Origin of the sequence: Rhizohabitans arisaemae, assembly GCF_025996515.1 — a bacterium.
Classification (GTDB): domain Bacteria; phylum Actinomycetota; class Actinomycetes; order Streptosporangiales; family Streptosporangiaceae; genus Rhizohabitans; species Rhizohabitans arisaemae.
Genome location: NZ_BLRH01000034.1, coordinates 55,640 through 281,575 on the forward strand (window position 1 = coordinate 55,640; position 225,936 = coordinate 281,575).

Here is a 225,936-nt window from a genome sequence, read left to right on the forward strand (position 1 = left end):
CGAACGCTGGCGCGACCTCCCGCCGTGATCAGACCACAGGGGTTGCGCCCCGGACTTCCGCGGTAGTCGCCGCTACGACGGCAGAGCGACGGTGGTCTTCCACCCCCGTTCGGACAAACAGCGCTTTCCATGGCGCACTGACACGTTTCTTGTCGGCACCCCTACCAGGCGCGTGTTCTGGCGTGGTGTCGCCGGGGTACGGCCTGCGCCTGCCCGGTTCCAGCGCGTGGTCCGGCGCCTGAGCCGCTTGGGGCCGTACCGGGCATCCATCCGGAAATCGGATGGGCCCGGTTGTGTGGCTTCAGGCGGATCGGCCGGTGGTGCCGAGGCGGGGGAACGGGGCGGTGGAGAAGATCACCTCGACCGGCACCTCGAAGTGCTCGGCTATGCGCAGCGCCAGGTGCAGGCTGGGGCTGTACTCACCGCGTTCGAGGTAGCCGATCGTCTGGTAGTGGACTCCCAGGGCCTCGGCGAGTTCGCGCCGGGAGATCCCCCGTTCCGCCCGGAGCATGGCGATACGGTTGTGGATCACCTCACCGGACAACCAGCATCGCCTTCTCGCGTCGTGCGGCCACACTGGAACCGGACTCGCGCCGCGCCATCCGGCGGAGGAGAATCGGGGCGAGGACCAGGCCGAGCACGGCCCAGGCCCCGAGGACGCCGACGGTCTCCAGCGTGCGCCAGGACTCACCGATCTCCACCACGACCGCGGCCTCCGGCAGCAGCGCCGCGCGCATGCCGATTCCCAGCCAGTAGATCGGAAACACCTGTGCCACCCACTGCAGCCAGTCCGGCATCGACGTGATGGGGTAGAAGATACCGGAGATCGCGACCATGCCCATGACGGGCAGCATGAGCCAGCCGAGACTGCGGGGGCTGGAGGCGAGCGACCCGAAGGCCGCGCCGAGGGGCAGCGTGGCGAACAGGCCCAGCACCAGCACCCAGGCCAGGGTGAGCCAGGCGCCCACGCTGCCCGGGGCCAGACCGTCGACGAGGAAGCTTCCGGGGATCAGCAGGACGGCCACCGAGACGAGCAGCCCGCCGGCCACCGTGACGACTTTGCCGACCAGGTAGCCCTGCATCCCGCCCGGGGTGGCCTTGGCACGCAGCAGCGTTCCGTCCTCGCGTTCGACGGCGAGAAGCTGGCCCATGCCGACGAGGCCGTTGAACGCGATGCTCATCCCCAGGGCGCTCGGCAGCACCATGGCGCCGAGCTGGAGACCGCCGACGTCCAGGGTCGTGTCCCGCATGAAGTACAGGGTCACCAGGATCCCGATCGGCCAGAAGAGGTGGCCCCAGAGGTCCTGGGCGTTGGTCAGCGACTGGCGCAGCTCGATCATCCCCCGGGCCCAACCCAGCCGGAACACCGTGCCGTTCAGGCCGTTCATCGGGTCACCTCTTCCAGGGTGCGTGCGGTCACCTTGGTCCGGCCGGACTCGGCCTGCCGTACCAGCGTCATGTACGTGTCCTCCAGGGAGGCCCGGCGGACCTCAAGCTCGTCGATCGCCTCGCCGTACTGCTGGAAGAGTTCGTAGACGAACTTGGTGGACTCCGTCGTGGTGTGGACGAAACGCTGCCCGTCGCGGGTCCAGCGCACCTCGGCCTCACCCGCGATCCGCCGGGACAGCTCGTCGGCGGAGCCGTCGGCGATGATCCGGCCGCCGGCGAGGATCAGGATCCGGTCGGAGAGCTTCTCCGCCTCGTCCAGGTCGTGGGTGGTGAGCAGGATCGTGGTCTCGAAGCTGTCGGTGAGCCGGTGGATGAGGTCGTGGAACTCGCGCCGCGCCTCGGGGTCCATCCCCGCGGTCGGCTCGTCCAGGAACAGCAGCTCGGGGCAGCCGACGATGCCGATCGCGACGTCCAGCCGGCGCCGCTGGCCGCCGGAGAGCATCCGGATCCTCTTGTCGGCGTGCTCGGTCAGCCCGACCGTGTCCAGGAGCTCGTCGGCGTCCCAGGGGCGCCGGATCCGCTCGGTGGAGTACGGGGTGAAGTAGGCGCCGAGGTGGACCAGGAGCTCGCGCACCCGCCATTTGCTGTGGTCACGCCAGGATTGCAGGACCACCCCGAGCCTGGCCCGCCACTGCTCGTCGCCGTGGGCGGGATCGGCGCCGAGCACGTCGACCCGGCCCGCCGACCGCATGCGGAACCCCTCCAGGATCTCGATCGTGGTGGTTTTGCCGGCTCCGTTCGGCCCGAGCAGGGTGAGTACCTCACCTTGGCGGGCGTGGAAGGTCACATCGTGCAGGACGTCGTTCACGCCGTAGCGCATCCGCAGGCCTTCGACGTCGAGCACGGTCTGCCCACGCGTCGTCATGTTCTCCCCTCATCATGTGGATGCCACGGAATATAGCACTCCTACTATCAATCGGAGTATCCGTTTATCAGCCTCTAACGCGAAGGATGGCTTCTCCCCGCCACCCCTCGCAGGTTGGGAGACGGGCTATGGGGGCATGTCTTGAACGAATGTTCTGAACGAACGTTCAGAATCTCGGTAGGGTGAGGCGTCATGGGCCACCGGAACACATCACAGCGCTTCACCCACCTGCACGTCCACACCCAGTACTCGCTGCTGGACGGCGCGGCGCGGCTGAAGGACCTCTTCGCCGCGTGCCGGGAGCACGGCATGACCCACCTCGCCGTGACCGACCACGGCAACCTGCACGGTGCGTACGACTTCCACCGCCAGGCCACGGCGGCCGGGATCGTCCCGATCATCGGTATCGAGGCGTACGTCGCCCCGGCGTCACGCCGCGACCGGAAACGGGTCTTCTGGGGTCAGCCCCACCAGAAACGCGACGACGTCTCCGGCTCCGGCGGCTACACCCACAAGACGATCTGGGCGCGGGACAGGACCGGGCTGCACAACCTGTTCAAACTGTCGTCGGACGCCTACCGGAACGGCTGGTTCGTCAAGTGGCCACGGACCGACAAGGAGGCCCTCGCCGAGCTGGCCGGCGGCCTGATGGCCTCCACCGGATGTCCGTCCGGGGAGGTGCAGACCCGGCTGCGGCTGGGCCACGTGGACGAGGCGCTCAAGGCCGCCGCCGAGTACCAGGAGATCTTCGGCCGGGAGAACTACTTCCTGGAGTTGATGGACCACGGATTGGAGATCGAGACCAGGGTCCGCGACGGTCTGGTGGAGATCGGCAGGAAACTCGGCATCCCTCCGCTGGTCACCAACGACTCGCACTACACCTACCCGCACGAGGCCGACGCCCACGACGCCCTGCTGTGCATTCAGACCGGCAAGACCCTCGCCGATCCCGGCCGTTTCCGGTTCGACGGCACCGGCTACCACCTCAAGCCGGCCGCGGAGATGTACGCGATGGACTCCTCCGACGTCTGGCGGGAGGGCTGCCGCAACACCATGCTGCTGGCCGAGCGCGTCGACACCACCGGGTGGTTCGCCAAGCGGGACCTGATGCCGCGCTTTGCGGTGCCAGGCGGCCACACCGAGGAGTCCTGGTTCAGGGAGGAGGTGGCCCGGGGGTTGCGCCGCCGCTTTCCCGGCGGAGTCGGGGAACGGTACCTGCGCCAGGCCGAGTACGAGACCGAGGTCATCCTCCAGATGGGGTTCCCCGGGTACTTCCTGGTCGTCGCCGACTTCATCATGTGGGCGAAACGGCAGGGCATCGCGGTCGGCCCGGGTCGCGGCTCCGCCGCGGGCTCCCTGGTCTCCTACGCGATGGGCATCACCGACCTGGATCCGCTGGAGCACGGCCTGATCTTCGAGCGGTTCCTCAACCCGGAGCGGGTGTCCCTGCCCGACGTCGACATCGATTTCGACGAACGCAGACGCGGCGAAGTCATCCGGTATGTGACCGAGAAGTACGGAGCCGACCGGGTTTGCATGATCGGCACATACGGCACCATAAAGGCCAAGAACGCCATCAAGGACTCGGCCCGCATCCTGGGGTACCCGTACGCCGTGGGCGACCGGATCACCAAGGCCATGCCCGCCGACGTGGGAGGCAGAGGGATCCCCCTGTCCGGCATCACCGACCCCGGCCATCCCCGGTACGCGGAGGCCGGTGAGGTCCGCGGCATGTACGAGACCGAGCCGGACGTCCGGAAGGTGATCGACACCGCGGTGGGTGTGGAGGGGCTGGTCCGGCAGATGGGGGTGCACGCCGCCGGGGTGATCATGTCCAGCGAACCGGTCACCGAGCACATCCCGGTCTGGGTCCGGCACACCGACCAGGTGACGATCACCCAGTGGGACTACCCCACGTGTGAGTCGCTCGGCCTGCTGAAGATGGACTTCCTCGGCCTGCGCAATCTGACGATCATGGACGACGCGGTCACGCTCATCGAGCGGACCTCGGGGGCCAGGCTCGACCTGCTCGCGCTGCCGCTGGACGACGCCCGGACCTTCGACCTCTTCGCCCGAGGGGACACCCTCGGGGTCTTCCAGTTCGACGGGAACGCGATGCGCTCACTCTTCCGGCTGATGAAGCCCGACCGGTTCGAGGACATCACCGCGGTGACCGCGCTCTACCGCCCCGGGCCCATGGCGATGAACAGCCACGTGAACTACGCGCTGCGCAAGACCGGGCAGCAGGAGATCACGCCGATCCACCCGGAGGTGGCGGAGCCGCTGAAGGACGTCCTGGACATCACGTACGGCCTGGTCGTCTACCAGGAGCAGGTGCAGAAGGCGGCCCAGGTCCTCGCCGGATACTCCCTCGGCCAGGCGGACCTGCTGCGCCGGGCGATGGGCAAGAAGAAGCCCGAGGTGCTGGCGGAGGAGTTCGTCCACTTCCAGGCGGGCGCCAGGGAGCGGGGGTACTCGGAGGCGGCCGTCCGGGCTGTGTGGGACGTCCTGGTGCCGTTCGCGGGATACGCGTTCAACAAGGCGCACGCGGCGGCCTACGCCCTTGTCTCCTACTGGACCGCCTACCTGAAGGCGAACCACCCGGCCGAGTACATGGCGGGGGTCCTCACCTCGGTCAAGGACGACAAGGACAAGATGGCGCTCTACCTGGGCGAGTGCCGCCGGATGGGCATCCGGGTCCTGCCGCCGGACGTGAACGAGTCCGACGCCGACTTCACCCCGCGCGGGACCGATCGGATCCGGTTCGGCCTGACGGCCGTCCGCAACGTGGGCCGGGGCGTGGTGGACTCGGTCATCGGCACCCGCGAGTCGAAGGGGAGGTACACGTCCTTCCCCGACTACCTGCGCAAGGCCGAGACGGCGGCCTGCAACAAGCGCGCCGTGGAGTCGCTCATCAAGGCCGGCGCCTTCGACGGGCTCGGCCACACCCGCAGAGGGCTCGGCGAGCACTTCGAATCGCTGATCGACAATGTGGTCGCGGTCAAGCGCAAGGAGGCCGAGGGGCAGTACGGCCTGTTCGGCGGCGACGACGGGGAGCGGGACGTCCCGATGCCCGGCCTGGACGTCGTCTTCTCCACGACGGAGTGGGAGAAGTCCCACCTGCTCGCCCAGGAGCGGGAGATGCTCGGCCTGTACGTCTCCGACCATCCGCTCGCCGGCGTCGAGCACATCCTGAGCGCCGGGACGGACACCTCCGTCGCGGCACTCGCCGGAGACCTTCCCGACGGGGCGGTCGTCACCGTCGGCGGCGTCGTCTCGGCCCTGCAGCGCAAGACGACCAAGCGGGGCGACCTCTGGGCGATCGCCACCGTCGAAGACCTGGGCGGCTCGGTCGACTGCATGTTCTTCCCCGCGGCGTACCAGCCGGTCTCCACCCTGCTCGCCGAGGACACCGTGGTGTTCGTCACCGGGCGGGTGGACAAACGTGAGGATGCTCCCCGCCTGATCGCCCTGGATCTCTCCGTGCCGGACCTGAGCGGCGCCGGATCGGAGGTACCGGTCCTGCTGGAGATGGCGGAATCCCAGATCACCCCGGGCTCGGTGCGGCACCTCAAGGAGAGTGTCCTCGCCCATCCGGGTACGCGGGAGATCCACCTCTACATCCGGGGGAGGCGGAAGACCACGATCATGCAGCTCGGCCACCGGATCGAGGACCGGCCGGAGTTCTGGGCCGACCTCAAGGCGGTGGTGGCCGTGAAGCGGCTCTCCCGTCCGCCGTCGTGATCGAATGCTCGGTGCGCGCGGATCCGGCCTGGATAGGGTGGCGGCCATGGGACATCGTGAAGAGCTGATGCGCGGGGCCCGGCGTTGCCTGGAGGAGCGGGGCTACGCCCGGACGACCTCACGTGATCTCGCCGCGGCCGCGAACGCCCCGCTCGGCACGATCAACTACCACTACGGCTCCAAGGAGGCCCTGCTCAACGCCGCGCTGATGGAAGCGCTCAACGAGTGGGGGGAGCGGATCGTATCCGGCCGACCGGCGCAGTCCCGGCCGGACGCCGGGAGCGTGGCGCGGTCGGCGGCGATGTGGGCGCAGGTCATCGACACGGTGGTGCGGGAGCGGCCGATGATCGTGGCGGCCGTCGAAGCCCACGCGCAGGCGGAGCGTTCCCCCGAGATCAGACGGCAGATCGCCGAGGCGTTCGAGAGCACGCGGCCACGGCTCGCCGCCGAGCTGCACGGCGACGACCTCGGGTGGGACGAGGAGACCACGCGCGCGGTCTCCTCGGTGCACATGGCGTTGATCGCGGGGCTGACGCAGCAGTGGCTGGTCGATCCGGAGCGGGCGCCGGGCGCCCGCGAGGTCGCCCTTGGGCTGCGGGCGATCGCGCGTGCGCTTGAATCCGGCGGCTGACCCGGCCGGCATCGCGATCAGGCCGGGTGTCGCGGTGGTGCCCGCCGTGATCACGGCGGGGGGCGTAGGCCGGACAGGGTGACCGCGACCAGGCGGCGGACCGCGTCCTCGGACGGCAGGGTACCCGCCGCGGTGAGGGCGTGCAGGCAGTAGCCCGCCAGCTCGCCGGGGTCCACGTCGCCCCGGATCTCGCCGCTGCCGGCTCCCTCGGCCACCAGGTCCCGGACGAAGTCCCGCAGATGCCGCTGGGCTCGGGCGATGTGCTCGCCGCGATGCAGGAGCGCGGCGAGTTCGGTGCCGTCGTGCCGGTGTGAGATGAGCGCGAAGGCGGTGAGCACGGCTTCGAGCCGCTCCCCGGGTTCCCCGGCCTGGTCCCGTACGTCGGCCAGGTGGGCCAGATGCCCGGTGACCTGGCGTTCGTGCCAGGCGATCAGGATCGACTCCACATCCGGGAAGTACTTGTAGAGCGTCGCGCGCCCGATCCCGGTCCGCTCGGCGATCTGCGACATCGTGACCGAGGTCAGCCCGTGCTCGGCGATGAGCGCCGCCGCGGTGTCCAGGGTCGCGTCGCGTACCGCCTGGCGGTGCGCCTCGATCGTCTCGTTCCACAGCTTCGGCACCCATTCATCATACGCAGCGACAAGATTGCGACACTATGCTTAAGTAGCGACAATGTGTCTCGCAAAAAGGAGCTCGCTATGACTCACTCGCCTCCCGGCACACCCCGCTGGGTGAAGTGGCTGGGCCTCGCGGTCGTCGCCCTGGTCCTGGGATTCCTCGCCCTGCACCTGGGCGGCGGCGGGATGGGGGGCCACGGCTGATGGCCGTCATGTCACCCCGCCTGCGCAAGTTCGCGCTCACCCTGCACGTCACGACCTCGGTCGGCTGGCTCGGCTCGGTCGCCGCGTTTCTGGCCCTGGCCGTCGCCGGACTGACCGCCCAGGACGCCACAACCATCGGGGGAGCCCAGGTCGCGATGCAGGTCACCGGCTGGTACGCCATCGTCCCGCTCAGCCTGGCCGCACTGGCGACCGGGCTGATCCAGTCGCTCGGCACCGTCTGGGGGCTGTTCCGGCACTACTGGGTCCTGGTGAAACTCGTGATCACGGTGCTGGCCACCGCCGTCCTGCTCATCCACATGCAGGTGGTGGACCGGGTCGCCATGGCCCCGGCGACGGCCGGAGGGGATTTCGCGCGCATGCGGGCCCAGCTGGTGGTCGACGCGGGTGCCGCCCTGCTGGTGCTGATCGTCGCCGTGGTGTTCTCGGTCTACAAACCCAAGGGCTTGACCCGGTACGGCCGCGGCGCCGTACGGCCCGGCGGTTCAGCCCGGAGCGCGAGCGCGGCCGCCGCAGGCTAACGCCGTCATCCGCCGCCGGGGTGGGTGAAAGGCGTGGTGACGGCAAGCTCGGCGAAGCCGAGCCGGCGCAGGATCGGCCGGCTCTCGGGGGACGCGTCGACCTGGAGGTAACGGAAGCCCCGGTCCGCGGCGAGCCCGGCCCGGCGGGCGACCAAGGCGCGGAACACGCCGCGGCTCCGCCATTCGGGAAGCGTGCCGCCGCCCCACAGGCTCGCGAAGTCGGTGCCCGCGTGAAACTCCACCCGTCCGGCCGCGATCGGGGTCCGGCCCGCAAGAGCCACGACGGCTTCCAGGGGCCGGGGGTGCGCCGTAAGGCCGGCGGCCACGATCCGGCCGAGGGCGGAGTGATCTCCGCCGAACACCTGGTTGTGCACGGACACCAGCGCGGCCACGTCCCCCTCGTCCTCGACGGCCTGGAACTCCACCCCGGGCGGTGGGGTCGCGTCACATGCGATTTCGGCGGTCTCGGCGACGAGCAGGGTCTCGGGTGGGTGGGTGACGAACCCCGCGGCGAGGAGCCTGCCGGGAAGGTCGGCGGGCCGGTCGTGGGAGTGGTGCTTCCACTCCCACGGGCCGGGCCACCCCGAGAACCGCCGGAGCTGCGCGGCGATCACCCTGTCGGCGTCCTCCGATTCGATCCCACACCAGGTCACCCCGCTCCACCCGCCGGGGGTCAGGACCCGGACGACGCCGTCCTCCCGTTCCACGTACCCGGCCGGGGTCTCGGGCGACGGATTCCGTCGAATCTGCTCGTCATAGGCTGCCAGCACCGTTCGTGGATTCATGGCGACACCCGATCGGATCGACCTCTCCGGGGGCAACCGGATTTCCCCGGTCCGGTACGGCGGGCGCCGGGCCGGCCGTGCCGGATCACAGGCCGACTGTCGAACCGGATCCGTCGCAAAGCCGGTTCGTCGAATTTCGGGATCGCGGCAACCTAATGGATATCCCGTGCGTAGTTGGGGGCATGAGCCAAGGTTGGGTTCCGTGACGGCGGCGGAGCGGTTCGCGGAGTTCGTCGCGGCGCGGGGGACGCGGCTGCTGCGCACCGCGCACCTGACCTGCGGGTCGGCGGCCGAGGCGGAGGACGTGCTGCAGACCGCGCTGGAACGGGCCTATCGCAACTGGCACCGCCTGGAGTGGGGTGTGGATCCCGAGCCCTACGTCCGGCGGATCATCGTCAACCTGGTGATCAGCCGGGCCCGGCGCCGGGCTGTGCTCCGGCTGATCCCGACCGGCTCACCGCCGGAGTTCCCCGTCACCGGCACGGATCTCGATCTGCGCCAGACCCTCATGCAAGGGCTGCGGGCCCTGCCGCCCAGGCAGCGAGCCGTCATCGTCCTGCGGTACTGGGAGGACATGACCGAGCTGCAGGCCGCGGAGACGCTGGGCTGCTCGGTGGGGACGATCAAGAGTCAGACGTCCAAGGCGTTGGCCCGGTTGCGCGCGCTGCTGGGAGAGGAGGTGCTGAGTAATGTCGGAGCTTGAGCGGGAGTTGCGCAAGGCAATGGAGGAAGAGACCCGGTCGCTGACCGTACCTCCCGGCTTGGTCGATCGGATCCTCGGCAAAGCTTCGCGCAAGCGGTACCACAAGACCTCGGTGCTCTTGGTCGCCGCCGCAGTCCTCATCACGGCGAGCCTGCTGCCCTCCGTCGCGTTCGTAGGACGCGATCAGGCCCCGGCGCACCGGACGTTCGCGGAGGTCGACGGGGTTGCCGTGCAGTACATCCCGGACGGACTGGGGACGCCTGAACGCATCCCGGCGGGGGTGCGCGATCGGGAGGGAAAGGTCAGGCTGCGCGGTCAGGAGTTGCGCTGGCGGGTCGACGATCGATCGGTGTCGGTTTCGGTCTACCGGACCGAGCAGGACCGTCCGGTGCGGGAGGCCATGGACATTCTCGCGTTGAACCATCTGGATCGGCCGATCGAACCGAGAGGCGCCTACGATCCGGTGATGTCGGGGGACCGGACCGACATGATGTGGGTCGAGGCTTACGGACGGGTGCTGCGGGTGACGACGTCGGAGTCGCTGAAGGGGGACCGCGACCGCATCGCCCAGGGACTGCGGACCCATGCGGAACCCGTCGTCGCGGGCGTGCGCGTCACCCGCGTGCCGGGGGGCCTCGGACCCGTGGGGGCCCTCCGGCGCACCTCGGCCGGTCTGGAGCGGACGTGGTCGGACGGGCGCCGGCGTGTCCAGGCGACGTTCGTGCACGGACTGGCCGCCGCCGATTCCGAAACGCTGCTGCGGACGGCCCGGCTCGATCGCCCGGGGAGGACCGACGTGCGGGCTGCGCCGGCCTACGGGATCGACAACGTTGCGCGGGATGCCGGTGCCGCGCCGGGTGGCGTGCTGCTCTGGGTGATCAGACCTGGGTTGGGAGTCGTGCTCAGGCAACAGGGCTTGTCCCAGGCGGATCTGATGTGGATGGCGGAAGGAGTCGAACCGCTGCCGCATGACCGCACCGAGACCGTGGACGGAGTCGGGGTTCGCGCCGCGATCGACGGATCGTACGGGAGCACGGGGAATCCGAAGCTCGGCCGTGGCTGGTATGCCGTGACCCGGCACTGGGGTCTCGCGTCGAGCAGCGGGCGGTACCGCGGGGTCACCGTCTACCGGGGCGCCTCGGTCGGGAGCGCGGCCTGGCTGGAGGAGCTGACGGGGGGCAGGTCGCAGAAGGCGACGGTGGGGGGAGTGAAGGGCTTCCTGCTTGACACCGTCCGCCTCGCCGACCTTCCGGCAAACGACCTGCCAAGGCCCCTGTACGTCCGGCGGTTCGCCTGGGTACCGGAGACGGGGCTCGCGATCGTGGTGAACGCCAACGTCGACCCGGCCGGTTCGACCGACTACCCGACGGAGAGCCTTGAGGAAGTCGTCCGGGGCGTCAAACCGCGTTAGCCGGGGGTCGTCACCTACGTGGGCGGTGACGACCCCCGGGACCGCAGCCATGGGGTGGGAGGCCGAGCTCGTCCGGATCAGCCGAGGGCGTCGCCGCCGACGTGGGCGGAGACGAGCCCGCGGAACCGGGGGCAGGTGAGGAAGTCGTCGTGGTCGCAGCCGAGGGCGCATTCCACCAGGTCCAGACAGGTCTGGGCCTCCGCGATGCGTCGGCGGAGCGCGTCGCGGTGCCGTTCCAGGCAGGCGCGTCGCACGCCGGGGTCGTCGGCGTACAACAGGTCGCGGATGTCGTCCAGTGCCAGGCCCGCCTGTTTGGCCTGGAGGATGACGGCGACCCGGAACAGGTGCCCGTGGTCGTAGCGGCGCCGGCCGCCGCGATCCCGGGCGGGGTCGAGCAGTCCCACGGTCTCCCAGTGCCGGAGCACGTGGGTGGCCAGGCCGAATCGCTCGGCCACCTCGCCGACGCCCATCTTCGCGACGCTTGACTTCATGTCGACATTAACTCGCAGCATTGCGGACATGTCCAACCAATCAACGGACCGGGATACCGGTCCGCTTCTCGCCCTGCTCGACGCCTTCGACGGGATTCCGATTGCGGCCGAACTCCGAACCCACTCCTTTGACCTGCTGAACGTGTCGGCGGGGACGCGACTGCTGGACGTGGGCTGCGGAAGCGGGCGCGCGGTCGGGGAGGCGGCCCGGCTGGGTGCCCGGGCCTTCGGCGTCGACCCCGACCGGAGCATGATCGCGGTGGCCGAAAGCCGATGGCCGGAGGGTGGGTTCACCGTGGCCGACGCCTACGCTCTGCCGTACCCCGACTCCTCGATCGACGCCTACCGGGCCGACAAGGTGTACCACGTGCTGGAGAACCCCGCACTCGCTCTCGCCGAGGCGTACCGCGTGCTGGTGCCCGGCGGGCGTATCGTCCTGATCGGCCAGGATTGGGATGCTTTCGTGATCGACGCCGACGACCCGGCGCTGACCCGGACCATCGTGCACGCCCGCGCGGATCTGGTGACCGGCCCGCGGACGGCGCGGCGCTACCGCGCCCTACTGATCGAGGCGGGGTACACCGACGTCCGGGTCGAGGTCCGCACCGGGGTCTTCACCGACGCGACCCGGCTGCCCCTGCTGCCGATGCTGACCGAGTTCGCCACGGCCGCACACGGAGCGGGTGCGATCACCGCGGCGCAGGCGGAGGAGTGGCTCGACGGGCAGCGCCGGCGGGCGGCCGAGGACCGGGTCTTCATGGCGATGCCGCTCTTCGTCGCGGACGCCACCCGCCCGTAGCGGCCTTCGGTCCCGGCGTCCGGAACGGCCGGTGCGACGCGAGCCGTGCCGGCCACTTCCGTCTGTCGCGCTCCAGTGGTTTCGCCCTGCTCAGACGCCCCATAGCGGTCCTGTCTGCGGCGTTGCCGTCCCTGTGGATCCAAGATACCGTGACAATCCGGAAGAGGAGATCGTTTGTTTCCCGCCATCCGAAACCCGAGAGGACGCATGACCAGATCGGCACCGAGGTGCGTCGCGTTCCCCGCGCCGGGCACGTTCGCGGGCGCAGGCCACCGGCGCCCCGGTCGGGAGCACGATGTGGAGAACACTCCCAAACCAGGACGATAACGGTCTGACCACGGACCCCGCGGAAGCCTGTACCGTCAAGAGACCACACGGTCTCGGACAGGCGCTCATCCGAGCGGGTTCGGGTCGTGCGGGACGAACGGCCCGACTCCTGGACCTCCGGGTCCCGGCTCACCCAACCGTTGAGGAGACGTTTCCGAGTGGCACGCATCGGCGACAGCGGCGACCTGCTGAAGTGCACGTTCTGCGGGAAGAGCCAGAAGCAGGTCAAGAAGCTCATCGCAGGACCAAGCCGTGTCTGTATCTGTGACGAGTGCGTCGGACTCTGCAACGAGCTCATCGAGGAGGAGCTGGAGGACCTCCTCCCCGGCGGGCCGCATGAGCTGCCCAAGCCGAAGGAGATCTGCGAGTTCCTCGACCAGTACGTCATCGGGCAGGAGCGCGCCAAGAAGGCCCTCTCGGTCGCCGTCTACAACCACTACAAGCGGATCCGGGCCGGGGCGACGGCCGGCCGGCGGCAGAACCAGGGTCAGGAGCAGGTCGAACTCGCCAAATCCAACATCCTCCTGATCGGCCCGACCGGCTGCGGGAAGACCTATCTCGCCCAGACACTCGCCCGGATGCTCGACGTCCCGTTCGCCATCGCCGACGCCACCGCGCTCACCGAGGCCGGCTACGTGGGGGAGGACGTCGAGAACATCCTGCTCAAGCTCATCCAGGCCGCCGACTACGACGTCCGGAAGGCCGAGACCGGCATCATCTACATCGACGAGATCGACAAGATCGCCCGCAAGAGCGAGAACCCGTCGATCACCCGTGACGTCTCCGGCGAGGGTGTGCAGCAGGCGCTGCTGAAGATCCTTGAGGGCACGACCGCCTCCGTGCCGCCGCAGGGCGGCCGCAAGCACCCGCACCAGGAGTTCATCCAGATCGACACGAGCAACGTGCTCTTCATCGTGGGCGGGGCCTTCGCCGGGCTGGAGCAGATCATCGAGCAGCGGGCCGGCGGGAAGAGCGCCGGTTTCGGGGCGACGATCCGCAGCAAGGAAGAGCGGGTGGCCGATTCGTTTGCCGGGGTGATGCCGGAGGACCTGCTGAAGTTCGGGCTGATCCCGGAGCTGATCGGGCGGCTTCCCGTGCTGTCGACCATCGAGCCGCTGGACCGGGCGGCCCTGATGCGGATCATCACCGAGCCGCGCAACGCGCTGATCAAGCAGTACCGGCGGCTCTTCGAGATCGACGGGGTCGAGCTGGAGTTCACCCCCGACGCGGTCGCCGCCATCGCCGAGCAGGCGCTGCTCCGCCGGACCGGCGCCCGGGCGACCCGGGCGATCCTGGAGGAGGTCCTGCTCAACGTGATGTACGAGGTGCCGAGCCGGGACGATGTGGCCCGGGTGGTGGTCGACCGGGACACCGTGCTCAACAACGTCAACCCGACCCTGGTCCCCCGCGAGAAGCCGGACCTGGACTCCGAGCCCCGCGAACGCTCCGCCTGACTGTTCCGCAACCGCCGGTCGTACCCGCCGGTCGAGCCTCGCGCCTTCGCGGGATCAGGACTCGGTACGGGGCTGTGCCGGGCCCGTACCCGGGTCCGGCGCCTGCTTGTGGCCGTACCCGATCCGGGTAAGCCACCGGAGGCGCCCACGGGTATGCGAGGTCCCGCCGGGGAGAGGAGCGGGACGCAGCCTTTCTGATCTACTTTGTAAAGACGCTCGGTCTTTTCGTCCTCACCTCAAACCGATTCTTGGCCTGGATCCTCGGCGGCTTGAATACCTGCGCGGGCTTGAGCCGGACAGCGATGTGGGTCACACCAGGAAAATCCCGATGTGACCCACCTGCCGCCGTGAATCCGCACAGTCCCCGCTGTGCGGTGGCTCGTGGCCCGGTTCCTGAGCGTTTGAGTCACCCGCGCGTCCGGGTCCCCGCGAGACGGTGACCGGAAGCCCGGTGGGTATGACTCGCCCCCGCCCCTCGGTGGCCCGCGGATTCCCCGCCGCAGGCCGTACCGGACCCGCGAGGTTCAGGACTTGGGGTTGCGCACGGGTATGTCCCGGATGATCAGCCAGGTCAGGGCCAAGCCGACCAGGAAGGTCCCCAGTCCGACCCCCAGGGTCGTCCCGAGTGACTGTGGTACGTCCACTCCGATCGCGTGCGGGAGAATCGGCAACCGGAGTTCCGTGCCGATCGCGCCCTCCGCGAGCACGACCAGGCCGACCGCGACCGGGATGGTGAGCAGGCCGCCCAGCCCCCACCGGTAGAAGCCGGACCCGATGAACGCCCCGGCGGTCAGCCAGGCGAGGAACTCGATCAGGTACTCGAGGAAGACGAGCGGGACCTGGGTCGCCTCGTCGAACACATGGGGCCGGGTCAGGACCTGAGACCAGCCGATCAGGCGGTAGATCCCCGACTCGATCAGGTAGCCGGCCGTGACGAGCGCGGCGAGGAGCGGGCCGAAGACGCCGATGGCGACGGCGGCCTGGGCGCCGAACCGGCGCCGGGTCTGCCCGTGGGCGAGGTAGACGGGCAGGTAGCTTTGGGCGAGGGAGATCCCCACCATCAGGGAGTACCAGTTGACCGCCTGGGCGGCCTTCTCCCAGGCGCTGTCCGGGGTGTTGCCGAAGGCTGTGATGACCGCGACGGCGCCGGCGCAGATCGTCAGCAGAGCGGCCGCCCCTATGAGGGCGAACACCGCGTTGCCGCCGAGGATTCGGCTGGGAAATCTCATCGGCGTTCTCCGGTCAGGTGCACGAACAGGTCTTGCATGGGGATCGGTCCGAGTTCAAGCCCCGCCGCGGCGGCTTGGGCGAGCCGGGCTTCGTCCAGGTCACCGTAGATCGTCGCGGCGGTCGTGGGGCCGAGCCGCCGGGAGTTGAGCACGGTCAGCCCGGTGGTGAACGCCTCGACCTGGGCGGCCGGCCCGGTGACGGCGGTCCCTCGGGAGAGCAACCGGGTGCTCTCCTCATGGACCACCAGGCGCCCCTTGTCGATGATGACGACCTCTTCGAACAGGGAGGCGACCTCCTCGATGTGGTGCGTGGACAGGATGATCGTGCGGGGATTGGCCAGGTAGTCGCTGAGCAGCGCGTCGTAGAAGGCGTAGCGGGAGGGCGCGTCCATGCCCAGGTACGCCTCGTCGAACATGGTCAGCGGGGCCCGGCTCGCCAGGCCCATGACCACGCCCAGCGCGGCACGCTGCCCCTTGGACATGCCGGAGACCGATTTCTTGGGGTCGAGTCCGAACAGGGCCATCAGGGAACGGGCGTAGCGGCCGTCGAAGCCGGGGCGGAGCCATTCGGCGAATCCGACCGCCTCCTGGGCGGAACCGAGTTCGACGGTCGCGCCGCCGTCGCGGATCAGGCTGATCCGCTCGGTGAGGCGGGCGTTCTCAAACACCGGCTGCCCGTCGATGCGGACCCGCCCCCCGGTCGGGCGGCGGAAGGCGGCGAGGACGGAAAGGAGGGTGGTCTTGCCTGAGCCGTTCCGGCCGAGCAAGCCGTAGATCTTGCCGCCCTCCAGGTTCAGCGACAGCCGGTCCAGCGCCGTCGTCGCGCCGTAGCGCATCACCAGGTCGTCGACCTCGATCTTCATTATCCCTCCAGCTCCCGGATGCGCTCGATCACCTGGCTGAGGGGGACGCCGATCGTCTTGGCCTCGGCGACCATCGGGTCCACCACTTCGGCGAAGAAGGACTTTCTGCGCTCGGATCTGAGAGCCTCGCGCGCATCCGGGCTGACGAACATGCCGACACCTCGTCTCTTGTACAGAACCCCTTCGTCGACCAGCTGCTGGAACGCCTTGGCCGCGGTCGCCGGGTTGATCCGGTAGAACGCGGCGTACTGATTGGTGGACATGACCTGCTCGTCGCCTTTCAACGCCTCGCTCAGCACATCCGCTTTGATCCGGTCGGCGATCTGCCGGTAGATCGGTGTGCGGTCGTCGAACATGGCACCTGCTTCGTTGGTTCATTACTCTACTAATGAACCATAGAAGCAGGTGTCATGTCCGTCAATTCCCGACATCCCCTGGAGGTGGGACCTCACTTCCTACTCAGGTCCGGGATCACCATCACGATGAACCCGATGGCAGCGATGATCAGGTTCGCGAAGAGCTCGTAACCGGTGAGGAAGTCCAGCCGGGGGATGACGATCCGGTTGAAGAAGTTGAGGAAGAAACCGAGGATCGGCTGCACGGCGAGATGGTCGATCGCCCCGCTGATGCCCATGAGCATCAGGATGAATCCCGCGGTCTGAAAGATTTTGCGCATGGCCCCCACGCTAGGGAGGCGCCACAGGGCGGGGGAGCCGTCATCGGTCGGTGCCCCGCGTGCTTCCGGCCGAACGGGACCGACCAAAGTAGCGGCGGTCGCGACTTCGGTATCGCCGCATTCCGGAGCGGGAGCGAGCGTGCCTCGAACCGGTAGGTTCGGGGGGATGGACGGCTCCGTGACCCCCTCCGCGCGCCGGCGCACCCTGCGCGACTGGATCGTCGACGCATGCCTGTTCCTGTTCGCGGTCGCGCTCACTCTGATGATCTTCGCCGAGTCCGTGCTCACGGGGCCGCGATGGCTGATCAACCTGGACCAGTTCTTCGGCGCACTCGGCTGCCTGACGATCTGGGTGCGCCGGCGCCGGCCGACGGAGCTCGCCCTGGCGCTGGTGGCGCTGTCCGCCGTGTTCGAGTTCGTCGGCGGGGCATTGGTCGTCGCCCTCTTCACCGTCGCGGTGCACCGCCCGCCGAAACAGACGGCCGTCGTCTTCGGGACGGGCGTGGCCGCCGCGGTCGCTTTCCTGTACGTGCGTCCCGATCCGGAGACGCCCGGGTTCATCCTGCTGGCCCTCGGCATGAGCATCTACACCGCGGCGGCCGGTTGGGGACTGTCGATCCGGAACCGCCGCGAACTGGTGCTCTCCCTGCGGGACCGGGCACACCGTGCCGAGACCGAGGCGGAACTACGGACCGAGCAGGCCGAACTCCGCGCGGAACAAGCGCAGCTGCAGACCCGCCAGCAGATCGCCAGGGAGATGCACGACGTGCTCGGGCACCGGCTCTCGCTGCTGAGCGTGCACGCCGGCGCGCTGGAGTACCGCAGGGACAGCCCGCCCGAGGTCGTCCAGGCGGCCAAGGTGATCAGGGAGAGCGCCCACCAGGCCTTGCAGGATCTGCGGGAGGTCATCGGCGTGCTCCGCGCCACCTCCTCGGAGTTGCCCCAGCCCACCTTCGCCGACCTGCGGGAGCTGGTCGCCGAGTCCGGCCGGGCCGGCATGGCGGTCGAGCTGACGCAGGAGGTCGTCTCGTCCGTCCCCGACGGGGTGGGCCGGACCGCCTACCGGATCGTTCAGGAGGCGCTGACCAACGTCCGCAAGCACGCCCCCGGCGCCGGGGTACGGGTGTCCGTGGCGGAATCCAAGGGGCGGGAGCTGGTGGTCGAGGTGACCAACGGGCACTCCGGCGCCCCGTCCGTGTCGGCTTCGCGTCCCGGCGCGGGGCTGACGGGACTGGCGGAACGCGTCGCGCTGGCCGGAGGGCGGATCGAGTACGGTCCGACCGTCCGGGGTGGCTGGCGGGTGTCGGCCCGGCTGCCGCTGGACCCCGGGGGAGCGGCGGAACCCCGGGAGGTGCGGGTGCTGGTCGTCGACGACGACCCGCTGGTGCGCGCCGGGCTCACGATGATGCTCGGCGACGCACCGGGCGTCCGGGTGGTCGCCGAGGCGGAGGACGGCGACGGGATCCTTACCCTCGTGGACCGGCATGACCCGGACGTGGTCCTGATGGACGTCCGGATGCCGGGCGTGGACGGGCTCGCCGCCACCGAGGCCCTGCGCGCCGGACCCCGCGCGCCGGAGGTGATCATCTTGACCACCTTCGACTCCGACGACCACGTGCTCCGCGCCATGCGGGCCGGCGCGGCCGGGTTCATGCTCAAGGACACCCCGCCTGAGGAGATCGTCGCGGCGATCCGCCGGGTGACCGAGGGGCATCCGATCCTCTCCCCGGAGGCCACCCGGCGGTTGATCGGCCGGGCCACCGGAGGCCACGACGACCGGCGGAGCCGGGCCAGGGATCGTCTGGCGGTGCTGAACGGGCGCGAACGCGAGGTCGCCGTGATTCTGGGCCGCGGCGCCTCCAACGCCGAGATCGGCGCGGTCCTCGACCTCGGCGTGCCGACGGTCAAGGGCCATGTCTCGACCATCCTCGCCAAGCTGGGTCTCAACAACCGGGTCCAGGTCGCGCTGCTCGTGCACGACGCCGGGCTCCTGGACGAGCAGGCGGACCCCTACCCCGGGACCTGAACAGCCCGTTCCTCCAAGATCAAGTTCGGCCGTTCGTCTAGGCTCCTGAACGTGCGGCGGGGACCTGCTCGCCCATGACCAGGAGGACTTTCCTCGATGAGCGAATCGATCACGGTCGTGATCCGGCTCGGCGCACGCGTCGCCCGTACCGCGCCGACACCGGCCCGCGGACGCCGTACCCTCATCCCGACGGCCGTGCGATGAGCGGCCGCACCTGGTCATCGGGACGGCTGGAGCGGCTGCTCGGCGTGGACCACCCGATCGTGCAGGGCCCCTTCGGCGGCGGGCTTTCGTCGACGGAGCTGGTCGCCGCGGTGTCCGAAGCCGGGGGGCTGGGTTCGTACGGCGCCCACATCCTCGACCCCGATCGGATCACCGGGCTGGTCGCGGAGTTGAAGGCGGCCACCCGACGGCCCTTCGCCGTCAACCTGTGGGTACCCCAGCCGGGGGAGAGCGAGGCGCGGGCAGTCCCCGCCGACGTCGAGCGGCTCAGGCCGTACCTGGACGAACTCGGCATCGAGGCTCCCGGCCTCGCCGGCCCCTACGCGCAGGACTTCACCGAGCAGGCCCGCGCACTCCTCGCCGCCGAACCGCCGGTCGTCAGCTTCGTCATGGGCGTCCCTCCGGAGTGGGTGCTCGCCGAGGCCCGGCGGCGGGGCCTCGTGACGATCGGCACCGCCACCACGGTCGACGAGGCCGCCGCCCTCGCGGACGCGGGCCTGGACGCCGTGGTCGCCTCCGGCAGCGACGCCGGGGGACACCGGGGGTCGTTCCTGCGGCCGGTCGGCGAGTCGCTGGTCGGCACGATGGCGCTCGTCCCGCAGGTCGCCGACGCGGTCTCGGTCCCCGTCATCGCGGCGGGCGGGATCGCCGACGGCCGGGGTGTCGCGGCGGCGCTCGTCCTCGGCGCCGACGGGGTGCAGATCGGCACCGGTTTCCTGGCCGTCGAGGAGTCGGGGGCGAGCGCTCTGCACAAGGCGGCGCTGCTCGGCCCCGCGGCGCGGGTCACCGTGCTCACCCGGTTGTTCTCCGGGCGTCCGGCCCGGGCGATCCCGAACCGGTTCATCGAGGAGATGGCGGCGTACGAAGCGGAGGTACCGTCCTATCCGGTGCAGAACGCGCTGATGCTGCCGATCCGCCGGGCCGCCGCCGAGCGGGGCCTCGCCGACTACGTCAACCTGTGGGCCGGGCAGTCCGCGTCGCTCACCCGGCCGGTCGGCGCCGCGGAGTACCTGGGCGACCTGGTCGCCGACGCCGGTCGCATCCTGGGCGGAGGCCGTTAGGAGAGGCGCCGCACCACGTCGCCGAGGATCGCCACGCCCTCGGCGAGGACCGCGGGGGAGCTTGCCGCGTAGCCCAGGACGAGTCCTTGCCTGCCCGGATTCCGGCTGTGCCAGGAGAGCGGCTGGACCTTGACCCCGTCGGCGAGCGCCGCCGACGCCACCTCCACGTCGGAGATCCGGTCGCCGAGGGTGACCATGAGGTGGAGCCCGGCCGCGGCGCCGTGCACGACCGCCCCGGGGAGCGCGGTCCCGATGGCGCCGATCATCGCGTCGCGGCGTCGGCGGTGACGTTTGCGCAGGTGGCGAAGGTGACGTTCCAGCTCGCCGGACTCCATCAGCCGGGCGAGCACCAGTTGCGGCAGTACGGCGTTGCCGAGGTCGGCGTGGCGCTTGGCGTCCACCAGGGCGTCTTGGTGGCGGGCCGGGGCGAGGACCCAGCCGACCCGCAGGGCGGGGGCGAGAAGCTTGGACACGCTCCCGGCGTAGCAGACCCGCTCGGTGAGCATCGACCGCAGGGCCGGGACGGGCGGCCGGTCGTAGCGGTGCTCGGCGTCGTAGTCGTCCTCGACGATCAGGCCGCCCTCGTCGGCCCATGCCAGCAGATCCCGGCGGCGCTCCCCGCCGAGCACGACCCCGGTGGGGAACTGGTGCGCCGGGGTCGTAAGGACGGCCGGCGCCCCGGAGGCGTGGAGCTCGTCGACCCGTATCCCCTCGTCGTCGACCGTGATCGGCGGGGTGTCCAGCCCCCAGTGGTTCAGGTGATGACGGGCGCCGAGGGAGCCGGGATCCTCCACCGCCACCCGGGAGATCCCCTCCTCGCCGAGGACCCGCGCGAGCAGGCCGAGGGCCTGGGCGACACCTGCGACGATCAGCACCTCACCCGGGTCGGCCCTGATCCCGCGATTGCGGGCCAGCCAGTTCGCGACGGCCAGCCTGAGCGCCGGCGTGCCCCGGGGGTCGCCGTAGCCGAGCGCGGCGGCCGGGAGGTCCTTCAGGACCGACCGTTCGGCGCGCAGCCACGCCGCCCGGGGGAACGCGGCCAGGTCGGGCACCCCGGGGGTGAGGTCGATCCGGGCCGGTGCCGCGCGCAGGGCGTCGAAGACGTCCGCTCCGGGCTCCCCGGCGAACAGCACGCCGCCGGGCGGCGCCGGCGCGGGTGCGGGCTCGGGTGGTCGCGCCGGGGCGGCGACGACGACCGTTCCGCCCCGCCCGCGCCCGGCGATGTGCCCGTCCTCGTTGAGGCGCTGATACGCCTCGGTGATCACCCCGCGGGAGACGCGCAGCTCACCGGCGAGGACGCGGGTGGCGGGCAGCCTGCTGCCCACCGGCAGGCGGCCGTCCGAGATGGCTTGCCGGAGCTGCGCGGCCAGCCAGTCGGCGCGGCCACCGGCGGGTGCCTCGCCGATGTCGAGTTGCAGGAAGTCGGAGCCGGAGGCATTGGACCGATAGTCTGGGCTCGCTTTGGCCCTGTTCATCGGACCATTCTGCCAGGAAGGGTGGACCGGTGCGAACCGGTCCGCCTTCCGCCGCGAGAGAGGGGAACCACCGCCCCATGTATTTTCAGCACTCCCGGAACGTCTGGGAGGAACATCCGGATCTTGTGGCCGGTGCGGTCGCCGCCACGGGGATCACCCCCGAGGCCTCGATCGGCGCCGCGCTCACCCGGTTCGGCGAGCTGGCCCGGGCCAGGCTCGCCGCGGGTCCGGAGGCCGGGTTCCCGGAGATCCAGGCGTGGCGCCGCGCCTTCGCCCGGATGGGGCTCAGGCCGACGCAGTACCGATGCGCCTCGGAGTCGCTCCTGCGGCGGTTCCGGAAGGAGGGGGAGCTGCCGCGCATCCATCCGCTGGTGGACCTCTGCAATGCGATCTCGCTGGCCTTCGCGATCCCGGTGGCCGCGCTGGACACCGAGAAGATCTCCGAAGGCCTTGAGGTGCGCCACGCCGACGGCGACGAGCGCTACGTGACCTTCGGGGGTGAGACGGAGAACCCGGACCGGGGCGAGGTGACCTTCGTCGACGCGGCCGGGCGGGCGCACGCCCGGCGGTGGACCAACCGGCAGAGCGGCCACTCGGCCGTGCAGGACGCCACGACCTCGGTACTGATCGTCGTCGAGGCGATGCACGAGTCGGCCGGCGCGGACGTGCCGGGGCTCCTCGCCACGGTCGCCGACGAGCTCGCCGTCCACTGGCCGGTGACACCGCGGACCGCGACGGTGACCGCCTCCTCGCCGCGCCTGGACTTCACCGGGTGACCCGGACGGGTGCGGTACGGCCTGCGGCGGCCGCCACGGGGGCGCCGCCGGGGGTTCCGTGCCTCGACGAGGAGGCCGAGGCCGTCGAGTCGGTACGGCCGGCGGCGGGCCGGTCCGCAGGCAGGACCAGGGAGAGCCACCGTTCTCCGTCCCGCAGCACCAGCCCCAGGCGATCCAGCCCCGCGAGCGACTCGGCGGTCTCCGCGGGGGTGTGTCGGAGCCCGTGCCTGGCCAGGCCGGTGACGGTACGGGGCACGGTGAGGGCCCGCAGCAGCTCGCCCTGCGCCTCGTCCAGCTCCAGCACGACACCGGCCGGATCGTCCCGGGTGTCGGTCACCACGGTCCGCCCCGATTCCAGGCGCCACTCCAAGGTGACGGCGCGGCACCGGCCGGCGGCCCGCCATCGCTCGACCAATGCGTCGATCCGGCGGTAGATCCCGTTCAGCCGTACCGAGTTCTCAAACGGACGCATGAAGTAGTAGCAGTACTTGCCGAGGTCGAATCCGGTTCTGGCCAAGTAGTCGGCGGAGAACACCAGGTCGTAGCCGGGCTCGTAGACCGCATGGGGGATCTTGAACCTGGCCGGATCGCTCTGGAGCGGGGCGAACCTGGTCACCTGAACCGGGAGACAGGTCGCCGGAGGATCCAGGTGGATCAGGCGTTCCAGGGTGCCCAGCATCCGCTCGTAGTCGTCGGGGTCGTCGCCGGGAAACCCGTACAGCAGATTCCAGTGCACCTGAACGCCCGTGGTCTTGCCGAGGAGCAGCGTCTGTGCGTTTCTGATCGCGGAGGTGCCCTTGTCCATGGCGTCGAGCGCCGCCGTCGAGAACGACTCGATCCCGGGCTGCACCTCGCGGAATCCGGCCGCGGCGAGCAGCGTGAAGTCGGCCGGGCTCACATTCGCCTTCATTTCGGCGCTGAGCCGGTACGGCGCGCCGCGGGACGCGAGCCGGGGGAGCAGCGTGTCGAAGTAGGACCGCGGCAGGATGTAGTCGGAGAAGCGAAACGCGCCGACACCGTAGCGCGCCGCGAGGTCGTCCATCGTACGCAGGGCGACCTCGGCGGGCTTGATCCGGTAACGGAGGTCGTCGTCGTGGATGCCGCAGAAGACGCAGTGCCGGATCTGGCCCCACCAGCATCCCCGGGAGTTCTCCACCGGCAGCCGGGTCGGGGTGATGTCCACCAGGTCGCCGGCGGACAGGTCCGCGACGTCGAGGTAGTAGTCGTCGAAGTCCGGCGTCGGCGACGCCGCCAGGTCGGTCGTCGGCGGCGGGGCCGTCATCGGGATCCGGCCCCCGTCCCGATGGGCGATTCCCGGCACCCGCGCCAGATCGAGGTCACCGGCCGCGGCCCGGGCGAGCTCCACGATCGTGGCCTCGCCCTCGCCGACGCACACCGCGTCGATCCAGGGGAAGGCGTCGAGCACGGTTTCGCCGGTCGGCGGGCGGACCGCGTATCCACCGAGCGCGATCAGCTTCTCCGGGGCGCGTTCCTTGACCAGCCGGGCCAGGGCGACCGAGGCGATGGTCTGGTCGAACATACAGGTGAATCCGATGAGCGGCGCGGGGGACGCGGCGAGTCGGCCGGCCTGCTCGTCCAGCCACCTCGGCAACCCGGCCGACCGGAGCTCAAGCAGCCGCTCCACCACGTCGTCCACGGGCGGGCGTTCCCCGGAGTCGTCGTCGAGGCGCCCGCTGAGCACCATGGCGGCGGTCTTGGCGCGGAGCCAGCCCCACTGGCGGGTGGTCACGACGGGATCCATTCCTCCGGTGAACAGGAAATCGTTCAACGCGAAGGAGTCGGCCAGCGCCGCGTAGGTCCCCGGCCGTAGATAACGCAGCAGGGACAGGTTCAGGTGGCGGACCCGGCAGGCGAACGCCGACCGCTCCAAGATCGCGCTGAGGATGCCGAGGCCAAGCGACGGTTCGGTGAGCGCGGTCCAGGGCATGCTGACCAGCTCGACGTCGGCGGGTCTGGCCGCGCGCCGCGCGCGGGCCCGTGTCTCGTCGAACATCGGGTCAGAGCTTCGGGATGCCTGAACGGTCGACGACCTCGGCTTCGCGCTCCAGCACCACCACACCCACGATGACGATGATGCCGACGACGATCCAGATGATCCGGTTGGACGCGTTCTCCCGCTGGAACGCGGCTCCGACCGTGATGATCCGCTCGGTGGCCTCGGGGCTCAGGCTCACCCCGAGCGAGCCGGACACCGCGGCCGGCCGGATCGCCCAGGTGTCCACATACCGTCCGTCGGCCAGGACATGCTGAAAGAAGGTGGCGACTTCACGGGAGACGGGATCGTCCAGAGCCTCCACCTGCGAGGGCGCGATCGACTTCAGGTCCCGGGCACTCCGCTCGGAGAGTTCGATGCCGAGCTCGGCGGCGATCCGGTCCGGGTACTCCAGGATCTCCTCGACGTCCTTCCCCTGGGCGGTCGCCTTCTGGACGAACGTCAGCAGGGATCTGTCGATCACGCCGCGTTCGAGCATGTCGGTGAGGGCGGGGAGCTCCCTGGGCGGACGCGGCAGCGGAACGGGCGGCTTCCCGGTGGTGCCGCAGACGAACCCGTCGGTGTCGTGACCGGTGACGATCAGGCTCGCCTCCGGGTCGAGCGGCCCGACGATCGCCTCCACCTGCTGGATCGCGATGTTGGCGAGCCGTGTGGCCAGGCCGCTGAGCTCACTGTGCTCAGGCCCCTGTTCCACGGCGGTGGCGACCAGATGGCCGACGGCTTTGATCTGCGAGCGGACCCGCGGGGCGAACGGAGGGATGGGCTCCACTCCGTTGTCGGTGAGCACCAGACCGCCCCCGTCGCCTCCGTCAAACAGAATGATCTTTGCCATCGCTCCACCACCCGTAGGGATCTCTGGGCCGATCATGTGGCGCGGCGGTGGGCCAGGCAAGGAGACTCACCCCGTACGAGTCCCCTGACCAGGTAATTTATCGATCACGTGCCTCGATTAGGACCCCAAGACCGTCGAGCACGCGTTCGAGGCCGAAGCGGTAGGCGTGGTCGGGGTCGAAAGCCGTGCCCCGCACCTCACCCGCGGCCGAGCCGACCCGGGCGGCGGTGGGGTAGCGGGTCGCGTCGAAGATTCGGGCGAGCAGCGGCTCGTTCGCCGCCCACCACTCCTCGTCGGTGATCGCGCTCTCGCGCCGCAGCGCCCGGGCGGCGGAGGAGGCCCGCGCGGACGCCTGCACGAAGCCGAGCAGGTAGGCGAGGGCGTCGTCCATCTCCACGTCGTCCAGGCCGAGCCCGTCGAAGGCGAGCAGCTCACGTTCGTACTTGGCCATGAGCCCCGGCCCGAGCGGGGGACGTGCCGCGGAGACCAGGGCGACCCAGGGGTGCCGGTCGCACAGGGCCCGGTTGTCCCGTGCGACCGCCGCCAGCCGCTCCCGCCAGGGCAGGCCGGCCGTCTCGGTGTACGGCATGCGCCCGTAGACGGCGTCGAGCATGAGGTCGAGGAGCTCGGCCTTGCCGGGGACGTAGGTGTACAGCGACATGGGGGCGACCCCGAGCGCCTGCGCGACCCGCCGCATGGTCAGCGCCTCCAGGCCCGCCGAGTCGGCCAGTTCGATCGCCGCGGCCACCACGGCGTCGACGCTGAGGCCCTGGCGCGGCCCGCGGGTGGACGTCCTGGCCCCCGGTTCCCGCCAGAGGAGTGCCAGCACCCGCGCCGCACCGCTGCCCGGATCGGTTGACGAAGTCACCGGGCCACCCTCTCACATCTCGCCGTACGCCGTACGGCAGGCGGTGCGGGAGAGATTGGGGACGTTTATACGGCAAATATACGGACCGTTGAAAACCTCTGATCGAGCGGAAACACCGACCTCGGGGGAAATGCCATGAACACGTCACTCAAGCCCGTCGACCCCTCCCATCCCGGCTCGTGCCCCGCCTCCGGGCGCTGTGATCGGCCGTGCGCCGCCTGAACCCCGTCGACCCAGGGGCCGTCAAACAGATCGGCAGGAAGCGAACCCTGGGGAGGGACCTCATGACCACGACGACGACCGGCGGGAAGCCGGGTTCGGCGGCGACCGACTCCGGCCGTGTCCACACCGCGCAGGCGGTCGCACTGGAGCTGTGGCGCAATCCCATCGGGCAGGACACCCTCAGCGTCGGGACCGCCCTCGGGCGGCGGTCCGCGATCTCCGCGAGGTATCGGTTCGTCCGTTCGGAGGGGCAGGTGTTCGACCGCCGGGTCGAAGGGACCGTCCCGTTGACGTTGTACTGGCACGGGGGCCGGGGCGACCATCTCACCACGGCGACGGCGTTCGGCGTCAAGTCCGCCGTCGCGGCCGGATACCGGTTCATCCGCGACGAGGGATACGTCTATCCGATCCGGCGTACGGGCACCGTGCCGCTTCGGCTGTTCTGGCACGCGGGATGGGGCGACAACCTCACCCTGGCACACCCGAGCAGCGTCGCCGAGGCGCTCCGCGCCGGATACCTCTACGTCCGGACGGAGGGATACATCCTGCCGTAGGGCCGCCGACTCGGTTCGCCGGCCATACGTTGCGCCGATCACGGGGATCGGCGCACCCGATACCCCCCGCCGCCGGTTCGCCCGTATGGCCGTTGGCGGGGTCCGTGCCCGTACCCGTGGACCCCGGGTACGGGCACGTGAAAACAGCCCCGGCCGTCGGCACGACGGCCGGGGGCAGGGAGAGTCAGCCGTCGCTCGCTCGGGGGTGAGCCGAGAGGCGGTGCGTGCCCGTACCCGTTGGAGCCCGGGTACGGGCACAGCCATGTCGCAGCCGGGCTGACCGGGGGGATCAACGGTTTCTATACGGCGGCTATACGGCTCGTTTGGAGGGTTTGCCCCGTAGACGTTCATCCATCGGGGGGACCGCATGCGAAAGCTGATCGGAGCACTCGCCGTCGCGGCGACCGTGCTCGTGCCCGCGCTTCAGGCGCACGCGTCAGCCGAGTCCGGACAGGGCTCGGCTGCGATTCCGGGGCGGGTGTCCGGCGTTCCGGCCGACGCGACCGTCCCGCTCAAGCTGTACCGGAGCATGGCCAACGACGAGAACCTGACGACATCGGCCCAGTACCTGGTCAACCACCGGTACATCCGGACGGAGGGGCAGGTTCGCTCCGCGCAGGTCCTCGGCACGGTAGCCCTGAAGACGTACCGGCACCCGGGGCGAGGCGACACCGTCACCACCACCGGCGCCGCACCGGTCGGCTACACCTACTCCCGGACCGAAGGCTACGTGTACTCCGCCGCGCGGGGCGGCACCCTGTCGCTGCGGCTGTTCCGGAGCCGGCTCGGGACCGAGCACTTCACCGCGGCGAACCAGCAGAGCGTGGACGAGGCGCTGCAGGCGGGCTACATCCAGGTCAGGGTCGAAGGATACGTCTACCGTTAGGCCGCGCACGGCCTTGCCGCCGCTCGCCGGGTGGACGGAGACGGCGGCCTGTGCCGGTACCCGACATTAGCGGGTACCGGCACGACCCGTCAGGCCGCGCACGGCCTTGCCGCCGCTGACTCGGGGTAGCCGGCGGCGTGTGCCCGTACCCGATATTGGCGGGTACGGGCACGACCCGTTTCCGGGGTTCTACTGGCCGATGTAGGAGGCCGCGCCCAGGAGCGACTTGATGTCGGCGGCGAAGGCGGCCTGCGGGTCCACCTCGTACCTGCCGACCTCCATGAGGGTGACCTTCTTGGGGTTGAGGCGCTGGATCCGCAGGTGGACCGGGGAGTCGCCCGGATGGGTCTCCAGGATCCGCCGGAGACTTCCGATGAGTTCCCGGGTGAGCCTGTCCTCGCGGAGGGCGATGACGACGGGCTGCCGCCCGTCCGCCTGGACGCTGGAGACGTCCAGCATCTTCACGTCCTTGGCCGCGAACGAGATGCCGTCGCCGTCGCTCTGCGGGCGGGTCTGCCCGGTGATCGAGACCACGGCGTCGGGGACGAGCATCTCCCCGTACAGCTGGTAGGCGGCGGGGAAGACCGGAACCTCGATGGCGGCGTCGTGGTCCTCCACCCGGACGATCGCCCAGACCTTGCCCTGCTTGGTGACCTTGCGGTCGACACCGGCGATGATGCCGGCGATCCGCATCTCCCCGCCGCCCCGGCCGTCCAGCAGGTCGGCGATGCCGGTGTCCCGGTTGCGCTCCAGAATCCGCTCCGCCCCGTCGAGGGGGTGGGAGGAGACGTACAGGCCCAGCATCTCCCGCTCGAAGGCGAGCAGGCTGTCCCGCGGCCACTCCTCCTCGGGGATGGCGACGGCGAACGCGCTCTGGCCGTCGGTGTCGTCGTCCATCCCGCCGAACAGCGAGTCCTGTCCGTGGGCTTCCTTCCGCTTGACCTCGATGACCGAGTCGATGGCCTGTTCGTGCACGAGGACCAGCGCCTTGCGCGGATGCCCGAGTCCGTCGAAGGCCCCCGACTTGATCAGTGATTCCACGGTGCGCTTGTTGCAGACGACCTGCGGGACCTTGGCGAGGAAGTCGTTGAAGTCGGTGTAGGCGCCGCGCTCCTTGCGGGTGGCCGCGATCGCCTCGACCACGTTCTCCCCGACGTTGCGCACCGACCCCAGTCCGTACCGGATCTTGTCTCCGACGGCGGCGAACCGGAGCCGGGACTCGTTGACGTCGGGGGGGAGCACCTTCACGCCCATCCGGCGGGACTCGGCGAGATAGACCGCCATCTTGTCCTTGTTGGTGCCGACCGAGGTGAGCAGCGCGGCCATGTACTCGGCGGGGTAGTTCGCCTTGAGGTAGGCGGTCCAGTAGGAGACGAGTCCGTACCCGGCGGTGTGGGACTTGTTGAACCCGTAGGCGCTGAACGGCAGGAGGACGTCCCAGACGGCCTGGGTGGCCTCCTTGGAGAATCCGCCGCCCTCCATTCCGGAGCTGAACAAGGCCCACTGCTTGTCCATCTCCTCCTTCTTCTTCTTGCCCATCGCCCGGCGCAGGATGTCGGCGCCGCCGAGGGTGTACCCGGCCAGCTTCTGCGCGATGGCCATGACCTGCTCCTGGTAGACGACCAGGTGGTAGGTCTCGCCGAGGATCGGCTCCAGCACGTCCTTCAGCTCGGGGTGGACCGGGGTGATGTCCTGCTTGCCGGCCTTGCGCTGCGCGTAGTTGACGTGGGAGTTGGCTTCCATCGGGCCGGGCCGGCCGAGGGCCAGGACGGCGGAGACGTCCTCGAAGCGTTCCGGCGCCATCATCTTGGTGAGGTCGCGCATCATGGGGGAGTCCAGCTGGAACACCCCGAGGGTCTCGCCGCGGGCAAGCAGCTCGTAGGCGGCCTTGTCGTCCATCGGGACCGTGAGCAGGTCCAGGTCGACACCGCGGTTGGCCTTGATGTTCTCCACCGCGTCGCCGAGGACGGTGAGGTTGCGCAGCCCCAGGAAGTCCATCTTGAGCGCGCCCATGTTCTCCGAGCTGGGCCCGTCGAACCCGGTGATCCGGGCGCCGTCGTCGGGCCGCATGAAGATGGGCATGACGTCGATGAGCGGTTCGGAGGAGAGGATGACGCCGGCCGCGTGCACGCCGGTGCCGCGGGTCAGCCCCTCGATGCCCTTGGCGGTGTCGATGACCTTGCGGACGTCGGGGTCCCCGTCGTAGAGGGCGCGCAGCTCGGCGGCCTCGGCGTGGCGGGGGTGGGAGTCGTCGTGGATCGCCGAGAGCGGGATCTCCTTGCCCATGACGGCGGGCGGGAACGCCTTGGTGATCTTCTCGCCGACCGCGAAAGGGTATCCGAGGACCCGGGAGGCGTCCTTCACCGCCGCCTTCGACTTGATCGTCATATAGGTGATGATCAGGCTGACGTTGTCTTCGCCGTACTTTTCCGTGACATATCGAATCATGTCACCGCGCCTACGCTCGTCGAAGTCCAAGTCGACGTCGGGCATCGAGATACGCTCGGGGTTCAGGAACCGTTCGAACAGCAGCGAGTGGTGAATCGGGTCGAGCTCGGTGATCCCGGTCACGTAGGCGACCATCGACCCGGTGGCCGACCCTCGGCCCGGCCCGACCCAGATCCCGTTGTCCCGCGCGTACTTGGTGATGTCGGCGACGACGAGGAAGTAGCCGGGGAAGCCCATCTCCTCGACGACGCCCAGCTCGTACTCGATCCGCTCCAGCACCTCGGACGGGACCGGGTCGCCGTAGCGGCGGACCGCCCCGGCCATGGCCTCCTTGCGGAGCCAGCTCATCTCGGTCTCGCCGTCCGGCACCGGGAACTTGGCGGACAGGTCCCGGTGCTTGAAGACCTCGCTGTAGTCCTCGACCCGCTCCGCGATGACCAGGGTGTTCTTGCAGCCGTCGGCCCAGACGTCGGAGTTCGGGTCGATGCCGAGCATCTCCTCGGCCGACTTGAGGTAGTAGCCGGAGCCGGAGAACCGGAACCGGTTCGGGTCGTCCATCTGGCTGCTGGTGCCCACGCAGAGCAGGGCGTCGTGCGCGGTGACCTGGTCGGCGGTCACGTAGTGGGAGTCGTTGGTCACCAGCGGCGGGATCCCGAGGTGCTTGCCGAGCCGGAGCAGCTCGTCGCGGACACCGGTCTCGATGGGGATTCCGCCGTGGTCCATGATCTCCAGGAAGTAGTTGTCTTTCCCGAAGATGTCCTGATATTTCGCAGCATGCTCGACGGCTTTGTCCCACTGGCCGAGCCGGAGCCGGGTCTGCACCGCGCCCGACGGGCAGCCGGTGGTCGCGACGATCCCCTCGTGGTACCGCTCGAACAGCTCGTCGTCCATCCGGGGGTACTTCTTCCAGTGTCCCTCCAGCGAGGCCAGCGAGCTGATCTTGAAAAGGTTGCGCAGCCCCTGCGGGGTCATGGCCCACATGGTCTTGTGCAGATAGGTGCCGCTCGCCGACACGTCGCCGCCGAGGCCGGTCTGCTCGTTGGCCTTCTGCTGGTGCGGCTGTCCCCACAGCACGGCCTTCTTGTGGAACCGGGACTCGGGTGAGACGTAGCCCTCGATCCCGATGATCGGCGTGACCCCCGCGCCGCTCACGGTCTTCTGGAATTCGTAGGCTCCGAACATGTTGCCGTGGTCGGACATCGCGATCGCGGGCATGCCCAGCTCGGCCGCCCGCTTGGCCAGCTTCCCGATCTTGGCGGCGCCGTCCAGCATGGAGTACTCGGTGTGAACATGCAGGTGAACGAACGAGTCAGTCACGGGTGTTCTCGGCCTTTCGGGGGTCTGTCATCCGGTCGGTCCACCCTATCGATCGCGCGAACGGATGGCCTCGCGAACGGCGCCGCGTGCCGGAATCCGCGGGGATTCCCTGTCGCGTACCTGACATGACCTGGCAGGTTCACCCGGGAGGCTCATCCCATGGACACCACTGGGAACAAGCCGTTGCGCGGAAAGGTGGCCCTGGTCGCCGGAGCCACCCGGGGCGCGGGGCGCGCCATCGCCACCGAACTGGGCGCGGCCGGAGCGGTCGTGTACGCGACCGGGCGGAGCACGCGGTCACGGCGCTCGGAGATGGGCCGCCCCGAGACGATCGAGGAGACGGCGGAGCTGATCACGGCGGCAGGCGGGACCGGGATCGCAATTCCCGTGGACCACCTGGAGCGCGATCAGGTACAGGCGCTGGCCGAACGGATCGACACCGAGCACGGGCGGCTCGACGTGCTGGTCAACGACGTGTGGGGGAGCGACCTGCTGGTCGGCTGGCACGACCGCGTCTGGGAGCACTCGCTGGACGACGGTCTCCGGATCCTGCGCCTGGCGATCGACACCCACATCATCACCAGCCACTACGCGCTTCCCCTGGTCATCCGGAATCCGGGCGGGCTGGTCGTCGAGGTCACCGACGGCACCGACGACTACAACAGTTCGAACTACCGCAACCCGGTCTTCTACGATCTGGCCAAGACGTCGGTGATCCGGCTGGCGTTCGCCCAGGCTCAGGAGCTGCGGCCGTACGGCGGGACCGCGGTGGCGCTCACCCCCGGCTGGATGCGTTCGGAGATGATGCTCGATCACTACGGGGTCACCGAGGCCACCTGGCGCGACGCGCTGGACCGGGAGCCGCACTTCGTGATCTCCGAGACGCCCGCGTACACCGGCCGGGCCGTCGCCGCGCTCGCCGCCGACCCCGAGGTGGCCCGGTGGAACGGGCGGTCGCTGTCCAGCGGGGGACTCGCCCCGGTCTACGGCTTCACCGACGTCGACGGCAGCCGCCCCGACGCCTGGCGCTACATCCGCGAGGTCCAGGACCCCGGCAAGCCCGCCGACGCCACCGGCTACCGCTGAGAGACCGAGGACGCCGTACCGGCTCCGCCGGGCCGATCAAAGAGGTCGGGTGGTCGTGGATCCGGTACGGGCCGCGCGGCGCGGCCCGTACCGGGACCGTGAAGTGCCCGGGCGGATCACCCTGCCGGAAGGCGGGTTTGCCGGGGTGCCGACGGTGCGGCGGGCGCGACGGTGGGGGCGGAGCCACCGGGCATCCGTCGCAGCCATCGTGGGAGTGCCCAGGCACGTGTCCCCAGCAGGGACATGGCTGCGGGCAGGAGCACTCCGCGCACGATGGTGGCGTCGATGAGGATGGCCACCGACAGCCCCACGCCCAGCATCTTGTATTCGATGGCGGACAGGACGACGAAGACGGAGAAGGCAGCGGTCATGATGACGGCGGCGCTGGTCACCACGCCCGCGCTGCCGCCGACGCCGCCGACGATCGCGTCGCGGGCATCGGCGCCGGCGGCGTGGCGTTCTCTGATCCTGCTCAGGATGAAGATGTGGTAGTCCATACTCAGGCCGAACAAGATCACGAACATGAAGAGCGGCAGCCAGCCCACCACACCGCCGTATGGTGTGAAGCCGAGTGCGGCGCTCAGGTGACCGTCCTGGAAGACCCAGGTCAGCACACCGTAGGCGGACCCGATGGACAGCAGGTTGAGAGCGATCGACACCAGCGGGACGGCCAGCGAGCGAAACGACACGACAAGCAGGACGAACGCCAAGGTGAGGACGAAGCCGAAGACCAGGGGCGTGCGGTCGGCGAGCTGCCGGGTGAAGTCGTACGGAACGGCGGTCTTGCCCATGACCGCGTGGTCGACGCCGCTCAGGGACCCGAAGGCGGCGGGCAGTGTTTTTCCTCGCAAGGTCTCCAGCGACCGGTTGGCGGCCTCGCCCGTCCCGAAGTGTGCCAGCGGAACGCGCAGTACCACGGCGTCGTCCAGCCTGGTGATCGAGGTCGCCCCGATCCTGTTGACCGCCTGATCGACCGCGGGAGCCTGCAGGGCTCCCGGGTGCTTCTCCCAGAGCACCACGGTCGCAGGCGCGGGCGCCCCGGGGAAGGCTTCCTGCATGCGGAGGGCGGCGTCCACCACGGGAACGCTCCGGGGCAGGCTGTCGGTGACCGCCGCGTCCTGCAGGCGCATGCCGAGCATGGGCAGGGCCATCAGAATCAGCACCAGGGTCGCCGCCCCGCCCCACGCGAGCGGACGGCGTACGACCGCGCGGGCCACGGCCGACCAGATGCGGGATTGTCCGGCGGCGGTGCGGCGGCGGCCCAGCCACGGGATCCGGGCCTTCTCGACACGGTCGCCGAGCAGGGCGAGCACCGCGGGCAGCACGGTGACCGATCCGATCATCGCCATGCCGACCACGAGGACCGCTCCGACCGTCAGGCCGCGGAAGTTGTCCAGTCCGGTGAACAGCAGACCGCTCAAGCACAGCATCACGGTGAAACCGGAGACCAGCACCACGTGCCCCGACGTACGCGCGGCGATCCGCACGGCGTCCACCACACTGTGTCCGGCGGCGCGCTCCTCCCGTGCCCGCCGCAGATAGAACAGCGAGTAATCGATTCCGACGGCGGCACCGATCAGCAACACCATCGAGGAGGTGGCGCTGTTGACGGGCACCCAGTGGTCGATGAACCGCAGGAACCCGAACGTGCCCGCCACGGTGGTGAGCGCCAGCAGGAGTGGGATCCCCGCGGCGATGAGCGAGCCGAATACCAGCAGCAGGATCACCACGGTCAGTGGAAGCGAGATGTACTCGGCGCGCTGAAAGTCGCTCTTGATGCCCTCGTCGACGGCGACGGACAGGCTCCTGTCACCTGCCTGCGCCAGCCGTACCCGCGGATGGCGTGCCGCCACCTCCCCGATGGCCGCGACCGCCGCCTCGTAGTGTGCCTTCGACCGCTCGATCGGCCCCGCCACCTGGAAGGTGACCAGGCCGGAGCGGCCGTCCTCCGACAGCAGCCGATCCCCGTCGCGCTCCAGCGGGGAGCGCAGGCCGATCACCGCGCCCGGTGTACGGCGCAGTGTCGTCGTCAGGTCCTGAGCGGCCCGCCGCAATTCCGCGCTTTCGGTGAACCGTGGCCCGGCCGTACGCAGCTGGATCAGCACGTTCTCCAGTACGGGCACGTATGCGCGCTGCCGGTCCAGAACCTGCTCCGCTCGTCCCGACTCACCTGGATCGGTACTGCGCGCACCCTCTCCGCTCAGCAGAGAGCCGGAGAGGACTCCTACGATCACCAGCACGAACCAACCGGTGATCGCCGGGAAGCGGTGCCGTATGGACCAGCCCGCCACCCGTTCCACCAGAGGTCCTGCGGGCGGTCCGTGGGCCGACTTGCGATAACGCAGCATGAGCTGCTGTCCTTTCCCGTGAAGAAGTGTTGCGGTGAGAACTCGCCCCAGGGCGAGGTGGTGCTTCTTCCCCTGGGCCGTCGAGTTGCCGCTCGGCGGCCCAGATCCTGATCGCCCGCTACTCCACCTGCTGCAGGATCCGTTCGATCGACGCCAGGCGGGTCCGCGTCTCGGCGAGGTGTTCGTCGAGCTCGGCCAACCGGCGCTCGATGCTCTGCTGGGTGGCGAGGCCGTCTTCGGCGATCTTGCGGTACTCGTGTTCGCGCACCAGCAGCGTCTTGGCCCGCCGCGTGGAGGCGAGCTGCCAGATGATCACCGTGATCACCGAGGTCAGCAGGGCGAAGATGCCGATCGTTCCGACGACCTGTGTCCAGTCGGTGTCGCTCATCGCGCAGATCCTTTCGTTCTCTCGTCCGGGGCGTCTCCCGGTGTCGTCAGCGTCTCCGCCGCCGCTCGGATGACCTCCGGCGTCAGCTGGAATGCGAACGGGCGTACCTCGTAGAACTTCATGGCCTTCCCGTCGTCGGAGAGTTCCAGCTGCGCCGACACCAGACCGGCCGCTTCCAGCTTCCGGAGGTGGACCTGCAGCAACGCGCGGCCGATACCGAGTTCGCGAGCCAGCTGGCTCACGTAGCTGCGCTTCTGTACCAGCGCTGCGATGACCCGCAGGCGATGCGGGTTGGCCAGCGTGGCCAGCGCACGCACCAACTCGTCCCCGGTCATCGCGGAGTTGCTCATAGCCAAATCCAGCACATGCCAACATAAATTAGCAGGTGCTCATAAGGGTTGGCTATAAGAGCCGCTTGTGTGTTTCGCGGCGCGCCCGGGGCCGTCCGAGCCTGGTACGCGCGGCACGGTGGTCCGGCCGGATCCCGGCCAGTCGGCCTGGCCCTCGGCGTCCGGACCGTCCAGGCCACGTCCGTCCCGCAAGTCCGGTACGGAAGTCGCCGCGTCGGCCGTACCAGGCGCCGACGGACCCGAACAGGCCACTCGGCTCCGTCTCCGGGTACATCCGGTACGGCCGGAGCCGCGTGTGTCCCCGTACCGGACCTGCGAAGTGCTCCGGCCGTCAGGCCGTGGCGGAGTCGACGGTGTTCACGACCGGCTCGTTCAGGCGGCGAGCCAGGCGTCGATCTCCTCGTTCAGGCGTCGCTTGACCGCGGCGGGGGCGAACGAGGCGTCGACGCCCGCTCGGGACAGGTCTGCGAGGGTCTCGTCGTCATAGCCGAAGGCATCACGGACCAGGGCGTACTCCGCGGTGAGGGTCGTGCCCACCAGCGCGGGGACGTCGGTGCTGAGGGTGACCGCGAGCCCGGCCCGGCGCAGCCGGTCCAGCGGGTGCCCGGGGATCGAGGGGACGAAGCCGAGCGCGACGTTGGAGGACGGGCACACCTCCAGCGGTATCCGGCGTTCGGCGACTTCGGCCACCAGGTCCGGGTCGTCGAGGATCCGGATGCCGTGTCCGATCCGCCGGGCTCCGCCGATCCCGATCGCCTCCCGGATGCTGTCGGCGCCCTCGGCCTCCCCCGCGTGGTGCACGATGTGCAGCCCCGCCTCCGCGGCGGCCTGGAACACCTCGGTGAACGGCGCCAGCGGGAACGCCTCGTCCCCGGCCAGGCCGACGCCGACCACACCGGCGGGCCCGTACCGCACGGCGAGGTCGAGGGTGCGCCACGCCCGGCCGACCGATCGGCGCCGGGAGTGGTCGAGGATGACCCGGCATTCGATCCCGAATCTCCGCCGCCCTTCGGCGAGGCCGTCGAGCACGCTCGCCAGCGGCATGTCCAGGTCGCCCACCCGCTCGCCGTGGGCGGCCGCCGTGAACGAGACCTCCGCGTAGCGGGTGCCGGAGGCGGCTTCGTCCTCGCAGAACTCCACCGCGGCCCGGTGGAAGTCCTCGGCGCGGCACAGGGAGTCCCGGACCAGGCCGTTCCGCTGAAAGAAGTCGGCGAATCCGGTGAATCGGTACTCGCCGCGCCGGAGGTCCTCCGGGATGTCCACTCCGTTCGCCGAGCTGAGCTCCGCCAGGGTCGCCGGACGCAGCGTGCTCTCCAGATGGACATGGAGGTGAGCCTTTGGGAGATTGGCGAGGTTTCTCACGTTTGCGCACCTTATCCGGCTTAGTGCCGAGGACGCATCGGGATTTCCCGTGCACGGTACGGGCTGCGCGGACGCGCCAGCCTATCGGCCCGCGCCGCCTCGCCCGTACCGAATCCGGTGCGGCGGCTCAGTCCTCCAGGCCCCAGAACGGGCCGGTGAGGCCGACCTGGGTGAAGTAGGCGGCGGCCTCCGCGGGCTCGCGGCGCCGGTAGCCGGCCTCCAGCCGCCCCTCGTACCAGTGCGCGGCCAGGCGCCAGAGCGTGCCGAGGTCCATCGTGTACCCCGGCGTCTCGCCTCGGCGCTCCAGCCAGTCCGTCACGCACCTCTCCCCGCAGTACAGGCGCTGGTTGCCGCAGGTGCGCATGACGTCGTCCCACATCCGGGGCACGGGGACGAGGAAGTGGGCGACGTGGCCGCCCTCCGGAGGGGCGTCGGTGCCCACGTTCCAGGCGAGCGCCGCGCCGCAGCCGGGGCATCGGGTGGCGACCAGGACCTCCGGCTCGCCGGGCAGCAGGTGGGGGAGCGCGAAGGCGTCCCAGGCACACCCTCCCCACCACAGCGTGTCCCGGCCCATCGCCGAGAAGCCCAGCGGGACGTCGGAGAACGGATGGGCTATGAGGACGCGGGTCCCGGTCACGTTCAGGACCAGATGGCGGCCCCGGTGCAGGGCGCGGAGCCCGGAGAGCACGTCGGCCTCGCCGGCGTTCAGCCGGTCGGAGAGGTCCGGGACGGCGGGGGCCCGGCCGGTCTCGGTGAACCCCGCGTACACCGCGAGGCGCAACTTCTCCACGTCCATCTTCCTGCTCCGATCCACCTGGCGCGCTTGCTGAGGGGGAAACCGTCGCTGCGCTGCCTGAATTGGGAGTGATGTTCCCCTTGATCATATTCGTCTAGCCTGGCGCGATGGAACGGAGCGAGAAGGCGAAGATGCTGGCGGGGGAGCTGTACGACTCCCGGGACCCGGAGCTGCTGGCGGCGGCGCACCGCGCCAGGCGGCTCATGGCGGAGTACCGGAGCGTCCCCTCGACGGAGGCGGCGGAGCGGACGCGGGTGCTGCGCGAGCTGCTCGGCGAGGTGGGGGACGGGGTCTGGGTGGAGCCGCCGCTCTACGTCGACTACGGGGAGAACGTCAGCATCGGCTGGGGGACCTTCGTCAACGTCGGCTGCGTGTTCGTCGACGGGAACGCGATCGGCGTGGGGAGTCAGTGCCTGCTCGGCCCGGGCGTCCAGTTGGTGACGGCGTCGCATCCGCTGCGGGCGGAGGAGCGGGTGTCCCCGCCGGAGGAGGTCGCGGCGGGCGGGAACCCGTACCGGACCAGCACCGCGCCGATCCGGATCGGGGATCGGGTCTGGCTGGGGGCCGGGGCGATCGTGCTCCCCGGGGTGACGATCGGGGACGGCGTCACGGTGGCGGCGGGTGCGGTGGTGACGGCGGACGTACCCCCGAACGTCCTGGTCGGCGGGGTGCCCGCCAAGGTCATCCGGGAGCTGTGACCTCCGCGAAGTATCCGCCATATCACGACGATAGGGGCATTTCGGTAGATCCGTTTCTCCTCGGTTCACCGTTACCGTCACGGTGAACCCCCCACTTGAGGAGAGCAACCATGCTCCGACGAAATGTCGTGACCGCGGGCTTCGCGCTCGCTCTCACCCTCGCGGCCGTCCCCGCCATCGCCCTCGCGGCGTCCGGCGGAACCGCGGACGGTCCGCTCTACACCCAGGCGCGGTCACTCGCCGCCGCCACCCTGACCCCGCCCGCCCCCGGCCTGGTCGACGCCCTCGAACGAGACCTCGGCATCACCGAGGCGCAGGCCGTCGCCAGGCTCGCCAACGAGACCGCGGCGGCCGGCGTCGAGCCCGAGTTCGGCAGGCGGCTCGGCGCGGCCTACGCCGGCGCCTGGGTCGTCGGCGCCACCTCCACCCTGACGGTGGCGACCAGCGACGCCGGACGGCTCGCCCTGATCCGCGACGCCGGTGCCACACCCCAGCTGGTCGCGCACTCCCTGGCCACGCTGGAGGCCGCCAAGGCCGCCCTCGACCGGAACCAGGCCGCCGCGCCGAGGTCCACGCCGGTCTGGTACGTCGACATCCGGGAGAACAGCGTCGTCGTCCTCACCGGCAACCCCGCCGAAGCCAAGAAGTTCGTCCGGGCCAGCGGGGCCGATCCGGCCGTCGTCGCCGTCCGGCAGTCCGCCGAACGCCCGCAGCCGCTCAACGACGTGCGGGGCGGTGACGCCTACTACATGGGCGGGCGCTGCTCGGTCGGGTTCTCGGTGACCAAGGCGGGCAGCCAAGGCGGATTCGTCACCGCCGGCCACTGCGGCAACGTCGGGACCGCCACCCAGGGCCACAACCGGGTGGCGCAGGGCACCTTCCGCGGGTCGTCCTTCCCCGGCAACGACTACGCCTGGGTGGAGGTCAACACCCAGTGGACCCCACGCGGCGTCGTCAACGCCTACGGGGCCGGCATCCTGCCCATCACCGGTTCCCAGCAGCAGGTCGTCGGCGCCTCCATCTGCCGCTCCGGCTCCACCACGCAGTACCGCTGCGGCACGATCAGCCAGCACAACACCAGCGTCACCTACCCGGAGGGAACCATCACCGGCGTGACCCGCACCACGGTCTGCGCCGAGCCCGGCGACTCCGGCGGTCCCTACTTCTCCGGGTCCCAGGCCCAGGGCGTCACCTCGGGCGGCTCCGGCAACTGCACCTCCGGCGGGACCACCTACCACCAGCCGGTGAACGAGATCCTCTCCGCCTACGGGCTCACCCTGGCCGGATCCGGGACCGACCCGACGCCGACCGTCACCCAGTCGCCCGGCGGGACCTGGGCGCCGAACACCAACTACACGGTGGGCGCGCAGGTCACCTACGGCGGCGTCACCTACCGATGCCTGCAGGCGCACCGCTCGCTCACGGGCTGGGAACCGCCCAACGTCCCCGCCCTCTGGCAGCGCGTCTGATCCGCCTCTAGATCCTTGTGGCGCCCGATGGGAAGGGGCGCCACAAGGATCACCGCGTTCGCGGCGACCGCGGACCGGTACGGACGCCGGCGGCCCCGTGATCTGACCGGCCGCGACGCCGGCACCGACCGTCTCGCCCGACACGACGCCACATGGTGATCAAACGGCTACGTATCGTGGTATCGATGGAGGTGTTCATCGATTCCGGGGGTTCCGCATGTCAGTGAAGAAGAAGGTCATTGCCGTGTCCGCGGCGGCCGCCGCCCTGTTCGCGGCCACGCCCGCCGCCGCCGACACCGTCGACACCACCGTCATCACCTTCCTGGTGGTGAGCACGGGAGGAATCAACATCTCGGCGCCGGAATCGGGTTCGCTGTTCACCACCGTCCCCGGCGGGCAGACCCTCGGCCACGTGGGCAACGTCACCGTGGTCGACCAGCGGTCCGCCCCCTCCGCCACCTGGACCGCGACGGTGGCGCTGACCGACCCGTTCCACACCGGCACCGGCGCCTCGCCGTACACGATCCCGGCAGGGAACGTCGTGTACCATCCGGGGGCGGCGATCGGTCCGGTCAACGGGCCGTTCACCCCCGGCAGCACCGGAACCCTGGCCGGGCCGCGCACGGCCTACAGCAAAGCCGGTGGCGTCGGGAACAACTCGGTGGCCTGGAACCCCCGCTTCACCGTCCAGGTGCCGAACGACGCGCCGTTCGGTCTCTACAGCGGGACGGTCACCCACTCGGTGGCCTGACTTCCGCCGAGTACGTCACGTTTGGTCGGCGCGCGGTTCGAGGAAGACGATCGCCACCCGGTGCCGGGCCAGGGCGTCCGCGATCTCCTCCAGGGTCGGCGCGCGGTCGACGTGGACGGTGAGCCCCAATGCGCCGAGCTCCGTCAGGCCCGACCGCTCGATCATCTCCATGCCCATCGCGGCGAGCGTGGCGGTGTCCTCCTCCAGCCGGGCCCACACCCGGGAGCGCACACCGCGCTCGATCGTCTCCGCCTCGGCACCGCCGCGGAAATTGACCCGCCAGAGGCTGTCGGAGAACACGCCTGCCCGCCCGTTGAAGTTCTGCTTCATCACCGGGATCTCGTAGGGTTTGCCGCTCCTGCGGCCGGTGAACCGGAGGAGAATCAGGCCGTCCGTGGAACGTCCGCCGGTTCCCTCGCGGATCTGTTTGCGGATCGACGAGTCGAAGACTCGCATCAGCCATTTCATCAGGCGCGGTGGCCGTCCGACGCTCACCGCGTGCCTCTCGGTCTTCGCCACGACCGTCCTTATCGGTATGTCACCACATTGACGATGAGTGCGGACAAATCCGCTGACATAGGGAATCTGGGTGAGACTACGGGCGTGATCCATAGAAGTCGGCAATCTCCTGGAAGGACGCCTTCGGCACCCACTCCTCGGCTCCCTCACCCGGAACCCGCACGACGCTGAAACTGGCCATGTCCAGATCGCGCCGCGGATCCGTGGAGTACGGCGACAGCGGGGAGGAGAACTCGAAGGCGAACGTGCCGGCGACACCCTCGTCGGCGTAGACGCCCAGCGACTCACGGAGGTAGCGGGCCTGGACGCCTTCGTCCCTGGAGAAGCCGCTCTTCACCGTGCGGGTCTCCCAGTCGATGATGTCGTACCCGTTCGGGCCCTTGTGCTCCGCGCCGGCGTAGGAGCAGCAGCCGAACTCGGTGATGATCACCGGCTTGCCGTGCGCGTGGAGCGCCCTGACCCCCTTGGCGAACCCCGACCGGTTGCCCGAATACCGGTAGTAGTTCACCCCGACGAAGTCGAACGGGCGCCAGTCGACCTTCTCCCACAGCCCCGCGCCATAGGTGACCGGGCCGTTGAAGCGGGACCGGGCGACGGAGACCGTCTTCCCGAGCAGGGTGTTCAGGCGGTGATTGAACACCGGCATCAACCACCACGCGGCGCTCAGCACCGTGAGCCTCTTGGTGAAATCACGCCCGGGGATGACTCCCGGGGCGAACACCGACAGTTCACACCCCACGTTCAGATAGATCTCGCCGTACCGCTCCCGGAGTTCCTCGGCGGTCCCGGCGACCGTCGCCAGCCTGCCGAGCACGGACTCCTGGGTCCGGCGGCCGGGAATCCGGGGCTGCAGCCACACGGCGAGCCCCGCCTCCCGGGCGATGGCCGCGCATTCCGCGAGCCGGTCGAGGTCGTCGCCGTAGACGGCGACCGCGTTGCAGCGGAGGCCGTCCCGGATGATCGTGACGTCCCGTTCGACGTGGTCGGTCCGCCACACCCTCCGGGTGGTCTCGTCGAGGTAGCTCGTTCCGACGTCGTAGTTGATGCCCTTGAACCTCATGTGTCCCTCCTGGTGGCGAGGTCGAACGCGGTGACGAGCTCCGCGGCGTAGGCGGCGAGGTCGATCCGGGGGTCCCTGGCCCACTCGTCGAGCGCCCCGGTGATCGCCTGGAAGACGGTCACGGCGATCGGGCGGGGGGCGAACCCCCGGAACTCGCCGTCCCGCTGACCTTGGCGCAGGATCTTGACGAGCTCGGTGATGGACTCCTCGGGGGAATCGGCGAAGCTGAGCTCGCCCACGGCGTTCCGGTGGTTCTCGACGATGCGCACCATCGCCATGAACTGCGCGCGATGCGCGGCCATGTAGGAGAGTTCCGCCGTGATCCAGACACCGAGGCGCCCCCTGGCGGTGGTCTCCCGCCGCAGGAGCGGCTCCAGGTAGGCCCACGAGTCGTCGAAGACCTGCCGCACCACCTGCTGAAGGAGGTCGTCCTTGTCGGCGAAGTGATAGGAGATCACGCTCTTGCTGATCCCCGCGTGCCGGGCGATCCGGCCGAGCGAGGCCTGCGCGTAACCGACCTCGGCCACCGTCTCGATCGCCGCCGCGATGATCTGCGCACGTCGCGCCGCCTCGATGAACGACGGGGACTTTCGAATTTCAGACCGCATGGCCTGATTTTAGACCGATCGGCCTGGATTTGTGAACCGCGATCATCCGCCCGCTGTGTCAGAACGGCTCCTACCAGCACATTCCACCCGATATCCGAGCGGTACGGCCGCAGGCGGCACCCTCATCCGGCGCAGCCCGTACCGGAGGACCGTCGCCCTGGACATCGCGGAGAACCGGAACCGCCTGGACCGGCTTGATCGTCTCGGTCGCCACGGCGTCGAAACCGGACGGAAGATCTATTCTGGCCTCGTGACACGCCCCGTACTTGAGGTCTCACCGGACCATCCCGGCTGCTTCCCGACGATCTGGGCCGCGCTTGAAGAGGCGCCCCTGCACGCCGAGATCGTCGTCCACCCGGGCCTGTACGGTGAGCAGATCCACGTGACCAGATCGGTCACGATCCGGGCGCGCGACGGCCGCGGCTCGGTCCGCGTCCACGCGCCGGAGGGGTGTGCGCTCGTCAACGACGCCGAGGACGCCACCGTACGGGGACTGGTGCTGTCCGACGGCACCTCCGGCGCGACCGTGTGGGTACGGCGGGGGCGGCTCCGGCTTGAGGAGTGCGAGCTGCCCGGGCCGGCGATCGGCGTCCTGGCCGAGCCGGGGTCCAGGCCGATGCTGCAGCGCTGCCAGATCAGCTCGCCCACGGTGTGCGGCGTCAAGCTCGTGCGCAGCGACGCCGTGATCGAGGACTGCGTCGTGCTCGACGCGCGCACCGGTGAGTTCGGTCCCGCCAACGGCCTGCAGGCCGAGGGGGGCCGGCACTACGTCGCGGGATTCGCGGTGCGCGGCGCCGACGGCCACGGCATCAGGCTCTCCGGCGGCGCGGCCGGCCGGTTCGACGACGTGGAGGTGGTGGGGGCCTCCCGGGCCGGCCATCTGATCCCCGCGGTCTGGATCGGGGAGGGCGCGAACCCGTCCTTCAACCGGCTGGCGGTGCTGGACACCAACGGGCACGGGGTGTGGACCCAGTCGGCCGGCGGGGTCTACGAGGACTGCACCCTGGCCGGGATGGGGGAGAGCGCCTCGGGTTTCGGCGTTTCGGACGGGGCCGACCCCGTCGTGCGGCGGATGCGGGTGTCCGCGGTCAACGGCGAGGGGTTCTACCTGGGGGCCGCCTCGCGCGGCACCTTCGAGGACTGCGAGGTCTTCGCGAGCCGGGTCGTGGGGTTCTACGCCGGGCCGGGGAGCTCGCCGGCCGTGCGCGGGCTGACCGTGCGGGACTCGTCGGGGGCGGGGATCAAGATCGACAACGCGGGGGGCGTCTTCGAGAACTGCACGGTCACCAAGATCAGCGGCGAGGAGGCCTGGGGCGTGCTGCTGGTGACCGGCGCGGCGCCGACGGTGCGCGGGCTGACCGTCCGCGACTCCAGCGCGACCGGCGTGACCGTGATGTCGGGCGCGGGAGGCGAGTTCGAGGACGTCACGGTGGCCGGCGCGCAGCGCTGCGTGATGGTCTGGGAGCGGGCCCGCCCGGTGATGCGGCGGCTGCGGCTGTCGGGGTTCGAGCAGGCCGGGCTCTGGGTGAACGAGGGGGCGGCGGGCCACTACGACGACGTCGTGCTGACCGGCCCCGGGGGCAAGGTGGGCGTGCTGGTCAGCGAGGGCGGCGACCCCGTGCTGGAGAACATCGTGATCACGGACGCCGAGGCGGGCTTCATGGTCCACAACGCGAAGGGCGTCTACACCTCCTGCTCGGTGGAGGGCACCCGCATGTTCGGGTTCATCGCCAGCGGCCGTTCCGAACCACAGGTGAACGGGCTGCACGTGCGACCCGTCCTCAACCGCGGCATCGAGGTGCGCACGGGCGCGAACGGCGTTTTCGAGAACTGCTCCGTCTCCGGCGGCGTCGCGGAGGTCAAGACGAGCGCGGTCAAGGTGTCGGACGGCGGGCAGCCGCGGTTTCGCGGCCTGTCGATCGACGGCTACGACGGCGAAGGCCTGGAAATCTCGAAGGACACCGGCGGGGAGTACACGCAGGTGGTCGTCACCGACCTGACCAAGGCGGCGGTGTCGGTCCGGGACGGGGCCACACCGATCATCAAAGACCTCACCGTGCGCCGCGCGGGCGCGCCCGGCCACTCCGCGGTCACGATCTGGGGTGGTACCCCGCGGCTTGAGGATGTGACGATCAGCGAGACGCCCGGCACCGCCCTGTACGCGGGTGGCGGCACCGTGGAGGTCCGCGGCCTGCAGGTCGACCGGGCCGGCGGGACGGACGAGGCCGTCCGGGTGGTCGAGGGCTGCACGCTCCGCGTCGTCGAGGGTGAGATCAACGGCCCCGCACGGTTCGGCGTGGGCGTGGTCAACGGCCGGTTCATCGCCGAGCGGCTCACGGTCACGGGATGCGAGACCGGCGTCACCGCGTTGCCCGACGGGGTCGTCGAGCTCCAGGTGTGCAGGCTGACGGGGAACGAGATCGGGCTGTCCGCAGGTGGCAGGCGGCCGGTGCGGCTGATCGGCTGCGCCGTCGAGGGGAACACCCAGGACCTGGAGATCGACGCCGACGCCCCCGAGCCCGAGCTGACCGACCACACCGGCCCCGTGCCGGGTCGCCTCGCCGTCGCCGCCGACGACGAACCCGTGGCCGGGGTCGCCGGCGGGCCGGCCGCCACGGCGCCGCCACCCCTGAACGAGGCCCTCTCCGCCCTCGACGGGCTGATCGGGCTCGACCGCGTCAAAGCCGAGATCCGCAAGCTCGTCGACTTCGCCCGGCTGCGCGCCGTGATGCGTGAGCGGGGTATGCGCGAGCTGCCGTTCAACCGGCACCTGATCTTCGTCGGGCCGCCGGGCACCGGCAAGACGGAGGTGGCTCAGCGGTACGCCGACATCGCCGCCGCGCTCGGGCTCGTCGCCGAGCCCAAGGTGGTGAAGGTGGACCGGGGTTCGCTCGTCGCCAAGCACATCGGTCACACCGAGGACAACATGCGCAAGGCCATCGACCGGGCCCGCGGCGGCGTCCTGTTCATCGACGAGGTCTACCAGCTCGTCGAGGGCGGCGAGGCCGACTTCGGCCGCCAGGCGGTCGACGTGCTGCTCGCCCGCATGGAGGAGTTGCGCGACGAGCTCGTCGTGATCGTCGCGGGCTACGCCAAGGAGATGGACCGGTTCCTCAACTTCAACCCGGGGCTGCGCAGCCGCTTCACCACCACGATCACCTTCCCCAACTACACTCCGGCGGAGTTGGTGGAGATCGTCGGACGGTTCGCCGCCGAGGCCGGGTTCCGGCTGCCCGCGGACACCCGGCAGGCGCTGAACAGGCACTTCGCCGCGGTACCCGCCGACACGTCGTTCGGCAACGCCCGCCACGCGCGTACCGTGTTCGACGCGATGGTGATCGAGCTCGCCGGGCGGATCTCCGAAACCGAGGAGATCGACCTGCTGCTGCCCTCGGACGCGGAGGGGGCGCTGCGCCGTACCGGGCTCGGCGTCGGCGCGGGCGTGGAGGACCCGCGGCGGGCGGGGGAGCTGCTGGCCTCGCTGGACGCCATGATCGGGCTGGACGCGGTCAAGGGCGAGATCCGTGAGGTCGTCGCGGAACTGAGGATGGCGCGCAGGCTCCGCCGCATGGGCCGGACGGTCGCCGAGACCAGCCGGCATCTGGCCTTCCTCGGGCCCCCGGGCACCGGCAAGACCGCGGTCGCGCGGCTGTACGGGCAGCTGCTGGCCGCGCTCGGCATGCTGCCGGAGGGCCAGTTCGTCGAGGCGACCGCGCGGGACCTGGTGGCCGGTTACGTCGGGCAGACCGCGGGCCGTACCAGGGAGAGGTTCCGCGAGGCGGTCGGCGGGGTGCTGTTCATCGACGAGGCGTACGCGCTCACGCCGCGCCGGGACGGCGGGCACGACTTCAACTCCGAAGCGGTGGCCGCGCTCCTGACCGAGATGGAGAACCATCGGCACGACACCGTGGTCATCGTGGCGGGCTATCCCGCGGAGATGGACCGGTTCCTCACCGCCAACCCCGGTCTGGACAGCCGGTTCAGCCGGCGCATCGCCTTCCCGCACTACAGCGTCGAGGAACTGGTGGAGATCTTCCTGCTGCAGACGCGGGCCGCCGAGTACGACTGCCCGGACGACACGGTGGAGGCGGTCCGGCGCCGAATCGCGACCGAGCCCCGGGGTGAATCATTTGGCAACGGCCGTTTCGTCCGCAACCTGTTTGAGTCGGCCCGGCGGCGGCTCGCGGTGCGCCTCGTCGACCAGGACGTGCCGGACGCGGAACTGACCACCCTCCACCCGGAGGACTTCACCCCCTGAGTTTCACACCGGCACGAGTGCGCCGAACGGGCCCATCAAGCGGTTCAGCCGCCTGTAGGCTCGGTGCACACCCTCGGGGTACTTCTCGGGGTGGTCGTAGGCGCCGGCACGGTAGCCGTAGAGCGAGACCCAGCGCATGCCCTGACCGGCCTCGTAGACGCCCATCCACAAGGTTGGCAGATCCGCCGACGTGGCCATGTCGACGGGGTCCACCACATGGGCGGGCAGGTCCATGGCGAGCCGCCCGACCAGTTCGACGGTCTGGGCGCGGGAGAGCCGGGTCAGGAGCCTGCCCTTCACCAGGATCCGGCCGTCGCTGTAGACGGCCACCTCGGGCGGGCGCACCGTCCCCGGCGGATCCGGGTCCCAGTAGCCGGGGTCGACACTCAGCTCCGCGACGACCTGCACCCCTTCGATCCCGTCCAGCGGGGCCAGGCGTCTCGCGTCGCTTCCGGCGAGAACCGGCAGGGACAGGCACAGCAGGGCGGTGGCGATCATTGCGCCCCCGCGGCGAAGCGACCAGGTGGACGTCATGGCCGAATGCTAGAAAGCCGCATCTGGAAGCGGCTTGGAACCGACTTGGAACCGGTTGGAACCGGTCGGCTCCAACCGTCACCACGTGCCCGGGGGCGAAGGTGACCGGGATCGCCCGTTCGAGCCGCCGGGGTTCGCCGTTCGACACACCGAGCCTGTCGGGGCCGCCGAGTACGACTGCCCGGACGACACGGTGGAGGCGGTCCGGCGCCGAATCGAGACCGAGCCCCGCGGAGAGTCGTTTGGGAACGGTCGTTTTGTCCGCAACCTGTTTGAGTCGGCCCGGCGGCGCCTCGCCGTACGCCTGGTCGACCAGGACGTCCAGGACTTCGAGCTGACCATTATCCGGCCGGAGGACATCACCCCCTGAGCCACTGAGGCGGGTCAGCGTGAAGAGTCATCGTGGAGGAAGGCCACGATTGTCGGTTGTGAGGCGATTCAGCCGCTGGTAGGCCCGGTGCACACCCTCGGGGTACTTCTCGGGGTAGTTGTAGGCGCCGAACCCGTAACCGTAGAGGGAGACCCCGCGCATGCCCTCGCCGGCCACGTAGACGCTCATCCTCAGGGTTGGCAGATCGGTCGTCCCGTCCACCTCGGTGGGGTTCACCACATGGGCGGGCAGGTCCACGGCGAGCCGCCCGACCAGTTCGACGGTCTGGGCGCGGGAGAGCCGGGTCAGGAGCCTGCCCTTCACCAGGACCCGGCCGTCGCTGTAGACGGCCACCTCGGGCGGGCGCACCGTCCCCGGCGGATCCGGGTCCCAGTAGCCGGGGTCGACACTGAGCTGCGCGACGACCTGCACCCCTTCGATCCCGTCCAGCGGGGCCAGGCGTCTCGCCTCCGGGGCCAGGCGTTTCGCATCGCATCCGGCGAGAACCGACACGGACAGCAAGGCGGTGGCGATCATTGCGCCAAGCCGGAGGGCCCAGGTGGATGGCATGGACGCATGCTAGGAAGAAGGACTTGAGGCCGACTTGGGGCCGGTTGGCTCCAACCGTCACGACGTGCCTACCCGGGATCGCCCCTTCCGAGCCGCCGGGGTCCGCCGTTGCGACACCCGCCGAGCCTGTCGGGGTTTGGATACGGTCGCGTACGGCGTCAACGCGGGCACACCGGTTCCCCGTACCGGCATGTGGAGTAAGCCTGTCCCGGCCGCCGAAACAGTACGCCTGTGCTTGACCGTGGCGCGCTCAGCGCCGTACCCGACGGTCTCAGGGTTCGCGGGCGCGGAGGTAGGCGTCCAGGTCGGCGGCGCCCTTGAGCATGGCGCGGCCCCGGGCGGACAGGCGGGTACGCCAGTCGCGCAGGGTCGACTCCAGCGGGGCGACGCCTCCCGCGGAGCGGACCTGGGCGATCAGCGGGGCGATCTGCTCCAGCAGGTAGCCGCCCCGCCTGAGCTGGTGGGCCAGCCGGACGTCCCGGACGTCGGCCGCGCTGTAGACCCGGTAACCGGTCTGCGGGTCGCGGCGCGGCCGGACCAGCCCGGCGTTCTCCCATTTGCGCAGGGTGGCGGGGCGGAGGCCGAGCCTCTTGGCGAGGGGGCCGATGAACGTGTCGCCGCGCTCCTGCGGTACGGGCGCCAGATCGCGGAGCGCCGCCTCGACGGCGTGGAGGGTGCCGCGGTCGTCGAGGAGCCGGCCGTGGCTCTCGTCGATGAGCCGGAGCGCGTCCTCGACGGCACCCCGGTTGACCGCCTGCATGATCGAGGTCGCCGTCTGGTGGCCGTGCCCGGGCACCAGGGCGAGGAACGCGCGCAGGGCTCGCGCGTGCAGCGGCGTGTACGTGCGGTAGCCGTGGACGGTGCGTGCGGCGGCGGGCAGGATGCCGGCGTCCTCGTAGTTCCGGATCGCCTGGGTGGACAAATCGTGCTCGCGCGCAAGGTCCACCGGCCTCATGGCTGCATCATCGATTGAAGGTCCGTCGCGGTAGATACTGGTGCTTTCTCGGAAAAGTTTACACCGAATGTTCAAAGATACCGTTGAAGGCATGGATATCCAGAACACGGCCCGGCCACTCGACGGCGCGGGCATCTCGACGTTCCTCCGGTCGCTTCCCGCGGAGCCCCTGCTCCTCGGCCTGGGGGAGGCCAGGCACTTTACGGAGGAGCTGGGTGACCTGCGCAACGAGATCTTCCGGCAGCTGGTCGAGCACGAGGGCTACCGGTCGTTCGCCATCGAGAGCGACTGCCTCATGGGCCTCGTGGTGGACGACTACATCGCCACGGGCGCGGGCACACTCGACGACGTCATGGAGCGCGGCTTCAGTCACAACTTCGGCGCGTTCCCGGCCAACCGCGAGCTCGTGCGCTGGATGCGCGCGTACAACGAGGAGCATGACGACAAGCTCCGGTTCTTCGGGTTCGACGGTCCGCTGGAGTATTGGGCGGCGAGCCCGCGCCAGGCGCTCACCGCCCTCTACGCCCTCCTCGACGGTCCGTTCCCCGGCGCCGTGGTGACCGAGGAAACCCTCGACACGCTGCTGGGCCCGGACGACCGGTGGGCGAACGAGGCCGCGGCCATGGATCCGTCACTGTCGATCGGCCGGTCCGCCGACGCCCAGCGGCTGCGGGTGATCGCCGACGACCTGGTGGCGTTGCTCGACACGCAGGTGCCTCGGCTGAGCGCGGAGGACGGGGAGCGGGCGGCACTGTACGGGCGCACCGCCGTCGGCCTGCTCCGCTACCACCACTGGATGGCCGACGCGTCCCCGGAGCGGTGGACCCGGCTGTCGGCCCTGCGGGACGCGATGATGGCCGCCAACCTGCGTGCCGTCGCCGAGCACGGCCCGGCCTTGGTCTTCGCGAGCAACCTCCACCTGCAGCGGAACAAGAGCGTGATGTCCTTCGGCGACCGGCTGCTGGAGTGGTGGAGCGCGGGGGCGATCACCGGGGCTCACCTGGGCGACCGGTATGCCTTCCTGGCCTCGGCCTTCGGCAGGGTCGGCGACGACACCCCGCCCGCGGACACCGTCGAGGGTGTCCTGTCCACGCTTCCGTGGGACCACGCTCTCATCGACGCCCGCCGCCTGGCCGAGGCCGTCACGAAGCCGGCGCCGCGCATCTCCCGGGATTTCGCCTACTTCCCGCTGGACCCGGCCCGGCTCGACCTGATCGACGGGATCGTCTTCCTCAAGGAGGCCGTCAGGCTGGGCGGACCGTCGCCATCGGCCTGAACGCCGAGGTGCCGCCCGCCGCCGGAGGCCGTACGCGTCCTTCAAGCGCGCTCGCCGACCCGGGTCGGCTCGGGAGCCGCGCTTGGAGGAGCTCGCGGACGTACGCACCTCGGTGGTCTACGGGCACCTGCGGAAGTACGCCGTCGAGTCGATGTGAGGCCCGCCAAGGTCGCGATCGGAAAACGTCCGTCATTGGGCTTACTTTGTAAAGGCGTCGGGCTTCTTGTCACCCCACCGACAACCCGGCCACCGACAAGAACGACCGATCTCGGCGACGACCGATGAAAGACTCACCCTGAATCTCCCGTGGTCGCCTCGTCGCCTGTGGGCGCAGGCTGTAGTGCCGTTTCGCCTGTCGAGGGTGGTCGGGTCATGGTTCGCCATCAGGCAGAATCAAGTTTTGTGAACAGGTTTTCGATCACAGAGGCCCTGGGTGACGCGGAGGATCCCGACCTGGCCAAAGCTCGGGACGGGGACGACGCCGCGTTCACGCGTCTGGTCGCACCGCTCCAGCGGGAGCTGCACGCTCACTGCTACCGCATGCTCGGCTCCACCCACGACGCCGACGACGCGTTGCAGGACGCCCTGCTGCGGGCGTGGCGTGGGCTGTCCCGGTTCGAGGGCCGCAGCTCCCTGCGGTCCTGGCTGTACACGGTGACCACCCGGACCTGCCTGGACGTCGTGGAGGCCCGCGGCAGGCGGGCGCTCCCCGTCGATCTCGGTCCCTCCAGTACGCATGCCGTGGTCGGCGACACCCCCTTGACCGAGGTCCCGTGGTTGGGGCCGTACCCCGACGCGGGCCTGGGTGGGGTCTCGGCCGGGCCGGACGCGCGGTACGAACAGCGGGAAGGCGTCGAACTCGCCTTCGTGGCCGCCCTGCAGCATCTGCCGGGCAACCAGCGGGCGGCGCTGCTCCTCTTCGAGGTGCTGGGTTTCTCGGCCGCCGAGATCGCGGCGATGATGGAGACCTCGCCCGCATCGGTGAACTCGGCCCTGGCGCGAGCCCGCCGGGTCGTCGCCGAGCGTGTCCCCGCCCGGACCCAGCAGCAGACCCTGCGGAAGATCGGCGACGTGCGGCTGCGGGAGATCGTCGGCGGGTTCTCCGCCGCGCTGGAGCGCGGTGACACGCAGGCCCTGGTCGCGCTGTTCACCGAGGACGTCACCTGGTCGATGCCGCCGATGCCGCACTGGTACCGGGGGATCGAGGCCGTCACCGACTTCGCCGTGCGGGTTCCGCTCACCGGGTGCGGCTCCTGGCGGCACCTGCCGACCGGTGTCAACGGCCAGCCGGCCGTGGCCTGCTACCTCTGGAACGATGAGGCGGCGGCGCATCTCGCCTGGTCGATCACGGTGCTGACCCTGCGGGAGGAACGGATTTGCGAGGTCACCTCGTTCATCGGCGCCGGGCATTTCGTCCCCCTGGAGTTGCCTGTCGCGTTGCCCTGAGCCGACTTCCGGGATCCGGATTGCCGACACGTGCCAGCGGGTTTTGTGCAGAACCACGTAGCCGGTTACGTAATCGTGTGATCAGAGGTACCGATGGGGGATGGCCTGTCTAGTCTGTGGGGCCATGAGCGAACTGCGATATGCCAACTTCTCTCCTGACCAGCTGGCCCGGTACACCGACAACTGGTACGAGCTGGTCGACTGGTGGGAGGAAGAGGACTGGGGCGACGCCGGGGTCTCCATACCGAGGAAGTCGCTCGACCTGTTCGAGTTCCTGCTCAAGGGCGTGGGGACACCGGTCCGTTTGCAGTTCACCGATGACGTCATCGCGCAACCCGACGACGTCGCGCCCTGGGTGCTGTCCCGGTTCGGCGACATGCCGTTCGAGCCGTACCGCCTGGCTCCCGCCGAGGTGGCGGCGATCGCGGCGGTGCTGGGGCGGCATCCGTTCGACGCACTCGTCGCGGGGACCGATCCGGATGAGATGGCCGCGGCGGGTGTGGCCCTGGTGCCGGACCGGGGGCGCCGCAAGGACTACGACAAGTCGTTCTACGAAGAACTCGCCCGCTTCTTCGCGGACGCGGCGACGAAAGGCGAGGGAATGATCCTTCTGGACAACTGACGACCCCGCTCACGCTGACGTCGCCTGCCGGTGATCCGCGGCGAGCGGCGCGGCCGTCCGGAGGGTCGGCGCCGGGCCGTGACTCTCTTCGGGCGATGGAGGCCCCCGACATGCAAGATCGCGCGCCGGGGGCCGTGGCGACACGCCCCATCGGGGCCCTCCGCCGCGGTGCGGACGATCTGGCGTCAACCCGGCGAAGCCGCAGGGCTCAGGGCCGTGCCGCGCTCAGGTGTACAGCGCGAGAGCCGCTTTCAGCAGGTGCCGTACCTCGGAGCCCTCGAGGACAGCCGTCCTATCCGGTTCGCCGAAGCCGAGCTTCGTCAGCACCCAGATCTCCATGCGGTCGAAATCCCCCTCGGCGTACCCGCTCAACTCGGGGACGGTCCAATCCGGCTCCGTCGCCCGGTAGGCCACGTAGCAGTCGGGAACCACCAGGCCTTTGCCTCCGGGGGCGAATCGCTCGGCGAGCTCCTCGGCGCGAGGACGTCCGGAGAGTTTGGCCACGGAGAGGGCGTAGCCCAGGAAGTCGCCGATGGCCTGGTTCGGATCATCGGTGACATCGATGATCGGGCCGTTAAGCCGGATGGTCCGCATTTCGTGGACCCTACTGCCGAGTATCGGAGGGGTGGTGAGTGGACGGTGGTCGCCACTCCGTCCGACCAGGGGTTGAACGTTTGTATGGTATCCAATACAAGCACGCACAAAGCTGAACACTTGCATGGCTTCCAATACAAGCGTATAAATCGTAGGCGTGCGACCGATATCTGAAGAAGACCTGACGACGCGGGCCCGGATCCGTGACGCCGCGATGGGGCTGTTCACCGAACAGGGGTTCAAGGCGACCACGATCCGGGGCATCGCCACGGCGGCCGGGGTCTCACCCGGTCTGGTCCAGCATCATTTCGGCACCAAGGAGGAGCTGCGGCAGGCGTGCGACGAGTACGTCCTCGGCTATATGCGTGAGCAGGCCGGCCTGGGCGTCACGGGCCGCAACCTGGAGAAGCCGGAGTTCATCGAGAACGTGCACCGTACCGCGCCGCCCCTGATGAAGTACCTCGGCCGCGCGCTCGTGGACGGCTCGCCCGGAGCCGCCGCCATGTTCGCGGAACTCGTGAACGTGACGGAGGAGCATTTGGCCGGGGACGAGAACCCCGAGGCCGACCATCGCGCCCGCGCGGTGGTGCTGACGGCGATGAAGCTGGGCATCACGGTGCTGCACGAGCACGTCTCCCGTGCGCTCGGCTCCGACGTCTACGCCGCACCGGCGGCGCTGCGCGTCGGCAAGGCCCAGCTCGACCTGTTCCGGCCGGAGTTCTTGGGTCGCGAGCTGTTCGAGCAGGCACGGAAAGGCCTGGCGAAGGTGGAGGGGGAACGATGAGCGCCGTGGTGCGGGTGGACGGCCTGGTCAAGAGCTTTGGGCGGTTCAAGGCCCTGGACGGGCTGGACCTCACCGTCAAGGCGGGGGAGGTGCACGGCTTTCTCGGTCCCAACGGGGCAGGGAAATCCACGACCATCCGGGTCCTGCTGGGGCAGATGCGGGCCGACGGGGGTCGGGTCGAGCTCCTCGGAGGCGATCCCTGGCGTGACGCCGTCGAGCTGCATCGAAGGCTCGCCTACGTGCCCGGTGACGTCACGCTGTGGCCGTCGCTGACCGGCGGCGAGGTCATCGACCTGCTGGGGCGGGTGCGCGGTGGCCTCGACCCCAAGCGGCGTGCCGAGCTGCTTGAGCGGTTCGAGCTTGATCCGCGGAAGAAGTGCCGCACCTACTCCAAGGGCAACCGGCAGAAGGTGGCGCTGGTGGCCGCGTTCGCCTCGGATGTGGAGTTGCTGGTCCTGGACGAGCCGACCTCGGGCCTGGACCCGCTGATGGAGGCGGTTTTCAACGAGTGTGTCCTGCGGGAGAAGCGCCGCGGCCGGACGGCGCTGCTGTCCAGCCACATCCTGTCGGAGGTGGAGACGCTGTGCGACCGGGTCACCATCATCCGGGCGGGCCGTACCGCCGAATCCGGCAGCCTTGACGATCTGCGGCATCTCACCCGTACGTCGGTGACGGCTCAGTTGATCGGGTCGGCGCCCGGTCTGGCCGTGCTCCCAGGCGTGCACGATCTCACCGTCGACGGTGACCTGCTGCGCTGTCAGGTGGACGGCGACGCGCTCACGGCGGTGCTCGCCGAGCTGGCCGGAGCGGGTGTGCGTGCGCTGACCACGCAGCCGCCGACGCTGGAGGAGCTGTTCCTGCGCCACTACGAGAGGGCGTCTCGATGACCGGCACGTGGACGCTGATCCGGCTCATCCTGCGCCGGGACCGCGTGCTGTTGCCGGTGTGGATCGCGATCACCGCGCTGCTGCCGGCGAGTGTCGCCTCGGCCACCGTCGGCTTGTACCCGGATCAGGCGGCTCGGGACGCCTTCGCCGCGGCCTCGATGGGGAACCCGGCGCAGCGGGCCATGCGTGGCGTGATCTACGAGGCGAACGTGGGTGAGCTGACCGCGTGGACGCTGGGCTCGTCCGGGGCGTTGATCGGCGGACTGATCAGCATCCTGCTGGTGATCAGGCATACCCGGGTCGAGGAGGAGACGGGCCGGCGTGAGCTGCTGTCCTCGGGTGTCGTCGGCCGTCACGCGCCGCTGGTCGCCGCGCTCACGGTCGTCCTGGTGGCGAATCTGCTGCTGGGCGTGCTGTCGGTGCCCGGTCTGGTCGCCGCCGGTCTTCCCGCGGGTTCCTCGCTGCTGTTCGGGCTGTCGGCCGCCGGGGCCGGTTGGGCGTTCGCCGCGGTGGGGGCGCTGGCCGCGCAGGTGACCGCGTCGTCGGGTACGGCGCGCGGGATCGCGATCGCCGCGGGCGGGCTGCTGTTCGCGGTGCGTTCGGTGGGGGACGCCGGTGAGGCGGCGTGGGCGGCGTGGTTGTCGCCGTTCGGCTGGGTCAGGCTGACCAGGCCCTACGCCGGTGACCGGTGGTGGGTGCTGGGGCTGATCGTGGTGTTCGTCGCCGTGGTGGCGGTGGCCGCGTTCGCGCTGTCCACGCGGCGTGATCTGGCGGGTGGTCTGGTGCCGGCCCGGCGGGGGCCCGCCTCCGGGACGCTGGGGAGCGGGTTGGGCCTGGCGGGGCGGCTGCATCGGGGCACGCTGGCGGGCTTCGCGATCGGGTTCGGCCTGCTGGGCGCGCTGCTCGGCGTCGCGGCGCGCGGGCTGGACTCCCAGCTGGACACGTCGCAGTTTCAGGCGTTGGCCGAGACCGTCGGGGCGCCCGGTGCACGTATCTCGGAGGTGTTCTTCACGTTCGTGATGTACGTGTTGAGCCAGCTGGTCGCCGCGGCGGCGCTGTTGTCGGCGCTGCGTGCCCGCGCCGAGGAGGCGGCGGGCCGGGCCGACCTGCTGCTGGCCACCCCGGTCGGCCGGATGCGCTGGGCGCTGGGCCACCTGGTGTTCGCCGCGGCGGGTCCGGCGTTGCTGCTGGGTGTGCTGGGCGCCACGGCGGGACTTGCCTACGAGGGCGACGCGGTCCGTGTCACCGGGGCGACGCTCGCCTACCTGCCCGCCGTCTGGGTCATGGTCGGGGTCGCGACGCTGCTGTTCGGGGTGCTGCCCCGGTGGGCGGGCGCGGTGAGCTGGAGCGCGCTCGGCCTGATCCTGCTGGTGGACCTGCTGGCGGAGTTCAAGCTGGTCACCGGATTCGTCGTGGAACTGTCGCCGTTCGTCCACGAACCGGCGTTGCTGCTGGGCGACGCCGTGTCACCGGTCGCGTCGCTGCTCGGGCTGGCCGTGATCGCAGGTGCCCTGACCACGGCCGGCCTGGTGTTCCTGAGCCGTCGTGACCTGGCCCCCACCGCCTGACCGCCGCAGGTGGGGCGGCAGCCGGGCGGCCGGCGCCCCGTTCGATCGCCGTCGGTTGGGAGTCCGGTGGGATCGGGTACGGCGTGGACGCCGGCACGCCGTACCCCGCACCGGCATGCCGGCCAGTGCAGAAGCCGAAGGCCGCTACCGCGGCCGGCCACCTGCACTGGCCGGCACCCAGATCGAGGACGTGCGCTCGGCGTTCCTAGACCAGGGCGCATCGATCGCGGCTCTCGCACGTGCCCACGGGGTGAGCCGGGCCGCCGTCCGCACCGCACTGGCCGACCTGCTGCCCGACCAGCCGATCCCTCAACCTCGGTAGCCACATCGGAACGGCGGACGGCGCCAACTCCGCCCGGCCCAGCCGGCTGTCGCCGTTGGCCGGTCGGTTGTTGGTTGGCCCCCCCGAAGGCTGGTGCCGGGGCCGCCCGCCCTGTCCGGCGACAAGCTCGCGGAAGTCCGCGCGGCCTTCCTCGACGAGGGTGCCTCGATCACCGCCCTCGCCCGCAGGCACGGGTGAGCCGTGCGGACCGCGCTGAACGGCCTGCTCTCCGACCGGAGTCTCGGGCCGCTTGTCGCGTACTATCCGATCTTGAGGGCCAGCTTCCCGACATAGTGATCGTTCAGGGCGCGATGCGCATCCTGGACTCGCTCCAACGGGAAGGTCGACGCGATGTGGACCTCGAAGGAGCTCGCCTCGATGATCGCGTTCAGCCGATCGGTGGCGGTGCGGCTTCGATCCCCGTCGTAGTGGGACACCGTCGCGCCCGGCGACGTTGCAGGCATAGGCAGGACACCGTTCGGCCAGGCGATCCGTCCCGAGTTCTTGATCGCGCGAAGAGACCGTTCGGCGGTCTCGCCTCCCGCGGTGACCAGAGCCGCATCGAGCCCGCCTGGTGCGAACTCCAATGCCGCGGCCAGCACATCGTCTTTGCGACCGTCGACGGCGTCGTCGGCGCCCAGCCGCCGGGCCAGGGCGATACCGTCGTCTCCGGAGGCCACGGCCAACACTCGGATACCGCTGTGCCGCGCCAGCTGCACGGCCATGTGCCCGAGACCCCCGCTGGCACCGAAGACCATGAGCGTGTCGTCCGGCCGCAGGCCGAGCAGATCGAGGCCGCTCAGTGCGGTCAGGGCATCCCAAGCCATCGCGCCGGCCTGTTCGGTCGGCATCCGGTCGGGCACGCGCGCCACGAACTCCGCCTCAACGACGCCGTACTCGGCGTAGAAGCCGCCACGCGGCACCGGCATCGTCGCAGCGTAGACACGCTCGCCCACGTCGAACCGGGTGACGTTGCGTCCGACCGCGGCCACCGTGCCCGCGGCGTCCCAGCCGAGGACATAGGGGAAGGTCGACGCGATGCCGAAAGCGCCGTCGTAGTCCCCCTCCCGTTCGACCGCGTCCCAGGACGCGGCCCCTGCGATCTCCACCCGGATGAGGACGTCGTCGTCGCCGACCTCCGGGAGCGGTATCCGGCGCGACGAGAGCTCGTCGACTCCGCCGAACCGGTCAAGGACGACCGCGTTCATCTGCGGCACCGCGATCGCGCCGCCCGTTGTGCGCTCGACTCTGCTGTCCATCGGCCCTCCTTCTTTACTTGAGTGAATCAAGGATCATTGGACCATAGCTACTTGAGTGAATCAAGTAATTCTTCTAGACTGGCAGCCATGGCGCTGCCGAACGGACCCGTAACCACCTCGTCCGAGGCCGAGGCCGTCTTGTTCGACCTGGTCGACGTATACGACCGCGCCTTCGAGGCGGCCGCGGCCGAGCTGTCGCTCAGCCCGGCGCAGGCATGTGTGCTCGGGCGACTCGATGAGCGACGCGGCATGGGCGCCTTGGCCGAGGAGCTCGGCTGCGATGCCTCCAACATCACCCAGATCGTCGTGCGTCTCGAAGCGCTCGGCCTCGTGGCCCGCGAACCGAATCCCCGGGACCGCCGCGCACGACTCGTCGCACGAACCCCCCGGGGAGACGAGGTCAACCACCGGTTCGCGACAGCCTTCACCTTCGCCCGCACGGCGGTCGGACGACTCTCACCCGATGAACAGGACCAGTTGACGGCGCTGCTGCGAAAAGCACTGGGCTGACACGCACCCGCGGCCCACCCGATCAAGGTGGATCCAACGGCTTCATGGGTGCAGGCTGCAGCAGTCTCTGGTTGTTCGCCGTTACGCTGCGGTGCCGCCCTACCCGCACCGCCTGCCCCAGTGCCTTGGCTCGTCAGAGGCTCCTCCAGCAACGTCTCCAGCCCCAGCCGGCCCGGGTCGGACTTCAGCTCCAGCAGGAACCCGTCCTCGCCCCTGGCCGACTCCCACAGCGACCGCGCCGAATCCGCCGACAATCCGTTCAGCACATGCAGGCAGAACTCCCGCTCGAACCGCGCCCGGCCCGCACCCACGATCCGGTCCACCCGCCCCGGCGGCTCGATCTTCAACGTCCGGCAGCACGCCAGCAGCGCCGCCCGCAACCCTTCATCGGTGAACACCCACGTTCGGGAGCGGAGGACCGTCCTCGGCGGCGGCCCGGATCTCCTGGGGGAGTGGTTCACCCAGGGTCAGCCGCTGGTCGGCGGGCTCGCCGGTGAGAGCTGTACCGCCGTAGAACGACGCCGTTCTCACAGACGAGCCAGGCCGAACCGTCACCCCGGGCACCGTAGTAGTAGGCCTGAGCTCGGCCGTAGCGCGCACTGAGCGTCGTACACCATCGGAGGACAGGACCTACCGCAGCCGGTGACCAGCGGGTGGGTGCGGCGGTCCGGTGAAGAAGTGGATCAGCGTCGCCATGAAGATGTGGAACTTACTTTGTAAAGGCGTCCGGTGTTTTCCTACTAAATCCACCCACAACAAAAACCAGCTTCGACAGCCGAAGCCAAATATCGAGCGAAGGCCACAAAAGGAGGGGCTGCTCAAGTACCGAGTGTGTCCGGTTGTGCCCCAAGGGCTGCGCGCAATCTCTCGAACGACAAGGCCGGCGCGTAGCTCTCCTGGTCGGTAGTAACCCTTTTGTGGATTTTGTGTGGGTAGCGTCGCCAGGTGCCGTCGGCGATTATCGACGCGACGTGACCCGCTGCGAAAGGATCGGCTATGACGTGGCATCCGTGGAGACGGACGTTCCTCACGGCAGGGGCGGCCGTGGTCGGCTTCGACCCGTCCACGCGCACGTGGGTCACCGACGCCGCCCAGTCTCAGGGGATGGTCGACTTGCCGCCGCTGAAGGGCAAGGTGGTGACCGATCCCGCCTCGTGCGGCCAGGCGGCCGACGACTTCGGGCACCTGGTCCATCGGACCCCCGGGGCCGTGCTGGAGCCCGGTGCCGTGTCGGACATCATGGTGATGATGAAGTACTGCCGGACGCACAGCCTGCAGGTGGCTGCGCGCGGCCAGGGACACGCCACCTTCGGTCAGGGCCAGGTCACGGACGGTCTGATCATCGACATGACCCCGCTCAACGCGGTTGAGGTGCGGGAGGACACGGCCGTCGTGGAGGCGGGCGCGCTCTGGAGCAGCTTGGCGCAGGCGACCCTGGCCCACGGCCTGACCCCTCCGGTCTTCACTGACTACCTGGAGCTCTCGGTCGGCGGCACGCTCTCGGTGGGCGGTGTCGGCGGCCAGACCCACCACCACGGATCCCAGGTGGACAGCGTCGTGGAGCTGGAGGTCGTCACGGGGGAGGCCAGTCTGAGGAGGTGTTCCGCGCGGCTGCGCCCCGACCTCTTCCGTGCGGCGCTGGCTGGAAGAGGACAGTGCGGCATCATCACCAAGGCCACAGTGCGCCTGCTGCCCGCCCCCGCGACGGTCCGCCACTACCTGCTCTCCTACCCGAGCGTCGCCGCGCTGACCGCCGACCAGCGGCGCGTGGTCAACGACGGCCGCTTCGCCTACGTGGAGGGAGAGCTCGGGCTGCCGACCGGCTCCGCCGGCTGGAGTTACCAGCTTGAAGCGGTCGCCTTCTTCAACGGCACGACCCCGCCCGACGACGCCAGGCTTCTCAACGGGCTGGGCGATCAGCCTGGCGACCGGCAGATCCAGGACATGTCCTACTTCGACTTCCTCAACCGGCTCGCTGCGGGCGTCGCCTATCTGAAGTCCACTGGCGAGTGGTACCGCCCGCACCCCTGGTGGAACATGTTCCTGCCCGCGAGCCGCACCGACGCCTTCGTGGAGGCCGCCATCAAGGACCTGACCGAGACCGAGGTCGGCGCCAGCGGCGTGGTCCTGCTCTATCCCTTCCCCCGCGCCCGCCTGCACCTGCCCTTGTTGCGCATGCCCGACGAGGAGACGGTCTTCCTCTTCACACTCCTCAGAACCGCCTCGCACGGAGCCGGGAGCCCGCAGGACATGGTGGAGGCCAACCGTTCCCTCTACCTGCGCGCCCAAGCCGTCGGGGGTTACCAGTACCCGGTCGGCTCCATACCCACCACGCCTGAGGAGTGGCGCACCCACTACGGCCCCGCATGGGCCGCCTTCGCGGCGGCTCGTGAACGCTACGACCCCGACGGAATCCTCACTCCGGGCCAGGGCGTCTTCCCTCCGGGACCGTGAAGTCCAGCCGGATCACCCGTGCCGAGTTTCGCCGTCAGGCGAAGGGCGCGGTGCTACAGGAGGACGGCCGGTCGGATCGCCCCGGGCGTTTCAGCCCAGGGCTCCCACAGAACCGTGCGTAACAATCTCTCGCTACACGGCTCTTGTCGTTCTGGTCACCAGGTTGCTGGGACGGTGCTCACCCAGATCCAGTGGGCGAAGAATCTCGGTCGCGTCTTCACGACCGTCTCCGGCTTGGACTGGCCCCACTCGGACGGCACCCGGTGGTCTGTCCCGAGGCTCTTTCACGCCCTTCCGGATACCACTTGCACAAAGTTCAAGTGGCTTCTATGTTCGACTTGAACATCATTCAAGTCGAACAGGGGGACTGTCGTGCCCACATCCGTTCTCATCGCGTCAACGCTCTGGTTCCTGCTGGCGGCGACGTTCCTCATCATCCCCGTCATCGCCTATCGCTACGGCGACGCGGCCCAGCGTGCCGCCGAGGCGGAGCTTGCCAGGCAGAGGTTCCCGGCCGAGATCCTCGCGAAGCACGGGGTGAAGTTCCGGGAGAGCGCCCTGGAAACCCTTTTCCCGTTCGGCATCGCCGTCTGCGTGACGGTGCTGGCTTCGCTCAACCTCGCCGGAAACGAGGTCGGCCGGATCGGGTCGTGGATCCTCGGGCCGATTCTCCTGATCGGGGGAGGCTTCATCACCGCCGGTCAGGTCTTCGCCGCCCGGGCCGTCGAGTCCGCCTTCGGAAAGTCCGGCGACCCGACGCTGCGCGACGTCGACGTCCGGGCGATGGTCGGCGCCGCCGCGGCGGAATTCCCCGCCGTGCTCAGACCATTGATCATTGCGCGTTTCCTGCTCACGACCCTGGGATCGCTCCTGGTCGTCGTCCTCCTGGTGACCCCGGCGGCAAGCGCCTACTTCGGGTAGGGCGATCCGGCCTCGGCGAGCCGTGCCTCCAAGCCGTCGAGGATGATGTGCAGCCCGAACGCGAAAGTCGACTCGTCCGGCAAAGTACGGGTCTCCTCCACCGACGGCATGGTACGGGCCCGGAGCCGGGGAAATCCTTGCGCGATCTCGCCGATGCGCTCGATGGTTTCATGGAACCGCTGCTGCTCGTCCGCACCGCCCCGCCGGAGACGGGCCCGCCACGCCGACTCGGCGGCCTCGCCTTGGACGGCGCCGATCACGAACATGAGGACGGTCGCGGCGGCCTGATCGGCGTCCGGGCCGCTGAAGCCGGCGGCCTCGTAGACGGCGAGACAGCGATCGTCGTAGCGGGCCTTGCCGGGACCGTAGACGAGGTGTGTGCTCATAGCCGACACCAGCCACAGATGCCGCCCGGCCATCGCGTGGGCGCCGAGGGCCAGCGCGGCCGCGGCGGCCCGCCATCCGATTGCGGCGGGGTCGGGGAGCTCGATCTCTCCCCAGACGTGGTCGGCGGCGAGCACGACCAGGTCGTCCTTGCTCTTGACGTGCCAGTACATCGCCGTGGCCGCGGAGTTCAGCCGGGCTCCCAGGCGTCGCATGTTCAGGCCTTCGACGCCCTCGGTGTCCAGTACCTCCACCGCGGCACGGATGATCTGGTCCCGGTTCAGCGTGTCACGCGGCATGGGCCTGAGCCTATCGACGCCTCACCCCGCGAAGCCGCGTCCAGGTGGTGATGAGCTCGACGGGCTCGTCGCCGTGGACGTATCCCGCAGCCGTACGGTGTGGGCGGCCCCGGGACGCTGCTCGGCACGGGCGTCGCCGCCGCGTCCCTGACCGTGTACGCCGTGGCCGTGACCGGCGAGCCGTGGTTCGCCTGTTCCCTGCCGCAGTGTGCCGGGCTGGTCCTGGTCTGCGCCGTGAGCGGGCCGACCGGGGGGCTGGCCGCGACCCGACGCGCGCGGCGCGGGGCCCTGCTACCCGATTCCTGATCTTTGCCCGCCGGGTGAGGCCGTCGTCGACATGTTCCTGCGTGTCGTTCCAGGTGAGGGGGGGTGATCCACCGGGTCGCGTGGTGACCTGTCGGCGCGGTCCGCGATGCGGGTGGCCCGGTCATTCGCCGTGCAGCACGGTGGCGATGGTGAGCCGGGCCGCGGAGCGGGCCGGGATGAGGGCGCCGAGGACCGCGATCAGCGCTCCGGCCGTGACGAGCAGGGCGAGTGCCGGAATGTGCCAGACGTCGGTCATGGAGGGGGGCAGGACGATGCCCGCGGCGCCGGTCATGGCCACAATGGTGAGGTGGTGTGCGACGACTCCGACGGGGATGCCGAGGAGCCCGCCGGCCGTGCCGAGGGCGGCCATGGAGGTGACCACCATGGTGGTCACCTGGCGTGGGGTCATACCGATGGATTTGAGCATGCCGAGGTCGCGTCGGCGTTCTCGGGTGGTGAGGACGACGGTGTTGAAGACGCCGAGGGCCGCCACGGTGCCGAGGAGCAGGGTGAGCGTCGTCGCGGCGCCGATGACGGCGACGGTGTCGGTGTTGACCTGTGGGGCCGCCGAGGGGAACAGGCCTGGGTCCGCCGTCTTGACCGCGTTGTTGTAGGTACCGATGTCGGTGCCGGGGGTGAGCCGCACTTCGTACTGGGTGGCCTTGCGGTCGGGCGCGAGTCCGCTGAGCGTCCGCCAGTCGGCCTGGATCATGTCGGGGTGGCCGTCCATGGTCTGGCCGACGATGACCAGGGGGGTTTGGGTGCCGTTGTGGGTGACGGTGAGCCGGTCGCCGATTCTCAGGCCGCGTTTGTCGAGGAACGGTGAGGTGGCGACGGCCTCGCCGGGGCCGGTGGGTCTGCGGCCGTGGATGACCGTCTGGCTTGTGGCGGCCCAGTCTCCGCGGAGGAACTGGGCGCGGACGGGTTGGGGGTATCCGGCGAGATGCAGCTCCATCCAGGTGACGGCGGTCACGTGGTGTGCGCCGGGGAGGCCGCGAAGCAGCGTTTCGATCTCGGCGTCGCCGTGTTGGGGGACGGTCTGGCCGGTGTGGGGTTGCCCGGCGTGGATCAGGGTGTGGACGAGCCCGGCGCGCTGTGACGCCTGGCCATAGGCGATCATGGTGCTGGATAGCCCGGTCGCGAGCGTCACCGCGGTGACGCCTAGGGCGACGGCGGTCAGCGTCATCAGGCTGCGTGCGGGGCGGGCGAACGGCAGGCCCAGGCCCAGGCTGACGGATCGTGGCAGCCGGGCACCGGACAGCCGCCGCTGGACGCGTCTGCCGCGCCCGGTGCGGGAGGCCCCTCCGGCACCGATGGCCAGGGCGGCGGGGAGCCGGTGGGCGCGCAGCGCGGGGATCAGCGCGGCCAGGATGACGACGGCGGGCACGCCCGGCAGGGTCACGGCGTAGACCCAGGGGCTGAGGCCGGTGGCCAGGTCTGCGTCGCCGACTCCCTGGGAGACGGTCCGCAGCAGGGGGTGGGCCGCCAGGCCACCAACGGCGACGGCCGCCAGGGAGGCGATGACGGTGGGTACCAGGACCATGGCGAGGTAGACGGAGACGACCTGGTTCGGGGTGAATCCGAGGGATTTGAGGACGCCGATGTTCCGCCAACCGGCGACGACGGCGCCGCTCACCACGTGGGAGACGATCAGGATCGCCACCACCAGGGCCAGGATGCCGAAGGCCGCCAGGAAGGGCAGGTAGGCGGAGGCGCCGCGGCCGTGGTCGCGTTTGAGGGTGAGGGAGGACTGGGCGGCCAGCAGCGATCCGGCGGGCAGGTCCGCGACGGCGGTGGCCAGGCCGGTCCGGATCCGGGTGTCGGTGGCGGCGTCGGTGAATCGGTAGAGGACTTGGAGGGAGGCCGGGCGCAGGGCGGCCATCTGGCCGGGGGAGACCCAGGCCTGGGCGGTCTGGCTCACGGTGGAGGCCAGGCCGACCACGGTGAACGTCGATCCTCCGGTGAAGGTGAGGGCCAGTCCGAGGTCCTGTCCGAAGATGGGGGGGTCGTCGGGCCGGTTGAGCACGATCTCCCCGGGCCGGGTGGCCCAGCGTCCGGCCCACAGGTTGATCCGGTCGACGGGGCCGCCGGGGTCGCCGCGGCCGACGACCGTCAGCGGGCCGGGTGCCAGGTTCGGGTCGCCGTCGGGCACGGTGAGCGTGGTCTGGCCGAAGGGTCCGGCGACGGCCTGCACGCCGGGTCGGCGGGCGGTCCGGGCGAGCTGGGCGGCGGAGACGGCGGCGGGGTCGAACACGGCGGTGACGTGGGCGCCGTGCTGCCGGGCGAAGGCCCGGTCGAAGGGGCCGGAGGAGGCTTCGATCAATCCCAGCGAGACCATGGCGGCCAGGGTGGAGGAGAAGACCACGATGCCCAGGGCGGCGGATTGGACCTTGCGCCGCCGCAGCGCGGCCCGGGCGGCTCGCCACACCGCGCTCACGGGGTTCGCTCCAGGTTGTTCTCGGCGACGACCGTGCCGTCGGCGAACTCGATCAGCCGACTGGCGCAGCGGGTGGCCAGCTGCGGGTCGTGTGTGACGATCATCAGGGTCTGGCCGATCTGGTTGAGGTCCATCAGCAGGTCCATCACCTGTTCGCCCGCTCTGCTGTCCAGGGCGCCGGTGGGTTCGTCGGCCAGGAGCAAGGCGGGGCGGTTCATCAGGGCTCGGGCCACGGCGACGCGTTGCCGTTCGCCGCCGCTGAGGGCCGCCGGGTAGACGTCGCGGCGGTCGGCGACGCCGAGTTCGTCGAGGAGTTCCAGGGCGCGTGCGCGTGCCTGCCGGGCGGTGGAGCCGGTGAGCTGGGCGGCCAGGGCGACGTTGTCAAGGGCCGGCAGGTCGTCCAGGAGGTTGAAGAACTGGAAGATCATGCCGATGCGCCGGCGCCGGAACAGCGCGAGACCGGTTTCGGTGAGCTCGCCGAGGTTCTGCCCGTGCACGGTCACGGTTCCCGACGTCGGGCGGTCCAGTCCGGCGACCATGTTGAGCAGGGTGGATTTGCCGCAGCCCGAGGGTCCCATGACGGCGACGGCTTCTCCCGCCCGGATCTGCAGGGTGACCGCGTCCAGCGCCTTGGTCGTCCCGTACTCCTTGTGCACCGCCTCCAGCCGTACGACGGCCTGTCCGCTGCTGTCTCGCGTGGTCATGGTGGGAAAGGTAGTTCAGCGCGGGTGGGCTGCGCGTTCCCCCGGGGATGCAAGTCCGGGGCGATGTCATCCCCGGGATGTACAACATCGGCTCCGGGGTTTGATGCGTGTTCGGGGGGTCTCTGCGAAGGTGTAGCGGTGTGGATACCTGGGCTGATCGCCGCTTTCGGTGTGATGTGCGCCGTCTGTACGGGGCTGGTGGTCGCGCTGGTCCGGGCGCGGCGCCTGCACCGCAGTGCGATCGAGGAGCGTGGCTGGCTGCTGGAACGTGAGCGGGAGCGGGCCGCACGGATCGCGGTCGAGGTGGAGCGGGCGCGGATCGCCAGGGAGCTGCACGACATCGTCAGTCATAACGTGAGCCTCATGGTGGTTCAGGCGTCGGCGGCTCGGGAGGTGCTGGTCACGATGCCCGAGGAGGCGGAGCTGGCGCTGCGGGCGGTCGAGGGGGAGGGGCGGCGGGCGCTGACCGAGCTGCGGCACCTGCTGGGCTTGCTGGCTCCGTCGCAGAGCGGCGCGGACGAGCCGGATGACGGTGATCTTTCGCCGCAGCCGAGCCTGAGCCGGCTCAGCCCCCTGATCGACCGGATCTCCTTCGCCGGGCTCCCGGTCGAGGTGCGCGTGTCCGGAGCGCCGCGGCCACTTCCGCCCGGCATCGACGTGACCGCCTACCGAATCGTGCAGGAGGCGCTCACCAACGCGCTCAGACACGGAGACGGGGTGAAAGCCGAGGTGATCATCAGATATGCGGACGGTTCGCTGCGGGTGGAGGTGCTCAACAGCGGCCCGAGCACGCTGACCGGGAGCGGCCCGGTGCGGCGGCCGGACGGGGCCGGCCGCGGGCTCCTGGGGCTCCGGGAACGGGTCGCCGTCTATGGCGGCGACCTGGACGCCCGCCGCAGGCTCGGCGGTGGCTACCGGGTCCGCGCCCGCATTCCGCTGGACCGGCCGTGACGGGTCCCCGGGTGCTTATCGCCGACGACCAGGCGCTCATCCGCGGCGGCTTCCGGCTCATCCTGACCACCCGCGGCATCGAGGTGGTGGGCGAGGCCGCCGACGGGGCCGAGGCCGTGGCCGCGGCCCGCGACCTGCGGCCGGACGTGGTGCTGCTGGACGTCCGCATGCCGAACATGGACGGCCTGGAGGCCGCCCGGCGCATCCTGGCGCGTGACCCGGCCTGCCGCGTGATCATGCTGACCACCTTCGACCTGGACCGCTACGTCTACGCCGCGCTGTCGCTGGGCGCCAGCGGTTTCCTGCTGAAGGACGTCACGCCCGAGCACCTGGCCGCCGCCGTGCGCCTGGTCGGCACCGGGGACGCGCTGCTGGCGCCGTCCATCACCCGCCGCCTGGTCGAGCGGTTCGCCGCCGACGACCAGCCCGGCCGGACCCGGGGCGTGCACCGCGACCTGGCGGCGCTGACGCCGCGCGAACGCGAGGTGCTGACGCTGGTGGGGCGGGGGCTGTCCAACGCGGAGCTGGCGAGCACGCTTACCCTCAGCGAGGCCACCGTCAAAACCCACGTCGCCCGGATCTTCGCCAAACTCGCCCTGCGGGACCGCGCCCAGGCCGTCGTCCTGGCCTACGAGACCGGCCTCATCCTGCCCGGCTCCCGGGACTGACCGTCCGGCGACCCGCCGGCGAGCTCGGCCAGCAGTTCCCGCTTGCGCTCGGCCGGAATGTGCCGCCAGTCGATGTCGGCCAGCGCGCCCTCCATGGCCCACAGCGCGTTCAGCGACAGCCCGGGTACGGCGGCGTCCTGCAGGCGCCGGTAGGCCTCCAGCGGGCCGACCTCCAGGAGCTGCTCGGCGTCCCGGATGTCCACCAGCGCCAGCCACTGCTCACTCTTGGGCCCGAGATTGCGCAGCTCACGCAGTCTGGTCATGCCGGGACCCCCAGCGCAGGCCGACCGGCCGAACACGGCGGGGCCGGGGAGCCGGAGATCTCGGCGATCCCTTGGGGTGTCATGGACGGCCCCATGGTGCGGCCACCCGCCGCGTGCTCGGCACCGGTGATGTCCGTGACCGCCATGGCGGCAAGCCTAGCGATCGGGTACGACACCGTCGACGGGTTCGCTTCCCGCCGCGAATGCGGCCCGGCGTTCGCGGAGGCCCGTCGAAGGAGGACCCGGTGTCGCCGGAAGAGGGCCGGGGTGCCGTGTCAGCGGCCGTGTCAGCGCGGCGACGGCCTGATGTCAGGGCGGTCGGCGACGGTGGACGCCATGAACGGCTCGGCCGTCGCGGCCCCGGGGCCGCGACGGGCCCGCTGACGACGGCGGATCTCCCGCACCTGCCGGGGCACTGAGAGGAACGACCATGGAACACACCGTCACCACGCTGCCGACCGCGCGTCAGCCCGGCTGTCCCTTCGACCCGCCCAAGGAGCTGATCGAGATCCGCGAGCACGGTCCGATCAGCCGCTACCTCTTCCCCGGCGGGCACCAGGGCTGGCTGGTCACCGGATACGACCTGGTCCGGTCGGTCCTGGCCGACCGGCGGTTCAGCTCGCGCAAGGAGCTCATGCGCCACCACCCGCTGATCGACTACGGCGACATCGAGGTCCCTCCGGCGCCGCCCGGCGAGTTTCTCCTCATGGACGAGCCGCAGCACAGTCGTTACCGCAAACCGCTGGTGGGCAGGTTCACCGTACGGCGAATACGGCTGCTCACCGAGCGAATCGAGCAGATCACCGCCGACCACCTGGACGCCATGGAGAGGTCCGGGCCGACGGCGGACCTGGTGACCGCGTTCGCCAAGCCCATCCCCTCCATCGTCATCTGCGAGCTGCTGGGCGTGCCGTACGAGGACCGGGGCTCCTTCCAGGAGAACATCGACAAGTTCCTCGGCGGGGAGGCCGGCGAGGAGGAGCTGATCGCGGCCTACGTCGCGACCCAGCAGTACCTCGAGGAGCTGGTGGCCGCCAAGCGGGTCAACCCCACCGACGACGTGCTCAGCGACCTGCTCGACAGTGACCTGACCGACGAGGAGCTGAAGGGCATGGCCCTGATCCTGCTGTCGGCCGGGTACGACACCACCGCGAACATGCTGGCGCTGGGCACCTTCGCACTGCTGCGGAACCCGGAGCAGCTGGCGGCGCTGCGCGCCGAGCCCGCGCTCGTCGACGGGGCCGTGGAGGAGCTGCTCCGGTACCTGACCGTCGTCAAGCAGCTCGTGCGGGTGGCGCTGGAGGACGTCGAGCTGGGCGGCAGGACCGTGAAGGCGGGCTCGACGGTCATCCTGTCGTACAACACCGCCAACCGCGACCCCGAACGCTTCGCCGATCCCCACGTACTCGACCTGCGTCGGCAGGACGGCGGGCACCTGGCCTTCGGCCACGGTGTCCACCAGTGCCTGGGCCAGCAGCTGGCCCGCGTCGAGATGCGCGTCGCGCTCCCCGCGCTGCTCACCCGCTTCCCCACCCTGCGGCTGGCCGTACCGGCCGAGGAGGTCGCCCTGCGCCCGGAGAGCGCGGACGTCTTCGGGGTGAAGAGCCTCCCGGTCACCTGGGACGCCTGATCGCGATCCGGTGAGGGCGCGTACGGCCGCCCGGCACCGCCGTCCACCCGCCCTCGGGGATCGGGTCCGAGGCGCCGTGCCGGACGGCGAACCACGGCCGTGGCCTGCGGGGTGACCTGGCGGAACGCGTGCTCGGCCATCCCGCGTCGCCGCTCCCTGCCCGAGGGACGGCGAGGGTTTGGCGCCGCCCCTTGTCTTCGGGGGCAGGGGCGGAGCGGAGAGACCACCGTGGGCGGGCCACCCGACCCATCCGGCCGTACCGTCCGGATGGGATGACCCGGTCGGTGGCGACGCGCCTGAGGTCGCTCGATCTCCGGGCAAGGGCGGCCTGGGACCGGACCCGCAGCTGGGCAAGATCATTCGTGACATATCGTGATTGCGCCTACCATGTCGGTTCGTGACCGATGATTCCGCCTGGTGGGCCTTGGACGCCGACCGTGCCGCAGGATGCCCCACCGGCGCCGACGAAGGGCGGCGGCGTGCGCTGCGGCGGTTGGCCGGTTGTCGCCGCGGTTCGGCACAATGACCCGGGTGAGAATCGGATTGCTCGGACCGTTCGAGGTCAGGAACCGCGACGGGGCCGTGGTGGAGGTTCCCGGGGTCCGGCTGCGCGCGCTGCTGGCCGCACTCGCCCTCGAACCCGGCCGGATCGTCACGCGCGGGAGGCTGGTGGACTGGATCTGGGGGAGCCGGCCGCCCGCGGACGAGGTGAACGCCTTGCAGGCGCTGGTGTCCAGGCTGCGCAGGGTGCTGCCGGACGGTGTGATCGAGGCGGATTCCGGCGGGTACCGGCTGGCCGTGGACCCCGACGCCGTGGACGTGTCCCGGTTCGAGCGTCTGGTCGGTCAGGCCCGCGCCGCCGAGCCCGCGGGGCGGGCGGATCTGCTGCGCTCGGCCCTGGCCTTGTGGCGCGGTACGGCCATGGCGGACATCGCCCTGCGCGACAGCGATCTGTTCGACGCCGCGGTCGCGCGCCTGGACGAGCTCCACGTCGCCGCGCTCGGCGACCGGGTGGACGCCGACATCCGCCTCGGCCACGGCTCGGAGCTGGTCTCCGAACTGACCGAGCTGGTCGCCGTGTATCCGCTGCGGGAAGGGTTCGCGGCGGCCCTGATGCGCGCGCTCGCCGCGGCGGGGCGGGGAACCGAGGCGCTGACCGTGTACCAGCGGACACGGGAGCGGCTCGCCGAGGAGCTGGGCGCCGACCCCTCGGCCGAGCTCTCCGCGTTGCACACCGCGGTGCTCCGCGGCGAGCTGGGCGACCGGGCGGAGAACCGCAGGACGAACCTGCGCGCCGAGCTGACGAGTTTCGTCGGCCCCGGCGACGGCATCTCCGCCGTCGCCGGCCTGGCCGTCAAGCACCGGCTGGTCACCTTGACAGGGGCGGGCGGCTCCGGGAAGACCAGGCTGGCCACCGAGACCGCGCGGACGATGCTCGCCGGGTTGCCGGACGGGGCGTGGCTGGTCGAATTGGCCTCGATCCGGGCCGGCGGTGAGCTGGCGCAGGCGGCCCTTACCGCGATCGGCCTGCGTGACCAGGGGTTGCTCGGCGGCGCGCGGGGCGGGGAACCGATGGATCGGCTCATCACCGCGGTCCGGGAGCGGGCGATCCTGCTGATCCTGGACAACTGCGAGCACATGATCGAGGCGGCCGCGGCGTTCGCCGACCGGCTTCTCGGGGAGTGCCGGAGGCTGCGGATCCTGGCCACGAGCAGGGAGCCGCTCGGTATCACCGGGGAGGTGCTGTGGCCGGTCGAGCCGCTCGCGCTGCCCGCGGCGGGGGCCGACCCGGCCGAGATCGGGTCCTCGCCCGCGGTGCGGCTGCTGCGCGACCGCGCGGATCTGGTGCGCAAGAACATCGGTTCCGACGCACACACCCTGTCGGCCATGGCGCGGATCTGCCGGGCCCTGGACGGGATGCCGCTGGCGATCGAACTGGCCGCGGCCCGGCTGCGCACCATGTCCGTCGATCAGCTGGCCCGCCGGCTGGACGACCGGTTCCGGCTGCTGACCGGCGGCAGTCGTACGGCGCTCGCCCGGCACAGGACGCTGCGCGCGGTCGTGGACTGGAGCTGGGATCTGCTGACCGAGGCCGAACGCGGCGTGCTGCGGCGGCTCTCGGTGTTCTCCGGCGGGGTGAGCCTGGAGGCGGCCGAACGGGTGTGCGGGGAGGATACGCCCGCCGGGGAGCAGGTGTTCGACGTGCTCACCGCGTTGATCGAGAAGTCGCTGCTGCTCACCGACGGTGAGGACCCGCCGCGCTACCGGATGCTCAACACCATCGGGGAGTACGCGGCGCATCGGCTCGCCGAAGCCGGGGGGACCGAGCCGGTGCTGCGGGCGCACCTCGCCTACTTCACCGAGCTGGCCGAGACGGCCGATCCGTACCTGCGCCGGGCCGAGCAGTTGGAGTGGCTGTCCGTGCTCGAGGCCGAGCACGACAACTTCAGTGCGGCCCTGCGCGGCGCGATCGCGAAGGGGTGGGCCCTGGAGGCGCTGCGGCTGGTCGCGGCGGTGGGCTGGTACTACTACCTCAGCGGGCACCGGGCCGAGGGCGCCGAGCTGAGCATCGCGGCGGCCTCGCTGCCCGGTGAGGTGCCCGACGAGGTACGGGCGATGGCCTACACCATTGTGACCTTGTTCGTGACCTCCGGGATCGGCGGCGATCAGTATCAGGCGCAGAAGTGGATCCACGAGGCGCACCGGCTCACCCGGCGCGGCGGGTACCACAACCCGCTGCTCGGGTTCGTCGCGCCGCTGGAGCGGATGCTGCGGGAGCCGACGGACTTCCTGCCCGCCTACGAGCCGCTCATCGCCGGCGAGGATCCCTGGGTGCGCGCGCAGGCCAGACTCGCCCGTGGCCGATTCCGGCTCACGCTCGGCGGCGACGAGACCGATGTCGACGTCGACGGCGAGACCGCCCTCGCCGAGTTCCGTACGCTGGGCGACCGGTACGGGATCTCGCTGGCGCTGATGTTCAGGGCCGACCGGCTCGCCATGCGCGGCGAGTTCGCACGCGCGTGTGAGGTCTGCGACGAGGCGGCTGTGGCGCTGACCGAGGTGGGCGCGACCGAGGACGTGGTCAGTGTGCGGGCACGGCAGGCCGAGCTGTACTGGCTGCTCGGCGATGAGCGATCCAGCGTGTCCGCCATGGCCGAGGCGCAGCGGTGCGCGGGCGGGATCACCTGGCCGGACGCGCTTGCCGAGCTGGCGCTTTCCAAGGCGCAGCTGGCGCGCTGGCGCGGCGAACCGGACCGGGCACGCCGATACCTGGCCACGGCGCGGACGATGCTGGGCGACGGGGAACGAAGCCACTTGATCCGCGTCCAGGCCCTGAACCTGTACGGCTACCTCACCGAGGACCTCCAGAAGGTCCGCGCCTATCGGACCGAGGCGTTCCACGCGGCTTTGGAGCACAGGTATCCGCCGCTGGTCGCCGGAGTGTTGATCGGGATCGCCGATCTCGCCCTGCGCCGGGGGCAGTACGAGCAGGCCGTGCGCCTGCTCGCGGCGAGCGACGTCGCGCGGGGCACGCCGGACCGTTCGCAGCCGGACGTTTCCAGGATCGCCGCGGAAACACGGAATCGCCTCGGCGAACAGGTGTTCGCCGAGGCGACCCGCGACGGGCGGCGACGGGACTGGCGTGAGCTGGCCGAGATCACGCTCGCTTCGTGAACGAGGCGCGCGCCCACAGGTAGCCGATCAGGGTGAGTCCGACGCACCAGGCGATCGCCGTGACCGTTGTGCCCGTGGACGGCGTGCCGTTCAGGAACCCGCGCAGGGCTTCGATGATCGGGGTGAACGGCTGGTACTCCGCGAACTCCCGCACACCCGGTCCCATCTTGTCGGCCGGGACGAACGCGCTGCTCAGGAAGGGAAGGAGCATCAGCGGGACGCCGAGGATGCCTGCGCCTTCCGGTGACTTGGCCGCGAGCCCGGCCGCGACGGTCAGCCAGCTGATCGCCAGCGTCGTCAGCACGACGACGCCGATGGCGCCGAGCCACTCCGGGAAGTCCGCCGACGGGCTGAATCCCAGCAGGAACGAGACCCCGACCACGAGCGCGATGGCCACCAGGGTCCGCAGCATCGTCGCGATCACGTGCGCGTTCAGCACCGCGGCCCGCGACACGTCCATGACGCGAAGCCGGTTGATGAACCCGGTCGTCATGTCGGAGTTCACCCCGGTCGCGGTGGGGCCGATTCCGTAGCCGACGGTCATGATGATCAAGCCTGGCGTCGCGTAGTCGACGTAGTCGGTGCCGACGCTGAATCCGCCGCCGAGGACGTAGACCATGAGGAACAGCACGAAGATCGGCATGATGACGGCGTTGAGCAGGGTCAGCGGATTGCGCCTCGTGTGGCGGAAGTTGCGCCGCATCATGGTCGCGGAGTCCGCCAGGGAAGCAGTGACGGCGTTCATCGCAGGTTGACCTTCTTGTTGTCGTGACCGGTGAGGGCGAGGAAGACGTCGTCCAGGTCGGGTGTGTGCACCGACAGTTCCTCGACGTCCACGGACTGGGCGTCGAGCCGGTCGAGCAGCGCGCGCAGCGACCGCACCCCGCCGTCGCCGGGGACCCGCAGGGCCAGCTCCTCGTCGTCCCGCGTGGAGCCGGGAAGGACCCGCGCCGCGACGTCGAGTTCGTGCCGGCGGGCGAACCGCAGTCGGATGTGGCTGCCGGGAACCCGGCGCTTCAGCTCGTCGGCGGTGCCCTCGGCGACCAGCCGGCCCTGGTCGAGGACGGCGATGCGGTCGGCGAGCTGGTCGGCCTCCTCCAGGTACTGGGTGGTGAGGAAGACGGTCATGCCGTCGGCGACCAGTTCCCGGATGATCTCCCACATGGTGCGGCGGCTGCGCGGGTCGAGCCCCGTCGTGGGCTCGTCCAGGAAGATGATCTGCGGTTGGCCGACCAGCGTCATGGCGAGGTCCAGCTTGCGGCGCATGCCGCCGGAGTAGGACACCGCCTGCTTGCCGGCCGCTTCGACCAGATCGAACCGGGTGAGCAGCCGACCGGCGATCCGTCTGCCCTCCGTCTTGGGCAGGTGCAGGAGATCCGCCATCATCAGCAGGTTCTCCTCACCGGTGAGCAGGTTGTCCACCGAGGCGAACTGCCCGGTGACCCCGATCGCCGCGCGCACCCCCTTGGGGTTGACGGCCAGGTCGTGCCCGGCGACGACCGCCTTCCCGGCGTCGGGGGTGATCAGCGTGGTCAGCACGTTCACCGTCGTGGTCTTCCCTGCGCCGTTGGGCCCGAGCAGGGCGAAGATCGTGCCGGCCCGGACATTCAGGTCGACGCCGTCGAGGACGGTCTTGTCTTTGTACGCCTTCCGCAACCCCGAGGCCGCGATGGCTGAAGCGTTCATGGGGCTACCGTCGCCGACCGCCCTGACACCGGGCCGTCGCCGTGCTGACGCGGCCGCTGACACGACCCCGCACCGGAGAAGGGAAGAGGTTAGGCGATCTTGGGGGTGGCCCGCGTGCCGACGCAAGGCGTGCCGGCCGCCCCGCGCCCGGAGCCTCCGCCGTACCCGATCCGAGGCTCGCGGGGCCGCCGGCGGTGTACGGGCGCATGCCGGCGATTCGCCGTCCCCACGAGCTCCCGGCGTCGGCGGGGTGAACGCCGCGGGACGGCGGTGCGCGCGGGGTTCGGCCCTTCGGCCCGCGGGGCGAACGCGGGATACGTAAAAGCCGTGAACACCCACAATGCCGCTGTTCGGCGAATGAATTCCGTGATCTACCGTGCTTTGGACGGGCCGGTGTCGCCGTCGATTCTCCGGAAATGAATAGGGCGACCGGGGTGGCACACTGCCCTCTGAGAACGGACATCCGGGGGCAGCGATGACCATGTGCGCGTCGGACGACCCGAACACCGCAGACCTCGAACCCGAGCGTCCCGGATCGGCGGTCCGGCGCGGGACCGTGCCCCCGGCTCCGGCCGCTTTCGGCGCCGCGCCGCGCCGCCTTCTCCGCCTCGCGGCGGGAATCCGCGGCCACCGGGGTCTGCTCCTGCCGCTGACCGTCGCGGGCCTGCTCAGCACCGCCTGCGCCGTGCCGCCGGCCCTGGCGGCCCACACCCGCGGCGACGCGGGGGCGCCTTCCCCGAGCCCCACCGCGTCCCCGACCCCGAAGCCCGGCCCCAGTGAGAGCGCGAAGAACCATCCGAAGAAGCGGCGCTGCTTCGCGCGGACTTTCTTCAAGATCGACTCCCTGGCGCCCAGGAACTTCAACGTTCCCCGCACCCGCTACGTCGACGGGCCCGGCGGCTCGATGACGGTGTCGGTGACCCGGGAGCACGAGGTGCGCGCGTTCATGGAGCACGAATACGAGAAGCAGGTCGATGTCTCCGAGACCACGCACGAGTTCAAGAACGACCTCAACATCTCCGACGAGGAACTGGTCCGGCACTTCCGTAAGCAGTTGACCCCGCATCTGGAGCTGCGGCACATGGTGTTCACGGGTCACGAGTACACCCACAGGATCAGGAAGGGGATGTACGGCAACATGTGGTACCGCGTCCGCGGCTACCGCATCGGCTGGTCGGCGTGGTCGGTCCTGGGCACCTGCCGCCAGGTGAAGATCATCAGCGGCATCGCCAACATCCCCTCCCGGCTGGAAGGCTGGGTCTACTGGGAGACCAGGCGTCCCTGGTGCCAGGGACGCGTGATCCGCGGCAAGGGCAGCAGAGGCGCCCGCCGGGGTGCCAAGGGCCGCGGCGGCGCCGAGTCTCCGCCGCCGGACGTCTGGCCGAGGGACACCGGGCGCATGGATGCGGCGAACGAGGACGAGGAAGACTGACGGACCGGTGAACGCCGGGCCAAGACCCTCGTCCGGGACCGCGGTTCGACCGGCGGACCCCGGCGGAGACGGTCGAGGTGCTCCCGGCCGGGGCCGGTGACGCCCCGCCGACCGGACCGGGCATCCGGCCGCCTGCCGGAATTGATCGATCATGTCCCGGGTTGTCCTCCGGTGTGCGAACCTCACCGGGGCATCCGCGGTGAGGGCCAACCGAGAGGACCGGGATGAAGTTCGGGATCGGCTACAGCTCGCCCTTCCACGGAGTCGACCCGGAGAAGATCGTGTTCTTCGCCCGGCTCGCGGAGGAATGCGGCTTCGAGTCGTTGTATCTGCCCGAGCACATCGCGCTGTATCCGGGCGCCGCCGTCGGCGCGTACGAGCTGCCGTCGGCGCTCCCGTACCTCGATCCGCTCGACGTCCTGAGCTTCGTCGCCGCGTCCACCGAGCGGATCCTGCTCGGCACCGGTGTGCTGCTGCTGCCGTACCACCATCCGGTGATCCTGGCCAAGCGGCTGGCCACCGTCGACGTGCTGTCCAAGGGCAGGATGCGGCTGCTCACCGTGGGGATCGGCGCCCTGCCGGGGGAGGCCCGGGCGGTGGGGGTCGACTACGCCACCCGTGGCCGCCGCGCCGACGAGGCGATCGACGTGCTCCGGCTGCTCTGGGCCGGCGGGGAGGAGGGCGTCGGCTATGACGGCGAGTTCTTCTCCTTCGACGGCCTGTGCAGCTTTCCCAAGCCCCACGGCGCCACCGCTCTGCCGATCCACGTCGGCGGGTCCAGCCGGGCGGCCGCGCGGCGGGCCGGGGAACGCGGCGACGGCTACTTCCCGGGCGGGGCGCTCACCGCGCGGGAGCGTGCCGCGCAGTGGGAGCTGGCCCGGTCGAGCGCCGCCGGGGCGGGGCGTGACCCGGATGCGCTGGAGTACACCCGCTTCGGGTCGATCGACATGCCGGTCGAACGGGTGGACGAGCTCGCCGCGCAGGGGGTGACCCGCATCGTCGTGAACGCCGCGGCCACCGAACCGGACGAGCAGCGCGGGCAGCTGTCGGCGTTCGCCCGGCGCTTCGGCCTGCTCGGCTGAACGCCGCGCCGATCGACGCCCGCCCCGGGCCGGGGACCGATCACCCTGGGTGCCGGGCCGTATGCCGGACTTGACAGCAATCACTCGGATCCAAATACTCGGATCCGAGTGATTGGAGGCGATTTTGGGCGAGAACGATCGCCGCAAGGTGTCCAACCCGCTGGGGCTGGCGGTGCTCGGGCTGCTGGCCGAGTCACCGGCCCATCCGCACGCCATCGCCGCCGCCCTGCGCGAACGCGGGATGGACCGGGTGTTCAAGCTGACCACCGGCTCCCTGTACGACGTGGTCAGGGCGCTGGAACGGGCCGGGTGGATCGAGGCGGGCGAGACGGTACGGGTCGGGGCCCGGCCGGAGCGGACCGTGTACCGGCACACCGCGCTGGGCCGCAAGGAGTTCGTGCGCTGGGTGGACGAGCTGATCCGCGTCCCGGCCGAGGAATACCCCAAGTTCCTGTCGGCGGTCAGCTACCTGGGGATTCTCGGGCCGGAGGGCGCGGTGGCGGCGCTGCGGGAGCGGGCCGGACGGGTCCGCGCGGCGCGGGAGGAGACCCTGGGGCTGCACCGGGAGATGCTGGAAAGCGGCGAGGTGCCGCGCCTGTTCCTGGTCGAGGTGGAGTACTCCGCGCGGATGCAGGAGGCCGAGCTCGGCTGGATCGAGGAGATCGTCGGCGACATCGAGGCGGGCCGGTTGAGCTGGCCGGACCAGGTGGCCGGCACGGGTCGCACCGTTGCGGGGGACCAATGAGGGTCATGGTGGTCGGGGCGGGCCCGGCCGGGCTGATGCTGGCGGCCGAGCTCGCGCTCGCGGGGGTCGAGGTCACGGTGGTGGACCGGCTGCCGCGGCGTTCGCCGTACTGCCGGGGGTTCACCCTGGGCGCCCGGAGCCTGGAGCTGCTGGACCGGCGCGGCGTCGCCGGCCGCTTCCTGGCCGAGGGGCCGACGGTGCCGTACGGCATGTTCGCCGACCCGAGCCGCCCGCTGGACCTGACCATGATGGACACCGATCATCCGTACACGCTCGGCATCGCCCAGACCCGCGTCGAGGAGCTGCTGGAGGAGTGGCTGGCCGAGCTGGGCGTGGCGGTCCGGTGGGGGAGCGAGGTGACCGGCTTCCACCAGGACGACGACGGGGTCGAGGTGACCGTCCAGGCCGGGGGGGAGCGAAGGCTCGAGCGGGTCGGCTACCTCGCCGGGTGCGACGGGAGCCGCAGCCTGGTCCGCCGGCAGGCCGGGATCGGTTTTCCCGGCACACCGGCCACCGGGTACGGACTCCTCGCCGACGTGGAGCTCGCCGACCCCGAATCCCTGCCGTTCGGGGTGACCGAGGGCGAGCACGGCACGGTGTTCGCGATCCCGCGCCCCGGCTATGTGCGGATCGTGCTCGACGAGCCGGAGCCGCCCGCCGACCGCGACGAGCCGGTACGGCTCTCCTCCTTCCAGGAGGTGCTCGACGCGGTGCTCGGCCGGCGGGTGGAGCTGGTCAACCCGCGTTGGCTCACCCGGTTCTCCGACGCGGCCCGGCAGGCCGACCGCTACGTCGCGGGCCGTGTCGTGCTGGCCGGCGACTCCGCGCACATCCACCCGCCCGCGGGGGCGACGGGTGTCAACGTGGCGCTGGCGGACGCGGTCAACCTCGGCTGGAAGCTGGCGGCGACCGCGCTCGGGCACGCGCCCGGCGGCCTGCTCGGCAGCTACCACACCGAACGGCACGAGGCGGGGGCCCGGGTGCTGCGCACCACACGCGCCCAGGCGCTCCTCGGGCGGCGCGATCCGGGCCTGGACCCGTTGCGGGACCTGTTCGGCGAGCTGGCGGAGCTGCCGCCGGTCGGCAGGCACCTCGCCGAACTGGCGACCGGGGTGGGCACCCGCTACGACCCGGTGATCCCCGGCGACCATCCGTGGCTGGGCAGGCTCACCCCCAACCTGAAGCTGGTGGTCCACGGGGGGCACACCTGCGTCGCCGAGCTGCTCCGGCCCGCCCGCCCGGTGCTCCTCACGACGGGCCGGCGCACCCTGCCGACCGGTGGCGGGGTGGTCGCCCACCACGTCTCCTGTCCCGAGCTGCCCGAGCTGGAAGGGGTGCTGATCCGCCCCGACGGCCACACCGCCTGGATCTCCACCGCGACCGACCCGCAACCCGACGAGACCCTGGCCATGGCCGTGGCCACCTGGTTCGGGGGCTGAGCGGGCTCCCCGCGGATCCGGCGCACGTGCTCAGGGCGGGCGCCGGATCCACCGGGAGGCCTCCGGCCGTACCGTCACGGCGTGCCGATCCGGTACGGCGCCCGCGCGGCCCGAGGCCGTACCGGACCTCGGAGGACGGCTCGCGGTACGGCCGGCCCCGGCGCTCCGGGGCCGGATCGCCGCCGGGATCGTGGCCGCTACGTCGCGACGCCGTTCGGCTCGGCGGCGCGGGGGAGCCCGCCACGCCGGGCGGCCTCGGTGAAGACCAGCAGGGTCGTCCCCGCGAGGTAGCAGAGCACGCTCCCGATCACCAGCCACCAGGAGACGTCCACGTACCAGCCCACATAGTCCACGCCCGGGTCGTACCGCAGCCGCAGGTCCGCGAGTTCCCCCAGGCCGAAGAACGGGAGCGTCGTGTACGGGGCGGCGACCAGCGCCACGACGGCCCGCACGCCCGGGGTCCCGCCCCGCCGCCACACCAGAGCGGCCAACGCCGCCGCGACCGCACCGACCACGGCGCAGACCCACAGCTGGTCCCAGAGGGAGTCCAGGACGTCCCGTGCGTAGTAGTCCACGATGAGGCCCGCGAGCTCGTCGGCCACCCTTCGCCGAGCGGAGGGCATAAGGACGAGCGAGCACGCCGTGACCGCCAGCCCGCACACCGAGGCCGCCAGCAGGCACGCGACGGCCCACCCCGCACTCAGGCTGCCGCCGGTGGGCTCGGCGGCGCGGGGCGGCCCGTCACCTCGGACGGCCTTGGTGAAGAGGAGCAGGATCGTCCCCGCGACGTAGGAGAGCAGGGCCGTGATCGCCAGCCACAGAGGGAGGTCCTTGTACCAGCCCAGATGCTCATCCCCAAAGCTGTCCCCCAGCCACGGGTTCGCCTCCCACGGGATGAGGAGCAGAAGAATCGTGTACGGCGCGACACCCATCACCAGGACGATCCGCGCCCCCACGGTCCCGCCCCGCCGCCACACCAGGGCCGCCAACGCCAGCGCGACCACACCGACCACGGCGTAGAGCCACGAATGCGCCACGAGGGTTTCCAACGTGCGGCCCGCGTCGTTGTCGACGACGAGGCGCTCCTCGTGGTCGGCCGCCCTCCGCCGGACGGAGGGCATGAGCACGAGCGAGAACGCCGCGATCACCAGTCCGCACGCCGACGTCGCCAGCAGGCACGCGACGGCCCACCCCGCACTCAGTCCGCCCCGCCGCCGCACCGCCGCGTCCCCGTTCCCCGGGCGGTTCGGCGCGGTATGGAGGAGCAGGCCCGTCCCCGCGAGGTGGCCGAGCGCAGCCGTGCCCGCCAGCACCGTCGACACGTCCAACCACCAGAAGTCGTCAAAGCTGTAGCTGTACATGAACGCCGGTCCCCACAGGCCCAGGACGACGTAGACCAGCATGTACGGGACGAGCCCCAGAGCCGCGGCCGTGCGTACCCCCCGGGTCCCGCCCCGCCGCCACGCCCAGGCCGCCAGGGCCAGCGTGATCACACCGAGCACGGTGTAACCCCACGCAAACCACGGCAGTGATTCCACCGTGGTCGTCACGTAGGTAAGCGGCTCGTCGCCGCCGCTCTCCTTGCGGAGCCTTACCTCCCGCGCAAGGTTCAGATAGCGGACGAACGCACTGATCCCGATGACCAGCTCGCATACGAGCGCCACCAGCAGGCACCCCACGGCGCTTCCCGCAGGCCGCGCCTTCCCGTTCCCCATCGCCCGCACCCCTCCCACGAAGAGAGCGATCATGGAGGAGCCGACTTGGAAAACACTTGCGGTCACAGCGGCCTGCCGACCCGCGAGAGGAGTCTCACGCGGTGGCCGCGGCCGCCCGGGCCGGGCACGGGGACCCGGGTCATCCCGCCGGCCGCCGCATCGACCGGCTCCGGGTCGCGGAGGCCGTGGCGGCGCCACCGGCGGGCCGCCGACGCCGGCGGCCACCACGCGGCGTGGCCGAGGTGGCCGACCTGCCGGCCCGGTGAGGGCGGCGGGTGCGCCCCAAGAGGCCGCGCCGGCGGAGGTCGTGGGGCGCACGCCAGGCCGTCGCGTCGTGCCTCGCAGGTCGTCCGCATCCGGCCGTGTGGCGGATCCGGGGTCGTCCACGTGGCGGATGGCACGCCGAGCCGGATACACATCACCGGTGACGTCCGTTAAGCACCGATATGGGTACGCTGCGGTCGTGGCGACGAACGAGGGGCGAACCCCGGTGAGGATCACTTTGGTCATCGCCGACGACCAGGCGATGATCCGGGCCGGGCTACGGCTCGTCACCGAGACGGCGCCCGGCGTCGAGGTCGTCGGAGAGGCCGCCGACGGCCACGAGGCGGTCGCGCTCACGCGGCGGCTCCGGCCGGACGTCCTGCTCATGGACATCTCGATGCCGGGTATGGACGGGCTGTCCGCCGCGCGGCGCATCCTCGGCGACCCGCATCCGCCGAAGATCATCATGCTGACGACCTTCAACACCGACGCCAACCTGGACGCCGCGCTCCGCGCCGGGGTGCACGGGTTCCTGCTCAAGAGCTCGCCCCCCGAGCAGCTCGTCGACGCCATCCGGGCGGCGGCCGCCGGGGACGCGGTCATCGACCCCTCGGTCACCCCGCGGGTGATCGCCTCGTTCGCCGAGCTGCCCGAACCGGTCGCGCCGCCCGAGCTGGGGCGGCTCACGCCGCGTGAGCTGGAGGTGCTGCGGTTGCTGGCGGACGGGATCTCCAACCAGGAGATCGCGCGGGCGCTCGGCATCGGCGAGGCCACCGTGCGGACCCACGTCGCCCGCATCCTGCACAAGCTTCATCTGCGTGACCGCATCCACGCGGTGGTGTTCGCCTACGAGGCAGGGATCGTGCGGCCGGGGCGCGGGCGGCAGGGCGACGGGACGCCCGGGAGGGGCGGGACGTGCTGAGGCGCCTGCTCCGTGACCTGCAGACGACCTGGATGGACGCGCTGCTCTCCCTCGCCGTGGTCGTCGCGGGGCTGACCGAGTTCATCGGCCGCGCCAACCCGGTGTCCTTCGGGGTGGGCGCGGCCGTGTGCGGGGTGCTGCTGCTGTTCCGGCGGAGGTTTCCCCTGACCGCCCTGCTGCTCCTGGTCGCGCTCGGCCTTGCCATCCGGGTGGCCGCGGGCGGCTTCTACTACGCCGCCTGGCAGTTCTACTCGACGTTGATCATGGTCCACACCGTGGGAAGCGCGGCCGAGCTGCGCAGCCGCCGCGGCCTGGCCGGGCTCGGCTGCGTGCTGCTGGCGTACGGCTGCCTGCAGACCGAGCCGTTCATCGACCTCCCGGAAGTGCTGATCACCGCGATCTTCATGGGGGTGGCCTACGTGAGCGGCATCCTGCTGCGCCGCCAGATCGACCGGACCGCCCGGCTGGCCGAGTACACCACGCGGCTGGAGATGGAGCGCGAGGAGCGGGCCCGCTGGGCGGTGGCCGAGGAACGGTCCAGGATCGCCCGCGAACTGCACGACATCGTCTCGCACAACGTGACCCTGATGACCCTGCAGGCGGGCGGGGTACGGAGGATGCTCGGCGAGGGCCGCGAGCGCGAAGGCGAGCGGACGCTGCTGCTCGGCGTCGAGCAGGCCGGCCGCGAGACGGTCGGGGAACTCCACCTCATGCTGGGGATGCTGCGCGGCTCCTCAGACGGCGACCCGCCCGCCGCCCAGCCCGGCCTGGACCGGCTGGACGAGCTGACCGCGCAGGTCAGGGAGGCGGGGCCGGAGGTCCAGGTGCGGGTCATCGGTGCCCGCAGGCCGCTGTCACCCGGGCTCGACCTCTCGGCCTACCGGGTGCTCCAGGAGTCGCTGACGAACGTCCTGAAGCACACACGCGCCACCGGCGTCGACGTCACCATCGCCTACGGGTCCGCCGACCTGAGCATCGTGGTGATCAACGACGGTGCGGCCCCTGGCCACCGTGCCGGGGCCACCGGCGAAGGGACGCGTGACCGCTCCCGTGACGGCGGAACCGGGGGGCACGGCCTGATCGGGATGCGGGAGCGGATCGAGCTGCACGGCGGTGAGCTGTCCGCCGGCCCCATCCCGGGCGGGGGCTACCGGGTGTTCGCCAGATTCCCGGTCGGCGATCCGCTGGAGGCCGCCTGAGGCAGGGTCTCACCCGCCCACTCCTCGTCGCTCATCCGCAGCATCCTGAGGCCGATCACCCCGGTACCCGCGATGAAGAGCAGGCCCGCCACGACCGTCCCGATCGGGAAGATCGGAGAACCCATCCAGCCGATGGTGATCGCGAAAGGCGACCACCAGGGTCCTTGACGCGCGTACGCCAGGACGAGCCCCAGCACGAACAGTCCCACCAAGCCGATGAACCCCGGAAGCCGGAAACCGAACTGGGCTCCGGGGTCGCTCCATATCTCATTCGCGAGCATGTCGCCCCGTACGGCCCCGAACGTGCGTTCCAGCCGCGAGTACACGAAGTCGCCGAACATCAGCGCGGAGAAGTTCACCACGCCGAGGAACGCGATCCCGCCGGCGATGTGCCCCAGGACGACGCCGCGCGTCCGGATCAGGTGGACCATGCCGACGATGCCGGGGAGCATCAGGATCCAGCTCCAGTGCAGCAGCGACGCGCTGAGGGAAACCTGATCGGGGTACATCCCGTACACACCCCTGGTGTCGTCCCCGCCCTGCCGGAGCGCCGGATCGACGACGACCCCCGCCAGGTAGAAGAGCGGCGCGACGATCAGGCTCAGCCCGGCCGCCCATCTTCGAAACCTGCGCGGATCTGAGAGCACCGACATGACCTTCGCCTTCCATCCGGTCCGCCGTGACGCGGCGGACTCCGGCCTGGAAGGCTAGATCGCGGCGTCCCCGCAGGTCGTCCCCCACACGGCCGATCCGCGATCCCCCGCCGGGCGGATCCCCGGCCCACCTCCCTCCGGCACGCCGGCCGGCCCCGAACGACGGGAAGCCGTCGACGGTCAGACCGACGAGCACGTTCAGGTGGCGGTACATGGAGGACGGGAGTCGTTCGACAGGCAATGAAGCCATGGACACCGGCGGGATTCAGACCAGACCGTCGGTGCATGCCGGGCGGCTCTCCGGCCTCGGCCCTGACCCGGTGCCGCGCTCGGCCGGGGGGCCGCGAGGGCCGCGACGTGGTGCGCGCCCGCCGCTCCGGGGGTCAGATCCAGCCGTGCCGGCGGGCGATGCGGGCGGCCTCATGGCGGTTCGCGGCGCCGACCTTCCCGGCCGCGGAGGAGAGATAGTTGCGTACGGTACCCGGCGACAGCGCCGCCCTGCGGGCTATCTCCTCCACCGGTACCCCCTCGGCGGCCAGCTCCAGGACGTCCGCCTCGCGAGGGGTCAGGGGGGTGTCCCCCGCGCTGATCGCTTCGGCGGCGAGCTGGGGATCGACGTAGCGGGCCCCGCCGTGAATCGTCCGTACGACCTCGGCCAGCACGGCGGCGGAGACGGTCTTCGGCAGGAAGCCGCGTACGCCGGCGGAGAGCGCGCGCTTCAGATGCCCGGGGCGGCCGTGGCTTGTGACGATCAGGGTACGGCAGCCGGGCAGCTCCTCGTGGATCCGGCGTGCCACGGCCACCCCGTCCATGTCGGGCAGTTGCAGGTCGAGCATGGCCACATCCGGCCGGAAGACGCGGGCCATGGCGAGCGCGTCGGCGCCGGTGGCCGCCTGAGCCACCACACTCAGGTCGTCTTCGAGGGCGAGCAGCGCCACCAGGGCGCCTCGGATGAGATGCTCGTCCTCGGCGAGAAGGATTCGGATGGGTGTCTCGCTCATCCTGAGTCTTCCCTTGGTGACGACAGCCCTGCGTTCGCCGGATCTCCGGGCGAGGTGGTCACGGGCAACGGCAGTTCGGCGATGAGGCGGAACCGGTCGGGCGGCTCCCGCCGGGCCACGACACGCCCGCCGAGCGGCGCGAGTCGTTCCGCGACCCCGGAAAAGCCGGACCCGATCGCGTGGAGGCCGCCGGAGTCCTCCGGGCCCGTCACACCGTCGTTCTCCATCGTCAGGGTCAGCCGCCCGACACCGCCGCTCGCCGACCGGTGCAGGGAGACCGTGCAGGTCCGCGCCTCGCTGTGCCGCAGCACGTTGGTCGTCCCTTCCCGCACCACCCAGCCGAGCGTGCTCTGCAGCTCCGGGGAGAGGCCGTGCGTGTCGCCTGTCACCCGGCAGCGTACGCCGGCGGAGGCGAGCACCGAGGTGGCCCCGGCCAGTTCGGTGTCCAGATCGGTGGCGCGGTATCCCCGTACCACCGCCCGCATCTCCGCCAGGGACTCCTGCGCGATCTCGCGGACCTCACGCATCTCCTCCGCCGCGCCGGGCCGGCCGCGTTCGATCAGCCGTGCCGCGAGTTCGCTTTTGAGGGCGACGACCGCCAGGTTGCGGCCGATCACGTCGTGCAGGTCGCGGGCGAAGCGGAGCCGTTCCTCGGCCACCGCGAGCCGGGCGTGCGCCTTCCTGGAGTGTTCCATCTCCCACACGACTTTCAGGCTCCACAGCGAGCTGCGGTAGATGAACGACCACGTGGCCGCGAGGCCGAGCAGGCCGAGGGCGGCGGGGACGGCGATCGAGAGGGGAGCGCCTTCGACCCGGGATACCGCGAACTTGCCCGCCGCGGCCGCCGCCCAGACGAGGACCGTGGCGGGGAACGGCACCGCGACGGCGACCGCTCCGGCGAACGCCGTCGCGAGGATGACGGTCAGGGCTGAAGCGGGGCCGTCGGGGTGTCCCGGTTGCGCGTCGGGGTAGGCCGCGACGGCGAGCACCACGCCGACGACGGTGAGCCCGGAGGTGGCGGCGATCAGCCGTACCGGACGGGGCCGGTTTCCCAGATGGTGGCCGATGCCCGCGTGGACGAGCAGCCCGCAGCCGGCGGAGTGGAGGCAGAGGTAGGTCAGGATCGCCCACCGGGCCGGTGTGTCCACCGCCGAGCCGATCATGGCGGCGGCAGCCACCGGCTCGAGCACGTATGCCCCGCAGAGCCCTGCACGGGTCCACAGGTCCCAGCGTTCGGCTTGTCCCAGCCGGCGCCATCGCGGTAACCGGTTCATGAGTCCCACCCTGTTCACGCCGTCATCGTGGCACTTGTTCTGGTTGCGGGGCACGTTGCCGGTCTTCCGGCTGCGGCCCGGCGGCGCCACGGGCCGCTCGTCCGTGGCCGGTCACGGGATGAAGCGCATCTCCGGCCAGCGGGGGGAGGGCCCGTCGAGCAGCGGAGCGGGTCGCCCCCGCAGGTGGCGGTCGAAGAAGGCGCGGAGGTAGCGGCGCTGGATCACCATTGAGCGGGGTCCGTCGATGGTGCCGATCATCTCGTCGATTTGGGCTGCGGGGGTGCCGAGGGGGTGTTGCCGGAGGAGGACCTGCATGTCGGTGAACGAGTTGTGGCCGGAGCCGTCGAGGCGCAGTTCCAGGCGCCAATCACGCAGGCGGGGCCAGAGTGCCGCCCAGCTTGGGTCGTTGTCCCGTCTGTGCTCGGAGCTGCCGACCTGCAGGAACGGGCGGTTCAGGCCGTCTCGCAGGACGGGGCCGAACACGGAGCCGTCCAGGTTGGCGCCGGCTTTGACGCGCGGGTCGGCGTGCATGGCCGCGGCGGCGGTGGCCCCGCCGAGGGAATGCCCGAACATGCCGGCGCGGGAGAGGTCCAGTGCGCCGCGGAGTCCGCCGGGCACCGGGACGTGGTGCCCGCGGTTGAGGGCGGCGAGCCGGTCCAGGACGTACCGGGTGTCGGCGAGGCGGGCGGCCACCGCTTTGACGGCGACGGGGTCGTCCGGCTTGTCGAAGTCGGGGGGTGGTGTGCTCGCCGCGTGGGTCTCGACGCGCCCGCCGGGGAACTCCACCGCTGCGGCGTCGTAGGTGTGGTCGACGGCGGCGACCACGTATCCGTGGCTGGCGAGGTCCTGCACCAGGGCGGTGCCGGAGGCGCGCTCGGTGGCGAAGCCGTGGGAGTAGAGCACCACCGGCCACGGCCGGGGTCCCCGGTGGAGGGGTGCGCCGACGCGTCCGTGTGTGACGGGCAGGGTGACGGTTCCCGCCGGTACGGCGGCCAGGACGGCTTCGGCGATCTTGGGGGAGAGCCAGGGCGCCCGCGGGTGGGCGGCCGTGGTCCGGGCGGGGTACCACAGCTGGACCATGAGTTCCCGGGACTGCTTGCCGGGGACCCACGGATCGGGCCGGGAGCGGTCGACCAGGTGGAGGGATACGGTTCCCACCCGGAACGGGCCGGTGGGTCCGGGGAGGGTCAGCCGGACGGGTGACGCCTGATCGCCGCCGGGGCCCTGCGCCGCGCCGGCGGGTGCGATACGGGCGGCGGCGGGGCCGGTGAGCGGGGGGCAGGCCACGAGCGCCGCTCCCAGCACGGTCGCCGCGGCGGCGCGGCGGAACGCCACGGCCCCCCGCAAGGCCGGTCGGGGCAGGGGAATCGGGAGGAGCCGATCATGTTGTGTCATGGGTCCAGCTTCCGGTGCGGCCCGCCTGGAGTTCAGTGCCGCCGCTCACCGGATCGGGTGCATCCCTCCCCGCCCACCGATGACAAATCTAATGGCCTCCCGGCTCCGCACCTGGCCCCGTCCAGGAGTCACCGCGGCCACGTGGACGGCCGGGGGCGGCGCCGACCGGCTCGGCACCGAGCTGGCCGCGCACCCCGGCGACATCCCGGCCGCGCTGACCGCCGGGGAGGCGGCCATCCGGCCCGAAGCCGAACGCAAGAGAAGCTCGGCCGACGCGTGAAAGGCGTCTACGCCCCGGCCGGCCCGGTGCTGCTCTGGCTGACCCGGCTACCGCTGCGCCCGGCCACGCTGCCGCCGGTCCGCCGCTACATGACCCGCCGGTTCATCAAGGGCTGACCACCCGCGCCAAGAGGATGAGGCCCTGAAGGAAGCATTGCCCCGTGGGCGGGTGTGCGACCCCTGTCCCGGTGGGGGACGACCTACGCGCTCGGGGTGCTGTTCGGGGAGGGTGACTTCCGGGCCCGCCGGATGCGTTTCGGGCGGCCCGATCCAAGCCGTCCGCCGGTACGGCACCGAGTCCCGCGTTCCGGTGGCCCCGCGATGGTGGAGGCTCGGCTGGCCGAGGCCTGCGCCGACGGCCATGTGGTCGACCTGAGGGGCGGCGGGCATCCCGAGGCCGTGCAGGAGTGGCTGACGGCGCGGAACCACATGCGCGGCTTCGGCGGTGTCGTCGGCCGTTTCACCTACAAGTTCTCGCTCACGGACACCGTGCTCGCCGAGAACTTCGACGGCCTGGCCTACGTGGCCCGCACCACCTGCTCCACCCCGATGCCGGAGATCGCGGACGTGGCGGCCGGGCGGCGGAACCGGGTCCGGTGAGCGGCACGGCCGTACCGCGGACGAGGTGGGTTGATCACAGTACCCGGCGAGTGCCCCGTGATCAGTCTGGATCCGGGGCACTCACTGGTGGTTCAGGCCGCGACGGGGGTACGGCGCCCCGGGATCAGGGAGGTGAGGGCGGCCGTGACGACGAAGGCCCCGATGGCCAGGGCGAAGCCCATCACGTAGCTGCCCGCGGTTCCCGAGCCGTCCGGGCCCCCGGTGATGACCAATGCGACGACGGGGGCGCCGAGGGACGTGCCCACCGCGCGGATCACCATGAACAGCCCGGTCGCGATGCCGGTCTCATTCGGACCCACCACGGAGATGACCGCGTTGGTCAGCGAGGTCATCGTCAACGCCTGGCCCGCGCCGTACGCCGTCATGAAGAGCACGTAGTGCCACACCTGCGAGGGAAGCGTCAGCATCGGCACCAGGCACAGCGCGATCGCGACGGTCGCGGCCAGGACGACCGCGCGGGACCCGAAACGGGCGTCGGCGAGGCCGCCGAGCGGTGCCACGACCAGGGCGACGATCGTCGCCGGCAGCAGGGCGAAACCGATGACGGTGATGGACTGGCCCAGCCCGAAGCCCGTCGACGTGGGCGCCGCCAGGATCTGCGGCAGCATGAACATCCCGAACGCACCGGCGATCGCGGCGGCCAGTTCCACGACGGCCACGCCTCGGATGCCGTGACCCCGCAGCATCCTGAGGTCGACCAGTGGCTCCGCCGCCCGCCTTTCCGCGCGGATCCACAGCGCGACGATACCGGCGAGGACGGCCAGGACCGCGAGCGACGGCACCGACAGCAACCCGGCCTCGGACACCGACGACACGAAGAGCAGCAGCACGATCATGGCTGCGGAGAACAGCACCGTGCCGACCCAGTCGAAAGGGCCTCGCACCGGGGGTGAGGCCAGCGGGGCGCGCGGCGTGACCAGCATGAACACCAAACCGGCGGCGGCCATGAGGATCGTCGGCAGGCCGAACATCCACTGCCAGGACAACCCTTCGGCGATCGGGCCCGCAAGGAGCGCGCCCGCGGTGCCTCCGGCGGTGAACGTGGAGATGACGACACCCGTGGCGACCTTCATCCCGGCCGGGGGCAGAAGCTTGCGCTGGAGCACGAAGGCGAGCGGCATGAAGCCGATCCCGCAGCCCAGGAAGACCTGGCCCACCACCAGGACCGCCAGGGTGGGGGCGACGGTGGAGATCACGCCGCCGATCACCACGACCAGGAGGAGGACGAGCGTCACGTCGCGCCCGTTGTACCTGTCGCCGAGTTTGCCGACGAGAGGACTGATGATCGCGGCCATGAGCGCGGACACCACGATCAGGGTCGATCCGCCGGCCGGTGTGGTGTTCAGTTCGCGTTGGAGCAGGGGGAGCGCGACGGCCGGCATGGCTTCGATGGCGGCGATCGAGACCAGGATCACCGCGAGGGACGCGGTCACCATCCACGAGACGCCTTGGACCGGGGCGGGGGAGTCGTCTGCTGGGGGGCTTTCGGCGTGGGCTTTCGACATGGCTCTCTCCTGAGAGTGGGCACCGCGTGGGGATGAGGCGGCGCGGTGCCCGGCTTGCGGGGATGGGGTGGTCAGGAGGGGCGGGTCGCGCGGCGGCCCCCGCTACCGCGCGACGTGACGTGGGACCGGTACGGCCTCAGCCGTCGTCGCCGGCCAGGAGGTAGCGCAGGCCCAGCGGGAACGTGCGCCGCCATCCGGAGGTGTCGTGCCCGCCGGAGAACTCGTGGTAGCGCACCTGGTAGCCCTTGGCCTGGAGCACGGTGCGCAGGTTGCGGTTGGAGGAGAGCAGGCTGAGCCCGTCCACGCCGGGGTCGTTCTCCAGGGTGCCCGCGTCGATCCAGAACGTGACGGGAAGCAGCGGTGCGGTGGCGAACTGCCTGGTCAGCCACTCGGTCTCGTCGTCGCGGCCGAACTCGTAGGGTCCTGAGTCGGCGCCGTAGGCGGTGCGCTTGCCCCACCAGTGGGAGCCCGACATGGACAGCACCCGGCCGAAGACGTCGCTGCGGTTGTAGGCGAGCCAGGCCGAGCTGAGCCCGCCGTAGCTGGAGCCCGACACGACGGTGCGCGCCGGGTCGGCGGTGACGCCGTACTCCCGGCGAAGCCAGGGCATGAGCTCATCGGCGTACAGCGTGACGAACTCCTGCCGGCAGCTCATCTCCAGCATGCGGGAGTCAGCGAACACGTTGTGCACGAACACGCCGACGAGCGGGGGGACCTCCCCTGCGGCGATGAGGTTGGTGAGGATGTCGGCGTACCCCTCGGCCAGCATCATCTCCCCGTCGATCAGGAAGACGACGGGGTGGTCGCCGCCTTCGGGGAGCGGCACCGGCGGGGTGTAGACCGTGACGGTGCGCTCGTTGCCGAACGCCTCCGAGCGGAAGGTGTACGTGTGCAGCGTGGCGCCCGCGAGGCGGGCGGGGCCGTGCCAGGTGACCGGGTCCACGCCGGGCAGGCTGAGCACGGAGGTCCAGACGGTGACGTGGGGTTTCGCCGGGTCGAGATACTGGTCCATCCCGATGTCGAAGCGGTCGGGGTTGTAGGGGTCGTCCCGTGAGCAGCGGGCGCTCTCGTCCATCAGCGCGGTCATCTTGTCCGGCTGCTGCATCAGCACCATGGCGTCGTCCATGGAGAGCGCGGTGATCGGGTCGTCGACGAGGAAGCGGTAGCCGACGGAGAGCCTGCGGTCGGTGACGAGGTGGGACAGATACCAGACCTCGGTGCCCTCGACGCGGGTCATCGCCTTGTTCATCTGGCGCGGGTCGATGACGAGCTGGCAGTAGAGGTGGACTTGGTCGCCGGGGCCGATGTAGACGAAGGTGACGAGGACGCTCCCGTCCCCAGTCTCCTCCTGGAGCGGGCCCGCCGACTCCCGCAGGTCGGCCTGGAGCCTGTCGACCGCGCCGGCCTCGCCGTCCCGCACCGCCTGGATGAAACGCGCGATTCGCGCGGACTCGATGGTCGTCTGTGTCATGCGTTGTCCTTGTACGAAAGTGTGGTGGCAGGGGAGGGTCAGGCGCCGAGCAGGTAGCGCAGGCCGAGAGGGAAGGAGCGCCGCCAACCGGCGTTGTCGTGGCCGCCGGAGAACTCGTGGTAGCGCACCTCGTAGCCCTTGGCCCCCAGCACGGTGCGCAGGTTGCGGTTGGCCGACAGCAGGCTGACGCCGTCGTCCAGCGGGTTGACCTCCAGGGTGCCCGCGTCGATCCAGAACCGCACGGGCTTGCGGGGCTCGGCCGCGAACCGCCGGTTCAGCCACTGCGGTTCGTCGTCGCGTCCGAACTCCAGCGGCCCGCCCTCGATGGCGAAGAAGTTCGTCTTGCCCCACCACAGGGACCCCGACATCGACAGCACCCGGCCGAAGACGTCGGGGCGGGAGTAGCCGAGCCAGGCCGAGGCGAGCCCGCCGTAGCTGCACCCGGACACCACGGTACGGGCCGGGTCGGCGGTCACGCCGTACGTCCGGCGCAGCCACGGCATCAGCTCGTCGGCGCAGAACGCGGCGTAGGCCGGCTGACAGCTCATCTCCTCCATGCGGGACATGACGGTGGGGTTGTAGACGAAGACCCCGACGAAGGGCGGGACCTCGCCGCCCGCGATGAGATTGGTGAGGATGTGGTCGAAGCCGTCGCTCAGGAAGCCGTCGCCGTCCTGCACGATGACGACGGGACGGTCCCCGCTGTCCGGCAGCGGCACCGGGGGAAGGTAGACCACGACCTTGCGCTCGTTGCCGAGGATCTCCGAGCGCAGAGTGTGCGTGTGGAGGGTCGCGCCCGAAAGACGCGGCGGGCCGAACCAGGTAGCCGGGTCGACGTCGGGGAGGTTCAGCACGGAGACACGCAGCGTGGACTGTGCCTCATCCTGAAAGAGACCTTCTATGGTCTGGTCGCTCTCGTCCGAGTTGTAGGGGTCGTGCCGCGCGCCCAGCACGGCCTCCCGCAGCCACGCCTCGACTTTCGCCGGCTCCTTGAAGAGCTGCATGACCTCTACCGCCGACATCTCGGCCATCGGGTCGTCGAGCTGGAAGAAATAGGTGGCCGAGAGCCTCCGGTCAGTGATCCGCGCGGAGAAATGCCAGACGTCGGTGCCGGGGACCCGGGTCATGGGGCAACCGCGGCCGTCGGCGTCCGCCGTCACCTGACTCTTGAGATGCACGGTGTTCGCCTGCCCGACATAGACGAACGTGACGAGGACGCTCCCGTCCTCCTGCTCGTCGAGGAACGGGCCGCCTGCGGCTTTGAGGTCGTCGACGAGGGCGTCGGCCGCGCCGGCTTCGCCGTTCTCGACCGCGGTGAGGAAGCGGGTGAGCCTGGGCGATTCGAGGGTTTGCGTCATGGTGGTCCCCTGTCTCAGCGGGCGGCCTGGGTGGCCCAGCGGGTGATGGTGTCGTCGAGCACGTCCAGCGCCAGTGCGCCGTGGCCGAGGACCTGCCGGTGGAAGTCCTTGATGTCGAATCGGGGTCCGAGTACGGCACGGGCCTTGTCGCGCAGCCGGTCGATCTCGCGGCGTCCGATCATGTAGGCCAGTGCCTGGCCGGGCATCGAGATGTAGCGTTCGACCTCGTTGACGACGTTGGCCTCGTTGGTGGCGGTGTTGTCCCGCATGAACGCCTCGGCCTGCCTCCGGGACCAGCCGAAGTGGTGCAGCCCGGTGTCGACGACGAGGCGGCACGCCCGCCAGGCGTCGGTGGACAGCATGCCGAGGCGCTGCAGGTCGGAGCTGTAGAGCCCCATCTCGTCGGCGAGCCGCTCGGCGTACAGGCCCCAGCCCTCGGCGTAGGCGGTGATCGCGGCGCCGAGGTGGCGGCGGAAGTCGGGCAGGTGGGTGAGCGTCTGGGACACCGCGAGCTGCAGGTGGTGGCCGGGGACGCTCTCGTGGAAGGTGATCGCCTCGTATTCGAAGCGGGAACGGGAGCGCGGGTCGACGGTGGCCACCCGGTGGGTGCCTGGCCGGGAGCCGTCGAGGGCCGGCGGCCGGTAGTAGGCGGCGGGGGCCGCGGCCGCCTCGAAGTCGTCCATCTCCTCGGTGACGCACGGCGGGATGTCGTAGGCCGGGAACCAGTCTCCGACCACACCCTTGGCGCGTTCCAGGGCGCCGTCCACGAGCCGCACGATCTCCTCGGACGTCTCGAACCTGAGGGACCGGTCCTCCTTGAGCGTGCGCAGGATCTCCGGCACCGACGTGATGCCGAGCGCCCTGCCGCCCACCTCGGCGAACTCCTCGCGCAGCCGGGCCAGGCAGTCCAGGCCGATCCGGTGGATCTCCTCGGCCGTCAGCGAGGTGGTGGTGTGCTGGGCGATGGCGTCTTCATACGCCGCAAGCCCGCCGGGGATGTGGCAGATCCCCGGCTCGTCGTCGGAGCGGCCCACGGGAAGCAGGTCCCGCTCGAAGGCGTCGCGCAGACGCCGGGCGGCCGGCCGTACCTTCTCCTCGATCAGCCGCAGCGCCTCCGCCCGGAACGGCTCGGCCGTCTCGTCTCCGCCGGCCACCGGCCGCAGCAGCGGATCGGCCGCGACGTCACCCGCGAGGTAGCGGTCGAGCTGGTCGAGCGCCTGCCGCACGCCCGCCCGCACCGGGAGCCTGCCGTCGGCCTTGGCGGCCAGGTAGACGTCGCGCCAGCCGTCCAGGTAGCGATCGAGTCCGCCGAGGCGGGAGAGGTAGTCGTGGGCGCGGTCGCCGTCGGTGACCGGCATGGAGGCGACGGCGTGGAGCATCTGGATCTGCGGGGAGACGATGCTCGCCGTCACCGCCACGTCGAACACGCCGTGCCGCAGCTCGGCGCGGCTGTCGTGGAGCGCCCGGGCCAGGGCACCCTTGGTGATCTTGTCCTCGTCGGAGAGGTCGCCCTCGCTCACCGTCTCCAGCGCGGCCTGGAGACGGGACAGGTCCTTGTCGAGGGCGTCCCGTGCGGCCAGGCCCGGGTCCGGCACGAGGGCGTCGTAACCCACGACGCCGAGTGCGCTCCCGGTGAAAGGGTCACTCGCGAGCATCGTGGCGAAGTAGTCGTCGCCGAGCTCGGCCAGGCGGTCGCTCGCCTGCTGATCGGAGGGGGCTGTGGGCACAAAATCTCCAGTGACATCTCGTATGGGCGATTTCAGCGATTATTTGATAGCGAGTGATATCCAGTCAAGACAGATAGGCATTCAGAAATTTCTGAATGACGCCTCATGATAGATTGAGAGCGGTCCACCGGAGGTCGAGTAGGAGGTCTCGCGCCCGTCGGCGGGCACAGTCATCGGATGGACGACATCGGCCGGGGTCCCCGCCTTGCCCGGGCGGATCGCGGCAGAGGGATGGAAACATGCCCCCAGCGCAATCGGGTGACCACGACGAGTCCGTGCTCGTCGACCGGTTGAACGAGCTCTTCCAGGGAATCCTGCCGCCCATGGCCTGCCGGATCCTGGCCGCACTCTTGATCACCGACGAGCCGCACCTGTCCAGCCGCGACCTCGCCGAGCACCTGTCCGCCAGCTCGTCGTCGATCTCCACCATGGCCCGTTTGCTCAACTCTCTCGGGCTGGTCGACCGGGACGTGTCGGTGGAGACGCGCCGCGACCTGTTCAGTGTCGACTCCGAGGCGTGGCCGCGCACGCAGCTCAACGGCCAGGAGGAGCTGCGGGGGCTGCTCCTCGCGCTCAACGACGCGGTGATGTCACGTGAACCGCACTCCGCCAGCGCGGTGAAACTCCGTTCGATGCGCGACTTCTACACCTTCATGTACGACGACGCCCCGCACGTCCTCGCCCGCTACGCGCAGTGGCTGGAGGCCGACAGCGTGAAGAAGGCCTGGCCGGAGGACGCCGCCCGCCTGGAGGGCTGACCGGGGCCACGGCGTTCGCCCGGCCTCGCCGTCATGGGTCGGCGGCCACGTTCGAGTCCGGCCTCCAGCGGATCATGGACGGCACCCGTCGGCCGCAATCCATCCGGCCGTTTCGCCGATTCTCCGGCACGGAGTAGACGATCACGCTAGTTTTTGTTCATGCGAACAAAATCCAGTTCGAGTGAACAAACTTTCATCGAGGCGGCTCGGCGGGCGCAGATCGTGCGCGCGGCGATCGAGACCATCGCCGACCTGGGATACGCCAAGGCGTCGTTCGCACGGATCACCGAGCGGGCGCGCCTGAGCAGCCCCGGATTGATCTCGTATCACTTCACCAACAAGGACGAGCTGATCCAGGAGGTGGCGGCCGAGATCTACGCGACCGGCGGCGACCTGGTCCGCTCACACGCGGACGGGCGGAGCACCGCGTGGGGCGTCCTGCAGGCCTACGTGGAGGGCAGCGTCGCCTTCTACGCCACCCACCGCACCCACATGGCGGCCCTGATCCAGATCCTGTTCCACCATCCGAAAGCACGGGAGGGCCTGTTCGACGCACCGAACCAGGCCGAGCTGGACGCACTGGAAGCCCTGCTGATCCGGGGTCAGCGCGACGGGGAGTTCCGGTCGTTCCCGCCACGCACCATGGCCGTGATCATCAGGCAGTCCGTCGTCGGCATGATGATCAAAATCGTCGCCGAGCCGGACCTCGACCTGGACGAGTACACCCGTGAACTGGTGACCGTGTGTGAGCTGGCCACCCGCGCCGCCACCTGACGAATTGAGAGGCGATGACATGACACAGATCGACGGCGGGATCGCGCCGGGATTCGAACCGGTGCGGGAGGCGTTCGCCGCCAACTTCACCGGCAACGGCGAGGTGGGCGCGGCGGTAAGCGTCTACCTGCACGGCACCAAGGTGGTGGACCTGTGGGGCGGGACCGCCGACCCGGTCACCGCCCGCCCCTGGACAGGGGACACCCTCACCGTCGTCTACTCGACGACCAAGAGCGTCCCGGCCGCATGCGCGCACCTGCTCGCCCAGCGGGGCGAACTGAATCTGGACGCGCCGGTCGCCGACTACTGGCCGGAGTTCGCCGCCGAGGGCAAAGACCGAATCCCGGTCCGGCACCTGCTCTCCCACAGCGCCGGGCTCCCCGCGCTGGACCGGCCCGTCGCGCTCTCCGACGCGCTGGCCTGGCATCCCATGGCCGAGGCCCTCGCCGCCCAGCGCCCGTTCTGGGAACCGGGCGTCGGGCACGGATACCACGCGTTCACCTACGGCTGGCTCGTCGGCGAAGTGATCCGCCGGGTCTCCGGCCGGAGCCCGGGCAGGTTCTTCGCCGACGAGATCGCCGCACCTCTCGGCCTGGACTTCTGGATCGGCCTGCCCAAGGCCGAGCAGCACCGGGTCAGCCGCCTGATCGAAACCCCGCCCGACCTCACCGGGGTCGACCTGGACGCCCTGCCCGAACCGGTCCGCGAGATCATGGCGGCCTTCACCGACCCCACCTCACTGACGATGCGCGCCTACGGCGTCGTCACCCCGCCCCCCGACCACAACGACCCCCAGGTCCAGCAGGCCGAGATCCCCGCCACGGGCGGCATCTGCACCGCCGAGGCACTGGCCCGCTTCTACGCCGGGCTCATCGGCGAGGTGGACGGGGTGCGCCTGCTCGACCCCGCCACCCTGGCCGACGCCGTCGCCGAACAGGCCTCCGGAACCGACCGCATCCTGCGGATGCCCACCCGCCTGGCCTCCGGATTCGGCCTGCCCACCCCGGACAGCTTCTGGTACACCCCGACCGCCTTCGGCTTCGGCGGACGCGGCGGCTCCCTCGGGTTCGCCGACCCGGCGACCGGCCTCGCGTTCGGGTATGTGATGAACGGCATCCAGGAGGGACCCGCCCCCGACCTGCGCGCCGCCACCCTCGTGGAGGCCGTACGGACCTCGCTGCCGGCCCGATGAGTCCTGGCATCCGGGGACGGGCCATGGCGGGTTCCCATCACCGGGGCCTTCGGCCTGCAAAACGCCGCCGGTGCCGCCTTGGGCCGGCTGTGGCTCGCGCCACCGGGTCACACGCCGGCCACCGCCCCGGGCCGGTCACGGGCTGAGGAGCTCGCGGGCCAGGACTTCACCCCACCAGCGTTCCACCTGATCGGGGGTCCAGCCCCGTTCGGCGGTGAGCGTGGTGTAGACGTCGATGTTGCACAGTGCCGCGTAGACGTCGACGGCGGAGGGCACGTCCACACCGCGCCGCAGGACGCCGTCGGGCCAGGATGAGAACACCTGTATCCGGGTCTGGTCGCCGCGCCGGCGTGCGTCGCGGTAGGTGGTGGCGAGTTCGGGTTCGGCGCGGCCCGCCTCGCGGACGAGGGTGATGACGTCGCCGGCCCGTTCGAAGAGCCGCCGGTCGTAGCCGGCCATGGCGGCGAGCTGGCCCGCGGGGCCGGTCTGGGGTGCTTCCAGCTGGGTGAGCATGTGCTCGGCGTCGGCGGTGAGGTCGGCGGCGTCGGCCAGGGCCGTGGCGAGCCCTGTCTTGTTTCCGTATGCCGCGTAGACGGTGGGTACCGAGACACCTGCTTCGCGGGCCACGTCGCGGACGGTGGTGGCGGCCCAGCCTTGGGCGACGAAGAGCCGGCGGGCGGCGTCGGCGATCTCGACGCGTGTCCGCTGTGCCTGTGTCGTCCGGCGCAGCGAGTCGTAGCGGCGTCGGCCCAGCTCGTCACTCATGGCTTGCACCCTATGGCTTTACGCTGCCTATAATGAATATATGTCACGTAAAACCAATAATTTCCCCCGGGTCGCCGGGCTCGCCGGCATCGGCTTCGCCACCCTCATCGTCACCGGCAACCTGATAGCGCTGCCCGCCGGGCTCCCGCGCACCGGCGCCGGCATCGACGAGGTCAACGTGTTCTTCGGCTCTCAGGCCGGCCTCGTCGGCGTCGCGTCCGCCCTCACCCCCGCCGCGTGGGTGCTGGCCACCCTGTTCGGCGCGGGTGTGGTCGCCGCGCTGTGGCGGTCGGAGCGCGACCGGGGCGAGGCGTGGTCGCTGGTCGGGTTCGCGGGCCTGCTGCTGCAGAACGGCGCCTTCGCCGGGATCATCGCGGCCCGTCTCGCCCTGGCGAGGACGGCACAGGAGGGAGCGGAGAACGCCGCGCTGTGGGCGCTGCACGACGCCCTGTTCACCCTGAACGGCACGTTCCTGGCGATCGCCCTGGTCGGCCTGTCGATCGGCGGGAGGCGGACCGGCCTGATCCGGCCCTGGCAGCACGCCCTGGGCCTGCTGTCGGCCGCGTTGATGTTCGGCTCGGCCACCCTCACGCCTCTGGTCATCGCGGAGGACGGCCCCCTCGGACTGCTCGGCCTGGCGGGCTGGCTGCTCTGGGTCGCCTGGATCGTCTCCTACGGGGTCGTCTTGATCCGCCTCACCCCTACCCCGGCTCCGCAGCCGGTTCTGGGCTGACCGCCTGCCGGGGCGCACCGAGGATTCCCGGCCGGCTCTGTGGGCCAGGCGCCCGACCATCCGTCCTGGCCCAGGCGGTGCGCGTGCTTCAGATCGGCTGGGTACGGTGTCACTCACCGGCCGGCGAACCGGTCGAGGGCTTGGCGCACCTGGCCGCCCGTCGTCACACCGCCCAGGTGTCCCGCGTCCTCGACCACGATCAATCTCGAGTCGGGCCAGGCGCGGTGGAGTTCCCCCGCGGTGTCGAGTGGCCCGCCCATGTCGAGCCGGCCGTGGATCAGGACCCCCGGGATACCGGCCGGCCGACCCGCCTCCCGCAGCAGCACACCCTCGTCCAGCCACGCGCCATGGGAGAAGTGGTGGGAGCAGATGCGTACCAGGGCCAGTCGTGCCGCCGAGGGCCGATCGGCGTACGGGTTGAAGGCGCCTTTCGTCTCGCCGGACAGGACCGCGTCCTCCCAGGCGCACCAGTCGGCCGTGGCCTTCACCCGGACCTCCATAGACGCAACAGTGCTGTTATATGATGGGGTATGGCTTCCCGTGCGCCCGGCCCCGGGCTTCTCGGCACCCGGCTGCGTCATCTCCTCGATCGGCTGGACGGTGATGTCGCGGCCGTCTACGAAGACCTCGGGCTGCGCGGATTCCGTCCGCGGTTCACCCCGATCATCCGCGCGCTGGCCTCCACCGGCCCCAGCTCCATCCGGGACCTGGCCAAGGCCATCGGGGTGACCCATTCCGCGGCCAGCCAGACCGTCGCCCACATGGTCAAAGCGGATCTCCTCCTCCTCGCCCCCGGTGAGGACGCCCGGCAGCGGATCGCCTACCTGACCGCGAAAGCGGATGCGCTGCTGCCGACACTGGACGCCGAGTGGACCGCCACCACGGCAGCCGCCGTCGAACTCGAGGCGGAACTCTCGTTCCCCCTGAGCCGACTCGTCGATGAGGCCCTGGACGCCTTGCACCGACGCCCCATGCGGCAGCGGATCGCCGACGCCGCACCACACCTCGTCAAGCATCCCCGAGGCGGCGACGCGCCGGCGGAGACGGCCCGGTCGTAGGCGGCGCAGCCGTCGCCACCCGCCCCGACCTGTTGCGGCGTCGGCGGGCCGAGGCGTGGAGCGTGCACGACGGCGGGAGAGATCGACCGGGGCACCCTGCCGAAGAGACGTCTGCCGCATGGATTGGCGGATGTGATCAGGCCATAGGTGGTGGAGAGAACGGCCTTCCCGACATCGTCTTGGGCCGGTCGGCCGCGTGCGGGTCGCCCTCCTGCTTCGCGACGCCGGCCAAGCCCGACGCCGAGTTGCGTACCGGGCCGTTGATCATTCACACCCGGTGGTGCCTACCGGAGCTCCGACGCCTCCGCCGGTCCTGGCGATCGGCGGTCCCGGCGCCGGGCACCCGTCGAGTCGCGCTACGCGCAGGTCCTGTTCTCCGGGACGCAGCGCCTGACCTCGGGATGGTGTGTCGACGGCTTGTCCAGCAGGGGTTGCGGTTTCCCCAGGAGGTGCAGGTCGAGGAAGGCCCGGACGTAGGCGCGGGTGATCTCCACGGAGCGTCCCGCGGCCAGACCGGGGAGGGGGATGCCGAGCGAGGCCGCCAGCACCGGAACGTCGGTGAAGGACTGATGGTCCGCGCCCGAGACCACCAGCCAGCGCTTCCATCCGGTCATGAGCTTCCAGTCGCGGTCCCAGGAGTTGTCGCGGCCTCCCGGGCTGTGGGCTTGCTCACTCCCGAGGAACAGGAACGGCCGGGACAGCTTGCCCTTCGGGATCCGGGCGTAGGTGCTGCCGTCCATGTCGATCCCGGCGCGCACCCGGGAGTCCTTCAGCATGGCCGCGACGGCTGAGGCGCCGCCGATCGACTGGCCCGCCATCGCGATCTTGGACGGGTCGATCAGAGAGGCCCCGGCCCACGTCGGGCGGGGCCCGGTCAGCTCGTCGAGCACGAAGGAGACGTCGGCCGCCCGGACCCCGGCCGTCTTCGCGCCGAACCCGGGGTCGGCGTCGGCGTCGCACGCGGCGCATTCGGCGACCCGTCCGTCCGGGAAGGTCGTCGCGTAGTTCTCGTAGGTGTGGTCGACGCCGGCCACCACATAGCCGCCGCCGGCCAGCTCCTCGGCCAGGGACGTGAGCGTGCTCCGCGGCATGGTGAAGCCCGGGGAGAGCACCACCAGGGGCAGGCTCCGCCTGGTCCCCGCCGGTTCGGCCCCGGCGACGGCGTTGGTCCGCGTCTTGCTGAGGATGTCGTACGGCGCGCCGGTCACCTTCCGGCCCTTCAGGACGAGCTCGGACTCCTTCGGCGTCATGTACGGGGGCGGCTCCCCGTCACGCGCCCGCGTCGGGTACCACAGGGTGACCATGAGCTCCCTGGCCTTGGCCTCGGGGGCCCACGGGTCGGGCCTGGAGGTGTCCTTCAGGTGCAAGGAGGTGGTGCCGACCCGGTGGGGGCCGGTCGGCGCGGGCAGGGAGGGGGTCGCGCCGGGTTTGGCCACGACACCGCCGGCGGCGGGCGCCGACGCCGACGAGGTGGGCGTGCTCGTCGCGGGGTCCGACGCCGAGCAGGCGGACGCCGTCAGGGTGAGCAGCCCGGCGACGGCGCCGGCCAGGCCACCGCGGAGAAGTGGACTTCCTTTGCGGCCGTACGGCCTGAAGGCATGGTTCATGCAGATATCCGTTCTTGTGGGGGCGGCCTCTGCGCCGCCCTTCCCCTCGGTGGGTCCGGGAATCGGCGGGTGCCGATGGCCGGGTTCGTCACCCGCGCAGCAGGGTCTGGGCCTTCGCCAGCGCGGGGTCGCGCCCGGCGGCGGCGTCCTCCGCGGTCAGCGGCACGTGGTGGTCGGGTGCCACGCCGATCCGGTCGATCAGCTCACGGCCCGGGCCCAGGTGGCGCTTGGCCGGAAACCCCAGGACGGTGCCGTTGGAGAGCAGGTACGGCTGCGCCGGGCCGGAGATCGCCCCGGCGGTCCGGGTGCCGACCAGCCTGCCCAGGCCGAGGTCTTTGACCGCGGCGCTGAAGTGCTCGCACGCCGAGGCGCAGCCGCGGTCGGTGAGGACCGCCAGCGGCAGGTTGAGCAGGGTGACGCCGTCGTCGGTCCGCTCGGTGTCGCAGGCGCCGTCCGCGGTGCAGTGGTACGCGGTGACCTTGCCGTGGGCGAACCCGCCGAGCAGCCGGTTCACCTCCGCAGGGCTGCCGCCGCCGTTGCCGCGCAGGTCCAGCACCACACCGGTGAGCCGCCGGCCGGTCCCCAGCGCGGTGATCGCCTCAAGGACCCGTGTCGCGGCGTCGGGGGCGAAGCCGGACAGCCGGACGTAGGCGAGGCCGCCCGGCAGCGGCTTGGACGTCACCCGCTGCACGGCCGCCGGATCCGGCTGGTACAGGCCGGGTTTCAGCGTGACGGTCCAGCGGCGGCCGGTGCCCGGCCGCAGCAGCCCGATCCGGACCGGATCGGCCTGCGGATACCGGGGGTGGAGCGCGGCGACGGCGGCCGGGGTGACACGTCCGCCGACGAAGGGCGCCGCTCCGCCGACCGATTCGATCACGTCGCCGGGGCGCAGCCCGGCGGCCTTCGCCGCTCCGCCCAGCACCGTGGCGACGAACAGCGGAGGCAGGGCGGTCCCCGGGCGGTTGCTCACCTGGGGGATGGAGACGCTGGCCTTCAGCCCCAGGTCGTACAGGTCGCCGTCGTGGTAGTCGGGTGGCCGTTGGCCGCCGTACGACCAGCGGGCGTGGTTGTCGCGCAGTTCCGCCACGACGGCCTCAAGGGTGACGGCGGCGAGCCTCTCGCGGAGCTTGGCGTCCTCCGGCAGCCGGTCGGTGATCCGCCGGTAGACCGTCTCGAAAGCGGCCCAGTCGGCCTGACGGTCACCGGTCAGCGCCGGCATGGTGGCCTCGGCCACATCGCGCCCGCCGCGGCCCAGCTCATCGGTCAGCGCGGCGAACCCCCCGACCAGCAGGGGGCGGGTGTCCAGGGTGGCCCCGCCGTAGTACTCGGCGAGGATGCAGAAGTACGCCTGCTCGACCACGTCGATCGTGGTGGGCGTCTCCTCCGCCGGGGGGCGGGTGTTCGGTCCGAACCGTTCGCAGGCGGCCGGCCGGTCGGCGGGGGCCGTGCCGCCCTGGGTCTGCGGCGCGGTCGTTCCGGTGCAGGAGACCGTGAGAAGGAGGGCGGCCGATGCGATCAAGATCTTTATGTTCATGAGAGCCCCATGGCGTCAGGACGGCGGTTTCGGGGACATACCGGGCCCGCCCGAAGGTGGAATCGGGCGGGCCCGGCGGTCGCGTGGCCGGTCAGGTCGTGGCCGGTGGGTGCCGCTTCCGCACCGGCCACCGGACCGTCACGCGGCTTCGGTCCGCAGGATCTCCCCCACGGAACGGCGGGCGCCGATGCGCGCCGGGACGGCGGTGAGCGCGGTCACCACCGCGACGGCCCCCAGGATCACGGCGGCCAGCTGCCACGGCGGCGGGATGACCACGGCGTCCTCGTTGAGGACCTCGGCCAGCCCGATCCCCCCGGCCAGCCCCAGGAGGGCACCGGCGAGCGCGGGCAGCGCCTGCGCCGCGGCGAGCCCGGCGCTGACCTGGTCCGGGGTCGCGCCGAGGGCGCGGGCCAGCGCCGAGGAGCGCCGGGCGTCGAGCGTGGTCGCCCAGATGATGCAGATCGCGTTGACCGCCGCCTGGACCACGAGCATGATCGCGACCATGAGCAGCGCCTGGCTGAGGCCGGTACGGGGATCGGTCCCCGGCGCCTTCTCGGCGTAGCGGTCGGCGTGGACCGACAGCGCGGCGACGATCCCGGTGACGCTGACCGCGACACCGGCCACGGCCAGCAGGGTACGGCGTGGCCGCCGGGCCGCCGCCCGTACGGCGAGCAGCAGCGGGACGGGCAGCCGCGCCGAGATCGCGATCAGCCGTGCGGCCCGCCGCGGCGGCCGCGGTACGTCGGCCAGCGCGCGGACCGTGCTGGTGCGGGCGGCGCGCACCGCGGGGACGAAGCTCGCCAGGCCCGCGATCCCCAGCGCGACGGCCGCCACCAGACCGGCGGTGGCCGGGGTGACCGCAGGGGTGGCCGCGCTGCCCAGCAGGGCGGCGCCGGGCTCGGTGAGCAGGGGGGCGGCCAGCCACCCGGTCACCAGTCCGGCCACCGTCGCCAGGAGGGCCACGGCGACGTGCTCGGCGAGGAGTACGGCGGCGACCAGGCCCGGCGTGCCCCCGACCGCCTTGAGCAGCCCGACCCGTCGCAGCTGGTCGGTCATCCGGCCGCCGACGAGCACCGCGATGCTGCCCAGCGCTATCAGGCCGAGCAGCCAGGTACCGCCCATCAGGGCCGTGCGCTGGGCCTCGATGAGCCACATGTGGCCGTCGAAGACGTCCTGCCACGTCGCCAGGCTCGGCGCGGTGACGAGGTTCTGGAAGTGCCCCCTGACGAACGTCGCCGCTCCGGCCGGGTCGGCCAGTTTCAGGTTCACCAGATAGCCCAGGGACTGCGTCTGCTTGGCGAAGCTCTGGGCATCGGCCTCGGAGAGCCAGATCAGGCCACTCGCGCCCATCCAGAACGCACCGGGCGGGGGGCCGGCCTTCGACGTGGGCGGCAGGCTCTCGATGGGGGGCGGCGGGGCGTTCTGGGCGGCGGCCCCGTACCGGCAGGGGGAGTAGCACACCTTGGGGTACGGCGGCATCGCGGCGGTGACCGCGACCCCGGCCACCTGGAACGAGCGGCCCCCCAGGGTGATCCGGTCACCGGCGCTTGCCCCGAGCGCTTGGGCGAGGCCGGCCTCGAGCACGGCACCGCCGTCCCGTACCCAGTTCCCCTCGGTCACCTTGGGCTGGTCGACGTCGGCGGGAGAGGTGTGGCGCCCCTGTGCCCACACCCGCACCGTGACCCCGCCCGCCTCCAGGGCCGCCTGGGTGTAGAGGTAGGGGCCGCTGTGCGCGACCACGCCGGGGGCGTCGGTCAGCGCCTTCAGGGCGGCGGGATCCGGGCCCGTTTCCGCGCCGTGCAACCGTCCGAGGCTGGCGATCACGTCGGGTCCGGCCGTCGCCTCACGGGTGCTCTGATAGGGCTCGCTGATCACCCCGTTCAGGATGAGCCCGAGCGTCAGCGTGGCCGTGGCGGCCGTGAGGGCCAGCAGCAGGAGCACCGCTTCGGCCGGGCGTCGGCGCAGGTCGCGGGCGGCGAGCCGGAAGACCAGCAGGGTGCGGCCCATCGGGTCAGCCCTCCAGTCCGGTCAGCTCGGCGAGTCGGCCGACGGTGCCGCGGGTCAGCCTGGTCTCCTCGACGAGGCTGCCGTCGCGCATCGTGATCAGCCGGTCGGCGATGGCGGTGACCCGGGCGTCGTGGGTGACGATCACCAGTGTCTGCCCCGCCGCGCGCAGGCCGTCGAGCAGCCGCAGCACGTCCGCGGTCGCGGCGCTGTCCAGGTTGCCGGTCGGTTCGTCGGCCAGCACGATCAGCGGCTCGTTGACGAGGGCGCGTGCGACGGCGACCCGCTGGCGTTCGCCTCCCGACATCGCCGACGGCAGGTGCCCGGCGCGGTCGTCGAGCCCGACGCGTTCCAGCAGCTGTGCGGCCCGGCGGCGGGCCGTGCGCGGTGAGCGCCCGGCCAGCAGCGCGGGCAGTTCGACGTTCTCCTGGGCGGTGAGCTCGTCCATCAGGTGAAAAGCCTGGAAGACGAACCCGATCGACTGTCGGCGCAGCCGGGCCAGCTCCTTCTCGCTCATCCCGTCGATGCGGTTCCCCGCCAGCCACACCTCCCCGGCCGAGGGGCGTTCCAGGCCACCCAGCAGGTTCAGAAGCGTAGACTTCCCGCTGCCGCTGGGCCCCATCACGGCCACCGCCTCACCCGCCGCGGCCTCCAGCTCGACCCCGTTGAGCGCTCGCACGAGCCCCGCCCCCCGGCCGTACCGCATCTGCAGATCCTGTGTGCGCAGGACCGGACCTATGCCGGGGAGCGACCCGTTTGCCTGTGTCATGGTTCCTTCCTTGAACTCCAGTGCCGGGCGCAGGCGTCAAGCCAGGTCAGGTCCGCCTGCAGTCGGAGCACCACACCCTCCAGCAGGAGGCCGGCGACCGAGCCGTGCGGCTCGGTGAGTGCGGCCCGTTGCGCGGCGGCCAGTTCGACCAGCACCGCGTGTCGTTGTGCGTCGACCAGGTGCGCCGGGTTGGCGAGCCCGGCAGCGGCGGCGGCCACCAGCTTCAGATGGAACTCCGTGGGCGCCGCCTTGGGCCAGCTCATGTCGCCGAGCCATTCGACGACCCGTTCGTGTCCCGCCGCGGTCAGCCGGTAGACCTTGCGGTCCGGGCGGTCGCTCTGGCCGACCCGCTCCGCGGTGGCCAGACCGGCTTTTTCGAGCCGGTTCAGCGTCACGTACACCTGCCCCGCGTTCAGCGCGTCCGCCAGCGGGCCGAGGGCGAGCTGAAGCTGCGCGCGCAGCTGGTAGCCGTACGAGGCCTCCTTGGCCAGCAGCGCCAGCAGCACCTCCTGCACGACCCGCAACCGGTAGCCCGAGGACGGCTCCTTGCCTGATACGTCGACTGCTCTGACTTCCACACCACACATTTAACCGTTAGCCATATAAGCTAACCGTTAGCTAAAGCGACGACGGCAGGTCGAAGCGCCGTCCCCGCCCGGTCCGAGCAGGCCGGACGGCGTGCACGTTCCCCGGCCGGTCGGGAGGTACGGTGCCATGCGCGGGTTCCGGCCGCCATCGCCTTGACGTCGAAAGACGCCGGGTCCCCCAGACCGAGGCGGCCGATCGACCCGGCGGGCGGCCCGACGAAACGGCGGCTGTGCCGTCGCCGAGCTCCTCGGCCTCCCACTCGGGTCCGCGTCACCCGGGGCAAAGCGACTCCGGGTGACGACAGAGACAGGGGTGCTCCACTGACCGTGGCCCCGGCTTCCTAGGTAGATCACCCTGTCAGTGGCTGCTGAGAGGGCGTCAAGGTGGCCGCTTCCGGTCGCGCTATTGGCGGGAGAGTGCGCGAGTGAGGCCTGCCAGGATGGTCGTTGCGAGGATCCACCCTGCAGCGATCATCGCCGCGGCGAGCCACTGTTGTGCGCCGCGCGGGCCGAAGGCGCTCTCCTGTCCGAAGCTGATGATCGGGAGGAGCAGGTCCAGGGCGTAGAGGAAGGCGTTGAAGGGGGGAGCCTCGCCTGGCTTGAAGGCCGGTGGCCGGTGGGCGGTGAAAACGACCGTGCCGATAAGGAGAAGGGCTGCGAGCCAGAGCGCAGCGCGGAAGGGTCGGTAGCCGTACCCGACGGTCCAGTCCTGCACATATCCCCACAGCCGTACCCCGAGCCGCCGCCCCGAGCGGTGGCGACGCTGTTTGGCCAGCAGCACGTCCCGAGCAGCCTCATCGTGGCCCTGCCGACGGTAGACGGCGGCCAATTGCTCATAGGGTTGAGGTTGGTAGTCCTCCCTGGCCAGCCAGTCAAGTCGCTCCTGGACAGGCAGGGGAGCCTCCAGGCTGTCATAGGTGAAGCCGTTCATCAGGACGTGAGCAGGCCACCGGCTGGGAGCGTCATCGAGTACGCCGACCCGACTGTGGCGAAGGTCGACGGCCCGCAGCAGTTCCGTCTGGGGCCCGATCTTCAGCGAAGCCGCTTCCACACCACGAAGGTGGAGGTCACCGTCGACGGTGGTCTCCGCAAGGCACAGTGTGGCGGCGATCCGGGAGTTCCTGATCGAGACGTCTCCCGTGGCCGCGAAGCCTTCGCAGCAGTCGATGCCCCCGCCCGCGATCACCTCCCACAGGGACAGAACCCGCCCGCCGGGATTACTGAGGGCGGCACCGTGAAACTCCAAGCTGCCCTCGATTCGGGCGTTGACGAGCACGATCTCCCCGTCGGCACGGAAGCCTTTGCTGCAGCTGAGCCTGCCGGTGACCCCCAGCCGACGCAGGGAAAGCGCCGTCGCACCCGGGTTGGACAACGTCCCGCCGTCGAGGTTGACCGATCCGCGGACCTGGGTGGAGTCCAGAAAGACCTCTCCGTTCGCCACAAAACCTGGTGTGAGCCGCAGTCCGCCGCCGATCTCCATCCGCGGCGCGTTCAGCGCGCGTCTTCCCGGATTGGCGAGGCTCGCCTGCGCGAAACGGAGCGAGCCGGCCACGAGGGCTCCGCGCAGAAGGACTTCACCTTCGGCCGAGAAGCCGTCATCGATGCGCAGCCCGCCCTCGACACTGAGTCTCTCCGCGTTCAGGGCGATGCCGTCCGGGTTGGACAGCTGGGCTCCGCTGAAGACGCACCGGCGCCCTATCCGGGCGTCCTGCACGCTCAGCTCCCCCCAGGAGCGGAAACCGCGGGCACACGACAACCCGCCGTCGAGGACGACCCCCTCGGCGGTGAGGCTGAAGCCGCCTGACCGCCCGACCCGTGCGCCATCGAGGGTCATCGTCCCGCCGATCCTGGCGCCGACAACGCGTAACTCACCGTCGATGACGGCGTTCGCGCACAGAAGATCACGGTCGACGATCAGGCCGTCGGCATGGACGGCCTGAAGTGCGTGGATCGCCGCGCCGCTGAGATTCAGTGTCCCGGTCACGTGGGCCCCGGCGAGCTGGATCGGGCCGGCCATCTCGCAGCCCTCCAGGCGCAGCGCCCCGCCGATCACAGCGTCTACGGCCTGCAGTCCGGGTGCCCGGGAGGCCGCGAGGTCCACCAGGCCGGTGCGGGCTCCGGTGAAGACCGGCGTTTCCTCGAACTCGCACCTGGTCAAGATCAGAGGGTGTTGTACCTCGGCGTACGACAGGTCCAATCGGCCCGCGATCCGGGCGCCGGACAGGTGTATGCCGGGCGTCTGCCCTTCAAGGGGTTCCCGGGCGCCGAGCAACATCCTTGCGATGATCGCAGCCCGAACGGGGGTGCCGGGAAGATCCACAGGACGCGCTGTGGGAAACGCCTCCCAGAGGGCGAGTTCCGGCTCGGACAGATCCTCGATGATCAAAGGGCACTCCTGGAGGGTCGCACGCGTCGTTAAGGAGAGCCTCCAAGGACACCATCTGTCTTAGCAACCTTCATGTTTCACACTCGGCCCATCCCTTGGATCGCAAAGTGCGCGATTCGCAGAAATGACCAGTTCCGCGAGACCGGAGCCCGTGCGCTTGGCGGCCGCGTTTCTGGTTGATCGACAGGTGGACCGGAACGCGGAATTCACTTAGGCGTCCTGGCGGAAGACGATCGCGGCGCCAAGCGCGGCGTCGGCCGGGACGAACATCTCCCCGCGGCCGGTCCGGGTGACCGGAACGTCGTTGCCGCGCAGGAGCCGTTCGGTGGCGGCGACGTCCCGTACGGACACCGTGTAGGCGACGAACGCCGGCAGGGCCGGCGGATGCTCGTCGGGCAGCAGGTCCGCGAGCGCCGACGCGGCCGCGACGGTGAGGTTCGCCTGGTCGAAACGGACCACACGGCCGTCCCCGGCCGGGCCGAAGTAGGTGCCGTAGCGCCGTCTCAGCTCGGGCAGCGCCGGGTCGTCGACGCACAGCAGGCATTCCACCAGGCCGGTCGCCCCGTTGGGGTGGCCGGTCGGCGGCCGGTCCGCGGACGCCTCGGCCGGACCGTTCTCGGCGAAGCCGACCCTGCCTTCGGGCACGCGCCCCGGAGGCAGGCCGGGGTCGGAGATCTCCAGATAGCGGACGGGTTCCATTCTGGTCCCCTCGCCGGTTTCTACGGGACGGCGGACGGCGTGCACACCGCCGTGGCCGACGCCGTCGGCGGTCAGCCCCGCGGCGACGCCGTCGATGTCCGGCGTATTGGCGATCATGATGTGGACGCCTTCGAAACGCCCGAGAAACGACGTGATGCCGGCGGCGGTGGCGCGGACGGCCGCCACCAGCCCCGGCAGTCTGTCGTCGGGTACCCGCAGCGGGATCGGGCGGGCCTGTGCGGGCATGCGGGCGCCGTCGCCGATGACGGCCACGAGCTCGACGAAGCCGCCCGGGAAGTACACGTGGCTGTTGGCCACCCCGAACGGCTCCGCAGTGTCGGGGTGGACCGGGTAGGCGGGCGCCGACACGGTGAAGCCGAGCCGGCGGTAGAGCTCCGTCGCCTGGCCCATGTCCCGGACGACGTGACCGACGTGGTGCAGGCCGGCGGCGACCGGCAGGGGGGATGGCTCAGACATGGTTCGTCCTTTCCGGTGAGCCCTCGGGTGGGGAGGTGGCGATCAAAGCCTCTCCCTCCGCATGTCATGAGAGTTGACTCCCTTATGAGAGTACACCCTCATATTTGTGTGCGGTAAAATTCGATCATGAGCGGCGGCGGGTTACGGGAACGCAAGAAGGCCAGGACCAGGGAGACGATCCTGCGTGAGGCGTTCCGGCTCTTCCGCGAACGCGGCTACAACGCCACCACCGTCGACCAGATCGCCGAGGCCGCCGAAGTCTCACCCGCGACCTTCTTCCGCTACTTTCCGACCAAGGAAGACCTGGTCGCACGCGACGCTTTCCCCCCGCTCATCGAGGCTCTCCGGGCTCAGCCGCCGGGTCCGCCCGTCGCCGTCCTGCGCGGCGCGTTCCGTACGGCGTTCGCCTCGCTGTCCGCGGAGGAGATCGCCGCCGGCCACGCCCGGGAGGTGTTCGCGACGACCGTCCCCGAACTGCTCGCCGCCAACCTGCGCAGAAGTCCCGGCGTTCTCCGGGAGGTCACCCAAATCCTGGCGGACAGGACGGGATCGGATACAGACGACCCTCGGATCCGGAACGTCGTCGGCGCGGTCTTCGGGGTCGTGGCCGTGGTCTGGCTGCAATGGGCACAGGACCCCGGCATGGACGGTCCCGCCGAGGTCGACATGGCTCTGGCGCATCTGGAGTCCGGTCTGAGCCTCTAGAACCGGACTCCGGCCACACCATCGGGGGCGATGACCTCAGGGCGTCTCCCCTCGGTGCGGCCAGCCGGCGCGGCCGAACCGCGCCCTGCCACCGGCGGTGCGCGTGACGCCTCGGCCCGCAGGGGCGGGAGGACTTCGCGCGGCTCTCGCCGGGAGGACCTCTGACGTTGGGTATCGCGTAAGAGAAGGACGTTTGGCTTGCCCGATATGAAACGGGCATTGCTTACCTTCGGTGTCGCCGCGCTGGTCGCCGGTTCCGACTTCCCCGCAGCGGCCGCGTCCAAGCCCGAGCCCACCGAGTTCGGCCGGGCCACCCTCACCGGGTTCGCTTCGCTCCCCGCCGAGACCTTCGTCCCCGGGCGGCCAGACCTCAGGCGCCCGGCTGGGCACGAACCCGATCAACGGCCTCATCCCGCCGTTCGCCGGCCAGCCCGTCCAAGGCTTCAGCGGCATCCTGCCGCGCGGTGGCGGCGTCTACGACATGCTGTCCGACAACGGTTTCGGCAAGAAGGACAACAGCGCCGACTTCCTGCTGCGGGTTCAGCGGGTCCGCGCGACGCGCTGACCGCCTCCCGAGATCCGAGCCCTTCCCGTACGGCGGGAGGGGCTTCGGCGTTTCCGTTGACACCGGTCCGCCTGATGGCCTCGCTCCCGTGCCGGTGAGGCCGACCCACCCGGCGGACGCCGCCGACGTCCTGGCCGGAGCCCGCAACGCGGCACCAGGCCTTCACGGATGTAATGCGGTGGACGGGCTCCGAGGCCGTTCACTATCGTGGGGCCGTGTCCAGTCCTGAGGCGTCAAGACGCTAGCCACCGGTTTCGGTGGCTCCTTTGGGTGTCACGCGGCAGCGCCATCGCGCGGACCGCGTCTCTTCTCATCACCCTCGCCGCCGGATCACCGTCGTACGGACTGAGTCTTCCCGGTGGTTCCGTCACCTTCGTCGTGCCGTCAAGCCGGGTTTCCTTCACGCGGTAGCGCCGCCGTGGGCCCAGACGAACGCACGCTCCGTGCAGCCGCTCGGGGGTGCCGCGGTGGCCTGCCGTGTCCTTCGTGATGCACTTCAACGCGGCACCTGGAGCCTTCCCTCATGCCTTTTGCCATCTACATCCTCGGGCTGGCCGTATTCGCCCAGGGAACATCGGAGTTCATGTTGTCCGGGCTGATTCCGGACATCGCCGGTGAACTGAACGTGTCCGTCTCGGCCGCCGGCGCGCTGACGTCGGCCTTCGCCGTAGGAATGATCGTCGGAGCCCCGGTGATGGCGATCCTCAGTCTGCGCTGGCCGCGTCGGCGGGCGCTGCTCGTCTTCCTGGTCGTGTTCATGCTCGTGCACGTCGTCGGCGCGGTCACCACCGGCTTCGTCGTGCTCCTGGTGACCCGGGTCCTCGGCGCGCTGGCCACCGCCGGTTTCCTGGCCGTGGCGCTCGCGACGGCGACCGGTATGGTCGCGCCGAACGCCAAGGGGCGGGCGACCTCCGTGCTGCTGGGGGGCATCACGCTCGCGTGTGTCGCCGGGGTGCCCGCCGGCGCCGCGCTCGGTCAGGCCCTCGGCTGGCGGGCGGCGTTCTGGGCCGTCGCCCTGATCTCCCTGCCCGCCTTCTTCGCCGTGCTGTACTCGGTGACCGACGCGGTTCAGGCGACCGGCGACCCGGACGAGACCCGTCCCGGCGCCCGGCGCGAACTGCGGGCGTTGCGCAGCCCGCGGCTGCTGGTCGTGCTGCTGCTGGCCGCGCTGGTGAACGCCGCCACCTTCTGCACGTTCACCTATCTGGCGCCGCTGGTCGTCGAGGTCGGCGGACTCTCCGAGGGCTGGGTGCCGGCGGTGCTGGCGCTGTTCGGTCTCGGATCGTTCGCCGGTGTGAGCATCGGCGGTCGCCTGTCGGACGCGCGGCCGATGCGGGTCCTGATTCCGGGCGGGATCGCCTTGCTCGTCGGGTGGGGGCTCTTCACCGCCGCCGCCGACAGCCCGATCGCCACGTTCGTCCTGGTCTTCGTGCAGGGGGCCCTCTCGTTCGCCGTCGGTTCGACCCTGATCGCCCAGGTGCTGTACGCGGCGACGGGGGCGCCCTCGCTCGGCGGATCCTACGCGACCGCGGCCCTCAACGTGGGCGCGGCCGTCGGCCCCGCCTTCGGCGGCCTCGCCATCGCCGCCGGACTCGGTTACCGCTCGCCCCTGTGGGTCAGCGCCCTGCTGGTGGCGGCGTCGCTCGTCACGGCGGGCGTCGCCCAGGCGCTCCACCGCCTGAGGGGTGCACCGCGTGCGGAGACGGCTGATCCCCGAACCGCGGTGTGATACGCAAGCGCGCCGACCCCAGGACGCCATCCGCGGGTCGGCGCGCTGGCACGTCCGGTACGGCCCTGCGGCCGTACAGCGGGCAAGCCGGAGTCGAGGGCCGGCCGCGCAGTCGGTCGCCCTCGTGGACGCCCGGCGAAGCGGGGCCGGGGAGCCGGTGCGGCGCGGTGTCAGGCTTGTCCCAGGTCTGGCGGGAGCAGGGCGCGGAGCGTGGCGCGGACGGCCTCGAGGTCCACCGCCTCGGGCGAGACCCGCCATTGGGCGTGGACGCCGATGACGGCCCCGACCAGTATCACCGTGAACGCCTCCGGGGTGGTTCCCGCGGGCAGCGCCTCCGCCGCTATCCGGGCCCGCACCCCCTGGCGAAGCGCCGCGTGGAGCCGTGCGAAGTGCTCGCGGATCGGTGAGCCGACCTCCACCGCCTCGCCCAGCAGGGTGATGAACAAGCGCGTGACCGGCAGGCGGATGAAGCCCACGACCTGGTCCAGCACATCGTCGAGGCGTGGGCTGGCGGGCGGGGCGAAACCGGTCAGCATGGCGTGGAGCCGGTCGTCGAGCACCGCCTCCAGCAGGCCCAGTTTGTTGCCGAAGTGCCAGGGGATGGAGCCGCGGCTGATGCCGGCTTTCTCGGCGATGTCGATGAAGCTCGTCTGCCGGTACCCCTTCTCGGCGAAGAGTTCGGCGGCGGCCGCGACCAGCAGGCGGCGGCTCTCCTGAGTCCTCTCGACCCGTCGTGTGGCCATGGGGTCCATCCAACCAGAATATGCCGAATGGCAGAGCAAGTGTTGATCGCTATAGCCTATGTCAGTCAACATAGAACCAAGGAGGTTCTTCATGCGTTGGGTGACCTATGCGACGGCCGCCGGAGACCGCGTCGGGGTGATCGGCGAAGAGCGGATCCACCCCGTGGCGCCGGGCCTCAGCCTGATCGAGCTCATCGGCCGGGGCGCGGGGGAACTGCGGGCGGTGGGGGAGAGGGCTTTGACGTCGGCGGCGCAGACGGTTCCGCTGGCCGAGGCCAGGCTGCGTGCGCCGATTCCGCGCCCGCCCTCGGTCCGCGATTGTCTGTGCTTCCTGGACCACATGCGCAACTGCCAGCAGGTGACAGGCGCGCCCCGTACGCTCAACGAAGCCTGGTACCGGATCCCTGCCTTCTACTTCGCCTGCCCCTCGACGATCGTCGGCCCGTACGACGATGTGACGATCTCACCCGGCAGCGCCTGGTTCGACTTCGAGCTGGAGATCGCCGCCGTGATCGGGCCGGGCGGCCGGGACCTCACGCCGGAAGAGGCCGAGAGGCACATCATCGGCTACACCGTCTACAACGACTGGTCGGCACGCGACCTGCAGCTGCGTGAGTCGCCGATGGCGATCGGCCAGGCCAAGGGCAAGGACGGCGCGACCACGCTCGGCCCGTTCCTGGTCACACCCGACGAGCTGGAGCCCTACCTCCGCGACGGCCGGCTCGCCCTGCAGGTCGAGGCCGTCGTCAACGGCAGGACCATAGGCTCCGGCCGTACCGACACCATGGACTGGAGCTTCGGCGAGGTCGTCTCCTACGCCTCGCGGGGCGTGGACCTGGTACCCGGAGACGTGTTCGGCTCGGGTACGGTGCCCGGCTGCTGCCTCATCGAGCACCTGTCCTTCGCCGATCAAGCCTCGTTCCCGGGCTGGTTGAAGGACGGCGACGTCGTCGAGCTCGCGGTCGAGGGGCTGGGCCGCACCCGCCAGACCGTGCGCGCGCCCGCCGCGCCGTACCGGCTCGCACCCCGGCGCAACCCCGACGCCGTGCCCGCTCGCCCGCGTGTCAACCGCGCCCCGGCGAAGCTGCCCTACACCCGGGGGCTGCACGAGGTCGGCGCGGGCGTGTGGGCCTGGCTGCTGCCCGACGGCGGGCTCGGGTGGAGCAACGCCGGACTGATCGCGGGCGAGGGTGCCTCCCTCCTGGTCGACACCCTGTTCGACCTGCCGCTGACGGCCGAGATGCTCGACGCCATGCGCGTGATCACCGATCGGCATCCGCTCACCCACGCCGTCATCACCCACGCCAACGGCGACCACACGCACGGCAACCGGCTGCTGGGCGACACGGTCCACATCATCGCCGCGGAGGCCACCGGCGAGGAGATGCGGCATGAGATGTCGCCGGAGATGCTGACCGCCGCCCAGATCGTGGACATCGGCCCGGCGACCCCCTATTTCCGCGAACGCTTCGGCCCCTTCGACTTCAGCGGCATCAGCCTGCGGCTCCCCGACAGCACCTACGACGGGGAGCTGACCCTGGACGTCGGTGGCCGCGAGGTGCGCGTGATGAACCTCGGCCCCGCCCACACCGGCGCCGACTCGGTCGTGCACGTGCCGGACGCGGGTGTGCTCTTCGCGGGGGACCTGCTCTTCATCGGCTGCACCCCGATCGTGTGGAGCGGCCCGATCGGCAACTGGATCGCCGCCTGCGACACCATGATCGCCACCGGCGCCGGCGCGATCGTGCCCGGCCACGGCCCGGTCACCGACCCCGACGGGATCCGCGCGGTGCGCGGCTACCTCACCCACGTGGTCGAGCAGGCGGACGCCGCCCACGCCCGCGGCCTGTCCTTCTTCGAGGCGATCAAAGCGGTGGATCTCGATGAGTACGCCACCTGGCTGGACTCCGAGCGGATCGTGGTCAACCTCCACCGCCGCTACCGCGAGCTCGACCCCGCCGCCACGCCCGATCTTGACCAGGTGACGCTGATGGCCATGATGGCCGAAAGAGCGCTCTCGTGAAGCTGCCGACGAGCGCGCACACCTCCCACCCGTGGCGTATCCACGAACTCACCGCAGACTTCTCGGTCGAGGACGTGTGGTCGTTCCGCACTCCCGGAGCCGGGCCCGACGACTTCCCCACGATGCTCGCGGCGATGCGGGCAGCCGGAGGGCTGCGGAAGCAGACTTCGCCGGTGAGGTTCCTGTTCGCCCTGCGGTGGAAGCTCGGCGCGCTCTTCGGCTGGGACGGGCCGTCGGCGGGCGTCGGCGCGCGGGTCGCCTCGCTCCGCGACCGCCTGCCCGGCGACCTCCGCGACGCCCCCCGCGGCTCGGACAACAGGAGCATGCCCCTCAAAACGGTCTACGAGCTCGACACCGAGGCCGCACGCGAGCTGGCGAACAAGACCGGGCACTCGGTGATGCACCTCGGCTGGGTGCAAGGGGTGAACGGCGACCACGAGCTGCGGTTGGCCGTGCTGGTCAAGCCCAACGGACGGTTCGGGCGGCTCTACATGGCCGCCATCGCGCCGTTTCGGTACCTGATCGTCTACCCGGCCCTGACCCGGCAGTGGGAACGGGCCTGGCGCGACCGCACCCATGAAGAGGGGGCGTCACGATGAACCCGGGAAAGCGGCTGCTCCGCTGGGCGGGCGGGATCATGCTCGCGCTGGGAATCGGGCACCTGGCCCTGCTGGCGCTCAGCACCTGGGAGGACATGACCGGCTGGGTGGAACGCGGGATGTGGGCGGCCGTCCCGCTCCTGGACGGGGGTGCCGTCCCGACGGTGGGCTCCCTGCAGAACAAGGCCGTCTTCTGGGCCGGTCCGGGCGGCTTCGCCGTGCCCCTGATCCTCCTGGGCTGCCTGACCTGGCACCTCGCCGGACGCGGGGTGGCCGTACCCGCAGGGGTCGGCTGGGGTATCGCGGTGTGGTGTCTGCTGGGCGGCGTCCTTCTGGTGCCGTCCCCGTTCTTCGCCGGGATCGTCGCCGGGGCACTCGTCATCGTGGCGGCGCGGAAGGGGGACAGGTCGGGAGCAGGCTGAGACCGGGAGACAGGCCGGGCGTGACGGCGGCGGTCCGCATCCGCAGGGTTCGGTCCGAACACCGTCGGCATGCCGCGTCCTTCGCGATCCCTTTCAACGCGGCTGTGGAGTGTTCGACGACATCCCGTGGAGGCCGAGGTCGGCTGAGATCAGGGGGACCCACCGGCCCCTCCCACGGCCCTGAGCCGCAAGTCATCCGCACGCTCGTTGATCTTCCGGTACGCGCCGAAGTCGGACCCTCCATGATCGAGGAGACAATCCGTGCGAGGTATCAGGGTCGGTGCGGGGAGCTGTTCGGCGGCGGAGTGTTCCGGTGCCGCCCGCCATCCCGTCGGATGTGGCCATAATTATTCCTTGACACGAATATTCTCACTGGAGAATACTTGCCGGCATGGACGCACTCCTCTCCGCGCTGGCCGACCCGGCCCGCTGGCGGCTCGTGATCCTGCTGGCCGAGCGGCCCCGCCCGGTCGGTGTTCTCGCCCGGCTCGCCGAGGCGCGCCAGCCGCAGACGACCAAGCACCTGCAGGTCCTGGAGCGCGCCGGTGCCGTCACCTCCCAACGCTCCGGCCAGCGCCGCATCTACGCGCTCCGGCCCGGCCCGCTGCGGGAGCTGGCGGCCGCGCTCGGCCGGCTCGCCGACACCGCGGATCAGGCCGGCGGCACGCGTGAGACCTACGACCGCTACGGGCTCAGCCTCCACGCCGAGCGGCTCGCCGCGGAGGGGCCGGGGTGGGCCGACGGCCGCTCGTTCCGGTTCCTCCGGTCGCTGGCGGGGCGCCCCGAGCTGGTCTGGCGCCACCTGACCGAGACCTCCCTGCTCGCCCGCTGGTGGACACCCGACGACCTGCGCGTCTCCGAGCTCGTCTTCGAGGCGCGGCCGGGCGGGCGGATCGTCCAGGAGTACCGCGAGGCCGAGGACGTCGACGGCTCCGACCCGGCCGCCGGACGTGCGGAGGGAGTCGTCGTCGACGTCCGCCCCGGCGAGCACCTGGCCTACCGGCTCTCCCCGCTGCTCCCCGACGGCAGGCCCGCCTTCATCGCCCACCTCGACCTGGGCCTGCGGCCCACCGGCACCGGCACCGACCTCGACGTCCGCTTCCGGATCTCCGACAGCACCGTCGAATCCGCGGACTTCATCGCGGGCATCGAGATCGGCTTCGGCCAGAGCCTCGACAGGCTCGCGGCGACCCTCTCCGCCGACTCGCGCGACACCGAGCACGACACCGATACAAGGAGCACGAAATGACCGACCGGACCGCCCGCCGGGTGACCGCGAACCTGGGCCTCACCCTCGACGGGCGCTACCACGGCCCCGGCGGGCCCGGCGATTTCTCGGCGTTCGCCCCCTACGTGACCGGCGAGGTCGCACGAGACCACATGACCCGCATCTGGGAGGGCGCGACGACGGCGCTGCTCGGACGGGTCAACGCCGAGGGATTCATGGGGTACTGGCCGCCGGTCGCCGACGACGGCAACGCCGACCCGCGTGACCGGGGATACGCGAAGTGGCTGGTCGGTGCGGAGAAGGTGGTCCTCTCGACCACCTGGACCGAGGCACCGTGGGAACGCACCCGCGTGGTGAACGCCCCCGCCGAGGATGTCGTCGCCGAACTCAAGGCCACCGGCGCGGGCGACATCCTCGTCAACAGCAGCGCGAGCGTCATCAAGCCGCTCCTGTCGGCGGACCTGATCGACCGGCTGTACCTCATGGTCTTCCCCGAGATCGCCGGGGGCGGGCGGCGGCTGTTCGCCGACGGCCTGCCGTCCACGAAGTGGACGCTCATCCACCAGGAGACCGGCGCGCTCGGTGAACTCGCCATGGTCTACGACCGAGTCCGCTGAGCCAGCGGAGCCGCCGGTCGCCGTCCTGCCCGGCGCGTTCCGTACGGCGTTCGCCGCCTCCTCGGCCGTACCGGCTCGTCCGCAGGGCGGGCAGGCGGTTCAGGCGCGCGGCGCGGTGTGGTTCAGGATCTCCGGGATGACCGTCTCCCAGGTCGGACGGGGGAAGATCTCGTGACCGGCGCCCTCCAGCACGGTCAGGCGGGCACCCGGGATCTCGGCGGCAAGTGCGCGGCCGTGCCCGAGGGGGAAGAGCGGGTCCTGTGAGCCGTGCAGCACCAGCGTCGGGACGGCGATCCGGTCCAGACGGTCCCGCCACGGCTTCCCCGCGTCGATGAGGAAGGGGTTGGTGAGCTGGGCGGCGAGGTTCGGGGTGCGGTCGAAGACGCGCCCGGCCATGGCGCGCAACCCCGGCTCGTCGAACCAGGCCCCGGCGTAGGGCCGCTCGCCTTCCACCAGGTATTCGACCACCGCGGCCCGGTCGGCCCAGTCGGGCTCCGGGCCCTCCTCGGTGAAGGTGGCCAGGATCTGGTCGGTCATCGGCGGAAGGTCGGGCTGCTCGTGGCCGGGACCGCCGGGCGTGGACCCGGTGAGGGTGAGGGAGGCCACGCGCTCGGGGTGGTCGAGGGCGAGCAGCTGGGCGACGGCCGAGCCCTGGGACATGGCCACCAGGTGCATTTGGCCCAGCCCGAGGGCGTCGATGAGCGCGGCGGCGTCGGCGACCAGGTCGCGAAGGCCGTACGGCGGCGCCCCGACGGGGAAGCCGGTCGAGCGGCCGGCGTCCCTGGCGTCGAACCGGACGACGTGCCGTCCGCCCGCGGCCAGCCGGTCCACGAACTCCTCCTCCCACGCCACCAGCGACTGCCCGGCCCCGTGCAGCAGCAGGATCGCCGGGTCCTGTGCCCGTCCCGCCGCCGACACGCTCAGCGTGACCCCGTTGACCGCCACCGTCCGCTCCATCGTCCCGCCCTTTCGTAAATTTCAGTTACGTGTAACGAAGATTAGCCCATATTCAGTTACATGTCACGAAAATTCTCCAGCATGGGGTCATGACTTCAATGGATGCGCACCACCGCATGCGTCCCCTTCAGCGGATCGCCGTCGCGCCAAGTGCTTGACCAGTGAAGTCCAAGGGGAATCCGCTAAACCGGGGGCATGAGTGATGCGGTCCCTCCGCGGAGCCGGCCGGAGGAGCCGGCGTCGCGTCCCGAACACCCGAAGCACACCGTTCCGGACGACTCCCCGCCTGGCGTGTGCGTGCACAGGAAGGGGTGTCTCGCCCGATACACCCGGTCGAAGGGCGGCATGGGCCGGCTGCTGGGCGGCTTGGTGTTTCAGTGGGTGATGTGCGCGGTCGTGTGGACGCTCGGGGTGATCTGGTGGTGGGGGCCGCCGGGGTTCGCGGTCGTGTCGGTGGTGACGCTCGCGCTCGTTGCGGCGTTGTTCGCGGGATATCACCGGCGGGGACACCGCGGTTGGTGCCGGGTTCTGCGGTCGCTCGACCTGGGCGAGGTCGCGGAAGTCGTCCCGCTCGGCTGGATCGCGCGGTTCTTCACCTGGATCCTGGGGCCGTTCGGCCGGATCGGGCGACTGGTCGCCTGGGTCGGCAGATTCCTGTCCTCGCTGCGAGACCTGTGACCGGCCCGTGGCCCCACCGGGTGGCGGGGCCACGGTGTCAGCGCCTCGATCAGGTGCCGACGTAGGCCGCGAGGTGCTCACCGGTGAGGGTGGAGCGGGCGGCGACCAGGTCGGCGGGGGTGCCCTCGAAGACGATCCGGCCGCCGTCGTGGCCGGCGCCGGGGCCGAGGTCGACGATCCAGTCGGCGTGCGCCATGACCGCCTGGTGGTGTTCGATGACGATGACCGATTTGCCGGAGTCGACGAGCCGGTCCAGCAGACCGAGCAGGTGCTCGACGTCGGCGAGGTGGAGGCCCGTGGTCGGCTCGTCCAGGACGTAGACGCCGCCGTCGGCGGCCATGTGGACGGCGAGCTTGAGCCGCTGCCGCTCGCCGCCGGACAGCGTGGTGAGCGGCTGGCCGAGGCTGAGGTAACCGAGTCCGACGTCGGCGAGCCGGTCCAGGATGGCGTGCGCGGCCGGCGTACGGGCGTCGCCGGCGCCGAAGAACTCCGCCGCCTCGATCACCGGCATCGCGAGCACCTCGCTGATGTCACGGCCGCCGAGGCGGTACTCCAGCACCGACCGCTGGAACCGCCTGCCCTCGCAATCCTCGCAGACGGTGGAGACGCCGGCCATCATCGCCAGGTCGGTGTAGATGACGCCGACGCCGTTGCAGGTGGGGCAGGCGCCCTCGGAGTTGGCGCTGAACAGCGCGGGTTTGACGCCGTTGGCCTTCGCGAACGCCTTGCGGATCGGGTCGAGCAGTCCGGTGTAGGTCGCCGGGTTGCTCCGTCTGGAGCCGCGGATCGCGCCCTGGTCGACCGACACCACACCCGCGCGTGCGGGGATCGACCCGTGGATGAGCGAGCTCTTGCCGGAGCCGGCGACGCCGGTGACGACGACGAGCACCCCCAGCGGGATGTCGACGTCGACGTCGCGCAGGTTGTGCCGGGTCGCGCCGCGGATCTCCAGCCTGCCGGCGGGTTTGCGCACCGTGTTTTTGAGTGTGGCCCGGTCGTCGAGGTGGCGGCCGGTGACGGTGTCGGCGGCCCGCAGCCCCGCCACGGTGCCCTCGAAGCAGACGCCGCCGCCCGCCGTACCGGCACCGGGGCCGAGGTCGACGACGTGGTCGGCGATCGCGATCGTCTCCGGCTTGTGCTCCACGACGAGTACCGTGTTGCCCTTGTCCCGCAGGCGCAGCAGCAGGTTGTTCATCCGCTGGATGTCATGGGGGTGCAGGCCCGCGGTGGGCTCGTCGAAGACGTAGGTGGTGTCGGTGAGCGAGGAGCCGAGGTGGCGGATCATCTTGACGCGCTGCGCCTCACCGCCCGACAGCGTGCCCGCCGGCCGGTCGAGCGAGAGGTAGCCCAGCCCGATCTCCACGAACGACTCAAGGGTGCGCTGCAGCGTGGCCAGCAGCGGCGCCACCGACGGCTCGTCGAGGTCGCGAACCCATTCGGCCAGGTCGCTGATCTGCATCGTGCAGGCGTCGGCGATGCCGATCCCCTTGATCTTCGACGACCTGGCCGCTTCGCTGAGCCGGGTTCCGGCGCACTCGGGGCAGGTCGTGAAGGTGACCGCCCGGTCCACGAACGCCCGGATGTGCGGCTGCATCCCCTCCCGGTCCTTGGCGAGGAACGATTTGCGGATCTTGGGGATGAGCCCTTCGTAGGTGAGGTTGACGCCCTCGACCTTCACCTTGGTCGGCTCCCGGTGGAGCAGGTCGTGCAGTTCCTTCTCGGTGTAGTCGCGGATCGGCTTGTTCGGGTCGAGGAAGCCCGACTCGGCGTAGAGCCGCACGGTCCACCAGCTGTCCGACTTCCAGCCGGGGATGGTGAACGCGCCCTCGGCGATCGACTTGGAGTCGTCGTACAGCTGGGTGAGGTCGATGTCGGAGACGGCGCCCCGGCCTTCGCAGCCCGTGCACATCCCGCCGGTCCGGGTGTAGGTCTCCTTCACGGTCTTGCTGGAGGCGCCGCGTTCGACCGTGATCGCCCCGCTCGCCCGTACCGAGGGGATGTTGAAGGCGAAGGCACCGGGCGGGCCGATGTGCGGCTGCCCGAGCCGGCTGAAGAGGATGCGCAGCATCGCGTTGGCGTCGGTGGCCGTGCCCACCGTGGAGCGGGGGTCGGCGCCCATCCGCTGCTGGTCGACGATGATCGCCGTGGTCAGCCCGTCGAGGACGTCGACGTCGGGCCGCGCGAGCGCCGGCATGAAGCCCTGCACGAAGGCGCTGTAGGTCTCGTTGATCATCCGCTGCGACTCCGCGGCGATCGTGTCGAACACCAGCGAGCTCTTGCCCGAGCCGGAGACCCCGGTGAACACCGTCAGGCGGCGCTTGGGGATCTCGATGCTGACGTCCTTGAGGTTGTTCTCGCGTGCGCCGTGCACGCGGATCAGGTCGTGGCTGTCGGCAACGTGCGTCGCAGGCGACTGAGGGTCCGTCCTCGGGGGCATGATCGTGTGTCTCCGTCTGTCAGGCGGGGCCGCGTCCACGGTCTCCACCGGCGTCACCTGGCTGAATTTATCCGATTTTGGGCAGTATGTCTGATTCTTGTCGTCGATGTGGCCGCGGCAAGGAGCGTCGCCTGGGCGGGAGGGACTCGCTCGACTTGCGCAGGAAGGATGGCCGACGCCGGGCGACGCGTCAATCGGCCTGACCGGGACTGCCTACCCTCGCACCGCCGGTTTCGCCCAACGGGTTCATCACCGTGAAGCCGCCCCGCTTCCGACCGCCGCGCCGGTGGTTTCCCGAGATTCGCGCCCCTCCCGTACGGCGGGAGGGGCCTTCGGCGTCTGCGTCGACGCTGCGCGGTCCATGTCCGCGATCCGAGGGTTCAGAGCCGCTCCTGGATACGGATCATGTTGCCGGCGGGGTCGCGGAAGGCGCAGTCGCGAACCCCGTAAGGCTGGTCGGTCGGCTCCTGAACGACCTCGGCGCCCCCGGCCTGCACCCGATCGAAGGCGCCGTAGACGTCGGTGGTGGCCAGGACGATGCTCGCATAGGTGCCCTTGGCCATCATCTCGGTGATGGTACGGCGCTCGTCGTCGGTGATCCCGGGATCGACGGCCGGCGGGTGCAGGACGATGGACGTGGCGGGCTGATCGGCGGGGCCGACCGTGATCCAGCGCATTCCGCCGTATCCCACGTCGTTGCGCACCTCGAAACCGAGGGTGTCGCGATAGAAGGCCAGGGCCGCGTCCGGGTCGTCCTGGGGGAGAAAGCTCGCATGAATGGTGATGTCCATAGAGGTCACGCTAGGTGCGACTCGGTAATCGGCGCTTCTCGATTCCTGATCGGTCTGGTCACCTGTTTCGACACACACGGCGGCATCCCCTCCGTCGCGTCCGCCGCGAGACGCCGGTAGGCGCTGGGCGGCATGCCGACCAGTTCGGTGAAGCGCGTGCTGAAGGTGCCGAGCGATAAGCAGCCGACCGCGAAGCAGACCTCGGTGACGCTGAGGTCGCCCCGGCGCAGCAGTGCCATCGCGCGTTCGATGCGGCGCGTCATCAGATAGGCGTACGGGGACTCGCCGTACGCGAGCCGGAATTCGCGGCTGAGGTGACCGGCCGACATGTGCGCGTCGCGGGCGAGCGCCTCGACGTTCAGCGGCCGCGCGTACTCCCGGTCGATCCGATCGCGGACGCGGCGCAGCCGTGCGAGGTCGCGGAGTCGCTGCGCCGCGGCGGGCCTGCTGGTCACCTGCGAATGGTACGTCCCGCCGGAGTGCCCCGGCACCGTCGTCGTCGGATCGGCCGGGCACCGGCGCCGCCCATGTCGGGCGATCCGGAATGAGCGGAAAGGGGGGTCCTCACTCCTTTCCACTCTCAACGTATAGCGCAGCGGGGGGCTTGCGGCAAGACCCGGGTCATGCCGGAGAATCGTCGGCCGAGGCTGGAACCTGCGGAAATGGGGGTGCGACGTGGGTGTGTCGCTGTCGGTGCACGGGGCGCTCGGGGATGGCGCGTTCGACCTTCCGGATCATCTTTCCCCGAAGGCGGATCCGGCGCTGATCGCCGGCGACGAGCGGCACTTCGCGGCCGTCGCGGAGAGCCTTGAGCAGGCGATCGCCGAGCTGTCCGGCCGCCTCGACGCCGAACGCAAGGCCCCCGGCGGCGCGGGCCGGCAGGCGATGGACCGGGACATGGAGATCCACCGGCTCACCGCCCGCCTGCGCGCGCTGCGCCGCTTCGGCCTGGACCTGTGCCTTGGGCACATGGTCGGCGCGGACGACCCCGAGCCCGTGTACGTCGGACGGCTCGGTCTCACCGACGGCACGGGCCGCCGGCTGCTGCTCGACTGGCGTTCCCCGGCGGCCGAGCCGTTCTTCGGAGCCACCCACGCCAACCCGATGGGCCTGGCGAGCCGCCGCCGGTATCGCTGGACCCGCGGCCGGATCAGCGACTACTGGGACGAGGTGTTCACCCCGGACGGGTTCGACGGGCACGCCGCGCTCGACGACCAGTCCGCGTTCATCGCCAGCCTGGGCGGCAGCCGGTCGGGCAAGATGCGCGACGTGCTCGCCACCATCCAGGCCGACCAGGACGCCGTCATCCGGGCGGGATCCCGCGGCGTCCTCGTCGTCGACGGCGGTCCGGGTACGGGGAAGACCGTGGTGGCGCTGCACCGCTCCGCCTACCTCCTCTACGCCGACCCCCGCCTCGGCCGCCGCCGCGGCGGCGTGCTGTTCGTCGGCCCGCACCAGCCGTACCTGGCCTACGTCGCCGACGTCCTCCCCAGCCTGGGGGAGGAGGGCGTGCGGACCTGCACCCTGCGGGACCTCGTCGCCGAGGGGGCCACGGCGGGGGTCGAGGCCGACCCGGACGCGGCCCGCCTGAAGGCGTCCGCGAATCTGGTGAAGGCGATCGAGCCCGCCGTCCGGTTCTACGAGAACCCGCCCACCGAGGGGATGGCGGTCACGACCCACTGGGCCGACGTCTGGGTGGGCGCCGACGATTGGGCCGAGGCGTTCGCGGCCCCGGACCCGGGCACCCCGCACAACGAGGCGCGCGGTCGGATCTGGGATGAGCTGCTCGGGATCCTGGTGGACAAGTACGGCGACGACGAGGTCCCGGCCGCCCTGCTCCGCAAGTCGCTGGCGGGGAACAGGGAACTGCTGGTGACCTTCAACCGCGCGTGGCCGCTGATCGAAGCGGCCGACCTCGTCGGCGACCTGTGGTCGGTGCCCGCCTACCTGCGGATGTGCGCCCCGTGGCTCAGCCCGGAGGACGTTCGGAGGCTGCAGCGCGACGACCCGCAGGCATGGACCGTGTCCGACCTTCCGCTCCTGGACGCGGCACGGCAGCGGCTCGGGGATCCCGAGGTGTTCCGGCGGAGGCGTCGGCGGGACGCCTCCGTCGCCGCCGAGCGCGAGCGTATGTCGCAGGTCGTCGACAACCTGCTCGAGGCCGACGACGACGGCGAAGGGCTGGTGACGATGCTGCGCGGACAGGACCTCCGGGACGCCCTGGTCGACGAGGCCGCGCTGCCCGGCGACGACGCGGACCGGCTCGCCGGTCCGTTCGCGCACATCGTCGTGGACGAGGCTCAGGAACTCACCGACGCGGAGTGGCGGATGCTGCTCCTGCGCTGCCCGTCCCGGAGCTTCACCGTCGTCGGGGACCGTGCCCAGGCCAGGCACGGGTTCACCGAGTCCTGGCGGGAACGGCTTGAGCGCGTCGGGCTCGACCGGATCACCCTGGCCTCGCTGGGCGTCAACTACCGGACGCCGGATGTGATCATGGCGGAAGCCGAACCGGTCATCCGCGCCGTGCTCCCCGACGCCAACGTGCCGACCTCCATCCGCGGGGGAGACGGTCCCGTCGTCCACGGGTCCGTCGCCGACCTGAACCCGATCCTCGACGCCTGGCTCGCCGCGCACGCCGACGGGATCGCCTGCGTCATCGGCGATCCCACGTTCCGGCCGACCTCCCGGGTCCGGTCGCTGACCCCGGAGCTGTCGAAGGGGCTGGAGTTCGACCTGGTGGTCCTCGTGGACCCGGAGGCGTTCGGCCGGGGGGTCGAAGGAGCGGTCGACCGCTATGTCGCGATGACCCGGTCGACCGGGCGACTGGTCATCCTCACGAGCTCCTGACGCCGGCCGGGGCCGCGTTCCCGCCGCGGCGGCGGTCCTCGAGCGCGTCCAGAATCAGGTCCAGGCCGTAGCCGAACTCGCCCGTGTGGTCGTAGCCGTGCCCCAGCATGTGGTCGACGATCACCTCCGTGAGGTACGGGAACACGCCCGTCGGCAGCCGCTCGAGGATGCCGCCGGCCACCTCCTCGACGTCGTCCGGCGTCGCTATCGGCAGGTTCGCCGCTTGGAGGACGAACCCGGCGATGTAGCTGTCGATGAGCGAGACGGCGTGCACGGCCAGCGGCAGCGTGAAACCCGCCCGCCGGAGGACGCCGAGGACGGCGTCGTGGTGGCGCAGCGTGGCCGGCCCCGGGTTGCGCCGGGAGTCCATGAGGCCGAGAGCCCAGCTGTGCCGCGACAGGACGGCACGTGCGGAGGAGGCGCGCGCACGGGTCGCCTCGCGCCAGTCTTCGCACTCCGCGCCGGGGAGCTCGATCGCCGCGAACACCATGTCGACCACACCGTCGAGGATCGCGTCCTTGTTCGGCACGTGGTGGTAGAGCGACATCGCCTCCACGCCCACTTCCCGCGCCACCCGTCGCATCGTGATCGCCTCCACGCCGCCGCGATCCGCGACGCGGATCGCGGCTTCCAGGACGAGGGCTCTGTTGAGCGGCTGCGGTGGTGGTGACACGACGCCTCCGGGCACGGGTTGACAACCTTACAAGCGTAAGCCAGCCTTACGGACGTAAGGTACCTTACACACGTAAGCCAGGTTGTGACGCGCCCCGCCGGGGCGAGAAGAGGAGATCCCGATGCCGATGCCGAAGTGGTGGGGGCATGTGAACAAGACGGTGTTCAACCCCCGCGCGATCGCGGGCGGGAAGTGGCCGGTGCTGATTCACGTCGGCCGCGTCTCCGGCGTGACGTATCGCACGCCGCTCGACGCGTATCCCGTCGACGGGGGCTACCTGTTCGTTCTGGTGTACGGGTCGCGCTCGGACTGGGTGCGGAACGTCCTGGCGGCCGACGGCGCGCGGCTGCGGGTCGACGGGAGGGAGGTGCGGCTCGTCTACCCGCGCCTTGTCGGGGAGGACGAGGCGTTCCAGGCCATGCCCAAGGAGGCGGCGCGCCCGCCGAAGGTGCTGCGCATCACCGAGTTCCTCCGCATGGACCTGGTCGAAGGCTGACGGTCGGCCGCGGATGCGCTATCCCCACGGGGTGGTGAAGGTCACCTCCGTGAACAGCGTGTCGGCCGCCTCCAGGAGAATCAGGGCGTGAGGTGCGGGCGTCCGGCCGTACCCGGCTTCGGCCGCATGCGGGGGCGCGTTCGTCGTTCACTCCTCGTCGACGACGACCGTGTTCTGCGCGGCGGTCAGCGTCCAGCGCCCGTCCTCCTTGGTCATCACGTACATCGGGGTGCCCACGTACCCCTCACCGCCCGTTCGGGAGACCTGGCGCACCTTGACGGCGGCGACGTCCGGCCGCAGGAACAGCACGTGCTCCACCTCGAACGTCACCGTGGTCTCCCGCATCGCGCCGGGCAGAACCTGCTGTGTGAACGCCGCGATCGTGTCCCGGCCGAACAGCCGCTTGCCGTGCCCGGTCGTCCAGATCGCGTCCTCGCGGAACAACCCGACGAACTCTTCGACCAGCTCGTTGTTCTGCGCGTGTTCGACGACGGCGACGACCTCCTTGATCGCTGCGATCTCGGTCTGCGCGTCGAAAACCTCATTCGTTGTCATACCGGAAATTCTGATATCTCAAGTAAAGTCGAGGTCTAGAGATCGCCGGTGTGATGTGCGTCTCACGGCCGCGGAGCGGTCCCGGGCGCGGTCCCACGCGAGGGGGAGGCGTACCATCGCGGGATGCACCTTGATCTCGTGGCGGTCCTGGTCGAGGACTACGACCGCGCGATCTCCTTCTACGTCGGCGTCCTCGGCTTCCGGCTGGCCGAGGACTCGCCCGCGTCGACGGGGGACGGCCGCCCCAAACGGTGGGTGGTGGTCCGCCCGCCGGGCGGCGGCACCGGGCTCCTGCTCGCCCGCGCCGACGGACCGCGCCAGGAGGCCGCGGTGGGGGCCCAGTTCGCCGGCCGGGTGGGCTTCTTCCTGCGGGTCGACGACTTCGACGCCGCGCACGCGCGCATGGTGGCGGCCGGTGTCGAGTTCCCCGTCCCGCCCCGCGATGAGCCGTACGGGCGGATCGCGGTCTTCCTGGACCTGGAAGGCAACCGCTGGGACCTGCTCGGCCCGCCCCCCGGAGACGTCGTCCAGGCGCCGGGGTAGGGGTACGGCCGCGGTCCGCGCGGTCGCCCGGACCGAGGTCGGCGAGGATGGCGCGCAGGTGAGACCGGGGGCGTGCAGCAGGGGCGTTGAAGGAGCGGTCGACCGGTATGTCGCGACCGCCCGGCGACTCGTCATCCTCACGAACTCCTGACGTCGGCCGGACGGACACCGCCGGGTTCCGGGGCGGTCTGCCCGAGACGTCGGCCATCGGCGGCCCCCAGGTCCTCCCGGAGCCGCTCCGTCGAGACCGTCCACACCCGACCTAGCCGCTGCGGGCGAGGACCTGGCCGATCACGCGTGCCCCGTCGGGGAAGGCCCCCGGATTGGGGCCCGCATAGCTGAGGCGGACGAACTGCCCGGTCGGTTCCGCGGGGAACCACTCGTTTCCCGGGCCGACGACAACCCCGGCCGAGGTGCATTCCCGGACGACCCGCTCGAGGTCGACGGCGTCCGGCAGGCGCGCCCAGAGATTCAATCCGCCCTGCGGCACGGTGTGCGGCCGCGCGTCGGGCGCGTGCTCGCGGAGGCTTGCGACGAGAAGATCCCGGCGGCTCTTGAGCTGCTGGCGAAGCCGGCGCAGGTGGGTTCGCCAGGCGGGCTGCGTGACGACGTCGAGCGCGACCGCTTGCAGCACCCCGCTGACGTACATCGAATCCGCCTGCGTGTCGGCGAGGATCCGCTTGCGCGCCGGGCCGCGTGCGATCAGCCCGGCGACCCGGACCGCCGGGGAGACGCTCTTGCTCAGCGAGCGGAGGTAGACGACGTGCCCCGCGTCGTCCAGAGCGGCGACCGGGCGCGGATCCGCGGTGATTCCGAAGTCGTGCGCCACGTCGTCCTCGATGAGGAACGCGCCGTGCCGCCGGACCGTTTCCACGACCTGGTCCGCCAGCGCCCGCGTCCACAGCGCCCCGGTCGGGCTGGCGAAACTCGGCTGGGCGTAGAAGGCGCGCGCCCCGGACTGCTCGAACGCGCGCGACAGCGCATCGGGGTCGGGTCCGCCGGATCCGCTGGGAACGGGGATGACGTGCACACCGACCTGGGCCGCGGCCAGAATCGCCCCCCAGTAGGTCGGCGACTCCATGAGCAGCGGCCGGCCCGCGCCGACCAGGGAGCGGAACACGGTGCTCAGCCCACCCTGGCTCCCCGGAATGATCACGACGTCACCGGGGGAGACCGGTGTGATTCCGGTCGGGGTCGCCGACTCCAGTTCCGCCGCGAACCAGGACCGCAGATCGGGGAGACCCGCCGTCGGTGGTCTGATCAGAGCCTCGGTACGGGCCGCGCGGGTGAACGCCGCGCGAACGAGGCGCTCGGGCAGCAGCTCACGGTCGGGGTACCCCGAGTGCAGCGCGAGCGCGTCGTGCGGGGCGGGCTGCAAGGCCGCCGGCAGGTGCGGGATCCGGTGGTTCGGCGCGCCGAGCGCGGCGGTCTGCCACCCGAAGTCGTTCGCGCGGACGGCGCGGACGGCGCGGACGAACGTGCCCACGCCCGGACGGCTCTCCAGCAAGCCCTGCGCGGCCAGAATCCGCAGTGCCTTCTGCACGGTGACCGGGCTCGCTCCGTGCTGCGCGACCAGGGAACGGGTCGACGGCAGCCGCGCCCCCGGCGGAGCCGCCGCGACCCACCGCCGCAACTCCGCCGCGATCCTCGCCGCACTGCTATCGTCATACATGAAAACTGATAGTAGCGCTATCCAGCTTGAGGGGTCAGCGCTATCGTCGTCGCAGGCCGGTCTCCGGTGGGGCCTGCTCGGAGTCGCCGCGTTCTCCTTCACCGTCCCGTTCACGCGCGTCGCCGTCGAGAGCGGCACGATGTCGCCGCTGTTCATCGGCTCCGCGCGCGCGGTCGTCGCCGCGCTGCTCGCCGCCGCGGCGCTGGCGATCACCCGACAGCGCCCGCCCCGCGGCGTCCAGTGGGTCCGCACGGCGATCGTCGCCGCCGGCGTGGTCGTGGGCTTCCCCGTCCTGACCTCCTTCGCCCTCACCGGTGCACCGGCGAGCCACGGTGCCGTCGTGATCGCCCTCCTGCCCGCCGCGACCGCCGTGACGGCCGTACTCCGCGGGCGCGAACGGCCTCCGGTGGCGTTCTGGATCACGGCGGCCGTGGGCGCGGCCGCGGCCGTCGTGTTCGCCGCGTTGCAGGGCGGCGGGTTCGGCGGGCCGCGCTGGTCCGACCTGCTCCTGTTCGGCGCCGTCGCCGCGGCCGCGATCGGCTACGCGGAGGGCGGGCTCCTCGCCCGCGAGCTCGGTGCCTGGCAGACCGTATCCTGGGCGCTCGTGCTCTCCGCGCCGCTGATGATCGTCCTTGCCGGTGTCTCGGTGGTCCGGCAACCCCCGAGCGGCACCCCGGTCGAGTGGGCCGCGTTCGCCTACCTGGCCGTGGTGAGCATGTTCCTCGGCTTCTTCGCCTGGTATCGCGGCCTCGCGATCGGCCCGATGGCGCAGGTCAGCCAGGTCCAGCTCGTCCAGCCCGTGATGAGCATCTGCTGGGCCGCGCTACTCCTGCACGAGCCGCTCACCTGGCCCGTCGTCCTCGGCGGCCTCGCCGTGGTCGCCTGCGCCGGAGTCGCCGTCCGGACTCGGCTCGGGCAGGCGAACACGGCCCACTCCACCGTGGTGAAGGCGCCTGGGTTACGTGTCGTCCGGGTGGGCGATCGCGATCGCAGGGGTGCCGAAGACGCAGGACCTTCGCCGGAAGGCCGTTCGTGACCGAGCGCTCAGGCCCTTCGGCGGCTGTACGGCCTGCTCACGACTGGGTGTCGAGCCACTCCTGGAAGGTGGGGCCCGCGAGTTCGGCGTGCGGGCCGGGCAGGAACCCGCCCACGGCGGCGATCTCGGCGTCGGGTGTGCCGAAGCCGTCGACGCCGACGACCCTGACGCCTCGGCGGGCGCCGAGCAGCGCGGCCGCCTCGGCCATGATCTCCCTGCGGGTCCGGCTATCGGCGCGACGAACCAAGCCCCGACGACTCACCAACGCCGCCGACCGCCGGTTGCCGTTCAGGTCCCGATCCCGAGGTAGTGCAGGACCGCCGCCACTCGGCGGTCGGTGCGGTCGCTCTGGGCCAGGTCGAGTTTGGCGAAGATGTTGCGGATGTGCTTGTGCACCGCCCCCTCGGTGACCACGAGACGCTCGGCGATCCCCACGTTGCCCAGGCCCTCGGCCATCAGCGCCAGCACCTCGCGTTCGCGTCCGGTGAGGCGGTCGAGCGGGTCGCGGCGGCGGGTGAAGAGCTGGGCGACCACGTCGGGGTCGATGGCGGTGCCGCCTTCGGCCACCCGGTTCAGCGCGTCCAGGAACTCCTCGACCTTGCCGACCCGCTCCTTCAGCAGGTAGCCGATGCCGGCGGTGCCTTCGGCCAGCAGGTCGGTCGCGAACGCCTGCTCGACGTAGGCGGACAGCACGAGCACGGCCAGCTCGGGGTGGGTCCGCTTGGCGGTGACCGCGGCCCTGATGCCCTCGTCGGTGTGGGTGGGCGGCATTCGGACGTCCACCACCGCCACGTCGGGCCGGTGCTCGGCCACGGCCGCCAGGAACGGGTCGGGCTCGGCCACGGCCGCCGCCACGTCGAACCCTTCCCCGGTCAGCAGCAGCACCAGACCTTCGCGCAGCAGCGCGTCGTCCTCGGCGATCACTATGCGCACGGCAACTCCACCTCGATCACAGTGGGCCCACCCTCGGGGCTGGTCAGTGTCAGCGTTCCGTCGTGCGCCTCGACCCGGTGCCTGATGCCGGTGAGGCCCGACCCGGCGTCGGTACGGGCGCCGCCCATGCCGTCGTCGCGCACCAGGACGCGGAGCGACGGGCCGGCCAGCCCGACCTCCACCTCGGCCCGCCGGGCGCCGCTGTGCTTGGCGATGTTCGTCAGCGCTTCGGCCACGGTGAAGTACGCGGTGGTCTCCACCGAAAGCGGGAGGTGACCCAGTTCGCCTATCGTCAGCGCGCAGGGCACCGGGCATCCGGCGGCCAGCGAACCGAGCGCGCCGTCGAGCCCCCGGTCCGCCAGGATGGGGGGCAGGATGCCGCGCACCACTCCGCGCAGCTCGGCGAGGGCCTGCTCGGCCGCCTCCTGCGCTCGGTCCAGGGCGGGTACGGCACGGGCCGGGTCGCGGTTCAGCGCCCGCTTGGCCGCCGCCACCGTGACCACGACCGCGACGAGCCTGTTCTGCGCCCCGTCGTGCAGCGACCGCTCGATCCTGCGCAGCTCGGCGGCGTGGGCCCGCAGCGCGTCGGCACGGGTGGCGGTGAGCCGCGCGACGCGCTCCGACAGGTCGATGGAGGGGTGCGGGGTCAGGAGCCGGAGCGCGTAGGAGGCCTGCAGGCGGTCCAAGCGGGGGATCAGCAGGATGAGAACCACCATGGCGGCCAGGCCGACCAGGGACAAGACGATTGCCGCAGGCCAGGTGGTCACCGGGATGTTGAAGTTGGCGGCCCGCAAGTCAGGGGGCAGCGCCTGCCACCAGAGGGGGTAGGTGATCTCCCTCAGGGCGGCCAAGGGCATGAACACCCCGAGGAGACCGCATATGAGCCCCGCGGTGGCGTGCACGCCCAGCCATCGCAGATCGCGCGGGGTGGCGAGATCGGCGCGAGCCGCCCGTATCCCGGCTCTCCAGCCCTGGGGGAGCGGTATGACCGTGTAGGGGGTCATCACCTCGAGGCCGGCCCGCCGGAGCCGCCTGCGCTCACGTTCGGCCACGCCCCTGGTCATCGCCACCATCGGCGACACCAGGAGCAGACCCACGCCGAACAGGCAGGCCACGGCCACGAAGATCCAGCAGATCAGTGTGAAGAACGCCATGAACGCGGTGCCGAGTCCCCCTGCCAGGCGCTCAAGGCTCGCAAAGGTTGCCCGCACCATGGAGAGCAGTTTATGGCGAACCGGACAAAAGTCATTCCAGCCTGCTCTACCTCGATCGGGTAGCGCGTGGGATTTCCGCTGGTCGGAACGATTTCTAACGTTGTCCCCATGAACGACCCCTACCGCATCGGCAGCGGCGACACAGCCCCGGCCGACCCCTCCGGCACCCCCGTCCGCAGGCCCTCGGCCAAGCAGGGCGGCGCCGTACTACGTGCCGGCCTCTGGATCCTCCTCATGATCAGCGCAGTGGTCAACGTCATCGCCAACAACCTCGGCGACGGCGTCTCCCCGCTGGGCCTCGGCGCCGGCGGTGTCGCCGCGGCCTGCATCGTCGGCCTCATCGTCCACCACTACAACAGGCGCAAAGCGTGAACCACGTCGTCACCCTCACCGGAGTCACCAAGAAGTACGGCGAGCTCACCGCCCTCGACGACGTCTCGCTGGGCTTCCCGAGAGGCCGCTTCACCGCCGTCATGGGTCCCTCGGGATCGGGCAAGAGCACCCTGATCCAGTGCGCCGCCGCCCTCGACACACCCACCTCGGGCTCGGTCGCGATCGGCGGAGTCGACGTCGGGACGCTCAACGAGACCAAACGCACCGAGCTGCGCCGGGCGCACATCGGCTTCGTGTTCCAGTCCTACAACCTGCTCCCCGCCATCACGGTCGAGGAGAACCTCACCCTCACACTCCGCCTGGCCGGGAGGAAACCGGACCTCGCGTGGATCCGCATGCTCGTCGAACGCGTCGGCCTGCACGATCGGCTCCGCCACCGGCCCGGCGAGCTGTCCGGCGGACAGCAGCAGCGGGCCGCGATCGTCCGCGCCCTGGCCGGCCGCCCCGACGTGCTCTTCGCCGACGAGCCCACCGGCGCGCTCGACCTGCGCAGCGCCTCCCAGGTGCTGGACCTGCTCCGCTCCATGGTCGACGACCTCGGCCAGACCGTCGTCATGGTCACCCACGACCCGGCCGCCGCCGCCCGCGCCCACGACGCGCTGATCATGGCGGACGGCCGCCTCGTCGACGTCCTGCCCGCACCCTCGGCCGAGGATCTGGCCGCACGGCTCACCCGGCTCGCCGGACGCCCCGTGGCCGCCGCGGGCGGTGCGCTGTGATCAGGACGGCCCTGGCCATGTCGGGCCTCGGGGGGCTCGTCGTGGCCTTCTTCGCGGTGCTCGGCGGCATGGCGCTGATCACCGGCAGCGGTGTGATCGTGGAATCGGGGCTCCGCTCCAGCCTTGAGGGCTCACGCCTCGCCGCGGCCGACGTGCTCGTCTCCGCCCCGCAGAGCGTCCGAGGAGGGGAGGGTGGCCTGCCGGTCGGGCTGCCCGAGCGGGCCGTCGTGCCCGCCTCCCTGATCGCCGAACTGTCCCAGGTGGCGGGGGTCGCCTCGGCCGCCGGTGACGTCACCTTCCCCGCCGCCCTCGTCGGTGCGGAAGCCGCGGCCACGGGCGACGGGCACGGCTGGGCGTCAGCCGTACTCGCCGGAGGAGCCGTCCTGGACGGCCGAGCGCCCCGGGCCGCGGAGGAGATCGTCGTATCGAAGACCCATGCCGTACGGCCGGGCGCCGACGTCGAGGTGATCGCGGCAGGCAAGCGCGGCACCTACCGGGTGACCGGCGTCGTCGACGCGCCCGGCCTCTACTTCGCCGACCGCGTCGCCCTCGACCTCGCCGACCGTACGGCGGGCCAGAGGGCCGGCACCGTCGACATCGTCGCGCTGCGCGCCGCGCCCGGCACCGACGCCGGCGCCTTGGCCCAGGCCGTGCGGAAGCGGATCGGCGACGGCTACGAGATCAGCACCGGGTCCGCCAAGGGCGACGCGGAATCGCCCGGCACGGCCGCCGCCCGTACCCTCCTCATCGCTTTGCCGAGCTCCGTCGGCGGCCTCAGCCTGCTGATCGTCGGCTTCGTCGTCGGCGGCGGCATCTCCCTGTCCATCACCCGGCAGCGCCGCGACCTGGCCCTGCTGCGCGCCGCCGGCGCGACCCCGCGCCAGGTGCGCAAGCTGGTCGCCGCCCAGGGCATGGCGGCGGCCCTCGCCGCGCTCATCCCCGGCGCGGCGGCCGGCTACCTCATGGCCGCGCACTTCGGCGACCTGCTGGTGCATGTGGGCATGTTGCCGGCGAACATGCCGCTGACCTACAGCCCGATTCCCGCCGTGGCCGCCGCGCCGCTGCTGCTCGGCGTCGTGCGGGTGTCGGCCTTCGCCACCTCGATCTCCGCGTCGCGGATGCCGGCCGTGGCGGCCGTACGGGACTCGGCCGGCGAACCGCGCACCCCCTCGGCGGTCCGATACAAGAGCGGCCTGCTGATCATCCTGGCTTCCCTGCTGATCTCATCGCTGCCGCTGTTCATCCGCGGCGAGATCGCCGCCGTCGGCCCCGGCGTCGCCGCGCTGCTGTCGGTGATCGGCCTGGCACTGGCCGGCCCGAGGCTCGTGCAGTCGGCGACCGGCCTGCTCGCCAGGCACCTGCCCGCCCGTGTGCCGGCCTCCGTCTGGCTCGCCGTGGCCAACACCCGCGGATACGCGCTGCGCACGGCGGGCGCGGTGGCCGCGCTCGGCATGGTCGTCACGCTCGCCACCAGCGTCGCGCTGACGCATTTCACCATCCTGCAGGCCACCGCCGACGAGACCGCCGAGACCCTCAAGGCCGACGCGGCCGTCACCGCCCCCGCCTACGGCGGCATCCCGCACGGACTTCTCGACGACGTGCGCCGCACCCCCGGCGTGACGGCCGCCGTCGCGACCTCCACCACCGTCGTCGCCTCCCGCTCGCTGGCCGTCGGCGACGACGGCGACAACCTGGTGTCCCGTACGGCCATGGTGCTCGGCCCCGACGCGGGCGAGCTGGTGGACCTCGGCGTCGGCGCGGGCAGCCTCGCCGACCTCAAAGGCGCCACGATCGCCCTCGACGAACGCGCCGGCGAGGTTGGGGAGCGGTACGACCTCGTCCTCGGCGACGGCGCGGCGGTCAAGGCGCGCGTCGTGGCGACCTACAGCCGCGCCCTCGGACTCGGCCCCGTCGTCCTCTCCCGTGACCTTGTCGCCGGGCACACCACCACCGGTCTGGATTCGACCATCCTGGTCCGCACCGACGGCGACAGGTCCGGCCTCGAGCGGCTCACGGCCCGCTGGCCCGGCGTCGACGTCGCCGCCGGCAGCCCGTCCCCGCAGGCGGGGGAGACCTCCGCGCAGCTCTGGATCAACATCGCGGTGCTCGCCGTGCTCCTCGGCTACGTCCTGGTCTCCGTCGCCAACCGGCTGGTCGCCACGATCGCCTCCCGCGGCGCCGAACTCACCGCCGTCAAACGGCTTGGCTCCACCCCGCGCCAGCTCACCGCCATGATCCGCTGGGAGGCCCTGATCATCGCGCTCACCGCCTCCCTCGCGGGCCTGGCCATGAGCGTCGTGCCGCTGCTCCTGCTCAGTGTCGGTTTCCTCGGCCGCCCCTGGCCGGCCGGCCCCCTGTGGGTGGCGCCCGCCGCGATGGCGACGGTGTGCGCGGTGGTCTGGCTCGCGTACGAACTCACCGCCCGCCGGCTGATCAGGCACGCGTGACCGGCTGATCAGGCTCTCCTCGACACCGAGGCGATTCGTCGCCGGGCGCGCCCGTACCGGTGGACGGCGTCCTTGCGGCCTTATCCGAAGTCGCGGCGGCGGAGGGCGAGCAGTCCGCCGCCGAGCAGGGCCGCCGCGACGGCGAGCAGGGCCAGGAGCGGCGTGGCGCCCGAGGACGTCACGGCGAAGGGGTTGGGGATGTGGTGGAACGGCTCCAGCGGGCTTCCGCCCCACAGTCCGTACAGGGGGCCCACGACCTGTCCGAACCCGGCGATGACGATCCAGACGACCCAGGAGATCGCCGCGCTCGCCCGCGGCAGGAGCCCGTAGGCGAGCACGCACACCGCCCCGACGCACCAGGCGGCCGGCACGGCGCCCAGCGCCCCGGCCAGGAAGCGGGGCAGATCGGTGGCGAGGTCGCCCACGAGCACCGAGTACGTCGTGCCGAACACGATTCCGGAGACGGCCATCAGCGCCGTCGTACCGAGCCCGGTCACGATCAGGTGCCCGGCCGCCCACCGGAGACGGGACACCGCGGTGGCCTGGACTGCCTCCGCGCGGCCCGAGGTCTCCTCCGAGCGCAGCCGCAATGTCATGAGCACCGGGTAAAGGGCGATGATGTACGCGAGCAGCTCGACGTCTGAGGCCAGCGCGGCGATCAAGGCCACCTTCTGCCGGTTGCCCTTGGAGTAGGTGCGGCATTTCTTGCGGGGATCGAGGTCGAAGCGCTCCAAGAGCTCGGCGCGGCGTTGCTCGTTGAGCCCGCCGCGCAGCCGGCCGAGCAGGTCGATCACTTCGCCGCCGGACAGGTTCGGCCACAGCGTGACATCTCCCGGCACGTAGGCCAGCCTGCGGTGCAGCTCGGCGGCGTCGGCCCACGGATCGCCGCCGAGCAGCCGGGCGGTGCCCGCGTCCGCGCGGAGCATGCCGAGCAGGATCCGGATCGTGGTGCTCTTGCCCGCGCCGTTCGGCCCGAGGAAGCCGTGCACCTCCCCGGTGCTCACAACGAGATCGAGGCCGTCCAGCGCGCGGGTGGCGCCGAACGCTTTGACCAGGCCGGTCACCGATAACGCTTCACTCATCGGAGTGCTCCTCGGCTGAAGGGGGCGTGGCCCCGCCGTCTGCCCGGTTCCCGTTCAGGGTCTCGCGGTACGCGGCGGCCTCTTCCGTGCTGATCCAGGGATGGGAGTAGAGGTCGAGCAGAGTCAGGGCGAGCAGGTGGGCGCCTTCCTCACCGGACGCGTCGACACCCAGCGCCCGGGATATGTGTTCCTGCAGGATTCCGACGCCCAGGGCCATCGCCGTGCCCACCGTCGCTCTGGCCTTGCGGTCGGTGAAGGGGGGATCGGAGCGGGTCTCGTCGAGCACGCCGAGCCACTGCTCGCTCATCCGGGCCATCGCGTCGAACACCGGCTCGGCCCGTCCCTCGGTCAGGGCGCGCGCCAGGTATCGCCGGTACGGCCCGAGGGTCGCCATGGAGACGGCGACGTGGTTCACGCCGTCGGCGGGGGTGTTCGCGTGGGCCTGCTCGTTGATCCTTGTGATCAGTTTGACCAGGTGGGCGTCACACGCCTCGCGCAGCGCCTGCTTGGACCCGAAGTGATGGCGCAGCAGTCCCGGGGACACCCCCGCGGTCTCGGCGATCGCCCGGGTGGTCGCCCCCTCGAAGCCATGCTCTCCGAAATGGTGCAGGGCCGCGTCTCTGATCCGCGCACGAGCGGTCAGGTCTTCAGGGTCGGGATTTGCTGTCGTCACTGCCCAGAACTCCTATCCATGTGCATAGCAAAGTATCCATATGAATAGCATGCTATGCAAGTGGATAGTCAGGACGGTGTCTATGAGAGAGAAGCGATGAACCGCCCCCGTACCCCCAACACGCCATCCATACGTTCTGTAGTTAATTGCCTACGCTGTGTAGCTTGGGGGGCGGAACTCCGCCTCCGTCGTGGGTGGCGGTAGCCCTCATATCAGGAGGTCAAGATGACTCGTACAACCGCCCTTGCGCTGGGTGCCCTTGCCGCTGCCGCGGTTCTCGTCGGCGGAGCCCCGATCGCGAGCGCCGCGGACGGCAGCGACGAGAAGCCGGGCCTCGTCGCGCCGAACAAGGCTGCCGCGGCCCACGCCGCGGCGCTGGCCCCGCACCCGCAGTTCTTCGGCGCGTTTGTCGTCGTACCGCCTGGTCAGAACCGGGTGGCCACCGTGTCCTGCCCGGCGGGTCAGGTACCCTCCGGAGGCGGCGGTGCGACCAGCGGCATCCGGATCTTCTTCACCGACTCCTTCGCGAGCGGCAACGGCTGGGTGATACGCGGTACGAACACCAACACGGCCAACGAGAGCATCAGGGCCTTTGTCGTCTGCACGACTCCCTGACCAAAGGCCGGGGGCACCCTGCCCCAGGTGGTGTCCCCAAGCCTGTTCACCTCGGGCGCGGGGACACCACCCTGCTCAGCCTCGGGTGTGTTCGAGTCGCCTGGAAGGGACTCGGCAGTGACCCGCCGACCGGAGAACCGGCCGGCGGGCACGGTGCCGGGTTACGGCCAAAGGATCGAACAGGCCTCGCAGACCCGCCCGATGTCGTGCAGCCAGCAGCACCGCCGCTTGCCCGGCGCATGCGTGCAATTCTCGATCCAGCAGGGCCCGGGCCAGGCTTCCGCGTCCCCCTTGGGGGCGACCAGGCTCAGCAGCCTGTCGGCGAGCGAACCGATACCCTTCAGCATCGTTCCTCCATTCCGTTGACCCTTGTGTGGTGCGACCACCCGGACCGATCGTCAAGGGCCGCCGTAGGAATCCCGTAGAAAGGTCACGGCGGGAGGATGTAGATATCCGGCTACGGGTGGTAAGAGGCAGGGACCGCGCCATGTCCGCGTGTCAGGGCCGTTGTGGCCGTACCCGGAGCACTGCTTTCCGCATGGCCGATACTCCGAGGAAGAGGCGCTCGCCTGTCCGTTGAGGAACGATCGAACCAAGTAGCCGATCACCCATGGAGCCCGCAGGATTCAATACGGACCCTCCCTCGCATGACCGAATCCTGATATCCGGTCATGAAATTGGATTGTCCGGTGCTCGCCTAGAAGTAGCGTAGAAGAACTGTTGGCCCCAGAAAACCGCCAATTCAGACCGTATCTTCCGGAAGACCAAGATCATGACTCATCGGAGGGCGGGCGAGAATGCAGTCGTTGATTTGCGTCGGATCAGAGCGGCAAGGACCGCGCGTACTCGGCCGCCGCTGGGGGTCGCCCAGCGGCGGCCGTCCCACACCTCTAGAGGCCCAAGACATCGGAATCTGGCAGGGCTCACTGAAGACCCCCAACGCTCTGCGGACTTCTACTTTTTACCGAGTTTCTACGATACTCATACATCAGAAATCAACAGATGTATTGCCGATTTCGGACGGAAGTCTCGCTTTACGGCAGGGCCGAAGCGAGAGCGAGACGTGTCGAGCGCCGACTGGACGCGTCGGCTTGCCGTCGTTACCTCGATGACGGTACCTGATCCGCGGTGTAGCCGACCGGTCTTATTCCGGTCGGCGAGACGCCGGAGGCGGATCTCCAACGATTTTCCTACGGAGCCCCTACCGCTGGGCTCAATGGCTTTCCATGATCGAATACAGGGTTCGGTCGTGGACGGAGAGGCTTTGCCAAAAGGCCCGGGTTTTCCGGCTGATTTCCTTCAAGCCTGATCAAACCATTCGGGAACCATGACGGCTGGACACCGCCGACTGATGAAAGCCCGGCGGAATGTCTCGGTCGACTATCTGGTATACGAACTCTGGGGCGATAAACCCCCTCCAACCTGCAGAACTCTGATCCGTGGCCATGTCCTGGCGTTGAGGCGCCTAATCCCAGCCGGAGCGTCCGAAGTCATCCAGTATCGCGCCGGCGGCTACCAGTTGAATGTCGAGCGTGACGCCGTCGACGCCTCTCAATTTGAGGATCTCTACGACGAGGCATTCATAATGCGCGGCAACAGTAATTCTACCGGTGCTTCAATTCTGTTTAAAGAGGCGCTCTCGCTCTGGCGTGGTCCGGTATTCGCCAACGTTCCCGTCACATCACAGACGGCCACCTACGCGGACACCCTGAACGAACGCCGCCTCGCGACTCTTCAGCTGCGAATCGAAGAGGACCTGGAGCACGGACAGCCGGAACATCTCGTCACCGAGCTCGTCGGACTGGTGGCGGAGCACCCCTTCCGCGAAGGGTTCGCGGCGCTGCTCATGCGCGCCCTCCTCATGGCGGAGCGGCACTCGGAGGCGCTCAAGTTCTACGCCCGGCATCAACGCCGGCTGCGGGAGGACTTGGGCGCCGATCCCGGTCCGGAACTCCGTCGGCTCCACCAGCGGCTCCTGGCCGAGGAACGGCGTCCCGCTTCGCAGCCACCGTTGCCCCCCGGCCCGACCCAGCCGCGCCGATCCCTCCACGAAGGACTCGTCCCGGCGCAAACCCCGCCTGCTCCGGCGGACTTCACCGGACGCGTCCGCGAGATCGATCACCTGACCGAGGTGCTGGCCGCGCAGGATCGGCCGACGCTTACCACAGTCGCGATCTCCGGACTCGCCGGCGTGGGCAAGACCACGCTCGCGATTCACCTGGCCCATCGCCTCAAGGAGCGCTATCCCGACGGTCAGCTCTACACCGACTTCACTCCCGGCACCACGCCCGGCATGGTGCTGGGACAGTTCCTGCGTGCGCTCGGCGTCGCACCGGCCTCGATCCCCGAACCCCTCGCCGAGCGGACTCCGCTCTACCGCAGTCTCCTCGCGGACCGGCGGGTGCTGGTCGTCGTCGACAACGCCAAGACCGAGAAGCAGGTGCGGGCCCTCCTGCCGGGTTCGGCGGGGTGCGCGGTCGTGGTCACAAGTCGCCGGCGGCTCCTCGGGCTGGAAGCCGCTCGTTTCATCGACCTCGAGGTCCTGGAACCCGACTCCGCGGTCGAGCTCTTCGCCAACATCGTGTCTCCCGAACGGGTGGAGAGGGAGCCGACCCACGCCCAGGAGATCGTCGAGCTCTGCGGCAGGCTGCCGCTCGCCGTACGGATCGCCGGGGTCCGGGTCGCGGCACGGCCGGAACGGCGACTCGCCGCGTTCGCCGCGGAGCTCCGCGACGAGACCTCCAGGCTCGACCATCTCAAAGCGGGCGACCTCGACGTGCGGGCCAGCATCGTCAGGTCGTACGTGGACCTCCACCACGCGCAACGCCGACTGTTCCAGCTGCTCGGACTGCTGGACGTCCCGCACTTTCCGGCACAGACCGCGGCCGCGCTGACCGGCATGCCGGACCAGGTCTCCCGGGAGCTGCTGTTCGCCCTGGTGAACGCGCACCTCGTCGACGAGATCTGTCCGGCCTCCTGTGGGCAGACCCGCTATCGCATGCCCGAACTCATTCGGATCTTCGCCCGCCACCGCGCGAACTCCACGACGATGTGCACACCCGGCTGATGTCCCCCTGTCCCGGACGTACGGCGGCCGCTGCGCGCCTACCGGAACGGAGTGGCCCGAATCGTGTCGGCGGCGCCCCTGGCAAGGCGACGACTCTCAGGATGACGCTCCGTAGTGGGTGGCGATCGCGGTGGCGCGGTCGCGCAGGGAGTCGCGCAACCACTGCGGGGCCAGGGCTTCCGCGTACGTGGTGAGCTGCCACAGCGCCCATACGGCGTGTCTCGGGTCTTGGAAGGTCGCCTCCAGCCGCAGCCGGCCGTCCGAGTCGGCCTCTTCGGCGTGGACGGCCAGCGCGGTGCCCACCAGGTCCTCCCGCCGCGCCGGGTCCACCCGTACCAGCACGGTGACCTGGTCGCCGCCGGCCCGGAACCGCGTGCTGCGTTCCTGCCAGGCCAGGTCCAGATCGACGCGGTCCGGCCGCTGAGCGGGTTCGGCGAGCTCCTCGGCGGCCAAGATCCGGGACAGCCGGTAGGTGCGGTCCGCGCCAGACCTCGTGGCCAGCAGGTAGCCCCGGTCGCGTACGGTGACCAGGCCGATCGGGTCCACCGTGCGCCACTTCGGGGTCTGGCCCGCGGCCGCGTAGTGGATGCGCAGCTTGTGTCCGGTGAACACCGCGCGCAGGACCTCGGCCGCCACGGCGTCGGGCACCTCCTCGTCGACCAGCCGGCGTGAGAGGAGGTCGGTCTCCGGGTCGATGAGCAATCGCTCGGCCGCGTCGGCCGCGGTGTCCCGATAGCTCTCGGGAAGCGCGTCGACCACCTTGAGCATCGCTGAGGCGAGCGCCGAGCCGAGGCCGAAGGCCTGCGCGCCGCGCCGCGATCCGGCCACCAGCAAAGCAAGGGCTTCGTCGTGGTTCAGTCCGGTGAGCTCGGTCCGGAAACCGGGCAGCAACGCGAAACCACCGTGCCGGCCGCGTTCGGCGTAGACCGGGACACCGGCCGCGGACAGCGCCTCGATGTCGCGCAGCACGGTGCGGGTGGACACCTCCAGCTCGCGGGCGAGCGCGGTCGCGGACAGCCGGCCGTGCTGCCGCAGCAGGAGCACCAGCGAGACCAACCGGTCGGCGCGCATACGAAAACTCTACTGAAATACACGACACAGGATGTCGTGATTTGCCGGGAGGCTTGGCGCCACGACGAGAAGGTCGGCGGCTACCGAGCCGATGGACATACGCGATGTCAACGAATCGAAGGGAACCGATGTGGCAATGGAGCGAACGGCGGTCAATCCGTGGGCGTGGTCGGTGGAGCTGGGGTACAACCAGGGCGAGGTCGTCTCCGGGCACACCCGGACCCTGTACTGCGCCGGGCAGACTGCGATGAGCGGCGAGGGCAAGCCTCAGCACGCGGGTGACATGGCCGCGCAGCTGGCGCTGACCCTCGACAACCTGGAGGCGGTTCTCGGCGAGGCCGGCATGTCCCTCGCGAACCTCGTCCGGCTCAACGTCTACACCACCGACGTCGACCGGCTCTTCGAGCACTACGGCGTGCTGGCGTCGCGGCTGGGCGTCGCCGGGGTGGCACCGTCCACCACGATGCTCGGGGTGTCACGGCTGGCGATCCCCGACCTGATGGTCGAACTTGAGGGGACCGCCGTCGCGTGATGTGACCTCGCCGCCTCCGGCAGCCCTGCCGGAGGCGGCACGAGTGTTGGAGGGGGGATGGCGCCCAAGGGGCGTTGACTTTGTCGCAAGCTATGACGCATCATGTTGATACAAAGCTTGTGACAAAGGAGTGTTATGGCCCGGGAAGCGTTGCCGGACACCCGGTCGTCGGCAGGTGCAACCGATCTGCGACTGGCGGGCGAGTGGCTGGCCCAGCACGACCTGGCCGACGCCCGCCCGACCCCGCTGCTGGCCAGCCGGCTGGGGGTCCGGCGGAGCGCCCGCCTCGCCGCCCAGGTCATCGTGGCCGTGCTGATCATCGCGAGCGCGCTCGCCGCGACCTACGACCGGTTCGCCGGTTCCGCCTTCGGCGGCTTCCAGCCGCATCTCCCGCTGGGGCAGCTGGTCCTGATCGCGCTGGTGGCCGGGCTGCTGCTGGCGCAGTCGCTGCTCGACCGGTGGGTGCGACGTGTCGACCAGCAGGCGGGGGCGACGTTGTCCCGCAGGGCCGCCCATCTGATCCAGCCCGGCTGGCGCGCCGTGATCGGCAAGCCGCAGGCCGTCTACGCGGTCGCCGCGTTCGCCGGTGGCATGGCGCTGGCCGGGAGCGCCATGACCGTTTCCGACCCCACCGTGCGGCAGCTGGCCCTCATCCTGCTGATCGGCCTGCTCGGTGTGACGGCCGTCACCGCCATGCAGCTGCGCCACCTGCTCAGGCACCCGGTCGTGGCGGAGGACGAGGAGTCGCTGACAGCCGACGTCATCATGCGCGTCGAGGACGCCCGCGAATGCACCATGTCGAGTGCGCAGTGGTCGATGCCCATGATCCTGCTGTTCGGCACCGCGCCCGGCTGGTGGAGCGCCGCCTCGGTCGCCTACCTGATCCTGGGAGTGGTCGCGACCATCGCGCTCCATGTCAGGAGGCCGTCGAGCGCGTCGGTGGCCCGGCGGGTTGTGGGCGTCCGATGATCGTCATCGACGCGGCCTCGCTGGTACCGCCGTTCGAGCAGCTGCGGGCCCAGCTCGCCCGGCAGATCCAGGACCGCACACTGGCCGTGGGCGCCCGGCTGCCGACCATCCGCCACCTCGCGGCCGACCTCGGCCTGGCCGTCAACACGGTCGGCCGGGCCTACCGGGAGCTGGAGGAGGCGGGGTTGATCGAGACGCGCGGGCGGGCGGGCTCGTTCGTGTCGGCCGCCGGCGAGGAGAGCCGGGAGCGGGCCCGCCGGGCCGCCGCCGACTACGCGGCCGTGATCGCCAGCGTCGGCATCGACGCCGGCGAGGCGATCCGCATCGTCCAGGCGGCTTTGACGTCCGGCGCGGTAGCGCCGGCCTCATCATGACCGCGACCCGGCCGCGGGGTCACGTCGCCGGGCGTACGAGGCCGGCGTAGCGGCCGATCAAGCGACGTCCGAATCGCTGCATCGGCGGCTTCAGGTGTCGGTGCGCCGGTTGGTTCCCCGGCAGCAGCACGACAAGGGAGCCCCCGCTGACGCCGATCCGCAGGTGCAGCCACCCACAGCGCATCTCCCTGGCCGGTTGCCTGACGAGAAGGATCGGCAGGCGCACCTGGACAGCCCATCGCGCCGAGCCAGGCGAGGACGGCACACGGGACGACACAGATCAGGAAGAACAAGAGCAGGCGGATGGAGACGCAAGTGAATCAAGGTGAGTCACTGACCCAATCGGCCTTTCTACTGGCCTTCGACCTGCGAAAGGGGGAGCTGACCCAGCGGATCGAGCTGGGTCACCTGCTGCGCGCGACCGCCCTCGCCGAGCTGCTGCTGGCGGGCAACCTGGCGGACGAGTCGGGCAAGGCGCGAGCTCTCACCGCCCCGGCCGCCGAGCACGGTGCCCTGCGGGCCATGGTCTGGGAGCAGGTCTCGGACTCCAAGCCCCGCTCGTGGTATCGGTGGGTGCACGACAACGGCACGGCGGTCCTCATGGTACGCGACGAGCTGGCGGCCGCCCGGGTGATCAACGTGGAGCGGCGCCGGGTCCTGCTGTTCCCGGTCGAGCGGATCACGCTGCGCGAGGAGTCCCCGGCGCGCAGCCTGGCCGAGCGCGTCGGCCGGGCCATCCGCGGCGGCCGGCCGGTCGCAGATCTGGACGAGGACATCCGCGTCCTGGCGGCATTGGCCGCGGCGGCCCAGCTCGAGTCGGTGCTTCCCTCCGGGCGGGAGGCGCGTCCGCTCCGGGACCGGATCCGGCAGCTGTCCGCACCCATCGAGCCGATCACGACCGCATTGCGCCAGTGCGCCGAAGCGGCCAGGACGGCGGCGGCGAGCGGATACGGCTGACACGACGAATCACCGCGACTCCCACCGCCGGATTCCGGGGAGATCACTTGGCCACGTCAATCGAAGCACCGGCCCGGCCCCGCGCCATCGAGCACACGACTTCCCCGATTACCAGGACGAATGGCGTGAAAGGCACGATTGACCCATGACGAAGGAGAGGAATTGATGCTCGAGATCAGCGAGCTGCACAAGCGCTTCGCGGGCGGCCCCGACGCTCCCGACGGGAAGCTCGCCCTGGATGGGATCGGCTTCGCCGTACGGCCGGGGGAGATGTACGGGTTCGTCGGCGCGAACGGTGCAGGCAAGACGACGACCATGCGCATCGTGATGGGTGTGCTCCAGGCCGATTCCGGCTCGGTGAGCTGGCAGGGCCGCCCGCTCGGCTACGAGGACCGGCGCCGCTTCGGCTACATGCCGGAAGAGCGTGGCCTCTACCAGAAGATGCGGGTCGCCGAGCAGATCGAATATTTCGGCCGCCTGCACGGGATGAGTGCCGCGGTCGCCAAGAAGGCCACCGAGGACCTCATGGAGCGGCTGGGCGTGGCCGAGCGCAGGAACGACCCGGTGCAGGCGCTTTCGCTGGGCAACCAGCAGCGCGTGCAGCTGGCGGTGGCGCTGGTGCACGACCCCGAGGTGCTGGTACTGGACGAACCGTTCTCCGGGCTCGACCCGATCGCGGTGGACGCGCTGGCCACCGCTCTGCAGGAGCGGTGTGCAGGCGGGGTTCCGGTGATCTTCTCCAGCCACCAGCTGGAGCTGGTCGAGCGGTTGTGTGACTCGGTCGGCATCGTGTCGGCCGGGCGGATGGTGGCCACGGGCACGGTGGCCGACCTGCGCTCGGCCGGAAACGACACGCTGCGGGTGGTCGTCCGCAATCCGGCCCAGGGCTGGGCGGACGGCCTGCCGGGCACGGTCACCGTATCCGGTGACCGGCACATTCTGCGTACGACGTACGGTGACGACCAGGAGATCCTGCGCCGCGCCGTCAAGGCCGGGCACGTCGAGCACTTCGGCCATGAGCGGCCGACCCTCACCGAGATCTTCAAGGAGGCCGTGGCGTGAACGGGTTGATGCTGGTCGCCCGCAGGGAGATCGTGACGCAGGTCCGTACGAAGGCGTTCGTCATCGGCCTGCTCATCACGGCCGCGCTGGTGGCGGCCATCTCCTTCGCGCCGAAGCTGTTCGGCGGTCCGGAGTCCTACGCCCTCGGCACCGTCGACTCCCAGCGGCTCCCGCTGGAGGCCGCCGCCCCGGACGCGGAGTTCACCTGGCGCGCGTTCCCCGACGAGGCCGCCGCCAAGCAGGCCGTGCTTGCAGGGGACGTGGACGCGGTGCTGGTCGGCGGCACCAAGGTGCTCACCGACGGGAAGATCGACGATCAGCTCGGCGTGCTCCTGCAGAGCGTCAACCGGGAGGCGAAGCTCGGTGCCGCCGGCGTGTCGATCCCGCCGCTGCAGGTGGTGTCCGTGGGTGCCGACACCCGCTATCAGGCCGCGCGCACCGGGCTGGCCACCGTGCTGGTGATCGTGCTCTTCATGATGCTCATCGGCCAGGCCACGATGGTCGCCATGGGGGTGGTGGAGGAGAAGGGCAGCAGGATCGTGGAGATCCTGCTGGCCACGCTGAGGCCGTGGCAGCTGCTGGGCGGCAAGATCGTCGGGCTGGGAGTGGTCGGCCTGATCAACCTGGTCACGATCCTGGCGGTCGGCCTGGCCGCCTCGATGGCCTCGGGGATCTCCGCCGACTTCCCGCCCGGCATGCCGGGGCTGGTGGCCGGGGTGCTGGTGTGGTTCGTGCTCGGCTACGCCTTCTTCGCCACGCTGGCGGGGGCGTTCGCCTCGCTGGTGTCGCGCCAGGAGGAGGTCAACAGCGTGCTGACACCGCTCATCATGGTGATCATGGTGAGCTACTTCGTGTCCTTCTTCGCCACCAGAGATCCCACGGGCACGCTGGCCACGGTCACGTCGTACGTGCCGCCCTTCTCCTCAATGATCATGCCGGTGCGGATGGCCGCGGCCGAGGTGCCGCTGTGGCAGGCGGGGCTCTCCATGGCGGCGATGGTGGTGGCGGTGCTCGCGGCGCTGGCCTTCGGCGCCAAGGTGTACCAGCGGGCGGTACTGCGGACGGGCGCCCGGGTCAAGCTCGGCGACGTGGTTCGCGCGCGGTAACCGAGGCGTCGTCGGCGCCTGTCCCAAACGAGCAGCCTTTGTTGAGGCCAAGCCCTTTGCGTGACACGTGTCGAGCGCATCACCTGAAGATCACTTCGCCCCCTCCGCCCGGAAGGGCGACAGCACGATGAGCCGTGGCTGTACGGCCAACGCCCGGGATGGCGAAGGTCGGCCAATGCGTATCGATCCGGGAGCATCCCCCACCTCGCCGGCTTTCGCCGGCAGGGCGGCCTGTGATGGATTCGGGAACGTCCCCGCGGATGGCCGGCCGGCTGACGCTGAGCAGGCGGGCGGTGGAGGAAGCGGTGTACAGCGGCCGGGTGGGCCGTGGAGCCGGCCCGGTAACGGGGTGTGCCTGGACGTGAGGTCCGCCCGGATCGCGCCTGCGGGAAGATGCCACCGACGTCCGGCCCTCCTGTAGACGAAGTCGAGGGCGAGGTCACCCCCCGGACGTGTGTGGCATCGGCAGGCCGTTGGTCTCGATCACCTCGCGATACCAACGCCCTGAGGCCTTGACGGTCCTGCGCTGGGTCTCCCGGTCGACGTGGATCAGCCCGAAGCGGTTGTCGGGATCGTCCAGCAGGGACCACACGCTCCAGCCGCGAAGGTCGACGCCGGACCGGATGGCCTCGTGGGCCGCCCGCAGGTGGTCGTGGATGTAGGAGACGCGGTCGGCGTCCTCGACGGTGCCGTCGGCGCCGACGGTGTCGGGGAAGGCCGCGCCGTTCTCGGCCACATACAGCGGCAGCTCGCCGTAGCGGTCGCGAAGTGTGCGCAGGACGTTCGCAAGGCCGTCGGGGGCGATCTCCCACCCCAGCTCGGTGACCGGCCCCGCGGTGTCGACGACCCGCACGTTCAGCATCTCGGCCAGGACGGTCTCCTGACGCTCGATCGCGGCCAGGCCGGAGATCCCGAGCTGTTCGAAGCCTTCGGGCGCCACGTCGCCGGCCGGACGCTCGAACGCGGGGTCGCCGACCGTCAGGGGGAGGTAGTAGACGACGCCGAGGAAGTCGATCGGGGAGGCGATCACCGCCAGATCGCCCTCGTCGACCGGAGGCCAGTCCCGCCGCAGGCGTTCGGGCAGGTCCGCGGGGTAGGCACCGAGCAGGATCGGGTCGAGATACAGCCGGTTGAAGTACGTGTCGGCGCGCCGGGCCGCGTCACGGTCGGGCTGGGCGTCGGAGGCGGGCCGGATGTCGGTCATGACGGTGCTGATGCCGATCTCGCCGCGGGCCCCGCTCGCGCGGAACGCCTGGACGGCCAGGCCGTGCCCGAGCAGGAGATGGTGGCCGGCGCGCAGCGCGGTCCTGAGGTCCCGGATTCCCGGACCGTCCTCGCCGACGACATGGCCGAAGTGGACGATCGAGTGCGGCTCGCAGATCGTGCTCCAGCGGGGGACGCGGTCGCCCAGCCGGGCGTACAGGCACGCGGTGTAGTCGGCGAACCAGTTCGCGCAGTCACGATTGGCCCATCCGCCGCGATCCTGCAGAGCGGCCGGCAGATCCCAGTGGTAGAGGTAGGGGAAGGGCGTGATCCCGCTGTCGAGAAGCGCGTCGACGAGCGCGTCGTAGTGGTCGAGGCCGGGTGCGTTCACCGTTCCCGTGCCCTCGGGAAGGACGCGCGGCCAGGCGATCGAGAAGCGGAAGGCCTGCAGTCCGATCTCGCGGGCGAGGTCCACGTCGTCGCGGAAGCGCCGGTACTGATCGACTCCCCGCTCCAGCGCCGAGCCCCCGTTGCCCGGGGTCCTGGCGAAGGTGTGCTGGACGGACGGCCCGGCGCCGTCCGCGAGGGGCGCACCGTCCATGAGGAAGGCGGCCGTGGACGCCCCCCAGAGAAAGCCGTCCGGAAACCGCGTGCCGACCGGGCGGGAGTTGGCAGACATGACTCCTCCTCTTGTTGCATTCGTGTATACACTATGCATATATACGCTTGTGCAACAAGGGAGAGTCATGGGACCCGGTACGACGCCGAAGCTGCCTCGGGCACAACGCCGTGAGCAGATCATCGCCGCCGCCATCCCGATGTTCGCCCGCTCCGGCCACGCCGGTACGAGTCTCGACGACGTGGCCGTCGCGGCCGGAATCAGCCGAATGATCATTTATCGGCATTTCGAGTCCAAGGACGATCTGTACCGCGCGGCGATCCGGCATGCCGCCCGCCATCTGGACGCTGCCGTCGGCGGCGAACTCACCGAAGGTAGCGTCCGTGCCATGGTGAGCTGGGCGTCCGCCGATCCCGACGCCTTCCGGCTGCTCTTTCACCAAGCCGCCAGAGAGCCGCAGTTCCGGCAGGACGTCGACGAGTTGCGCGGGGAGATGGCGGAGGAGGTCCACCGGAACCTGGCCGGGGTGATCGACGACCCGCTCTGGGCGCGATGGGCCGCGCAGCTCTCCCTGACGGTCACCATCGAAGCCATCATGGCCTGGCTGGACATCGGCCGACCGGCGCCGGACCGAGCCCATGTCCGCATCGAACGGGCGGTCGACGCGGTCCTGCGGTCCCTTCAGGACTAGCCACCGCCCGAGTTCGGACCGGCCTGCTCGTCGTAGCGGTCTCACTCACGATACGGCCGAGGCAGACGAGACTCCGCCGAAGACGCCCTCCGCCGACACCGTGTGACCGAATGCCGCCGCCCGACATCGGCGACACCATCCTCGCGGCATGCCGAGCCATCGGCTCCGCTGACCGAGACCTGAATCCGGGCCATTCGATTCAGCTGACGCCTGGGAATGCCTCCCCGTAGACAGCCGCCAACGAGGAGCGGACGAAGCGCTCCAGATCGACGAGACCCGCCGCGGCGAGCGTCCGTGGCTCCTCCACCAGCAGGTGCGGGATCGCCCCGTGCATGGTCAGCGTGACAAGTGCGGCCTTCTCACCCGTCACCGGGAGACCCGCGCTCCGCTGAGCCTGTTCGAAGCGGGCGAAGTCGCCCACCGCGATGGCGTCGAGGATCTGCGACAGCCACGGCTTGCGCGCAGCCTCGGCCTGCAGCTCCAGGTAGGCGAGCAGCCGGAACCTGCCCGCGCCCGTCACGTCGGCCGGCAGCGCGCACATTGTCGCGACCAGGCCCTCGGAGTCCGTCGGAAGGGGCATGGCGAACCCCTCGTAGAGCTCGACGACCCGCGCCTGGTCCACCGTTGGGAACGGTGCGGCACAGGCGGATCGTCCTGGCAGGGAGTGCCCACGATCGAGGCGGCCGGCAAGCTCGCTGCCGAGGTTGTGGCTTGCCTGGAGTGAACTCCAGCTCCATACGATCGTTGTGCGGCCAGGTGCACCGGCCTCGAGGACGTGGCCTGCGGCAACGATGGGGAGGTTAGGCGTGAAGCTCGGATTTCACTACTGGGACTACTCGACTCCGGACGATCCTGCACAGATAGCCGTGACACTGGCGGAGACCGCCAGGATCGCTGAGCAGTCGGGGGTGTCGTCGTTCAGCGTGATGGATCACTACTTCCAGATGGAGCGTGCCGAGGAGCCGATGCTCGAGGGCTACACGACGCTCGGGTACGTGGCGGCGCTGACTGAGCGGATGACGCTCCGGATGCTGGTCACCGGCGTCATGTATCGGCATCCGGGTCTGCTGGCGAAGATCGTCACCACACTCGACGTGCTGTCGGGCGGGCGGGCGGCGCTCGGCATCGGCGCCTCATGGTACGAGCGCGAGCAGCGCGGCCTCGGCGTGCCGGTGGTGCCGCTCGCCGAGCGGTTCGAGCGACTGGAGGAGACGCTCCAGATCTGCCTGCAGATGTGGAGCGACGACAACGGCCCTTACCGGGGACGGCACTACCAACTGGAGGAGACGTTGTGCGTCCCGGCCCCGCTGGGCCGTGGCCGTCTGCCGATCATGGTCGGTGGTGGCGGTGAGAAGAAGACCCTCCTGCTGGTCGCCCGGTACGGCGATGCCTGCAACCTGTTCGCCACCGACGTGGACGACGTGGCCCGCAAGCTGGAGGTGCTGCGCGCGCACTGCGCCGCCGAGAACCGCGACTACGACGCCGTTGAGAAGACTCTGGCGGCGATGGGCCCGATTCTGGACGACCCCGACGCGTTCTTGGCCGACGCCACACAGTACGCCAAGCTGGGCGTGAGCGAGATCCAGGTGATGCCGGATCGGCACCCGGTCGCTTTCGCCGAACAGCTTGCCGAACGCATCACGCCCCGGCTGGCCGACATCGGTTAGGAACCGTGTTCGCGCCGGGGCTCACGCCCGGGTCGCCGAACTCCCCGCCCTGGCCGAGCAGTCCGCGCGTACACACCCGGTCACCACAACCGCGAGTCACCCACCAGGCGATCCACTCCGGAATCACGCTTGTAGGCGAACGGCGGCGGTACCGGAACGTATGCCTACGACCTTCCGCCGGCTCCGTTCGGTGACCGTTCCCACCTGTGGGAAGGCACTCACCGTACGAAACGGCCCGTCCCGGATCTTGAAAGATCAGGCCCCGTACCGACGCGGAACAGGCGAAACGAGCCGACCGGTTGCCGATGTGACAGGGCACGATGCATCCCTGTCACATCGGCTTTGGGGAAGCTCATTCGTGGGGGAGCAGATATCGCCACGAGAGCGCGATCTGCTTGCCGGACGACGTGCGATAGAAGTGCCAGATTCCGGCACGCGGTATCAGCCGGGTGATCGTGAGCGCCTTGTTGCCCTTGTGGTTCTTCTCCCTCGAGCCGGCCTGCGTCGAAGGAGGCAGGAGGACGTCCTCCGGCCAGAGCTTGGTCACAGGGGTCGTGACCTGCCCGGCGGACAGGTACGTGGAGGACAGTTGTACACGGTCGGGGGCGAATTTCCGGCCCTCTGCCACGACACGGCCGGCCAGGCTGGCGAGGCGGTCACGGGCGTCGACAAGGGCGGCGTCGTAGCCGCCTGCGACGACGTTCTCCGGAAACGGCACGGCCACCTCGCGCATCCCGTCGCCGCTGTCGACGCCGAGGATTGTGGTGGACGCGTCGAACACCCTAGGCGTGCCGGGTCGGGGCGAGGCGGTTGCGGGCTGCCCGGTCAGGTCATGATCCAGTGCCTCGACCAGGGCTTTCACCCCAGCGGGTGGAAGGCGCAGTTCGTGCGCGGCGTCGGCGATGACCCGACCGTCGGCGTAGACCACCAGCATCGGACGGCGGGGGTGGGCGAGGTTGTGCGCCGCCATACCGCCCACACGCAGCCACTTGGCGACCGGGCGCCCCGCAGGCCCGGCCAACACCGGCTTGGAGGATGGCCCAGGTGATGGCTTGGAGGAAGGCCGAGCCTTCTGCTCCGGACTCGGCGTGGCCACGCCGACCTCACTTCGGACTCCGCCGCACGCCGTGAGCATCAGCACCAAAACGACGACCCAACTAGATCTCATGCCCGTAAGACGATCAGTCTCGGCGCCCAGTTCAGGCGCCATGACTACAGTCCGGGTTCGTAGGCGTATACGATCGTCGGCGCCTGATCGAGAAGGCCCGGCTTCACCGGCAGGCGCGCGACATGAGTCTTGACCATGTGCTCGGCGGCGACAGGTGGTGTTGTTGCACTTGACGGCCAGACCCCGGCCTCCTTGACCAGGACGCCGCCGAGTTCGGCGACCAGGTTCGCGATGGGTACGTAGGTGCCCAGCCCTCAGAAGTTCACGACTCATGCGTGCGCAGCGCGGCAGGCACGGAGTTCGAATCGATCCGGCAAAGCACAACAAGATTGGTCAGAGCGCCGCCTGGAGCTAGGGGCCGACCGGCAGGCCCAGGATCGCGCTCGCCCCGCGGAGGAGCTCGGTACGGAGCTCGTCATCCGGTATGTCTGGAAGCTGGCTGATGGGATCGGCGGCCGCGGCGAAGGCCTGGGCGGCCCGTACACGCCCGCGCCAGTCCGGGTCGGGGCCGGCCAGCAGCTCGATGGCCCGGTTCGTGATGCTCGCCATGCGTGACACGAGGTCGACGGTCTCGTCGCCGTAGACGGAGGCGTCGCGGAGAAGCAGGGACATGGTCGCGCGATGGGCCAGCATGACGTCGATGCAGCCGCTGAGGACGTGCCGCTGGACCTCGGCGGTGGTACGGCGGGCCGCGGCGGCCTGGATCGTCGCGTCGAGCTGCTCGATCGGGGACCGCACGAGGCTGGCGAGGATCTCGCCCTTGCTGCGGAAATGGTGGTAGAGCGAGGGTTTGCTGATGCCGACGCGTTCGGCGACGTCCCGCATGCTGGCGGCACGGTAGGTCTGCGTGGTGAAGAGTTCCCTGGCCGCCTCGATGATGCGTCGGCGGGTGTCCGATGTTTCGTTCCGCGTCAATCGCTGTCCTTCGAAGCTCGTTCACGGATCCGTCCAGGCTATCAGCCTACCGACCGGTTGGTCGTCACGAGGATTGCCAACCTTCCGGTCGGTAGGCTACCGTCACACCACCCGACCGACCGGTAGGTCGGCAATCTGGAAGGGTGTGAAGATGACGCAGATCGAAGGAAGCACCGCCGATGGATTCCAGCCGGTACGTGCGGCGTTCGAGCGGAACTTCGCCGACGGAGGCGAGGTCGGCGCCGGGCTCACCGTCTACCGGCACGGCAGCCCGGTCGTGGACCTGTGGGGCGGACACGCCGACCCCGAGACGAGCAGACCATGGCGGCGCGACACCATCGCCCCGCTCGCCTCCACCTGTAAGACGTTCGCCTCCGGCGCGGTCCTCCTCCTGGTCGCACGTGGGGAAGTGGACCTGGAGGCACCCGTGGCCCGTTACTGGCCGGAGTTCGCCCAGCACGGCAAGGGCGAGATCACCGTACGGACGCTGCTCAGCCATCGCGCGGGGCTGCCCAGCCTGCACCTGCGGCCCATCACCTGGGAGGATCTGCGCGCCTGGACGCCGATCACCGAGACCCTCGCGGCCGCCACCCCCGAATGGCCCCCCGGCACCGCGCACGGCTACCACGGGGTCAGCATCGGCCACCTCGCCGGAGAGATCGTCCGCCGGGTGTCCGGGTTGACGCTGAGCGAGTTCCTGGCACGGGAGATCGCCGGACCCCTCGGCCTGGACTGCTATGTCCGCGTGCCCGACGACGAACTGCCGCGGATGGCCACCATGGTCATCCCCGACGCCGAGAACATGCGCCTGGGCATGGAGGTCCCGGAACTCGCCGACTTCGTCGAGGCGCTCAACGACCCCACCAGCCTGTCCTTCCGCGCCTTCTACGGCAGCGTCGCCATCGACTGGGACGCCACCAACGACCCCCGCACCTACCAGGTGGAGAGCCCGTCGATGGACGGTGTCGCCTCGGCCCACTCCCTGGCCCGCTACTTCGCCGCCCTCGCCGGCGAGGTGGACGGCATCCGGCTGCTCAACCCCGGACTCGTCGAGCGAATCCGCACCCCGCAGGCCGACGGCGTCGACCGGACCCTCCGGGTGCGCAGCGCGTGGGGGATCGGCTTCGCCGTACCGGGTGGCCCGTTCTGGCCCGCGCCCGAGCACGTCACGGGACTGTTCGGGCAAGGCGGCGCCACCGGTTCGTTCGCCTTCGCCGACCCGGAGCGGGAGCTCGCCTTCGGCTACGTCCCCAATCGCGGATCCGAGTTGCTGGAAGGCGGCGACTTCCGGGTCCGCTCCCTGGTCGAGGCCCTGTACGCCGCCGTACAGGAGCAGGACGCCCGGCAACCGGGCGCGGACCCCGGCCGACTACCGGGCCCCGGGGTCAATCAACCGTGATGACGAGTTTTCCGGGCGCGTTGCCCGCGGCCAGGTCACCCACCGCGGCGGAGGCCTCCGACAGGGAGTACGTGCGCCCGACGGCCGGTCGTACGACCCCGGCCTCGATGAGGTCGCGCAGCGCGTCCAGGTCGGCGGTGCGGGTCACCGCGATCAGCGAGTCCAGGCGCCGGCGCGTGAACGGGGTGATCAGCCGGGCGGCCAGCATCCGGCCGAGCCCGCCGAACCACCGACCTCCACCCTCTCCGCCGACGATGACGAGCCGGCCGCGCTCGGAGAGCAGCCCGCGCAGCAGGGCCAGCGGCCGGATGCCCGCGATGTCGACGATCAGATCGTACGTCCCGGTGAGCGGCTCGCGCGTGTAGTCGATGACGTCCCGGGCGCCCAGCGACCGGACGAGGTCGGCCTTGGCTGTGCTGCACACGGCGGTGACGTGGGCGCCGCCGGCGACGGCGAGTTGCGTCGCGAAGCTGCCCACTCCGCCGCCGGCGCCGATGACCAGCACCTTCTGGCCGGCGGTGACCCGGCCGACGGCCCGCAACGCGGTCACCCCTGACGTGGGTACGGCCGTCGCTTCGGTGAAGCTCAAGTTGGCGGGCTTGTGGGCGAGCTTGCCCGGACGGGCGAGCGCGAACTGCGCGTACGCGCCGGCCGCCTCGCCGTACACCTCGTCGCCGGGGCGAAACGCGGTCACGCCGGCGCCGACGGACTCCACGACGCCGGCCACGTCCATGCCCGGCACGCGGTTGCGGGGCCGGCGCAGGCCGAAGCCGAGGCGGACGACGAGCGGCAGCCCGGTCATGACGTGCCACACGCCGTAGTCGACGCCGGCCGCGTGCACCCGGATCAGCACATCGCCGGCGCCGGGCGTCGGGACCGGGACCTCGCCGAGGCTCAGCACGTGCGGCGGGCCGTACTCGTCCTGGATGATCGCCCTCATGGGGGGCTCCTTCGGTGTCGGGGCACTGGAAGGCGTCGTCGAGTCCGACCCGGGACACCCGGGCGAGGCGGAACGCCGTCTCCAGCGAGGGGAGTGGCAACCTTGTTCGATCGCGATGACGGTCGGCCGGATCGGCCTGGGTCATCTCGTCGTGCGCGAACCGCAGGGCCCGGATCGCGTCGGTGACCTGCGTCGGCTTCACCACGTCCGGAAGCCTCCCTTGCGGTGAGCCATGATCTTGGCAATCAAGCTGAGGACCGAGGACGGCACGAACGCCAGGTAGGCGGTGTCGGCGATCCGGAAGAGGGCGAGTCTCGGCGAGCGCGCCGATGGCGACGATCAACTGCCCGATACGCGCACTGACCTGGTTGATCTCACGGTCGCGCTCGTCAGCGCGGTCGGCGTCGTGGCCATCCGCGACAGCCATCGCGATGGGGGACACGATCGCGGTGACGATGGCGCCACCGATGGTTCACAGCGGAGTTCCCGTGTAGGCGACGTCGGCGAGCGGGCCGTCATCGGCCCGGGACGGTCGCCACGCAGACCGTGTACGCGCCGACGGAGACCACGATCAACACCCGGGCACACTTGTCCTCGAAGGCCATGACCGCCCCTCACGTAAAACAAAGCTGACATCAACTAATGTAAAGCACCCTGGACACCGTGTCAAAATTTCATTACACGCACGGTCGGCGACCCGATGGTCGCCGCAGGGCGCGACGCCGTGGGTATCCGACACTCCGGGCCGACTCCCGGGCACCGGCCACGGCACACCGGGCGATGACACCGCCTGCGGACGACTACCGGCCATCCTCACGGAACCGAAACCGGCTCCCGGAGACCGGGGAAACCCACGGGATTCCCGGATCGCCGTCCCTGAGCGCGGTGTGCCGGAAGCGAACCCGTGGAAACTCCGGCACCGCCGGGCTCCGGCCGACGCGTACCTGGTGGCGCACCTCCACATCCGGCATCGAGCGGTGCGCGATGTAGAGGTCGTAGCCGGAGGTCAGCGCCATCACGGCGGCGGCCGCCGCGACCGGCATCCAGATCGCGTCGATCACGCTGCGCCGTACCTTGCCGCGGGCCAGAGCGAACTCCCGCCGGGAGTCGGGCGGCGTGGCCGGGGCCCCCGCGGTGAGCGGCAGCCGCGCGGTGACGGTGAAGCCGCCGCCGGTGTGCCGCGCCCGCAGGGTGCCTCCGGCCAGCCGGACACGTTCGTCCAGGCCGATCAGCCCGTAGCCACCGGATCCCGCCCCGGGTAGCGGGCCGGCCGGGGGCGCCGCGTTGACCACGGTGACCTCCGCCTCCCCGGCCGCGGCGTCCACGCCCAGCCGCACGGTGACCGCGGCGCCCGGCGCGTGCTTGACGGCGTTGGTCAGGGCCTCCTGGACCACCCGGTACGCGGCCCGGTCCGCCATTGCCGGCAGCGGCCCCAGCTCGCCGTCCAGCCGTACCGCCATCCCCGCGGCGGCCGCCCGCTCGACCAGGGCCGCCACGGTGTCGCCGGAGGGCAGCACGGGCGCGGCCCGGCCGTCCTCCCGCAGCACCCCGATGATCTCGCGCAGCCGCTCGGTGGCCGTGGCGGCGGACACGCGCAGTTCGGCGGCGGCTTTGCGGGCGGATTCGTCCAGCCCCGGATGCACCTGAAGCACGGCGGCGTTCAGCGCGACCAGGCTCAGCTCGTGCCCCAGCGAGTCGTGCATGTCGCCGGCGATCCGGGACCGCTCCACCAGCCGCATCCGCTCCCCGATCAGATGCCGCTCCCGCTCCAGCCGCTCGGCGAGCTCCCATCCGGTACGGACGAGGTCGTCGTGCCGGCGGGCGAACCTCCCGGCCAGCCAGGGCAGCATGACGGTCGCCACCGCGGTCTCGACCAGCGACAGCCAGTCCGACAGCGTGACGCCGGAGATGAGGCCGGCCGCCGCCAGCCCCGCGAGGCATACCCCGGCGAAGAACAGCAGACCCGGACGCATGCCGGCGGTCCGCCGCCCCAGCAGGAACGCCAGCAGCAGCTGAGCGATCATGAAGTTGTCGGTGTACAGCTCCGGTGTCACCGTCAGCCCCAGCCCCGCCGGAACGGCCGCCGCCACGACCGGCCACCGCCGGCCCACGGCCACGGCCAGCGCCAGCAGCGGTACCGCGGCGATCTTCACCCAGGGCAACGGAGGCCAGGGATACAGCTCCTCCTCGGGCGATTCATGCACCATGAACACCGGCACGGTGACCGCCAGCCACAGCAGCAGATCCGCGCCGAGGTCACCGCCCCGGAACGCCCTCACCACAATGTCCCGCAACCGATTCACGGCGGTCACGCTACGCGGTGCCCCCGTCCGCGACACCTGACGAAAGTCAGGGGTACCCACTGCCGATCGTGCATGACCGGGGCATCCCTCGGATTCCTAGGGTCGAGACCCATGGGGAGGCGACCCGCACCCGCTCCAGGTCGTGTTCGTCACCGCTCCCGGGCAAAGACCGGTGTCCCCCTCTCGGACGCCGTCGGCCGCGGGCCGGTAGCCGGGTATCCCTTCGGGCTCCGGCCATTGACCCGGACAAAGCGGGTGTACCGCCCGTCGCCTTCACCATCACCGGCGCGGATGAGGCGATATGCCTCGTCCGCCATCGCAGCGAAGGAGCTCAATGATCACCTTGCAAGGACTGACCAAACGCTACGGCGGCAAGACCGCCGTGGACGACCTCACCCTGGAGCTCGCCCCCGGCACGGTCACCGGTTTCCTCGGCCCGAACGGCGCCGGCAAATCCACCACCATGCGCGTGATCCTGGGCCTGGACGCCCCTACGTCCGGCAGCGCCCTGATCGGCGGTCGCCGCTACGCGGACCTTGACCGTCCGCTGCGCACCATCGGCGCTCTGCTGGACGCCAAGGCCGTCCATCCGGCCCGCAGCGGCCGGGACCATCTGCGCGCCATGGCACTGAGCCAGGCCATCCCCCTGTCCCGGGTCGAGGAGGTCCTCGCACTCACCGGGATGGCCGCCGCGGCCCGCCGCCGGGCGGGCACGTACTCCCTGGGCATGAGCCAGCGGCTCGGCATCGCGGGCGCCCTCCTCGGCGATCCGCAGGTGCTGATGCTGGACGAACCGGTCAACGGCCTCGACCCCGACGGGGTGCGCTGGATCCGCACCCTGCTTCGATCGCTCGCCGCCGAGGGCCGCACGGTCTTCATCTCCTCCCATCTGATGAGCGAGATGGAGCGCACCGCCGACCGGCTGATCGTCCTCGGCCAGGGCCGGCTGATCGCCGACGAACCGATGGAGGGCTTGGTCGCCGGGGCCGGGGTACGGGTCCGCGGACCGCGGCTGGGACCGCTGGCCGACGTGCTGCCCGCCGCACGCTGGACCGGCACCGACGAACTGACCGTCACCGGCCACACCACCGAGCAGATCGGTCGGCGGGCGCATGAGCTGGGGCTGGTCCTGTACGAGCTGCGACCCGTGGAGTCCTCGCTGGAGGAGTCGTACATGCGGTTGACCGCCAACAGCGTCGAGTACGGGGCTCAGGCGTGAACGCCCTGGCCCGCGCGGCCTCCGCCGAGTGGATGAAACTCCGCTCCGTCCGCTCCACCTGGTGGTTCGCCGGCGGCGCCCTGCTGACGATGCTGCTGGTGGCGGTGCTGGAGGCGGACGACACGGCCCGCTTCCTGCTGAAGGAGGGCCGGCCGGTCGAGCCGGTGTCGTCGGTCCTCGACGCCATGGAATGGGTGCAGCTCATTCTCGGTTCGTTCGGCATGCTGGCGGTGACCGCCGAGTACGCCACCCGCAGCATCGTGGTGACGCTGGCCTGCACGCCGTCCCGGACCCGACTGCTGCTGGCCAAGACGGCGGTGGTGGGCGCCGCGGTGTTCGCGGCCGGCGGGCTCATCGCCGTGCTCGGCACGGTGGCCGGCGCGCCTCAGCTGCAGAGGTACTGGGAATTCGACACCGCGCAGGTGACCGGGCGGATCCTGTCCATGGCGGCGCACCTGGCGCTCATCGCCGTGCTGGCTTTGGGACTCGGCACGCTGATCCGCCGGTCGGCAGGGACCCTCTCGGTGCTGTTCGTCGTGGTGTTCGTGCTCCCGATCGCGCTGCAGGGAATCGCCACCTCGCTGAACGCCGAGTTCCTCAACACGGTCGCGGGCTTCATGCCCGGTCCCGCCGGTAAGCGCTTCATGGCCGGCGAACCGGCCTTCGGCCTCGTGCTCACCGCGTGGGCCGCGACGGCGGTCGCCGCGGGAGTGTGGGTGATGCGCAAGCGCGACGCCTGAGCGGATCGGCCGTTCAGCCGGGCGGGACCAGCCCGGCCTCGTAGGCCAGTACGGCCGCCTGGACGCGATTCCGCACCTCCAGGCGGCCCAGTATGGCGCTCACGTAGGCCTTGACCGTCCCCTCCACCAGGTACAGCCGTTCGCCGATCTCGGCGTTGGACAGCCCGGCGCCGACCAGTGCCAGCACCTCCCGCTCGCGGGGCGTGAGCACCGCGATCCGCTGCAGGGCCGCCGGCCGCCGGCTCATCCGGCCGCCGCTCACCTGCCGGATCACCCGGTGGGCGATCTGCGGGGAGAGGAACGCCGCGCCGTTGTGCACGGCCCGTACCGCCGCCATCAGCTCGTACGGGTCGCCCGACTTGAGCAGGAAACCGCTCGCCCCGCCTTCCAGCGCCCTGGCGATGTACTCGTCTTCGGAAAACGTCGTCAGCATCACCACCGCGACCTGCGGCGCCGCCCGGCGCAGTTCCGACGCCGCGTCCAGGCCGTCCAGCACCGGCATCCGGATGTCGAGCAGGGCCACGTCCGGCCGGTGCGCGCGGGCGAGTTCAAGTGCCTCGCGCCCGTTGCCCGCCTCGGCCACCACCCGCAGGTCCGGGGCGGTGCCCAGGATGGCCCGCACGCCCGCCCGGACCAGGACCTCGTCGTCGGCGAGCAGCACCTTGATCACTCCTGAGAGACTACCTCGGCGGTCCGCTGGCGTCCGGCCGGTTGATCCGCTGCGCGGTGGGCTCAGCGGTGCCGACACGCTCGCGTGTACCGGGTGACTGATCCGCCGGCGACCGGCCGGATTCCGGACCGCGTCGTCCTGCACGCCGACCTCGCAGATCACCTGCCCGATGTCCTCTTCACCACGACGGACCTGCCGTTGAGGCCCTCACTCGGGTCGGTGACACCACAGGAAAAGGAGCTCCGTGCGACGGGTTCGGCGGCATCTCGGGCCACATCGTGATCACGCTCTGGCCCGTCCCCGAGAACACGGACCGGTCGGCGCCGAAGCCGGCCGGCCTGTGCTCCGGCGACCGCATCAAGGGAAGCGAGCTGGTCCAGAGCCGTCGTCCGTGACGATCTCGCGAGCCGACGGTGAGGCCGCCGTGTGTCTCGGCGGCGAGCTCAGTGCGAGTGGACTTCTTCGTGAGCCTCTTCGAGGGAAGATCCCGCCAGGAACGCCGCGACCCCGCCGGTGAAGTTGGAGCACTCGAAGATGTCCGTATGCGGGCAGGCCAGCCCATGGGCGATGGCGGTGCGTGCCACCTGGGCCTGGGCGATGCGTTGATCCAGCTCGGCGAGCTTGCGTCGGTACAGCTCGCGCCGTTCGTCGCCGGTCGGTGAACGAGACGCGATGAACGCTTTGACCTCCCGCAACGTGAAGCCGGCATCGCGCAACACCAAGACCACACCGACCAGCCCGACCGCCGACGGCGGATAACGCCGCTGGCCTGAGACCCGAGCCGGCGCTGGGAGGAGGCCGAGCTCCTCCCAGTAGCGCAGAGCGGAGGTGGCGACACCCGTGCGGCTCGCCAGCTCACCGATCGTCAACTGCTCACCCATTGACTTCAAGGATACTTGAAGTCGTTGACTGGCGATCATGCAGGAAGCAGGTACGTCTCTCAAGCAGCGCGTGATCAGATACTTGGTGGGCCAGGCCCATCACCCCCGGGGCATCGTCGGGTGGGTGAACGGCTGGATGTTCGCTCTTCGTCCCTCCAACCGGCAGCGCAACATCTGGGCGGTGTCGTTGCTGAACGTGCAGCCCACCGACAGGGTGCTCGAAATCGGTTTCGGTCCCGGTATCGCCATCGCCGAGTTCACCGGCCGCGCCACCCAGGGCCACGTCTTCGGCATCGATCACTCGCAGACCATGGTCCGGCAAGCCGCTCGTCGCAACTCAGCCGCCCTCCGCGCCCTTCGCGTGCACCTCACGCAGGCCTCCGTGGATCGGCTGCCGAACTTCGGCGATCCGCTCGATGCCATCCTCGCCGTCAACTCCGTGGCGTTCTGGCCCGACCCGGTGGAGCGGCTTCGCGAGCTGCGCGGCCTGCTCCGCCCCGCAGGACGCATCGCGCTCGTCAGTCAGCCCCGCTGCCCGGGCGCCACCCGGGACACCACGGTCCGAGCCGCCCAAGAACTCCAGGACCTGCTCACCCGGGCCGGCTTCACCCATCTCCGGGTCGAGACCCTCGAACTCGACCCGCCCGTCGCCTGTGTGCTTGCCGAAAATTCGACCGGCACCCCGTGATGCCCACAGACAACACACCGACCGGCTTGCGCGCGGTGGATGGGGGAGCGTCCGACCTGTACACGGTGGCCAGGTCGGCCAGGGACACCTCGTCCTCGGGCGTATCGCCGGCGGATGGAGCGCCGGGCGGGTTCGGGCGGTACGGCTGGTGGCTCGGCTCAGATCCCCGGCCTTTCAATCACCCCTCACAGCGCGGCCGGTCCACTTGACGTGCCGGCGATCTGGGCGACGAGGAAGTCGAGCCGCTCCGTTTGGCCGTTCGGGGGGATGCGGCCGCTGTCCGACAGGGCGGCCATGCCGTGCAACGCGCTCCAGGTGACTTCGGCGAACAGTTCGCGTCGCGGGCTGTCCGAGGGGAAGCAGCTCACGAACTCGTCGAAGGCGGCGCGCAGCGGAGGCGGCGTCTCGGCGTGCGCGAACTTCACATCGGTCGGCAGGACGAACATGGCCTGGTAGAGGGCGGGCTGCTCGGTCGCGAACTCCAGGTAGGCGCGGCAGACGGCGTGCAGTGCCTGCGGCGGCTCGGGGGTGGCCAAGCGGGCACGGCGCAGGCGGGCCGCGAGTTCACCGAAGCCTTCGACGGCGACGGCGCGCAGGATGGCCTCCTTCCCGTCGAAGTGGCTGTAGAGCACGGGCTGGCTGTACTCGACGCGTTCAGCCAGCCTTCGCGTTGTCACCGCCTCCCACCCCTCGGCCTCGGCCAGTTCGCGGGCGGCCGTGATGATCAGCTGATGGCGTTGGGCGCGTTCACGTTCACGGCGCTTGGCAATGGCGGACATAGCAGCATCATAGCAATGCTAGACATTGTGTCTGTGATAGAAATATCGTCGCTACCAGAGCTAGCGTCGCTAGATAGAGCGCTTCCGTCGAGGAGGACAACTCATGCTCAGCAACATCGCCACCGTGCTCGCCGGACTGATCGGTGCGGGCGTCGTCTTCATGGGCGCCCGCACCTTCTGGGCCCCGCAGGCCGCGGTCGGCTTCGGCATCCCCGGCACGCCGACCGAGGACCGGAGCTTCCACGCCTGGCTGTCCGTCAAGGGCGTGCGCGACATCGCCTCGGGGCTCTTTATCTTCATCCTGCTGGCCGGTGGGACAACCCACCTGCTGGGCTGGTTCATGCTGGCCGCCGCAGCCGTACCCGTCGGCGACGCGGTGATCGTGCTGCGCAGCAACGGGCCCAAGGCGGCCGTCTACGGCATCCACGGCGCCACCGCAGCGGTGATGCTGGTGATCAGCGCGCTCCTGCTCATCGCGTAACCACTCGTCAAGCCGCCCTGGCCGGGCATGCGGTCCACGGACGCATCGGTGAGTCGGCCTGTTGGCAAGGCTGGCCCCACCAGCCGCCACCTGTGCCGTTCCTGCAGGTAGGCGGGGATGGGCTCGGTACGGCGGGTGGTTGGTCGACTAACTGAGCAAACCGCGTCGATACCCCTCGCCGACGGCGGCGGCGCGGTCGCGGACGCCGAGTTTGTCGTAGATGTGCAGCAGGTGGGTCTTGATACTGGCCTCGCTGATGAAGAGCTTGGCGGCCGCCTGCCGATTGGAGGCGCCGTCGGCGACGAGGGCGAGGACCTGCAGTTCGCGGTCGGTAAGGGCAGCCTTGACCGGTCTGCGTACCTGGCCCATCAGGCGGCCGGCGACGGAGGGGGACAGGACCGGCTCGCCGGCGGCTGCGGCGCGGACGGCGCGCAGGAGTTCGTCGGTGGGGGCGTCTTTGAGGAGGTAGCCGGTCGCACCGGCTTCGATGGCGGGCAGGACGTCGGAATCGCCGTCGAAAGTGGTCAGGACGAGGGTCTTGATGTGCGGGTGGGAGTGGCGCAGGGCGGTGATGGCGGTGACGCCGTCCATTTCGGGCATGCGCAGGTCCATGAGGACGATGTCGACCTGGAGTGCGGCGGCGCGGTCGATGCCTTCGCGGCCGTTGGCGGCTTCTCCGGCGACATCGATGTCGGGTTCGGTTTCGAAGGCGGCGCGCAGGCCGTCGCGGACGATGGGGTGGTCGTCGACGATGAGGAGGCGGATCACCGGGGGTCTCCTTGGAGCGCGGGGACGGTGGCGCTGACGGCGGTGCCCTCCCCGGGCGCGCTCTCGATTTCGAGGGAGCCGCCGACGCCACGTAGGCGTTGTCTCATGCTGCTGAGGCCGAATCCTTTGCCGTTGGGGTTGTGGATGCCGGTGCCGTCGTCGCGGATGTCGAGGAGGACGACGGCGCCGGTGTAGGACAGGGTGAGGCCGACCCGGGTGGCACCCGCGTGTTTGGCGACGTTGGCGAGGGCTTCCTGGGCGACACGGAACAGGGTGACCTCGATGGCGGGACTGAGGGGGACGCGGTCGCCGGTCACTTCGACGTGGAGGTCGACGCCGGTGGTCTGGCTCCAGTTGCGGGCCAGGGTGGTCATGGCTTCGGGAAGATGGGCGTCCTCGAGCTGGTGGGGCTGGAGAGCGGCGACGGAGCGGCGGGCTTCGGTGAGGCTGTCCTGTGCGAGGGTGAGCGCGAGTTCGACGTGGGTGCCGGAATCCTTGACGCGTTGGGCGGCGCGTAGCTGGGTGATGATGCCGGTGAGGCCTTGCGCGAGGGTGTCGTGGATCTCGCGTGCCATGCGCCGGCGTTCGTCGAGGATGCCGGCCTGATGGGCTTGGGTGAGGAGCTGGGCGTGGAGGTCGGCGTTCTCCTCCAGGGCGGTCTGAAGGTCGCTGACCGCCTTCCGGTACCTGCGCTGCCGGTCCTCGATCTTGATGCCTGCGATGGCGCCGCCGCCGATGGCGACGGTCTGCACGGCGATGATCGCCAAGTGGAAGGCGACGAGCTGGATGGTGGCCTGGGCCCAGTCGAGCGACGAGCCGTACAGGACGAAGGAGGTGGCGGCGACGGCGGCGAAGGTCCACTTGGAGGGCGCGAAGCGGGCGGCGAGGAAGAAGCCGGAGATGCAGTAGATGACGAAGATGGGGTCGTGGAAGGCAAGCAGCGCGGCGGTGGCCAGGACGCCGGCGAAGTGAACGGCGACGACGACCCGACGTCCGCGCAGGGCCGCGGGCAGGAGAGTGTGGGTGCCGAGAATCCAGGCGAGGGCCAGGGCGGTGAGTGCGAGAGTCCGGGGGATCCCGCCTTCGGGCTGATCGGGTGAGGCCAGGCTGATGACCAGGGAAGCGGCGAGGGTGATGTAGGGGACGATCTCGACGACGCGCTCGAAGCGTCGTTCCCAGGTGGAGGGCGGGAAGGGGTCGTTCATCCGGGTTCGTGCCCTCCTCTCGGGTACGGATGGGTTTCACCTGGTGGTGGCCGACGAGGGCGAGTTTAGGCGCATGGGGATCAGGATGGCGTAGCCGTACATAAGCACCCCCGTGGCGATCATGAAGATGATTGTCGGCCACTGCCAGATCGGCGGCAGATGCAGGGCGAGGAACCAGCTGGGATCCGAGATGCCGAAGATCTTCATGAACAGCGGGACGACCCCCTGAGGGAAGAGGGGCAGCCAGGCGGTGAGGTAGCAGACGGTGACGCCGATGCGGTGCACGACGGGGAGGTCGGCGGTAGTGGGCTTGTCGGCCTGGGGCGCGGGGCCGTGCTTCATGAGGTTGAGCAGCTCGGTCCCGTGGTTCTCGAGCCTGCGGTAGGCGATCCTGCCCAGGCCCCAGGCGCTGAGGGCGCCGGTGAGGACGCCGGTGGCGACGCCCGCCCAGGGGTTGAGGAGGATGGCGCCTGCCGTGGGGAGGGCGATGGACGGGACGGCGATGAGCACGAGATAGGCGAGGCTGGTTTCGGCGGTTTCGCTGGCGCCGGTGCTGAGCGGGTTGCCGCCGCGCTTGTGGGGGTCTGTGCCGGGGACAAGCGAGGTGACGGCGAGCAGGACGATGAGCCCGGCGCCGCCGCCGAGGAGGGCGGGGAGCAGGCCGAGGACCCAGGGCCAGGCCCAAAGCTCGCCGCTGACGAGGGTTCCGGCCAGGGAGAGGGCGATGGCAGCGGGGCCGACGATGAGGAACCAGGCCAGTTGACGACCACGGACGTCGGCGCGTTCGGCGCCGGGGGTCATGAGGGTGAGCCAGAGGGCGGTGCCGTCGGCGCCGTAGAGGTTGGCCGAGGAGGCGGCGGCCATCACGATCGCGATGAGGCCGGTGAAGGGGACCATGATCCAGGCGTCGAGGGTGACGAGCAGGAACGGGAAGACAAGGGCGAAGGAGAAGGCGGTGCCGAGCAGTTGGATGCGGACGAGGTCGCGCCACCAGGCGCGCAGTTCCTTGGCGGCGGAGACGCGGGCGCCGCCGGCGGTGGGGAGGGGGCGGGGCGCGCCGCGGCGCGGTGGCACGCCGCCGCGGGCGGCCGAGACGACGCGTCGTGACAGCAGGCTGGCCCAGGAGGCCAGCAGGAGGGCGATGAGGCCGGCGTTGGCGGCGAGGATCGCCAGGGCCAGGGGCCAAGGGGCCTCGATTGCGGCGACGCCCCATCCGGAGGGCAGGGCGCGCACCAGATGGTGGGACCAGGCGGCGGTGTCGCCGCCGAGGGCCGCGACAGGTGCCCAGCCGTTGCTGCACAGGGCGATGGCGGTGCCGGTGGCGACGCCGACGGTGGCCGCGGTGGCGCGGGACCTGACGAACAGGCCGATGAGCGCGACGACGACTCGGGAGATCATCACCATGGTGATGAGCGTGATGACGGCCGCGACCAGTCCGATGAGGACACCGGCAGGGCCGTGGCGCCAGCCGTACACGGGCAGGGAGAGCAGGGCGATGAGGTTGGCGGCGGGTGCGGGGCCCGCGAAGGCTCCGGCAAGCAGGGCCGCGGCGGTCCGGCGCGGGGTGGCCGGGAGCATGGCGAAGTACTCGGGGCGCAGGGTCTCGTTGCCGCCGCCGATGAGGATGGGGCCGAAGATCCAGCCGGACAGCCAGCCGGCAAGGGCGAGGGGGAGATAGGCGGGCCACAGGACGGCCACGGCGATGGTTCCGGCGGCCAGGATCAGTCCGACGGAGACGCCGGTGTAGAGGTTGGCGGCGTCGTCGCCGCCCAGGGAGTTGCGCATGAGCGTCAGCCGCATGCGGATCATGAGCTTGGCCATGGCGGCCGGGCCGGGGGTCAGGAGGTGAGCCACGCCAGTCCCTCCGTTCCTCCGGTGCGGGCGCCGACGAGGTCGACGAAGGCGTCTTCGAGGGTTCCTGCGCCGCGTACGTCGGCGAGCGGCCCGGCGGCTACGACTCGGCCGTCGGAGATGACGCCCACGTGGTCGCAGAGCTGCTCGACGAGGGCCATGACGTGGCTGGAGATGATCACGGAGCCGCCGCCGGTGAACCTGCGCAGGATGGTGCGGATGGTGGCGGCGGAGACGGGGTCGACGGCCTCGAAGGGCTCGTCCAGGACGAGCAGGCGGGGGGCGTGCAGGAGGGCGACGGCCAGGCCGATCTTCTTGCGCATGCCGGTGGAGTACTCGATGACCAGGGTCCGCTCGGCGGTGTCGAGTTCGAGGACCTGGAGGAGTTCGTCGGTGCGTTCCGCGACGGTGTCGTGGGGGATGCCGCGCAGCAGGCCGAGGTAGGTGAGGACCTCGCGGCCGGTGAGGCGCTCCGGCATGGCGTTGCCGTCGGGCAGCACGCCGATCAGTCCCTTGGCCTGGACGGTGTCACGCCAGACGTCGACGCCGAAGATCTCGGCGCTGCCCGCGTCGGGGCGCAGCAGGCCGACGGCCATCGCGAGGGTGGTGGTCTTTCCGGCACCGTTGGGACCGACCAGGCCGTAAAAGGAGCCGGCGGGGACGGTGAGGTGGATGTCGTCGACGGCCACGTGGTCGCCGAAGGCTTTGCGGAATCCGATGGTACGGAGGGCGGGCTCCCGGTGTGTTGGCATGACTTGAGAATCGCGCGGGGGTGGGGGGCGGCGGATCGCCCGGCCGGGGCGCGGGGTGGTGGATTCCGGCATCAACCGATCGGTTGATGCCGGGAGGCGCGGCTGGTACGTGCTGCGGGTCGCAGCATCACTTCACACCGAGTACTACGCCACCGGCGCGACGGCACCCGTGGATCGCATCGTGCCCGCCGAGCCGGCCGAGCTGATGCAAGCGTGGCCGGGCACGCATCGGGGTTTGAGGAACATCTCTGCGAGATCGTGCGCTAATCCGCGTCGTCGCTGGTCGGCCGCTGGTGAGGTGGGGCGCGGGAAGAATCTTGAAGTTTTGGCGCAGATAATGCCCTATTACCTGTGGCACCGGGATTCGCCACCTGTGGTGACAGCCACTTCAAGCCCTCCCCGGAATCGATCGCCGAGCTCACCAGCTTGCTCGCGCCCGGCACCAGCAGGCGCTGAACCAGGAGGCAGCATCAGCTCGGGTCAGCGGTCGTGGTCGGCGTTCCTCCACCACGCCAGGGTGCCCATTCACGCCGGCCGCGCCGGTGGTCAGGACGAGCAGGATGCCGAGGGGGCCGGAGGGGCGTGGCCGGGACCGGCGATGCCCGCGTACAGGCCGGGGACCGAGTCTTCTTCGCCACCCGGGAGGGCAGAGTGCGCGCCCGGATGGAGAGAGCGAACTGCCGGCCAATGAGGCTGCTCCCTGGGCACACCCGTCACGGACATCATGCCCCGACGCCACTTCGCAGCCTGTCGGGCCGGCAGGTCGGACACCTGAGCGTCGACCCCGTGACGGGGTTCGTCACCGACTTCAACATGACCGTTGCCGGCAAACACGGCCACATGCAGACGGCGACGATCGAGCACGCCCGCAGCTGGGATCCCAACCTGTTCATCTGGATGGGCTGGGACGAACACGTTGACGGCTTGCCGACGTCGAAGCGGGGTACTGGCCGACGGTTGGGGATGCCGGGTGGGCGTCCGGTGCCGGGCCTGGAGGGTTTGGGTGCACCGGCTGTCTGGGCAAGCGCGGGACGCGGGTTCCGGAACCCGCTTAGGGTCGGGGCGGCGGGGCTCGGACAAGTGACGAGGGCTCGTGGCGGACCCGATAGCTCGGAGGACCTGCAACTCTGGCTAACGGAGGACTCGGTAGCGAAGATGAGCCTCACTCGCGAAGGCTGATGTATCGAGGCGCTCAAGCTCGATGTGCCGCCCAAGGCCTGCGAACAGCGAGATGCCGTCGCCGAGCAGGACCGGCGCAACGTCCAGGTGGAGCTCGTCGACGAGACCGAGCCGCAGGCACTGTCGTGAGATGGTTCCTCCGAGCAGGCTGACCCAGCCGTCCCCGGCCGCTTGCGTGGCCAGCCTGACGGCCTCGTTGATGTCGTCGACGACGAAGTTGTACGTGGTGCCGTCGCGCTCGATCGGCTCATGGGCGCTGTGGGTCATCAGGTAGACCGGGACCTTCAGCATGCCGCCATACGGGATCTCGCCGTCCTCGATGGTCTGGGTCTTGTTCGCGCCGCCGACCACCGCGCCGATCCGGCTCATCACTGCCTCGACGACGGCGTCATCCTCGGGAGCGGAGGGTCGGCCGAACATCCAGTCGACCCCGCCGTCCTCCTTTGCCAGGAACCCGTCAAGAGTGATGGTCGCGTGGACGATCACGGTAGCCATAAGCCGCTCCTATCTCCGAGAGGTGAGTCGATCGACTCGCCTCTACTAACCTAATCGTGTTCGTAATGGTGAGTCAAGGAACTCGCCTCGATGGGATACTGAACGGATGACACGTGGACGCTCCTCGTACCACCGTGCGGTGGCCGCGACCAATCGCGAGGCCATCCTCGGCGCCGCCGCGCAGCTCTTCCTGGAGTTCGGGTACGACCGCACGCCACTGGCACGTGTCGCCGAGCGCGCAGGGGTGTCCAAGGCGACGCTCTTCAAGCAGTTCCCGACCAAGGCCGAGCTCTTCGAGGCAACGGTGCTCGCGGCAGGCGGATCGCCGGCTCCGGAACCGGTCGAGATCCCGACCGGCGACCTCTACGCGGGCTTGGTGGTGCTAGGTCGCGCGTATTCGGAACTGTTGACTCGTCCGCGCATGGTCGCCCTGATGCGAACCGTGATCGCCGAATCGCACCACTTCCCCGAACTGCGCGAGCGGACCTTCGACTTCGGCACGCTGCCTGTGCTGCAGGCGCTGGGGCGCTATCTGCGGGAGGCGCACTCCGCTGGAAGCGCCGACATCGATGATCCGGATCTGGCATCCGCACAGTTCCTCGGCATGATCGCGTCCGCGATCTTCTGGCCGCGCCTCACGCACGGTACGTGGTCGATCACCAAGGAAGAGCAGTCGCGAGCGGTCGACGAAGCAGCCCGAACGATCGCCGCGCGCTTCGCAACTCCCTGACGTGATCATCCGCGTTCGGGGCAGTGCCCAACCTTAGGCGTACAGCCACTCCTCGCCCGGCTGGCTATGTCGGCTCAACTCCGCGCTGCCAACGGGACTTTTCGTTCGGATGCTCGTCATGCCCCGATACCGCCTGGGCATTTTTTGATTTTCTAGAAATAAGAAATCAAAAAATGAGATCTGTTGCGTGAGGGATCGAAAAGCAACTCACGGGAATGAGAGTTCCCGCAAGTTACTCGGCGTGAGCGATGAGGTCCGGCCGAACGGGCGGGCGAAGCTGAACGTGGAGAGGCTCCACGCACCGGGCGAGCCGAAGTCGCTTGCCTGGCTGTGCTCACCGTCCAGGAGTCCCGGCACAAGCTCGCCCGCGACATCTGCCGCGGGCGAGAAGGGCACCATCCACCAGGCGTACCGGGACGGGATGGAAGATCAGTTGGGCTCACTGGGTCTCGTCTCGAATGCGGTCGTTCTCTGGACGACTCGCTACGTTGACGCCTCGGTCGCCCAGCTCCGCGCGGAGTGCCACGATGTTCGCGACGAGGACGTGGCCCGGCTCTCCCCACTCAAGCACAAGAATCTGAACGTCCTCGGCCGTTACAACTTCGCCGCCTCCCAGCCGGGCGACGGGCTGCGGCCGCTGCGTGACCCGGATGCCTTCGACCTGGACGATGACGACGATGGCCAGGAGGAGTGAGCCGGGCCTGGACGGCACTCGGCCCCGGCGCCCCACTGCGGGCGCCGGGGTTAGCCGGTGAACGACTCAGGGCCGAAACGGCCCCATGCGACGAAGGCAGCCAGGGCCAGGTAGATCAGGTCGAGGGCGATCGTGGACTTCTCGCCACGGCGTAGACGCATGGTGACCGCGCAGGCAAACAGCAGAACAAGTCCGGTGGCGGCCAGCGGCACCAGGACCGGCGCGATGTCGAGCACCGCGGGCAGAATCAGGCCGACCGCAGCCAGCAGTTCGACGGCGCCGATGGCCTTGAGAGCGCCGGGGCTGAACTCCAGGACCCACTGTGCAGAGGAGCTCATCGCGGCCAGCTTCTTCTGCGGCACGAACATCTTGAAGCTGCCCGCCAGGCAGACAGCGGCGAGCACTCCGGCGGCGATCCACAGTGCGACGTTCATCATCAACTCCCTGATCGAGGACTTCCGCACCCGAGACGAGGCAGCGACTCGGTCTGTGACATGCCCGAACCCAGACAGCGGAGAGACATGGGGCACACCGCGCCATGTCACAGGCGTGAGGGCCGTCTCGTCTCGGGGGTGAAGGCATGGACGAATGTGGAGGAGTACACGATGGACGTGCGATTGAACTACTTCGCCAGCCCGACCGCCGGCAAGGCCCTCAAGTACTTCATGTCGGCCGGCCGGGAGCTGAAGGAATCGCCGCTGTCAGCCACGACGCAGGAGTTGGTGGCGCTGCGCGTGAGCCAGATCAACGGCTGCGCGGTCTGTATCGACATGCACACCAAGGAAGCCGCCGCGGCCGGCGAGAGCCCGGTACGGCTGAACTTGATCGCGGCCTGGCGGGAAGCAACGGTCTTCACCGAGGCTGAACGCGCCGCGCTCGCGTTGGCGGAGCAGGGGACCCGGGTCGCGGACGCGGCCACCGGGGTCAGCGACGAGGTGTGGGCGCGTGCCGCCCAGCACTATGACGAGGAGCAGCTCACGGCCCTCGTGCTGCTGGTCTCGTTCATGAACACGGCGAACCGGCTGAACATCATCACCCGGCAGTCGGCCGGCGACTACCAGGCCGGCCGGTTCCACTGAACCGCCATCGCACCCTGGCCCGGGCCAGGCCCGCCGGGGCCAGGACGCCGTGGTCAAGCCGGGAAGAGCAGTCGCGGTGCGAGCGTTGTTCGCTCCGCCAACACATCGGATGATCTTCGAAGAGTGCTTCGCCGGCGCGAGTCCGGCCAAGCACACAGACCGCAAGGGGGAGACGGCGTGGGCAAGGTCGAAGAGTTTGAGGAGCTGCGGCCGCTGCTGTTCTCGATCGCGTACCGGATCCTGGGCGGCGTGGGCGAGGCGGAGGACGCGGTGCAGGAGACCTGGCTCCGCTACGACGCCTCGACCACCCGGCCCGTGTCGGCCAAGGCGTTCCTGTCCGCCACGGTGACCCGGATCGCGATCGACGTGCTGCGCTCCGCCCGGGTGCGGCGCGAGGAGTACGTCGGACCGTGGCTGCCCGAGCCCCTGCTGGACGATCCGTACGAGGACCCGGCCCGCGCGGCGGAGCTGGCCGACTCGGTATCCATGGCGGCGCTGCTGCTCCTGGAGCGGCTCAGCCCGCTTGAGCGGTCGGTGTTCGTACTTCGGGAGGTCTTCGCCTTCGGCTTCGACGAGATCGCCGCCGCGGTGGGGCGCTCGGAAGCGGCGTGCCGACAGCTGCTCGTACGGGCGCGTCGGCACATGAACGAGGGACGGCCCCGGTTCGAAGCGGACCGCAAGAAGCGGCAGGAGCTGGCGAGGCGGTTCTTCGTGGCGCTGGCGCAGGGTGACGTGGACGGGCTGCAGAGTCTGCTGTCTGCCGACGTCCAGCTCGTCGGGGACGGCGGTGGCAAGGCCCCGCAGCTGGCCAGGGCCGTCGTCGGTGCTGAGAACGTGGCCAGGCTGCTCGCCACCGTCTACCCGCTGATGGCGCGGGTCGACATCACGTTCGAACCGCACGAGGTCAACGGCCAGCCGGGCGCGCTCTTCCGCGACCGCGGCGGCAAGGTCCTCCACATCATCTCCCTCGACGTGCTCGACGGGCAGATCCAGACCATCCGCTCGGTCATCAACCCCGACAAACTCGGCCACCTCGGCCCGGTCGCCGACGCCTGGGCCGTCGACCGGGAAGTGAAGCAGACCCGCAAACGGACGCGGTGACCTCCCGACCAGCCTGACGGGGAGGACCGGACGCTTCAGAGCCGTCGCAGTCCAATACGGAGAGACGGTAGGAACGGGCTATGAAGCCGGTGTCGATGTCAGGAGCTTTGACAGGCGCCGATCCAGACCGTGTCGCGTTGAGGCATCAACAGTTGGTTCTCACAAACGAACGATTTTTTACATCCCACCGCCCGGCTCACCCTCGGCTCAGAAGGCGGGGATCGAAAGTCACGCCAAGACCGGCGGGTTGAGCTCCTTGGCGTGACTTTCGTCCCAATGGAGAGGGCTATGCGGAAGGTTGAGCGGGCGATCGAGGCCGAGGCCAAGAAGGTGCACCGCAAGACCGAGAAGCTGTTCTCGATCGCCGAGGCGTCGCTGCGCCGGCCGGAGGGCACGGTCCGGCAGGTGGTGTTCCCCGCGGTGCCGGGCGGGGAGGCGACGTTGAAGGCGCTGGTGGCCGAGGCGAAAGCGGACGCCAAGACGTTCAAGGCCCAGGTGCGGACCGTGCTGACCAGTTCGTATTCGTCCTACTACCGGCGGATGCTGCCCAAGCTGCTGGCGGCGATCGAGTTCAAGTGCAACAACACCGCCTATCGGCCGGTGATGGACGCCGTGGACCTGCTGCAGCACTACGCCGACGTCCCGAACTCGACCAGGCACTACGACGCCTCGGAGAACGTCCCGATCGAGGGCGTGGTTCCGGACGGCTGGCTGGAAGCGGTGGTTGATGAGAACGGGGTCATCGAGCGGGCCTCCTACGAGCTGTGCGTGATCGTGTCGCTGAAGGACGCGCTGCGCCGCCGTGAGATCTACGTCGCCGGCGCCCGCCGCTGGCGCAACCCCGAGGAAGATCTCCCGGCCGATTTCGAGGACAACCGCGATGTGCACTACGAGGACCTGCGCCAGCCACTGGATGCCACGGTGTTCATCGAGACGCTGAAGGGGGCGATGCGCGCGGCGATGGCGGCGTGCGGGGAAGCGGTGGCCAGGAACAGGTCCGGCGGGACGAAGGTGAAGACGCACCGTGGTGAGCCGCGCTGGCAGATCCCGGACCTGGGCAAGGTTACGGTCCCGGAGAACCTGCGAGCGCTGCATACCGAGGTCGCCGCCCGCTGGGGGATCATCGACTTGCTGGACTTCCTGGAGGAGTCGGACTTCGTCACCGACTTCACCGACGCCTTCACCACGGTCGCCACCAGGGAGGCGACCCCGCGCGAGGTGATCCGCAAACGGCTGCTGCTGGTGCTGTACGCGCTCGGCACGAACGTGGGGATCAAACGGGTCGCCGACGGCGGCCGCCACGGCGAGAGCGAGGCGGCGCTGCGTGCTACCCGGCACCTGTTCGTCAACCGTGACAACCTGCGCAAGGCGATCGCGACCCTGGTGAACGCCACCTTGCGGATGCGGGATCCGCTGTGGTGGGGCAACGGCACCGCGTGCGCCAGTGACTCGAAGAAGTTCGGGTCGTGGTCGTCGAACCTGATGACCGAATACCACGCCCGGTACGGCGGGCCCGGCGTCATGATCTACTGGCACGTCGACCGGAAATCGGTGTGCGTCTACTCCCAGCTGCGGTCCTGCAACGCCTCTGAGGTCGCCGCGATGATGGAGGGCGTGCTGCGGCACTGCACCGACGCCACCATCGATCGCCAGTACACCGATAGTCATGGCCAATCCGTGGTCGGGTTCGCGTTCTCCTACTTGCTAGGGTTCAGGCTGCTGCCACGGATGAAGAGGATCGCCCACCAGAAGCTGGTCAAGGCCGATGCCGACGACCTGGTCCCGTCCAGCCTGACCGGCATGGTGTCCGACAAGCCGATCGACTGGAAGATCATCACCCAGCAGTACGACCAGATGGTCAAGTACGCCACCGCTCTGCGGCTGGGGACGGCTGAGGCCGAGCAGGTGCTGCGCCGCTTCACCCGCGGCGGCCCCAAACACCCCACCTACAAGGCCATCGAGGAACTCGGCAAGGCGGTCAAGAGCATCTTCGTCGCCGAATACGTCGCCTCCCAAGAGCTGCGCCGGGAGATCCACGAGGGCCTGCAGGTTGTGGAGAACTGGAATTCGGCCAACACCGACCTGTTCTACGGCAGCGCCGGCACCCTGCCCGGCAGCGACAAGGAGCATCAGGAGGTCTCCATGCTCAGCCTGCACTTGCTGCAGTCCGCGCTGGTGTTCATCAACACCCTGCTGGTCCAGTCCGTCCTGAAGGACCCCGCCTGGCAGCAGAGGATGACCGACGCTGACAGGCGAGGCCTGTCCCCGTTGTTCTGGTCCAACGCCAATCTCTACGGTCGGATCGACATCGACATGGACCGCCGCCTCGACCTCGGCCTGGCCGCCTGACACCGCCCCGTCGTCTTGGCCAGGATCAGCCAGTGGGCTGGTCGACCAGCTCGATCTCGATGGCCAGGGCGCCGAGGGCCTCCTTCTCGGGGCCGTAGATGCGGCGGATGTTGGCCCGCGAGGAGGATCGGACCGGATTTTGCGGTAGCCCGGCGGGGGTGACGACGGTTCGTCGCTCGTGGATACGAATCCGTCGATCAATGAATCTGGCCTTATGCTCGCGATGGAGCAGAATCTTGCCGAGCACGCCTGCCACCTGCACCGGAACCTGGAAAGCGCGTCCGTCACCGAGACCGGCGACCTGCTGATCGCCGACAGCGGCCTGGGCGACGACACCTTCAACATCGTCGCGGCGGCCCGCTTCACCCCGGCCACCGTCCAGGCCCGCATCGCGGAAACCGCCCGCACCCTGGCTGCCACCGGCCGCCCCTTCTCCTGGTGGGTGGGCCCCGCCTCCGCACCGGCCGACCTTGCCGAGCACCTCAAGGCCGCCGGGCTCGAAGCCTCGGAGACCGAGACGGGCATGTGGAAGGACCTACGCGCGCCCCTCCCCGAGGCGCACGCCGACGGCCTGGACATCCGCCTGGCAACCACCCCCGCCCAGCTCGCCGACTACGCCACGGTCCTGGCTGCGAACTGGACCCCGCCCGCCGCCACCGTGCGCCGATTCTTCGCCGACACCGCCCCATGGGCGCTCGCCGCCGACTGCCCCGCCCGGTACCTGGTCGGCTACGTCGAGGAGCGTCCCGTCTGCTCGGCCGAGGTCTTCCTGTACGCAGGCGTCGCCGGGATCTACAACATCGCCACTCTCGCCGCCGCCCGCCGCCGCGGCTATGGCGGCGCCATCACCCCGGCTGATTATGTTCGCGACAACGAACCGCGTTTGCTCGCCAGTTTCGACCGCGATCTTGGGCCTGGAGTCGGGTCCGTTGTTCGTGAGAGCTGACCGCACTCACCGGCCCGAGGTCATTCGCACCGAGGAGGGGCGGGGCGGCGGCGCAGTGTCGGCGGCCATCCGGATCTGGCCGCTGGCGGCAAGGAAGAAGGCGCTATGACCATCACAGCGTGTGACCAGATTCGCTAGCCGACGCGCTGCCACCCTGCCCCGATCGCCGAATCCGGCGTCGGTTGAGGCGCAGACCCCTGATGTTGGTCCCGAGCGCGGATCGGCAGTTATGGGCGGCGGGCGGCGCTGACGATCAGCTTTGGATAGTGCGGGTATACCGCCGGACGGGGATCTCAGTCGATCGGCTCGCGATGCATCCACTCGACGAGATCGTCGGACGCGAGCGCCCGCACGCGCGCGGCGTACCGGGCGAGGTCGGCGTCGTCGAGGAGGTCGCGCCACTGGCCGCTCGTGCCGCGGCTGAAGAACGCGACGGGATCGATCCAGTGCTCCGGACCGCCGGCGGGGACGGTCGTGTCGGCCCTGCTGCGCATCGACTCGAACGTCGCCGCCTGGACCAGGCGGGGCCATCGGTGCTCGTCGACGTCGATGCCGAGGCGCGCGGCCATCTGCCGCATCTGCCCCTCCAGGTCGGCCCTTAGGTCGTCGTAGTGCAAGTACACGACGTCGAGATCGTCGGCGGCGTCCCGGAACGTCTGCAGGTGCTCTACAGTGCGCCGCAGCGACGACCCGACCTGCGTCGATGGCGTCTCGTCGTCGACCCACTGCCAGAAGCGGTCCCGCTCGCCGTCGGGGCGCGGCCGCGGTGGCCGCAATGGTCCGAGCTCGATACCGTCGATCGCGGCCGCCCGTTTGCGTTGGCTGAGGAACGCGCCGATGTCGGTGTTGTCGATATGGCGGTCGATCGACAGCCCCACGTCGCGCGGGTCCCGCCCGACGCAGATGTACGTGACCGTCGGATCGTTGGGTATCCCGTCGAGCGGCGTGTGGGTCTTGATGAACCGGCGGTGCGTCTGGGCTTCCAGGTCCGCGAACACGTCTGTGCGGGCGCGAGTCACCATGTCGATCCACGGCGAGAGCGTGTCCAACGGGAGCGGGAGCTCCGGTTCCTGCAGTATGAGCAGGGCGCAGATCATCTGCGTCCACGTCGTCCCGCACTTTGGCGGGGTGCTGATGATGATGTCGCCGGGGCGGAGCTCGAAGCCGTCCCAGCGGTTGCTGTCGTACATGCTCGTCTCGTAGCGGCGCACGGCCGTCATCCTTGCAGCGGATCCGATCCCGTGAGGCCCAGATGATTCACCGCACGACATCCTGCCGAGGGCTCAAGACTGAGGTTCCGAAGGGCGTCGCGCAACAGTACGTAGCGCAGCACCCGCCCATAATGTCCGATCTCGAACACTCCGCGAGGGCATCATGAAGGCCAGAGGATGAGCGCCGAACGGCGGCTACGCGCGTCTACCTTGGACGCCAATCACGCTAGGTAATCGCGTTGCCGCCACCGGGCAACTCGGTATGGCCGCTCCCGGACAGATCCGGCTGGCCGTCGTGAGCCCAGGTCAGCGGTCCATTGCCGCCTGCCGTCAGGGTGCGGTCAGAACTGGCAAACATCAACTTCGCTGAAGCTCGGGGTGCGGTCGCCACTCACGAACAAGTGCGGTCGGTAGTTGCAAGCAAAACCACCCTGGCCACCCTGCACACCGCCCGCGACGCGGGTTATGAGACCGCGGTGCTACAGGCATCCGCCGACGGCGAACCCGTCTACCGCCGCCTCGGCTTCACCGCCTGCGGCCAGTTCACCGAGTACGCCATCACCCCCTGATCCGTAACAGCAACCACCCATCCCCTCAACCGACGATCCGTGGGTGTGTGAACTGCCCGTCGCCCATCCGGGAGGGCACAGAGCCCGGTGGCGGCCGCGCCCTCACGCCACAGCGTGAAATGCAGATGGTGGAGGCGGCCTGTCGCGTTCTCGGCTCGGGCTGGAGGCGGGAGCCCCGGCGTTCGTCTAGCGACCGTTTGACGAACGGCCGGGTGCCTGCCAGAGATGCCGCCGTGTCCGGTTCCAGTGTTCATTTTGGCGTTCATTCACCAGTACAGTTCATCTATCCGACGCCCGACGTTTGATGAACGAAAGGCGGGCCGCCGTGGCGCTCATCGGCCTCGTCCGGGTCAGCACCGACAAGCAGAAGACCAGGCGGCAGCACGACGCCCTCGACCCCATCTGCCTGAAAGTCTTCGAGGAGAAGATCAGCGGCAAGCTCAAGACCGACGACCGGCCCGCGCTGCTGGCCGCGCTGTCGCACATCCGCGACGGCGACCTGCTCGCCGTCCAGGAAGTCGACCGGCTCGGCCGCAACCTCCTGGAAGGGCTGATCGTACTGAGCGACCTGTTCGAGCGCGGCATCGGCGTCAAGGTGCTGGAGGGCATCGCGGCCGGCGAGCACACCGAACGCTCCCTCATCCTCGACCTGGCCCTCGCCCTAGCCGAAGACCGCCGCCGCGACATCGTCCGCAAGACCAAAGACGGCCTCGAAGCCGCCCGCCGCCGAGGCCGCGTCGGCGGCCGCCGCCCCGTGGTCGACGACGACAAACGCGCCGCCATCCTCGCCCGCCGCCAGCGCGGCGAATCCATCCGCACCATCGCCGCCGGCGTCAAGGTCTCCGTCGGCGTCGTCCACAAGACCCTGACCGCCGCCCAAGCGGAACAGCACCCGTAGACACCCACCGCCACCTCGGCGAGCCATTCAACTACCCAACGCTACTTTGGGGCTGAGGTCAGCTTCGGGAGCAGGACGCCTGACGGCGGGGTCGGCCGGCGGCTAGCTCAGATGCCGGGTGAAGAACCGGGCCGCGGCGTCCCCCGCGAACTGCGGGACGCCGGTGTGCCCGCCCATGTTGGCGTGCAGCGTCTTCTCCGTGGAGCCGAAGGCGTCGAACAGGTCCAGGGCCTGCTGCCGGTCGTTCCCTTCGTCGTCCCACTGGAGCAGGACGTGCAGCGGAATGGTGACCTGGCGGGCCTCCTCGAACATGGTGCGGGGCACGAAACTCCCGGCGAACAGAACGGCGGCCGAGATGCGCGGCTCGACCACCGCCAGCCGGATGCCGACGGAGATCACTCCCCCCGAGTACCCGACCGGGCCGTCGATCCCGGGCAGTGAAAGGAGGGCGTCCAGGGTGGCCTGCCATTCCGGGACAGCCTTTTCGACCAGCGGGAGGACGAGCCGGTCGACGATCTCCTCGTCGACCGGCTCGCCGGCCTCCAGCGCCCGGTGCAGGTCGGCGCGGGCCTCCTCGGCGGCGGCGGACCGGGGCCGGTCACCGCCCCCGGGGAGCTCGATGGTGGCCGCGGCGAAGCCGTCCGCCGCAGAGTGCCGGGCCCGGGCCACCAGTCGGGGGTACATCTGGTGCAGTCCGCCGGGGTGGCCGAGCAGGATCAGCGGCACCGGTGCGGATGCGGATCCGGGTGTCCACAGGATGCCGGGGATCTCGCCGAGGGTGAATTCGCGTTCGAGGACGCCGTCGTCGAGGCGCTGCTCGGAGGTGAATTGCATGGTCGTGCCTTTCGGGAGTGCTCGTGAACGGCGCTCCCGGACGACCTATCGCCCGACCGTGACCCCTGAGGGGAGCACCCATGTCGATACTGCGTTCACGGGTACCACCTCCTCGTTCTTTGGCACGGACTCCGGAAAAGTAGCAGTGGTCGCCGTGGTCCGCCAACGGGTTTTGCGGAGGCTCCGTGGCCGGACGCCACGGAGTCACTCAGACCGTGTAGTCACGGGCCTCGGGCCTGTGCGGTCAATGAGCACCGGAACTGCGGACTTCCTATCCGTGGACGAGATCCTTGGCGTGACTCTTCGTTCCGCTGTTCGTCACCCCCGAGAGAAGCGCACCACAGCGACCACGGGTCAGGCTGCCGCAAGGTCGAGGCGGGTGTCCATCAGCGCCCCGCCCGCGATACATCGCCAGCTCCTCGCACACTGCCGGCCCCTCGACGGCAGCGCCCAGGGTACCCCTGCGGCCCCGGCGCAGCGCGAGGCCCGCCGCGAGTACGAGAGCCGCGTCAACGCCCTCCCAGCGGCTACAGCCGGACCATGATCGTTTTTGCCGACAACCGCTGTACCGATGTTCCCCAAGGCCGTTGGTGTTCCGCGTCGGCAAGTCTTCCTCGCCGAAGGTCCATGACCTGGGATGAGGAATCTTGAGAGGCGAGTTCTGGGGAGAACGGGGCTGATTTTGAGCGATGGTCAGGATTCTGCTGCCATTCGATCTTGCCCAAATATCTGAATGCGGTGGTTAAGTCTGAACATCGATTTGATCGAAGGAATCACGAAGTGGCCGCTGTGATGCACCAATAGATGTCAAGCCATTGCGGGACGGGCGGGTTCGGTGCCGGGCCGCCTCGGTGGCCTGCCGGTCAGCATCGCCATACGCGGGGGCTCGCCTTCGGCGACTTCTGGGTCTACTCCCTGGTCAAAGCCCTGACGGGCGTGGGATCGGCCGTCGATCATGGCCATGCCAATTGTTGATCGAATGATCTAACATCTCTTCGTGATCATCAGATCCCGTAGGAGCCGTGTGTTATCCCGGCTACTCACTGCAGCATTGTCGCTGCTCGTCATGGTGGGGCTGCTTCTAGCGCCCCCCATCACCGCCTCCGCTACCTCGACTTCGAGTTCCGCCGTTCTGACGCCGCCTATCGATCTGGCGGACATGTGGGGCACGTACGGCAACGCCGGTGGCCATTGGACCGGCGGCGATGCCACCGTCTCGGTGCCGCTGCCCGACGGCCGTACCGCGTGGATCTTCTCCGACACCTTTCTCGGCAGCGTCAACGCCGACTTCTCGCGTCCCAGGGATGCGCCGTTCGTGCGGAACTCACTGGTCGTCCAGAACGGGTCGACCCTCGGGCCGACGCTGCACGGGGGCACCGCCGCCGCGCCGGCGTCGCTGGTCGACACCGACCAGTCGCCTGATGACTTCTTCTGGGTGGGTGACGGCACGGTCGAGGGCGGCACGCTCAAGGTCATCTACGGCCGCTACCTCAACACCGGTGAGGGTCCTCCGCTCGGTTTCAGGCGCGAGGGCACCGTGCTGGCCACTTTCAGCCTGCCCGACCTGCGGGTGACCTCGGTCCGGTCCTTGCCCGTCAGCGCCTCCATGTCCTGGGGTTCGGCGCTGATGGAAGACGGCGCTCACACCTACATCTACGGCAGTGAGTACGCCGGTGGCGCCAAGTTCGTCCACTTGGCCAGGGCCGGCGCCGGTGATCTCGGCGGTCCGTGGGAGTTCTGGACCGGCAGCGGCTGGTCCGCCAAGGAGAGTGACTCCGCGCGGCTGCTCAGCGGGGTCGGCGAGGGCATGTCGGTCAGCAAGATCGGCAACCAGTACGTGATGGTCACGCAGGAGAACAACGATGTGTTCAGCAGTTGGATCGTGGCGTATGCGGCCAGTTCGCCGACCGGGCCGTTCACCGGGCCGAGGTACCTGCATGAGGCGCCTGAGCCGGAGGTCAGCAACCGGCGGCAGTTCATCTATGTTGCCCGCCATCACCCGCATCTGTCCGACCCGGGCAAGTTGCTGCTGACCTACGACGTCAACGCCTGGCAACCCGACGACCTGTTCGCGGACGCCCGGGTCTACCGGCCGCGCTTCGTCGAGGTGTCGTGGCCGCCGGCCGTACCCGATCCGTCGAAACTGCCGGGCACGCCGACGAATGTAAGCGTGCGGATGGCCGGTGACGGCGTCGCGCACCTCACCTGGACGGCGCCGCCGGGCACCGGGCTCAACTACTGGGTGTACCGGAAGAACCTGACGCTCGGGCAGACGCACTTCACCAGGACCGGCAACCCTGCCACGGAGACCCGCTACGGTGACCCGTTCCTGCGCGACGGCCACACCTACGCGTACCAGGTGCGGGCCATCAGCGCCTCCGGACATGAGGGACCGGTGTCGAACACCGTCACCACCGAGACCCGCAAGACCGTGCCGCCCGCCCCCGCCGGACTGGCCGCGCAGCCGGGCGTGGCCGGTGATGTGACGCTGACCTGGAACGCCTCCGACCCCGGTGTCACCTACCGCCTCTACCAGCGGGACGTGAGCGCGGGCGAGACGATGTTCACCGAAAGCGCGCTGGATGACCCGTTCATCCGGTCCGCGACGGTGAAGGATCTCATCGCCACGCACATCTACGAGTTCAAGGTCACCGCGGTCAACGAGATCGGCGAGAGTTCGCCGTCGAACCTGGTCCGAGCGACGGTCGTGTTCACCCCGCCGGGCGCGCCGGGTAACCTAACCGCCGACGCGCAAAACGACGGCTCGGTGAAACTCACCTGGGGCGCAGTCACGGGCGCGGCCCGCTACTGGGTACGGCTGCGCGACGTGTCCGCGGGCGCCACCGACTTCACCAAGATCGACCTGCCGGTCCACGGCACCACTACCACGCTCACCCAGTTGCTGAGCGGAAACACCTACGAGTTCAAGGTCACCGCGGGCAACGACGGTGGTGAAGGCCCGGCGAGCAACGTGGCCAGAGCCACCGCCAAAATCGCCCTGCCCGGCGCGCCGACCGGGCTCACGGCTACTGCACAGGCCGATGGCTCGGTCAAACTGTCGTGGACGGCTGTGGCAAAGGCAAGGACATACTGGGTCTACCGCCGCGACGTCACCTTCGGCCACGCCCAGTTCTCCCGCTACCACCTGCCCACGACGGACACCAGCGCTGTTATCGGCGATCTACTCAACGGCAGCACCTACGAGTTCAAGGTGACCGCGGTGGGCGACGGCGGCGAGGGGCCAGCCGGCGCGGTCGTCAGTGCCGTCTCACGCGTCACTCCGCCCCTCGCCCCCACCGGGCTGAGCGCCGTGCCCGGCGATGGCACGGTACGGCTGACCTGGACCGCGGCCGTTGGAGCCAGCATGTACTGGGTCTACCAGCGCGACGTCACCGCAGGCGAGACCACCTTCACCAAACTGGCCTACCCCGCCGGACAACCCTCAGCCGACCTGCGCGGACTGACCAACGGTCACACCTACCAATACAAGGTGACCAGCGTCAACGACGCCGGCGAGGGCCCGGCCGGCGCCGTCGTCAGCGTGACCCCCAAACCACCCGCCCCGGGCAAGGTCACCGGCGTCAGCGCCCAGCCCCAACCCGACGGCACCGTCAAACTCACCTGGACCGCCATCAACGGCGCGTTCTACTGGGTGTCCTACCGGGACGTCACCGCCGGCCAGACCGCCTACACGCGGCTGGAGTTCCCGGCCACCACGAACAGCGCGCACATCGGCCCGTTCACCGGCGGCCACATCTACGACTTCCAGATCACAGCCAACAACTCCGGCGGCGACGGCCCGCCGTCCGACCCGGTACGCGTCACCGTCCTCGGCAGCGCGGCACTCGGCAAGGTTTCCCTGCCCGATCCGGCGGCCGCCAAGTCCGCAAAGGTGGCGAAGGCTACGACGACGGCGGCGCTCCCGCAGCCCCCCACGAACCTGCGCGTGATCGAACGTACTCCGCACTATGTCAATCTGAGCTGGGATCGGAGCCCTTCGGAGCCTGTCTATTACTGGGTCCAGTTCCGGTCCGTCGGCCGCTCCGAGTGGTACAACCTGACCTATCCGACACTCAGTTCCACCTACAAGGTGGGTAAGCCACTGTGGCCGGGCTTCCAATACGAGTTCCGTGTCGTGGCCGAGAACCAGACCGGTGCCTCCAGCCCGTCGAACACGGTCCGCTCAGCGCTCGGCGGCTCGCCGCCACCCGCACCCACCGGTCTCAGGGTGGGCAGCACCGGCAACGGCGTGCAGTTGCTCTGGACGGAGACCGCCGCTGACGATTTCTACTGGGTGGAGTTCAAGTCGACCGGCACCGGCACCTGGTACCGGTTCCCGTGGCCGGCCATCAACCGCCAGGCGAACGTCGGCTGGCCATTGTGGCGTGGGTACTCCTACGACTTCCGGGTGGTCGCGGTCAACCGCGACGGCGACAGCCCCCCGAGCGCCCCGGTCTCTGCAGCGCCGGATTACCCCAAGCCCGAGCCGTCCAGCAGGATCTATCGGGACGAGCCCGGACCTGGCTCGAGCCGGATTGCCTGGGAGAGCAGCCCGACTCCAGGCGTCGTGTACTGGCTGTACTACCGGCCTTCAGGAGGCGGATCCTGGGCCAAGGCCCGGTTCCCCATCATCGGTACCGAGGTGACGCTGAGGTACCTGCCCCACGGCAGCTATGAGGTCAGGGTCACCGCTGCCAATATGAGCGGCGAAAGCCCACCCACCCCCACGGAGACCGTGACCCTGAAGCCGTCCAAACCAGTGATGCTGGCCCTGCTCACGGAGAACTCCGCTGCGGGCTGGGCACGGTGGAAGAAGCTCAGTCACGATAACTACTACGACAGGGGTTACGACTGGAACATGTCCACCGACTACTGCTCGAAGAGCGTCGACCAGCCGATCCTCAGCTTCGCTCCCTGGCAGCGGGTCGACTGGCGTGAACCGTGCGCCCGGCACGACTTTGGTTACCGCAACTACAAGGAGATGCGCCGCTTCGACTACAGCCGGAAGGTGCGCCTGGACGTAATGTTCCTCAGGGATCTGATGGTCGCCTGCGACGCGCAGATCTTCTTCGCCAACGCCAGGTGCCACGCGCTGGCCCACGTCTACTTCAAGACCGTCCGGCAATGGAACGAGGACGGGAACTTCGACCCCGAGCTGTGAGTGAACGCCGGTCCCGGCAGCACGCCGGGACCGGCTCCCCCGCGGAAGACCACGTAATGAACCCACTCGGTCGCCCCCGCCCTTGTGGGCCGCCCACCGTGAAGGGCCTGAAGACCGGCTCGCCGCCCTCGGCCCGGTCGTCAACGTCGTCGCGCTGTGGAACAGCTCATACCTGTCCGCAATCGTCGATCATTTGTGTGCCCAGGGCATCCCGATTGAGGGTGAGGACGTCGCCCGGCCCAGCCTTATCCTCAGCGAGAAGGGCATCCGCCGGGGCGGACTCTCCGGGGCCGCTGCAGCCCGACCGCCCCGCCGCCCGTCCCGGATCCCCGTCGCCGCCGGTCGCTACCCGAGGCGACCGTGACCTTCGGCGCGGAGCCGGTTGCGGGTGCGCATCAGGATCCGGCCGAGCATGTTCCTGCCGGTCCCGGGCCCTGCCGCGGCCCCAGTGGTGGTCGGTGCCGGTGTCCTCGACGATCTCCTCGTCGGCGGTGGACACCAGGATGCCGCGGATGTCCGCATGCGCCTGGAACTTGGTTGCCACGGCACGTCGCATCACGTCGTCTTTGACACGCTCCCAGTCCCGCCGCAGCGGTCTGGAGGGGTCGCGGCCCGGCCCGGCTCGGCGGCACGCAGCGGCGTGCGGGCCCGGCGGATGAGATCCGCATGGCGGGTGCCGACGAACTTCTGGGCCTGGAAGTGGTGCTCCGAGGTCGGCCGCTGGTGCCCGTCGAGTCGGTTCTGCACGGACACCACGAAGCGCAGCCCGCCGGCGGAGGCGATCTGGCCGCTGCCCCAGGACTTGCCGATGTCCAGGTTCGCCTGGGCGGCGATGAGGCGGGCGTAACTGAAAGCGAGCGACGTCGGCTTGGAGTTCCTCACCGGGGAGCTGAAGGGCTCGCACGATCCGTCCGGCATCGTGTTCGGGGACGCGGCGGCGGTCTTTGGGCTGATCGATGCCGGGTCACGCGACCACCCATGTGGTGTTACCGGTCCCGCCGGTCAATCCGATTCCGGAGCCATCGGAGCCACGTTCTTAGCTTGTACATGCGAAGAACGGGCCGGAGGGTTCTCTCTCCGGCCCGTTCGGGTTGTCCGTACCGCTGCCAGATGCTCCGGTGGGGCACCGGGGGAGTGGCGGCTCCGCCGCTGCCTCGCTGTGCCGCTGTTCCCCCGTGAGTCTGCCCTCGGCTTGCCGTACGGCCGGCGGCAGTGGTTGATCGGGCGGTGGCGGCTGCTGCTCGGGCCTCGATCGAAGAGGGATTCACACACTGCCCAGCGACTCGAAGAGCTTCAGGTGACACGAACCGGATCACGGGACACTAGACGGCATCCTGCTGTTCCAGCCACTTTAGAATCGCCTGGTTTGCTTCTTCCGGCTTTTCTTGCTGAATCCAATGACCACAATCCAGATTGACCACTTCCACATTGGGCACGAACTCTGTCAGATTTTCAGACCTCACGACCACATCCCGATCGCCGTAGATCATGAGTGCAGGCTGTTGGATGATCGGGTCCACGTCCGCCAAGAGGTGCCAGTTTCGGTCGAGATTTCTGTACCAGTTTATGCTGCTCGTGAACCCTGATGATTCGAAGGCGGAGACGAAAACAGCAAGTTCGCTGTCGCTCATTACGGGCTCGCCGAGTGGTGTTTCCGCTCTGGCGATATTGATCAACGCCATACCTGGCTGAGGCTCTTTGGGGGGCTCGTTCTTCCGATATGTGTTGCGAAGGAGCTGGAGTGTGTTCTCTTCGAACACGGCGTCCGCGACGCCTGGCTGTCGATTGAAGTGGACGATATAGAAGTCGCCGCCAAGCATCTCTTCCATGAACTCGACCCAGGGCTTTTCTCCGCGCTCGAAGTAGGGAACGCTGAGGTTGATCACCTTATTTACACGGCTCGGATGCAATAGGGTCAGCCCCCAAACGACAAAGGCACCCCAATCATGACCGACAAAGGTGGCATCTTCGTATCCGTAGTGATCGAGAAGTGCGATGAGATCACCCGACAGGTGTTCAAGGTCATAGTCTGTTACTTCGGTCGGACGGGATGAGTTGCCATAACCCCGCTGGTTCGGGACGATGACATGGTAGCCCGCTGCGGCAAGGGCGGGCACCTGATGGCGCCAAGAAAAGGCATGCTCCGGCCAGCCATGACAGAGTACGATGGGTTTTCCTGAATTTTGTCGGCCTGCTTCAAAGACTTCAAGTTCCACACCGTTGACTGAAATAAGGGTGGGCTTGGGGAAATCGGCTGGATTAAACACTGTCATTGCATTCCCTCTCTGTCTTCTCGGGGTGATCAGGCCTCGTCGGTGAGGTCATGTCGTCATCTTGCCACCTAAACCGGTCACCTCATGACCGGTTTCTCGTGAAAGTGTTGTCGGCATGCGAACCGACCGGCTGGTGGCCATCCTCCTCTTGCTGCAACGGCGCGAGCAGGTGACGGCGGCAGAGGTCGCCCAAGAGCTGAAGATCTCCGAGCGCACCGCCCGCCGCGACCTCGACGCCCTGGCCATGGCCGGGGTGCCCGTGTACTCCATGCAGGGCCGAGGCGGCGGCTGGCGCCTCGTGGGCGGCGCCCGTACCGACCTGTCCGGGTTGACCGCGAGTGAGGCCCGCGCCCTGTTCCTGGTCGCCGGCCAGGCTTCGGCTGCGACGCCGGCCGTGAAAGCAGCACTGCGCAAGCTCGTCCATGCCCTGCCGGAGCCCTTCCGAGTGCAGGCCGAGGCAGCGGCGTCGTCGCTGGTCGTGGACCCGCAACGATGGGGGTCGAGTCGGGTCGAGCACCGACCGCCTCGCTTCCTCGACGAACTCCAGGACGCGGTGATCCGCGGCGTCCAGGTGCGGCTCGGCTACGTCGACCGCAAAGGCGCCGAAACCGAGAGAACCGTCCACCCGCTGGGCATCGTCGCCAAAGGTCCGTCGTGGTACCTCGTCTCCAACACCGAGGCCGGCCGGCGGACCTTCCGGATCGACCGCGTGTCGTCCGCCGACCCGACCGGCGATCCCGTCCAACGCCCCGAGGACTTCGACCTTGCCGAGAGCTGGCGCGAGATCGCCGACGAGGTCGACCGCAAGCGAACGCCTCTCGAGATCCAGGCGGTGTGCGCGCCCCACGGGATAGGCCTGCTCCGGATGGCGCTGGGCGATCGGCTCGAGGTGGGAGGTTCCACGGCCGACGGCCGCATCGAGGTCGTGATCCGCGGCCACAACGAGTACATGCTCGCCGGCGAGCTTGCCTGGCTGGTCGAATGGCTCGAGGTGACCGGCCCTCCGGGCGTGCGGCACCACCTGGCCTCGATCGGCAACGCGCTCGTCGAGCGATACGGCTGAGACCGTCCCCATCGTGTCGAATTGTGGATCTTGGAGGCGTCCTCGCGGAAAACGGTGTCCCGGACGAAGTGGAGCCTGTTTTCGATCAGCCGGTGCACCCTCAAAATCGTCGCGATGCGTTATGGCTACGGCGAGCGGACATGTAGCGCTCCGTGACCATCGGTTCTCGTATCGACGGTACGACGGTCACGTGTCCGTTGTGCCGAGCCGCAATAGTCGGCACCTGACCACGCCGGCTGGCACCGCCCTCGCTCAGCTATGCCAAGATTCGAGGGTGGAGACGGCCGACATCACGCGCGCGATCGCGGCTGCGACTTCGGTCGCCGCATCGCTCGACCTGCCGGCCAACGACGCAGTCGTTCTCCACAACTCGAACAGGCTGGCGCTGCGGCTGACGCCGTGCGACGTCCTTGCCCGGGTCGCCCCTGTGGAGCATGAGGCGGCACGGTTTGAAGTCGAGCTCGCTCAACGGCTCGCCCAGGTCGGATGCCCGACGAACCTCCTGGAACCTCGGGTGGACCCACTCGTGTACACGCGCGATGGCTTCACGGTGACGCTGTGGACCTACTACGAACCCGTGACACCTCACACCCCACCGGTCGACTACGCCAAGGCGCTGGAGCGGCTGCACGCCGGCATGTGCAAGGTCGACGTGCCGAGCCCGCGGTTCACGGATCGCATCGCGGAGGCGGAAGACGTCGTTGCCAACCCGAATCTCTCGCCGGAGCTCGCCGACGCGGACCGCGCGTTCCTCAGCGGCAGACTGGGAAGCCTGCGACGGGCGATCGAGGACCGCGGCGCCGTGGAGCAGCTGCTCCACGGCGAGCCGCATCCGGGCAATGTGCTCGGCACGAAGGACGGCCCGTTGTTCATCGACCTTGAGACGTGCTGCCGTGGACCCGTCGAGTTCGATCTCGCCCATGTCGCCGAGGCGGTCTGCGAGCACTATCCGAACGTTGACCAAGGACTGCTGGACGAGTGCCGGCAGCTCGTCCTCGCGATGGTCGCAGCCTGGCGTTGGGAACTCGGCGACCGGTTTCCGAACGGGAGGCGATTCGGAGAGGAACTCCTGCGCTCGCTGCGCGAGGGTCCTCCTTGGCCGACACTCGACACGGTCACCAGGCGACTGGATGGTCTGGAGAAATCGCCGAAGGTCACTTGAAGGCGGCAAGAAACGAAGTGACGAGACAGTCGCCGTTGCAAACCCCATGCGCGCCGGCCTCGCCATCACGCTGAACCATGGCGCCGGTGTCAGCAAACGTGGGAATTCGTCACAGATGCCAAGAATCTTGGCCAGGCGGTGCCAACTAGCGTGGGTCCAGCGCATTGAACGTCGCCAAGAGGGTGTCTCTGATCCCTCTGGCTTTGATCCTTTCGTGCATGGGCCGGAGCTGGGATACCAAGAGCCGGGACAGCCTGGCTTCCAGCGTCGGCCCGCCCCGCGGGGGCGGTCGAACCTCCCCTGCGACCATCCGGCCGGCCGGTCGTCGGACAATGTGTCGGCTATGTCAATCGGTCGTGCTGGCGTGCACGGCGATGATTCGCCAGCCGTGCGTCTCGCCGTACAGCCAAGTACGGGTGTAGCGCATCCTGGCCGCGAACGGCGCACCGGAGACGGTCCCTTCGACGGTGCCGAGAAACCACGTCACCCCGGTGCGCCCATCGGCGAGCACGGTCAACTCCTCCTCGGCCACCCTCGTCACCACCTGCGCCCGAGTGCGGTGCAGCTCCAGGTCGTCCGCCTTGGTCGCAACGTTCGCACCGAAGGTAAAGATCAGCCGATCGTCCAGCAGCCGATCCAGCGCCTCGACATCTCCGGCGAGCTGCGCGGCCTGGAGCCGGCGCTCGGCGTCCCGCAAGTTCTCCATCATGAGGTCCACCCTCCCAGCCGGCGCCGTATCCGCGCCAGGACGTTCACGCTCGGCTGATCTTCGCAGTCCGATCGCCGGTGAGTGGGTGTCGGGTTTGGAAGGCTTCCCGACAGGCCGTTGAAGTGGTGCGCGGCGGCCCGGAAAATCAGACCGTCGCGAGTTCGCGTCTTCTGCGATTCGCGACGGTCGAGGATTGAGGACACCCTCTGAGAGGGTCAGCGGAGAGCGGCTTCGAGCGCGTCCGGCGGAGCAGTGTCGGTGATGACCAGTTTCGTCGCCCAGGTTGAGGATTCGCACCTCAACGATAGATCCTCAGAATCTCTGAAGTCTCGTCAGCTTCGGAAACTCCAGGAACCCCAAGCAGAAGGCGCAGGTCCAGGGACTCGTCAGGCCACAGGGACCTCAAGGAACCCAAGACTTATCTCTTAGTTGAACGGTTTTCTTGTGCGCAGGTGTCGATCCGGGCGGAACCCGTTCGTAGTCAGGTGACCGGGCGGGAAGGATCCGCCCCTTGGGAGAGGAGCACCACCGTGCCGCACTACATGCTGTCCGTGCACAGTGTCGAGGGCCAGGTACGCGAGCCGATGACCGAACAGGCCATGCGACGCTCTCACGAGCGGCTGGAGGCCGTCGAGCAGGAGATGAAGTCGTCCGGGATGTGGGTGTTCTCCGGCCGCCTGCACGACGCCGACACCGCCACCGTCGTACGCGCCGGAGGCGGGCGGATCGTCACCACCGATGGCCCGTTCACCGAGTCCAAGGACCACCTCGCCGGCTTCTACATTGTCCGGGCCGACGATCTGGACGCCGTGCTCGCCCTGGCCGCCCAGGTCACCGCAGCCATCGACACGCCGATCGAAGTGCGTCCGTTCGCCGCCACGTCCGGGGGCTGAGCGTTGCACCCCGTCGGTCAGGACGCGATCGGCCGGATCTTCCGCGAGGAGTACGGCCGGTCGCTGGCCGCTCTGATCGGCGTGCTCGGCGACATCGACGTCGCCGAGGACGCGCTGCAGGAGGCGTACGCGCTGGCGCTGGACAAGTGGTCGGCCGAGGGTCTGCCGCCCAACCCGGGCGGCTGGATCACCACCACCGCCCGCAACCGCGCGATCGACCGCCTACGCCGCCAGACGCGTGAACGGCACCTGCTGAGCGAGGCGGCGCTCCTGACCCGCGACGACGACCCACCCCCGCGAGGAGGGGCCGTGCCCGACGACCGGCTCAGGCTGATCTTCACCTGCTGCCATCCCGCCCTGGCGGCCGAGACGCAGGTCGCGCTCACCTTGCGGCTGCTCGGGGGGCTGTCCACCGAGCAGGTGGCCCGCTGTTTCCTGGTGACCGAACCGGCCATGGCCCAACGCCTGGTCCGAGCCAAACGCAAGATCAAGGCTGCTCGCATCCCGTACCGGATCCCCGCCGATCACGAGCTGCCCGATCGGCTGCCACCGGTGCTGGCCGTGCTCTACCTCATCTACACCACCGGCCAGTCCGACCAGGGCCGGCGGGACCTGTGCGGTGAGGCGATCCGGCTGGCCCGCGTGCTGGCCACACTCATGCCCGACGAAGGCGAGGTGGCCGGCCTGCTGGCCCTGCTGCTGCTCATCGAGTCCCGCCGGGCCGCCCGCACCCGGCCGGACGGCGGCCTGGTCCTGCTGAGCGAGCAGGATCGCGGCCGCTGGGACCGCGGCCTGATCGCGGAGGGCCACGCCATCGTGCGCCGCTGCCTGGCCCGCGACCGCCCCGGCCCCTACCAACTGCAAGCCGCCATCAACGCAGTCCACGCCGACGCCCCGACCGCCGCCGACACCGACTGGAGCCAGATCGCCACCCTCTACGACCACCTGTACGGTCTGGTTCCCACCCCGGTGGTGGCGCTCAACCGCGCCATCGCGATCGCCGAGGTACGCGGCCCCATCGTCGGCCTGGCACTCATCGACCCGCTGGGGGCCGAGCTGGACCAGTACTACCCCTTCCATGCCGCCCGCGCCGACTTGCTGCGCCGCCTGGACCGGCGGGGCGAGGCGAGCGCCGCCTACCGTCGGGCCGCCGCTCTGGCCCCTGCCGGCCCCGAACGCGACTTCCTCCAGCGGCAACCTGCACACTAAACCGAACGCACCCCCGGCTCGCTCGTGAACGGCCAAGCGTCGCGGGGGGTGCGCCCATCGGTTCCCGCATGCCCGCACTGTAGAGACCCGCACTGACATCGGACGGTCGTCCAGCATCCCCACAGCCCGCTGCGCAGACCGTGTGGACGTATCCGGCAAGGCAGCGTGGGGTGGTGAGAACGATCGCAGGCGCCTGGCGCCATGTTCGGAGGTATGGCTCCTTGAATCGGGGTGTGGAAGGTGGCGACGCCTACGATGCTGATCATGTCTAAGGGTGTGCGTGACGGCGGTTCGGCCGGGCAGAGTGGCTGGTGGACGGATGCGGCGTTGCTGGTGCATGGGGATTTCGAGCGTGTGCGGGCACTGCTGGATTCGGCGCCGGACGCTCAGGCTCGCTTGGTGGCGGCGGTGTATCGGGCCTCGGCACATCTGCACCGGGACGCCCCGCCCGCCGTGCGCCGGCAACTGCTGGCGCTGGACGCCGCCCGGTACAGGGACCGGGAGCTGGCCGCCCGGATCATCGCCGTACCCGTGGACGGGGGGAGTCTCGCACGGTGGGGGTTTGAATGGGTCACGGCCGGCCAGATCGATTCCCGGTTGCGGTACGCCCTGCCCGACTGGAAGGTGCGGTGTGTGGCGACCGCCGTGGTGGAAGGCCGTGCCGTGGCTGTGGGCCCGTCGTGGAGCGGCGGCGACAACGGCAGAGCACTTCGGGTGTGGGACCTGATGACCGGCGAGCAGATCGGCGCGCCACTCGCTGGCCACACCGACTTGGTGTGTGCGGTGGGGACGGGCGTGATGAACGCGCGCCCCGTCGTACTCACCGGAAGCCAGGACGGAACCGCGCGGGTGTGGGACCTAGCCGGCCTTGAGCCGATCGGTGAGCCCCTGACCGGCCACGACGGGTGGGTCCTCGCCGTGTCGACGGCCGTGGTGGACGGCCGTCCCGTCGCCGTCACAGGCGGAAGCGACAGGACGGCGCGGGTATGGGACCTCGGCACCGGACGGCAGATCGGCGAGCCCTTCGCCGGGCACGGACACTGGGTGGCGGGGGTGGCGACGGCAGTGGTGAAGGGCCGCCCTGTCGCCGTCACCAACGGCGACCACGATGCCACGGTCCGGGTGTGGGACCTGGCCACCGGTCAGCAGGTCGGCGACCCGCTGACCGGCCACACCGATCGGGTGCTGGCTGTGGCGACGGCCGTGGTGAACGGCAGGCCGGTCGCCGTCACCGGTGGCTACGACAAGACGGCGCGGGTGTGGGACCTGACCACGGGCAAACCGGTCGGCGACCCGCTGACCGGCCACTCCCACAAGGTGTCGGCTGTGGCGACGGCCGTGGTGGACGGCAGGCCGGTCGCCGTCACCGGTGGCGGAGACGCCACAGCCCGGCTGTGGGATCTGGCCACGGGTGAGCAGATCGTCGAGCCGCTGACCGGCCACACCGACCAGGTGGGCGCCGTGGCGGTGGCGGATGTGAACGGCGCTCCCTTCGTCGTCACCGCCGGTGATGTGTACAACACCGGCCGCACCGACCACAGCGTACGTGTGTGGAACCTCAAGGAGCGTCGGCGGACCTTCGAACCGTCCTCGGCCGGGCACAGCGGCGACGTTCTCGCGGTGGCGACGGGGATGCTCGACGGGCGGTCCGTGGCCGTCACCGGAAGCACCGACAGCACGGCCCGCGCGTGGGATCTCGCAACGGGTGAGCAGATCGGCGCCCCTATCACCGGCCACGCCGGCGAGGTGCACAGCGTGTTGGCGGGGGTGGTGGACGGCCGCTTGGTCGCCGTCACCGGCGGCTACGACGCACTCCGGGTGTGGGACCTGGCCACGGGTGAGCAGATCGGTGAACCACTGACCGACCCGGACGGACAAACGATCGCGCGGAGCATGGGTCCGGTGGACGGCCGCTTGGTGGCCGTCACCGGCGGCGGACACCGCAGCGGCAGGCCCAAGCAGGTGTGGGACCTGGCCACGCGCAAGCCGATCGGCAGGTTCCCCACCGGTCGCCGCCGCAAATACACCGACAAGGTGATCGCGGTGGCGGCGGGAACGGTGGACGGCCGGCCAATCGCCGTCACGAGCGGCGACGATCAAACAGTACGGGTGTGGGACACCACCAATGGGCAGCAGATTGGTGAGTCCCTGATGGACAACTACCCGGTGCGGGCGGTGGCCATGGCGGTGCTGGAAGGCCACCCGATCGTGGTCCTCGGCGGCGACGTCGGGACAGCACGGATAATGGACCTGGCCACCGGCCGGCAGATCGGCGAACCGTTACGCGGCCACACCGACGTGGTGTGCACGGTGGCGTTGGGCACCGTGCACGGCCGCCCGGTCGCCGTCACCGGGAGCTGGGACGCCACGGTGCGTGTGTGGGACGCGTTGACGGGCGAACAGATCGGTGAGGAGATCGTGTTCCCCGCAACGGTGAGAGCGGTCGCAGTGACGCCGGACGGGCGCCTGGCAGTCGGATTCGGCGCGGAGCTGGCCGTCCTGGCCTCTCGCTGACCCCGTTCCTCCGCAGCCCTCTTGGCGGGCCGGGGCTTATGCCGCACACTGCAGGCCGGCATACGCCTGCTCCTCCGACGGAGCACCCGGCATTCCCGAGAGGTAGGCGGCCCCCGCGAGCTTGACGGCTGTGAACGCCTGGCTGGAGTGCATGACCACGGCCGACAGTCCTGCGACGGCGAGGGCGGCGTGCGCGTAGAGGCCGGTGGCGGTGCCGAGGATGACGGGGACGGCCTGTCGGCGCCCGCCGCGGCCGACGTGCTGGACCAGCAGGGTGCGGCCGGCGCCGGGCGTGGCGATCAGCGGCAGGACCGCCACCAGGAACCCGGCGACCGCGTAGGGGTGCACCACGGTGTCAGGGCACCACGCGGAAGTGGGTGGTCAGCCGGCCGTCGTCGCCGAGCACGTGGTACGCCACGCCGGGCGGCTGATCGAGGTCGGCCACGCCGTCGCCTTCCCAGGGCAGCCGCAGGGTCCAGGTGACGGCGGGGGCGACGACCAGCAGCCGACCGGCGAAGACCGAGGCGGCGGCGGTGTGGGCGTGACCGGTGAGCACGGCGGCCACCTCCGGGTGCGCGCCGAGCAGGCCGGCCAGCCGCTCGGGCCGCTGGAGCATGATCCGGTCGGGTAGCGGGTGGTGCACGGCCACCGGTGGCTGGTGGAAGGCGAGCAGCGCCCGCGTGTCCGCCGGCAGCGCGGCGAGGGTGGCCTCGATCCAGGCGGCGGTTTCGTCGTCGAGCAGGCCCTCGTCGCGGCCGGGGATGGTGGTGTCGCACATCAGGACGGCGGCGCCGGGCAGGTGGTGCACCCGGTTGACCGGCCCGTCGTGGGGCTCCTCGCCCAGCAGAACCTTGCGGTAGGCGGAGCGGGAGTCGTGGTTGCCCGGGCAGGTGAGCACCGGGAAGGGGGCCGCCAGGATGTCGGCCGCCTCCGCGTACTCGTCCTCCTTTCCGTGGTCGGCGATGTCGCCCGTGACCAGCAGCGCGTCGAGCGGCAGGCCGCGCAGGCGGTCCATGACCCGTACGGCGCGCCGGGTGGCCCGCTCGGTGCCGTCCAGGTGCAGGTCGCTGATCTGCGCGAGCAGCAGGGTCATCGGCCGATCCCTTCATTCAACGGAAAAAAATGATTTATCCGTTAGAAACCATAGACTGGAACCCGGCGGGTCATCAAGCGCGAGAGGGGACCACGTGGAACGCCGGTCGACATCGGCACTGGCACTGGCGAGCACCATCCGGCACGACGGCGACGGCGGGGTGGCCGATGACCTGGCCACCGTCCAGGGCGCCGCGCAGTGGATCCGCGACCAGGCCGGGCCGCTGGGGGAGCACGCCCCACCGGCGGGGATGCCGATCGACGAGCCGCTCAGGGACGAGATCGTCGCCGTACGGCGGGCCACCAGGGCGCTGTTCGCCCGTGCGGTGAGTCCGGCTCCGCCCAGCCCGGCCGACGCCGGACGTCTGATACCCGCGGCCGAGGCCCTCGCCCACCTCAACGCCGTGGCCGCACGGGAACCGGTGGTCCCGCGGCTCGACTGGCCCGCCGAGAAGCCACCTGTGGCCCGGCTCCTGCCAAGCGAGCCCGACCCCCGGGTACGGCTGGTCACCGCCCTGGCGCGGGCGGCGATCGAATTCCTCGCAGGGCCGGAACGGGAGCTGCTGCGTGCCTGCACCGCCCCGCGCTGTGTGCGCTACTTCGTCAAGGCCCACGGACGCCAGGAGTGGTGCAAGCCGTCCTGCGGCAACCGGGCACGCGCCGCCCGCCACTACCGCCGCCACCGCACCGGCTGAGTGGCACCGGCGCAACGCCGACGCCCGCCGCCCGGCGCCGCGGGCGCGCCCGCATCCGCAGCGGGAAGGGCATCGTCGTGGTTGCGGGAACCCGCACGGTCTCAGGTGCCGGGCCGCACCCGCAACCGGTTTCGCTCGCCCCTCACCGCCTTCAGCTCATCCCACCGCTTGCCACCCCGGTGGACGTTGTCGGTCACAGCATCAGACCGTGTATCGGAAGTGGATCAGTAGGGTTGGGCCGTGGTAGGCGTAGCGCCAGTGCTGGGGAGGGTTGTCGTGGTGTTGGGGTCGCGGGCCGGATTCGCTTTGGAGTTCCATGTCGAACAAGACCCAGGGCTGCTGTGCGTCGACGTCTTCGTCGGCGGGCTCCATGTGAACGCGTGGGACAACGCGTTCTACCCGCCGCTACTGGTCAAGAAGCTCAAGGACGAGCTCGGTCGCTTCCGCACGCCGTCCGCGCCGCCGATGGGCTTCGTCTCGCCGTTCGAGGCGTTTCGCCTTGCCGAGGACTGGATGTGCGACGACGCTGATACAGGAACGGCATCCGAGGCCGGGGCGGAGCTCGCGAGGTGCCGGTTCCTGGATTGGGGTGAATGCACGGATTACGTGCTGGCGTTCGCCTTCACCGACGGGGACCGGGTCCATCTCGCCTGCCGGGTGCACGGTGATGCGGGTCCGCAGGCGTCGACGGTGGTATCGGTGAGCCGGACGTTGTTCGTCGAGACGCTGGAGCACGGCCTCGGCGTCGCCGAACGCGAGTGGTCTGCCCGGCTCGCCGCCATGAACCCGCAGGAGCACATGTGACGGCGGGGACGTGTCCAGCGCGCGTTCTCTCTAGGCGCCGGTCACAACCACTCGCCGGCGGCCCCGGCTTCCTGATGACCGGTCCGCTGCACGCCGCCCCCGCCCCGGCGAAGCTTCCCTGCGGTTGCCGACTGTGCACCTGACCCGCGCGGACCTCACCCGCGCTCTGGTGCGCACCTTTGGTGGACCCGCTCGTTGTCGATCGGCGGCCCGGGGATCTCCAGCCCTCCGAATGAACCCGCAATTTGGGTTCAGACGGCCCAGACCAGGCGGCTTGGGAGCAAGACCCGGTGGTGCCGGGCGATCGCCTCCGGCGACCCGTGCCCGCCCGTGGCGTCCGGGTGGCGCGGGCGACCTCACCCGCCTGCCCGCCGGGGAGGGCAGGCTCAGCCCGACTTGTGGCGTCGGTAGTGGCGGGCGACACGGACTCGGTTTCCGCAGCGGGCGGCCGAGCACCAGCGGCGGCGCGGATGGGCGGGCAGGAACAGCATCACGCAGTCGTCGGCCTCGCATTGGCGGACCTTGGCGACGGCCGGGTCCGTCAGCAGTTCGGCCGCCGCCTCGGCCAGCCAAGCCGACAGCCGCGCTCCGGGCGGACCGGTGCGCCGGCGGACGGCGGTGACCGCCTCGCCGTTCCAGCCGAGTTCGGCGATGGCGGGCGCGGCCCGCTGGGCCTCGTTGAGGGCTTCCAGGTCATCCGCCGGAGGCCGCCTGCCGTCGCGGATGCGGTCGAGGGCGCGGGCGGTGTGGTTGCGGACGGCGTGTACGGCGGCCAGGCCGGCGTTGTCCAGCCCGGCGGCGAGGGCACGCGCCTCGGGGAAACGGTCGGCCTGGAGTTCCAGCCACGCACGCAGGTCATGGGGGGTGGCCATCAGGTCGCCGACGGCCGGGCGGGTGTTGACGAGGTCCAGGGCCAAATGCTCCCCGGTCATGGGACCGATGTCGCTCATTTACCTAATCCTATATTCCGCAGTTGACACATTAGGCCGTCCACCGCTATATCTAATGTATCTTCTACATAGAAAGGCATTAGAGATGTCGATCCCCGCGGTCGCCCGCACCACTCACCGCCACCTCGACATCGAAGGCGTCCGCGTCTTCTACCGCGAGTCGCTGCCGGAACGGGAGGACGCGCCGACGCTACTGCTGCTTCACGGCTTTCCTTCGGCCTCACACCAGTTCCGCCGCCTCATCGATGTACTCGGCTCGCGCTACCGATTGATCGCGCCCGACTACCCCGGCTTCGGCCACACCGAGGCACCGCCCGACTTCGCCTACTCCTTCGACCGGCTCGCCGACATCACCGAGGGTTTCGTGCAGGCACTCGGCCTGACCCGGTTCGTCGTGTACATGTTCGACTTCGGCGCGCCGGTCGGCTTCCGCCTCGCCGAGCGGCACCCGGAGTGGATCGCGGGCCTGATCGTCCAGAACGGCAACGCCTACGTCGAGGGACTGTCCGACGGCGCCCGCGACTTCGTCGCGCTGCGCCCCGACATGCCCGGCGCCGAGGAGACGATCCGCGATCTGCTCACCTTGAAGGGCACACGCGATCAGTACGAGATCGGGGTCACCGACCCCGCCCTGATCGCTCCGGATGGCTGGACCCTCGACCAGCATTTCCTCGACCTGCCCGGTCGCCGGGAGGCCCAGGTGGCGCTGGCGTTCGACTACCACTCCAACGTCGAACGCTACGACCGATGGCAGACCTGGCTGCGCAGGCACACCCCGCCCGCCCTCATTGTCTGGGGGAGCAACGACCCGTTCTTCCCCGAGCCCGGCGCCCGCGCCTTCCTGCGCGACCTGCCCGAGGCGGAGCTGCACCTCTTCGACACCGGCCACTTCGCACTGGAGGAGTTCCTCCCGGAGATGGCTCCGCTCATCGCCGGTTTCCTGGACCGGATCCACGACGCACGGTGAGCAAGCCGCCGCAGAACAGGGCGCCCCGACGGTCACACCGGTCGCGACACCGGAGGGCAGGGCGCTGTACGAGACCGCCGGATGGCGCGTACCGGCCCCGTTGACCGGTGCCGTACGGGTCCCGGACCCGGTCGATACCTGATCCCCGCCTGACACACTCACCGACAGCGCTCAAGCCTCGACAAGGGGGCCAGGCCTTCACCGCGAGAGGTCGGGGAGGGGGCCGTAGGGGCGCACCTGCGGCCTGGCCCGGCGGAGTCATGCCGTGAAAACCGCCGTGGGCTTCAGGACCGACGGAGACTCAACCATCACCTTGGTTGTCGGCGGCGGAGAGGAGCCGGTCGACCTCCTCGTCGTCGGCGCCTTCGACGTCGACGGCGTCGTCCACATGCAGAGTGAGATGTGCGAATCGTGGTGCCAGTTCGGTCAGCGCGGCCAACGGCTCACCCTCGCAGTCCTCCTGGCCGATCGTCAGGTCCCTGATGGACAGGGTTTCAAGCTGAGGAAGGACCGAGGAATCCGCGAGTGCGGAAAACACCTCAAACGAGGTGGCGTCGAACTCGACCTTGCTGAGGTCGAGGTCCCTGAGGCTGGGGTACTGGGACGCCTCGAGCTCGTCGAGTTGCTCAAGCGGGCAGGAGACACCGAAGACGTCACTGCCGATCTCCGCCTCCAAGGACACCAGTCCGGAAGTCCACCCAAGGTCGAAAACGGAGCCGTCGGAGATCACCGGACCCCGGACCCGCAGCCGGGTCAGACCGTCGTGGTTCACGAAGTGAAACAGGAACGCGCCTTCGAGTTCCAGCGAACGCAGGGCGGGAAGCGAGTCCCACATGTCGGCCTGAACGAGCCCTTTGTGATGGTAGTCCAGCGGATCGATCCGGCCACCCGTCGATGTCTCGCTGGGCGCGTACAGGTATGTGAATCCGTAGCCGAAGTACATGCGCTCCAGCCGGGGGAATCGCCGTCCGGCAATTGAGATCGCGGAGTGCTCGGCGGAGTGATGGTAGTCGGTGAGGTGCAGTTCGAGTGTGCGCAGCCGGTGGGCGGCGGGGTGGGAGAGCAGGGCGCCGATCAAGGCGCCTTCCCACTGTTCGGGGTCGGCCTGGTCGATGGTCGCGGCGTGCGGGTGGTCGGTCAGGAGCCGCTCCACCAGTTCTCCGCGGCGCGGCCGGGTGTCTTCGGCGAGGCGGAAGCAGGCCTCGTCGATGAAGCCGCGGGCCCAGGTGAACCGCCAGGAGCCGTCCTCCCGCAGGCCGTCCAGACCCAGATGCCGTTCCAGTTGTTCGTAGGCCGCAGCCAGTCGGGCCCGGTTCCCGGTCTCGGTCTCGGTCTCGCAGAGGTGTTCCATCCGGATCGTCTCGCCCCGCAGGTCGCCCGCGCCGGTCAGCAGATCCGCGTAGGCGAGCCATGCCGTCCATTCGTCCGTCTCCGGAACGTCTGTCGCATCGAAGTAGTACATACCGTTCTCCACGTCCTGGGGCCGATGTCCGGGCGGGCCATCGTCAACGGCACTCTAGATGCGGCCCCCGACATAAGATCGACACAGCGCGCTCGCGCACGAGGCCGCCCGGTCGTCAGCACCCCTGGACAGCGAAACGCGTGGGCGCCGCCGTACCGACAGGGTCCGTCAATCACGACATAGCATGACCTTATGGGCATTTCCCGGCTCTCCCCAGATGCGCGGCAGCGGCGCAGTTCCGAGCTGCGCGCGTTCCTCCGGTCGCGGCGAGCCCGGGTGACACCCGCCGACGTGGGCATGCCGGCAGGCGAGGGCCGCCGTACACCCGGCCTGCGGCGGGAGGAAGTGGCGGTGCTCGCCGGTTTAGGAGTGTCCTGGTATACCTGGCTTGAGCAGGGACGCGACATCAACGTCTCCGCCGACGTCCTGGACGCCGTCGCCAGGGTGCTGCGCCTGGAGCCCGCCGAGCGCGAGCACCTGCACCTCCTCGCCGGCCTCAACCCGCCGCAGTCGGCGCCGTCCGAGGACCGGGTTCCCGATGCCGTGCGGCGGCTGCTGGAGGGCTGGCTGCCGCGGCCCGCGTACGTCGTCGACCGGCACTGGAACGTCCTCGCGCTCAACCGCGCGGCGGAGATCGTGTTCCAGTGCAACGAGTACGACCACAACTGCCTGGTCAGCTTCTTCACCAACGCCCGCTACCGCGCGGCGGTCGTGGACTGGCACGACACGGCGCGCGCGATGATCGGCCTGTTCCGGGCGGACGCCGCCCGCTACCCGGACGATCCCGAATTCGGCCGCCTGGCCGCGGACCTGTGCGCCGCGAGCCCCGCTTTCGCCGAGATCTGGGCGGAGCTCCCCGTGGGCGGCCCCACCCACGGCAGCAAGGCCCTGGAGATTCCCGGCCTGGGGAGGCTGACCTTCGAGGCCACCACCCTGCCGTTGCCCGAGCTGCCCGGGCACCGCCTGTCGCTGCACCTCCCCGCACCCGGGACGGATACGGAGGCCCTGCTGGAGCGCTTGGTGGTGGTGTCAGACCCAGGTTCGGCCGACACTGCCGCGTAGGCTCGCGCCAATCGAGGATCGTCGTCATGAAACGATTCACGAACAAGACGGTTTTGATCACCGGCGGCACCGCCGGCATCGGCTTCGCGACCGCGCGCAGACTCCTCGACGAGGGTGCGTACGTCGTCATCACCGGCCGCGACCAGGCCCGCCTCGACACCGCGGCGGAACGCCTGGAGTCCGAGCGGGTCCTGCCCGTGCGCGCGGACGTCGGCGTCGACGCCGACACCGATCTTCTCGTACGACGCATCGAGACCTGGCGCGGAGCCCTCGACGTGGTCTTCGCCAATGCCGGAATCGCGGACTTCAGGCCGGAGTTCACCCCGACGGACTTCGACCGTACCGTCGGAATCAACTTCAAGGGGGTGTTCTTCACGATCCAGAAGGCACTGCCGCTGATGGGCGACGGAGGGGCCGTCGTCATCAATGCTTCCTGGACCCTGCACCGCGGCCTCCCGGCGGCCTCGGTCTACGCGGCCAGCAAGGCCGCCGTACACAATCTGGCCCGCACGCTCGGCACCGACCTGGCGCCGCGTGGCATCCGTGTCAACTCGGTCAGCCCCGGCTACATCGAGACCGAGATGTACCGGTCCGCCATCGACCCCGGCGCGGAGACCCGCATCACGGCGGAGGTGCCGCTCGGCTCGCTCGGCCACCCGGACGACGTCGCCGCCGCCGTCGCCTTCCTGGCCTCGGACGACGCGTCGTACATCACCGGCCAGGACCTCGTCATCGACGGCGGCCTCGTGGGAGCGGCGCCCCTCGGACTGCGCCTTTGACAGCCGTGCAACAGCTGTGGGAGACGAGTGCGGTGCCCTCCACGGCTCGGCCTCCGGTTTGCGTGCCGCGGAGGGCGGAGACCACCTCGCCGTTCCAGCTGAGTTCGGCGCAGGGGGTCGTCGGCGGTGGTTGTATGGCGGGTCAGGCGATCAGCAGGCGGAGGCCGAGCTCCGCCGCGTCGAGATCGACGAGGTCCCGGTTGCGTTCGGCCCACCGACCGGATGCGAGGTCGTCCCGGAGGCTGTGCACCGCGCGTCGCTCGGCGTCCGGCCCCACTCTGGCCCAGACCGACACCCCGCGACGGACGTTCTCCTCCAGATACGCCTCCGGTCGGCGCCAGTGGGCTTCGAAGAAGCCGTCGGCGCAGTCCCACGGGACGGGCACGGGCTCCATCCGGGCTCCGATCGCGCCGGCCAGCTCGGTCACCGAAGGTCGGCCGGCAAGGAGGCCGGCGACCTCGGGCAGGTGGTCGCGGGTAAGCCAGAACCGATGAAGCCATCCGGTGGCAGTGGTGTCGTGCGTGAACACCACCACGCGGCGGGCGACCCGCCGCATCTCGCGCAGGCCGGCGATCGGGTCCCGCCAGTGGTGGACGGAGGAGACCGCCATCGCGGCGTCGAAGGTCTGGTCGTCGAACGGCAGGTGCTCGGCGGATCCGACCAGGCACGGCGCCGCGTCCGGAGGGCGCTGCGAACGCATGAGCGCCGACGGCTCCACCGCGAGGACGTGGCGGTCGGAAGGCTCGTAGGACCCGGTGCCCGCCCCGACGTTCAGCACGGTCCGGGCATCGCCGAGCGCGGCCCAGATCTGTGCGGCGATGCGCGGTTCGGTGCGCCGTGTCACGGTGTAGGCGGCTCCGATGGTGTCGTACAACTGTGCGCCGGACATTGCATCGCCCTTCCGGTCGTCCCCGCACCGTGGCTGTGGCCTGGGTGGCGTGTCACAGCGCGGGATACCGCTTGATCGCCATTTCATCATGTTGATCGGCCATGGGGGAGAGTCACCCCTGCTCCGCTGCTGGTTTGCTGCAGAAGGGTGTTGACGGCCGCCACGTGATCAGCCAAGGCTTGACCTGGAGAGTGCGCCGAGTGCACCATCCCGCGCGGATGCCGGCGGCTCGATGCGCTCGGCCCGGCGCTGTTTGAGCATGCCCTCGCGGACCCGATCGGACTGCCGCTCGGCATGCACGATGTCGGCCGCCGACCGTTCGGTCGGTTTGCCGGCATCGGCCACCTCGCACAGCTTGTCGCCCGGATCCGCGTGCGGTGGTACTCAAACGCCGCCCCTTCTGCTCTCGGTGGGCACGCCGCTCAGAGCCCCACACGAATACCCTTGATTCTCGGTGGTCGTCGCAATGCTCGGGGGCTTGGAGTCGGGTCAGCTCCAGTCGTAGAAACCGCGGCCCGTCTTGCGGCCGAGTTCGCCCCGGGCGACCATGTCGCGGAGCAGCCGCGGCGGCGCGAACCGGTCCCCGAGTCTGGTGTGCAGGTAGTCGGCGATGGCCAGCCGTACGTCGAGGCCGACCAGGTCGGTGGAGCGCAGCGGGCCCATCGGGTGGCGGTAGCCCTGCTCCATGGCGGTGTCGATGGCCGCGGCGTCGGCGACGCCCTCCTGGAGCATGCGGATCGCCTCCAGGCCGAGCAGGACACCGAGCCGGCTCGTGGCGAAACCCGGCGAGTCGCGAACGGTGACGTCGATCTTGCCGAGGCCGCGCACCCATTCCTGTGCACGCTGGATCACCGACGGATCCGTGTCCGGTGTGGTGACCACCTCGACCAGTTTCGACGTGGGGACCGGGTTGAAGAAGTGCATGCCGAGGAAACGGTTCGGACGGCGCAGCGCCGTACCGAGCTCGCCCACCGAGATCGAACTGGTGTTGGTGGCCAGCACCGCCTGATCACCGACCACGGACTCGGCCTTCGCCAGGACGTTCACCTTGAGCTCGGGCCGCTCCGGCACCGCCTCGACCACGAGGTCGGCGTGCGGGGGAAGGGCGGCGAGGTCGCTCACCACCGCGACCCGGGCCAGGATCGTCCCGGGGTCGGTGTCCAGCGCGCCCCGTTCGGCCGCCTTCGCGAGACCGGCGGTGAGTCTCGCACGTGCCGCGGCGATCGCGTTCCCGTCGCTCTCCACCACCGACACCTCGGCGCCGCGCGCCGCGAAGACCTGGGCGATCCCGGCGCCCATCCGCCCGCCACCGATCACGCAGACCGTATCCGGTACGGCAGGGGTGCTCACGGCCTCCTCCTATCCTCATCGGGACGGAAGCGCTCGGCCGGTACGGCGATGCCGCCGGGGGGCGGGCTCATTGCGCCTTCCTTCGGGCCGACCTGATCAGACCGCCGCCGATGATGAGGCGCTGGATCTCGCTGGTGCCCTCGTAGAGGCGCAGCAGGCGGACGTCCCGGTACAGTCGCTCGACGGGCACTTCGCGCATGTATCCCATCCCGCCGTGCACCTGGACCGCGAGGTCGGCCGCCTTGCCGGCCATCTCGGTGCAGTAGAGCTTGGCGGCCGAGGGGGCGATGCGCCGGTCCTCGCCGCTGACGTACAGCCGGGCGGCGTCGCGGACGAGTGCCCGGCCGGCGAGCACCCCGGTCTGCTGGTCGGCGATCATCGCCTGCACGAGCTGGAAGTCACCGATGGGCGTCCCTCCCTGCGTCGCCGACGCGGCATAGGCGACCGACTCGTCGAGCGCCCTCCGGGCGCACCCCACGGCGAGCGCGGCCACGTTGATGCGGCCGCGGGCCAGCGAGGTCATCGCCGCGCGGTAGCCGATGTCGCCGTCGCCGCCCACCAGCGCCTCGGGGCCGACGCGCACCTGCGAGAAGGTGACGTCGGCCGTATGCGAGCCCTGCTGGCCCATCTTGGCGTCCTTCGTCCCGACCTCGACCCCGGGGGCCGTGGCCGGGACGAGGAAGACCGCGATGCCGGTTCCCGAGCCGGATGCGGGCTGGGTACGGGCGAAGACGAGGAACAGGTCCGCTTGGGGGGCGTTGGTGATGAACTGCTTGCTCCCGTCGATGACCCAGCCGTCGCCGTCGCGGGTCGCGGTGGTCCGCAGACCGGCGGGGTTGGAACCCGCGCCGGCCTCGGTGAGCGCGAAGGAGGCGACCACGTCGCCGGCGGCCATCCCGGGCAGCCACCGTGCCTGCTGCTCCTTCGTGCCGAACCCGACAAGCACCTGGCCGGCGATCCCGTTGTTGGTCCCGAACATGGAACGGAACGCCAGGGAGGTGTAGCCCAGCTCCATGGCGACTTCGACGTCCTGGACGAGATCGAGGCCCAGCCCGCCCCACTCCTGCGGGATCGCGTAGCCGAACAGGCCCATCTCCGCGGCCAGGGCGCGCAGGTCGGCGGGGACGGCGTCGGTGGTCTCGATCTCCAGCTCGCGGGGCAGGACGGACTTCCGCACGAAGTCGGTGATCTGCCTGAGGACGTCCGCGAAGACGTCGTCGGGCACGTCGGGGTTGGCGGTGTGCATGCCGTCCACTATCGGTCTCAGATTATGATCGGTCCAATACCTAATTTGTCGTTCAGTGATACCGTTTGCGCAATTGTTGTGGTCCTGGAGGCGAGCGCCATGGATGTCGGGCAGTTGCGGTCCTTCCTGGCCGTGGCCGAGGAGCTCCATTTCGGGCGTGCCGCCGAGCGACTCCACATCGCCCAGCCGCCGTTGAGCCGCACGATCAAGCAGCTGGAGCGTGAGCTCGGGACGCGCCTGTTCGACCGGAACACCCGATCGGTGCGCCTCACCTCCAGCGGACAGGCGCTCCTGGGTCCGGCCAGGGAGGCGGTCGAGGCGCTGCGCCGGGCCGAGACGGCGGTACGGTCCGCCGACAGGGGAGTGGTCGGACTCGTGCGGATCGCCTTCGCGGGAGTCTCCACCCACCGGCTCGTCGCCAGACTCGCCCGGGCGGTGCGGTCGCGGCATCCGGGCGTCGAACTGGAGCTGTCCAGCCAGAACTTCGCCCAGCCCGCGATGAAGCGGCTCGCCCAGGGGTCCACCGACCTCGCCCTCGGCCGGTGGGACGTCATCCCCGTGGAGGTATCCGCCCAGGTGGTGATGGCGGACTCGCTTGTCGTGGCCCTGCCCGACACCCACCCGCTGGCCGGCTCCCGCCGCCTGTCGATCGCGCGGCTCGCCGATGAGGGCTTCGTGTCGCTTCCGCCGCACGAGGGCGCCATACTCCCCGATCGTCTGCGGCGTCTCGCCCACACGCACGGCTTCGTCGCCGAGGTCGTGCAGGTGGCGCCGGACACCCAGACGGCGCTTGCTCTCGTCGGCGCCGAGGTCGGGTGTCACCTGACACTGGCCTCGGTGGCCCGGAACGTGATCGATCCGCACGTCGTGTTCGTGCCGCTCGACGAGTCGCCGCCGGATGTGGACCTGAGGGCGGCGTGGCGGCGCGACGACAGGAGTCCCGCGCTCAGGGCGGTGCTGGACGAGGTGCTCGGCCTCGACGACGCGGCGGCCGGTTAGCCCGGCTCTTCATCCGGGCGGGCGCCCGTCGGCGGCGGCAGGACGACCGAGGGGCTTGGACGATCGGCCGGTACGGCCGGCGGCGGCATGCCGGAGCCGAAGACCCGGTAGCTGCGGCGGAAGGCGGTGGCCGATCACTCCGCGTGCACCCGTCCCATGGGTCCCCGCCGTGCCACGCCCACTCAGCTCCCCGGGTTCACGCCCGGCGTGTGCACGGAGCAATGCAGGTGGACGTGCTTCCACGCGCCGTCCAGCCGGACCCACACCTCGGTTCCCCGGGAGCCCGTCGGCTCCGTGCCCGCGGCACCGAAATCGGCCTCGAACCAGGCCGGATAGCTGACGATCGGCATCTCCGCCCTGGGAAAACCCGGACATCCCGATCTTCAAGGACAACCCGCTTCGGCGGGTGGGGTGAGCTCAGCGCGGAGTTCCGCAGGTGTTCCCACAACTGCACCGCGCTGTCGACGCCGGCGTAGTTGCTCCCGTTGTGGTGGAAGAAGACAGTGCGTCGCCCGGCGCGACGTGGGCGCGTAGCCACGCGGTGTCACCGACCTCGTCGGCTTTGATCCAGCCGCGGTGCAGGGCTCGGATCTCACCCTCGATCTCATCGAGCTCGGTCATGTGCCGTTCCCCCGTTCCGGCGGTTGCCGGCCCGCCCCACTATTTTTTTTGGACACGTGAACAATAATAGCCGCGAAGACAAGGAAGGAGTCAGACATGTCGGATATGCCGAACGGTCTCCTGGAGGACGCGGGTGAGCGGCTCGCCGAGGCGGTTGCGCTGCGCCGCAGGATCCATCGCCACCCTGAGCTGGGCCTTCATCTGCCGGCAACCCAGCAGGCCGTGCTTGACGCCCTCGACGGGCTTCCGCTCTCGATCACGCCGGGCCGCGGCGTGTCCTCCGTCGTCGCCGTCCTCGACGGCGACCTGCCAGGCCCGACCGTCCTTCTCCGCGCCGACATGGACGCACTGCCGATACAGGAGGAGACGGGCCTTGAGTTCGCCAGCGTCGTCGACGGCGCCATGCACGCGTGCGGGCACGACGCGCACGTCGCCATGCTCGCCGGCGCGGCCGCCGTACTGGCTCGGCGCCGTGCCGCCGTCCGGGGCCGGGTGGTGTTCGCGTTCCAGCCGGGCGAGGAGGGGCACGGCGGCGCGCAGGTGATGCTCGACGAGGACCTGCTGAACACGGCGGCGGAGGGGGCGGAGCCGGTGTCGCTCGCCTTCGCGCTGCACCAGGCGCCCGTCATGCGCGCCGGGACGGTCGCGACCCGGGCGGGTGCGCTGATGGCCGCGGTGGACGAGTTCCGGATCACGGTTCGCGGACTGGGCGGGCACGCGTCCATGCCGCACCAGGCGCGCGACCCGATCCCGGCCCTGGCCGCGCTGGTGACGGCGCTGCAGACGATGGTCACCCGGCGGATCGACGTGTTCGACCCGGCGGTGATCACCGTGGGTCGGCTGAGCGCGGGCACCGCGGGCACCGTCATCCCCGAGACCGCGACGGCGTGGGGAACGATCCGGACGGTTTCCGCCCAGACCCGTGACACCGTCGGCCGGGCCGTGCTCACGGTGGCCGAGGGCGTCGCGGCCGCACACGGGGTCACCGTCGAGGTCGACATCACGCGGGGCAGCCCGGTCACGGTGAACGGCGCCGCGGCGACGCACCACGTGCTCGGCACCGTGGCCGCGCTGCTCGGTCCGGAGCGGGTCGTCACGATGCCGCACCCGGTGATGGGCGGCGAGGACTGGGGGCTGATCCTCGACCGGGTCGAGGGGGCGATGGCGTTCCTCGGCACGCGGCCCGCCGGGGTCTCCGGGGCCGAGGCGGCTCCCAACCACTCCGGGCGGATGGTTCTGGACGAGGGGGCGATGGCCGCCGGCATCGCCGTCCATACCGCGGTGGCCCTCGGATGGCAGGGTGCAATCGACCGTTATGGGAACCCTTGACGTTTTCGGACGTGCGTCCAATAATGTGTCCAGCCTCCCGTTGCCAAGCGAATCGCTTCCGAGGCACATCGCCGCCGCAGGCAGACATTCCGTCCTGGCCTGCCCTACCCCAAGGAGCGCTGCCTTGCCTGATACAGCCGTCGACGGTCCGGCCGTCGAGGTGAGCATCCCCAGCGACGTCGACCGCCTGCGGGAGGTCGTCGTGGGCCCGGTCAAGGCGTTCACCTGGGAGTCGCTCGCCGCGGAGGGCGATCCGAGCGACGACCGCGAGGCGACGCTCGCCCTGCTGAAGCACAACCGCGTGGAGATCCCCGACGCGGCTGTGGCGACCGAGGAACACGCGGCCTTCGTCGCCCTGCTGCGCGATCACGGGGTCATCGTGCACACCGTCGACCCCGTGGCGGACGTGAGCATCCAGCTCTATCCGCGGGACCTGGCGTTCGCCGTCGACCACGTACTGGTCATGGCACGTTCCCGCACCGCGGTCCGCCGGCGGGAGCAGCGCGGTCTCGACCGGTTGCTTCCGCGGATCTCCGGCGTCGTGACCCTCGACGAGGGCCGGATCGAGGGGGGCGACGTCATCGTCACCGGATCGGAGGTGCTGGTCGGCCTCGGAGAGGAGACCGACCTGCACGCGGTCGAGGCGCTCCGGCGGGCGCTCGACACCGCGGGCGTCGACCGGCCGGTGGTCCCCCTCGAATTCACCCACCGAGGGATCGTGCACCTCGACACGAAGTTCACCATGGTGGGGCGGGAGATCGGACTCATCCACGCCGAATCCTTCACCGCCTCCTCTCTCACCGCGCTCCAGGAGCGTTTCGAGCTCATCGAGGTGACCGCGGACGAGGCCCGTGACCTCGCCGTCAACACCTTGGCGCTCGATCCGACCACGGTGGTGCTGCGCGAGACGAGCGACCGCGTCGCGGCCGAGCTCGCCCGGCGCGGCATCACCCCTGTTCCCGTCGACTTCTCCGAGATCGCTCGCTTCCCCGGCGCATACCGCTGCGCGACGCTGCCCCTGCGCCGAGGCTGACCGGCGGAGCCCCCTACCCCCCTGATACCGACCGAACTCAAGGAGCGCTCATGGCGCGGATCCATCGACTCAGCGCCCTGCTGGGCGTCCTCACCCTGGCCGTCACCGGCTGCGGCGCCGGGGGCGCCGAACCCGGGGGCGCCCCCGGCGCGACGGGCGCAACCGGCTCACCCGGTGCGGCCCGGGAGTTTCGCACCGGCCTCGACACCGTCAAGGTCGCCGACCCGGTGCGCGGCGGTCAGCTCGTCTACGGCCTGGAGGCCGACGTCTCAGCCGGACTCGACACCTCCAAGTGGTACTGCGGCCCCGCCTGCCGGACCATCGCCAAGACGATCTACGACCCCCTGACCGTCGTGGACTCGGGCGGGACGGTGCGGCCGTACCTCGCCGAGTCCGTCGAGCCGAACGCGGACCGTACCGAGTGGACGATCAAGGTCCGGCCCGGTATCCGGTTCCACGACGGCACGCCCCTCGACGCCGCGGCGGTCGTGACCAACCTCGAGAAGCAGCGGACCTCCCCGCTCAACACCGCCGCGCTCGCCCCGGTCGCCTCGGTGACCGCCGACGGACCGATGAGTGTGCGCGTCAAGATGAAGGGGCCGTCGTCGGCGTTCAACGTCTGGCTGTCGACGCCGATCGGCTACATCATGGCGCCCTCGATGCTGGCCGCCAAGAACGGCGCGCACAACCCGGTCGGCACCGGCCCGTTCCGCTTCGTGGAGTGGAAGGCCGCCGACCACCTCACGGTGGAGCGAAACGCCGAGTACTGGCAGAAGGGGCTGCCCTACCTGGACCGCGTCGTGTTCCGGCCCAACCCGGACGTGGAGTCCCGGGTCGCCGCCCTGCGGGCCGGTGACATCGACGTCATGCACACCGACTCGGCCGACCAGATCGCCAAGCTCCGTGGCGACACGTCCGTCCGGCTGGTGGAGTCGGAGCTGTTCGGCGAAAGCAACTACTTCCAGCTGAACGTGAAGCGCGCGCCGATGAACGACGTGAACGTACGGCGTGCGCTGGCGATGGCCCTCGACCGGGACGCGATCGGGAGGACCCGCAACCGGGGGGTCACCCGGGTCGCCAACGGGCCTTTCCCTCCGGGCACGCCCGGTTACCTGGACAACACCGGCTATCCCGGGTACGACCCCGCCGCCGCGCGGGCGATCATCGAGAAGTACGAGGCGGCCAACGGTCCGATCTCGCTGAAGCTGATGATCCCCCAATCGCCCACCCACGCCAAGACCGCTCAGGTGGTTCAGCAGATGTGGAAGGAGGTGGGAGTCGACGTGGCGCTCGAACAGGTCGAGTTCAACGCCTTCCTGGAGCGCGACCGCCGCGGCGACTACGACATGACCGACGCCCGGCTGTTCGGGGGCGCCGACCCCGACCTCCAGCGGCGGTGGTGGCACTCCAGCGGAGCCTCACCGGTCGGAAACATCTCCGACCCCCAGGTGGACGCCGCGCTGGACGTGATCCGCAGTTCCACCGACCCCGCCCAGCGGAAGGCGTCGGCCGAGCAGCTCAACCGCAGGCTTGGTGACCAGGTCAACTACCTGTGGGTCAACTGGACCGTGTGGGCGGTCGCCGCCAAGCCCGACGTCGTCGGCCTGAACCTGCAGATTCCCGGTGGTGGCCAGGCGGGACTCGTCCTGGGCGACCACTGGTTGACATACGCCAGCCGCAAGCGATGACCCTCGCCTCGGTCATGCGCCGCGCAGCCCGCCTGCTGCTCGTACTCGGCGCGATCTCGATCGTCACCTTCGGGCTCCTGGCGGTGATGCCGGGCGACCCGGCGCTGGCGCTGCTCGGCCCGGGGGCCACCGATGCCGCGGTCGCCGAAGTCCGCGCCTCGCTGGGCCTGGACCGGCCGCTGATCGTCCGATACGGGGACTGGCTGCTCAGCGCGCTCGGCGGTGACCTGGGCACCTCCTACCAGACCGGCCAGCCCGTCGTGACGAGTCTGGCCGACCGGTTCCCGCTCTCGATCGAGCTGGTGCTGGTCAGCCAGATCGTCGCCCTCGCGGTGGCCGTGCCCGTCGGCTTGTGGAGCGCGCGGCGGCCGGGCGGCATCGTCGACCGGATCTGCAGCGTCGGCGGGCTCGGTCTGCTGTCGCTGCCGATGTTCGCCCTGGGGAGCCTGCTCGTCTACGTGTTCGCGGTGACGCTGAAATGGCTGCCCGCCACCGGGATCCCGAGCTTCGGGGACGATCCGCTGGGCCACGTGCAGGGGCTCATCCTGCCGGTGCTCAGCCTCGCCGGCTGGCAGTTCGCGATGTACGCGCAGATCCTCCGCGGCGAGGCGCGCACCGTGCTGGCCGAGGACTACATCGAGACGGCCGTCCTGAAGGGGCTGCCCACCAGGGCGATCCTGCTGCGGCACACCCTCAAACCGGCATCCCTGTCCCTGGCCAGCCTCGTACCGATCACCACCGGTGAGCTGATCGGCGGCGCGGTCGTGGTGGAGACGCTGTACGCGCTGCCGGGCGTCGGGCGGCTGATGGTGGACGCGATCGCGGCCCGCGATCTGCTGGTCCTGCAGGGAGCCGTGCTGGCCGTGGCCGTCGTGTTCGTCATGCTGAACCTGTTCGCCGACGTCGTGGTGCGTTGGCTGGACCCGAGGATCAGGAGCCATCATGCCGGTTGAGCAGGGCACGCCGAGTGCCGCGACAACCGTGACGTCGCCGGATCCGGCCCCGGCGGGCACCCCTGCCCGCCGGGGCGCCGGCCGGGGCCTTGGGCCCGGCGCGCTGGTCGCGCTCGGCTGGCTCGCCGGGCTGAGCGTGCTCGCGCTGCTCGGGGACGCGCTCCCGTTCATCGGCGACCCGTCGCGCATGACGTCCCTGCCCTACGAACCGCCCAGCTCCGCGCACCCGCTCGGCACCGACGAGATCGGACGCGACGTGCTGTCCCGCGTCGTGTACGCGGCCCGCGTCAGCCTGCCGATCGCCGCCGGCGCCGTGGCGGTGGCGATGCTGGTCGGGGGGATCATCGGGCTGCTGACCGGGTTTCTCCGCGGCACGGTCGACGAGGTCGGGCAATGGCTGCTCGACGTGCTGGTCTCGTTCCCACCGCTGATCCTCGCGATGGCCGTCACGGCGTTCCTCGGCCGGTCTCCGGTCATCCTCGCCGTCATCCTCGGGCTGCTGTTCGTGCCTCCCGCCGCGAGGCTGGTCCGCACGCACACGATGGCGACGAGCACCCGGGAGTACGTGGTGGCGGCCAGGGTGCTGGGCGCGAGCCGGATCCGGATCGTGTTCCGGGAGATCGTGCCCGCCGTCGTGCCGCACCTGCTGGCCTACGCCGTACTGGCGGCGTCCGCGGTGATCGTGATCGAGGGAGCGCTGAGCTTCCTCGGACTGAGCATCCCCCCGCCCACCCCGACCTGGGGTGGGATGATCACGGCCGCGCGGGACGGGCTCGCCGAGGCCCCGCACGTCCTCCTTGTCCCGGTCGCGGTGCTGTTCGCCACGGTGCTCGCGCTCAACGGCCTGGCCGACACGTTGCGCTCGCGCCTGGTGGAAACACGGTGAACGACATGACCCTGCTCACGCTGACCGGGCTGAACGTGTCGATCGCGGACGGCACCGACCGGATCCACGCGGTCCGCGACGTCGGCATGACCATCGCCCGCCGGGAGATCGTGGGGCTCGTCGGGGAATCCGGGTGCGGCAAAAGCACACTGTCGCGCGCCGCCGTCGGCCTACGACCGGCCGGGGTGACCGTCTCGGGCTCCGTCCGGCTCGACGACACCGAGCTGCTCGACCTCGATCACCGCACGCTCGCCGCCGAAGTATGGGGGCGCAAGGTCGGCTTCATCCCGCAGAACCCCATGGGCGCGCTCAATCCCGTGCTCCGCATCGGCCACCAGCTGACCGAGCACATGCGTCGTCATCTCGGGATCGGCGCCCGCGAAGCGCGGACCCGCGCCGCGGACGCCCTCGCCGCAACGGGCATCCCCGCTCCCGTGGCGGCCCTGGACAAGTTCCCGCACGAGCTCTCCGGCGGGATGCGCCAGCGGGTCGCCATCGCGATGGCGCTGGCGTGCGACCCGGCGCTGCTGATCGCCGACGAGCCGACCACGGCGTTGGACGTCACCATTCAGGCCCAGATCATCGACCTGCTGGTCACGCTCTGCCGAGACCGCGATATGGCCATGCTCCTGGTCAGCCACGACCTGCCCCTCGTCCTGCAGGTCGCCGACCGGGTGGACGTCATGTACGCGGGCCGGGTGGTGGAGCGGGCGCCGTCGACCGGGTTGGCGGAGCGGCGCGCGATGCCGTACACCGCCGCGCTCCTGGACTCGGTGCCCACGCTCAGCGGGCCGCAGCCGGTCCGGCTGCCCGCCATCGGTGGGACGCCGCCGGATCTGCGCGCCGCGCCGCGTGGCTGCGCGTTCGCGGTCCGGTGCGGCCACGCCGACGCCGAGTGCGCGACCCGGGAGCCGACCCTCCAGCCGGTTCGCGGGGACGACCACCTCACGGCCTGTCTACGGCCGCTGGAAGCCAAGACCCCGGTCATCGGGGAGGACGAGACCGCCCCGGAGACCGCTGCGGACCGTGCGGTTCCGGTGCTGCGGGCCACCGACCTCGTGCTGGAGTACCGGGTCCCCGGACGCCCGTCGTTCCGGGCCGTCGACGGTGTCTCGCTGGAGCTGCACGAGGGCGAGATCCTGGGCCTGGTGGGGGAGTCCGGCTGTGGAAAGTCCACCCTGGGCCGCGCGCTGACCGGGCTGATCCGGCCGGCCGCCGGCACGATCGAGCACCCCGCGGGAGAGACCGCGGACGTTCAGCTGATCTTCCAGGACGCCAAGGGGAGCCTCAACCCGCGGCGGTCCATCCTCGATGTGGTGGCCGAGCCGCTGCTCTACGCCGGCCGTGGGACGACCCGGGAGCGGCGGGAGGAGGCGGCGTCGCTGCTCGCCTCGGTGGGCCTGGACCCCGAGGTGCTCGGCCGCCGCGCGCCGCGCCGCCTCTCCGGCGGTCAGGCGCAGCGGGTGGCCATCGCCCGTGCGCTCGCCGCGAAGCCGCGGGTCCTGGTGTGCGACGAACCGGTCTCCGCGCTCGACGTATCCGTTCAGGCGCAGATCATCAACCTGCTCATGGACGTCCGGACGGCAACCTCGGTGTCGATCCTCTTCATCGCCCACGACCTGGCCGCCGTACGGGCCGCCAGCGACCGGGTGGCGGTGATGTATCTGGGCGTGGTGTGCGAGATCGGGTCGGCCGAGGAGGTGCTCGGCGCGCCCCGGCACCCGTACACCAAGGCGCTCGTCGCCTCCGTCCCCGGACAGGGCGGCCGGTTGCGCGCATCGCTGAGCGGCGAGCCGCCTGCCCCCGGCGACCCGTCCTCCGGGTGCCGGTTCCAGACCCGCTGCCCGGAGGCCGTCCCGGAGTGTGCGATCACCCGGCCGCCGCTGGTGGACCTCGGCCCGACCCAGGCGGTGGCGTGCCACGTCGTCGCCCCGTCCCGACAAGCAACAGGAGTATCCCCATCGTGACCGGAACCCTGGACCTCCCCGGCGTGCTCGGCGCCCCGGACGACATCTGTCTCGACGACTTCCGCGGACGACGGTCGTGGCGGGATTTCGACGGGGACGTGCGCAGGTTGATGGCCGTGCTGGCCGACCACGGCGTCCGCGCGGGGGACACCGTCGCGCTGCTCATGCACAACCGGGTGGAGTACCTCGAGACCGTGTTCGCGTGCACCGCGCTCGGAGTGACGTGTGTGCCGATGAACTGGCACATGGCGGCCGAGGAGATCGCGTACGTCCTTGCGGACTCCGGCGCCCTCGTGGTGGTGTGCGACGACGTGTGCCGCGATCTCGTGCCGTCCGGCGGCCCCGCGGTGGTCTCGGTCGACGGCGAGGCCGGGGAGCGCATCCGGACCGGGGCCGCCATGGACGTGGCTCCGGACAACCCCGCCGGGAAGATCATGTTCTATACGAGCGGAACGACCGGGCGCCCGAAAGGCGTCAGGCTCGACGGTGGCGGCAGCGTCGCCGACGAGTTCGCCGAGTACCGGCGGCTGGCGTCGGGCTCAGGGGTGGAGGGGGCCGGCCCGCACTTGGTCACCGGGCCCCTCTACCACGGAGCGCCCTTGATGTCCGCGCTGCTGGCGCTGGCCGCCGGCGCACCGGTGCTGATCATGACCAGGTGGGACGCGGAGGCGTTCCTGGCCCACGTGCAGGAGCACCGGGTCCGGGACACCCATCTGGTCCCGATCATGTTCGTGCGGTTGCTCCGGCTGCCGAAGGACGTCCGGAACCGGTACGACCTGTCCTCGCTCGTCACCGTCCACCACGGCGCGGCACCGGTCCCGATCCCGGTGAAGCATCAAATGATCGAGTGGTTCGGCCCGGTCCTGCGGGAGTACTGGGCGTCCACCGAGGGGGGCACCTACACGGAGGTCACCTCCGCGGAGTGGCTGCGGCGGCCGGGAACCGTGGGCCGGCCGATCAACGGCTACGAGGTCTTCGCCGTGGACGACTCCGGGACGCCGCTGCCCCCGGGGCAGCCCGGCACCCTCTGCCTGCGCGCACCGGACGGGGGCGGGTTCCGCTACCACGGCGACGCCGCCAAGACCGCGGCGACGTTCAGCGACACCCTCACGTTCAGCATCGGCGACATCGGCTACGTCGACGAGGACGGGTACGTCTTCCTCGTCGACCGCACCGCCGAGGTGATCATCTCGGGGGGTGTGAACATCTATCCCGCCGAGATCGAGCTGTGCCTGCTTGAACACGAGGCGGTCGCGGACGCGGCCGTCTACAGCCTGCCGGACGACGAGTGGGGCGAGACCGTGCACGCCGCGGTCGTGCTCGCCGATCCGGCGCAGAGTGGCTCACACGACCGGGTGGTGGAGGAGACGCTGCGCGCCGCGCTCGCCGAGCGAATCGCCCGCTTCAAGGTCCCGCGGACGTTCCGATTCGTGGACAAGCTCCCCCGCACCGATGCGGGTAAACTCAACCGCCGTCACCTCCGGCTCGGACACCGGCCTTCCGCGTAAGGATCGTAAGTGCCCAAGATTGTGGATCATGACAAGCGGCGAGCGGAGCTCGTGGCGGCGGCGTGGCGGGTCATCGCACGGGTCGGGCTCGCGCAGACGACGACGCGGGAGATCGCCAAGGACGCCGGCTACGCCAACGGCGTTCTCGCGCACTACTTCCCCGACAAGGAGGCCATCCTCGACCTGGCCCTGCGACTCGCGCTCAAAAGCACGACCGAGCGCATCGGAGAATGGGTCGCGAACCACTCCGGCCTCGAGGCACTGCGGGGTGCGCTGCTGCTTTCCCTGCCGCTCGACGATTCCTCGCGGCTCGGGATCGAGGTCGAGGTGAGCTTCTGGGGCCGGGCCGTCGGCAACCCCGAGCGCAGCACGTATCAGCACAAGAGTCTGCTGACCTGGCACAAGCTGCTCTCGTCGCTGGTCAAGAACGCGATCGAGAGCGGGGAACTGCGCACCGAACTCGACCCGGACCGGACCGCGGATCTTCTCGTCGCCCTGGTCGACGGGCTCAGCGTCGAGGGCGTGTTGTTCCGCGAGGCCTACCCGAACGTGCGTCTGGCCGGGATCGTGGACTCGTTCCTGGACTTGCTTCGGGCGACGTCCGTGGCAAGCCGGATGTAGATCGCCGCTCAGGACCGGAGCGCGGCCGGGGACGGCCCGCCGGCCGTCGTCATCCCGTTCCGTGAGGAGGGAGGGGGTCCCTGGCCGAAAATCCGACGGGTATGGCTCTGTCTGCGGAGTGACGGGCCGGATGCCGGGTGCCAGGCGTGGCGTGGACGGGGACCCCTGCCGTGGACGCGCTCGCCCTCGCCTCACCCAAGCCGACCGCCTTGGACGTCCGCTGTGCGACCGGGGACGGGCCGGGCGGTGATCTCGCGTCCCGCCCAGGTGAGCGCGACCTCGCCGTTCGCCCGGAAGTCCAGCTCGACCTCGCCCTTCATCCTGGCGAAGAAGCGGGTCCGCGACATCGGCCGCAGCTCCGTCCTGGTCAGCCCCTGCACCTCCACCATGAGCCGCTCGCCCTCTCGCGTGACGTCCATCGTGGAGGCACGTCCCGCGTACCGCATGGTGTATCGGCCCGCGTAGCGGTCGAGGACGTCCGGGGCGAGGGTGACGAAGACACGCCGGGTCGGCGGCTCGTACGGCTCGCCGCGGGCGATCGCCGCCAGCGCGGACTCGATCTCGCAGAAGGCGGCGTTCTCGATGTTGGACAGCACGGTCACGAAGAGGTCGTCGTTCCGGTAATGGGCGGAGACGCTGACGAATCCGATGATGCCGCCTGCGCTCTCCACCCGGTCCGCGCTCACCGCGCACCCGTAGCCGTACCCGGTGCCGTCGGCGTCGACGTGTGGCTTGAACAGCTCCGCGAGCGACTCGGGCCGCAGCAGCCGGGGCAGGCCGCGGTAGCAGCGGTGCAGGTCCCCGACCGTGGAGTGGAGCGCCCCGGCCGCATCCTGGTTGGAGTTGTCCACGTGCGGGGTCGTGGTGATCCGGCCGTCGACCGACAGGTGGCCGGCCGTCGGCCCGATGCCGTGGGCCAGGCCGCTGTGCTCCATCGCCAGGGGGGCGAAGACGTTCCGGTGCAGGAACCGGCCGTAGGTCAGGCCGGACAGCCGCTCGATCACCTCGCCCAGCAGGATCCAGCCCGAGTTGCTGTAGCTCATCCGCGCGCCCGGCTCGAACAGCAGGGGCCGGTCCTTGAAGTCGTCGATGAGCTGTCCCCGGGTACGCGGCGTCCCCATGACGCGGGTGAAGCCGTCGGTGGTGACGTAGTCCGGGATGCCGGAGGTGTTGGTCAGCAGGTGGTGCAGGGTGATCTGCGCGCCGCGCGGGTAGCCGGGCAGGTGGCGCCCGATCGGGTCGGTGACGCGGAGCCTGCCCTGCTCCTGCAGCCGCAGGATCGCGATCGAGGTGAACAGCTTGGTCTGGGATCCGATGCGGAGCGCCGTCGCCGTCGTGTTGGGCACACCGTGCTCGTAGTCGGAGCAGCCGTACCCCTTGGCGAAAAGCCGCCGGTCGCCACGCGCGACCAGCACCGCGCCGCTGAATCTGCCCAGCTCCGCGTACGCGCCGACGAGCGCGTCCATCCGGCGCGAGAGGCGGGAGAACACAACGAACCTCCAATTTGAATAATCCAGTTTGACTATCTGAGCACAGGGCGGCTGCTATGGTCAAGCTTGACTATCGTGGGAGGTGTCGGGTGTCGTCGACGCGGATGCTCGTCCTGGGTTTGCTCAACGAGGGGCCGCGGCACGGGTACGAGATCAACCAGCTCGTCACGGCCGGGGCGCTGGAACAGTGGACCGACGTGAAACCGGGGTCGGTCTACCACGCCCTGGCCAAGCTGGAGGCCGAGGGTCTGGCGGAAACCCACTCCGAGGAGCGCACCGGCGATCGGCTGCGCCGCGTCTACGCGATCACACCCGAGGGCCGGCACATGCTCCGCGACCTGCTGCGCAAGACGCTCGCCGCGCCCCCGCACTCCACCAGGTCCGACTTCGCGCTGGCGCTGCGCTGGCACGAGCTCCTGGAGTCCGGCGAGGCGCGGGACCTGGTGGCGGCCTCATCCCGGGCGCTGGAGGCCCAGCTGGCGACACTCGCCACCGGTCGCGAGGCGAAGACGGGGCTGTCGCCGCTGGCCGACGCCCTGTTCGCCAACGCCGAGGCGCATCTGGCCGCCGACGCCGAACTCCTGCAGGAGGTCCGGCGCCTGCTGGACGGGTGAAGCGCTCGCACGCCGGTGCGCGCCAACGTCTCGGCCGCGGTCCGGGCGGGGAACCCCGCAACCGGGTGGCCTTCGCCGGCCGGCGGCTTTTCGCGTCCGGCTTGGGGTGACAGGGGCCGCCCGCGACACAGGCGTACGGTCGCGACCGATGTGGTCGCGACCGTACCCGGGATGTCGAGCTTGCTCTTGCTTGAGGGCTGTGCCGTGGACCGGCGGCAGCGCGATCGAGGTGTCGGCCGCATCGACGGTGATCTTGGACCCGGTGCCGGGTTCGACGTCGTCATCGGCCGTGCTCTCGCCGACGACGGGTCGGGGGCGTGGGTCCGCGTTGCTCAGCCTGCCGGCTCGGGTTGATGCCGTCGAGTGCGGTCTCGTCTTCGTCGGCGCCTAGGAGATCTTGCCGCGGTAGGTGGCCATGGCGAAGGAGAACGCGACGATGAGCAGGCCGACACACCAGGCCAGGGCGATCCAGATGTCGGTGCCGACCGGCTGCTCGGTGAACAGGGCGCGGATGGTGTTGACGATGGAGGTGACCGGCTGGTTCTCGGCGAACCAGCGTACGGGGCCGGGCATGGTGTCGGTGGGGACGAAGGCCGAGCTGAGGAACGGCAGGAAGATGAGCGGGTAGGAGAACGCGCTCGCGCCTTCCACGGACTTGGCGGACAGGCCGGGGATGACGGCCAGCCACGTCAGCGCCAGGGTGAACAGGACCAGGATGCCGCCGACCGACAGCCAGGCCAGTACACCCGCGGAAGAGCGGAAGCCCATCAGCAGGGCGACGAGCACGACGACCACGAGGGAGATCAGGTTGGCGACCAGCGAGGTCAGCACGTGCGCCCACAGCACCGACGAGCGTGCGATCGGCATGGACTGGAATCGCTCGAAGATGCCGCCTTTCATGTCCACGAACAGCCGGAACGCGGTGTAGGCGATGCCCGAGGCGACGGTGATGAGCAGAATGCCGGGCAGCAGGTAGGTCACATAGGAATCCGATCCCGTGTCGATCGCGCCGCCGAACACGTACACGAACATCAGCATCATGGCGATCGGCATCACCGCGGTGGTGACGATGGTGTCCGGGCTGCGCGCGATGTGGCGCAGGGACCGCCCCAGCAGGACGGCGGTGTCGCCGAGGAAATGCTTGGTCATCGTCGTTCCTTACGCGTTCGTACCGGCGTTGCGGTTGTGGCCGTTGTCGCCGACGAGGGTGAGGAAGACGTCCTCCAGGGTCGGCTGCTTCTCGACGTACTCGACCTTGGCGGGCGGCAGCAGTTGCTTGAGCTCGGCCACGGTGCCGTTCACGATGATCCGGCCCTCGTGCAGGATCGCGATCCGGTCGGCGAGTTGCTCGGCCTCGTCCAGATACTGCGTGGTGAGCAGCACCGTCGTACCGTGGCGGGCGAGTTCCTTGACGGTCTGCCACACCTCGAGGCGCGCCTGGGGGTCGAGCCCGGTCGTCGGCTCGTCGAGGAAGATCACCGGCGGGTCGCCGATGAGGCTCATCGCGATGTCGAGGCGGCGGCGCATGCCCCCCGAGTACGTCGACACCTTCCGCGCGCCCGCATCCGTCAGCGAGAAACGCTTCAGCAGGTCATCGGCGATCTTGCCCGGATCCTTGAGGTGCCGCAGCCGGGCGACCAGCACGAGGTTCTCCCGCCCGCTGAGGATCTCGTCGACGGCGGCGAACTGCCCGGTGAGGCTGATGGACTCCCGCACGTCCGCCGCCTGCTTGGCGACGTCGAAGCCGTTCACGCGGGCGGTCCCCGCGTCGGCCTTGAGCAGCGTGGACAGGATCTTCACGGCCGTGGTCTTGCCCGCCCCGTTCGAGCCGAGCAGGGCGAAGATGCTTCCCCGCGTCACCTCGAGGTCCACACCGCGCAGCACGTGCAGCGTTTTGTACGACTTCGTCAGGCCCTGCACGCGGATCGCCGGTTCGGAGGTCGTGGGCGCGGTCATCGGGAACCCTCCTCTTCGGCGCGCGCGAGGACGCTGGTCGGCCGCTTCCGCTCACCGGCGGGGACTTCCGTAACGGACATGGCTATTTGCCTCCTTTGTGGAGCTGTTCGAGCCGTTCTGTGAGGAAGCTCCAGGTCCTCCGGAACTCTTCGAGGTACTCCCGCCCCCGAGCGTTGAGGGAGTACACCTTGCGCGGCGGCCCCTTGCCGGACGGGACCTTCTCCACGTCGACGAGGTCGCGCCGTTCGATGCGGACCAGCAGCGCGTAGACGGTGCCTTCGACGATGTCGGCGAAGCCCTGATCGCGCAGCGAGGCCGTGATCTCGTAGCCGTAGGCGGGCCGGCCGGACAGGATCGCCAGCACGATGCCCTCCAACGCTCCCTTGGGCGTTTCCGTCGGCTGTCTGCTCATGGAACGACTCCTTTTCGCCTACTCGGTATTGCTAGCTACCAGTACAAAGTAGCACTGACTACTGGTAGCTAGCAATACCGAATAGCTCAGGCGTGGGTCGCGACCGCAAACGTGTGGCCGAGGGCAACCCGATAGCCCGGGAGCAGCGTCGGCGAAGATCCGCACGGACGGTCCGGCCGTGCTCGGTGATGGGCCGGGCAAGCGCGGCGCGTAGCCGGGGGCCGAACGGGCGTTACCGATCGACAGCGTGGAGTCGGTGGCGTGGCGCCGCTCGGCGGGGGAGGCGAACCTGAGTCAGGGCTGCGGAGCGTTCACTCGTGCCGGGCCGCGAGGCGGGCCGGGCCTACGCCAGGCCGCAGGACCGGGCGTCCCGCGCTCAATGCGGCGCCGATCGCGCGTTCGTCGGGCCGGTCGCCGTTGCCGAGCAGTTCCGGCAGCACGACGGCAGCCAGGTCGCCCGTGGAGAAGTCGGGCGGGCAGGCGCGGTCGGAGGGGTCGGCGAGGATGAAATCATCGCCGATGAGCAGTGCTTCCGGCCGACGGGCGAAGGTCATGGTGAAGTGCTTGGTGCTCATGATGAACTCGGCGCGGGTGCGGCCCCGCACGGTCAGGCATCCGCCGTCGTCGCCCCAGCTGCCCTGGATGCCCCCGGACGCGGTGAGGTCGCCGCGGACCACCACGTCCGGGCATCCCGACAGCACCACGCTGCGGACTCGGGCATTCCCCGTCACCAGCAGGAAGTTGCCACCTGCGGAGTCCCACCACTCGATGTCCCCGCCGGCGGTCAGGTCACCGTCCACGATCACGTTGTACGGCGACCAGTCGTCGTCGCCCTCGCGCTCCAGCTTCCCCGCGACGCGCAAGCCGCCCTCGTACAGCCGGATCTCCTGCTCCTCGGCGAAGTCCTGGTACGGGTACCGGACGTCGGAGCCGACGCCGAAGCACTCCTCCGCCTCGTCGGCGGTGATGACACGGTAGCCCGCGAGGGAAGGCGCATCGTTCATGGCACGGAACCCTACAGCGGGCCGGTGACATCGGTTTGGCCTGCAGCGGCCGGTCCTGCCCGGCAATGCGGACGGGGGCAGCCGGGTATGTCGCCGAGCTCGAGTACACCGAGACCAAGTACATCGCCACAGACCGGTGACCCAGGGCCGGGCGGGGTACGGCCTGCGGCGGCTTCGGTCCGGCCCGTACCCCGCCCGGCTCGAGACGGTGCGGGCCGGGCGGGACGCTTCCGGTGCCCGGCGAAACCGCGTCGTCCCCGGCCGGCCGGAATCGCCGATCGGCCGGACCCCGGCCGTGCCCAGCGGCGCTGCGTCTCGGACCGCGGCCCCGCGAGCAGGG

214 protein-coding genes and 2 pseudogenes (1 of these 216 running past the window's edge) are annotated in these 225,936 nt (G+C 70.3%); 112 read left to right on the forward strand and 104 right to left on the reverse strand.

The window, feature by feature from the left end:
- Window positions 1-28 carry the final stretch of a helix-turn-helix domain-containing protein gene (locus tag RUR_RS15615; RefSeq protein ID WP_283135776.1) on the forward strand. The gene continues 650 nt to the left of window position 1, outside the view, so the window shows 28 of its 678 coding nt (coding positions 651-678); its start codon lies off the left edge, out of view; the stop codon is at window positions 26-28.
- Window positions 29-301: 273 nt separating this feature from the next.
- Here the strand turns inward: RUR_RS15615 and RUR_RS15620 are convergent, their stop codons facing one another.
- Genes RUR_RS15620 through RUR_RS15630 form a run of 3 tightly spaced genes read right to left on the reverse strand, consistent with a single transcriptional unit; the run spans window position 302 to window position 2,314 of the window.
- On the reverse strand, window positions 302-511 hold the full coding sequence (locus tag RUR_RS15620; RefSeq protein WP_283137037.1) for a helix-turn-helix transcriptional regulator: 210 nt from the start codon (window positions 509-511) through the stop codon (window positions 302-304).
- Window positions 512-533: 22 nt separating this feature from the next.
- Complete coding sequence (locus RUR_RS15625) at window positions 534-1,388, reverse strand: ABC transporter permease (protein ID WP_283135777.1); 855 nt, start codon at window positions 1,386-1,388, stop codon at window positions 534-536.
- Complete coding sequence (locus tag RUR_RS15630; RefSeq protein ID WP_283135778.1) at window positions 1,385-2,314, reverse strand: ABC transporter ATP-binding protein; 930 nt, start codon at window positions 2,312-2,314, stop codon at window positions 1,385-1,387. Before RUR_RS15630 ends, RUR_RS15625 begins: the two co-directional genes overlap by 4 nt.
- A 192-nt stretch (window positions 2,315-2,506) precedes the next feature.
- Between RUR_RS15630 and dnaE (RUR_RS15635) the strand changes: the two genes are divergently transcribed.
- Both dnaE (RUR_RS15635) and RUR_RS15640 read left to right on the forward strand, forming a co-directional pair.
- Window positions 2,507-6,058, forward strand: coding sequence for a DNA polymerase III subunit alpha (dnaE, locus tag RUR_RS15635; protein WP_283135779.1), 3,552 nt, complete (start codon window positions 2,507-2,509; stop codon window positions 6,056-6,058).
- A 46-nt stretch (window positions 6,059-6,104) separates the two neighbouring features.
- The gene (locus RUR_RS15640; RefSeq protein ID WP_283135780.1) at window positions 6,105-6,689 is read left to right on the forward strand and encodes a TetR/AcrR family transcriptional regulator; all 585 of its coding nucleotides are present in this window, start codon (window positions 6,105-6,107) and stop codon (window positions 6,687-6,689) included.
- A gap of 50 nt (window positions 6,690-6,739) precedes the next feature.
- Here the strand turns inward: RUR_RS15640 and RUR_RS15645 are convergent, their stop codons facing one another.
- Complete coding sequence (locus RUR_RS15645; protein ID WP_283135781.1) at window positions 6,740-7,309, reverse strand: TetR/AcrR family transcriptional regulator; 570 nt, start codon at window positions 7,307-7,309, stop codon at window positions 6,740-6,742.
- Between the two features lie 78 nt (window positions 7,310-7,387).
- On the opposite strand from RUR_RS15645, the gene RUR_RS15650 reads away from it, so the two are divergent.
- Together RUR_RS15650 and RUR_RS15655 are read left to right on the forward strand one after the other, a co-directional pair.
- A complete protein-coding gene (locus RUR_RS15650) occupies window positions 7,388-7,510 on the forward strand; it encodes a hypothetical protein (RefSeq protein ID WP_283135782.1) in 123 nt (40 codons plus the stop codon).
- On the forward strand, window positions 7,510-8,049 hold the full coding sequence (locus RUR_RS15655; RefSeq protein WP_283135783.1) for a hypothetical protein: 540 nt from the start codon (window positions 7,510-7,512) through the stop codon (window positions 8,047-8,049). The genes RUR_RS15650 and RUR_RS15655 overlap by 1 nt, the downstream gene beginning before the upstream one ends.
- A 5-nt stretch (window positions 8,050-8,054) precedes the next feature.
- Here RUR_RS15655 and RUR_RS15660 read toward each other — a convergent pair whose 3' ends face one another.
- Window positions 8,055-8,834, reverse strand: coding sequence for a GNAT family N-acetyltransferase (locus tag RUR_RS15660; protein WP_283135784.1), 780 nt, complete (start codon window positions 8,832-8,834; stop codon window positions 8,055-8,057).
- Between the two features lie 202 nt (window positions 8,835-9,036).
- Between RUR_RS15660 and RUR_RS15665 the strand changes: the two genes are divergently transcribed.
- Window positions 9,037-9,537 (forward strand): SigE family RNA polymerase sigma factor, encoded by a 501-nt coding sequence (locus tag RUR_RS15665; RefSeq protein ID WP_283135785.1) that lies wholly within the window; start codon window positions 9,037-9,039, stop codon window positions 9,535-9,537.
- A complete protein-coding gene (locus tag RUR_RS15670) occupies window positions 9,524-10,948 on the forward strand; it encodes a hypothetical protein (protein WP_283135786.1) in 1,425 nt (474 codons plus the stop codon). Before RUR_RS15665 ends, RUR_RS15670 begins: the two co-directional genes overlap by 14 nt.
- Window positions 10,949-11,025: 77 nt before the next feature.
- On the opposite strand, the gene RUR_RS15675 is transcribed toward RUR_RS15670, so the two are convergent.
- Entirely contained in the window at window positions 11,026-11,439 is a 414-nt protein-coding gene (locus RUR_RS15675; RefSeq protein WP_283135787.1) for a MerR family transcriptional regulator, read from the reverse strand.
- A gap of 28 nt (window positions 11,440-11,467) precedes the next feature.
- Here RUR_RS15675 and RUR_RS15680 point away from each other — a divergent pair, with 28 nt between their 5' ends.
- Window positions 11,468-12,238 carry a methyltransferase domain-containing protein gene (locus RUR_RS15680; RefSeq protein ID WP_283135788.1) on the forward strand — a complete coding sequence of 257 codons (771 nt, stop codon included), beginning with the start codon at window positions 11,468-11,470 and terminating at the stop codon, window positions 12,236-12,238.
- Between the two features lie 485 nt (window positions 12,239-12,723).
- Window positions 12,724-14,019, forward strand: coding sequence for an ATP-dependent Clp protease ATP-binding subunit ClpX (clpX, locus tag RUR_RS15685; protein ID WP_283135789.1), 1,296 nt, complete (start codon window positions 12,724-12,726; stop codon window positions 14,017-14,019).
- Window positions 14,020-14,543: 524 nt separating this feature from the next.
- Here the strand turns inward: clpX and RUR_RS15690 are convergent.
- The 4 genes from RUR_RS15690 to RUR_RS15705 form a co-directional block, all read right to left on the reverse strand.
- The gene (locus RUR_RS15690; RefSeq protein ID WP_283135790.1) at window positions 14,544-15,248 is read right to left on the reverse strand and encodes a hypothetical protein; all 705 of its coding nucleotides are present in this window, start codon (window positions 15,246-15,248) and stop codon (window positions 14,544-14,546) included.
- The gene (locus tag RUR_RS15695; protein WP_283135791.1) at window positions 15,245-16,111 is read right to left on the reverse strand and encodes an ATP-binding cassette domain-containing protein; all 867 of its coding nucleotides are present in this window, start codon (window positions 16,109-16,111) and stop codon (window positions 15,245-15,247) included. The genes RUR_RS15690 and RUR_RS15695 overlap by 4 nt, the downstream gene beginning before the upstream one ends.
- Window positions 16,111-16,467, reverse strand: coding sequence for a GntR family transcriptional regulator (locus RUR_RS15700; RefSeq protein ID WP_283135792.1), 357 nt, complete (start codon window positions 16,465-16,467; stop codon window positions 16,111-16,113). The genes RUR_RS15695 and RUR_RS15700 overlap by 1 nt, the downstream gene beginning before the upstream one ends.
- A gap of 92 nt (window positions 16,468-16,559) precedes the next feature.
- A complete protein-coding gene (locus RUR_RS15705) occupies window positions 16,560-16,787 on the reverse strand; it encodes a hypothetical protein (RefSeq protein ID WP_283135793.1) in 228 nt (75 codons plus the stop codon).
- A gap of 166 nt (window positions 16,788-16,953) precedes the next feature.
- Between RUR_RS15705 and RUR_RS36795 the strand changes: the two are divergent.
- The 3 genes and pseudogenes from RUR_RS36795 to RUR_RS15720 form a co-directional block, all read left to right on the forward strand.
- A pseudogene (locus RUR_RS36795) lies at window positions 16,954-18,099 on the forward strand (sensor histidine kinase); the annotation flags it as partial.
- Window positions 18,100-18,105: 6 nt separating this feature from the next.
- Entirely contained in the window at window positions 18,106-18,813 is a 708-nt protein-coding gene (locus RUR_RS15715; RefSeq protein ID WP_283137038.1) for a response regulator transcription factor, read from the forward strand.
- A 200-nt stretch (window positions 18,814-19,013) separates the two neighbouring features.
- The gene (locus tag RUR_RS15720; RefSeq protein ID WP_283135794.1) at window positions 19,014-20,096 is read left to right on the forward strand and encodes an NAD(P)H-dependent flavin oxidoreductase; all 1,083 of its coding nucleotides are present in this window, start codon (window positions 19,014-19,016) and stop codon (window positions 20,094-20,096) included.
- Here RUR_RS15720 and pdxR read toward each other — a convergent pair.
- Complete coding sequence (pdxR, locus tag RUR_RS15725) at window positions 20,093-21,571, reverse strand: MocR-like pyridoxine biosynthesis transcription factor PdxR (protein WP_283135795.1); 1,479 nt, start codon at window positions 21,569-21,571, stop codon at window positions 20,093-20,095. The two genes, RUR_RS15720 and pdxR, sit on opposite strands and share 4 nt — an antisense overlap.
- Window positions 21,572-21,648: 77 nt before the next feature.
- On the opposite strand from pdxR, the gene RUR_RS15730 reads away from it, so the two are divergent.
- Window positions 21,649-22,347 carry a B3/B4 domain-containing protein gene (locus tag RUR_RS15730; RefSeq protein WP_283135796.1) on the forward strand — a complete coding sequence of 233 codons (699 nt, stop codon included), beginning with the start codon at window positions 21,649-21,651 and terminating at the stop codon, window positions 22,345-22,347.
- On the opposite strand, the gene RUR_RS15735 is transcribed toward RUR_RS15730, so the two are convergent.
- The 3 genes from RUR_RS15735 to RUR_RS15745 form a co-directional block, all read right to left on the reverse strand.
- Complete coding sequence (locus tag RUR_RS15735) at window positions 22,337-24,361, reverse strand: RiPP maturation radical SAM C-methyltransferase (RefSeq protein WP_283135797.1); 2,025 nt, start codon at window positions 24,359-24,361, stop codon at window positions 22,337-22,339. The genes RUR_RS15730 and RUR_RS15735 overlap by 11 nt on opposite strands.
- Before the next feature lie 4 nt (window positions 24,362-24,365).
- Entirely contained in the window at window positions 24,366-25,193 is an 828-nt protein-coding gene (locus RUR_RS15740; RefSeq protein ID WP_283135798.1) for a hypothetical protein, read from the reverse strand.
- 97 nt (window positions 25,194-25,290) lie between these two features.
- Window positions 25,291-26,061 (reverse strand): TetR/AcrR family transcriptional regulator, encoded by a 771-nt coding sequence (locus tag RUR_RS15745; RefSeq protein ID WP_283135799.1) that lies wholly within the window; start codon window positions 26,059-26,061, stop codon window positions 25,291-25,293.
- Window positions 26,062-26,345: 284 nt separating this feature from the next.
- Between RUR_RS15745 and RUR_RS15750 the strand changes: the two genes are divergently transcribed.
- Together RUR_RS15750 and RUR_RS15755 are read left to right on the forward strand one after the other, a co-directional pair.
- On the forward strand, window positions 26,346-26,837 hold the full coding sequence (locus tag RUR_RS15750) for a hypothetical protein (RefSeq protein WP_283135800.1): 492 nt from the start codon (window positions 26,346-26,348) through the stop codon (window positions 26,835-26,837).
- A gap of 367 nt (window positions 26,838-27,204) precedes the next feature.
- Window positions 27,205-27,723: a hypothetical protein gene (locus RUR_RS15755; protein WP_283135801.1), complete on the forward strand. Its 519-nt coding sequence runs from the start codon at window positions 27,205-27,207 to the stop codon at window positions 27,721-27,723.
- A 189-nt stretch (window positions 27,724-27,912) separates the two neighbouring features.
- Here RUR_RS15755 and dnaE (RUR_RS15760) read toward each other — a convergent pair whose 3' ends face one another.
- Window positions 27,913-31,488 carry a DNA polymerase III subunit alpha gene (gene dnaE, locus RUR_RS15760; RefSeq protein WP_283135802.1) on the reverse strand — a complete coding sequence of 1,192 codons (3,576 nt, stop codon included), beginning with the start codon at window positions 31,486-31,488 and terminating at the stop codon, window positions 27,913-27,915.
- Between the two features lie 159 nt (window positions 31,489-31,647).
- Between dnaE (RUR_RS15760) and RUR_RS15765 the strand changes: the two genes are divergently transcribed.
- Window positions 31,648-32,574: an SDR family oxidoreductase gene (locus RUR_RS15765; protein ID WP_283135803.1), complete on the forward strand. Its 927-nt coding sequence runs from the start codon at window positions 31,648-31,650 to the stop codon at window positions 32,572-32,574.
- 116 nt (window positions 32,575-32,690) lie between these two features.
- On the opposite strand, the gene RUR_RS15770 is transcribed toward RUR_RS15765, so the two are convergent.
- From RUR_RS15770 to merB, 5 genes are all read right to left on the reverse strand, one after another.
- A complete protein-coding gene (locus RUR_RS15770; protein WP_283135804.1) occupies window positions 32,691-34,922 on the reverse strand; it encodes an MMPL family transporter in 2,232 nt (743 codons plus the stop codon).
- Window positions 34,923-35,040: 118 nt separating this feature from the next.
- Window positions 35,041-35,310 carry a hypothetical protein gene (locus tag RUR_RS15775; protein ID WP_283135805.1) on the reverse strand — a complete coding sequence of 90 codons (270 nt, stop codon included), beginning with the start codon at window positions 35,308-35,310 and terminating at the stop codon, window positions 35,041-35,043.
- Window positions 35,307-35,660 carry an ArsR/SmtB family transcription factor gene (locus RUR_RS15780; protein WP_283135806.1) on the reverse strand — a complete coding sequence of 118 codons (354 nt, stop codon included), beginning with the start codon at window positions 35,658-35,660 and terminating at the stop codon, window positions 35,307-35,309. The genes RUR_RS15775 and RUR_RS15780 overlap by 4 nt, the downstream gene beginning before the upstream one ends.
- A gap of 372 nt (window positions 35,661-36,032) precedes the next feature.
- Window positions 36,033-37,022, reverse strand: coding sequence for an adenosine deaminase (gene add / locus RUR_RS15785; RefSeq protein ID WP_283135807.1), 990 nt, complete (start codon window positions 37,020-37,022; stop codon window positions 36,033-36,035).
- 127 nt (window positions 37,023-37,149) lie between these two features.
- A complete protein-coding gene (gene merB, locus RUR_RS15790) occupies window positions 37,150-37,812 on the reverse strand; it encodes an organomercurial lyase (protein ID WP_283135808.1) in 663 nt (220 codons plus the stop codon).
- A 113-nt stretch (window positions 37,813-37,925) separates the two neighbouring features.
- Here merB and RUR_RS15795 point away from each other — a divergent pair, with 113 nt between their 5' ends.
- From RUR_RS15795 to RUR_RS15805, 3 genes are all read left to right on the forward strand, one after another.
- Window positions 37,926-38,516 (forward strand): sugar O-acetyltransferase, encoded by a 591-nt coding sequence (locus RUR_RS15795; protein ID WP_283135809.1) that lies wholly within the window; start codon window positions 37,926-37,928, stop codon window positions 38,514-38,516.
- Window positions 38,517-38,626: 110 nt separating this feature from the next.
- Entirely contained in the window at window positions 38,627-39,985 is a 1,359-nt protein-coding gene (locus RUR_RS15800; protein WP_283135810.1) for an alpha-lytic protease prodomain-containing protein, read from the forward strand.
- Between the two features lie 217 nt (window positions 39,986-40,202).
- Complete coding sequence (locus RUR_RS15805; RefSeq protein ID WP_283135811.1) at window positions 40,203-40,736, forward strand: hypothetical protein; 534 nt, start codon at window positions 40,203-40,205, stop codon at window positions 40,734-40,736.
- A gap of 15 nt (window positions 40,737-40,751) precedes the next feature.
- Here the strand turns inward: RUR_RS15805 and RUR_RS15810 are convergent, their stop codons facing one another.
- From RUR_RS15810 to RUR_RS15820, 3 genes are all read right to left on the reverse strand, one after another.
- Window positions 40,752-41,255: a hypothetical protein gene (locus RUR_RS15810; protein WP_283135812.1), complete on the reverse strand. Its 504-nt coding sequence runs from the start codon at window positions 41,253-41,255 to the stop codon at window positions 40,752-40,754.
- Between the two features lie 76 nt (window positions 41,256-41,331).
- Window positions 41,332-42,315: a glycoside hydrolase family 113 protein gene (locus tag RUR_RS15815; RefSeq protein WP_283135813.1), complete on the reverse strand. Its 984-nt coding sequence runs from the start codon at window positions 42,313-42,315 to the stop codon at window positions 41,332-41,334.
- Entirely contained in the window at window positions 42,312-42,923 is a 612-nt protein-coding gene (locus RUR_RS15820) for a TetR/AcrR family transcriptional regulator (RefSeq protein WP_283135814.1), read from the reverse strand. Before RUR_RS15820 ends, RUR_RS15815 begins: the two co-directional genes overlap by 4 nt.
- A 250-nt stretch (window positions 42,924-43,173) precedes the next feature.
- On the opposite strand from RUR_RS15820, the gene RUR_RS15825 reads away from it, so the two are divergent.
- Window positions 43,174-47,181 carry an AAA family ATPase gene (locus RUR_RS15825; protein WP_283135815.1) on the forward strand — a complete coding sequence of 1,336 codons (4,008 nt, stop codon included), beginning with the start codon at window positions 43,174-43,176 and terminating at the stop codon, window positions 47,179-47,181.
- Between the two features lie 3 nt (window positions 47,182-47,184).
- Here the strand turns inward: RUR_RS15825 and RUR_RS15830 are convergent, their stop codons facing one another.
- Entirely contained in the window at window positions 47,185-47,715 is a 531-nt protein-coding gene (locus RUR_RS15830; protein WP_283135816.1) for a hypothetical protein, read from the reverse strand.
- An 85-nt stretch (window positions 47,716-47,800) separates the two neighbouring features.
- Between RUR_RS15830 and RUR_RS15835 the strand changes: the two genes are divergently transcribed.
- Complete coding sequence (locus RUR_RS15835) at window positions 47,801-48,085, forward strand: hypothetical protein (protein WP_283135817.1); 285 nt, start codon at window positions 47,801-47,803, stop codon at window positions 48,083-48,085.
- Between the two features lie 27 nt (window positions 48,086-48,112).
- Here the strand turns inward: RUR_RS15835 and RUR_RS15840 are convergent, their stop codons facing one another.
- Entirely contained in the window at window positions 48,113-48,655 is a 543-nt protein-coding gene (locus RUR_RS15840; protein WP_283135818.1) for a hypothetical protein, read from the reverse strand.
- Window positions 48,656-48,926: 271 nt separating this feature from the next.
- Window positions 48,927-49,610, reverse strand: a complete 684-nt coding sequence (locus RUR_RS15845; RefSeq protein ID WP_283135819.1) for a TioE family transcriptional regulator — start codon at window positions 49,608-49,610, stop codon at window positions 48,927-48,929.
- Between the two features lie 91 nt (window positions 49,611-49,701).
- Between RUR_RS15845 and RUR_RS15850 the strand changes: the two genes are divergently transcribed.
- The 3 genes from RUR_RS15850 (at window position 49,702) to RUR_RS15860 (ending at window position 52,954) form a co-directional block, all read left to right on the forward strand.
- Entirely contained in the window at window positions 49,702-50,886 is a 1,185-nt protein-coding gene (locus RUR_RS15850) for an erythromycin esterase family protein (RefSeq protein WP_283135820.1), read from the forward strand.
- Window positions 50,887-51,288: 402 nt separating this feature from the next.
- On the forward strand, window positions 51,289-52,332 hold the full coding sequence (locus tag RUR_RS15855; protein ID WP_283135821.1) for a sigma-70 family RNA polymerase sigma factor: 1,044 nt from the start codon (window positions 51,289-51,291) through the stop codon (window positions 52,330-52,332).
- Between the two features lie 124 nt (window positions 52,333-52,456).
- On the forward strand, window positions 52,457-52,954 hold the full coding sequence (locus RUR_RS15860; RefSeq protein WP_283135822.1) for a DUF1877 family protein: 498 nt from the start codon (window positions 52,457-52,459) through the stop codon (window positions 52,952-52,954).
- Between the two features lie 225 nt (window positions 52,955-53,179).
- Here the strand turns inward: RUR_RS15860 and RUR_RS15865 are convergent, their stop codons facing one another.
- Entirely contained in the window at window positions 53,180-53,548 is a 369-nt protein-coding gene (locus tag RUR_RS15865) for a hypothetical protein (protein ID WP_283135823.1), read from the reverse strand.
- Between the two features lie 157 nt (window positions 53,549-53,705).
- Here RUR_RS15865 and RUR_RS15870 point away from each other — a divergent pair, with 157 nt between their 5' ends.
- The 4 genes from RUR_RS15870 to RUR_RS15885 all read left to right on the forward strand — a co-directional run bounded on the left by RUR_RS15870 (window position 53,706) and on the right by RUR_RS15885 (window position 57,109).
- Window positions 53,706-54,332, forward strand: a complete 627-nt coding sequence (locus RUR_RS15870) for a TetR/AcrR family transcriptional regulator (protein ID WP_283135824.1) — start codon at window positions 53,706-53,708, stop codon at window positions 54,330-54,332.
- Window positions 54,329-55,219 (forward strand): ABC transporter ATP-binding protein, encoded by an 891-nt coding sequence (locus tag RUR_RS15875; RefSeq protein WP_283135825.1) that lies wholly within the window; start codon window positions 54,329-54,331, stop codon window positions 55,217-55,219. Before RUR_RS15870 ends, RUR_RS15875 begins: the two co-directional genes overlap by 4 nt.
- The gene (locus tag RUR_RS15880; protein WP_283135826.1) at window positions 55,216-56,787 is read left to right on the forward strand and encodes an ABC transporter permease; all 1,572 of its coding nucleotides are present in this window, start codon (window positions 55,216-55,218) and stop codon (window positions 56,785-56,787) included. The genes RUR_RS15875 and RUR_RS15880 overlap by 4 nt, the downstream gene beginning before the upstream one ends.
- Window positions 56,788-56,902: 115 nt before the next feature.
- Window positions 56,903-57,109 carry a helix-turn-helix domain-containing protein gene (locus tag RUR_RS15885; protein ID WP_283135827.1) on the forward strand — a complete coding sequence of 69 codons (207 nt, stop codon included), beginning with the start codon at window positions 56,903-56,905 and terminating at the stop codon, window positions 57,107-57,109.
- Window positions 57,110-57,369: 260 nt separating this feature from the next.
- On the opposite strand, the gene RUR_RS15890 is transcribed toward RUR_RS15885, so the two are convergent.
- Window positions 57,370-58,368 carry a quinone oxidoreductase family protein gene (locus tag RUR_RS15890; protein ID WP_283135828.1) on the reverse strand — a complete coding sequence of 333 codons (999 nt, stop codon included), beginning with the start codon at window positions 58,366-58,368 and terminating at the stop codon, window positions 57,370-57,372.
- An 87-nt stretch (window positions 58,369-58,455) separates the two neighbouring features.
- On the opposite strand from RUR_RS15890, the gene RUR_RS15895 reads away from it, so the two are divergent.
- The 4 genes from RUR_RS15895 (at window position 58,456) to RUR_RS15910 (ending at window position 62,253) form a co-directional block, all read left to right on the forward strand.
- On the forward strand, window positions 58,456-58,878 hold the full coding sequence (locus tag RUR_RS15895; protein ID WP_283135829.1) for a MarR family winged helix-turn-helix transcriptional regulator: 423 nt from the start codon (window positions 58,456-58,458) through the stop codon (window positions 58,876-58,878).
- A gap of 120 nt (window positions 58,879-58,998) precedes the next feature.
- Window positions 58,999-59,481, forward strand: coding sequence for a hypothetical protein (locus RUR_RS15900; protein ID WP_283135830.1), 483 nt, complete (start codon window positions 58,999-59,001; stop codon window positions 59,479-59,481).
- Between the two features lie 393 nt (window positions 59,482-59,874).
- On the forward strand, window positions 59,875-61,332 hold the full coding sequence (locus RUR_RS15905; protein ID WP_283135831.1) for an FAD-binding protein: 1,458 nt from the start codon (window positions 59,875-59,877) through the stop codon (window positions 61,330-61,332).
- 372 nt (window positions 61,333-61,704) lie between these two features.
- Window positions 61,705-62,253 carry a hypothetical protein gene (locus tag RUR_RS15910; RefSeq protein ID WP_283135832.1) on the forward strand — a complete coding sequence of 183 codons (549 nt, stop codon included), beginning with the start codon at window positions 61,705-61,707 and terminating at the stop codon, window positions 62,251-62,253.
- Here RUR_RS15910 and RUR_RS15915 read toward each other — a convergent pair.
- Window positions 62,241-62,936, reverse strand: a complete 696-nt coding sequence (locus tag RUR_RS15915; RefSeq protein ID WP_283135833.1) for a TetR/AcrR family transcriptional regulator — start codon at window positions 62,934-62,936, stop codon at window positions 62,241-62,243. The genes RUR_RS15910 and RUR_RS15915 overlap by 13 nt on opposite strands.
- Before the next feature lie 99 nt (window positions 62,937-63,035).
- Here RUR_RS15915 and RUR_RS15920 point away from each other — a divergent pair, with 99 nt between their 5' ends.
- Window positions 63,036-63,242 carry a hypothetical protein gene (locus RUR_RS15920; RefSeq protein ID WP_283135834.1) on the forward strand — a complete coding sequence of 69 codons (207 nt, stop codon included), beginning with the start codon at window positions 63,036-63,038 and terminating at the stop codon, window positions 63,240-63,242.
- A 121-nt stretch (window positions 63,243-63,363) separates the two neighbouring features.
- Here the strand turns inward: RUR_RS15920 and RUR_RS15925 are convergent, their stop codons facing one another.
- Together RUR_RS15925 and RUR_RS15930 are read right to left on the reverse strand one after the other, a co-directional pair.
- Complete coding sequence (locus tag RUR_RS15925; RefSeq protein WP_283135835.1) at window positions 63,364-65,679, reverse strand: ABC transporter permease; 2,316 nt, start codon at window positions 65,677-65,679, stop codon at window positions 63,364-63,366.
- A complete protein-coding gene (locus tag RUR_RS15930; RefSeq protein WP_283135836.1) occupies window positions 65,676-66,383 on the reverse strand; it encodes an ABC transporter ATP-binding protein in 708 nt (235 codons plus the stop codon). The genes RUR_RS15925 and RUR_RS15930 overlap by 4 nt, the downstream gene beginning before the upstream one ends.
- 138 nt (window positions 66,384-66,521) lie before the next feature.
- Here RUR_RS15930 and RUR_RS15935 point away from each other — a divergent pair, with 138 nt between their 5' ends.
- Window positions 66,522-67,334: a sensor histidine kinase gene (locus RUR_RS15935; protein ID WP_283135837.1), complete on the forward strand. Its 813-nt coding sequence runs from the start codon at window positions 66,522-66,524 to the stop codon at window positions 67,332-67,334.
- Entirely contained in the window at window positions 67,331-68,002 is a 672-nt protein-coding gene (locus RUR_RS15940; protein ID WP_283135838.1) for a response regulator, read from the forward strand. Before RUR_RS15935 ends, RUR_RS15940 begins: the two co-directional genes overlap by 4 nt.
- Here the strand turns inward: RUR_RS15940 and RUR_RS15945 are convergent.
- The gene (locus RUR_RS15945) at window positions 67,963-68,265 is read right to left on the reverse strand and encodes a TfoX/Sxy family protein (protein ID WP_283135839.1); all 303 of its coding nucleotides are present in this window, start codon (window positions 68,263-68,265) and stop codon (window positions 67,963-67,965) included. The two genes, RUR_RS15940 and RUR_RS15945, sit on opposite strands and share 40 nt — an antisense overlap.
- Complete coding sequence (locus RUR_RS15950) at window positions 68,262-68,411, reverse strand: hypothetical protein (RefSeq protein WP_283135840.1); 150 nt, start codon at window positions 68,409-68,411, stop codon at window positions 68,262-68,264. The genes RUR_RS15945 and RUR_RS15950 overlap by 4 nt, the downstream gene beginning before the upstream one ends.
- Window positions 68,412-68,695: 284 nt before the next feature.
- Here RUR_RS15950 and RUR_RS15955 point away from each other — a divergent pair, with 284 nt between their 5' ends.
- Together RUR_RS15955 and RUR_RS15960 are read left to right on the forward strand one after the other, a co-directional pair.
- Window positions 68,696-69,895 carry a cytochrome P450 gene (locus RUR_RS15955; protein ID WP_283135841.1) on the forward strand — a complete coding sequence of 400 codons (1,200 nt, stop codon included), beginning with the start codon at window positions 68,696-68,698 and terminating at the stop codon, window positions 69,893-69,895.
- 531 nt (window positions 69,896-70,426) lie between these two features.
- A complete protein-coding gene (locus tag RUR_RS15960) occupies window positions 70,427-73,570 on the forward strand; it encodes an AfsR/SARP family transcriptional regulator (protein ID WP_487250717.1) in 3,144 nt (1,047 codons plus the stop codon).
- Here RUR_RS15960 and RUR_RS15965 read toward each other — a convergent pair.
- Together RUR_RS15965 and RUR_RS15970 are read right to left on the reverse strand one after the other, a co-directional pair.
- Complete coding sequence (locus RUR_RS15965) at window positions 73,554-74,315, reverse strand: ABC transporter permease (protein ID WP_283135843.1); 762 nt, start codon at window positions 74,313-74,315, stop codon at window positions 73,554-73,556. The genes RUR_RS15960 and RUR_RS15965 overlap by 17 nt on opposite strands.
- The gene (locus RUR_RS15970) at window positions 74,312-75,256 is read right to left on the reverse strand and encodes an ATP-binding cassette domain-containing protein (protein WP_283135844.1); all 945 of its coding nucleotides are present in this window, start codon (window positions 75,254-75,256) and stop codon (window positions 74,312-74,314) included. Before RUR_RS15970 ends, RUR_RS15965 begins: the two co-directional genes overlap by 4 nt.
- A gap of 475 nt (window positions 75,257-75,731) precedes the next feature.
- Between RUR_RS15970 and RUR_RS15975 the strand changes: the two genes are divergently transcribed.
- From RUR_RS15975 to RUR_RS15990, 4 genes are all read left to right on the forward strand, one after another.
- Entirely contained in the window at window positions 75,732-76,688 is a 957-nt protein-coding gene (locus tag RUR_RS15975) for a hypothetical protein (RefSeq protein ID WP_283135845.1), read from the forward strand.
- Between the two features lie 224 nt (window positions 76,689-76,912).
- Window positions 76,913-77,770, forward strand: a complete 858-nt coding sequence (locus tag RUR_RS15980; protein WP_283135846.1) for a TIGR03619 family F420-dependent LLM class oxidoreductase — start codon at window positions 76,913-76,915, stop codon at window positions 77,768-77,770.
- Between the two features lie 124 nt (window positions 77,771-77,894).
- Window positions 77,895-78,515 (forward strand): PadR family transcriptional regulator, encoded by a 621-nt coding sequence (locus RUR_RS15985; protein ID WP_283135847.1) that lies wholly within the window; start codon window positions 77,895-77,897, stop codon window positions 78,513-78,515.
- Window positions 78,512-79,954 carry an FAD-dependent monooxygenase gene (locus tag RUR_RS15990; RefSeq protein WP_283135848.1) on the forward strand — a complete coding sequence of 481 codons (1,443 nt, stop codon included), beginning with the start codon at window positions 78,512-78,514 and terminating at the stop codon, window positions 79,952-79,954. Before RUR_RS15985 ends, RUR_RS15990 begins: the two co-directional genes overlap by 4 nt.
- Before the next feature lie 197 nt (window positions 79,955-80,151).
- On the opposite strand, the gene RUR_RS15995 is transcribed toward RUR_RS15990, so the two are convergent.
- Complete coding sequence (locus RUR_RS15995; protein WP_283135849.1) at window positions 80,152-81,735, reverse strand: hypothetical protein; 1,584 nt, start codon at window positions 81,733-81,735, stop codon at window positions 80,152-80,154.
- Between the two features lie 35 nt (window positions 81,736-81,770).
- Here RUR_RS15995 and RUR_RS16000 point away from each other — a divergent pair, with 35 nt between their 5' ends.
- From RUR_RS16000 to RUR_RS16010, 3 genes are all read left to right on the forward strand, one after another.
- Window positions 81,771-81,935 (forward strand): hypothetical protein, encoded by a 165-nt coding sequence (locus RUR_RS16000; RefSeq protein WP_283135850.1) that lies wholly within the window; start codon window positions 81,771-81,773, stop codon window positions 81,933-81,935.
- A 197-nt stretch (window positions 81,936-82,132) separates the two neighbouring features.
- Window positions 82,133-82,855: a response regulator gene (locus RUR_RS16005; RefSeq protein ID WP_283135851.1), complete on the forward strand. Its 723-nt coding sequence runs from the start codon at window positions 82,133-82,135 to the stop codon at window positions 82,853-82,855.
- Entirely contained in the window at window positions 82,849-84,054 is a 1,206-nt protein-coding gene (locus tag RUR_RS16010; RefSeq protein WP_283135852.1) for a sensor histidine kinase, read from the forward strand. Before RUR_RS16005 ends, RUR_RS16010 begins: the two co-directional genes overlap by 7 nt.
- Here the strand turns inward: RUR_RS16010 and RUR_RS16015 are convergent.
- The 4 genes from RUR_RS16015 to RUR_RS16030 form a co-directional block, all read right to left on the reverse strand.
- A complete protein-coding gene (locus RUR_RS16015; RefSeq protein ID WP_283135853.1) occupies window positions 84,003-84,707 on the reverse strand; it encodes a hypothetical protein in 705 nt (234 codons plus the stop codon). The two genes, RUR_RS16010 and RUR_RS16015, sit on opposite strands and share 52 nt — an antisense overlap.
- A gap of 383 nt (window positions 84,708-85,090) precedes the next feature.
- Window positions 85,091-85,708 carry a response regulator transcription factor gene (locus RUR_RS16020; RefSeq protein WP_283135854.1) on the reverse strand — a complete coding sequence of 206 codons (618 nt, stop codon included), beginning with the start codon at window positions 85,706-85,708 and terminating at the stop codon, window positions 85,091-85,093.
- Window positions 85,705-86,982: a sensor histidine kinase gene (locus RUR_RS16025; RefSeq protein ID WP_283135855.1), complete on the reverse strand. Its 1,278-nt coding sequence runs from the start codon at window positions 86,980-86,982 to the stop codon at window positions 85,705-85,707. Before RUR_RS16025 ends, RUR_RS16020 begins: the two co-directional genes overlap by 4 nt.
- Window positions 86,983-87,093: 111 nt before the next feature.
- Window positions 87,094-88,377: an alpha/beta hydrolase family protein gene (locus RUR_RS16030; protein WP_283135856.1), complete on the reverse strand. Its 1,284-nt coding sequence runs from the start codon at window positions 88,375-88,377 to the stop codon at window positions 87,094-87,096.
- Between the two features lie 79 nt (window positions 88,378-88,456).
- Between RUR_RS16030 and RUR_RS16035 the strand changes: the two genes are divergently transcribed.
- Both RUR_RS16035 and RUR_RS16040 read left to right on the forward strand, forming a co-directional pair.
- The gene (locus RUR_RS16035) at window positions 88,457-88,657 is read left to right on the forward strand and encodes a hypothetical protein (protein WP_283135857.1); all 201 of its coding nucleotides are present in this window, start codon (window positions 88,457-88,459) and stop codon (window positions 88,655-88,657) included.
- Window positions 88,658-88,827: 170 nt separating this feature from the next.
- On the forward strand, window positions 88,828-89,256 hold the full coding sequence (locus tag RUR_RS16040; protein ID WP_283135858.1) for an erythromycin esterase family protein: 429 nt from the start codon (window positions 88,828-88,830) through the stop codon (window positions 89,254-89,256).
- A gap of 92 nt (window positions 89,257-89,348) precedes the next feature.
- Here RUR_RS16040 and RUR_RS16045 read toward each other — a convergent pair whose 3' ends face one another.
- From RUR_RS16045 to RUR_RS16060, 4 genes are all read right to left on the reverse strand, one after another.
- Entirely contained in the window at window positions 89,349-90,782 is a 1,434-nt protein-coding gene (locus RUR_RS16045) for an MFS transporter (RefSeq protein ID WP_283135859.1), read from the reverse strand.
- 136 nt (window positions 90,783-90,918) lie between these two features.
- On the reverse strand, window positions 90,919-92,253 hold the full coding sequence (locus RUR_RS16050) for an alpha/beta hydrolase (protein ID WP_283135860.1): 1,335 nt from the start codon (window positions 92,251-92,253) through the stop codon (window positions 90,919-90,921).
- A 38-nt stretch (window positions 92,254-92,291) separates the two neighbouring features.
- Complete coding sequence (locus RUR_RS16055) at window positions 92,292-93,611, reverse strand: alpha/beta hydrolase-fold protein (RefSeq protein ID WP_283135861.1); 1,320 nt, start codon at window positions 93,609-93,611, stop codon at window positions 92,292-92,294.
- 14 nt (window positions 93,612-93,625) lie between these two features.
- Window positions 93,626-95,338, reverse strand: a complete 1,713-nt coding sequence (locus RUR_RS16060) for a DUF885 domain-containing protein (protein WP_283135862.1) — start codon at window positions 95,336-95,338, stop codon at window positions 93,626-93,628.
- Window positions 95,339-95,577: 239 nt separating this feature from the next.
- Here RUR_RS16060 and RUR_RS16065 point away from each other — a divergent pair, with 239 nt between their 5' ends.
- The 3 genes from RUR_RS16065 (at window position 95,578) to RUR_RS16075 (ending at window position 98,062) form a co-directional block, all read left to right on the forward strand.
- Window positions 95,578-96,096, forward strand: a complete 519-nt coding sequence (locus RUR_RS16065; protein ID WP_283135863.1) for a MarR family transcriptional regulator — start codon at window positions 95,578-95,580, stop codon at window positions 96,094-96,096.
- 159 nt (window positions 96,097-96,255) lie between these two features.
- Window positions 96,256-96,870 carry a TetR/AcrR family transcriptional regulator gene (locus RUR_RS16070; protein WP_283135864.1) on the forward strand — a complete coding sequence of 205 codons (615 nt, stop codon included), beginning with the start codon at window positions 96,256-96,258 and terminating at the stop codon, window positions 96,868-96,870.
- Between the two features lie 19 nt (window positions 96,871-96,889).
- A complete protein-coding gene (locus RUR_RS16075; RefSeq protein ID WP_283135865.1) occupies window positions 96,890-98,062 on the forward strand; it encodes a serine hydrolase domain-containing protein in 1,173 nt (390 codons plus the stop codon).
- 135 nt (window positions 98,063-98,197) lie between these two features.
- Here RUR_RS16075 and RUR_RS16080 read toward each other — a convergent pair whose 3' ends face one another.
- Window positions 98,198-98,827 carry a TetR/AcrR family transcriptional regulator gene (locus RUR_RS16080; RefSeq protein WP_283135866.1) on the reverse strand — a complete coding sequence of 210 codons (630 nt, stop codon included), beginning with the start codon at window positions 98,825-98,827 and terminating at the stop codon, window positions 98,198-98,200.
- 40 nt (window positions 98,828-98,867) lie between these two features.
- On the opposite strand from RUR_RS16080, the gene RUR_RS16085 reads away from it, so the two are divergent.
- Window positions 98,868-99,560 carry a hypothetical protein gene (locus RUR_RS16085; RefSeq protein ID WP_283135867.1) on the forward strand — a complete coding sequence of 231 codons (693 nt, stop codon included), beginning with the start codon at window positions 98,868-98,870 and terminating at the stop codon, window positions 99,558-99,560.
- 113 nt (window positions 99,561-99,673) lie between these two features.
- Here the strand turns inward: RUR_RS16085 and RUR_RS16090 are convergent, their stop codons facing one another.
- On the reverse strand, window positions 99,674-100,060 hold the full coding sequence (locus RUR_RS16090; RefSeq protein ID WP_283135868.1) for an alpha/beta hydrolase family protein: 387 nt from the start codon (window positions 100,058-100,060) through the stop codon (window positions 99,674-99,676).
- Window positions 100,061-100,090: 30 nt separating this feature from the next.
- On the opposite strand from RUR_RS16090, the gene RUR_RS16095 reads away from it, so the two are divergent.
- On the forward strand, window positions 100,091-100,618 hold the full coding sequence (locus RUR_RS16095) for a MarR family winged helix-turn-helix transcriptional regulator (RefSeq protein WP_283135869.1): 528 nt from the start codon (window positions 100,091-100,093) through the stop codon (window positions 100,616-100,618).
- Between the two features lie 356 nt (window positions 100,619-100,974).
- On the opposite strand, the gene RUR_RS16100 is transcribed toward RUR_RS16095, so the two are convergent.
- The 7 genes from RUR_RS16100 to RUR_RS16130 all read right to left on the reverse strand — a co-directional run bounded on the left by RUR_RS16100 (window position 100,975) and on the right by RUR_RS16130 (window position 110,681).
- Window positions 100,975-102,225, reverse strand: coding sequence for an alpha/beta hydrolase family protein (locus RUR_RS16100; RefSeq protein WP_283135870.1), 1,251 nt, complete (start codon window positions 102,223-102,225; stop codon window positions 100,975-100,977).
- Between the two features lie 88 nt (window positions 102,226-102,313).
- Entirely contained in the window at window positions 102,314-103,759 is a 1,446-nt protein-coding gene (locus RUR_RS16105) for a S41 family peptidase (RefSeq protein ID WP_283135871.1), read from the reverse strand.
- Window positions 103,760-103,897: 138 nt separating this feature from the next.
- Window positions 103,898-105,766, reverse strand: coding sequence for an ABC transporter permease (locus RUR_RS16110; protein ID WP_283135872.1), 1,869 nt, complete (start codon window positions 105,764-105,766; stop codon window positions 103,898-103,900).
- A 4-nt stretch (window positions 105,767-105,770) separates the two neighbouring features.
- A complete protein-coding gene (locus RUR_RS16115) occupies window positions 105,771-106,532 on the reverse strand; it encodes an ABC transporter ATP-binding protein (RefSeq protein ID WP_283135873.1) in 762 nt (253 codons plus the stop codon).
- On the reverse strand, window positions 106,529-107,110 hold the full coding sequence (locus RUR_RS16120) for a PadR family transcriptional regulator (protein WP_283135874.1): 582 nt from the start codon (window positions 107,108-107,110) through the stop codon (window positions 106,529-106,531). The genes RUR_RS16115 and RUR_RS16120 overlap by 4 nt, the downstream gene beginning before the upstream one ends.
- A 412-nt stretch (window positions 107,111-107,522) precedes the next feature.
- Window positions 107,523-109,505: a hypothetical protein gene (locus RUR_RS16125; RefSeq protein WP_283135875.1), complete on the reverse strand. Its 1,983-nt coding sequence runs from the start codon at window positions 109,503-109,505 to the stop codon at window positions 107,523-107,525.
- Between the two features lie 210 nt (window positions 109,506-109,715).
- Window positions 109,716-110,681 (reverse strand): VOC family protein, encoded by a 966-nt coding sequence (locus RUR_RS16130; protein ID WP_283135876.1) that lies wholly within the window; start codon window positions 110,679-110,681, stop codon window positions 109,716-109,718.
- Between the two features lie 126 nt (window positions 110,682-110,807).
- On the opposite strand from RUR_RS16130, the gene RUR_RS16135 reads away from it, so the two are divergent.
- From RUR_RS16135 to RUR_RS16145, 3 genes are all read left to right on the forward strand, one after another.
- The gene (locus tag RUR_RS16135) at window positions 110,808-111,386 is read left to right on the forward strand and encodes a TetR family transcriptional regulator (RefSeq protein WP_283135877.1); all 579 of its coding nucleotides are present in this window, start codon (window positions 110,808-110,810) and stop codon (window positions 111,384-111,386) included.
- A 232-nt stretch (window positions 111,387-111,618) separates the two neighbouring features.
- The gene (locus RUR_RS16140; RefSeq protein WP_283135878.1) at window positions 111,619-111,951 is read left to right on the forward strand and encodes a hypothetical protein; all 333 of its coding nucleotides are present in this window, start codon (window positions 111,619-111,621) and stop codon (window positions 111,949-111,951) included.
- Window positions 111,952-112,474: 523 nt separating this feature from the next.
- The gene (locus RUR_RS16145; protein ID WP_283135879.1) at window positions 112,475-113,680 is read left to right on the forward strand and encodes a Cmx/CmrA family chloramphenicol efflux MFS transporter; all 1,206 of its coding nucleotides are present in this window, start codon (window positions 112,475-112,477) and stop codon (window positions 113,678-113,680) included.
- A gap of 170 nt (window positions 113,681-113,850) precedes the next feature.
- Here the strand turns inward: RUR_RS16145 and RUR_RS16150 are convergent, their stop codons facing one another.
- The gene (locus RUR_RS16150; RefSeq protein ID WP_283135880.1) at window positions 113,851-114,423 is read right to left on the reverse strand and encodes a TetR/AcrR family transcriptional regulator; all 573 of its coding nucleotides are present in this window, start codon (window positions 114,421-114,423) and stop codon (window positions 113,851-113,853) included.
- 91 nt (window positions 114,424-114,514) lie between these two features.
- Between RUR_RS16150 and RUR_RS16155 the strand changes: the two genes are divergently transcribed.
- From RUR_RS16155 to RUR_RS16175, 5 genes are all read left to right on the forward strand, one after another.
- Complete coding sequence (locus tag RUR_RS16155; protein WP_283135881.1) at window positions 114,515-116,446, forward strand: fumarylacetoacetate hydrolase family protein; 1,932 nt, start codon at window positions 114,515-114,517, stop codon at window positions 116,444-116,446.
- Window positions 116,443-117,045 (forward strand): DUF2867 domain-containing protein, encoded by a 603-nt coding sequence (locus tag RUR_RS16160; RefSeq protein WP_283135882.1) that lies wholly within the window; start codon window positions 116,443-116,445, stop codon window positions 117,043-117,045. The genes RUR_RS16155 and RUR_RS16160 overlap by 4 nt, the downstream gene beginning before the upstream one ends.
- Complete coding sequence (locus RUR_RS16165) at window positions 117,042-117,467, forward strand: DUF6463 family protein (protein WP_283135883.1); 426 nt, start codon at window positions 117,042-117,044, stop codon at window positions 117,465-117,467. Before RUR_RS16160 ends, RUR_RS16165 begins: the two co-directional genes overlap by 4 nt.
- Window positions 117,468-117,858: 391 nt before the next feature.
- Entirely contained in the window at window positions 117,859-118,716 is an 858-nt protein-coding gene (locus RUR_RS16170) for a metalloregulator ArsR/SmtB family transcription factor (protein WP_283135884.1), read from the forward strand.
- Window positions 118,713-119,312 (forward strand): dihydrofolate reductase family protein, encoded by a 600-nt coding sequence (locus tag RUR_RS16175; protein ID WP_283135885.1) that lies wholly within the window; start codon window positions 118,713-118,715, stop codon window positions 119,310-119,312. The genes RUR_RS16170 and RUR_RS16175 overlap by 4 nt, the downstream gene beginning before the upstream one ends.
- Before the next feature lie 99 nt (window positions 119,313-119,411).
- Here the strand turns inward: RUR_RS16175 and RUR_RS16180 are convergent, their stop codons facing one another.
- Window positions 119,412-120,269 carry an alpha/beta fold hydrolase gene (locus RUR_RS16180; protein ID WP_283135886.1) on the reverse strand — a complete coding sequence of 286 codons (858 nt, stop codon included), beginning with the start codon at window positions 120,267-120,269 and terminating at the stop codon, window positions 119,412-119,414.
- 195 nt (window positions 120,270-120,464) lie between these two features.
- Here RUR_RS16180 and RUR_RS16185 point away from each other — a divergent pair, with 195 nt between their 5' ends.
- Window positions 120,465-120,947 (forward strand): hypothetical protein, encoded by a 483-nt coding sequence (locus RUR_RS16185; protein ID WP_283135887.1) that lies wholly within the window; start codon window positions 120,465-120,467, stop codon window positions 120,945-120,947.
- 49 nt (window positions 120,948-120,996) lie between these two features.
- On the opposite strand, the gene RUR_RS16190 is transcribed toward RUR_RS16185, so the two are convergent.
- The 3 genes from RUR_RS16190 to RUR_RS16200 all read right to left on the reverse strand — a co-directional run bounded on the left by RUR_RS16190 (window position 120,997) and on the right by RUR_RS16200 (window position 124,630).
- Window positions 120,997-123,384 (reverse strand): ATP-binding cassette domain-containing protein, encoded by a 2,388-nt coding sequence (locus tag RUR_RS16190; protein WP_283135888.1) that lies wholly within the window; start codon window positions 123,382-123,384, stop codon window positions 120,997-120,999.
- Window positions 123,385-123,764: 380 nt separating this feature from the next.
- Complete coding sequence (locus RUR_RS16195) at window positions 123,765-124,175, reverse strand: VOC family protein (RefSeq protein ID WP_283135889.1); 411 nt, start codon at window positions 124,173-124,175, stop codon at window positions 123,765-123,767.
- Between the two features lie 5 nt (window positions 124,176-124,180).
- Complete coding sequence (locus RUR_RS16200; protein WP_283135890.1) at window positions 124,181-124,630, reverse strand: helix-turn-helix transcriptional regulator; 450 nt, start codon at window positions 124,628-124,630, stop codon at window positions 124,181-124,183.
- A 220-nt stretch (window positions 124,631-124,850) separates the two neighbouring features.
- On the opposite strand from RUR_RS16200, the gene helR reads away from it, so the two are divergent.
- The gene (gene helR / locus RUR_RS16205; protein ID WP_283135891.1) at window positions 124,851-127,022 is read left to right on the forward strand and encodes an RNA polymerase recycling motor ATPase HelR; all 2,172 of its coding nucleotides are present in this window, start codon (window positions 124,851-124,853) and stop codon (window positions 127,020-127,022) included.
- On the opposite strand, the gene RUR_RS16210 is transcribed toward helR, so the two are convergent.
- The gene (locus RUR_RS16210) at window positions 127,009-127,695 is read right to left on the reverse strand and encodes a TetR/AcrR family transcriptional regulator (RefSeq protein ID WP_283135892.1); all 687 of its coding nucleotides are present in this window, start codon (window positions 127,693-127,695) and stop codon (window positions 127,009-127,011) included. The two genes, helR and RUR_RS16210, sit on opposite strands and share 14 nt — an antisense overlap.
- A gap of 121 nt (window positions 127,696-127,816) precedes the next feature.
- Between RUR_RS16210 and RUR_RS16215 the strand changes: the two genes are divergently transcribed.
- On the forward strand, window positions 127,817-128,191 hold the full coding sequence (locus RUR_RS16215; RefSeq protein WP_283135893.1) for a nitroreductase family deazaflavin-dependent oxidoreductase: 375 nt from the start codon (window positions 127,817-127,819) through the stop codon (window positions 128,189-128,191).
- Window positions 128,192-128,338: 147 nt separating this feature from the next.
- Here the strand turns inward: RUR_RS16215 and RUR_RS16220 are convergent, their stop codons facing one another.
- Window positions 128,339-128,746, reverse strand: coding sequence for an SgcJ/EcaC family oxidoreductase (locus RUR_RS16220; RefSeq protein WP_283135894.1), 408 nt, complete (start codon window positions 128,744-128,746; stop codon window positions 128,339-128,341).
- A gap of 123 nt (window positions 128,747-128,869) precedes the next feature.
- Between RUR_RS16220 and RUR_RS16225 the strand changes: the two genes are divergently transcribed.
- Complete coding sequence (locus tag RUR_RS16225; RefSeq protein ID WP_283135895.1) at window positions 128,870-129,289, forward strand: VOC family protein; 420 nt, start codon at window positions 128,870-128,872, stop codon at window positions 129,287-129,289.
- Window positions 129,290-129,551: 262 nt separating this feature from the next.
- Here the strand turns inward: RUR_RS16225 and RUR_RS16230 are convergent, their stop codons facing one another.
- Complete coding sequence (locus RUR_RS16230; protein ID WP_283135896.1) at window positions 129,552-130,961, reverse strand: aminotransferase-like domain-containing protein; 1,410 nt, start codon at window positions 130,959-130,961, stop codon at window positions 129,552-129,554.
- On the opposite strand from RUR_RS16230, the gene RUR_RS16235 reads away from it, so the two are divergent.
- On the forward strand, window positions 130,960-131,997 hold the full coding sequence (locus tag RUR_RS16235; protein ID WP_283135897.1) for a DMT family transporter: 1,038 nt from the start codon (window positions 130,960-130,962) through the stop codon (window positions 131,995-131,997). The two genes, RUR_RS16230 and RUR_RS16235, sit on opposite strands and share 2 nt — an antisense overlap.
- A gap of 37 nt (window positions 131,998-132,034) precedes the next feature.
- On the opposite strand, the gene RUR_RS16240 is transcribed toward RUR_RS16235, so the two are convergent.
- From RUR_RS16240 to RUR_RS16250, 3 genes are all read right to left on the reverse strand, one after another.
- Window positions 132,035-132,205 (reverse strand): hypothetical protein, encoded by a 171-nt coding sequence (locus tag RUR_RS16240; protein WP_283135898.1) that lies wholly within the window; start codon window positions 132,203-132,205, stop codon window positions 132,035-132,037.
- Window positions 132,206-132,285: 80 nt separating this feature from the next.
- Window positions 132,286-132,930: a response regulator transcription factor gene (locus RUR_RS16245; protein ID WP_283135899.1), complete on the reverse strand. Its 645-nt coding sequence runs from the start codon at window positions 132,928-132,930 to the stop codon at window positions 132,286-132,288.
- Window positions 132,921-134,144, reverse strand: coding sequence for a sensor histidine kinase (locus RUR_RS16250; protein ID WP_283135900.1), 1,224 nt, complete (start codon window positions 134,142-134,144; stop codon window positions 132,921-132,923). The genes RUR_RS16245 and RUR_RS16250 overlap by 10 nt, the downstream gene beginning before the upstream one ends.
- Window positions 134,145-134,252: 108 nt before the next feature.
- On the opposite strand from RUR_RS16250, the gene RUR_RS16255 reads away from it, so the two are divergent.
- From RUR_RS16255 to RUR_RS16265, 3 genes are read left to right on the forward strand one after another with little or no spacing between them, the layout of a single operon-like run.
- A complete protein-coding gene (locus tag RUR_RS16255; protein ID WP_283135901.1) occupies window positions 134,253-134,516 on the forward strand; it encodes a hypothetical protein in 264 nt (87 codons plus the stop codon).
- Window positions 134,513-135,256: an ABC transporter ATP-binding protein gene (locus tag RUR_RS16260; RefSeq protein ID WP_283135902.1), complete on the forward strand. Its 744-nt coding sequence runs from the start codon at window positions 134,513-134,515 to the stop codon at window positions 135,254-135,256. Before RUR_RS16255 ends, RUR_RS16260 begins: the two co-directional genes overlap by 4 nt.
- Complete coding sequence (locus RUR_RS16265) at window positions 135,253-137,703, forward strand: FtsX-like permease family protein (protein ID WP_283135903.1); 2,451 nt, start codon at window positions 135,253-135,255, stop codon at window positions 137,701-137,703. The genes RUR_RS16260 and RUR_RS16265 overlap by 4 nt, the downstream gene beginning before the upstream one ends.
- An 80-nt stretch (window positions 137,704-137,783) precedes the next feature.
- On the opposite strand, the gene RUR_RS16270 is transcribed toward RUR_RS16265, so the two are convergent.
- Together RUR_RS16270 and RUR_RS16275 are read right to left on the reverse strand one after the other, a co-directional pair.
- Window positions 137,784-138,785 carry an ATP-binding cassette domain-containing protein gene (locus RUR_RS16270; RefSeq protein WP_283135904.1) on the reverse strand — a complete coding sequence of 334 codons (1,002 nt, stop codon included), beginning with the start codon at window positions 138,783-138,785 and terminating at the stop codon, window positions 137,784-137,786.
- On the reverse strand, window positions 138,778-139,458 hold the full coding sequence (locus RUR_RS16275) for a TetR/AcrR family transcriptional regulator (protein WP_283135905.1): 681 nt from the start codon (window positions 139,456-139,458) through the stop codon (window positions 138,778-138,780). The genes RUR_RS16270 and RUR_RS16275 overlap by 8 nt, the downstream gene beginning before the upstream one ends.
- A 225-nt stretch (window positions 139,459-139,683) precedes the next feature.
- On the opposite strand from RUR_RS16275, the gene RUR_RS16280 reads away from it, so the two are divergent.
- On the forward strand, window positions 139,684-140,073 hold the full coding sequence (locus RUR_RS16280; RefSeq protein WP_283135906.1) for a hypothetical protein: 390 nt from the start codon (window positions 139,684-139,686) through the stop codon (window positions 140,071-140,073).
- A gap of 161 nt (window positions 140,074-140,234) precedes the next feature.
- Here the strand turns inward: RUR_RS16280 and RUR_RS16285 are convergent, their stop codons facing one another.
- On the reverse strand, window positions 140,235-140,420 hold the full coding sequence (locus RUR_RS16285; RefSeq protein WP_283135907.1) for a hypothetical protein: 186 nt from the start codon (window positions 140,418-140,420) through the stop codon (window positions 140,235-140,237).
- A gap of 1,004 nt (window positions 140,421-141,424) precedes the next feature.
- Here RUR_RS16285 and RUR_RS16290 point away from each other — a divergent pair.
- A complete protein-coding gene (locus RUR_RS16290; protein ID WP_283135908.1) occupies window positions 141,425-143,140 on the forward strand; it encodes an AfsR/SARP family transcriptional regulator in 1,716 nt (571 codons plus the stop codon).
- Window positions 143,141-143,236: 96 nt separating this feature from the next.
- Here the strand turns inward: RUR_RS16290 and RUR_RS16295 are convergent, their stop codons facing one another.
- Complete coding sequence (locus RUR_RS16295) at window positions 143,237-144,211, reverse strand: helix-turn-helix transcriptional regulator (protein ID WP_283135909.1); 975 nt, start codon at window positions 144,209-144,211, stop codon at window positions 143,237-143,239.
- A gap of 136 nt (window positions 144,212-144,347) precedes the next feature.
- Here RUR_RS16295 and RUR_RS16300 point away from each other — a divergent pair, with 136 nt between their 5' ends.
- The 6 genes from RUR_RS16300 (at window position 144,348) to RUR_RS16325 (ending at window position 149,211) form a co-directional block, all read left to right on the forward strand.
- Window positions 144,348-144,743 carry a RidA family protein gene (locus tag RUR_RS16300; protein ID WP_283137039.1) on the forward strand — a complete coding sequence of 132 codons (396 nt, stop codon included), beginning with the start codon at window positions 144,348-144,350 and terminating at the stop codon, window positions 144,741-144,743.
- Between the two features lie 135 nt (window positions 144,744-144,878).
- A complete protein-coding gene (locus RUR_RS16305) occupies window positions 144,879-145,712 on the forward strand; it encodes a hypothetical protein (RefSeq protein ID WP_283135910.1) in 834 nt (277 codons plus the stop codon).
- A complete protein-coding gene (locus tag RUR_RS16310) occupies window positions 145,709-146,086 on the forward strand; it encodes a GntR family transcriptional regulator (RefSeq protein ID WP_283135911.1) in 378 nt (125 codons plus the stop codon). Before RUR_RS16305 ends, RUR_RS16310 begins: the two co-directional genes overlap by 4 nt.
- Before the next feature lie 315 nt (window positions 146,087-146,401).
- Window positions 146,402-147,043, forward strand: coding sequence for a GPP34 family phosphoprotein (locus RUR_RS16315; RefSeq protein ID WP_283135912.1), 642 nt, complete (start codon window positions 146,402-146,404; stop codon window positions 147,041-147,043).
- A gap of 165 nt (window positions 147,044-147,208) precedes the next feature.
- On the forward strand, window positions 147,209-148,105 hold the full coding sequence (locus tag RUR_RS16320) for an ABC transporter ATP-binding protein (protein WP_283135913.1): 897 nt from the start codon (window positions 147,209-147,211) through the stop codon (window positions 148,103-148,105).
- Window positions 148,102-149,211, forward strand: a complete 1,110-nt coding sequence (locus tag RUR_RS16325) for an ABC transporter permease (RefSeq protein WP_283135914.1) — start codon at window positions 148,102-148,104, stop codon at window positions 149,209-149,211. The genes RUR_RS16320 and RUR_RS16325 overlap by 4 nt, the downstream gene beginning before the upstream one ends.
- A gap of 439 nt (window positions 149,212-149,650) precedes the next feature.
- Here the strand turns inward: RUR_RS16325 and RUR_RS16330 are convergent, their stop codons facing one another.
- Window positions 149,651-151,093, reverse strand: a complete 1,443-nt coding sequence (locus RUR_RS16330) for a glycoside hydrolase family 1 protein (protein WP_283135915.1) — start codon at window positions 151,091-151,093, stop codon at window positions 149,651-149,653.
- A 67-nt stretch (window positions 151,094-151,160) separates the two neighbouring features.
- Here RUR_RS16330 and RUR_RS16335 point away from each other — a divergent pair, with 67 nt between their 5' ends.
- Window positions 151,161-151,724 carry a TetR/AcrR family transcriptional regulator gene (locus tag RUR_RS16335; protein WP_283135916.1) on the forward strand — a complete coding sequence of 188 codons (564 nt, stop codon included), beginning with the start codon at window positions 151,161-151,163 and terminating at the stop codon, window positions 151,722-151,724.
- A gap of 199 nt (window positions 151,725-151,923) precedes the next feature.
- Here the strand turns inward: RUR_RS16335 and RUR_RS16340 are convergent, their stop codons facing one another.
- Complete coding sequence (locus RUR_RS16340) at window positions 151,924-152,346, reverse strand: hypothetical protein (RefSeq protein ID WP_283135917.1); 423 nt, start codon at window positions 152,344-152,346, stop codon at window positions 151,924-151,926.
- A 184-nt stretch (window positions 152,347-152,530) separates the two neighbouring features.
- Between RUR_RS16340 and RUR_RS16345 the strand changes: the two genes are divergently transcribed.
- Entirely contained in the window at window positions 152,531-153,391 is an 861-nt protein-coding gene (locus RUR_RS16345) for an LLM class F420-dependent oxidoreductase (protein ID WP_283135918.1), read from the forward strand.
- 352 nt (window positions 153,392-153,743) lie between these two features.
- On the opposite strand, the gene RUR_RS16350 is transcribed toward RUR_RS16345, so the two are convergent.
- Together RUR_RS16350 and RUR_RS16355 are read right to left on the reverse strand one after the other, a co-directional pair.
- The gene (locus RUR_RS16350) at window positions 153,744-154,415 is read right to left on the reverse strand and encodes a hypothetical protein (RefSeq protein ID WP_283135919.1); all 672 of its coding nucleotides are present in this window, start codon (window positions 154,413-154,415) and stop codon (window positions 153,744-153,746) included.
- A 495-nt stretch (window positions 154,416-154,910) separates the two neighbouring features.
- Window positions 154,911-155,474, reverse strand: a complete 564-nt coding sequence (locus RUR_RS16355; protein WP_283135920.1) for a TetR/AcrR family transcriptional regulator — start codon at window positions 155,472-155,474, stop codon at window positions 154,911-154,913.
- A gap of 151 nt (window positions 155,475-155,625) precedes the next feature.
- Between RUR_RS16355 and RUR_RS16360 the strand changes: the two genes are divergently transcribed.
- Window positions 155,626-156,873: a serine hydrolase domain-containing protein gene (locus RUR_RS16360; RefSeq protein ID WP_283135921.1), complete on the forward strand. Its 1,248-nt coding sequence runs from the start codon at window positions 155,626-155,628 to the stop codon at window positions 156,871-156,873.
- Here RUR_RS16360 and RUR_RS16365 read toward each other — a convergent pair.
- Window positions 156,860-157,813, reverse strand: a complete 954-nt coding sequence (locus tag RUR_RS16365) for an NAD(P)-dependent alcohol dehydrogenase (protein WP_283135922.1) — start codon at window positions 157,811-157,813, stop codon at window positions 156,860-156,862. The genes RUR_RS16360 and RUR_RS16365 overlap by 14 nt on opposite strands.
- A gap of 800 nt (window positions 157,814-158,613) precedes the next feature.
- On the reverse strand, window positions 158,614-160,116 hold the full coding sequence (locus tag RUR_RS16370) for a sensor histidine kinase (protein WP_283135923.1): 1,503 nt from the start codon (window positions 160,114-160,116) through the stop codon (window positions 158,614-158,616).
- Between the two features lie 334 nt (window positions 160,117-160,450).
- On the opposite strand from RUR_RS16370, the gene RUR_RS16375 reads away from it, so the two are divergent.
- Together RUR_RS16375 and RUR_RS16380 are read left to right on the forward strand one after the other, a co-directional pair.
- Entirely contained in the window at window positions 160,451-161,335 is an 885-nt protein-coding gene (locus RUR_RS16375; protein WP_283135924.1) for an ABC transporter ATP-binding protein, read from the forward strand.
- Window positions 161,332-162,075 (forward strand): hypothetical protein, encoded by a 744-nt coding sequence (locus RUR_RS16380; RefSeq protein ID WP_283135925.1) that lies wholly within the window; start codon window positions 161,332-161,334, stop codon window positions 162,073-162,075. Before RUR_RS16375 ends, RUR_RS16380 begins: the two co-directional genes overlap by 4 nt.
- Before the next feature lie 13 nt (window positions 162,076-162,088).
- Here the strand turns inward: RUR_RS16380 and RUR_RS16385 are convergent, their stop codons facing one another.
- Window positions 162,089-162,745 (reverse strand): response regulator, encoded by a 657-nt coding sequence (locus RUR_RS16385; RefSeq protein WP_283135926.1) that lies wholly within the window; start codon window positions 162,743-162,745, stop codon window positions 162,089-162,091.
- Between the two features lie 443 nt (window positions 162,746-163,188).
- Window positions 163,189-163,626: a MerR family transcriptional regulator gene (locus RUR_RS16390; protein ID WP_283135927.1), complete on the reverse strand. Its 438-nt coding sequence runs from the start codon at window positions 163,624-163,626 to the stop codon at window positions 163,189-163,191.
- Between the two features lie 70 nt (window positions 163,627-163,696).
- Between RUR_RS16390 and RUR_RS16395 the strand changes: the two genes are divergently transcribed.
- Entirely contained in the window at window positions 163,697-164,314 is a 618-nt protein-coding gene (locus RUR_RS16395; RefSeq protein ID WP_283135928.1) for a class I SAM-dependent methyltransferase, read from the forward strand.
- Window positions 164,315-164,499: 185 nt separating this feature from the next.
- Here the strand turns inward: RUR_RS16395 and RUR_RS16400 are convergent, their stop codons facing one another.
- Window positions 164,500-165,093, reverse strand: coding sequence for a TetR/AcrR family transcriptional regulator (locus RUR_RS16400; RefSeq protein WP_283135929.1), 594 nt, complete (start codon window positions 165,091-165,093; stop codon window positions 164,500-164,502).
- Window positions 165,094-165,196: 103 nt separating this feature from the next.
- On the opposite strand from RUR_RS16400, the gene RUR_RS16405 reads away from it, so the two are divergent.
- Window positions 165,197-165,574 carry a DUF4267 domain-containing protein gene (locus RUR_RS16405; protein ID WP_283135930.1) on the forward strand — a complete coding sequence of 126 codons (378 nt, stop codon included), beginning with the start codon at window positions 165,197-165,199 and terminating at the stop codon, window positions 165,572-165,574.
- A 147-nt stretch (window positions 165,575-165,721) separates the two neighbouring features.
- Here RUR_RS16405 and RUR_RS16410 read toward each other — a convergent pair whose 3' ends face one another.
- From RUR_RS16410 to RUR_RS16430, 5 genes are all read right to left on the reverse strand, one after another.
- The gene (locus tag RUR_RS16410) at window positions 165,722-166,342 is read right to left on the reverse strand and encodes a response regulator (protein WP_283135931.1); all 621 of its coding nucleotides are present in this window, start codon (window positions 166,340-166,342) and stop codon (window positions 165,722-165,724) included.
- Entirely contained in the window at window positions 166,339-167,547 is a 1,209-nt protein-coding gene (locus RUR_RS16415) for a sensor histidine kinase (RefSeq protein WP_283135932.1), read from the reverse strand. Before RUR_RS16415 ends, RUR_RS16410 begins: the two co-directional genes overlap by 4 nt.
- A gap of 36 nt (window positions 167,548-167,583) precedes the next feature.
- Complete coding sequence (locus RUR_RS16420) at window positions 167,584-169,401, reverse strand: hypothetical protein (RefSeq protein ID WP_283135933.1); 1,818 nt, start codon at window positions 169,399-169,401, stop codon at window positions 167,584-167,586.
- Window positions 169,386-170,150 (reverse strand): ABC transporter ATP-binding protein, encoded by a 765-nt coding sequence (locus RUR_RS16425; protein ID WP_283135934.1) that lies wholly within the window; start codon window positions 170,148-170,150, stop codon window positions 169,386-169,388. The genes RUR_RS16420 and RUR_RS16425 overlap by 16 nt, the downstream gene beginning before the upstream one ends.
- Window positions 170,151-171,281: 1,131 nt before the next feature.
- Window positions 171,282-171,824, reverse strand: coding sequence for a dihydrofolate reductase family protein (locus RUR_RS16430; RefSeq protein ID WP_283135935.1), 543 nt, complete (start codon window positions 171,822-171,824; stop codon window positions 171,282-171,284).
- Window positions 171,825-171,963: 139 nt separating this feature from the next.
- Between RUR_RS16430 and RUR_RS16435 the strand changes: the two genes are divergently transcribed.
- A complete protein-coding gene (locus RUR_RS16435; RefSeq protein ID WP_283135936.1) occupies window positions 171,964-172,554 on the forward strand; it encodes a TetR/AcrR family transcriptional regulator in 591 nt (196 codons plus the stop codon).
- A gap of 333 nt (window positions 172,555-172,887) precedes the next feature.
- Window positions 172,888-173,248, forward strand: a pseudogene (locus tag RUR_RS16440) (Tn3 family transposase); the annotation flags it as partial.
- 50 nt (window positions 173,249-173,298) lie between these two features.
- Here RUR_RS16440 and RUR_RS16445 read toward each other — a convergent pair.
- Complete coding sequence (locus RUR_RS16445) at window positions 173,299-173,682, reverse strand: DoxX family protein (RefSeq protein ID WP_283135937.1); 384 nt, start codon at window positions 173,680-173,682, stop codon at window positions 173,299-173,301.
- Window positions 173,683-173,853: 171 nt separating this feature from the next.
- On the opposite strand from RUR_RS16445, the gene RUR_RS16450 reads away from it, so the two are divergent.
- The 3 genes from RUR_RS16450 (at window position 173,854) to RUR_RS16460 (ending at window position 177,777) form a co-directional block, all read left to right on the forward strand.
- Window positions 173,854-174,327, forward strand: coding sequence for a carboxymuconolactone decarboxylase family protein (locus RUR_RS16450; RefSeq protein ID WP_283135938.1), 474 nt, complete (start codon window positions 173,854-173,856; stop codon window positions 174,325-174,327).
- A gap of 177 nt (window positions 174,328-174,504) precedes the next feature.
- Entirely contained in the window at window positions 174,505-175,428 is a 924-nt protein-coding gene (locus RUR_RS16455) for an RNA polymerase sigma-70 factor (protein ID WP_283135939.1), read from the forward strand.
- Window positions 175,429-175,716: 288 nt separating this feature from the next.
- Complete coding sequence (locus tag RUR_RS16460; RefSeq protein ID WP_283135940.1) at window positions 175,717-177,777, forward strand: Tn3 family transposase; 2,061 nt, start codon at window positions 175,717-175,719, stop codon at window positions 177,775-177,777.
- A gap of 25 nt (window positions 177,778-177,802) precedes the next feature.
- Here the strand turns inward: RUR_RS16460 and RUR_RS16465 are convergent, their stop codons facing one another.
- Entirely contained in the window at window positions 177,803-178,024 is a 222-nt protein-coding gene (locus RUR_RS16465) for a hypothetical protein (RefSeq protein WP_283135941.1), read from the reverse strand.
- On the opposite strand from RUR_RS16465, the gene RUR_RS16470 reads away from it, so the two are divergent.
- Window positions 178,001-178,723 carry a GNAT family N-acetyltransferase gene (locus RUR_RS16470; protein WP_283135942.1) on the forward strand — a complete coding sequence of 241 codons (723 nt, stop codon included), beginning with the start codon at window positions 178,001-178,003 and terminating at the stop codon, window positions 178,721-178,723. The genes RUR_RS16465 and RUR_RS16470 overlap by 24 nt on opposite strands.
- 293 nt (window positions 178,724-179,016) lie before the next feature.
- On the opposite strand, the gene RUR_RS16475 is transcribed toward RUR_RS16470, so the two are convergent.
- Window positions 179,017-179,934 carry a sulfotransferase domain-containing protein gene (locus tag RUR_RS16475; protein ID WP_283135943.1) on the reverse strand — a complete coding sequence of 306 codons (918 nt, stop codon included), beginning with the start codon at window positions 179,932-179,934 and terminating at the stop codon, window positions 179,017-179,019.
- A 401-nt stretch (window positions 179,935-180,335) separates the two neighbouring features.
- Here RUR_RS16475 and RUR_RS16480 point away from each other — a divergent pair, with 401 nt between their 5' ends.
- Window positions 180,336-180,503, forward strand: coding sequence for a GNAT family N-acetyltransferase (locus RUR_RS16480; RefSeq protein WP_283135944.1), 168 nt, complete (start codon window positions 180,336-180,338; stop codon window positions 180,501-180,503).
- Between the two features lie 325 nt (window positions 180,504-180,828).
- Entirely contained in the window at window positions 180,829-181,401 is a 573-nt protein-coding gene (locus tag RUR_RS16485) for a recombinase family protein (RefSeq protein ID WP_283135945.1), read from the forward strand.
- Window positions 181,402-181,503: 102 nt separating this feature from the next.
- Here RUR_RS16485 and RUR_RS16490 read toward each other — a convergent pair whose 3' ends face one another.
- Window positions 181,504-182,235: a dienelactone hydrolase family protein gene (locus RUR_RS16490; RefSeq protein WP_283135946.1), complete on the reverse strand. Its 732-nt coding sequence runs from the start codon at window positions 182,233-182,235 to the stop codon at window positions 181,504-181,506.
- 1,159 nt (window positions 182,236-183,394) lie between these two features.
- Here RUR_RS16490 and RUR_RS16495 point away from each other — a divergent pair.
- Window positions 183,395-187,396, forward strand: a complete 4,002-nt coding sequence (locus RUR_RS16495) for a phospholipase A2 (protein ID WP_283135947.1) — start codon at window positions 183,395-183,397, stop codon at window positions 187,394-187,396.
- 166 nt (window positions 187,397-187,562) lie between these two features.
- Here RUR_RS16495 and RUR_RS36940 read toward each other — a convergent pair whose 3' ends face one another.
- The 3 genes from RUR_RS36940 to RUR_RS16505 all read right to left on the reverse strand — a co-directional run bounded on the left by RUR_RS36940 (window position 187,563) and on the right by RUR_RS16505 (window position 189,669).
- Window positions 187,563-187,952 (reverse strand): NADAR domain-containing protein, encoded by a 390-nt coding sequence (locus RUR_RS36940; protein WP_487250718.1) that lies wholly within the window; start codon window positions 187,950-187,952, stop codon window positions 187,563-187,565.
- Entirely contained in the window at window positions 187,952-188,314 is a 363-nt protein-coding gene (locus RUR_RS16500) for a hypothetical protein (protein ID WP_283135948.1), read from the reverse strand. The genes RUR_RS36940 and RUR_RS16500 overlap by 1 nt, the downstream gene beginning before the upstream one ends.
- 404 nt (window positions 188,315-188,718) lie before the next feature.
- Window positions 188,719-189,669 carry an alpha/beta fold hydrolase gene (locus tag RUR_RS16505; RefSeq protein ID WP_283135949.1) on the reverse strand — a complete coding sequence of 317 codons (951 nt, stop codon included), beginning with the start codon at window positions 189,667-189,669 and terminating at the stop codon, window positions 188,719-188,721.
- 115 nt (window positions 189,670-189,784) lie between these two features.
- Here RUR_RS16505 and RUR_RS16510 point away from each other — a divergent pair, with 115 nt between their 5' ends.
- A complete protein-coding gene (locus RUR_RS16510) occupies window positions 189,785-190,732 on the forward strand; it encodes a helix-turn-helix transcriptional regulator (RefSeq protein WP_283135950.1) in 948 nt (315 codons plus the stop codon).
- A 274-nt stretch (window positions 190,733-191,006) separates the two neighbouring features.
- On the forward strand, window positions 191,007-191,894 hold the full coding sequence (locus RUR_RS16515) for a phosphotransferase (protein ID WP_283135951.1): 888 nt from the start codon (window positions 191,007-191,009) through the stop codon (window positions 191,892-191,894).
- A gap of 346 nt (window positions 191,895-192,240) precedes the next feature.
- Here RUR_RS16515 and RUR_RS16520 read toward each other — a convergent pair whose 3' ends face one another.
- Window positions 192,241-192,603: a nuclear transport factor 2 family protein gene (locus RUR_RS16520; protein WP_283135952.1), complete on the reverse strand. Its 363-nt coding sequence runs from the start codon at window positions 192,601-192,603 to the stop codon at window positions 192,241-192,243.
- Window positions 192,604-193,133: 530 nt separating this feature from the next.
- Between RUR_RS16520 and RUR_RS16525 the strand changes: the two genes are divergently transcribed.
- The 3 genes from RUR_RS16525 (at window position 193,134) to RUR_RS16535 (ending at window position 197,219) form a co-directional block, all read left to right on the forward strand.
- Window positions 193,134-193,496, forward strand: coding sequence for a YciI family protein (locus tag RUR_RS16525; RefSeq protein WP_283135953.1), 363 nt, complete (start codon window positions 193,134-193,136; stop codon window positions 193,494-193,496).
- Window positions 193,497-193,499: 3 nt separating this feature from the next.
- Window positions 193,500-194,705 (forward strand): RNA polymerase sigma factor, encoded by a 1,206-nt coding sequence (locus RUR_RS16530; RefSeq protein ID WP_283135954.1) that lies wholly within the window; start codon window positions 193,500-193,502, stop codon window positions 194,703-194,705.
- 264 nt (window positions 194,706-194,969) lie between these two features.
- The gene (locus RUR_RS16535; protein WP_283135955.1) at window positions 194,970-197,219 is read left to right on the forward strand and encodes a WD40 repeat domain-containing protein; all 2,250 of its coding nucleotides are present in this window, start codon (window positions 194,970-194,972) and stop codon (window positions 197,217-197,219) included.
- 36 nt (window positions 197,220-197,255) lie between these two features.
- Here RUR_RS16535 and RUR_RS16540 read toward each other — a convergent pair whose 3' ends face one another.
- Both RUR_RS16540 and RUR_RS16545 read right to left on the reverse strand, forming a co-directional pair.
- Entirely contained in the window at window positions 197,256-197,570 is a 315-nt protein-coding gene (locus tag RUR_RS16540) for a LysE family translocator (protein WP_283135956.1), read from the reverse strand.
- 4 nt (window positions 197,571-197,574) lie between these two features.
- Entirely contained in the window at window positions 197,575-198,312 is a 738-nt protein-coding gene (locus RUR_RS16545; RefSeq protein ID WP_283135957.1) for a metallophosphoesterase, read from the reverse strand.
- A 94-nt stretch (window positions 198,313-198,406) separates the two neighbouring features.
- On the opposite strand from RUR_RS16545, the gene RUR_RS16550 reads away from it, so the two are divergent.
- Together RUR_RS16550 and RUR_RS16555 are read left to right on the forward strand one after the other, a co-directional pair.
- Window positions 198,407-199,006, forward strand: coding sequence for a CGNR zinc finger domain-containing protein (locus tag RUR_RS16550; protein WP_283135958.1), 600 nt, complete (start codon window positions 198,407-198,409; stop codon window positions 199,004-199,006).
- 276 nt (window positions 199,007-199,282) lie between these two features.
- Window positions 199,283-199,810, forward strand: a complete 528-nt coding sequence (locus tag RUR_RS16555; RefSeq protein WP_283135959.1) for a hypothetical protein — start codon at window positions 199,283-199,285, stop codon at window positions 199,808-199,810.
- Between the two features lie 386 nt (window positions 199,811-200,196).
- Here RUR_RS16555 and RUR_RS16560 read toward each other — a convergent pair whose 3' ends face one another.
- Window positions 200,197-200,760, reverse strand: coding sequence for a CGNR zinc finger domain-containing protein (locus tag RUR_RS16560; RefSeq protein ID WP_283135960.1), 564 nt, complete (start codon window positions 200,758-200,760; stop codon window positions 200,197-200,199).
- 85 nt (window positions 200,761-200,845) lie between these two features.
- On the opposite strand from RUR_RS16560, the gene RUR_RS16565 reads away from it, so the two are divergent.
- Complete coding sequence (locus tag RUR_RS16565; protein WP_283135961.1) at window positions 200,846-201,727, forward strand: alpha/beta fold hydrolase; 882 nt, start codon at window positions 200,846-200,848, stop codon at window positions 201,725-201,727.
- Window positions 201,728-202,028: 301 nt separating this feature from the next.
- On the opposite strand, the gene RUR_RS16570 is transcribed toward RUR_RS16565, so the two are convergent.
- A complete protein-coding gene (locus RUR_RS16570; RefSeq protein WP_283135962.1) occupies window positions 202,029-203,189 on the reverse strand; it encodes a hypothetical protein in 1,161 nt (386 codons plus the stop codon).
- A gap of 192 nt (window positions 203,190-203,381) precedes the next feature.
- Here RUR_RS16570 and RUR_RS16575 point away from each other — a divergent pair, with 192 nt between their 5' ends.
- Together RUR_RS16575 and RUR_RS16580 are read left to right on the forward strand one after the other, a co-directional pair.
- Entirely contained in the window at window positions 203,382-204,251 is an 870-nt protein-coding gene (locus tag RUR_RS16575) for a helix-turn-helix transcriptional regulator (RefSeq protein WP_283135963.1), read from the forward strand.
- 26 nt (window positions 204,252-204,277) lie between these two features.
- Entirely contained in the window at window positions 204,278-205,030 is a 753-nt protein-coding gene (locus RUR_RS16580) for an SDR family NAD(P)-dependent oxidoreductase (protein ID WP_283135964.1), read from the forward strand.
- 142 nt (window positions 205,031-205,172) lie between these two features.
- Here RUR_RS16580 and RUR_RS16585 read toward each other — a convergent pair whose 3' ends face one another.
- The 4 genes from RUR_RS16585 to RUR_RS16600 form a co-directional block, all read right to left on the reverse strand.
- Window positions 205,173-205,919, reverse strand: a complete 747-nt coding sequence (locus RUR_RS16585; protein WP_283135965.1) for a class I SAM-dependent methyltransferase — start codon at window positions 205,917-205,919, stop codon at window positions 205,173-205,175.
- A 168-nt stretch (window positions 205,920-206,087) separates the two neighbouring features.
- The gene (locus RUR_RS16590) at window positions 206,088-206,264 is read right to left on the reverse strand and encodes a hypothetical protein (RefSeq protein ID WP_283135966.1); all 177 of its coding nucleotides are present in this window, start codon (window positions 206,262-206,264) and stop codon (window positions 206,088-206,090) included.
- Between the two features lie 144 nt (window positions 206,265-206,408).
- On the reverse strand, window positions 206,409-207,269 hold the full coding sequence (locus RUR_RS16595; protein WP_283135967.1) for a 3-hydroxyacyl-CoA dehydrogenase family protein: 861 nt from the start codon (window positions 207,267-207,269) through the stop codon (window positions 206,409-206,411).
- Between the two features lie 67 nt (window positions 207,270-207,336).
- Entirely contained in the window at window positions 207,337-208,515 is a 1,179-nt protein-coding gene (locus RUR_RS16600; protein ID WP_283135968.1) for an acyl-CoA dehydrogenase family protein, read from the reverse strand.
- 99 nt (window positions 208,516-208,614) lie between these two features.
- On the opposite strand from RUR_RS16600, the gene RUR_RS16605 reads away from it, so the two are divergent.
- Window positions 208,615-209,514 carry a LysR substrate-binding domain-containing protein gene (locus tag RUR_RS16605; RefSeq protein ID WP_283135969.1) on the forward strand — a complete coding sequence of 300 codons (900 nt, stop codon included), beginning with the start codon at window positions 208,615-208,617 and terminating at the stop codon, window positions 209,512-209,514.
- A 182-nt stretch (window positions 209,515-209,696) separates the two neighbouring features.
- Here the strand turns inward: RUR_RS16605 and RUR_RS16610 are convergent, their stop codons facing one another.
- Complete coding sequence (locus tag RUR_RS16610; protein ID WP_283135970.1) at window positions 209,697-209,864, reverse strand: nuclear transport factor 2 family protein; 168 nt, start codon at window positions 209,862-209,864, stop codon at window positions 209,697-209,699.
- 367 nt (window positions 209,865-210,231) lie between these two features.
- Here RUR_RS16610 and RUR_RS16615 point away from each other — a divergent pair, with 367 nt between their 5' ends.
- From RUR_RS16615 to RUR_RS16650, 8 genes are all read left to right on the forward strand, one after another.
- A complete protein-coding gene (locus tag RUR_RS16615; protein ID WP_283135971.1) occupies window positions 210,232-211,464 on the forward strand; it encodes a M20 metallopeptidase family protein in 1,233 nt (410 codons plus the stop codon).
- A gap of 124 nt (window positions 211,465-211,588) precedes the next feature.
- Window positions 211,589-212,497, forward strand: coding sequence for a dimethylarginine dimethylaminohydrolase family protein (locus tag RUR_RS16620; RefSeq protein ID WP_283135972.1), 909 nt, complete (start codon window positions 211,589-211,591; stop codon window positions 212,495-212,497).
- Between the two features lie 50 nt (window positions 212,498-212,547).
- The gene (locus RUR_RS16625) at window positions 212,548-214,185 is read left to right on the forward strand and encodes an ABC transporter substrate-binding protein (RefSeq protein ID WP_283135973.1); all 1,638 of its coding nucleotides are present in this window, start codon (window positions 212,548-212,550) and stop codon (window positions 214,183-214,185) included.
- A complete protein-coding gene (locus RUR_RS16630; RefSeq protein WP_283135974.1) occupies window positions 214,182-215,138 on the forward strand; it encodes an ABC transporter permease in 957 nt (318 codons plus the stop codon). Before RUR_RS16625 ends, RUR_RS16630 begins: the two co-directional genes overlap by 4 nt.
- Window positions 215,128-216,024: an ABC transporter permease gene (locus RUR_RS16635; protein ID WP_283135975.1), complete on the forward strand. Its 897-nt coding sequence runs from the start codon at window positions 215,128-215,130 to the stop codon at window positions 216,022-216,024. The genes RUR_RS16630 and RUR_RS16635 overlap by 11 nt, the downstream gene beginning before the upstream one ends.
- A gap of 5 nt (window positions 216,025-216,029) precedes the next feature.
- Entirely contained in the window at window positions 216,030-217,991 is a 1,962-nt protein-coding gene (locus tag RUR_RS16640) for a dipeptide ABC transporter ATP-binding protein (protein ID WP_283137040.1), read from the forward strand.
- Window positions 217,988-219,499, forward strand: coding sequence for an AMP-binding protein (locus tag RUR_RS16645; protein WP_283135976.1), 1,512 nt, complete (start codon window positions 217,988-217,990; stop codon window positions 219,497-219,499). Before RUR_RS16640 ends, RUR_RS16645 begins: the two co-directional genes overlap by 4 nt.
- A gap of 9 nt (window positions 219,500-219,508) precedes the next feature.
- Entirely contained in the window at window positions 219,509-220,120 is a 612-nt protein-coding gene (locus tag RUR_RS16650) for a TetR/AcrR family transcriptional regulator (RefSeq protein WP_283135977.1), read from the forward strand.
- Between the two features lie 191 nt (window positions 220,121-220,311).
- Here RUR_RS16650 and RUR_RS16655 read toward each other — a convergent pair whose 3' ends face one another.
- Window positions 220,312-221,610 (reverse strand): serine hydrolase, encoded by a 1,299-nt coding sequence (locus tag RUR_RS16655; RefSeq protein ID WP_283135978.1) that lies wholly within the window; start codon window positions 221,608-221,610, stop codon window positions 220,312-220,314.
- Window positions 221,611-221,699: 89 nt separating this feature from the next.
- On the opposite strand from RUR_RS16655, the gene RUR_RS16660 reads away from it, so the two are divergent.
- A complete protein-coding gene (locus RUR_RS16660) occupies window positions 221,700-222,224 on the forward strand; it encodes a PadR family transcriptional regulator (protein WP_283135979.1) in 525 nt (174 codons plus the stop codon).
- A gap of 171 nt (window positions 222,225-222,395) precedes the next feature.
- On the forward strand, window positions 222,396-222,578 hold the full coding sequence (locus tag RUR_RS16665) for a hypothetical protein (RefSeq protein WP_283135980.1): 183 nt from the start codon (window positions 222,396-222,398) through the stop codon (window positions 222,576-222,578).
- A gap of 33 nt (window positions 222,579-222,611) precedes the next feature.
- Here the strand turns inward: RUR_RS16665 and RUR_RS16670 are convergent, their stop codons facing one another.
- The 4 genes from RUR_RS16670 to RUR_RS16685 form a co-directional block, all read right to left on the reverse strand.
- Window positions 222,612-223,373: an ABC transporter permease gene (locus tag RUR_RS16670; RefSeq protein ID WP_283135981.1), complete on the reverse strand. Its 762-nt coding sequence runs from the start codon at window positions 223,371-223,373 to the stop codon at window positions 222,612-222,614.
- Between the two features lie 9 nt (window positions 223,374-223,382).
- Entirely contained in the window at window positions 223,383-224,180 is a 798-nt protein-coding gene (locus tag RUR_RS16675; protein ID WP_283135982.1) for an ABC transporter ATP-binding protein, read from the reverse strand.
- An 82-nt stretch (window positions 224,181-224,262) separates the two neighbouring features.
- Window positions 224,263-224,592 carry a PadR family transcriptional regulator gene (locus tag RUR_RS16680; protein ID WP_283135983.1) on the reverse strand — a complete coding sequence of 110 codons (330 nt, stop codon included), beginning with the start codon at window positions 224,590-224,592 and terminating at the stop codon, window positions 224,263-224,265.
- A gap of 311 nt (window positions 224,593-224,903) precedes the next feature.
- A complete protein-coding gene (locus RUR_RS16685) occupies window positions 224,904-225,596 on the reverse strand; it encodes a hypothetical protein (protein WP_283135984.1) in 693 nt (230 codons plus the stop codon).
- Between the last annotated feature and the right edge of the window lie 340 nt (window positions 225,597-225,936).

Coding starts and splice junctions, on each gene's coding strand:
- RUR_RS15680 (WP_283135788.1), top strand. CDS start 11,468: ATGTCCAACCAATCAACGGACCGGGATACCGGTCCGCTTCTCGCCCTG.
- RUR_RS15755 (WP_283135801.1), top strand. CDS start 27,205: ATGCGAAAGCTGATCGGAGCACTCGCCGTCGCGGCGACCGTGCTCGTG.
- RUR_RS16180 (WP_283135886.1), bottom strand. CDS start 120,269: ATGGAGCGGACGGTGGCGGTCAACGGGGTCACGCTGAGCGTGTCGGCG.
- RUR_RS16240 (WP_283135898.1), bottom strand. CDS start 132,205: ATGGCCGAGGCGGCCGCGCTGCTCGGCGCCCGCCGAGGCGTCAGGGTC.
- RUR_RS16255 (WP_283135901.1), top strand. CDS start 134,253: ATGAACGACCCCTACCGCATCGGCAGCGGCGACACAGCCCCGGCCGAC.
- RUR_RS16155 (WP_283135881.1), top strand. CDS start 114,515: ATGCGTTGGGTGACCTATGCGACGGCCGCCGGAGACCGCGTCGGGGTG.
- RUR_RS16520 (WP_283135952.1), bottom strand. CDS start 192,603: ATGATGGAGAACTTGCGGGACGCCGAGCGCCGGCTCCAGGCCGCGCAG.
- RUR_RS16280 (WP_283135906.1), top strand. CDS start 139,684: ATGACTCGTACAACCGCCCTTGCGCTGGGTGCCCTTGCCGCTGCCGCG.
- RUR_RS16610 (WP_283135970.1), bottom strand. CDS start 209,864: ATGCCGATCGTCAGCTATCCGGCCTGGTTCGAGGCCGATTTCGGTGCC.
- RUR_RS15675 (WP_283135787.1), bottom strand. CDS start 11,439: ATGAAGTCAAGCGTCGCGAAGATGGGCGTCGGCGAGGTGGCCGAGCGA.
- RUR_RS16430 (WP_283135935.1), bottom strand. CDS start 171,824: ATGGCTACCGTGATCGTCCACGCGACCATCACTCTTGACGGGTTCCTG.
- RUR_RS16305 (WP_283135910.1), top strand. CDS start 144,879: ATGGCCCGGGAAGCGTTGCCGGACACCCGGTCGTCGGCAGGTGCAACC.
- RUR_RS16445 (WP_283135937.1), bottom strand. CDS start 173,682: ATGAACGTCGCACTGTGGATCGCCGCCGGAGTGCTCGCCGCTGTCTGC.
- RUR_RS16300 (WP_283137039.1), top strand. CDS start 144,348: ATGGAGCGAACGGCGGTCAATCCGTGGGCGTGGTCGGTGGAGCTGGGG.
- RUR_RS16510 (WP_283135950.1), top strand. CDS start 189,785: ATGCGAACCGACCGGCTGGTGGCCATCCTCCTCTTGCTGCAACGGCGC.
- RUR_RS16250 (WP_283135900.1), bottom strand. CDS start 134,144: ATGGTGCGGGCAACCTTTGCGAGCCTTGAGCGCCTGGCAGGGGGACTC.
- RUR_RS16055 (WP_283135861.1), bottom strand. CDS start 93,611: ATGACGCAAACCCTCGAATCGCCCAGGCTCACCCGCTTCCTCACCGCG.
- RUR_RS16045 (WP_283135859.1), bottom strand. CDS start 90,782: ATGTCGAAAGCCCACGCCGAAAGCCCCCCAGCAGACGACTCCCCCGCC.
- RUR_RS15815 (WP_283135813.1), bottom strand. CDS start 42,315: ATGAGGTTCAAGGGCATCAACTACGACGTCGGAACGAGCTACCTCGAC.
- RUR_RS15780 (WP_283135806.1), bottom strand. CDS start 35,660: ATGAGCAACTCCGCGATGACCGGGGACGAGTTGGTGCGTGCGCTGGCC.
- RUR_RS16495 (WP_283135947.1), top strand. CDS start 183,395: ATGTGGGGCACGTACGGCAACGCCGGTGGCCATTGGACCGGCGGCGAT.
- RUR_RS15970 (WP_283135844.1), bottom strand. CDS start 75,256: ATGAACGCTTCAGCCATCGCGGCCTCGGGGTTGCGGAAGGCGTACAAA.
- RUR_RS15905 (WP_283135831.1), top strand. CDS start 59,875: ATGACGTGGCATCCGTGGAGACGGACGTTCCTCACGGCAGGGGCGGCC.
- RUR_RS16235 (WP_283135897.1), top strand. CDS start 130,960: ATGAAAACTGATAGTAGCGCTATCCAGCTTGAGGGGTCAGCGCTATCG.
- RUR_RS15795 (WP_283135809.1), top strand. CDS start 37,926: ATGGAACGGAGCGAGAAGGCGAAGATGCTGGCGGGGGAGCTGTACGAC.
- RUR_RS15705 (WP_283135793.1), bottom strand. CDS start 16,787: ATGCGCAAAATCTTTCAGACCGCGGGATTCATCCTGATGCTCATGGGC.
- RUR_RS16075 (WP_283135865.1), top strand. CDS start 96,890: ATGACACAGATCGACGGCGGGATCGCGCCGGGATTCGAACCGGTGCGG.
- RUR_RS16290 (WP_283135908.1), top strand. CDS start 141,425: ATGAAAGCCCGGCGGAATGTCTCGGTCGACTATCTGGTATACGAACTC.
- RUR_RS16185 (WP_283135887.1), top strand. CDS start 120,465: ATGAGTGATGCGGTCCCTCCGCGGAGCCGGCCGGAGGAGCCGGCGTCG.
- RUR_RS16580 (WP_283135964.1), top strand. CDS start 204,278: ATGAAACGATTCACGAACAAGACGGTTTTGATCACCGGCGGCACCGCC.
- RUR_RS15750 (WP_283135800.1), top strand. CDS start 26,346: ATGACCACGACGACGACCGGCGGGAAGCCGGGTTCGGCGGCGACCGAC.
- RUR_RS16675 (WP_283135982.1), bottom strand. CDS start 224,180: ATGACCGCGCCCACGACCTCCGAACCGGCGATCCGCGTGCAGGGCCTG.
- RUR_RS16665 (WP_283135980.1), top strand. CDS start 222,396: ATGTCGAGCTTGCTCTTGCTTGAGGGCTGTGCCGTGGACCGGCGGCAG.
- RUR_RS15655 (WP_283135783.1), top strand. CDS start 7,510: ATGGCCGTCATGTCACCCCGCCTGCGCAAGTTCGCGCTCACCCTGCAC.
- RUR_RS16100 (WP_283135870.1), bottom strand. CDS start 102,225: ATGAACCATGCCTTCAGGCCGTACGGCCGCAAAGGAAGTCCACTTCTC.
- RUR_RS16285 (WP_283135907.1), bottom strand. CDS start 140,420: ATGCTGAAGGGTATCGGTTCGCTCGCCGACAGGCTGCTGAGCCTGGTC.
- RUR_RS16330 (WP_283135915.1), bottom strand. CDS start 151,093: ATGTCTGCCAACTCCCGCCCGGTCGGCACGCGGTTTCCGGACGGCTTT.
- RUR_RS15720 (WP_283135794.1), top strand. CDS start 19,014: ATGAGCGGCCGCACCTGGTCATCGGGACGGCTGGAGCGGCTGCTCGGC.
- RUR_RS16625 (WP_283135973.1), top strand. CDS start 212,548: ATGGCGCGGATCCATCGACTCAGCGCCCTGCTGGGCGTCCTCACCCTG.
- RUR_RS16505 (WP_283135949.1), bottom strand. CDS start 189,669: ATGACAGTGTTTAATCCAGCCGATTTCCCCAAGCCCACCCTTATTTCA.
- RUR_RS16560 (WP_283135960.1), bottom strand. CDS start 200,760: ATGAGCGACATCGGTCCCATGACCGGGGAGCATTTGGCCCTGGACCTC.
- RUR_RS15845 (WP_283135819.1), bottom strand. CDS start 49,610: ATGAGGCCGGTGGACCTTGCGCGCGAGCACGATTTGTCCACCCAGGCG.
- RUR_RS16365 (WP_283135922.1), bottom strand. CDS start 157,813: ATGAGGGCGATCATCCAGGACGAGTACGGCCCGCCGCACGTGCTGAGC.
- RUR_RS15660 (WP_283135784.1), bottom strand. CDS start 8,834: ATGAATCCACGAACGGTGCTGGCAGCCTATGACGAGCAGATTCGACGG.
- RUR_RS15805 (WP_283135811.1), top strand. CDS start 40,203: ATGTCAGTGAAGAAGAAGGTCATTGCCGTGTCCGCGGCGGCCGCCGCC.
- RUR_RS16615 (WP_283135971.1), top strand. CDS start 210,232: ATGTCGGATATGCCGAACGGTCTCCTGGAGGACGCGGGTGAGCGGCTC.
- RUR_RS15740 (WP_283135798.1), bottom strand. CDS start 25,193: ATGGCAAAGATCATTCTGTTTGACGGAGGCGACGGGGGCGGTCTGGTG.
- RUR_RS16110 (WP_283135872.1), bottom strand. CDS start 105,766: ATGGGCCGCACCCTGCTGGTCTTCCGGCTCGCCGCCCGCGACCTGCGC.
- RUR_RS15735 (WP_283135797.1), bottom strand. CDS start 24,361: ATGTTCGACGAGACACGGGCCCGCGCGCGGCGCGCGGCCAGACCCGCC.
- RUR_RS16450 (WP_283135938.1), top strand. CDS start 173,854: ATGGACGTGCGATTGAACTACTTCGCCAGCCCGACCGCCGGCAAGGCC.
- RUR_RS16405 (WP_283135930.1), top strand. CDS start 165,197: ATGCTCAGCAACATCGCCACCGTGCTCGCCGGACTGATCGGTGCGGGC.
- RUR_RS16640 (WP_283137040.1), top strand. CDS start 216,030: ATGACCCTGCTCACGCTGACCGGGCTGAACGTGTCGATCGCGGACGGC.
- RUR_RS16165 (WP_283135883.1), top strand. CDS start 117,042: ATGAACCCGGGAAAGCGGCTGCTCCGCTGGGCGGGCGGGATCATGCTC.
- dnaE (WP_283135779.1), top strand. CDS start 2,507: ATGGGCCACCGGAACACATCACAGCGCTTCACCCACCTGCACGTCCAC.
- RUR_RS15820 (WP_283135814.1), bottom strand. CDS start 42,923: ATGCGGTCTGAAATTCGAAAGTCCCCGTCGTTCATCGAGGCGGCGCGA.
- RUR_RS16630 (WP_283135974.1), top strand. CDS start 214,182: ATGACCCTCGCCTCGGTCATGCGCCGCGCAGCCCGCCTGCTGCTCGTA.
- RUR_RS15765 (WP_283135803.1), top strand. CDS start 31,648: ATGGACACCACTGGGAACAAGCCGTTGCGCGGAAAGGTGGCCCTGGTC.
- RUR_RS15630 (WP_283135778.1), bottom strand. CDS start 2,314: ATGACGACGCGTGGGCAGACCGTGCTCGACGTCGAAGGCCTGCGGATG.
- RUR_RS16145 (WP_283135879.1), top strand. CDS start 112,475: ATGCCTTTTGCCATCTACATCCTCGGGCTGGCCGTATTCGCCCAGGGA.
- RUR_RS16575 (WP_283135963.1), top strand. CDS start 203,382: ATGGGCATTTCCCGGCTCTCCCCAGATGCGCGGCAGCGGCGCAGTTCC.
- RUR_RS36940 (WP_487250718.1), bottom strand. CDS start 187,952: ATGCGACGTGCCGTGGCAACCAAGTTCCAGGCGCATGCGGACATCCGC.
- RUR_RS16320 (WP_283135913.1), top strand. CDS start 147,209: ATGCTCGAGATCAGCGAGCTGCACAAGCGCTTCGCGGGCGGCCCCGAC.
- RUR_RS16065 (WP_283135863.1), top strand. CDS start 95,578: ATGCCCCCAGCGCAATCGGGTGACCACGACGAGTCCGTGCTCGTCGAC.
- RUR_RS16130 (WP_283135876.1), bottom strand. CDS start 110,681: ATGTCTGAGCCATCCCCCCTGCCGGTCGCCGCCGGCCTGCACCACGTC.
- RUR_RS15860 (WP_283135822.1), top strand. CDS start 52,457: ATGAGCGAACTGCGATATGCCAACTTCTCTCCTGACCAGCTGGCCCGG.
- RUR_RS15625 (WP_283135777.1), bottom strand. CDS start 1,388: ATGAACGGCCTGAACGGCACGGTGTTCCGGCTGGGTTGGGCCCGGGGG.
- RUR_RS15730 (WP_283135796.1), top strand. CDS start 21,649: ATGTATTTTCAGCACTCCCGGAACGTCTGGGAGGAACATCCGGATCTT.
- RUR_RS16600 (WP_283135968.1), bottom strand. CDS start 208,515: ATGCACACCGCCAACCCCGACGTGCCCGACGACGTCTTCGCGGACGTC.
- RUR_RS15965 (WP_283135843.1), bottom strand. CDS start 74,315: ATGAACGCCGTCACTGCTTCCCTGGCGGACTCCGCGACCATGATGCGG.
- RUR_RS15620 (WP_283137037.1), bottom strand. CDS start 511: ATGCTCCGGGCGGAACGGGGGATCTCCCGGCGCGAACTCGCCGAGGCC.
- RUR_RS16025 (WP_283135855.1), bottom strand. CDS start 86,982: ATGAACCGGTTACCGCGATGGCGCCGGCTGGGACAAGCCGAACGCTGG.
- RUR_RS15800 (WP_283135810.1), top strand. CDS start 38,627: ATGCTCCGACGAAATGTCGTGACCGCGGGCTTCGCGCTCGCTCTCACC.
- RUR_RS16095 (WP_283135869.1), top strand. CDS start 100,091: ATGGCTTCCCGTGCGCCCGGCCCCGGGCTTCTCGGCACCCGGCTGCGT.
- RUR_RS15840 (WP_283135818.1), bottom strand. CDS start 48,655: ATGCCATCCACCTGGGCCCTCCGGCTTGGCGCAATGATCGCCACCGCC.
- RUR_RS16195 (WP_283135889.1), bottom strand. CDS start 124,175: ATGGACATCACCATTCATGCGAGCTTTCTCCCCCAGGACGACCCGGAC.
- RUR_RS16310 (WP_283135911.1), top strand. CDS start 145,709: ATGATCGTCATCGACGCGGCCTCGCTGGTACCGCCGTTCGAGCAGCTG.
- RUR_RS15975 (WP_283135845.1), top strand. CDS start 75,732: ATGACCATGTGCGCGTCGGACGACCCGAACACCGCAGACCTCGAACCC.
- RUR_RS16080 (WP_283135866.1), bottom strand. CDS start 98,827: ATGAGTGACGAGCTGGGCCGACGCCGCTACGACTCGCTGCGCCGGACG.
- RUR_RS15770 (WP_283135804.1), bottom strand. CDS start 34,922: ATGCTGCGTTATCGCAAGTCGGCCCACGGACCGCCCGCAGGACCTCTG.
- RUR_RS15930 (WP_283135836.1), bottom strand. CDS start 66,383: ATGACCACGCGAGACAGCAGCGGACAGGCCGTCGTACGGCTGGAGGCG.
- RUR_RS16020 (WP_283135854.1), bottom strand. CDS start 85,708: ATGAGCGAGACACCCATCCGAATCCTTCTCGCCGAGGACGAGCATCTC.
- RUR_RS15945 (WP_283135839.1), bottom strand. CDS start 68,265: ATGACCAGACTGCGTGAGCTGCGCAATCTCGGGCCCAAGAGTGAGCAG.
- RUR_RS16425 (WP_283135934.1), bottom strand. CDS start 170,150: ATGCCAACACACCGGGAGCCCGCCCTCCGTACCATCGGATTCCGCAAA.
- RUR_RS15830 (WP_283135816.1), bottom strand. CDS start 47,715: ATGACGTCCACCTGGTCGCTTCGCCGCGGGGGCGCAATGATCGCCACC.
- RUR_RS15865 (WP_283135823.1), bottom strand. CDS start 53,548: ATGCGGACCATCCGGCTTAACGGCCCGATCATCGATGTCACCGATGAT.
- RUR_RS16150 (WP_283135880.1), bottom strand. CDS start 114,423: ATGGCCACACGACGGGTCGAGAGGACTCAGGAGAGCCGCCGCCTGCTG.
- RUR_RS15890 (WP_283135828.1), bottom strand. CDS start 58,368: ATGGACAGCAGAGTCGAGCGCACAACGGGCGGCGCGATCGCGGTGCCG.
- RUR_RS15695 (WP_283135791.1), bottom strand. CDS start 16,111: ATGAAGATCGAGGTCGACGACCTGGTGATGCGCTACGGCGCGACGACG.
- RUR_RS16545 (WP_283135957.1), bottom strand. CDS start 198,312: ATGACCCTGCTGCTCGCGCAGATCAGCGACCTGCACCTGGACGGCACC.
- RUR_RS16190 (WP_283135888.1), bottom strand. CDS start 123,384: ATGCCCCCGAGGACGGACCCTCAGTCGCCTGCGACGCACGTTGCCGAC.
- RUR_RS16215 (WP_283135893.1), top strand. CDS start 127,817: ATGCCGATGCCGAAGTGGTGGGGGCATGTGAACAAGACGGTGTTCAAC.
- RUR_RS16335 (WP_283135916.1), top strand. CDS start 151,161: ATGGGACCCGGTACGACGCCGAAGCTGCCTCGGGCACAACGCCGTGAG.
- RUR_RS16670 (WP_283135981.1), bottom strand. CDS start 223,373: ATGACCAAGCATTTCCTCGGCGACACCGCCGTCCTGCTGGGGCGGTCC.
- RUR_RS15915 (WP_283135833.1), bottom strand. CDS start 62,936: ATGCCGCGTGACACGCTGAACCGGGACCAGATCATCCGTGCCGCGGTG.
- RUR_RS16090 (WP_283135868.1), bottom strand. CDS start 100,060: ATGGAGGTCCGGGTGAAGGCCACGGCCGACTGGTGCGCCTGGGAGGAC.
- RUR_RS16460 (WP_283135940.1), top strand. CDS start 175,717: ATGCGGAAGGTTGAGCGGGCGATCGAGGCCGAGGCCAAGAAGGTGCAC.
- RUR_RS16050 (WP_283135860.1), bottom strand. CDS start 92,253: ATGACACAGACGACCATCGAGTCCGCGCGAATCGCGCGTTTCATCCAG.
- RUR_RS16490 (WP_283135946.1), bottom strand. CDS start 182,235: ATGCAATTCACCTCCGAGCAGCGCCTCGACGACGGCGTCCTCGAACGC.
- RUR_RS16680 (WP_283135983.1), bottom strand. CDS start 224,592: ATGAGCAGACAGCCGACGGAAACGCCCAAGGGAGCGTTGGAGGGCATC.
- RUR_RS15690 (WP_283135790.1), bottom strand. CDS start 15,248: ATGAGATTTCCCAGCCGAATCCTCGGCGGCAACGCGGTGTTCGCCCTC.
- RUR_RS16295 (WP_283135909.1), bottom strand. CDS start 144,211: ATGCGCGCCGACCGGTTGGTCTCGCTGGTGCTCCTGCTGCGGCAGCAC.
- RUR_RS15670 (WP_283135786.1), top strand. CDS start 9,524: ATGTCGGAGCTTGAGCGGGAGTTGCGCAAGGCAATGGAGGAAGAGACC.
- RUR_RS15880 (WP_283135826.1), top strand. CDS start 55,216: ATGACCGGCACGTGGACGCTGATCCGGCTCATCCTGCGCCGGGACCGC.
- RUR_RS16605 (WP_283135969.1), top strand. CDS start 208,615: ATGGATGTCGGGCAGTTGCGGTCCTTCCTGGCCGTGGCCGAGGAGCTC.
- RUR_RS16030 (WP_283135856.1), bottom strand. CDS start 88,377: ATGACACAACATGATCGGCTCCTCCCGATTCCCCTGCCCCGACCGGCC.
- RUR_RS16170 (WP_283135884.1), top strand. CDS start 117,859: ATGGACGCACTCCTCTCCGCGCTGGCCGACCCGGCCCGCTGGCGGCTC.
- RUR_RS16105 (WP_283135871.1), bottom strand. CDS start 103,759: ATGAACATAAAGATCTTGATCGCATCGGCCGCCCTCCTTCTCACGGTC.
- RUR_RS16220 (WP_283135894.1), bottom strand. CDS start 128,746: ATGACAACGAATGAGGTTTTCGACGCGCAGACCGAGATCGCAGCGATC.
- RUR_RS16070 (WP_283135864.1), top strand. CDS start 96,256: ATGCGAACAAAATCCAGTTCGAGTGAACAAACTTTCATCGAGGCGGCT.
- pdxR (WP_283135795.1), bottom strand. CDS start 21,571: ATGAACAGGGCCAAAGCGAGCCCAGACTATCGGTCCAATGCCTCCGGC.
- RUR_RS15700 (WP_283135792.1), bottom strand. CDS start 16,467: ATGTTCGACGACCGCACACCGATCTACCGGCAGATCGCCGACCGGATC.
- RUR_RS15640 (WP_283135780.1), top strand. CDS start 6,105: ATGGGACATCGTGAAGAGCTGATGCGCGGGGCCCGGCGTTGCCTGGAG.
- RUR_RS15895 (WP_283135829.1), top strand. CDS start 58,456: ATGGCGCTGCCGAACGGACCCGTAACCACCTCGTCCGAGGCCGAGGCC.
- RUR_RS16415 (WP_283135932.1), bottom strand. CDS start 167,547: ATGAACGACCCCTTCCCGCCCTCCACCTGGGAACGACGCTTCGAGCGC.
- RUR_RS15955 (WP_283135841.1), top strand. CDS start 68,696: ATGGAACACACCGTCACCACGCTGCCGACCGCGCGTCAGCCCGGCTGT.
- RUR_RS16035 (WP_283135857.1), top strand. CDS start 88,457: ATGACAAATCTAATGGCCTCCCGGCTCCGCACCTGGCCCCGTCCAGGA.
- RUR_RS16135 (WP_283135877.1), top strand. CDS start 110,808: ATGAGCGGCGGCGGGTTACGGGAACGCAAGAAGGCCAGGACCAGGGAG.
- RUR_RS16175 (WP_283135885.1), top strand. CDS start 118,713: ATGACCGACCGGACCGCCCGCCGGGTGACCGCGAACCTGGGCCTCACC.
- RUR_RS16535 (WP_283135955.1), top strand. CDS start 194,970: ATGTCTAAGGGTGTGCGTGACGGCGGTTCGGCCGGGCAGAGTGGCTGG.
- RUR_RS16270 (WP_283135904.1), bottom strand. CDS start 138,785: ATGAGTGAAGCGTTATCGGTGACCGGCCTGGTCAAAGCGTTCGGCGCC.
- RUR_RS16390 (WP_283135927.1), bottom strand. CDS start 163,626: ATGGGTGAGCAGTTGACGATCGGTGAGCTGGCGAGCCGCACGGGTGTC.
- RUR_RS15950 (WP_283135840.1), bottom strand. CDS start 68,411: ATGGCGGTCACGGACATCACCGGTGCCGAGCACGCGGCGGGTGGCCGC.
- RUR_RS16685 (WP_283135984.1), bottom strand. CDS start 225,596: ATGAACGATGCGCCTTCCCTCGCGGGCTACCGTGTCATCACCGCCGAC.
- RUR_RS15850 (WP_283135820.1), top strand. CDS start 49,702: ATGGATATCCAGAACACGGCCCGGCCACTCGACGGCGCGGGCATCTCG.
- RUR_RS15650 (WP_283135782.1), top strand. CDS start 7,388: ATGACTCACTCGCCTCCCGGCACACCCCGCTGGGTGAAGTGGCTGGGC.
- RUR_RS16085 (WP_283135867.1), top strand. CDS start 98,868: ATGTCACGTAAAACCAATAATTTCCCCCGGGTCGCCGGGCTCGCCGGC.
- RUR_RS16360 (WP_283135921.1), top strand. CDS start 155,626: ATGACGCAGATCGAAGGAAGCACCGCCGATGGATTCCAGCCGGTACGT.
- RUR_RS16570 (WP_283135962.1), bottom strand. CDS start 203,189: ATGTACTACTTCGATGCGACAGACGTTCCGGAGACGGACGAATGGACG.
- RUR_RS16500 (WP_283135948.1), bottom strand. CDS start 188,314: ATGCCGGACGGATCGTGCGAGCCCTTCAGCTCCCCGGTGAGGAACTCC.
- RUR_RS15775 (WP_283135805.1), bottom strand. CDS start 35,310: ATGAGCGACACCGACTGGACACAGGTCGTCGGAACGATCGGCATCTTC.
- RUR_RS16015 (WP_283135853.1), bottom strand. CDS start 84,707: ATGTCGGTGCTCTCAGATCCGCGCAGGTTTCGAAGATGGGCGGCCGGG.
- RUR_RS16400 (WP_283135929.1), bottom strand. CDS start 165,093: ATGTCCGCCATTGCCAAGCGCCGTGAACGTGAACGCGCCCAACGCCAT.
- RUR_RS16375 (WP_283135924.1), top strand. CDS start 160,451: ATGATCACCTTGCAAGGACTGACCAAACGCTACGGCGGCAAGACCGCC.
- RUR_RS16565 (WP_283135961.1), top strand. CDS start 200,846: ATGTCGATCCCCGCGGTCGCCCGCACCACTCACCGCCACCTCGACATC.
- RUR_RS15990 (WP_283135848.1), top strand. CDS start 78,512: ATGAGGGTCATGGTGGTCGGGGCGGGCCCGGCCGGGCTGATGCTGGCG.
- RUR_RS16230 (WP_283135896.1), bottom strand. CDS start 130,961: ATGTATGACGATAGCAGTGCGGCGAGGATCGCGGCGGAGTTGCGGCGG.
- RUR_RS16225 (WP_283135895.1), top strand. CDS start 128,870: ATGCACCTTGATCTCGTGGCGGTCCTGGTCGAGGACTACGACCGCGCG.
- RUR_RS16115 (WP_283135873.1), bottom strand. CDS start 106,532: ATGACACAGGCAAACGGGTCGCTCCCCGGCATAGGTCCGGTCCTGCGC.
- RUR_RS16470 (WP_283135942.1), top strand. CDS start 178,001: ATGGAGCAGAATCTTGCCGAGCACGCCTGCCACCTGCACCGGAACCTG.
- RUR_RS15885 (WP_283135827.1), top strand. CDS start 56,903: ATGCCGGCCAGTGCAGAAGCCGAAGGCCGCTACCGCGGCCGGCCACCT.
- RUR_RS16585 (WP_283135965.1), bottom strand. CDS start 205,919: ATGTCCGGCGCACAGTTGTACGACACCATCGGAGCCGCCTACACCGTG.
- RUR_RS16635 (WP_283135975.1), top strand. CDS start 215,128: ATGCCGGTTGAGCAGGGCACGCCGAGTGCCGCGACAACCGTGACGTCG.
- RUR_RS15875 (WP_283135825.1), top strand. CDS start 54,329: ATGAGCGCCGTGGTGCGGGTGGACGGCCTGGTCAAGAGCTTTGGGCGG.
- RUR_RS15980 (WP_283135846.1), top strand. CDS start 76,913: ATGAAGTTCGGGATCGGCTACAGCTCGCCCTTCCACGGAGTCGACCCG.